Genomic DNA, 230,686 nt, shown 5'->3' with positions numbered 1-230,686 from the left:
TTAAAGGATCTTTACTGCTGTTGCCATGGCTACAGTCAATCACCAATGCAGGTAATTTTCCCTGATGTTGATGACGGATCTGCTGAATCGATTCTGCATCATAATTGGTCCCTTTGTTTGAACCACGCAAGATGATATGCGCCAAAGGATTGCCCTGACTATGTACGATACACGGTGTACCTTTTTGGCTCATCGCAAGGAATTGATGCGGATGGCTTGCAGATTGGATTGCATCTAAAGCAATTTGAATCGAACCATCGGTACCATTTTTGAAGCCGATGCTGAAAGGCATATGACTTGAAATTTCACGATGGATTTGTGATTCACTGGTCCGTGCACCAATTGCGCCCCATGCCAATAAATCATCAAAATATGCCGTTGCCATTGGACTTAAAATTTCACTGGCAATCGGCAGACCTTTTTCTATAATTTGTAAATACAGTTGGCGTGACTTTTCCAAACCCAACTGCATATTTGCAGAGCCATCTAGATTCGGGTCATATAAGAAACCTTTCCAGCCGACAGTTGTACGTGGTTTTTCAATATAGGCACGCATCACCAGAAAAATATGGTCTGAAACTTTTTTTTGTAGTTGGATAAGACGAGCTGCGTATTCAAGTGCAGATTTTTCATCATGAATTGAGCATGGGCCTGTAATCACAAGCAAGCGGTGGTCTGAACCATCCAGAATGTTTTGAATTGTTTGACGTTGTTCAAATATTTGTAAGGCAAGCTTATGTTGTAATGGGAATTTTTCTTTTAACTCAACAGGCAGAGCCAACTGAGTTTCTATGGTTTGATCTTGTTGTAAAGCAATATTCAGAGCATTCATCACGTATTCCTTTGGACTCTCAATCAGTCCTAACTTTTATTTGAGCGTATGGGATCTATTCAAATGGGCAATCAGATTGTTCATTTGACCAAAGTAAAACCAATAAAAGTTACTAAAGTATACTGCGTTAAATTTCATCATGATATTCTCCAAAATCTTTAAATTAAAACGATTTAAAATCTTTAATATTAGGCATAAAAAAACCTGACCGGGGTTGCCCGATCAGGTATTAACTTGGATGGGCAACCATTTCAGTGCCCGAACGACTTCAGGCAACTATCTAAAGAATTGCCAGAAATAATAAGAAGTAGCGATTGTAGCTTGCTTTAACATCTTTATATCGTTCATAAAATCTGTATTGAATTTACAATACTCGGTGTGTCATGACTTTTCAAGCTATTTTTAAAATAATTTTGATTTTATATGAACACCCTGAATTTGGCATATCTTTAGTGATATACATATGGTGAAACGGTAATCTCTCTAGCCAACATTTTTTTGACTTGATCTGCGGTGATCGCTGCACTAAATAAGAAACCTTGACCGAATTTGCATCCTATCGCAATTAAACTGTCTAATTGTTGCGTGGTTTCGATTCCCTCAGCAACAATATCTAAAGATAGAATCGGACCCAGTTTGGCAATTCCTTCAACGATTGCCTTGATTGAATCTTCCTCATGCATACGATTCACAAAATTATAGTCGATCTTCAGACTATCTACTGGATAATCTCGGATATGTGACATTGAAGAATGCCCTGTCCCAAAATCATCTAAGGCGATACGCACCCCTGCATTTTTAAGTTTTTTTAATGCCCGAACCACATATTCATAACCACGATCTGCAAGTACATGCTCAGTTATTTCAATTTCAATCAAATGTGTCGGAATTGCATAGTTCATTAGTCGTTTAAGTAAAGTTTCAGCGTAATTATCCCGCATAAACTCTACCGGTGATGCATTAATCGAAATGGGAACCACTTTTAATCCCAGACTCATCCAGTACGACATATCGGTAAAAATACGATCATGCATAATTTCACTGATTTTAGTAGCCAACTCAAAATCATTGAATGCTTCTGCGACAGTAGAAGGAAAATACACCTCTCCCTCCGGATCTCGCCATCTCAATAACGCTTCAAATCCAATAATTGAACAATCATCGAGTTTTACTTTAGGCTGATAGAATGCTTCTACCTGATTACTCCGAATCATGTGTCGTGCAGTATGTAATTGTTTAGCTTTACGCTGTGCTGTTTCAAACATGTCAGCCCCAAACATACGTACACCACCACGCCCACGTTCTTTTAAATCATTCAATGCCGTATCTGCACATTTTAAAAGTCCCGAACCATCTTTCGCGTCATCAGGATAAATCGAACCACCAATACTCATCCCGCCGTTTAATAGCTTGCCACTATAAGTAATTGGGGCTTCTAATTGTTTTAATATTTTTTTTGAGATTGTTTCAATTCGTTGATGGCTTTCTACCTTTTCAACCACCACTGCAAACTCATCTCCACCCAGTCTCGCAATATAGGCATGTTCATCAAGACAATTGGCTAGTCGTTTCGATAGAACCTTGAGTAAATGATCTCCCGCTGAATGCCCTAAAGTATCGTTGATATGTTTGAAATGGTCGAGGTCAAGTAACAATAATCCAATTTTGCCACGGCAATCTCGGGCTTTACCAATTGAGGATTTCAGTCTTTTTTTGAATATACGACGGTTCATCAGACTCGTCATTTCATCAAATTCGCTGTTTAGTCTTAGCTTTTCTTCAGCAATGCGTTGTTTGGTAATATCTCTTGATACACACAGAATACTGGTGGTTTGCCCTAGTGCATTGATTATAGGTGTCAATATATTGTCCCAATACATCGTGACATTATTAAAAACACTCTTTCCAGCAAATCGAACATTTTTCCCTTTTGCTGCTTCTTTGATTGCCTTTTTACCCTGCTCTCTCACTTCAGGAGGTAACAGACCCAGCCACTGCATACCAAAAGCAGTGACATTCTCCTGTCCAAGTAGTGCCCGACAGCCTGCTTTATTCATATGTGAAACAAAACCATCTGGACTAATGATTTTGATACAGTCAACACTGACATCCAACATGTCGGTATTGGCTTTTAATAGTTGTCGGGTTTCATGTAATTTTGAAAAATGCTCATGAATGTGGGTACAGGTGATTGTCCAATCGAAATATTTCTTTTGATATAACGTGCTTTGTGCAATTAACAAAAACCATTGATATTCACCATCATGTCGTTTGATACGACATTCTTGTTCAAAACGCTGACCTGTCTTTTGAGCTTTGGTCCAAATGTTATGGATAAGCGTTCTATCTTCTGGATATAAAAAATCCATCCATTGATGAGCGTCAATATTATTATGATCAATTCCGAAATATTGCTTTAAAGCGGTATTACAATAAGTTTCACCAAATTTAGTCATCCAAATTAAATGTGGAAGTTGATCTAAAGTAAACTTAACTTCATTTGAAATTTGCACACACTGCGGCTTTATAGAATTCCGAGACGAACTCACCTGATTCATATTACGATCATAAGGTAAATGAGCGCCAGCCATAGATTAATCCTATAATATCAATGCAAATTCAATATAAACTCTTTTTCTAGATCATATATTTTAGTCACATGTTTATTTTGCGATCATTAACAGAAATGTTAAGCCTTTCATTTATCAGAAAATAAATTGATTCAGATCACACTTCAATAGAAGAGTGTAAAATTATAGACAAAATGAGCAATAAAATCTATGTTTAAATGATTTTCTAGTATTTTTCTAATCTATCTATATCTGATTATTGCGGATATGTTTATTCGCAATAATCAATGCAAGTTTTTATACTTATCTTGGTGCAAGTGCCTATTTTTCTGGAAAATTTCCCATCATTTAAAATAATTTAGCGGTAACTTTAGGTATCGAATCCCATTACTTTCAGGTTCCGGAAACTTACCCGCATCCATATTGATTTGAATCGCTGGAAGAATCAGTTTAGGCATGGATAAAGTTGCATCACGTTGTTCACGCATGTCAATAAATGCTGCTTTAGTAACACCTGTATGGATATGAATATTTTTTTGGCGTTGGGTTTTGATATCAGTTTGGCAGTTATAGTCTGTACGTGACTCAGGAAGATAGTCATGGCATAAGAAAATACGAGTGTCATCTGCCAGTTTAAAAATCTGCATGACAGAATCATAAAGTTGAGCTGCACTACCTTTAGGAAAATCACAACGAGCAGTACCATAATCTGGCATAAACAATGTGTCACCCACAAATGCCGCATCGCCGATCACATAAGTTAAACATGCAGGCGTATGACCAGGTGTCGGAATATTGTAAGCCTCTAATTGACCTATTTTAAAAACTTCATGATCTTTAAAGAAATAGTCAAATGAGTGATGTGAGTTTAATGTTTTTATATCGACATGATAAATTCGGCTAAAAGTGTCTTGTACGATGGCAATCTTTTCACTCATTGCAATTCGTCCACCGAGCTTTTGCTTTAAGTATTGAGAAGCCGTTAAATGATCAGCATGCACATGAGTTTCCAAAATCCAGTCAACACAAAGTTGCTCTTGTTGAACATATTCAATGATGCGATCTGCATGCTTTGTACTGGTTGTCGCTGATGCTGCATCATAATCCAACACGCTGTCAATAATTGCACAACATTTAGTTGTTGGATCGGTCACAACATAACTGAACGTGTTGCTGTTTTCATCAAAAAAATCTTGAACTATTGGATTCAACACCACCTAAACTCCTGCAATTTTACGGTGAATAAGCACACCAACCAACATGGCGACAATAAAGTACATAGCCGAATAAACGCCTGCGCCAATCAAAGTAAATGCGGGGGCTGGACATATGCCTGCAATTCCCCATCCTATTCCAAAAAGCACAGCGCCAAGGATTAACTTTGTATCAATTTTCGTATTGGTCGGTAAGTCGATTTTTTCATTAAATAGTGTGACTGGCTGACGTTTTACTTTCTGAAATGGTAAAAATGCGACCATGATCGCTCCGATCATGACAAAAGCCAAACTAGGGTCCCAATGCCCCAATATGTCTAAAAAACCAATAACTTTTGCAGGATTCGACATGCCTGAAAGCATCAGACCAATTGCAAATAAACCACCAAAAACAAAGGCAAATAAATTTTTCATGTTCATGCTCCCAATAGATGACGCATCACATAAACAGTGATGAATCCTGCCAGCATAAAAGTACAGGTTGCAATAATTGAACGCTTGGATAAACGGCTAATCCCACAAATACCATGTCCACTGGTACAGCCTGAACCCAGTCGCGTACCAAATCCCACCAAAAGACCTGCAATGATCAATAAAATTGGATCTGTCGTCATCATTTCAATTTGTGGATGAACAATGGAATTATAGATAAATGGTGTGATCAACAAACCTAATAGAAACCATAAGGCGGGCGTCTTCAACAGCATTTTAGGATTTAATACCTGGGCAACCAAGCCACTAATACCAGCAATACGTCCATTTACCAGTAGATAGCCGACAACAGCCAGTCCAAGTAAAGCGCCGCCAATGAAAGCAAGGATAAAATCATGCATCGTTTTAAACCCGAACAATATATTTTTTTATAATATATATTTTTATAATTTATTCAAGGTCATTTTTGTATAAGGACATAAACTCCTAATCAATAGCAGCTAAAACAAAGTACAACCACATTTGCAATGGGAGTTGTTGGCTTGACTGAGAAAAGATCTTCTCTTGAACGTCAAGTGAATTCATTCAAAACTTTGTCAACAAACCATTTAGGAAAGTAATGGACAGCTGGGTTTAATTTTAATACTTCAGCATTCTCGATTTCGGCAATGAAAGATGCCCTTTCCCCTTCGCTTGAATTATCAAAAATATATGCGCGATCAGAAACTTCAATCGCTGACATCAATAAATCCAAACTCCGATGATAACGTTCATAGACCTTTTTTTCCGGAACATCATGCCCACCTGCATATACACGATACTTAACACGTGCAATATTTATTTTAGGATCTACAGTCGCAACATAGTATAAATATGTCTTGAACCCTTGACGTTTCGCTTCACGTAAAAAATCGACTTTACTGACATGTGACATTACAGTTTCGAAGGTAAAACTTATTTTGAGCTTTAAAAATTCCATCCGAATAAAATCAATGATGCGCGCACAAAGATAAGAATCTATTTCTGCTAATTCAAAAACAATCACTTGATCATTCATGATTTTGGGTTGAGAGGATAATAGTGGTACTAATTTTTCATTTCTTTTACGCTTATTTTGGTTTAGAAACCTTAATAAAGCAGAAGCTGATAAATCTGTGTGATAATCGCTTAAACGAAGTTGCTGAGTCGCATACAACTGCTTTTCCAGTTCATCAGCATTTAAATACGCTCCAATTTGATTCGGCGCTAAATAGTCTTTGATGGTGCTTTTACCTGATCCATTCGGACCAGCAAACATTCTTATTCTTGGTGGTCGCATGTAAAATTATGCCAAGACCTCTTGTTTCTTTTTACGCTTTAAAACACTACGTTTGAGTTTAGGCAATGTATATGCTGCCGATAAGTCTTGAATAACGGTTATTTCACCGTGTAATTGTTGCACAAGCTGACCGTCTTTCACATAAGTGACACCCATATCAGACAAACTTGCCTGTTTAAATGCATGATGAAATGCATCAATAGCAAGCACTGGAATCGTTGCTTCTTCACGCAATGTCGTTTTCATAACTGTAAATTGATGCATGGAAAAATCCCCAACCTATGTGTGCGGTTTGAGTTATCATAACATACGCTGTATTTTTGTCTATTTATTCAACACCTTTCATACATGTCAATATACCGTTAATATTGTATCGACATCAAGGCGTATATATTTATAAAATTGATTTAGAAATTCACGAAAAAACATATGTTCTAATCCATGCGACATGCTTGGACACAGTTATACTAAGCCAAACCATGATGGAACCGTTTTATGCCCAACGATCTTAAAATTGATGTCATGCGTGACTCAGCCTCATCAGTCGTTACGATCCTAAAATCTTTAGCCAATACTGATCGTTTGCTCATTTTGTGTTATTTGGCTCAACAAGAGTTGAATGTTTCACAAATAGAAGAACATACTCAAATTAATCAACCTACACTCTCACAGCAATTAATGATGTTGCGCAAAAGTGATGTCGTTGCGACGCGCAGAGATGGAAAACAAATTTTTTATTCAATTAAAGACGACAAACTCACCACTGTCTTAAAAATGCTCTACGATCTTTACTGTCCTAAAATTTGAATTTTGCAATAATTTAAAAATTAAAAATAAAAACAGAGACTTATTATTTAAGCACTTATTGTCGCTATTTTTCTTAGCATTTTTTCTGCATAATATATATGAAAATGTGATAATGAAGATTCAATGGCTATTCCTAGACTGCAATTCAGTAAAGCTCTCCCTGCTTGGCAATGGTTACAAGATTATACTGTTCCTAAATTTCGAGCAGACTTACTCGCCGCTTTGATCGTTATTGCCATGCTTGTTCCACAAGGAATGGCATATGCAATGGTTGCAGGCTTACCGCCAGTCACAGGGTTATATGCCAGTATTTTACCCATGATTATCTATGCCCTTGTTGGCGGCAGTGCAACTTTATCCATTGGTCCTGTTGCATTGATTTCCATGATGACCTTTGCAACGCTTGAGCCTCTGTATGAAGTGGGTTCACCTGTTTATATTCAAGCTGCATGTTTATTGGCAGTTTTAGTCGGCATACTTTCGACCCTACTTGGCATTTTTAGGTTTGGTTTTTTAATTCGTTTAATCAGTCATCCTGTAATTAAAAGTTTTATTATCGCTTCTGCTGTGCTGATTGCCCTTAGCCAAGTCAAGTTTATGCTGGATATTCCCTTAAAATCTGGAAATATCATTGAGTTTATTCAAAGTGCTTGGCAATATCTTCGATTTACCAGTATTGAAACGCTGGTTTTTGGTATTACTGCAACACTGTTTTTGATTTATATGCCAAATGTCTTGAAGTCAAAAATATGTCAGGCATTTTCAAATTCTGTGCAATTTTGGATCAAGGCACTCCCCCTTCTCTTGGTGTTTATTTCAATTGCACTGATTCATTTTTTTGATATGGATCAATATGGAATTAAAACGGTAGGTGAAATTCCTTCAGGATTTCCACCGATTGACATGCCTTACTGGAACTGGGATATGGTGGTTCAGCTTCTTCCTGGTGCAGCCATGATTACAATGGTCAGTTTTGTAGAGTCTATCTCTATAGCTCAGACCACTGCCTTTCAACAGCGCAGTGAATTAAACAGCAATCAAGAGCTTATTGCCTTGGGTCTCGCCAATTTTAGTGCTGGTGTTACTTCAGCATTTCCTGTGACGGGTAGCTTGTCACGGACTGTAGTCAACGCCGATGCTGGGGCAAAAACGCCAATGGCCGGAGTTTTATCGTCTATTTTTATTGTCATTGTCAGCTTATATTTTACAGGTCTATTTAAAGCCTTACCTTTGGCTATACTAGCAGCAACCATTATGGTATCGATTTGGAAATTAGTCGTTTTTAAGCCTTTTATCGAAACTTGGCACTATTCCAAAGCAGATGGAATTGCAATGTGGGTGACCTTTTGGGGAGTGTTGTGTATCGACATTTCTACAGGTTTAATCATCGGCATTATTTCGACATTTATTTTGTTATTGTGGCGGATTAGTCGCCCCCATATTGCTGTGATTGGACTAGTTGAAGGTACACAGCACTTTCGTAACATTTCACGGCATGACGTATTGACCAGTACCAATATTGTCTCAATTCGTATCGATGAAAATTTAACTTTTTTAAATGCCAATATTTTAAAAGAATTTGTGATTTTTGAAGTCAGTCAACATCCTGAACTGCATCATGTTGTGATCAATTGTTCAAGTATCAGCAATATTGATGCAAGTGCGCTCGAAACTTTAGAAGAAATTAATAGTGAATTGAGCAAATTAAACATTCAAATGCATCTTACCGAGATTAAAGGGCCTGTCATGGATCGTTTAAGACAGTCGAATTTAATCAATGAACTGAGTGGGACTGTTTATTTAACCCATTATCAGGCGATGCATGCCTTAGATGCTCAAACTTTCAGATAAAAAATCATTTAATTTATCAACAATTTTTAATATGATTGCTGAAAAAGCTATATATTTTTTAATATCTTAATTTTTATGGCGAAAATGTGGTATTTAAGTTTTCGCTTTTAGGTATAGAATAGCCGGCTTGTTCATTGATTTTAGACCAGTTTAGGCAAAAAGGTTCAATATGTTTGCTGTCCTAGCACGTTTAAGTTTAGTTACACGTATTCTTATTGCCATCATTCTTGGTTTTTTAGTTGCGTATCTATTCCCAAATTCAGCCCAATATTTCAATATTTTAGGCGAGCTTTTTATTAAAGCATTAAAATCTATTGCACCCATTCTGGTATTTGTATTGGTTCTCGCTTCGATCGCTAATTTTAAAGTGGGTGGCGGAGCAAGTAATTTAAGACCCATTCTTATTTTATATGCAATCGGAATGTTATTGGCTGCGATTAGCGCAATAATTATTAGTACCCTATTTCCAAGTACACTGATTTTCACTCATGCCAGTGAAGCAGCTTTGCAACCCCCTGGAAGTGTCGCGGAAGTATTAAAAAATTTACTGCTGAGTTTTATTACCAACCCAATTACAGCATTATATGAAGCCAATTTCATTGGTATTTTGGCTTGGGCTGTTGGTCTAGGCGCTGCGCTTCGTCACGGATCAGAAACAACCAAACAAATGATTACAGATGTGGCAGATGCAGTTAACAGTATTATTCGTATTGTGATTTCATTTGCGCCAGTAGGTATTTTTGGTTTAGTGGTTGCTACTTTCGCCCAAGCCGGTTTAGAAACCTTAAAAAATTATGCACATTTGATTGCAGTCCTTGTGGGAACCATGTTGTTTGTCGCATTGGTCATCAATCCACTGATCGTGGGTATTGTGATGCGTAAAAACCCATATCCTTTGGTACTCAAGTGCTTAAGAGAAAGTGGAATTACTGCCTTCTTTACCCGTAGTTCTGCAGCAAATATTCCTGTCAATCTTGATCTCGCAAAACGATTAGGTGTAAATGATACCACTGCGAATGTTGCCATTCCGTTAGGTGCCACAATCAACATGGCTGGTGCTGCAGTCACTATTACGGTACTCTCGCTTGCAGCAGTACATACCCTCAATATTCATGTTGATATTGTCACCATGGTTATCTTGTGTATTGTATCTGTTTTATCTGCATGTGGGGCTTCAGGTGTTGCCAGTGGTTCTTTATTACTGATTCCAATTGCATGTGGTTTGTTTGGGATTCCTTCAGAAATCGCGATGCAAGTAGTGGCTATTGGAATGGTCATCAGTGTATTGCAAGATTCTACAGAAACTGCATTAAATTCATCTACTGATGTTATATTTACAGCAGCAATTGACCTGTCAAAAAGGTAATTTGTCGACCATATGAAGAAAAGAAGGAATTATGCCTCTTCAATATTTACCAGCCTGGATTCAGCTTGGTGCTTTTATGCTTGCAATCAATGCAGGCATAATTAATGTATTGGGCTTAATCACGGTTCTACACCAGTCCATCTCTCATATGACCGGCAATGCCAGTCTGCTTGCACAAGCATTGGTTCATCAACAATATAGTCATGTGCTTTATCTCTTACTGATTATGATCTGTTATGTACTCGGTTCAAGTTATAGTGGCTACATATTGGGTAATAGCCATTTTCAACTTGGCCGCAGATACGGCATCCCGCTGAGTCTAGTGAGTATCTTTATCTTTCTATGCTGGATCTTTATTCCCTATCATCCTCAATACGCATTACTTTGGGCAAGTGCCGCCATGGGTATACAAAATGCCATGGTGAGCCATTACAAAGGTACAATTATTCGTACCACACATCTTTCAGGTGTATTAACAGATTTAGGTTTGGCATTAGGCTACTTTTTCAGAGGACTTGTGGTTGAAAGACGCCGAGTAACTTTACATTTGCTGATTCTTTTTGGATTTATTCTTGGTGGAATCATTGCCAGTATCATTCATCCTTATTTACAATTGAATGCATTCCTTATCCCTGCTGGATTAAGTTTAATATTAAGCTTAGTGTATTGGTTTATTTATTTTCGACATGGCTCGAAACACAGTTAATCGTTGGTTATTATTATGGTTAAAAATGCATTACAAGCGCAGTTACTCAAAGCTGGCTTAGTTGATAATAAAAAAGCAAAGAAACTTTCTAAGCAAGCACAACATGAACAGCGTACTGGTCAGAGTAATGAAGCTGAACTGAAAGCAAAAATTGAGCAAGACAAACAGGAAAAAGTGTCTAAGGACCAAGCACTTAATCAAGAAAAACAAAGAGTTTTAGATGAAAAAGCATTAAAAGCATCAATCATCCAGATGATTGGTCAACATAAAATCAAAGATACCGATGGCGATGTCACATATCAATTTATAGATGGTTCAATTAAGAAAATTTATATCAATCAACAGGTTTATAATGCTTTGGTTTCTGGTAGTCTAGTAATTGCGCATGATCACGATGCTTATGCGATTTTACCCAAAGCCTTAGCTGACCGCATCAACGAGAAAATGGCCGGCTTTATTATTGTCAATAATTCTGAAAAGAATGAACAGATAACAGATGAAGAAGATCCTTATGCCGCTTACATTATTCCAGATGATTTAATGTGGTAATTTTGGGGCAGCTAAAAACTATCTGTCATTATTTACAACATGGATTGTGCTCTAAGATCAATTATTTAGGCACAATCTTAATTTAAACTTCGGTAACTGAATATAAATAACATTATTTCAATTTAGCAATATGTTTAACGTATTGAACAATCACCTACTCCGAAAAGTTGCAGATGATCTATTCCGTCATCTCATCATTGCATCGATATAGCTTATCTTTGCTCATAACTTGCTTTTGAAGCTCATTACTCAGATGATATCTTGATCAATAGCCCCATCATGAGATGCTGAATGCAATCAAAGATAAAAGCCCAAAATCACAAAACTGAGCAAACAAACAGTTTCAGCAATCTCTATACTCGCGCCAATGGTATCGCCTGTAATACCATCAATACGCTGAATAAACTTATGTCGGAGATAAATCAGAGTCAGAATAAAGAAAATGGCAGTGGCTAAACCAACCCAGACAAAATATCCGACTGCCAATAAACTGATACTAAAGATAATGATTGACCATGTTTTTGGAATATATTGAGCAATGGTAGAACCTAAGCCCTTTTCACGAACATATTCTGTCGTCAGAAATAAAAAAAGTGGCGTTAAACGTCCAAAAACAGGAAATAGCACCAAAGCAGTATAAAGCTGTTTTTCAAGTAAAACATACAAGGCAGACCATTTAATTATACAAATGATGATCAGGCTTAATACGCCAATAGGCCCACAGGCAGGGTCTTTCATTATTCTGAGGGTATTTTCTTTGTCACCGAAGCCCCCCACCCAAGCATCAGCAGTATCTGCCAAACCATCCAGATGAAGGCCACCCGTTAACCAAATCCAAATCACCAAAATAAAAGTACTTAATAAAACAATGGGTAAAACATGCAATAGGCTGGCTACAGCATAAAGTACTAAGCCAATTAATAGACCCACCACGGGATAGAATAATAATGAACAGCCATTCTGTTGAGGTGAAGGTAATGTTTTTAAGTGAACAGGAAAAATCGTTAGAAACTGCAGTGCAATAAAAAATGGAGTCATATCACATCCTCCAAAAGTTCCAGTTGCATGGTTTCACTGTCTAAAATAAAGCGATTTAATTGCCCTAAATCAGCAGTCATTTTTAAAATATCATCTAATGATTGTTGCAGTGCCATACACTTTAATAATTTAATTACACCGCCATGTGTGACCACCAAAGCCGATCGACTGTTTGACGCCAACATATGCTGTTGAATCGAATGCAATGCTTGATTGATTCGAGATTGAAAATCTAAATATTTTTCAGCATTGGGTGGCGTAAAACGAGTAGGATATTGCCAAAAATTTGCCAAAAGCTCAGGGGAGTCTGTATAAATCTGCTGAACAGAAATACCTTCCCAGTCACCAAAATGTATTTCCTGAAGTCGTTGATCTTGCAGAAGCGGAATGCTGACGTGTTGTGAAAAAGACTGAGCAAATTGCGCACAACGCTTTAAAGGTGAACTAAATATATAATCCCACTTTGTATGAACTGAGTTTTGATCTAAGAATATGCTCTGGTGCATTTGCTGCCACCCCAATTCTGTTAAATCATCATCAGTCGAACCACGCAAGGTATGACTTAACGTAGTTTCGCCGTGACGTAGTAGATCAACCCTCAGTTTCATTTATCTGCTCTTATTTTAAATATTTTAAACTTTTTCACCAATCACAGCAGCTTCAGCAAATGTTGCCATATTGTTATGTAAGCTACATGCGAGTTTGATGACCCCTAGTGAAGCCCCTGCTCCACTTCCTTCACCCAAGCGCAAATTCAATTTTAGTAATGGATCAGCATTAAGTTGTTTTAATATACGCAAGTGACCATATTCAGCAGATTGATGTCCAAACAACATCCACTGACGAACTGCAGGATTCAACTGAACTGCCACCAAAGCTGCAACAGAACTGATAAATCCATCCACAATCACAGCCAAACCAAGCTGAGCACAACGAATATATGCACCAACCATTGCTGCAATTTCTAAGCCACCTACTGCACAAAGCGCCTTAAATACATCACTTTTAACATAATTTTTATGCATTTCAACAGCATTTTTAATTATATTTTTCTTGTGTATCAATTGTTCTTCTCGAATTCCTGTCCCTACACCAGTTAATTGCTCTGCCGGTTCATTCAATAAAAAGCTTGCCACGGCGGATGCAGCACAGGTATTCCCGATTCCCATTTCTCCAGCAATGTAAATCGAAGCATGATTGGCAAGGGCTTTTTCAACACTTTCACGTCCTAAATCCATGGCCTGAGCACATTGTTCTTCAGTCATCGCCACTTGTTTTGCAAAGTTTGCTGTTCCTGGCGCAATACAGTGACGTTCAACGCCTTGATATTCATAAGCATCTCCAACCGTGCCACAATCAATCACTTGCAATGTTGCTGAATATTCTTTGGCAATCACACTGATGCATGCACCGCCTGTTGCGAAATTTTGCAACATTTGACGTGTTACCGCTTGCGGATAGGCAGACACATTTTCTGCCATCACCCCATGATCACCTGCAAAAATTGTAATCCAAGGATGCTCTACCTGTGGTTTGGGATTGTTTTGTAGACTTGCCAGTTGCACAGCAACATTTTCTAGTACAGCAAGCGAACCTGTCGGCTTGGTCAATTGGGACTGACGCTCTTCTGCCTGTTGTTTAATCTCGGCACTTGGAACTTTGCATGCTTCTAACCACCAACTCATTGTCTTTCTCCATTTCAATCATTTTAAACGTATAAAAATCAATTAAACCTATGATTTAGACCAATACAAATCATAGACATTCACCTTTTAAAACCATCGGGAACCCAGCAATACAAAATACAACTCTATCTGCCAGTTGTCCCAACTGTTGATGCAAACGTCCCGACTCATCGACGAATTTGCGGGTGATTTCTCCCATAGGAACAACTCCAAGTCCGGTTTCGTTGCTTACCAATATCACCTGAGACTGCAGTTTAGGCAGGACTTGTAATAGCTTTTGACATTCCTGAATCTGTAGATTTTCATCATCATGTATTAGTAAATTACTCATCCACAATGTTAAACAATCAACCAGAATCAACTGTCCTTCTTGATCATTTTTTTTCAATGTATCGGCAAGATAATATGTTTCTTCAATCAATTGCCATTCACTTGGTCGTTGCGACTGGTGATGGGCAATACGCAATTGCATTTCTTCATCCCAAGCTTGTGCTGTGGCGACATAAATCACATTTAAAGACGTTTCTTTTGCAATCTGTTCCGCAAGTTTACTTTTTCCAGAACGTGCTCCACCCAAAATTAATTGCAGCATGTATTCTGCTCCAAAGATGCATTTTTAGTATTTAAATTGATTGAATAACAGTCTAAATCAAATAATTTACCCTGTAGATGTTTTGCTTTATAAAAACCAAAATGCAGTTGATCTACCGTGATTTCAAACTGTTGTTGCTGTGTCATTTCAATCTCTTCTAAAATTTGTTGTGAAGGAAATTCTGCATTGTAAAGCCCCAGCGTAATGTGTGGACAATAATTTGTGGGTGCAATTTCACGGGTAGAACTGGATAAAATCGTTCTTATATTGCTTAGGCTATTTTGATTATCTTCAATGTCAACAAATAACGCGCTGCTGAAACTGTTTATCTTGCCTGTCTTGAGTTGAAATGCTTGAAAATTGCTTTTCTTCAAATCCTGTAGTTGCTGTTTTAATTGTTTGAGTTGAAAATCATCATTAAATTGCGGAGATAAATCTGTTAAAAAACCACAAACATATAATGTGATATGAAACTGTCGCGTGTTGGGTTGAAATAAAAACTTTGAAAATTGTCGTCTTAATTCATTTAGGTAATTGAGCAATTCCGGATGATTAATTTCAATATACCACAAAGCATAATCTTTCCTCCCTTTATGCCACTCAGGATAATCATGCTTTTGGGTTGCTATCGTTAAGCTTTGGGAATGTAAAAACACAGTCAAATTCACATTCATTTTAATTGTTCTATTAAAGCATGGAATGAAATGATTTAATTGCTAAATTGCATGAGTGTTGTTCAATTAAAAGAGAATTTGATTCAAGTCGATTTTTTAAGCATGTTTTGAAAATCATCCATTGACTCAAAATAATAGCCAGCGATTTCGAGTATGTTTGGATTTGGCTCTTTCATATTTCGAATTAAAATAGTCACACCATTTGCATCATGTGCTGAACGAAGCACATTTTCTGAATCTTCAAACATAAACAGTTTTCTGGTGGTAAATTTAATTTTTCACAGGCAGTTTTAAAAATTTCTGGATAAGGTTTTCCATTATAAATAAAAAGGGAGAACTGTATCTCCCTTGCATCAAAACAGCAATTTATTGAATATTATAGCATTGTTTAAGCTTTGAATAATCATAGTAGTAACTGTTGACTTTATAACGCGCATAATCACAGTCTTTTTTAAAACTGGTCTCTTTCTCGTTGTATAACATTTTCAATAAGGTTTGACCTTGTGAGTTTTGATAAATATCCCACTGTATGTTTGCAGCCATTGGGGAAATATCTTCACCGCGCCATGTGCTGTTATTGTAATTAAAGGTCTGTGAAAATGGCACAGATTGCATCATACCTTTTAGCTCTAGACTGGTAGCTAAAGGAATAATAATTTCAGCATGTGCAAAACGGAGCACGGCAATATTTTTTTGACGCTTATTGATCACATCATCGACTTGTTTAAATAAATCTTGTTTAAGTGACTGTGCAATATCGGTGGTAATGGCTTTACCGGCTTCAAAACTCGGTCCTTTACTATAGAAATCACTTGCATCGTTATATTGTGCATAAAATTTGGCGGCATCAATTGGCATATATTTGTTAAAATCTGTAGCGCCTAACTCGTCTTGCATGCCACCTGTAATTGAATATAACTCATATAAATAAGCCGCTGCATCCACTGCACTTGCAATGGTATTTTTACCTTTACCTTTTTCAGTGATTTGCTCACCTTGGGGACTGGTTACTGTAAATGTCCCTGTATTGCTAAAGGTATAACCGCTTTGGCCTATTTTTTGAATAAACGCTGCTTTAAAAATAGGCGTTAACACTGTTGCTGCAATTTTTTGAGCATTATGATCGACACTCAATTCTCTAAGCTTTTGTTTTAAACTTAGATCATTTTCTTCAAAATCTTGATATTTCAGGCTTGCATCATAGACTTGCTTTTCTACATCCGTTTTGATGTTGCTAAGATCATCCTGTGCATTCAAGCTGTGAAAATATAAGTTAAAGCGACTTATACCACCATCTGCGATACTGGGTACAGATCCACTGCTCAAGCTTTGATAACTTGCGGGTGTAATCGAATCTTTTAAGTTCGGTTGCTGTTTTAACAACTCATGGGTAAAAAATTTAGCACTGTCTACGGCGCGGTCTACACCTGAACTGACAATTTGAATACTTTTACCCTGTTGTTTGGCTTGAATAAACAACTCAGGTAAACGCTGTAACAGTCGATCTGCAATTCCACGATGTTCTTTAATCCCTATTGATGATTCATTGCCATATCCGTATTGGCGGATACCTTCGACCCCATAGCCCAATAAAATATTGGCTTTCATCATTGCTTCTAGATCAGCACCGAGTTTTTCGCCTAATGGCGTTAAAGCATTTTCTTGTTTGGCTTTTAGCCACATGTTGTAAAGTGCTAGATCATATTTAATACTCGATAAACCACGTGAGCCATGTCGTGCAACAAGTTCAGTAAAAACTGCCTGATAGCCAGCAGGTTGAGCCTCATAAGTGCTTAATTTCTGTTGTGGTAAATAAGGTTGTTTGGTCTGCAAATATAGAAATGTAGCTGTTTGTGGTGGTGTAGCAGAGTTCTTATTGTCCGTATCATCATTACAGGCAGTCAGGAATAAACCAGAACTCAAACATATAAATATAGAATGTTTAATTTTTAAATTTTTCATCAGCAAAATGTCATATCAAATTAAATGCTCAAGAAAATAGTCCTCAAATATGACATAGAGATGAATTTAATTATTTTCCTCTACGCCATTTAAAAACAATAAAATAAAATAAGAACAGTGCAAAAATACCAATCAATAAATAATATGGGAAAATAATATTGAATTGATACAGTGCTGTACTCATTAAAGGTGCAACTACTAAACTCAACGCCTGCACCATCGTGCATAAGGCTGCTATTTTTGTTTGCTCTGCCAGTGGCACGGATTGTGAAGCACCTGTAGTAAATGCAGGCATTAAACACGCTACGGCGATCCCATAAAAAATATAAGCAAGCTGAAAGACGAGAATCTGTTGGGTATAGATCGACATCAGCAACCCGATCAGCATTGCTGATAATCCAACCAATAAAAGGAGTTGTAATGACCATTTTAACCATTTAGAAATGGCAACTTGCATGGTAACCAATGCAATGCCAACAATTAATGAGCATTGGGAAAAATACAGCGCACTTTGTTCAATACTAAATTTAAACTTGTCTTGGATATAGAAACCAGCCGTTAGATTAAGGGTAACAATCGCAATATATAAACTAAATCCTAAGATCAGCCATACCAAGGCATTGTTTAATTTATGATTATTTTTAATTTTTGCTCGAGGCTGACCATTGAGATCAAGTTGTTCGCAGGCTGGATCTGTATGGTCTTGAAATGATTTTTGTCGATGATCGACTGGAATGTAATTATTTTTTTGATAAAAACATACGATCAATATACTCAAAATTGCCAGAATCACCACAGCCAGCCACATGGGAAGCAATATCCCATAAACGATCAATAATGTGGTTAGGAATGGCCCTAAAATTAAGCCCAAGCTATTGAATGCACCAAATTTTGCCATCATTTGACCACGTTGTTTTTCTTCCGCATAGCGTGTCATCACATAACTTTGTAAAGCAATCTGCGGCATTGCCATAAAAATACCTGTACTGCTACGACTCAATAACAGTAAAGTAAATAATAGTCCTGCTGGAACAGTATAATGCAGCCCATAACTGAGTACGCCTGAAAATAGTCCCCATGTGATGGTCATTCCAATAAAACCAAGACTGAGTAAACCATACTGATTCTGTAATTTGGTTTTTTTTGAGATCCACATTGCCGTTAAACTCATCAGCAATGCACTTGCAGAAACCAACAAACCTGCCTGAAGTTCTGACATTTTAAGCTGGCGAATCAGAGGTGCAAGCAAAGGCAAAATCATCGAAAAACTCATGCCATTCGCCAAACTTGCCAACAACAGAATTGTATTGTTTTTATTCATTTAAACCTTATTGAAATATCACAGTAAACAGAATTTTTTGCAATTGAGACGCATTTCAATTCATATCAAATTAAAAAGCCTCTTTCACATGTTGCAAAAGAGGCTAGATTTTTAATTAATATTTCAAGCTATAGCTTAAACCATAGGTACGTCCTTGTGATGGTAAGCTTGATAGTGCTCCATACACAGATGATACAGCTTGACTATAGACCGATTTATAATCTGTATTCCAGACATTATAAACACCAAACCCAAGTGTTCCTGGTCCAACTTTGGCATTGGCAATCACATCCATTGTGGTAAATCCTTTAATTTCAGCTGGTGGGCGTGTTGAACCACTTTCAATCGCATCTTGACGCGCTTTGTCTGTGCCACCTATTGCTAAAGCTTGGATACGTACACCAATTCCATCATCAAACTGCCAATCTGAATAGACTGTTCCTTTTAATGGGGCAATGCGAATGGCATCCAATTCCTGCCATTTGCCTTGAGTATTCTTATATTGCCCTGTGGTATAGGCTGCTGTTCCGCCGACAGTCCAATTCGATGAAACTGGATAAGAGATATTGGCTTCAGCACCATACACACGTTCGTCTGTATCAATTACCTCTATAGCATAATTCGGTGGTCCAAATTTCAAACTCTTGTCTGAGTCATTGTAAAACGCAGTAATACCAGCATTTAAGCCTTTAGCGCTTTGAATTCTCCACCCCAATTCATAGTTATTGACTTTAATTGGATCAATTGTCTGGCTATTCACCACAAAGTTAGCGGGTACATCACGCAGCATACGTTGGATGTCTGGTAAATTTGAACCTTGTGAAAAATTGGCAAAAATCTGTTGTGCATCGGTCAGATGATAGACAGCACCAATATTAAACAGGGTTGCATCATGTTTGACCGTACCACCATTTAAGGTCTTCGCCTGATATGTAGGAACCAGATCAGCCACAACTGCTTCAGTATAAGGGGTTGAAGCATCTACATCACTCTCAACACGTTCATAACGTACGCCCGCTTGTATATCAATACGATCGGTGATATCCAATTGGCTTTGTGCAAAAAAGCCTAATTTACTGGTTTCTACATCAGGTCCGAATTGATAGCGCTTAAGTGGTTTAAAGGATAAACCATTACTCGCCATAAAAGTCGCTAAATCATAACGTTGCATATCCTGACGATCTTGCTCATTTTCATAATCTACGCCATAGGTCAGCCCTAGCTTACGACCTTGTAAATTAAAATCCTTTTGTAAAGCAAGTCGAGCCCCCCACACATCAATATCAGTATCAGATTGGTAGACTAAATACGTGCTGCCTGATTCTGGCAATGCTGTATGAGCGATAGGATTGACTGCTGGATACCAACGGGCTTTCTCATTACGATAGTAGGCTTCCGCGTTTAATATCTGTGTAAAGAAGTCATCATTTTGATATTGGGTATTAAAACTATAACGTTTGGTTCTTGGCTGATCATCGAGCAATAAGCCTTTCACGGCTTTTTGGCTTGGTTTCGCACCAAATAAGACTGCAAGCCCAGGACCATAGTCTGGACCATAATCACTGTCTTGTTCATCGTTGTAATATTGACCACCAAAACTGAGACTCTGACCATCTGCAATTTTCCATGTCAAACGCCCATTCACATCGAGGGTTTGGGTATCTTGGCGATCTGTCTGTGCAACTTCAGGTCCGACTCGATCTCCATGACTGTCTTGAATTTCACCACGTTTAGCATAGCCAATACCCAGTGTTCCTTTTAAAGCAGCCTGATTGAATGAAATACTTTGTGAGGCTTCATAAGCCATTGCATCACTTTTAAAATTATTACCAGACGTGACACCGACTTTGGTTTCAAAACTCAAAGGTGCTTCACCACCATTTTTGGTGATGATATTAATGATCCCGCCTGTTGCGCCGGAACCATAAATACTGCTTGCACCAGAAACAACCTCAATTCGCTCAATCATAGATGGACTAATGCTATTGAGTTGTCGTGAACCATCCCGATAACCTGTTTGGGGTACGCCATCAATCATGTATTGCACTACCCGACCACGCATCGTCATACCGTAGTTTGATGTTGTACCTGTATTCGGCGTTAAAGAAGGTACCAACAAACCCAAAATATCCGCGGTACTTTTACCCGCATTTGCCTGTTTTTCGATCTCAGCATGATCAATGCTGTACACTGTTCCAGCGATTTCGGAAATACTTTTTGCTGAACGAGTCGCGGTAACAACGATAGGAGCCAAGCTTTTCACTTCTGATACGGTATGATCATTATTGTTCGCTGGTTCTTGCGCATAAAGTTGAGTACATACAGCCAAACTTACACAGGTCATTTGTATGTGTATCGATTTTTTTCTCATGAGTTATCCTTCCATAATCTTTGGTTTTGGATTTATTTGCGATTTTGAAATAATGAGATGTGATAAAATAACACTCACTACAGATGCTACGGCCAGTACAATATAAAAATTGCCATAGCCCAATGATTTGGCCAGAAAACCTGAGCCTGCCCCACCAATGAAATAGACCAACAATTCAAAACACACCAGAATTGTAAAATCAGTTCCTGCTTGTTCTTTTGAGCTGTTTTGCATGAAATAAGCATAAAGCGAAGTCATTGCAATATAACGAATTGCAAGAAAAGCAATGACGAAAATCCCCAGCAATAAATGCCACTGATTTAACCAACCGAACAAAATAGCAAGCCCCAATAATCCGTAAATTAAAGTTCGTAGCCAACCTGCCCAAACCAGCAATTGTGTTGCCTTTATTTTTTTTAACAATAATGCTGCTGAAACGGCAGCTAATAAGCCTACACCAGCGCCCACTACAGACATCAGTACACCAATCTGTGACAGCGACCAGTGTTGATCAATAAGCATTGGGTTAAGCATTGCCATTGCAGGTGCTTCGACAAAGCGATAGCAAACAATTAACAATAAAGCCCAACGAATTTCGGGTCGTTTAAATGCTCGAATCAGACTAGGAGGGTTTTGAACAATATGTTCTTTGGATTTTTCTTTGATTTGAAATATAGCCAACATCGTTAAAGCCGTCATCACCGCTAAACACGTTAATGCAATTTGCCAACCATGATATTGATAAATCCATAATGTCGCAGCGCCTCCAATCATGCTGCCTATCGCAACACCAATGCTTTGCGCCATACTGCCAAAACGGTAATCCTGTTCCGAAAATGCTTCTACGGTATAGCCATCAATGGCAATGTCTTGGGTCGCAGCAAATGTTGAGATCCAGAGTCCGATCACCACAAATACTGCCAAACCATAAGAAAATTGTGTAAATGCAAGTGCTAACACGCCAAGAACCAAAGCAATTTGCGTGAACAACAACCATGTCTTTCGTTTACCTAATTTTTTAACATAAATGCGATCAATCAAGGGTGCCCAAAAAAATTTAAAAGCCCATGGGATATATAACAATGACAACATCCCAATCCAACGTAAATCTACCCCTTGATGTCTTAAAATCGCAGGCAATGCCACATTATAAAAATATAAAGGTAAAGCATGTGCCAAATACAGAACAATCACAACACCTAAGCCTAATACTGAAATTTGTTGTGTCACTGATGTACTTTTTTGATTTTCTATGTTCTGCATACCCACCTCTGCACCGCCCACTGCAATGCATCACAACGATCCAACGTAACATAATAAGGAACGCGCCAAGCCACATGTAAAGCTGGGGAATTTAAGCGTTGTTGATCTGCATCATCTAACGCAATCCGCACCAATCCCACACAATATTTAAAAAAATTGACTTTGTTCTTTTTATACCAAGCCGCTTGAACTTGGCGATATTCCTCTGGAAAAGTCGTACCATCTAGACTTTGCATCACCAGTGCAAAATTCTGTTGATGATGCAAAAAGTTTTCAACTTCAGTGAGCCACTGCTCAAACTCGGCAATTGATACATCTTTTGAAAACGTCATATCCATAATTTGAATATGTGTAGACTGGTAACTCATATGGAGGGTTCAACTCGCTCTGTTTGGTTTGGAAATTTCTTTTGCGCAAGATACTGCTGAGATTGCGTTAAATAATCCCCAAATTTTTGATAAAAGGTCTCTCTACAACAATAATACAGCATGGCATCTTTCTCAGGCATTGGAATTATACCCTGAGCTTCATAACACATGTCTTCTACTACTGCTGCATAAGGTTTGACTTTAGAGTCAGGTTCACCCACGATTTTCAATGAGGCTGCATTTTCAAAGATATAAAAGCTCAATAAACGCATCACTGCTCTCAGATAACCTTTACCAAATGCTGATTTTTCACCAAAAAGCAGATGCCAACCTAAATCTAATTCATGTCCCTTATAATAACGCCCCAATCTATCACGTTTTCCTTCATAAATTTCGCTATAACCTACATCTTGTCCGTCTACACCGACGATTAACAAACGATGATGGTCATCAGCCAGTTGCTTTTCAAAATACACCTTGAGTTCCAATTCAGACTTATCCAATTGCCACTGCGGAATGACATGGGGTTCATGCATCCACTTGTGTAACAGTGCCATATCATCAGGATATTGCACCTGGCGCAGGTAAAACTGTGTGCCATTTTCATAATATTCATAAAAATCAGGTAATTGCTGTGATAGTGTTTTCATTGATGTCACCTTGATAAAATATATTACTTCAATATTTAAGATTCAATTTGGATACTATGCAGACAGACTTGCTGAATGCTTTTGAGTAAAATGCTGTTGTTGCAACTGTTGTTCCGCCCACTGCTGCAATGTGGTTGGACTGACAGGATTTGCGATCAAATCCAAAAAAACAGGAACAGGACGTTCAGCTTCATCGTTATAACTGGTGGTAAACAGACGCACACGGTTTAGACAGATCTTGTCGTACTGGCTTCTAAACATTGCAAATTTGTCAATACGTGCCGATAGTTCAGGATGCTGTTGATGAAATTCAGCAATCACATTCGAAATTGTTTGCCAAAATTCCACTTCGCTATGCGCTGGGAAGTCCTGTAAAAATACATTACAGATATAACGGTAATGCACCATGAATAAACCTGTAAAAATAAAGTGACTGAGTTCCAAGGCCGAATGTCGAAGTAATATTTTTCCTTCTTCTGGCAGTCCGGATAGTTCTGGGAAATCTTCATCCACTAGGTTGATATCATCAATAAAGTCTTTTAATACCATTGCTTGAGGTCTACCATTTTCATGGATCAGCATGGTATTTTCACCATGTGGGGAAAAGGCTAGACCATATTTATATAAACAAATCAGTAAGGGCGTTAAACTTACAACGGCAAATTGCTTTAACCACGCCAATGGTGTTAATCCCGAAGCTTGAATCAGCACCTCAAGAATAGATTTACCGTGAATATCTCGATGTAATAACGCAGCTTGAGAGAGCACTTGCTGATGATCTTCGACAAAAGGATCTATACTTTCTCGCCACAGGCAACCAAATAATTCCTTGAATTGATAAGGTGCACCTTCGATTTGATCATAACAAGGCTGCTGTATGGTCAATGTTGCGACTTCACCGAGAAACACCACACCCGTATTTTGTAAATCTGTATCTTCATCGAGCATTTTTTTTAGCCAAGCTGTCACTGCAGGTGCTGCGAGGTTTCGTTTCGACGGCAAACCTCGGTAAACTGCTGTATTAAAAATACTCACCGGCAGTTTAATGTAATGACGTTGTGTGTTTGATGTATTGCATAATGTCCGAATGGACTGCATTGGTACATAATCATCTTGGCCAATATCAAGCTCTACAATTCGCTGATGAACAATTTCATTGCTATAAGTCGGTACAATCCATTGATGCCATTGCCAAGCATGCACAGGAATTAAAAAATAGTCTTCGGCATTTAAATTCAGGCTATGCATTTTTTCACGGAAGCGTTCAAGTTCCTCAGCATCAAATTCATGCCGATATAGATCAGTAGCTTGCCATTCATTGGTGGAACGAAACTCCGCCAAATCAGCATGTACAGCCAACCAAAGTAGTTTTACTGTGGGTGAAATTTCGGGGGCTGCACTGAGATAGTCATCATAACCAAAGCCCATACGCCCCTTACTCATGATGAGCCATGGATGTCCACGTAACATCCCTTCAATCTTATGGTGTGATTCTGTAAGTACCGCAGTACTATTTAAGCGCTTTTCATCAAAGACATGTGCTTCTGCAAGCCAGGTATTATTCATTTCTTTGATCAAATAGGCTTTGGTAAAGGGTTTTACTTGGGCTTGATTTGAAAATGCTGCAATGAATTGGTGTAAATTCCAAGCCACTTCAATGGCGTCTTGATTTACATTGCGGACAGAACCTTCTTCAATCCACCAATGTCCCATTAGATATTTTCTGCCATTAAACTGATAGCACTGATCATCCAGAGTGATCTGGAATAAATTGCCTCCCATGTGGTCTGCCTGAATAATTTCCTCATATAAAAATTCAGCAATTGCCATTTCGATCAGGCGTTGTCCTGCACTACGCCACTGCTTCTGGTTAATTTTTAACTGGGCAAAATTCATATGCTTTTCTCAATATTTGAATATCGTTGTTGGTTTTGTTTATGCTGGGCACATTGCGGTAAAGTTGCTGATGTGGTTTTCAGGTTTTTTGCCGAATGCTCAATCTCTTTAGTCGGTCTGTAAGACTGTATCGCTGGATTTTTTGAAATCACTTGAACCTGTGGATTTTGGAAAGGATCAAAATGTTGAAAACATTGTGATTGCTCAGGAAGATCATACAAGGCATAACCGCATAGCTGATTGGCAATCGTTGCTGCACGATATGCCCCCAAGCCCAAGTCTGGTGTACCGACACCGTGACTGTGCATTTCCATATTCTGTACATAGATTTCGCCTACACCTGTATATGCAGTACGATAGTCTATAGTGATATCCCAATGTCCTTGTGCATTGGTCTGGATCAGCGGTTTAATATGTTTGAGGAACTCAAACTCTGGACTCATATAACCTGTCGCACAAACGACATAATCACTGTCAATGCTGAAATGATTTAAGCTAACACGATCCTGAAAAATCAGTTTGATTTTCCCTTCAGATGTCAATGCTGCATCTATTAAATTAGACTGACTATGTAAATGTGTCGCCAGCTGTTGATTGGCAATATTTCGATGGTAAAGTTTTTTATAGATTTCTCGAATGGTCTGGGCACTAATACCTTTATAGAGATATGCCTGTTTTCCTAATTGCAAATCTTTATTTAAATCATCAAACTTATAAAAATGCTGAATATAATCTGGACTGAAATGCTCTAAACCCAAAGGCGTATATTCCATCGGGAAAAAGCCATTGGCACGTGTCAACCAGTTTAGGTTGAACTGAGGTTTAGACACTTGATCGAATCGGTACTGACGATCAAATAAATCCAAAAATATTTCAGCTGCTGACTGCCCAGAACCTAGAACCACCACATTGCCTTGTAAATCTTGTTTTGAATGCTCAAGATAGTCTGCTGAATGCTTGCAGCGTTCAGGGTGCTCCTGCATGAACTTGCGCATACATTGCGGTACATAAGGAGCGTTACCAGCCCCCAATACAAGATTTCGACAATTGTAACGTTGTTGAATACCATCTTGATGCACAGACACCTCAAAGCCATAGCTTTTAGGAATAATATCCGTCACTGTCGACAAATACTGAATACACTCAAGTTGATCCGCCACCCATTGACAATAATCGTTATATTCCTTACGTGGAATATGGGGCTGTTCAAGAAAATAAAACTTGTATAAGCGTTGTTGATCTTTTAAATAATTGAGAAAACTAAATGGACTGGTTGGATCTACCATGGAGACCAAATCTGCCATAAATGGAACCTGCAACAAGGTATTCGGTAACTGCATCCCCGCATGCCAATCGAACTGCTGCTTTTTTTCGAAAAAGAGATATTGCAAATCAGATTTTTTATGTAACAGGCTGGCCAGACTTAAATTAAACGGACCTAAGCCAACAGCAATAAAATCAAGCATAGATGGCATCCTTCTGTTTAAGACATAGAGGATTGGGCAATTGGACATACACTGATTGCTGTTCAACGGGAGCGATCAGCTCATCCAATTCATATAAACGCGTCAGTAAATTACCTTTATATGGCAACGTTGGCTGATATAACAAAGCGTGCAGTAAAGTACTTTCAGGATATTGTTTGAGCAAGTCAGATAATTTATCCTGCAGCACATGAATGAGCCTTTGCTCAGAAATACTGCCTGTTGCACCGATTGCATTGATAATGCCGAAAATAGTATTGCCAAAGAAATAGTAGCTAAACCGTTCATCTACAAAAGACTTCGGTCCAACAGCATGTGCTTTTTCATCAAGCTCAGGAAATTCTTTTAATATTTCAGTCGCATATTCTTCGATATAGTAAAACCCCTGATTGTCTCTTAACCATAAATTTTTAGGGTAGGCATTTTCCAACTCAACCAAGACATTCTGTTGATGCGATTCAAATGCCATGCCGTAACGATGATAGAGATACATCATTGGCACTAAACTGATTTCCAAGAACTGCTTAAACCAATTTAATGCAATTTGTTCAATATTGTGCTGAGGCTCAGCTTGAGCAATTTCTTCAAACAAATGATCAAAACGATTTAAATCCTTTTCAGGATGATCCTGACATAAAGATGCAATACAGGTGACCTGCTGCTTTTTGTCAAAAGGTTGATCTCTGAAAATACAGATGGTTTCATTGACAATACTTTCTCCCAGCTTCAACGCAGTCCATGCCGGATCATTGACCGCTTTAAGCGTAGGACAATGTTCAACAATCGACTGCCCCATCGGCCCATGCCACAAGCGATGGGTCATTTCACCACGATGGCACTCTTTGGCTAAATTGATGCGGATTGAATTGGTAATCATCACTGACAAGGACGGCTTGACCATCCACGGCGCGGCATAACTGGCTAAAGTTCTTACTGAAGTTGTAGCTGAAAACTGCCAAGCTTTTTCACCAAAATCGATCAATTTTTTTTTGGCTGTTAATTCCTTGTACCAGTCTTTACTTTGTAAATATCGCGCTTGCCAAGGATGTAGAGGCAGTAACTTATAGCTTGAATAGGTATTCAGTAATGTGATTTCAGCTTCATTTAAATACCATTGTATCTTTTGCTTGAGTTGTGATGTGATGTCCTCTTCACAAGAAGCATTGCTTTCAGCGACATATTCTGGTGCAACCAACCAGTAGTACAACTGGGTTTGACCTTGATGTTCAGGAGAAAATTTCCGCCAGTCTTCATGTATAAATCCCAACCTACTTTTAGGTGCGGGATGCATGCTGTGCCCTAGAATTAATGCTTGTTCTGATTGAATGAAATCCTGTTTTGCCTGAATCAAGCGATCAAAATCAGGCTCTCGATGTGTTAAAAACTGGAGCAATGCATCGCGACTTTGAATCCACTTTTCCACCAGTGATGCACAATCCAGTGTTTGTGAAGCATTTTGTACCAATTCTTCCAACAGTAAGCTGACCATCGCAATTGCACTAAACTGCTGTAGTTGGCCTCTAGTAAATACTTGCGGAAGTCTGGCGATTCTATGTCTGCCAACAAAACTGCTATATGACAATGGAACAAATAATTGAGATTGAATTGATTCCAAAGGAATTACTAACAACGTCAAGCCTTGGCTAAACGTGAGTTGAGTAGAATTTTGTTGATATTTTTCAAGTAAAATTCCACTGCCTGTTTCTTGTGAGTATGCATTGATTAGGTGCTGCATCGCCAAACGGCTGGCAAGCTCTTTCATCTGACCATATCCTCTATACAAGACTTTTTACTGCACTAAAAAGTTCTAAATTTAATTTATGTTTTTTCTTGGATCATGCTGTCATGCCCAGCACAAATCGATCTTAATGTTAATAATTCTCATTTAAGAATGCAATTTTGTATTTTTCATGTATTAGGATAGTTAATTTGATGATTTTATGAATTTTTATTGTAAATCGTATTTTTTATGAACATCCCTATCTTAAAATTTTTAATGGTATTAAATGATAATATTCTCATTTAGGATTGAGAGATTTCATGAAAATTTTCATTAAATTGCATTATTTAAGTTATTTCGTGCTTAATATCACAAATTAGTTTAAAAAATACAATGAAGTGATAAAACGGAATGGAAAACGGGTATCGGGTTTAAAATTATAAGTCATCTTGGCTTTTTTAGCTGCATTCAAGATTTCATCGGTTTTAAAATCAGTGATATTAGCATCCAAGATGTTTACATCAATCACATTCCCATTTTCATTCACCCAAAATTCAAGTTCTACAAAGTAATGTTCTTTATTTAGCGTTTTATGAACATATTCAATTTCTTCAGCACTGAAATGTGGATTTACTGGTATAACCCATTCTGGTTGAATACGTGGAGTATAAAACTCATCTTTATCTACAACCATGCCATTTTTGCCCATAATGAGCCGATTAATAAAATTATATGCATAAGCTGACTGTAAAGATGAAATTAATATAATGAAAATCAAACCTGCTAATTTGTTTTGCATAAGATTAACTTTTTATTCTCATTTGAAAACAATGCATGGTAACTGATCTATAAATTTTTTAAAATCCTACACTTTGCCCAATCTTGGCAATGCATTTACAAACTACATCCAGAATAAACAATACGACATGACTGCTGATTGCTTAAAGAGCAAAACAATAGTGCAGCATCCTTGGCCTTATCCTCTGAAACATTATATTTTATTTCGGATTTTTGCCCGCCATTGATTGGATCCGCCACGGCAACACAACCATTTTTATAGGTATGCGTAAGCTCACACTTTTGTACAGCATGCTGTTGACATGCTTTTAATGCATCAGCTTGCGCCTCATCTTTAGCTTTATGGTTTTTTGAAAAACCAACCGAACGCCCCTTTAATTCCCTGCCTTTTTCTTCCGCAATTGCTCCCCATAAGTTTTCAGCCATAGGATACAGTGCTGGACTTTGATTATAATTTCCACCGCCTCCACCTGGAATCGGCGCACAGCCTTGAACACCTTGCCCACCAACTGGATAATATCCCGAAGGACAATTACCTTCAGCATGACTATAGGAAATTCCTAAAAAAATTAAGAGACCGATAAAAATAGGAAATTTAAAAATCTGATGTTTGGTTATGATCACTTTATCTATTCCTTTGGGAAGTGAAATGTTGAATAAAACTTATGCATCTTTTTTAATGTTATCAATTTGTCACTGATCGAGCATAAATCAAAAAATTATTTCCAGCCTATTATGCTACAACAATCATGTAAATTATTTTGTAATTATTCTATTTTGACAAGAAGTATAATTAGGCATAAAAGCTAACTTTTCATTTTGGAAAATAGTTGAAATCATTGATGATTCAGCAGAATTATGTTGATGGTTTATATAGAAAGCAATTTTGACGAAATAATAAAAATATTTTGAGTGACATTTTAAAACTTCTTTCAGGATTGCTTACTCATCCAAAACATCAACAAAATTTGCACCCAAAACTCGTGCTAAATCCTGAGGATTAAGTCCGATATCAAGTCCTCGTTTTCCGCCACTTACATAAATTTTTGCAAATGCCTCTGCACTTTCATCAATGACCGTTTTTAAACGTTTTTTCTGACCAACTGGACTAATACCGCCAACCAAGTAACCTGTTAAACGTTCTGCATCTTTTGGATCTGCCATATGCAATTTTTTACAGCCAAAAGCATTCGCCACTTTCTTCAAATTCAGTTGATGATTGACGGGGAGTACTGCAACGAAATAATTTTTGTCATCCGTTACCATGAGTGTTTTAAACACTTCTTTCACGTCCAATCCCAATTTTTCTGCAGCTTCTAAACCAAAACTTTTTGCATTCATGTCATGTTCATATTCATGAATAGAAAATTCAATTTTATTTGATTTTAAAACTTTACAGGCTGGTGTCATAAGATCAACAAGAGGTGGAAATTAAAAAGATATTGTAATTATAGGACGATTGCTCAAAATTTTAAATTCGTTTTCAACATTGATTGCTCAAAATTATCACTTGTAAAATCTTGAACAACCTGATTAAAATCATCTCAAAGACTTCATTTTAATAGAACAATGCCATCTATCTATCAATTAAAACCAGCATTTCAAAACTTATTGCGCCCTTTGGTACAATGGCTTTTCAAGCGCGGTGTTACTGCAAATCAAGTTACACTTTTTGCGATGTTTATTTCATTGGGTTTAAGCATTTTTTTATATGTGTATTATTTGAATCATCCTGTGAATTGGTGGTTATTACTGTTTCCATTATGGATGCTGATTCGAATGGCATTTAACGCAATTGATGGCATGTTGGCACGAGAGTTTAACCAACAATCCAATTTAGGTGCTTTTTACAATGAATTAAGCGATGTAGTTGCAGATACAGCACTTTATGTTTGCTTGATTGCATTTGGCTTTATCCATGCAAAGCTACTGTTATTGGTGGCTTTTCTTGCCATTTTAAGTGAATACACTGGCGTAATGGCTCCATTGATTGGACAACAACGTCGTTATGATGGCCCGATGGGAAAAAGTGACCGTGCATTTTGGTTTAGCTTAATTACAATGCTGATTATGGTTTTTCCATTGTTCAATACAAATTTACAACTACTCAGTTTAATCTGTAATGGCATACTCAGTCTCATGGGTGTGTTACTTGCTTTAACAATCTATAACCGAATTAAAAATAGTTTAAAAACAGCTTCATAAAATAGTTTCATCTTTCAGGGTAAATTACTATGTATAACAATAGCCACCACACCTTCACCAGCCACGATGGTACTGCATTGTTCTATCAACATTGGGCAACACAATCAGCATCCGAAACCAAAAAAGCCATTATCCTATTTCATCGTGGACACGAACACTCTGGTCGAATGGCACATCTGGTTGAAGAGCTTAATCTACCAGATTTTGATTTTTTTGCATGGGATGCCCGTGGTCATGGCGACTCACCAGGTGAACGTGGAGATGCCCCGAGCTTTTCTGCCTGTGTAAAAGATATTCAATATTTTGTCCAACACATCCAGCAAACGTATGCAATTGATCCAGAGAATATTGCTGTTGTAGCACAAAGTGTTGGTGCTGTACTTGCAGCCACTTGGGTACATGATTATGCACCTAAAATTCGTGCCCTGTGCTTAGCTTCACCTGCTTTTGACATCAAGCTTTATGTACCCTTTGCAGAACCAAGCTTAAGAGTTATGGAAAAGCTGCGCGGTAACTTCTTTATTCAAAGTTATGTGAAAGCCAAAATGCTCACTCATGATGAAGAACGTGCATCAAGCTATGATACGGATCCGAAAATTGCGAAAGCAATTTCAGTAAGAATGTTACTCGGGCTTTACGATGCTTCAAAACGTATCGTTGCTGATTCACAAAATATCTTTGTACCGACCCAAGTCTTATGTTCAGGTTCAGATTTCGTCGTTTTCCAAAAACCACAACGTGAGTTTTATCAAAAACTTCCACATCCTAAAAAAGAATTACACATTTTAGATGGTTTCTTCCACGATACATTGGGTGAAAAAGACAGACATATTGCAACGGAAAAAATACAACGATTTATTCAACAATGCTTTGCAACAGCATATCAGGCACCAGATGTTTTAAATGCCGATAAAATTGGTTCAAGCTGTGCGATTGCAGAAGATCTCAGTTCCCCATTACCCGCTAAATCAATAAAAAATGCATTTTGGGAATTGACCAAAAAGAACTTAAAAATTGGAAGCCATTTATCTCAAGGTTTAAAAATTGGTGAAGATACGGGATATGACTCAGGCAGTACTTTAGATTTTGTCTACCGCAATCAAACTGAAAGCACTAACCCGATTGGTAAAATCATTGATCGCCAATATCTGAATGCCATTGGTTGGCGTGGTATTCGAGTACGCAAACAGAATATTGAATCTTTACTACAAAAATATGCAGATATTCTGATTAAAAAACGCAAGCCGCTCCGGATTATGGATATCGCATCTGGACACGGGCGCTATATTTTGGATGCGGTTGCTCAATTGCCTAAACAACCTGATTCGATTTTGTTACGTGATTATAGTGACATCAATGTAAGTGCTGGTCAGAAAATGATTGCAGAACGTGGATTAAGTCATATCGCTGAATTTGTTCAAGCAGATGCTTTTGATGCAGCGTCATTAGCTTCGGTAAAACCAAAGCCTTCTCTGGCAGTGGTATCTGGTTTGTACGAACTGTTCAGTGACAATGATTTATTACGACAATCTCTTGATGGACTAAGTAAAGCAATACTTAAAGATGGCTATCTAATTTACACAGGTCAAATCTGGCACCCACAACAAGAGTTTATTGCTCGTGCGCTTACTTCACATCGCGAAGGTGATGCATGGGTAATGCGTTTGCGCTCACAGGCAGAAATGGATGCGTTGGTTGAAGCTGCCGGCTTTAAGAAGGTTGATCAGTGTATTGATGAGTTTGGAATATTTACAGTTTCAGTCGCACAAAAGCTATAAAAGCTGTTATTAGATTTCTTGGCTGAATAGTAATTTTATTCAGCCATCAATGCTGATTAAAATAATAATGGATGTCGTATGCCAACACTCATCAAAGAATCAGGAACCTGGAAATGGGGCTTGCTTTGCTTGGTTCTCCTTGCACCTTTCTTTTTCCTTACTTATGGCTTTGCAAATCAATACGCATCTGGGTTAACGGATGTTCCAAGTATTGTTTTTGACTGGGAAAAAAATATTCCGCTCTGGCCTTGGACCATTGTGCCTTACTGGTCGATTGACCTGTTTTATGGTCTATCCCTGCTACTGTGCTGGAACAAGTTTGAACTCAAACAACAGGCTCTCAGACTGTTTTTAGCACAAGTGATTTCGATCAGTTGCTTTTTACTGTTCCCATTAAAATTCAGCTTTGAACGACCTGCTTTGGATGGTTTTTTCGGTCTTTGGTTTGATGTTCTTATGGGCTTCGATAAACCTTTTAACCAAGCGCCTTCTTTGCATATTGTTCTATTGGTGATCCTATGGGATTTTTATCGTCGACATGTACAAGGCTCATGGAAATACTTGGTGGACTTTTGGAGTGCGTTGATCGGACTGTCCATCCTTACCACATGGCAACATCATTTTATCGACCTTCCTACAGGGATTTTAGTCGGAGCTTTGTGTTTGTGGTTATTCCCTATAACGGTTAAATCACCATTTAGAAAAGATGGCTTACAACAGCTAACGGCAAAACATTTAAAACTAGGCAGTTACTACCTGTGTGGAGCTGTAATTTTCTTGATCTTGGCATATGAATTAAGACCCTGGGGATTATGGCTAATCTATCCAGCGGTAAGCTTATTTATCGTTGCCCATAGCTATAGTTTTGTACGACCACACTTTTTCCAAAAACAAACCAATGGAAAAATGACCGTCGCTGCACAGATTCTACTTGCACCATACCTTATTTTTGCATGGCTCAATAGCCGAATTTGGACCAAAAAACATCCTGAAGATTCATTGGTGATTGATTCGGAAAATAGAAAAATCTTTATTGGGCGGATCCCCACTCAAAAAGACAGCCAAAAATATACCGCAATTTTTGATTGTGTTGCAGAGTTACCTTTAAACAGTGAATCTGAGTATCAACAGTATCCAAGCCTTGATTTGATTCCTTTACAAGCCAATCAGCTTGACTATGCAGTGAATCGGTTCAATCAGTTACTGATAAACATTGATCACAGTCCGTCACAAAATATTCTTGTCTGTTGTGCTCTTGGATATTCAAGAAGTAGTGCTTTACTCGCTGCTTGGTTAATGCAGCAAAATCAAGATGCAACTGTTGAAGACGTGATTGAAATTATTCGTAAAGCACGTCCGTGGGTGGTGCTTAAAGCTGTTCAAATTGAAGAGCTGCAAATTTATCAGCTTAAACTAAAAGGTTTAGCACCATGAAAATGAATTTCTTTGTGGTTGCTAAACTTTTGTTTGCAAGCACTGGTTTAATGTGTTCAGGTTATCTGGCATTTGCTTTATCTGTTTTTGCAATATTATTCAAAGGTTGGCAATCGTTTGAGTTTTGGATATTCATTGTCATTACATTATTGCTGATGGCTGCACATCATTATCTCTCTTTTAGAGTCAAATTTGATGCTCAATTGATTGAAATGATTGCAATACAATCCCAAACAGATACGATTGAAAATCTTACACAAGAGTTTGATCAAACTTTAGTGGAGATGAAACTACTCCCAGAGCATAAAATAGGTCGTGATTGGTCCCTGCGTTTTGCAGGTTGTTTTCGATTGATCAAATTGCAAATTGCACTCCTATTCATACAATATCTGGTTTTAGTGATTTTAATTTATCGAATTATCTAAGTTGGCTCCTTGGCTTAAGCAATCTTTGATGGTTAATTTTTAGATCAAAACTCAAACTAAGCTAGGGGCTAAAATGCCTATATTTGAAAGACTAAGATCGATAAATTGCTTTAAATTACGCTATGATTCAAAAAGTAAAAATGATAAATTAACAGTTAGATATAAATGATTTTTACTTTTTATTCAAAACTGTTAATTTAAAATCGATAATGAATATATCGTTGAATTCAATATAATTTTGTACTTTTGAAAAGTAGAGATTTGCTTTCTTATCATTTCATCATTCGTATGAATAGTACAAAAAATGATTTAATATCAATTGGCTTAAATAATGAATCAGTTACCTGAACAGCGTCCCCAACAAGATTTAAAAATAGAGAATAATGCGCCTGTGCAGAACAAAATGCAGGCTTTACAACCACCTCGTGGAAATTTAGCATCTAGTTCGATTGCTCGTTTTATTGCATTTCTAACCCGACGTGGTGCGCGCTTGATCACAGGTGCGCGCAGTTTGTGGATTGGTTGTCAGCCTGAAATGAAACAACGAATCTACTATGCCAATCATAACAGCCATATCGACTTTATTTTATTGTGGTCTTCACTTCCCAAATTAATGCGTCGAAAGACCAAACCTGTTGCTGCATCAGATTATTGGCTGAAAGATGGTTTCCGCCAGTTTTTGATAAAAGATACTTTTAATGGGGTCACCATTCAACGTAACCGTGAAGATGGTTCAGATCCATTACAGCCCGTAAAAGATGCTCTCGCACAAGGATATTCGATTATCTTCTTCCCTGAAGGTACACGTAATTTGGACGATGATGTTGAATTACTGCCATTTAAGAGTGGTTTATATAACCTGCATAAGCAATTCCCTGAAATTGAAATTGTACCTGTTTGGATTTCAAACTTAAGACGTGTCATGCCTAAAGGCTCTTTTATACCTTTGCCTCTGTTATCTACAGTATGTTTTGGCTGCCCTTTAGAGCAACATTTAGAGATGGATAAGACCGCTTTTATTGACTATGCCCAAAAACAGTTACTACAATTAAAAGAGGTTGAAAATCAATGATTCTTGATAATCTATATAAGACCTATCTTTTATTTGGCATTTTTGCGGGCATTTTGGTTTTTGCCTCCTCAGTGGGATTTATTCTTAAACAAAAAGCGGGACATCAGCCTGCGCCAGTCATTGATAACTTAAATGCTCGAATCAATGCTTGGTGGGTGATGTTAATTGTCATTGGTGCGGCAATTCTTCTTGGTCAAACTGCATTTATTATCTTATTTGGCATTATTTCGCTTTTTGCATTGCGTGAGTTTATCAGTTTGTTGCCAACACGGCGTGGTGATTACTTTCCGTTGTTGATTGCTTTTTATTTTGTGATTCCATATCAATACTATTTAATCGCTATCGACTGGTATGGCTTATATTCTATTTTTATTCCATTGTATGTGTTTTTACTGATTCCGATTGCCAGTTTAAAACAAGAAGACACCAAGCATTTTCTTGAACGCAGCTCTAAAATTCAATGGGGTTTGATGGTCTGTGTTTTCTGTATCTCTCATGTCCCTGCACTACTTAATTTAAAGCTACATGGTTTTAAGGGTGAACCAATTTGGCTGGCAATCTGGTTGATTATGGTTGTGCAGGCATCAGATGTTTTGCAGTATGTATGCGGAAAGCTTTTTGGCGAACACAAGGTTGCCCCTGTTTTATCTCCTTCTAAAACTGTAGAGGGTTTACTTGGCGGTATCATCCTCGCCACTGCTCTAGGTGTTGCTATGGCATGGCTGACCCCGTTTAGTTATTTACAGGCAGCATTTATTGGGCTTGTGGTGTGTATTTTTGGCTTCTTTGGTGGTTTGGTTATGTCTGCGATCAAACGTGATCGTGGCGTTAAGGATTGGGGACAATTGATTCATGGTCATGGTGGTATGCTAGATCGTATTGATTCTATTTGTTTCTCAGCACCGATCTTTTTCCATATTTTAAGATATTGGTGGAGTTAATCTGCCAATAAATGGGTGGTTACTTAATACGTTTTTTCCCATATTTTTCTTCATCATATTTTTTTGCTAGGTCTAAACGATAAGTGTATTGCTCCCAACGATCAGGATATTCATTCATTTTTATCTTATTCTTTCTATTGACTGATGAAACTGAAAAATCATTTAAACTTGCCATACTGGGTTTGTTAAATCCGAGTTTTTTTAGTATTGCTTCTAATTCTATACTTTGTTCATCAAAACTTGCGCCTACTCGCCAACCCATAAATATAAAAGCAATTAAAATTGTTAAAATTGTTAAAATCATATAATTTTCTAATAAACTATTAAATGCACCCATAAATGAAACTGTAATTATACCTATTAATAATGCCCCTCCTCCCATTATACCAAATAATTTTATTCCAAATATTCTATATCGAAGCCGTCCCTTAAACACTTGTTGTGCAGTCCATATATAATTGTTTTTTTGATCAATAATAGCTGATGCATAAGCATATTTATTTTGATCCGAAAGTGGTTCTGCAATGACTTTAACCATATCGCCTTTTTTAAATATGACCACTGGGAAACACCCTTTAAAGTAATGCTTTTGATTACTTTTATCAGTAACTTCGATGGCAAAATCACTGACCTCAATCCCTTCATCACTGGCAGCGAAACTGGCTAAAGCCGCATTTCCTATTTGTCCAACAAGTGCTGAACCCACTGCTATTGCACCTGTAGTCGTTTGCATATTGGCATTTAAGTTTTGCATGGTTTCACTGGTCAATAAGTCTGTGACTTCTCCTTCAACGATAAAAAGTCTTTCCGCCAATTCGTCAATGATTTGGTCTGTTTTTTTAAAACTCATTTTTTCCCATATTTTTCTTCATCATATTGTTTGGCTAAATCAATACGGTAGGTATAATCTTTCCAACGCTCATGGACGTATCCTTTATTATCTTCTTTATTTTTCCAACTCAAATCGTTGAGAGCATAATGTTGTAAATCCATTCGACTAGGTTTATTAAATCCTAATTTTTTTAATATTGCTTCTAATTCTATACTTTGACCATCAAAGCTAGCACCTACTCGCCAACCAATAAACAAGCAAATAAACATTATAATTAAAATATTTATTTGAATACCAAGCTTAGCCATTAACATTTGATCTAGTGAATCAGATATGAAGTAATCTAAGATGAGTTGTGCAAACATCACAAATACACAAACCGCCCCCGTCATCTTCATTCCAAATATTCTATATCGAAACCGCCCTTTTACTACTTCTTGACTAGTCCATATATAATTACTTTTTTGATCAATTATTGCAGTGGCTCGAGCATATTTATTTTGACCTGAAAGTGGTTCTGCAATCACTTTAACCTTATCGCCTTTTTTAAAGATCACTACAGGAAAACATCCTGTAAAGTAATGCTTTTGGTTATTGTGATCCGTGACTTCTATGGCAAAATCACTCACCTCAATACCTTCATCACTGGCGGCAAAACTGGCTAAAGCAGCATTCCCAATTTGTCCGACTAGTGCTGAACCAACCGCTATTGCACCTGAAGCCGTTTGCATATTGGCATTTAAGTTTTGCATGGTTTCGCTGGTCAATAAGTCTGTGACTTCTCCTTCAACGATAAAAAGCCGATCTGCCAATTCATCAATGATTTTGTCTGTTTTTTTTAAGCTCATTTTTTTCCATATTTTTCTTCATCATATTGTTTGACTAAATCGATACGATAGGTATATTGCTCCCAACGATCAGGATATTCATCCATCTTTACTTTATTCTTTCTATTGACTGAGGAAACTGAAAAGTTATTTAAACTAGCCATACTGGGTTTATTAAATCCTAATTTTTTTAATATTGCTTCCAATTCAACACTTTGCTCATCAAAGCTTGCACCTATTCGCCAACCAATACCAGTAAAAACAATAAGAGCAATTAAGGCTGTTATTTGAATTACTGTATCACTAAATAACATTTGATTTATAGAATCAGACATAAAATAATCTATGATTAGTTGTATACACATTACAAATAGAGATCCTCCCACCATCATCTTCATTCCAAAAATTCTATATCGAAGCCGTCCATTAAACACTTGTTGACCTGCCCATATATATTGATTTTTAGGTTCAATTATTGCTTTTACTATTGAATATTTTGTTGTAAAAGGTTCAGCTATAACTTTAACATTGTCACCAATTTTAAAAATAACTTCTGGGAAACATCCCTTAAAGTAATGCTTTTGATTATTTTTATCAGTGATTTCTAAAGCAAAATCACTGACCTCAATCCCTTCATCACTGGCGGCAAAACTGGCTAAAGTCGCATTTCCTATTTGCCCAACTAGGGCTGAACCCAGTGCTATTGCACCTGCACCCGTTTGCATATTGGCATTTAAGTTTTGCATGCTTTCACTGGTCAGTAAGTCTGTGACTTCTCCTTCAACGATAAAAAGCCGATCAGTCAGTTCATCAATGATTCGATCTGTTTTTTTTAAACTCATGTTATGACTACTCTTTTATGCAAATAAGGCTTGAAAATCTTCATCTTCTTGCTTTTCCGACATTAATTTATTGGTTTTTAATGCTCTAAAAGTAGAATATTCACACCAACGGCGAAGTTTGGTTGCTTCCATATATATAAAGAATGTAACTTCGATGACAGTTAAAACTAATCCGACACCACTTGCCCATGCTACTCCACGTAGTAATGCAATCCGAACAGCTTCTTCAGTTAATTTAGTAGCAATTAAACGCCCTCCTAAACGCTGAATCACAGGACTTTTACCAATTTCTTTTAAATAATTGATTAATGGGCTAATATAAGTCAATGCTGCTAATAAGCCGAATAAAGATGCCAATCCACCACTCAAACTTCTTAAAAAATAAAGTGCCATTAAAGAGCGATGTACAGTACCTATTTTATTTTTTTCTTCAAAGCCTTTTACTAAATCTAATACACAAGTAATACTTCCTGCAAAGGTACTTAAACTCCCTGCCGCCCATTTAATACCCGCTCTTTGAATATTTGCTGCACCTCGTGTTGCCGCTGCGCCTGCACCTGCATAAGATGCTTGTGTTGCAACCTCTCTGGCACCTTTCGCTAAACCATAAAAAATGTCTAAGCCAAATGCCATCAATGCCGAAACAGATGCCACCAATGCCGCAATTTGGACGTTATCCTTATATTTTCCAGAACTCAGCATATGCGTTAAATTAATCACCTCTAAAAATACCAGAATGCCTGATGCGCGTACCTGATGATAATTGTTGGTATGGTTCGCCATACCTTTACTACCCGCTTTTTCAATTTCTTCTAAAGTTAATGCCACTTGTTGCTTTTTTGCCATCGCATCATCGATCAATAGATCCAAAGAACGAATGGTAGCTTCTTTTGCATTTTTTGAAAGCTGACCACCGACTCTTTCACCAAGTTCAGGACTGAGTTTGATATTTCCAGAGTTTAATTTCTCAGGGTTTATATTATATACAACTTGATCAAATCTTAATTTTCCAGCCAAATCACCCATCTGAGCAAACAACAGTTTTTGCGAAATTGCAGTGACAAATCGACTTTCAGCAGTTGACCCCATGCCTGCCCGAAATACAACACGGGCAAAGTTAGAAACATACAGCATGACCTTTTTCTCAACTTTAGAAAATGCAATATTACCTTTATTTTTGTCTAGACCCTGATTCCTTGCCCATTCATCCCACGCAGAATCAGTTTTCTTTAAAAAGTCTATCGTGCCTTTCATGGCTTTTATACCAACAGCGGTAAAATCTGTTGCGGCTTTTTTTACTTCGTCATGCTTGGCTTTTGCTTCTACCTGATTACTATACAAACCACGTATAAATAAATTTTTACGCTCATAATCTGGCTTTTTAACCCAGTCATCCAACTGTTTTGCACCTGCTTCAGCACCTTCCATTCCAAATAGCATGGTCGCTACATGCGCTTTAAAAGCACATCCACTCTGTAAATCCTTTTGATCATAGGCATCTAAAGCATCCAATAAACTTTCAGAAACCACCCAATTTAAATGTTCTTGAGCACGTTGATTGGCAACCTTTAAAGCTGTGTCATATTTTTGAGCTACTTCCTGCTTAAACGCTTCAATTTCTTTATAGTTTAAATGATCAAGTAGAACTTTGCGGTCAGTTTGGTAATTGGCTTCCCCAACTTCTTCACCGTGACCCGCCCGTTTTTTCATGGTACGTTCATGTTCTTCGATCAACAATTTTTTGCTTCGTTCAAGTTGCTCTATTTCTGCTGTATTATTCCATTTCCTCGCATAGATAAGTCGTTGCTCAATCGCATTTAAATTGCTTTTATATCTTATTTCAATGGCGGGTGCTGTTTGTTCATGAATTTCATTTTCGCGCTGTACGATTTTTTCCTTATTTTTAAGCAATGAACCTTCTATGCTTTTCACGCGTTGCACGGAGTCCAGTTTACGCTGATTGGTGACACCATATTTATCTTTAGCTTCTAAATAGTCATCTACAGGGACATAAGCTTCATTTCGATATTCATTTAATTTTATTGTAATTCCAACGGGGTCATATAACACAACAGCTGAAAAAGCTTTCGGTTTCTCGGTGAATTTCGTCACGAGCTGCTTCCAACGATCAGTACCAAATGAAAAAGGCTGGCTGATACCACCCTTTAAGGTCGTGTTGTTTAAACAATGTTGCTGTTGAGACGTTCCTTTCGCCCATGCTGCAACATCTACAGACTGCCATTTGCCTGAACTGACATATTCATCCGCTTTGGCTTGATATTCTTTTCTTTTTGTATCAGTCATGGGCGCATGGGTATAAATCAAATACGCTTTTTCTGCCAAATTTGTTGCAATATATTCAACTGTAACAAATGAAGCAAATACCGCATGTTCATTTCCCTGACAGGCAAACTCAAGTACAGATACGGGTGCAGGTTTATCCAATGGGAAGGATGACAAATATCCCTTTGGCGTCACGATGTAGCCACTCCATTCATAACCTTTTTTTCTTTTGATCATGGCATACACATAACCAGAATCAATCATTTCAGTTGTATATTGTGAATACGACAAAGCAACGTTTTTTACATTTTTTCCAAGCTGCGGAGACAGTTGTGGCGCTTTGTCTTGAGTAACGCTGTAACGTAAAGGCAAGATCTGTAATCCTAATTTACGGCAAAAATTACATTGATCTTTACTGCCTTTTGCATCAGAAGTCTGTTGATTGACTTGTATCGCAGCATTTGCCGCTTTGGTAATTGCATTTGGTGCAGCCAAAATCTCTTCTTGCTGTCTACGTTGTTCTGCTTTTTTATTTTCTCTTCTTGCAAACGCTTCTTTATCACCACCCATATTATTCTCCTTATTCAATTATTTCCGTTTTAATTAATGCCCAAGCGTCTTCTGTAACAAAGTTCATCGCTTCAGTAAAATTATAATTTTCAGGTTCAGTATTCCAATATTGTTCGAGCACATTTACGACATGAGGATGTTGTATAAACCCCTGCCCAAGTAGCTCTGCATATAAACCATAACTCACTAAATCAATATATTTTTTAATATGATATTGCTCATGAGCTTGATATAAATTTTTAAGAATATTTTGAGGTATTAAATTATGACTATCGATCTGTTCCAATTCATGTGCTTTCCTAAAAACCATATTACTGATTTCAATCAGATCCAGTTGCAAAGACTGTTGTGCATTGATTTTGTTGATGGCTTTACGTTGTAATTTATTCTGCTCTATATTTTCCCAGCGGTAATACCCCGTTGGGTGGAAAAAATGCCATTGAGTAAAATTGCCCAATAAACTGTTCATTTGGGATTCATTAAATATTTGATCCAAATAAATCATGACCCGAGGATCATACCAACGAAATAAAATTTTGGACTCTATATCTTGCAACACCAATGACGTTTTAAATTTTCGATTTAATTCGTCATTGTCATAACTAGAACACCCAAAACCGTGAACTAAATATCGATCATTTGCAACATCACAATGCTTGAGTAAATGTTCAGCTAGCTCAAATCCAATGTCGTTTAAAATCTTGTTATCTATGATTTCAATAAAAAAAAGATTGGTGTCTTTGTATCCATTCCCCTTAGCCAAGGGAATATAAATGATCTGGTCAACTCTTAACTTATTTTTTAAATCATCAAAAATATCAGGAGCTAAAGTTTGATCAAGCAGAACAATAAGCCGTTCATGCTGCTGGAACACTGCCTGCATTTTTTGATAAATCATTTCTACTGAATGATTTTTAGGCAATATATTGGTCTGCTGTAGGTAATGCCCAGTTATCATAAGTTCACCTTCGCAGATCCATTTTGAGCAGCATGTCCTTGTTTTGCTGAACAATCGGGTAAATCTGTCGCAGGTGGGTTAATCGAAGCTGATGAAGTTAACTTTTGCTGCCCAGACTTCACCTCAAATAAACCACCAGTGGTTGCAAATACCCCAGAAGCATTGAGCTTTAATTCAGAGCCATCACTAATGAGCTTAATCTCTTTCGGACTGATGATATAAACCGTATCTTCAGTTGAAATGATTTGAATACCTTTACGTGCAATCAAATCAGCACCATCACCTTGCGCTTGTATTTCAACTTTGCCTTTGCCTGCATAAAGCCTTGCACCTTCCTGTGCTGCAAATAGGCTGATCTTAGCACTGGCATGAGCAAGTAAAGATTTTTGAGTACTCAGATTAATGCTTTCACCTGCACTTTGGCTGATCTGTCCATCTGAGGAAAGATGAATGTCTTCATTACTCGACAAGCCAATTGAATTCGGTGAAGTCAATATCATCACTGCCGACTTAAATGCGTCTACTTTTTTCGGATCTTGTTGAGCCAAAGTTTCGATAAAGCTTTTAATGTTTTCTAAAACCTCCAAAGGATCAGTCTGTTGATTCTTCGCAACTTCACTTAAAGCCTTGGTATTGTTTAAACTACTTTCTAACTGACTTTTAGCTTCTGCCGCATCAAGATGATTACCTGATGCCCCATCTTGTGCATGGGTACTCAGCAGTAAACCTTGTCCTGCCCGTAATGCACCCCATTGATCAGTTCTTAGCTCAAAACCCTCACCACGATCATCACTTTCCGCTGTATCTTTCGGATGACTGAGATTGCCAAGGTTGAGTTGACTGGCGCCATGACTGCTGTGTAACTGACTGCTGATCTGGTTGGTGGTATCGTCAAAACGCAGTTGATTATAGCCACTACCCTGATATTCCTTACTTTTAATCCCTGATAACTTTTTGGTATCAGGCAGTTTGCCTTTGTCATCGAACTTGGTCGGGCTTCGTTGTCCTTCATGGATTCGTCCCACCACAAATGGTCTGTCGATATTGCCATCAAAGAAGTCGATAACAACAATCTCTCCTATTCTCGGTAAGAATCGTGCGCCATAGCCTTCGCCTGCCCATGGCGTCAAGACATCGACCCAAGCCGAGTCGGTATCATTGTCATTCGAGCCTGCACCACCATCATGGCTGTGGTCTTCATTGCGGGTAAACAGGAAGCGAACCTTGATGCGTCCCCATTCATCCACATGGATTTCTTCTCCACTCGGACCAACCACTCTCGCTCGCATTGGATGGACTGCGGGTCTTTTAGTTAAGGGATTATATTCAGGAACAACCTTGATATTACGTCGTTGTAGCACCAACTGATTCGCTTGGCGTTCTTCGCTGTTGTTTACGGTGAGATGGGTGCGTTGCCAATCACTTTGTTTTAACAAAGTTTCGACTTGATGGCTCAAGTCTTTGGGTAAATTATTTTGGTTATAAAAGGTTTTGGAGATGATCAAGAACTGCTGATCGGCAGAATCTTTTAGCTCTAGGTTTGGATGTTGGTTAAGCTCAAAGTGATAACCAACCTGCGCATCTCGTACCGTCGATATTGCCGTGAATTGTTTGGCTTGGGCATCGTAGTAGTTGCTGAGGTTTTGGTTAAAGCGCTCAACCTGACTGTTACCCGAAGGCGTTGCACCATCCTCACCATTGAGGTCTGCAACCCATGCAGGACTATAGTGCCATACTTGTTCTAAACCTAAACTGGCATTGTCATAGTTATCACTGTGTTTGTGTGTGCTTAAGACATTGCCTGCACCTTCATCCGTATCCAATACATCAGCTTGCCAACGTTGGATATGCACTGAAGTTGGTTGAAGTGAACGTTGCCCTGTAAAACTGATCATCGAATCGCTTTTTTCTACTGCACTACTTCGATGGAAGCGGATGCTGCGTCGATCCAAACAGGTATACTGAGAATTATCATCAATCAAACGAAGCTTCTGAGGTTGGATGTGTTCGGTAAAACCGGAAACTTTAAGTTGTGCTTCATCAATTAAAGTGCACACGCTTTCCTCAGCGAGCAATCTTTGAACGAAGTCCGTATCTAGTTCATTGTGCTGCATAATGAACGGTCTAACATCATAGTCTTTGATTAAACCACTTTTATCCAGAGTCAAACTTGAAGCAAAGAGCTGAGATTTTTCTCGCCATTCATTAAATATCACTTCCACGACTTGCAAAGCAGACATATTCATAAACACACGCGAATTTCTACGCTGTTTCCAAAGTGCTGTTGGATCTTCTACGGTCAAACGATAAACTGTGAGAGCACCGTCAGAGGCACCTACCTCTGCTTTGGTGATAATGCCTGAAATTCGATTGAGCTCAGATCGATCATTGACAATATCAACAGCTACACGACAGCCGATAAAGTTTTTCAGCGCTATATCGTGTTTCGTAGACAAACAGATCAGTTGTAAATCAACACCGTCATTAATGGCATGTGTCCCATCAATACGCTGTAAAAATACTTGCTGATTGAGATCCGTATTTGAAAAAAATACATGGATTGCACGTTTTTGAGCAGTCAATCCAATTTGATCCAAAACAAAATAAATATTATTAAACATGAATTATTGTATAGTTGTTCTAAATTAGAAGCATATTACAAAAAAAGATTATATTTTGTCCATATTTAAATTTATCTAAACACTTGGTTATGTTTCATTTTGTTTCAGTATTTTTAGAACTTTTAGATAATATTCAACTTGTCCTTGAGTCTTGTGATATTTGTCTTGTAGTTGGGCAACACTTAACTGTTGCAAATCTTCTTGATGCGCTCTGAGCCAATCTGCCTCTGGTATGGGTGGTGTGATATTTAACATTTTGCGTAACATGGTTCGGGCATAAACAATTTGTTTGTTTTTTTTGTTTAATTGCTTTGCAATCTCTTTGACAGTTATATTCTCATTTAAGATATCTTGCTGATGATCTAATAGCCACTGTCTACTGCATTGCCATTTTTGTTTTAGTAACTCACCTGGTGTAGGTTGTTGGTATTTCCTACATACACGTCGATAAGCCTCACCTGCAACACTCTTTGAAATGTTAAAAGTCTGTTGAATTTCTTTAAGACTCATATGGATGATGCGATCTTTATTATGCTGATACCATTGTTCTTTATCGTAACTTTGCTTTCTACTTCCAATCTCACATTGGTAAGAATATAAGCAAATTGGCCACCTGCTTTAGATAAATAAAGTCATTCTCTATATAGCATAATACCCACAACCATCATCGTCTCTTCATAAACATCCCAGTCTTCACCTTGCCAATCCATGATCGACTTTATTGGATAGGTTTTATATCTGTTAGCCATAGCCATTCATATTTTTCATTCATCAATAAGCTATTTTTATCAACTTTCTCTTAATTCAAAATTTTTTTGTTAATTTTTTCTTGCCAATTAAAAACATTTTTATTAAACCTTACTAAACAATATTTTTCAAAACAGCATTCGCCCAATAGCAAGTCATTCAAAGCCAGAGATAAAAATCGTGAATAAATCTAGGGACTGTAATGGATAAGGTTTAAATACCGGTCCAAAATCGCAAAATTCTCAATTGCTGTTTTGGGCTTTCATAGTTAATTCTAAACCTTGCGAAGCAGTGCCTCACATCTTTCAGAAACAGGGGGAAATTTCCTTATACTCAGCAATTTTTTACGGACTTTAGTAAAGAAAAGAGCGGCAGAATTATGATGCAGTATAGATAAAGCTGAGTTTTTTATTCTCAAGTTTTACACTCGAAACATATAATCCGATTCAGGAAGTCTTAAATTGCCAAAGCTAAACAGATCACACCGAGTAAGCCCAACACCAAACCTAAAGCTGTAACAATTTTGAGTTTTTCTTTAAAAATAACCAAGCCTGCGATTACGCCCATCAAAACCACTAAAATATTCATGCCCGCAAAAACAATCGCAGGAGAATCTTTCAGCAAAAGATGAGCTTTTACATAGAGTGCAATATTGGCAAAATTTAAAACACCTAACGCCAATCCTGCATATAAATTCTGGATTTTCCATTGTGTCTTCTGTAGCAGTAAATAGCCTATAGATAAGACAAAAGAACAAATAAATACCAGCGTTAATGTGACTGGAAATTGAAGACCTAAACTGGTTGTATATTTCAATAAAACATCAACCAAGGCATAGCCTACCCATACACTGAGTAAATACAGCATACCCTTTTTATTGACTGACTGATTTGATGATTCTGAATGAGAAAGTACAATGCATAAAACTGAAAAAATCCCAAGACCAATACCGAACATTTTTAATTGGTTAAACTGTTCTTGAAATAGAAAATATGCAGCCAGAAGCGATAGGACAACAGATAAACGCTGTGCAATTTCTGTTCTCAGAATTCCTGCACTGTGTAATGATTTCGACAGACAAAAGAAAATACTGGGTAATACAGTCCCCAGTGCAACAATCAGCCACCATGGTGTATTTGAAATTGAAATATGAACCAAATCTGGCTTAAACCAAAGGTAACTCAATAAACTGGCAACCAAATAATTCCAAGCAATCATCTGCAATGCATCAAAGCCTTTCTGCTTGGTAAATTTTAAAAGCATTGAGACCAATACACTACACAAAGCAGCTGAAAATATCAGTTCCATAATGGGATTTCATCCGATCAATATGATGGATAAATTTTCAAAATTTATCCTATTACAAAGTTATCAAGTATTTAGCCAGTAAAAAGCCCACTGCACTGGAGTGGGCTTTCTATAGTTTATTATCGTTAAAAATTATTTATAACGATCAACCATTTTTTCCAAAGAAATTGGACGAATTTTGTCAGCATTCCCCGCAGTACCAAACGCTGTATAACGATCTACACAAATTTGTTTCATTGCTTGGACAGTTTCACCGAAGAATTTACGCGGATCAAATTCGCTTGGTTTTTCAGCCATCATACGACGCATCGCACCAGTAGAAGCTAAACGTAAATCTGTATCAATGTTGATTTTACGTACGCCATGTTTGATTGCTTCAACCAATTGCTCAACAGGAACACCATAAGTTTCTTTGATGTCGCCGCCATACTGGTTAATTACAGCCAACCACTCTTGTGGTACTGAGCTTGAACCATGCATAACAAGGTGAGTGTTTGGAAGTGCCGCATGAATTTCTTTAATACGGTCAATTGCCAAGATATCGCCTGTAGGTGGACGTGTAAATTTGTACGCACCATGTGAAGTACCCACAGCGATGGCTAAAGCATCTACATTGGTATCAGATACAAATTGGCGAGCTTCTTCTACAGAAGTCAGCAGCTGAGAGTGGTCAAGAACACCTTCAGCGCCCACACCATCTTCTTCACCAGCCATACCTGTTTCAAGGCTACCTAGACAACCAATTTCACCTTCTACAGAAACACCGCAAGCATGCGCCATTTCAACAGTACGGCGGGTCACATCAACGTTATATTCATAAGAGGTTGGAGTCTTGCCATCTGCACCCAATGAACCATCCATCATTACCGATGAAAAGCCAAGTTGAATTGAGCGTTGGCAAACGTCTGGGCTTGTACCGTGATCCTGATGCATCACCACTGGAATATGTGGCCACTCTTCGATGGCAGCTAAAATTAAATGACGTAAAAACGGCGCACCTGCATACTTACGTGCACCAGCAGAAGCTTGCACAATTACAGGTGAATTGGTTTCGTCAGCGGCTAACATGATTGCGCGCATTTGTTCTAAGTTGTTTACATTAAACGCTGGAACACCGTAGCTATGCTCACCGGCATGATCCAAGAGTTGGCGCAATGAAATAAGAGCCATAATATCCTCCCAAGTAATGCCCCATATTCTACATGCTGATTTATTTCAATTCAGCAACAATATTGACTATTTCATAAAAAATCCCCGCGATTGCGAGGACTTTTAACAAATAACAACATTTAAAAAGATTATTGAGCTTTCGGTGCTTCTTCTTCAGTTGCAGGCGTCGCTGCATCAGCAGGTGCATTTGCTTTTTCAGCAGGGACATCCGTATTTTTTTCATCCAAAACAGGTTGATCAATTGCATCAATCGCAGCTTGTTGTTCTGGAGTCGTATTTGCTGATTCAGTTGCAACGGCTTCGGAAGTAGCAGTTTGTTCTGAAGCTGGCGCCTGTTCTTTTTTAGAACATGCAGTAAGTGCCAAAGGAGCAAGAATAAGAGCGACAAGTGCAAATTTTAATTTCATCACATTTCCCAGTGTTGGTGATTGGATTTAACTTAGTTTATTGCAGTTATATTTCATTTTTATTACTTTACAGTGAATCAGCTTGATGAAAAAGGCTGACACATGGCCAGCCTTTCATCAAAACGTCATAATTACACTAAAATATCAATTATGCACGCTCAAGCAATACTGCAACAGCTGGAAGGGTTTTGCCTTCAACAAACTCAAGAAATGCGCCGCCACCTGTTGAAATATAACCAATTTTATCCGCAACTTCATATTTATCAATTGCAGCCAATGTATCCCCACCACCCGCAATCGAGAATCCCTCAGATTCAGCAATCGCCAATGAAAGTGTTTTTGTACCTTCACCGAATTGATCCACTTCAAATACGCCTACAGGACCATTCCAAAGGATCGTTTTAGATGTTTTTAAAATCTCTGCAAACATTTGCGCTGTTTCAGGGCCAACATCCAAGATCATGTCATTGTCTGCAACATCTTCAACTTTCTTTACTACAGCTTTTGCTTTCGCCAATGAGCCCAAGAAATCTGCGAAATCGATTTCAGCAGCATCTGCAACCACAACATCTGTTGGAAGAGGAACAGAGACTTTCGCTGCAATTGCCTTGGCAGTATCAATTAAATCATTTTCACATAATGACTTACCGACATTGAAACCTGCTGCGGCCAAGAAAGTATTGGCAATACCGCCACCCACAATCAATTGATCACAAATGTCTGAAAGTGATGTTAAAACATCAAGCTTGGTTGAAACTTTGGAACCTGCAACAATGGCAACCATTGGCTTTTCAGGTGTTTGCAGCGCACGACCTAAAGCATCCAATTCAGCGGCAAGTAAAGGCCCTGCTGCTGCAACTTTTGCTAAACGTGCAACACCTTCTGTTGATGCTTCTGCACGGTGTGCGGTGCCAAATGCATCCATGACAAACACATCACAAAGTGCCGCATATTTTGCAGCAAGTTCAGTATTGTTTTTCTTTTCACCAACATTAAAACGGCAGTTTTCAAGTAATACCACTTGTCCTGCGGCAACATCCACACCGTCTAAATATTCTGTGAATAATTTAACTTCCTGACTGAGTGCTTCAGTCAAATAAGCCGCTACAGGAGCCAATGATTGTTCTTGTTTTGGTTCACCTTCAACTGGACGACCAAGATGAGAATAAACCATGACTGCAGCACCTTTCTCAAGTGCCAACTTAATAGTCGGTAATGCTGCGCGTAAACGTGCATCACTGGTAATCACACCATTTTTAACAGGTACGTTTAAGTCTTCACGAATAAGTACACGCTTGCCTGCTAAATCAAGGTCAGTCATACGCTGAAAATTCATGTATAGCTCTCTTATAGATATTAAAAATCGCGTAGATTCTAAATGATTACACAAAAAAAGGTTAGATACTTTTGTAGAAAAGCTGTAGAAATGTTGAGATTTGATTATTATAGGGCAAACTTTTTAATTTTATATGCTTATGTCTTTTCATCCAGATCCTAAAATCAATGGTTTAAATGTCTTAGGTGAACCTCTAGCAAGTTGTTGTTTTTCACCCATCACAGGTTATTTTCGTAATGGTTTTTGCCATACTGCAACAACCGATTTAGGTCAGCATACGGTTTGTGCTGAAATGACCTCTGAATTTCTTAACTTTTCCCAAAAAATCGGTAATGATCTGATTACCCCTCTGCCAGAACATGGCTTTCCGGGTCTACAACCTGGTGATTTTTGGTGTTTATGTGTCACTCGATGGGTCGAAGCCTACCAAAACGATATGGCACCGCGTGTGAAACTACAAGCATGCCATCAAGCTGTTTTGGCTTATGTTCCTTTAGATCTTTTAATGGAATATGCGGTATAACTGGAAAAACGAAGATATGGCACATTCAGAAATTATCTTGGCATCTTCCAGTCAAACCCGTCAGGATTTGATGAATCGTTTAGGTTTGGATTATCGCTGTATTTCACCTGATATTGACGAATCTCCTCAAAATGAATCTCATGCAGATCAACTTGCGAAACGCTTGGCTTTTGAAAAGGCTTTTTTTATTGCTAAAAACTGCCCAAATGCTATTGTGATCGGATCAGATCAGGTGGCTTGGCGTGAACATGCACCTCAAGATTTTATTGGTAAGCCTTTGTCTGTAGACAATGCCATTCAACAACTTCAAGCCAATTCTGGTCAAAATGTCTTTTTTAGTACCGCTTTAAGCGTGCAGCATTTGGCTTCTGGTTATGAACAGACCTTAGTTGAACATTATCATGTGAAATTTCGTGATTTAACACTTGCAGAAATAGAGCGCTATATCGAAATCGATCAACCTTTACATTGTGCGGGTAGTTTTAAATGTGAAAGTTTAGGGATCAGTTTGTTTGAACAAATGATTGGTCAAGATCAAACAACCTTGATGGGTATGCCCATGATTCAACTCTGTAGAATTTTAAGAGAATTGGGAATATCACTGCCTTAATGATCGTGCACTTAAACCACTGGCATTTTTTGAGAAATAACCATCAGTTCATTGCAAATAACATGAAGTCTTCTTTAATTCTGGTTTGGGAGCGAGTTTGATCATCTCTAGCCAAGACTAAACCAAATACAAGGATCACCTTATTTAAATACGCTCACTAAATCAGATTTAACTGTGTTTCACTTCAGTCATTTACCTGTGTTTCATCAACTCTCGATTCTGCTAAAGACAATTTTTTTGCCTTTATTTAATAGTGAGTTGCCAGTACAGGCGTATTACTAGAGGCGTTTTAAGTACTATTGCTTTGGATCAGCAAGATAGAAATACCCCACTATATCTGTCTATCCAATAAAAAAACTTTTTTAAATCAAAGAATTTTCAAAATATTGTGGAGCTTTTGTACAACCATCATTGATATCGTGCTCTTCACTTCGAAAAAGTATGAATGACTGCCTTTTTATATCAATATATTTTGGATAAAATTACAAATGCTTGCACCTCCATTCATCTCATAAGACAATAGCACATTATAGATTTAAATTTGCTTAGGCTATTTTCATGTCCCAACCTTTAGATGTCCTTGGCGGAATAACTGCCGAACAATTCCTCACAGAATATTGGCAAAAAAAACCATTATTGGTTCGTAATGCACTTCCCGAAATTGCTGAGATTCTGGTACCCGATGATGTGATGGAACTCGCCCTGGATGAAAACATTACTGCTCGTTTAATCAAACAAAAAGATAAAGATCCAAATCAATGGTCCGTTAAAACATCACCTCTCATCAAAGGTGATTTTCAAAAAATGCCAAAGCTCTGGACCTTGTTGGTTCAAGCGGTCGACCATTACTCATTTGACTTGGCTGAACTTTGGAAGAAATTTCCTTTTATTCCACAATGGCGCCGTGATGACATCATGGTGTCTTATGCGCAAAAAGGCGGTTCAGTCGGTCAGCATTTTGACTTTTATGATGTTTTTCTCGTGCAGGGTTATGGACATCGACGCTGGCAATTGGGACAAATGTGTGATGCCGAGACTGAGTTTGTTGAAGGACAACCATTAAAATTACTGTCCAACATCGAGATCAATTTTGATGAAGTTCTAGCACCGGGCGATTTGCTTTATGTTCCGCCAGGCTTGGCACATTATGGTGTCGCAGAAGACGATTGTCTAACCTACTCTTTTGGTTTTCGTATGCCGAATATTGCTGACATGATGGATCGTGTAAGTGATAAATTTGTAGAAGATCAACAGTTACGCAATCCACTATTGGACATATTACGCAATAAGCAAAACCCGATTGGGCAAGTTACTCAAGCTGAACTTGATTATTTAAAAGCAGAATTGTTGGCAAAATTAAACAATTCTGAAGTCTTGGAAGATGCAATCATGAGTTTAATGGCTGAACCCAAATATCCTGAAAACATTCCAGAGGCGGATGCTATAGGGACGGGAGATTTGGAAGAAGTCCTTGAACAAGGCTATTTACTGCAAATCGAACCTGCTTCAAGACTGATCTATCTTGAACAAAATAATCAATTATTGTTCTGGGCAAATGGCGAATCGATGTGTATTTCTAACCAATTTACCCCCTATTTAAAACAGATTGCTGATGGTCAAACGGTATCGTTAAATCATGAATTAGCTGAACAGGAAATCCTAGAAGATATTGCAGGTTTGCTGAATGAATCCATTCTAATGCTGGTGCCTACTGAAGAATAAAATTCGCAATTTCAGAGAGTCCATTTCGAATAAAGCCTGAAAATTCAGGCTTTATCTCTGTACGGATTTACATTTAGGATAATTTTAAGAAATAATTCCCCTATCTTTATTCAAACTGATGTTTGAGTGCGATCGAGAATTTAACGGATGCCTTAAAGTTTGATTCTCTGACTTCAGTCTTGTTATTTTTAAAAACTGTAGCAAAACCTCGATATAAGACAAAACTACAATGATGGAAACATAGATGGCTAAAAAGCTGATATTCGGATTGAATAATTTGTTCTGAAATTCTGCAAACATAGATTTCTTTTTTTATTTTGCAAAAATTATTCAACCCATGATTAAGCAAGTTGTCTTAAATGATGAACAAAAGAAATCATTGATGTATTAATCTAGAACCATTCTCAAGTCTAACAAATCATTACTTGAGCTGTTTCATAAATTTAGGCAATTTTAACAGCATATAACGAAAGAGATATTTCCTGTATGGCAAGTCCTGCTCAAGCAATTCGACATCAACTTTTAAACACTTTTTTCTCTCGCTATTCCGTTTGGTTTATCTGTATTTTTCTCTGTTTACTTTTGACTTGGATTATTTTCTTTAATGAAGGTCACTATATCTATTACTTTTTTTCAGATACCGTCCTGAATTTGGCTTGGGTTATTTTCTCAATTCTTGCTGCAATAGGTTTTGCAGACATTATTCAAACACAGCATTCCATTTTAAGAAATTACCCCTTAATGGGACATTTTCGTTTCTTCTTTGAAGATATACGTCCTGAAATCCGTCAGTACTTTATTGAATCTGATGATGATGCTTTACCCTTTTCACGTGCACAGCGAAGCCTTGTTTATCAGCGTGCCAAAAATGAAAATGCGGATAAACCTTTTGGTTCGATTATTGATGTATACCAGGAAGACTATCGTTTTTTGACCCACTCAATGACACCAAAAACTCCAGCTGACTTTAATACATTTAGAATTAGCATCGGTAATGATCAATGTAAGCAGCCATATAGTGCATCTATCATGAACATTTCTGCAATGAGCTTTGGTAGTTTAAGTGCAAACGCAATTTTAGCTTTAAATACAGGTGCAAAAAAAGGCAACTTTTATCATGATACAGGGGAAGGAAGTTTAAGCCCTTATCACCTTAAACCAGGAGGTGACATCGTTTGGGAAATTGCCAGTGGTTACTTTGGCTGTCGTACTTTGGATGGTAAGTTTGATCCCGAAAAGTTCAAACAGCAAGCAGCTTTGCCACAGATCAAAATGATTGAAATCAAACTTTCACAAGGCGCAAAACCCGGTCACGGCGGTATTCTGCCAAAAGATAAAATTACCAAGGAAATTGCTGAAATCCGCGGTGTGTCGATGGATGTAGACTGCGTCTCGCCTGCATCACATTCAGCATTCAGTACACCGATTGAAATGATGTATTTTATTCAACAATTACGTGAATTATCAGATGGTAAGCCCGTCGGATTTAAATTGTGTATTGGTCAGCCTTGGCAATTTATGAGTATAGTCAAAGCGATGTTGCAAACCAAAATCGTCCCTGACTTTATCGTTGTGGATGGTTCAGAGGGGGGTACAGGTGCAGCGCCAATTGAATTAATTGACCATATGGGGACTCCTTTGCGTGAAGGTCTGCTGTTCGTTCACAATACGCTTGTTGGTGCAGGTTTACGTTCACAAGTCAAAATCGGGGCAAGTGGTAAAATTATCAGTGCATTTGATATTGCAAGTACAATGGCCATGGGTGCAGATTGGGTCAATTCAGCGAGGGGCTTTATGTTTGCCGTAGGCTGTATTCAAGCACAAAGCTGCCATACCAACCAATGCCCCGTCGGTGTTGCAACGCAAAACAAAGAGCGCCAAAAAGCACTTGATGTTCCATCAAAAGCAGATCGAGTATTCAGCTTCCAGAAAAACACCTTAAAAGCACTTGCAGAAATGATTGCAGCAGCAGGATTGCAACATCCAGCTGAAATTAAAGCACACCATCTTGCTCAGCGAATCAATGACCGTGAAATTAAAAACTATGCGCAGTTACATTTTTGGATGAAAGATGGTGAACTACTCAGTTGTGAAAATAAAGATGAAGAAAATTTCTATTTTAGAATGTGGAATTTAGCCAGCGCTGAACGCTTCTGACCATGTTCATCACGAAGTCCTGATTAAGGAGATCATCTTGATCTCCTTTTTTCGATGTTAAATCCTGTTCGACTTGGTCGTACAATTGAAGTCAGATAAACAGATTTAAAATTGTCTGACTTAAATTTCTTAAGATTGAGCACCTGAAATAATTGAAGTGATTGAAATCCCAAATAAGCATAAATATCTTTGCTGAATGAAAACTTTAAGAAAACCGCATGACAAAATTGAAAATAATAATAGCTCACGATACTTATAGCTAATGCAATAAATGCTGCAAAAATGTCAAATAATATAAAACTGACTAAAACAATGAAGCCTGTTATTAATCTTAAAGTTTGCATATATTTTTCGTGGTGAGTCTGCGGGAATTGCGGTCTTTGCATAACCTGTATCAACTCTTCATCCATGCTTAGATAAGCATGACCATCATAAATCAACCAAGCATATTGTCCTGTGGAATCATCTTGTTGAGAAATGATCATCATTACATCAGTACCTTGAACAAAGAAAAAGTCGTCTAAATAGCTATAGAAATTTATCCCTTGCAGATTAAATTTTACTTCAGTTAAAGCATCAGGATGGGCAGTTGTGGATTCCCGCGTTTCGATCACAGATTGATCCAATCTTCCAGAAATAGTCTCCAATTTAAATTTGGCAAGTTCATGTTGGGTTAAACCAAACTGGAACAATTTTTCGGTTTGCTGCTGTAATTGAGTTTTTAATGCGGTATCATTCAGACCACGCCTCAAATGATTGATTAAGCTTAAATCATACAATTGATCAAACTCATAAAAATATGAATTGATGAGTTTTAAACTCTCAAGCGTTCTTTTACTCAATATAGGCAGATCCAACATATGAAACAACGCTTCAATATTGCGGCTTGTTTGTTGATTTAATTTTAGCCCCTCATAAATAAAATAAACAAAGCAACTGCCCAAAGTTAATATGGTCAAATGTATGAACGTATCAAAATAATAAACAGTTCCATCCATAAAATATTGATAAAAAGGATATGCACCCAGTGCAAAAATCAAAACAGCCATACTGAAACTGAGTGATTTACGCAGATTCAATACAGCGTCAAAGTGTTCAACCGATTCAATCTGATCATTCAAATAAAGTATTTGCTTAGTTTTATTGAATACTGCATATATATCTTTATCCAAAGCATTGAAAATGACCTGAACATCATCCTCTAATTCAAAAATTTGTGATTGAATTTTCGTGCCGCGATACTTTCTGCTTTTTATCTTTAAGACAAATATCCCGGTCGCCGTATATTCTATAAAACTGATATTTCCACTTTCTTCAGCAAGATTTTCTATATGCATCATTTCTTATAAACTTTAATTCTAAAGGTCTTGTTGAATAAAACCTTGTTTAATATTAAAAATTGGAATGAATTATAGCTTTAATAAATATGGATAGATACAGATACGCCATATGAAATCAAAGTTTTGAATCATCTTTTTTTTACGCATCAACTCGGTTGAAACAACAGCACCTGAGCATTTTTTGTATCTTCAAACTAATGTTTATCAACCATATTCCATAAATCAAAAACAATCCTAAACAGTAAAAAACATATCCATATTTTTAGTAATTCAACCCATTTTAAAAAGCTCGGAGAGAAAGCCTGTATATGAAATCACGCGTTGAAAAATGTGTACAAATAAAGTCTATCGTTCTACATTAAATGAATCTCTTAAATACTACTTTTGATTGGACAAAATCATGCAACACAATAAAAAAGGACCCAAAAAAAATTCACAAATGCAGATTTTAAAATACCTACTCCTTGGAGTCACTCTTGCAACGTCATTACATTGTAATGCTACTGTTGGTGGCGGTCAGAACATTGAAGTGCTCGGCTATGAAGCGATGGAACAAAAGCTTTATTTACTCAGACATTTTCAAGATGAGCGTGGACGCTTAGCACAATTGTATTATTATCAGTTGAATAGCAGATCACCAGATCGTTTGATTGAAGTTAAGTCGCTGTATGTTAATCCTAAAACCCATCAAATTGATTATGATCAAGATGCTACTCAATTTGAAAAAGACCTGGCTAAAATAAAAAAGCGATTAACACCTTTGCTGATCAGCAATGCCATGACCGCAAAAATTCAGATCGTAAAAAGCCAAACTCAGTATGTTCCTGCTTGGGATGATCCCTCAGAAAAGATTTCTCAGTACAAAACTCTATATAGGGTGAGCACTGGCTCTTTAAAAAGCGGCAGTCAAGAGGTAGTACATTATTCTCCAACAATAAAAATCATTCAGAATTATGTCATACCCCATCAGAATAAGATGTTAGTGGTGATCAAATACTACGGTATTCCTGAAGAAACGGGTTATGATATTGAAGATCCGGTTTTATTATTACCTAAAAAATGATGAGGCAAAAATGTCAAAAATAATCGCGTCCAGTATTTTATTGATGTTTAGCTGTGCTGCTTTCGCAAATGATTACAGTAATATTACACTCGAAGTCCTGGGTTATGATTTAAATACTAATCATATATATGTTGTTGAAAATTCAAAAAGTTATTCCATTCCTAAAGTTTATTATTACTCTCTGAACGAAAAAAAGTATGACTTGCCAAAATATGATGAAAGATTCACAGCAATCAACGATCAAGTTAAGTTTGAGCAAACACTCGCCAAGATTCAGCCCCAACTTAAGCCACTTAAAGCATTGGATCTTGGAAATTTCAAGCTCAATCTCGTTGAACAGAAACAGTCCTCACAACAAGATTCAACACCTCTAACTAGCGTATACAGTTCAATATTCACAGTTCAGGATAGTCAAAATCAAAGTAAAGTGATGAACTTAACCAGTTACAGTCCCGATATAAAACTTAAACAAGCGTTTGAGCTTCCCAGAAACCAAGGTGCCTTGATCACTTTTGAATCCCTCAGCTTGCCTTTTGATGAGGGGTATACACGTGAAGAAGCAATAATCCTATTTCCTAATCGTCAGCTTCCTCAATAAATAAAGCCTTCATGAAGGCTTTATTTTGATCATTTTTGGGTACAGCAATTACGCAGCTGAACGCTCTGAAATTGGAACAACTTTACGCAGTTCTGGACCTGTATAGTCCGCACTCGGGCGAATGATACGATTGTCTGCCCGCTGTTCCATCACATGTGCAGCCCAACCTGTCACACGGGACATCACAAAAATTGGGGTAAACAATTTAGTCGCAATGCTCATAAAGTGATAAGCAGATGCATGGAAGAAGTCTGCATTACAGAATAACTTCTTCTCACGCCACATGACTTCTTCACAACGAACAGATACCGGATAAAGTACTGTATCACCCACATCTTTTGCTAAACGTTCAGACCAAATTTTGATTATGCCATTACGAGGATCATTGTCTTTATAGATCGCATGACCAAAGCCCATGATTTTTTCTTTACGCTCAAGTTTACCCAGCATTTCTCGCTCAGCTTGTTCAGGAGAGGCCCAGTTTTCAATCATTTCCATCGCCGCTTCATTTGCACCGCCATGCAATGGACCACGGAGTGAGCCGATTGCACCCGTAATACATGAATGCATATCAGACAGGGTTGATGCACAAACACGCGCAGTGAATGTAGATGCATTAAACTCATGCTCTGCATAAAGAATTAAAGAAACATTCATGACTTGTTCATGCAACTCGTTTGGCTTCTCACCACGAAGTAAATGCAGGAATTGAGCACCAATTGAATCATCATCCGTATTTTCTTCAATACGCACGCCATCATGGCTAAAACGATACCAATAACAAATGATTGCAGGCAAAGTCGCTAGAATTCGATCTGCAACATCTTGCTGTTCTTCAAATGATTTTTCAGTTTCAAGATTACCCAGCATCGATACGCCTGTACGCATCACATCCATAGGATGTGAGTCGGCAGGAATACGTTCCAAGACTTCTTTTAAAGCCTGTGGTAATTGACGCAAAGATTTTAATTTTGCTTTATAAGCAGCCAACTGTTCTGCTGTTGGTAATTCACCAAAGAAGATCAAATAAGCAACTTCTTCGAATTGGCAATTTTCGGCAAGATCTTGTACATCATAACCACGATAGGTTAAACCTGCACCACTTTTACCTACTGTAGAAAGTGCGGTTTTACCTGCAACCTGACCGCGCAATCCTGCGCCTGTAAGTACTTTTCCTTCAGCCATTTTATTATTTCTCCTGCGTGAACAGCTTGTCTAGAGTATTTTCAAAAGTGTGATAATCAAGGAATTCGTAAAGTTCTTTACGTTGTTGCATGGTATCCAATACATTGACTTGAGTACCATTTTCACGAATAGATCGGAAAACTTCGAGTGCAGCTTTTTGCATGGCACGTGTTGCAGATAGTGGATATAACACCATACTGATGCCCTGTTCACCCAACTCTTCGGTGGTGTAATAAGGGGTATCACCAAATTCAGTAATGTTGGCAAGTACAGGAACACCGACAGCATCACATACCGTTTTATACATGGTAATATCAGTCATGGCTTCAGCAAAAATTGCATCAGCACCAGCTTCAACACATGCACACGCACGGTCGATCACCGCTTGCAAGCCTTCTTTTTGTAAGGCATCTGTACGCGCCATCACCACAAAGTTCGAGTCAGTTTTAGCATCCACTGCTGCTTTAATACGATCCACCATTTCTTGTTGAGAAACGATTTCTTTGTTCGGACGATGCCCACAACGCTTTTGTGCCACCTGGTCTTCAATATGAACAGCAGCAGCACCTGCACTAATCATTTGTTTTATTGTGCGTGCAATATTAAAAGCACCGCCCCAACCTGTATCAATATCGACCAATAATGGGGTGTCTACACGTTCTGTGATACGGCGAACATCTTCTAATACATTGTCTAAGCTTGTCATCCCTAAATCTGGTAAGCCATATGAATAATTGGCTACTCCGGCACCTGAGACATAGATAGCTTTATAACCCACTTGCTTTGCCATCATCGCGGCATAGGCATTGACTGTACCAATGATTTGTAATGGTTTTTCCACTTCTAGCGCTTGTCTAAATCTTAAGCCTGCAGACGTTTGTTGTGTCATATTCCCTTCCACAGTGGTCACTTGTTTATTGAGTTTCGAGTATAGCCATAATTTATAAATCGCATATGACCATTTAGGTATATTACTCTAAAACTTTAGTCAAAGAAAAATGAATTTTGATTCATTTTTTTAATTTATTGATTGTTTTTTGAACAAACATGACAAATCAATGCTGATAAAGAAATTTATTGACATTTTTGCTATAATAATGGCAACGTACTTTTTTTCAGCCATTTATGAACCAAGATTTAGCACATATTGAAGCCTCTGGATGTGATTTCCCACAAACAAAACGTGGTCATGAACGTCGTTTGGCATTGTTGATTAGTGCAAATCAACTTTTTTTGGAACATGGCTATGATGCAGTGTCACTTGATGACATCGTGAATCATGCAGGTGGTTCAAAAGCTTCGATTTATAAATATTTTGGCAATAAAGAAGGCTTGTTTACTGCAATTTGTGACTATCGGCGTGATCTTTTTTTCAAAGATATCTGCCGACCTTTCAACCCGACATGCAATGATCTTCGTGCTTATCTGATTAATACCTTGATCACTTTCTATAAGCATATGATCATGCCTGAAAACATTGCATTTATACGTTTGATCTTTGAACGCTCACAAAAAGATCCAAAATTGGCACTTTATATTCATGAAAAGGGACCTAAACAAGTCCAACTCTCGATCGCCAGTGCTTTAGAACGTTATGCAGAAAATCAAAAATTGGTTTGTGAAAATCCACTCTATTCAGCACAATTCTATTTTGGCATTCTCAGAAATTTAGAATGGCGAATCTTGATGGGTATCGAAATCAAAGATTCTGATCAAGAAATACTCGATTGCATCAGTTATTGCGTAGATCGCTTCCTTCAAGGGCATCAAAAGGTCTAATTTTTTTGCGTTTTCATATTGATATAGTATATTAGATGATTCTCCTTTCTATTTTCATCAACCAACAATGAATTGTTGGTCAATTCGCTATTGGCTTTGACTAGACAATTATTGTGGAGTAACCATGGCTCTACGACATTTTCTTACTTTACGTGACTTATCCACTGCTGAACTGAATCGCATCATTGAACGTGCTTTAGAGTTAAAGCGAAAACAGCACAATAACGAAGTATTCCAACCTTTCGTTGGAAAAGTCATGGGGATGATTTTTGAAAAGTCGAGCACCCGTACACGTGTCTCCTTCGAAGCCGGTATGAGCCAGTTTGGCGGCAGTGCAATTTTTCTATCATCTCGCGACACACAGCTAGGACGTGGTGAACCGATTGAAGATTCAGCACGTGTTATCTCCAGTATGCTCGATATCGTAATGATTCGTACTTTTGGTCACGATATTGTTGAGCGTTTTGCTGAATATTCTTCTGTACCCGTCATTAATGCACTGACCGACGACCACCACCCATGCCAATTACTGGCTGATGTTCAGACTTTTGTTGAACACCGCGGTTCAATTGAAGGCAAAACAGTTGCTTGGATAGGTGATGGCAATAATATGTGTAACTCATATATTGAAGCAGCGCATATGTGGGGTTTTAAATTAAAGATTGCTTCTCCAAAAGGCTATGAACCAAAACCGGAGTTTCTTTCTGAATTCGCTCATTGTGTTGAACTGTTCGAATCTGCTGAAGATGCTGCGGTAAATGCAGATTTGATTGTGACTGACGTCTGGGCAAGTATGGGACAAGAAGAAGAGCAGAAAATTCGTGAGCAAGCATTTGCTGCATATCAGGTCAATGAAACATTGATGAATTTAGCACATCCGGATTGTTTATTTATGCATTGCCTCCCTGCACATCGCGGTGAGGAAATTTCTGAAAATATGCTGGATCATAAGAATGCAGTTGTTTGGGATGAAGCAGAAAATCGTTTACATGCACAAAAAGCATTGGTTGAGTTCTTGATCAATGAAAACTTAAAAAAAGATTAGTTTTCTAAAGTTATGATCAAATCATATCCATCAAATAAGCACCGATTCAGGTGCTTATTTTTTTATCTGTAATCTGTGATCGATAAAATTTAAATTTTATGTATTATCAAAATTCTTTAACTCATTCAAATACGCTCAGTTTAACACTATCTGGATTTTCAACCATTTCAATCTGTTGGATGGCACTATACATATCATATTGAAAAAATTTCAAACCAAGGGTTTACAATATACAACCACAGAATCAACACGCTTAAAAAAGTGTTTTTGAAAAAGAAATAAATAAACCTATCCTATATTTCTCACCAATCCAGATATGAAAATTATGTAAGATTTTAATAAAAATTAGCTGCAAGGCTGGTAGATAATGTTTGTTTCAGTATAATAAATTCATATTTTTAATAAGTGTATTATTCAAATGAATTTCAAAATAATATCTTTATCGATCACTACTTTTTTACTCACTCAATCGATTCCAAGTTATGCAACTGAATTGGATGATTATTTTATTCAGAATCAATTGATTGAAAAAAATTATAAAATCAAGGATTCTAAAAAGTTAGATGAAGTTTTAAATGCCTTAAGTGATGAAGACTCTCGCGTACTTCCTGTACAAATAGATCAAAATACAGTGATTGAAAAAATACGTATGTATCATGATCATATCGATTTAGAAGGTTTAATTACATCTGAGAATTTCAAACAGTTTTCTGACAGTATTGGACAAGAAAAGACGCAGCAACTCCTGATGCAAGGCATGCTTGAAAACTGCCATTTAATCTTTGAAAATGAGTTTCAAAGGCATAATCCTTATTACGTGAAAATGAAACTAAGTTCTGAACAAAAAAGCTATCAACTTAAACTCAAAAATGATCAATGTAGTTTTTAAAAATAACATTTTTGTTATTCAAGATCTTGATGCATTTAAAAGTTGTGAAAATTGATGTGTTTTCAATTGTTATAAGCTGGTAAAAAGCATTGATTTACCCGAGATTTAAAATTGAAATAATTTTCAATATTTTAAGTAGCTGTAACAATTTTGTCATGTAGAATACTTACTATGCCCATCAAGGTCGTTAAGACAGTTTCAAATGACGCAGATCATGCCCGCTTCAAAAAATTTATCCCCAGTTGAATTTCAACATAGTTCAAGTAGCTACATCAACCGTGAAATTTCATTGCTAGCGTTTCATAAGCGTGTGTTGGCACAAGCTAAAGATAAAAATCATCCCTTACTTGAACGTTTAAATTTCCTCATTATATTTTCACGTAATTTAGATGAATTTTTTGAAATTCGAGTGTCGGGATTAATGAAGCAGATTGACTTCAAAACCATTACCACTGCGCCTGACGGTATTCCCAATGAAGTGATCATTGAACAAATCTCTGAAAGTGCTCACCTCGCGATTCAAGAACAATATGACACGCTGAATCATATACTTTTACCAGAACTTGAAAATTACGGTATCAAATTCATCCAATATCATAATATCTTAGAAAAACATCTGGACTGGATTAAGCACTATTTCTTTAAACAAGTTCAACCCGTCGTGACACCCATTAGCTTGGATCCAGCACATCCCTTTCCTCGACTGGTCAATAAAAGCTTAAATTTTATTGTAAGTTTGGAAGGAAAGGATGCATTTGGTCGACAAATTGAATTGGCAATTGTTCCTGCTCCGCGTTCTTTACCGCGTGTAGTACGTCTACCGGATGAATTGACGGATGGTGAAGAACATTACATTTTGTTATCTGCAATCATCCAACAACATATCAGTGATTTATTCCCAGGAATGATTGCAACGGGCTGTTATCAATTTCGTGTGACGCGAAATGCCGATTTGACTCTAGCAGAAGATGTTGATGACCTCGCAGTTGCTTTAAAAGATGAGTTATCCTCACGCCGTTTTGGTCGTGCAGTTCGATTAGAGATTGCCAACAATTGCCCAAACTCGATCAACGATTATCTTCTGGAGCAATTTGATCTTGATCCACAACATCTTTATCAAGTGAATGGGCCGGTTAATTTAACCCGATTGATCACCAATTTTGATATTCCTGAACTGCGTTTTAAACCTTATCAAGCTGTGATTCCAAAAGCCCTCAGAAATTCAAACAAGATCTTTGAAACTTTAACCAAACAGGATGTGCTTTTGCATCATCCTTTCGATTCTTTTAAACCTGTCATCAACTTACTGCGTGAAGCAGCACAAGATCCGAATGTGCTTGCAATTAAACAAACTCTATATCGCAGTGGTCCGAATTCTGAAATTGTACAAGTACTTGCAGAAGCAGCCCGTAATGGCAAAGAAGTCACAGCGGTCATTGAGCTGCGTGCACGCTTTGATGAAGAATCCAATATTACTGTTGCAAATCTTTTACAGGAAGCCGGTGCTGTTGTAGTTTATGGAATTGTTGGCTATAAAACCCATGCCAAAATGATTTTGATCGTAAGGCGTGAAGCTGGAAAACTGAAACGTTATGTTCATCTGGGTACAGGAAACTATCATGCTGGAAATGCACGGATGTACACCGATTACGGTTTACTAACAACACATGAAGCTATCTGTGAGGACGTTCATAAAATCTTTCAAGAACTGACTGGCATGGGGAAACTGTTAAAGCTGAAAAAGTTATTTCATGCACCCTTCACCTTGCATGCCCAGCTTTTGCATTTGATCGAGCAGGAAACTGCGCATGCCAAAGCAGGTAAAAAGGCCCGAATTATCGTTAAAGTAAATGCTTTAACTGAGCCAAAACTCATTTCGGCATTGTATACAGCCTCACAAGCTGGTGTAAAAATTGATTTGATCATACGTTCAATCTGCTGTTTAAGACCACAGATACAAGGGCTCTCCGAAAATATTCGTGTGCGCTCCATTGTAGGTCGCTACCTGGAACACACTCGCGTTTATTATTTCCATAATGATGGTCAGGAAGACTTGTATTGTGCTAGTGCTGACTGGATGGGTAGAAATCTGTTTTCACGGGTTGAAACCTGTTTTCCAATCGAGGATAAAAAACTGAAGAAGCAAATCATTGACTATGGTTTACTCAGCTATCTCAAAGACAATGTGCGTGCATGGGAATTGGATGCAAATGATCAATGGCATGCAGTAAGCCCAAAAGATGGAGAAGAAGCACATATTGCACAACAAGTGTTAATGCAACAACGTACTCTTCCAACCACGGCTTAGACAGCGATTACACCACTCAGCAAAATCATGGTCATTATCCAGCCTTTCTTTAACTTTAATAGGCGAAAGGCTATTTTGATCCTATCAGATGAACTGCGCTTATCATGTACAAGCTATCCTATTCATTATTCATTTTAGTTGAGTTTAAAGCCCCATCCCATCAATAATGCCCTGCTGTTTCAATTGCTGTAATTCATCATTCGTATAAAATTTTCCTAGGATCTCTTTTGTATGCTCTCCCAAACGTGGCGGAGCATTGCGATACTGGATTGGTGTTCCTGACATTTTGATCGGAGAACCAATCATTTTAAAGTCAGTATTCTCCGCATGCGGAATATTGACCACCATTTTACGAGACAGAATTTGTGGCTCATGCAAAGCATCTGCAACTGAATTAATCATGCCCACAGGCACTTTGACAGCATGGATGGCATCTACCCAATGTTTCGCATCATTGTTCAAGAAATACTCAGACAACACTGCAATTAATTCATGCCGATATTTCACTCGATCTTGATTCCGAATGTAATTAGAATTATCCAGTAATTCAGGTTTGCCTATCGCCATACACAAATCTTTAAATTGCTTGTCATTTCCACAGGCAATGATAAATTCCTTATCTCGAGCTTTAAAAGTCTGATACGGCACGATATTGGGATGACTATTGCCCATCCGTTTCGGTGCAATACCTGAGCTTAAATAATTCATGCCTTGATTGGCTAATCCAGCCACCTGCACATCAAGTAGAGATAAATCAATATACTGTCCAACTCCTGTGTGTTGGCGAGCAATAATCGCGGCTTGGATCGCAATGGTTGCATATAAACCAGTTTGAATATCTACAACTGCCACACCGACTTTTTGTGAACTTGCACCCAGCTCACCTTCTTGCTGTCCTGTGATACTCATCAAGCCTGACATACCTTGAATGATGAAATCATAACCTGGCTCCTCAGCACGAGGTCCATCCTGTCCAAATCCAGTAATTGAACAGTAAATCAATTTTGGATTGATTTGACTTAAAGTCGCATAATCCAAACCATATTTTTTTAACGACCCTGCTTTAAAATTTTCAATCACCACATCTGCTGTTTGGGCAATCTGTTGTACCAGTTTTTGACCGTCTTCTGTTGCAATATCAATCGCAACAGAAGATTTATTACGATTTGCGGCTTGATAATAGCCCGACTCTCGAGTGGGTTGCCCCCGTTGATCAAGCATCCAAGGTGGTCCCCACATACGGGTATCATCTCCCACTTTGGGGCGTTCGATTTTAATCACCTCTGCGCCTAAATCTGCCAAAACTTGCCCGCACCATGGACCAGCAAGTACTCTACTGAGATCTAATACGCGTATGCCGTGTAATGCACTCATCTGTTTTACCTCTATCCGAGGAGCAGTTAACGCTCCCGCAAATTCATGATTGAATTGAACCTAATAACAATGGGTTGTATCCTAAGCCGCTTATGCTTGACCAATAACTATTGTTGTTGCGGATCGTATTGACGGTCTTTAATGAATAGGCCTGGCAGTATACCAGCCACAAAATAAGCAGCCCCCATGACAATAAAGGCTGTCATAAATGTCCCGCCTGAGGCCAGAAATCCAATGGTTGCAGGTGCAATTGCAGCACCAACACGCCCTATGTTATATGCTCCACCAATTGCTGTACCGCGGACATCAGTTGAAAATGATTCAGCCATATAGGTTGCATTTACACCATAAGGAATTCCATACAGGAAGCCAAACGTAATCAATAAATACAAAATGTTGTCAGGCGTATTAAAGAAAATAATGATTGGAAGGAAAACTGCGCTGGCGATGGTGCCAAAAACAAATACTGCACGACGATTGAACTTATCTGCCAGATAGCCTGCCAATATTTTCCCTAAAATCATTGCTGTATATGAACCCACCATATAACTGGTTAGGTTTTTAAAATTCATATGCACTTCAGTTTCAAGATAGCTTGGCATCCAGTTATTGATCCCGTAATAACCGAACTGTAAGAAGAATGCAGTCGTCATCCACAGTAAAAACATTTTACGGTGCTTGAAGTTGGCAAAAATCTGCTTGTAAATACTGCTACTTTTGGGCTTTTCTTGAACGACTACATCAGGTTTCTTTTTCACTTGAAGCTGTTCAATTTTAGTCAGTTGCCAAGATTTTGGTTCTGGTACAAATCGCTGTAAGAAAATATTGATAAACGCTGGAATGACTGTAATAAAAAATAGCACCCGCCAACCTTGTTCCGGAATAATCGCACCTGCTAAAAGGGTGGCTACAATATAGCCCACTGTTTGCCCTGTTTGTAATGTACCCAGTACCGTTGTTCGATACGTGGTGGGTACATACTCAGCCATCAAGGTATTACATGCCATATATAATGCACCAATCCCTAAAGCACCAATAAAGCGCAGCGCCATAAATTGCTCAAAGCTCTGTGTAAAACCCAATAAGCAGGTCGCCACTGAAAAAAAGGTTACAGAATTTGCAATGGTGCGTACTCGACCAAATTTATCACACGCCCACCCGCCTAAAATTCCACCGATTCCCATCCCTGCCAGTGAAGCACTGCCCAAAGCACCCGCTTGAAAAGTAGATAATCCAAACTCACCTTTTAAACTGGTTAAACTATAGGACAACAACATAATATCTACGCCATCAACCACCATGGCAAAATATGCAAACAATAGCGCCCATTTCCACGTGTTTGGTCCTATTTTTTCATAAGTACCAATATTCGATGGCAGGTTGCCTTTTGCTGTAACAGCAACTGATTGAACCTCATTGTTCATTTTCCTTTACCTCATTTTCCCAAATGAGTCATCGGTTATCTTTCATCTTTTCTCTACTGATTCCGTTATTGTTTTTATTCAATATCGTTTAGGAATGAAGTAAGAGTATTAAAGGGCTGTTCACAATTTTTCCATGTTTGCGACCAGATATGTTTTAAACGATACGCGGCGTGAAATACGAAATTTAGTCATGCTAAATAATGATCAATACTGTTTACTAAGGGAACGATGACCTCGTAAAGACACAATCCTTGCCCGCTGCGCATTGCAGTGCAATCCATCTATGAAATGGCTACAACCCTTAAAGATAATGAGATATTTTCACGATGAATCCTTCTATCGTTGATGTTTTTTACCTAAATCATGACTGAATTTAAGGTAAAAGATGCTACATGGATGTTGATTTAACATCCATGTTATAAAACCAATAAATTAATTAGAAAAAGCGGCAATGCCTGTTTGTGCACGCCCAAGAATTAAAGCATGTACATCATGTGTACCTTCATAGGTATTCACTACTTCAAGATTAACCAGATGACGGGCAACGCCAAATTCATCACTAATACCGTTTCCACCCATCATGTCTCGTGCAACGCGTGCGATATCTAAGGCTTTACCGCAGTTATTACGTTTAATTAATGAGGTTCCTTCAACCGAAGCCATTCCCTCGTCTTTCATACGTCCAAAGCGCAGTGCAATTTGCAAGCCCAATGCAATTTCGGTTTGCATATCCGCCAATTTCTTTTGCACCAATTGATTTGCAGCCAAAGGACGACCAAACTGTTTACGATCCATAGTATATTGATGGGCAGTGTGCCAACAGAACTCAGCAGCCCCCATTGCCCCCCAAGCGATGCCATAACGGGCACTGTTTAAGCAGGTAAACGGACCTCTTAAGCCACGAATTTCAGGAAATGCATTTTCTTCAGGCACAAAAACATTGTCCATTACAATTTCACCTGTAATTGAGGCACGTAATCCCACCTTGCCATGAATGGCTGGTGCGGAAAGTCCTTCCCATCCCTTTTCCAAGATAAAACCACGAATCTCTCCTACATGACCTTCAGCAGAAACTTCCTTTGCCCAGACAACAAACACATCAGCTATTGGGCTATTGGTAATCCACATTTTTGCACCCGTCAGACGATAGCCACCTGTGACTTTTTTAGCGCGTGTAATCATGCTTCCCGGGTCAGATCCATGATCAGGTTCAGTTAAACCAAAACAGCCTATAAACTCACCTGATGCCAATTTTGGTAAATATTTCTGCTTCTGTTGTTCCGAGCCAAATTCGTTAATCGGTACCATCACCAATGAACTTTGCACACTCGCCATTGACCGATAACCAGAATCCACACGCTCAATTTCACGGGCAATCAGACCATAACTCACATAATTAAGTCCTGCGCCGCCATATTGCTCTGGAATTGTAGGTCCTAATAAACCCAACTCACCCATTTCACGAAAAATCGAAATATCTGTCTGTTCATGGCGGAACTGCTCAAGCACTCGAGGCATGAGTTTATCTTGTGAATAAGCATTGGCAGCATCACGAATCATGCGTTCTTCTTCAGTGAGTTGCTGCTCCAATAAAAAAGGATCTTGCCAGTTAAACTGTACATGTGGTTTTTTCGCTGAATTGACCATTTGATTCATCGCATCCTCTGCTTGATGTATTTTGTCTTGTTGCAGTTGATGTTATGTGTGAAAAATCATTCTTTCAAACGATAAATTTTCACTCAGATATTCCATTTATGCATATCTTATGTTTTTATAAATTCAGTAATTGAATAGCTTTTATTGTTGACAGATCTAAATCACCAATTATCTTGTTTTATTTTCATAGACTTACAAACACCACTTAAAGTTGTGTGAAGTGCTGATGATTTTATTTTTGTCAAAACTGTAGCCAGCCCTGTTAAATCGGTCTTTAAAATAGCCCTAGATATTCAAGGAGTGAATATGCGTAGAATGATCCCTTCATTACAATCTTTAATTTGTTTTGAGGCTGCTGCCAAACATTTGAGTTATACCTTTGCAGCACAAGAATTACATCTGACTCAAAGCGCAATCTCTCGTCAAGTGCAGCAATTGGAAGATTTTCTGGGATTACATTTATTCAATCGAACTCGACATGGTGTTGAACTGACCCAAGCAGGTGAACATTATTATAAAAATATAAAATCTCATTTATTGGGCATTGAGCAAAGTACGCTTGATTTAATCAGTCATAAAGGTTTAGGCGGCACATTAAAACTCGGTGTCGTTCCTACATTTGCAACACGCTGGTTACTGCCGCGACTATACAAGTTCAATGCAGTCTATCCAGAAATTACCATCCACCTTGAAACCAGTACCAAACCTTTCTTATTCAGCGAACATATTTTTGATGCTGCAATTTATACAGGAACACCGGCACAAATCGAAAATTGGCCAGGGGCAAAAATTCATTTCTTAATGAATGAAGATGTCGTTCCCGTCTGTTCAGCTGAATTAATTTTTAAGTATTTTCCCGAATTAAAAACGACCTCAGGACATTTAACTCGCAGCCTCACTGCAGAAGAAATCGCCAGCTTACCCCTACTGCAACAAACCACACGGCCTTATATTTGGAAAGAATGGTTTGAAGTGAATGGCTATGAACATCCTTTTGCACTGGAAGGGCAACGACATGAATTATTTTCAATGCTTGCTGTAGCAGCCACTCATCATATGGGTGTTGCACTTATTCCTCAGAAACTTCTGGAAAAAGAACTACGTTCAGGTGATTTAGTGATCGCTTCTAATATTAAACTTAAAGGCTCACGTGCTTATTATTTTGTCTATGCTGAACAGCAGCAATCACCACTCATTGCAAAATTTGTTGAATGGCTTCTTGCTGAAGTAGAAATTTCCAAAAATACATTTATGCAATAAAAAGCCTATCCCCATATCAAGTAGGTTTTGATTGCGTTTAAGCACTAAATCCAATATAGCGATAAATTTCTTGAGAACCGACTGAACCTAGACTTGTTTTATAAATCATATAGTTTGCATATGTACTTTGACCCAGCTCATTAAAAATATTTAATCCTTGATCATCATGCTGATGGATTTCATCCACACTGCGTTGCATCGTTTGTTCAAATTCATCTGCAATATATTCGAAGCCCAAATCCATAGCGATAAATAAAGTATGCTCGCAAGGTTGAAGATATTGCTCTTCATTCCAATCAATCACTGCATGTGTGCAATGCGGGCATGTAACATTTTCTTGAGAATTTTCTAGAGTGATCAGTTGAAATGGCATACGCTTTAGAACAAAATAAAATTGTATTTTAAACCAGTTGGCAAAATTAAACACGGGATTTAAACACTACTCTTGCCAGTTTAAAATTGCTTGTTAAATCTTTTATAAATAGAGAAAATATAAATAAGGATACTATGTCAACGATTGAAAAAGCGATTGCTTTAGCAGCTCGTAAACACGCAGGTCAAAAAGATAAAGGACAGCAACCTTATATTTTTCATCCATTGAGACTAATGTTTAAAGTTAAAACTGCTGAACAGCAGATAGTTGCTGTGTTGCATGATATCTTAGAAGATACCGATACCACTGTGGTCGATTTGATTTCTCTGGGTTTTAGTCAAGAAATTGTTGATGCCATACTTGCATTGACTAAAAAAGAAAATGAATCTCGTATCGAAGCAGCATACCGTGCGGTAAAAAATCCCATTGCGAGAATTGTCAAATTAGCAGATGTCGCAGACAATATGGATCTTTCCCGGATTCCACATCCCACCACCAAAGATCTTTTGAGGCTGGAAGAATATAAACAGGTCCAATATATTCTAATGGCGGGTACAGCTTAAATCCTTTTTTTCACAATTTACAATTGACTTGATGCAACGATTAAGGTTAAAAAAGCCAAATTGTCGCAATAATGGAATGTCTCATGCTGACTGATTTGGATGATTTTTATTGTTTTGGTTTGGTTGTTGAACACGGTGGATTCAGTGCTGCTGAACGTGCAACCGATATTCCAAAGTCTAAACTGAGTCGCCGAGTCTATAATCTTGAAGAAAAACTGGGCGTACGTCTGATTCAACGCAGTTCCCGTCATTTTGCTGTAACTGATATTGGCATGAACATATATCGCCATGCGCAAGTCATGATGAATGCTGCTCAGTCTGCACATGATTTGGTGGATCATCTTAGTGAACAACCACGAGGTGTAATTAAAGTCAGCGTACCTGTTACTGTTGCGCAAAGTGAATTATCCAAAATTTTACCTGCTTTCTTAAAAACCTATCCTGAAATTAAAGTGCAGCTTTTGGTCAGCAACCGTCGTGTTGACATTATCAATGAAGGTTTTGATCTCGCCCTACGTGTCCGAGCAAATTTGGATGATGATCCAAGCTTGGTCCTGAGAAAATTTGGGAATATTGAACAGCATCTGCTTGCAAGCCAAGCTTACTTAAATGAATTTGGGATGCTAAAAAAACCTGAAGATTTAACTGAACATCGTATTTTAAGTATGGTCGATGAACATTTGGATCAGCAAATGATTTTGCATGATGGTCAAAACCAGCAGAAAAAAATTAAAGTCAATCCTGTGCTTATGGGATCAGATTTAATGATGCTTGCAAAATTAGCCAGTCAAAACTGTGGCATCGCTCTACTCCCAGATACAATTGCCAATGATTTTGTTGCATCAGGTGAGTTGGTACGTGTATTGCCTGATTGGAAAGCGCCACATGGTATTTTCCATGCAGTTTACCCTTCACGCCGTGGGTTACTCCCTGCTGTACGGGTGTTTATTGATTATTTAGTCGAACATCTTAGCAACCGTTAAGTGCAGATTCCACTCAAGAGTTGAAAATAAGGATTCACGGAATCTGATTCAAAGTCTTAAGCAGAATAAATTAAGTAAGATGGGGCGTTATTCGGTGTCCATCTATTGCTATTTTTGATACCATCATCACTGCTTAATTCCAACGTTTTTCTGATTTATATGACTTCATCTTATCAACAACAACTTGATGCCAAAATTGAACGTATTCAATCTCAATTTGCAGAATTTAATCCACCATCACTGGAAGTCTTTGTATCACCTGAACAAAACTTTCGTATGCGTGCAGAATTCCGCATTTGGCATACGGAAGACGATATGTTCTACGCCATGTTTGAGCGAGATGAAAATCAGCAGAAAACAGTTGCACGTATTGATGAATTTCCTATAGCAGATCTTAGCATCAATCAACTTATGCCTATTTTATTGGCTGAATTGAAAACCTGTCCGCAGTTATCCAAACGTCTTTTCGAAGTGCATTTTCTTGCAACACTGAAAGGTGAAATGCTGGTCTCGTTAATTTACCGTGCTCCTTTAAATGAAGAATGGGAGGTTTTAGCAAAACAATTGGCTGACAAACTGAATATTAAAATTATTGGACGTAGTCGTGGCCAAAAAATCGTATTGAGCGATGAGTTTGTTGTTGAAGAATTACAGGTATTCGAAAGAAAATTTCAATATAAACAAATCGAAAGTAGTTTTACTCAACCAAATGCACAAGTCTGCCAAAAAATGTTGGAGTGGGCTTGTCAAGCAGTAGATGGCGACAATCAAGACTTACTGGAACTGTATTGTGGCAATGGTAACTTTACCCTTCCCTTGTCGTTAAATTTCAAGCGTGTTTTGGCAACTGAGTTGGCAAAGTCTTCAGTCTATGCTGCACAATGGAATATTGAGCAGAACAAAATTGATAATATTCAGGTAGCACGACTGTCTGCTGAAGAGTTTACCCAAGCGTATAATGGTGAGCGTGAATTCCGCCGTTTACAGGAAGCAGACATTGATGTGCAAAGCTATCAATTTGATACTGTTTTTGTTGATCCTCCACGCGCAGGGATTGATGACGATACGCTCAAATTACTGCAAGGTTTTGACACGATTCTTTATATCTCATGTAATCCAGATACTTTATACCGCAATCTGGAAACCCTTACCAAGACCCATAAAATTGTTAAATTTGCGATGTTTGACCAATTTCCTTACACCCATCATATTGAATCTGGGGTTTTGCTTAAAAAGATTTAAACAATTTATTACAACCGCAACATGCCATGAAAGATTTCATGGCATTTTTATTTTTTAAAATACATATATATATATCAATAACATATAATTATTTCTTATATTTAAATTTAAAAACATCACTTAGAAAATATTTAATGATTGGCAAATTCAGTCTATAACTCGACCATTTACCATGCCTGCTATCTTGAATTTTATAAAAAAACGTCTATATTTCGAACTATGTTAGGTTGCGTATGAAGGCTCTATGAGTTTTTGGCAAAAGCTGTTTATGGCTAAAGATACTGTGCAAAATGAACATAAAAATCAGATTGCATGCGTTGAAAATGATTGCTCTTGTAAATCCAATGATCAACTCTTATCTGCGTTGATGAATACTACAGATCAAGATGTGATTACTGGAATTAAGAAAGTACTGATCTCAAGAGGTTTCAGTAAAAAAGAGTTAAACCAGTTACAGCATCCACCTATTCAATAGTCATGGATGACCACTAAGAAAAAGCATTCAGTTTACTGGATGCTTTTTTATTACAGTCTTGACTATCTTTTTTATAAACCACTTACAACAAATTTTGCTGTTTGTCCTAAGCTTCTATACAATAATTTGCAATAATATAAAAGTGAAGTATTGATCTTGAAAATAAAAAACCTCTTCTTATTATTATGGCTGAGTTGCTCTTTTACCTACGCTGAGATCAGCAGTGATGATCTTCAAACCATTGAAAATTTAACGGACCAGGTTTTAGGAAATAAAAAACTAGCCCCACTGGAACCTCAGATCAAAGCTCAAATCAAAAAATCACAACCCACTGTGCAACAATTATTTAAAGCTGAAGAAATTAATTATAATGATTCAGTCTATTTACACAATTATGCAATCATTACTTCCGGATATGCTGAATATTTGCTTGATCAAGATTGTGCAGAACTTTCACATCCGATCCAAGAACTGGCTGAACAAGCTTATCTCGCATTACAGAAACGCGATCCTAAAGATAGCATTGCATTAAATAATTTTGGACTTTTCTATGCACAAATGTCTGTTTATTACCGAAAAAATAGCGATCCAACACCTCGTTTAACTTATTTGCTTAAAGCGGAGCAATTATTTGAAACTCTGATTCAAATTAAACCTAAGGATGAAGAATATGAAAGAAATTATTATGCTGTATTGAGCGATAAATTAATGTTGCTACACAAGTATCATCGAGATACAGAAGAACAAAAACGTTTGGTGAATATTCTCAAAAAGCCCTTATTTCAGTTTCTTGCTGATCCTGATCAACCTTTTGATTCTGGTAACTTTGTTATTCTGGCACAGCAATACTATCAAGGCTTAAATAGAGAGAACCCCAAAGCAGCTGAAAAATGGTTAAGGGATAATCAACAAAAAATTGAAACAGTGGTCAATAAAAATCGTAAGCATACTCAGCGTGAAAATGAATTTTTAGCTGAATTCTATGCCTTATTGAATCAACCTGCTAAAGCACTGTCGTATTTAAAGCAATTAGAATTTTCAGATGAGAACAGCACTGAACCCTCTTCTTTTGAAAATGAGCCCAATCTAGCAAATTTAAGATTGAACCCTGAATATCAAAAATGGTTTAAAAAATATACTCAAGATTATCAAGAATACCGGAAAGCATTACCTGAAGTTTGTAAAATAACTCAGTTAGAAACAACGAGAAACCCAGTATCTTAAATTGACTTTTTGCAAAAACATTTAACGAATCAGCCCTTGTGGCTGTAAAATGATCACCAAAGCACCAACCATCACAATACACCCACCGAGTAAATCCCAACGGCTGAGAGTGACTTGATCAACAAATCTCAGCCACATCAAGGCCGAAAAAATATAGATTCCGCCATAAGCTGCATAAATCCGCCCAGATGCTGCCGGATGTAAGGTCAATAGCCAAACAAATACAGCTAAGCTTAAAGCAGTAGGTATCCATAACCAATGGCTTTTGTTTTGATTTAAAATGAGATAAGGAAAATAACAACCTAGAATTTCAGCAACTGCCGTAACTAAAAATAATAAAAGCGTAGTGAACACTTTATTAAATGCAATATCCATTTCTACTCAAGCGTAATTGATGTTGTAAAAGTATAGGTGATTTTCACAGAATATCAGCAATAAATTTAATCTCCTTGAGGACTGATTCAATTTTTAGTATTCACCTATTGCCTAGGTTGAACTAAAAAAAATCCTACATTAAAGCATCCATCGATTATTTTATATGCAAACAAATGTGTTAAACAAAAAAACTTTAGAAACTTGGCGGTTCAAATGAACATCCACTATATGCGATGTGGTTTGTTAATGATTTTCTTTTAAGTCAACAGACTAGAGCAGCAGCATTCACACTTCCGCTTTGGACTTACGCATCCATGACAAGATAAAATCCAAATACAGTTGTTAAGCATGGTGCAGTTAGCCATATTGACTCCACTTATCTCAGGGTATACCTACCCAAACATAGCAATCATGTGGCGATTCTGACGATTAGCGGTGGCGGATATCCACGAGAAGAACTTGCCATAGAAAGCACCCCCACATCAGAGTTTCTACAGTACCACGGTTTTACTGTTTTTGAATTGGTTTATCGACCGCCCAATCAAGATGCCAATAACGCGCTTGCACCATTTCAAGACGGCCAAAGCGCTATACGAATCATTCGTTCACAGTCGAATCGATTCAATATCGATCCTGAAAAAATTGGTGTTTTGGGTTTTTCTGCTGTTGGACATTGAGCTGGCATGATCACCACGCAATCGGCATATAAAGTTTTCAACGCTTGATGATTCATTAGAACAGATCTCAACAAAACCGAACTTTACTTTATTGTTGAATCCCGTGATCAGTATGCAAGCACCCTTAGAGTACACACATGCATATAAAAGTTTGATGGGACAAAAACATGATTTGCTAGAACAAACTTTCTTTTCAGTGGATTTACATGTTAACCCACAAACAACACCTATCTTTCTAGCCCATTCGATTGGTGACCCGATAGCTTCAGTTCAACATAGTTTAGACATGTAAATGGCTTTAGAGAACAACAGAATCCCTTATGAAATTCATTGATATAAAAAAAGGCCTAGGAAAGGCAAATACAGAAACAATGCAATGGCGTAATTTATTACTCGATTAATCGCATGGTTAAAAAATTAATATTTTGCCAGTTGATTATTCAAACAAAAAATAACCCGTAATCAATACGGGTTATTTTTTAGAGCGCCGATATCAAGATCATCAACCATTATGCTGGTTCAGCAGTTTGGTCTTCAAAAACCTCAAGTGTTAAACCAACAGCTTGACCATTCTCTTTTTTCACTGAAACGGCTACATTTCCGCCATGATCGGCAAGCTCTCCAAATAAGATCATTTCAGCAAGTGGTTTCTTCAGATGTTCTTGAATTAAGCGTTGCATTGGGCGAGCACCCATCAAACGATCATAACCATTTTCAGCCATCCAGTCACGCGCAGATTGATCAACCTCAAGTACCACCTTCTTGTCATCAAGCTGTGCCTGCAACTCAGTTAAGAATTTGTCAACCACTGATTCAATCACTGTGGTAGGTAAAGCTTTAAACTGAATCACGCCATCCAAACGATTTCGGAATTCAGGCGCAAATGCACGTTTCATCGCCTCCTGATTGTCATTGCTGTTGTCTTGTTCTGTAAATCCAATGCTGGTTCGAGAAATACTTTCTGCCCCAATATTGGTAGTAAGTACAATAATCACATTACGAAAATCAGACTTGCGTCCATTGTTATCGGTTAACGCCCCATGATCCATGACTTGTAATAACAAGTTGAATACATCCGGATGCGCTTTTTCAATTTCATCCAATAATAGTACGCAGTGCGGATTTTTATGGATGGCGTCTGTCAGTAAACCACCCTGGTCATAACCTACATAACCTGGAGGTGCACCAATCAATCGTGATACAGCATGACGTTCCATATATTCAGACATGTCAAAACGTACAAGCTCTACACCTAACAATTTGGCCAACTGTTTGGTGACTTCTGTTTTACCAACCCCTGTTGGACCGGCAAAGACAAAACTCCCGACTGGCTTGTCTGGTGCTTTTAAACCGGCTCGTGACAACTTGATCGCAGATGCAAGCGCTGTAATTGCCTCATCTTGACCAAAGACAACACGTTTCAGATCACGTTCTAAGTATTCCAATACAGATTTATCATCTTTAGAGACAGTTTTAGGCGGAATACGTGCAATCTTAGAGATGATATCTTCGATATTCTCAACCGTGATCAATGTATCGTCCTGTTCTGCTTTTAAACGGCGCTGTGCTCCGGCTTCATCAATCACATCAATCGCCTTGTCTGGCAAGAAACGATCGTTGATAAATTTAGCAGACAGCTCAACAGCAGAAATTAAAGCAGAATCATCGTATTTGACATGATGAAAGTCTTCAAACTTGCTTTTTAAACCGCGCAGTATATCGATTGTTTCTGAGATCGATGGCTCATTCACATCGATTTTTTGGAAACGACGTGATAAAGCATGATCTTTTTCAAATACTTGACGGTATTCTTGAAAAGTGGTTGATCCAATGCAGCGTAAAGTGCCATTCGCCAAAGCTGGTTTGATTAAGTTCGACGCATCCATCGTGCTGCCCATACTTGAACCGGCACCAATAATCATATGGATCTCATCAATAAATAGGATCGCATCCGGTTTCTTTTTCAAAGCATTCAGCAGCTGTTTTAATCGTTTCTCAAAATCACCGCGATATTTAGTGCCTGCAACCAACGCACCGATGTCCAAACTAAAGACTTCAGCATTGGCAAGTGGTTTAGGCGCTTTACCATTCACAATTAGCCAAGCTAAACCTTCTGCAATCGAAGTTTTACCCACGCCTGGATCACCCACCAGTAGAGGGTTATTTTTACGACGGCGGCAAAGAATTTGAGCAGCACGCTCAATTTCTTTTTCACGACCGATTAAAGGATCAGTTTTGCCTTTTTGAGCTTCAATATTTAGATTTAAAGTATATAACTCAAGCGGACCTGCATTTGCTGAAGCGCTTGATTCACCTTCCAAGTCATCAGATTCTTCTTCAACCTGAATCTCTTCTTTGCGTGCGCCATGCGATAAATATTGAGTTAACGTCAAACGATTGATCTGGTGACGTTTGAGTAAGTAAACAGCAAAAGAATCACGTTCAGAATACATCGCCACCAGGACGTCTGCACCTTCAACCGTGCGGTCACCGCCACTCGACTGAACATGGAAAATTGCGCGTTGCAATATACGATCAAAACTTTCTGTTGGATGAGGGGCTTGGTCGCTGTTTTCTCCTAATTTAGGTGTATGTTGCTCAACATACTCTTCTAATTCTTTACGCAAACTGATAATTTCAGCACCACATGCTTTTAAGGCATTTACTGCTGAGTCATTGTCGAGTAAAGCTAATAATAAGTGTTCAACCGTAAGAAACTCATGTCTCTTTTGACGAGCCATGCTAACAGCCAAACGGAGTGAAACTTCTAATTGACGACTGAGCATGAAACCCCCTTATTCTTTTGGCTCAATCTGACAAAGTAATGGATGACCTTGAGATCGAGCATAGTTGTTTACTTGGTTGGCTTTTGTTTCCGCAATATCTCTCGGATATACGCCAGCTTCACCTTTGCCTTCATAATGTACTGTTAACATTACTTGAGTGGCTTGGTCAAGATTCAAAGCAAAGTATTGTTGTAAAATTTCAATAACAAAGTCCATTGGCGTATAGTCATCGTTTAGCAAAATGACTGAATACATCGGTGGTCTTTTTATTTCAGGGGGAGCTGTTTGGACAGCAACATCCCCTTGTTCGTGATGGGGATCTTCTGATTGGCTTGCACGAATATTCAAATGCCAATCTACATATCCTGAATCACGGAACGATGATTTCACTTCATTTAAACTCATTTGACGCTTATTAGTTCGCATATTTTCCAAAATACTTATGATTTATTGAGAATTAGCTTCTGCTTGAGGTACCTCAGCAGCAAATGCGGCTGCACTGTCTACCGCCTTTCCGCGTGACCAACTGAATCGCTTAATGACTGGTGTAGCACCATTTAAACGCACTTCGATAAATTGTGGATTGAAACCTTTCGGCATCGTCCAGCGACCTGTTAAACGTTCATAATCAGTAAAATTGTAATTCGCATCAGTCATGGGTACAGTCAACACTTCTGTACCACTGATTAAACGAATTTCCACTGTCCCTGTAGCACGTCTTGGACTCACTTGGATAAGATCCAGTTGATATTCGTAAGCATTTTCAGGCAAAGGTTTAACCGCAAGATTCTGAATTGTTAAGCCTAAACCACCACGTTGTTTTAACACTTCACGGTAAATTGCACTCATTACATCGATTTGTGATTTTTCTGCATTGGCTTTATTCAATGCTTCTAGTAAATCATTGGCATTAGACACAGCCACATCACGTTCTTGTACAGTGGCATTTAAGTTTTTATTTAACGTAGCCAGGGTCGTTTTTTGTTGTTTAACCACTTCTACCAATTGTTCCGCGTCTGCATCAAAACCAACAACAGTAAGTCCTTGACGGTGTCCAACTGTGTAGCCTAAAAGTACACTACCCGCACATAATACGACACCCCCGATCACCAATGGCATATTGCCTTTAAGAAAAGGTTTTTTTGGTGTTTGAGCTGGTTGTGACGCGGTATTTGTTTCTGTGTTCTGCATCGTCATCTCTAAAGTATTGATCGCATCAAAACACACATTTAACCGCAAAGTTAAATGTGTGTGAAGTTATAAAGCGTTTTTTATGGTAATAATCCGATACCTTTTAAACCAGCATCTTCAGCAAAACCAAACATTAAGTTCATATTTTGTACTGCCTGACCCGCAGCCCCTTTCACTAAATTATCTTGCACAGATAAAACAATCAATTTTTTTGGTTGCGGCTTGTACAATGCAATTCTTAGTTGGTTGGCACCACGTACTGAACGCGTTTCAGGTGAGCTGTTGGCCGGCATGACATCTACAAATGTTTCATCAGCATAAAACTGCTCATAAAGTGTTTGTAAATCTACATGTTCACCCTCATCCGTCAGATCAATATAAATCGTACTGAGCATGCCGCGAATCATCGGCACTAAATGAGGGACAAAGAGGATATGATCAAATACACCTTGTTGCCCTGAAATATTTTCAAGTGCCTCGACAATCTCAGGATGATGACGGTGTCCTGCAACGCCATAAGCCTTAAAGTTGTCGGCATTTTCAGAATAGATCATACCTAAATTGGCTTTGCGTCCAGCACCAGACACACCTGATTTTGCATCGATAATAATACTTTCAGGTTTAACCAATGTTGCAGTTTGTTTAAATAAGGGTGCTAAGCCCAGTTGTACTGTTGTCGGATAACAGCCTGGGTTTCCAACCACTTTCGCTTGCTTGATCTGTTCGCGGTTAAGCTCAGACAAACCATATACGGCGCCTGTCAAAATGTCTGGACAGGCATGCTGCATTCCATACCATTTTTCAAATTCAGTTAAATTTTTTAAACGAAAATCAGCTGCTAAATCAATAATTTTAGTATTTGATGCCAATAGTTCTTCGGCATGTTTCATTGCAACACCATGCGGTGTTGCAAAAAATACTACATCACATTTTTTGAGTTCATCAATTTTTAAATCTGAATATTTAAGTGTTGTATGTCCACGCAAACTAGGGAACATATCATCTACTCGACGACCATCTTCAGTACGCGATGTCAGTACATTCACTTGAACATTTGGATGTCGCAGTAAAAGACGCAACAATTCAACGCCTGTATAACCCGTTCCACCGACAATACCCACTGAAATCACGTTTTTTACCTCGATTTAAATGTATCCATTCTGTATGAACTGTAGTATGACAGGAAGTTTATGCTTTCTAAACTGTTTTACTTGGTTTTTTATCGTTTTAATCGCCGTACAAATCTTAATTTGCATCGTTTCAGGCATCCATTAGCCTTGAATAATGCAATTACGACCAGCACGCTTGGCGGCGTATAAACATTTATCCGCAGATTCAATGCCGAGTGCTAGATTTCGATACTGCACCTGAACAAGTCCGAAACTGGCTGTCAATACAATATTTTTCGAAGAAAAAACTTCATTTTCAATGCTGATACGTATTTTCTCAGCAATTTTATAAGCAAGTTCAGCATTGGCAATGTGTAATAAAACAATGAATTCTTCACCTCCGAAACGCCCGACCAAGTCTTCTTTTCCAACATTTTGACTGACCAAATTACTGACTCGCTGTAAAATTTGATCACCAATCAGATGCCCATAGGTGTCATTAATTTTTTTAAAATGATCTACATCACACATCAGTAAAAAATATTGTGTTTGGGATAAATCAATTAGACTTGTTTTGGCAGCATCATAAAACCCACGGCGATTGAGCAGATGTGTCAGTGGATCTCTTGAACGATCATCGTTCAATTTTAAAATAATATCGCGAACCAACGTTCCTACAACAATAATCGCAAACCATAAACTCAACAGAATACTTGCGGCTAGCATCATCAGCCACCACACCGAATCTACAAGCATATTGGTTTGAACGTTTTGCAGACAACAATAGACAATAACGCTACGGGAAAAAGTATATAAAACTATGAAAAGTTAAGAATAATCTACTAATTTATTCAGCCAGTCCCCATGTTGATAATCTTTAAAAAGCGATGGCAAGACTAAAGACTCAATCGTTGCAATGGCTAAATTCAAAATCAGCATTCTGACCCAGAGCTGTTCATCAATATATGAAAAGTAAATGAGGAATGGCAATGTTAATCCAGTTAAAATAACTGCCAATAAATTATGAGCATTTCCATTTTTACGTAATGCCATTGCATAAGCGCTTGTCCAAGCGCCGAATAAATAGAAACAGCCTAAAAGTGGTGCTGTTAATGTCAACTGCTGGTTAGTCATAAAGCTTTGCGCAGCCAAAGAAAATGACGGCACAATATATCCAAGCCCCAACCAAAATAAATATGCAGGTGCTTTAAAAAAGAAGTGACAAATCAGAAGCAAACTACCCATTAATATCAGGCAGATGGGCACAATTAAAATAAAGTAATGGGTATCTGCAAAATTCACGTCTGATATCTTTATGATAAGAAATAGGAAATATCGTAAAGTCGATAAGTTTAGAGTATTTTTTTATACGCGCCCAATTAATGATAAAAAATAGTCATATTATTTTGTAATTTAATTTCATACATCCGATTAAAACTTAAAATCTTTACTATTTTTACTGCGCGCTTAAGCCAATTTTAGGCTATTCACATAACAGTTCGTACATAGAATATCGTCAACTAGAATCAAAAAAACCAACTGACTTTGCTCATTCCACTCTCAACCCACTCAGTTTTTATCCACGTTGCTTTAAAGCAACTTGTATTTTCTTTTCAATTTAGAGAAAATAATTAGAGTAATTACTCTAATTATTAACAATAGGAATCACGTACTATGATCGGATCCCGAAAATGGATGGAAATTAACCAAGGAAGCCTGAGCTTTAAAGAAAAAATAAATCTGATCAGACAGACTTTACTTCCCATCACCTACAAGTACTCTAAGACCTTTATACAATCCCATATCCAGCCTGCTCATATTGCCATACAAGATGTTCGAATCCCCGATACACCTATTGTCAAAGATGCAATGGCTGAGCTAGAAAACGCACAGGATCAAGCTATTTTCCATCATTCTTGGCGTAGTTTTTTTTGGGGAGCAGGAATCGCGCAAAGTAAAGACTGGCAATTTGACCAAGAAAGCTTTTTAATTTCCTGCTTAATGCACGATTTGGGCTTGGTTGAACATCTAGATCAATATTCCTGTCACTGCTTTACTTATGAAAGTGCCTTACGTTCAGAACGTTTATGTCTAAAACACCATTACGATGAATCGCGTACAAAAATTATTTCTGAAGCTATTTGCCTTCATATGAATGGTTACTTAGATGAGTCTAATCAAAATTTGCCGATAGAAGCGCTGTTACTACATCAGGCAACTTCTTGTGATGTTATTGGCACAGATTATGTACGGTTCTCAAAAACTTATGCTGAAGATGTTTTGACAGAACATCCTCGAACTCAATTTAATTCACATTTCAAAAAACTTTTACATAAGGAGTCGCTCAATCACCCTCAATCCCGCACAGCACTGTTGTCTGGATTAGGGCTGCCATACATGATTCAACTTAATATTTTTAAGGAGTAATCAAATGTTAAACAACAACTTAATTCAGAAAACGATATATTTTCAACAACATCCTATCCTTGTTGACCTCTATGTCCATCCACAGAATAAACACACGATTATTTTATTGACTGCTTTAGGCGTAACAATCCATAAATACGAGAAGTTAATTTCTTTACTGGCAAATCATGGTTTTAATCTTATTGTCGCAGATTACCCCTATTGTGGACGGAACACGCCTCATGTATCAGCCCAAATAGATTATGGTTACGCCGATCTCATTCATGGTTTTATAGCACAACTTGAGAAAATTGCCTTAGATGCAAATCTTCATTCCCCTATTTTATTGGGTCATAGCTTAGGTGGACATTTGGCTACATTGTATGCACAGAGCCATGACAACACAGTCATTGGTATAGCTACAGGCAATATCGGGCTAAAAAATTGGGATTTAAAAGGTAAAATTAATATCTTAAAAGCAGTCACTGTTATTAATGCCATGATTTTAAAGGATGGTTACTTTGCAGGATATAAAATTGCATTTGGCAATCGAGAAGCCAAATCCTTGATGCGAGACTGGTCAAAAGTCGTCTTTACAGGAAATTATAAACACATCATCAGTAATGAAAAAATTGTGAAAAACTCAGCCTTGTTTATGACTTTAAAAGATGATGATTTTGCGCCCATGTCATCTATGTTGGCTTTAAGCCGTTATTTCAAACAGCCCGTCGTTCAAACTTTAGATCTAACCAAAACTATTCAAGGAAATCAGCATAGCGTTTGGATTAAACAGCCAGAAAAGGTTGTACAAAGAATCATGGATTGGATAAATCATCTTGAGTCATAATTTTTCTTTGGACATCAATAGATAGGTGCTCTCTTCGCTGTTACCGGTACCGAGCACTTGTCCAGTCATGACGCTGATAAAAATTCAATGCTTATTTATTTTCCAATAAACATTTTAGATGGCCAGTTCCAGTAAACAGTTGTTCTGCCGATGCCAGCAACGTTGTTCAGCTTCACAAAACAGCGACCATTGAACCCAACTTAAACCAGTTGAAATTTTATCAAACTGCTCAACCTTGATTCAAAAGCTTATGCCTCATCCAATGGATAGTCCAACCGAGATATAAGCCATAGTCCTTGTTATTATTGTTTCAACATAAAGTACACATCATTAAAATCTAAATATATAATTTTTCATCCAAATACTTGAATATTAAAGAAAAACCATAGACTACCCCAAGCTGATCACTTATCATGCAATTTTTTGACGATTCATTCTTAAACCGATTTGCCTCGTTGCATTTAAAACCTATCGTGTTGCCGTTTAAAAAAATCTAGGGTTCAATATGTTGCAATAGATTGACTGTCTTGCCAAAAGGATCTTTTAAATAAAAACGTTTTACCCCCCATTCCTCAATGGTTAATGGGTATATAATTTCCATATTGAGTTGCTGAGCTCTAACATACAATTCATCCACATTATCGACTTCTATTGAAAAATCAGGAACCTCTGTTGCATTTCCGCCTTGGGAGGCAATACTGATTTGCGGGCTCATCATTCCATGACTAGCATAAGTTTTTATCCACCCCTGATCCATGACTAACTGCATACCTAAAAAATCACCATAAAACGTTTGTGCCAACCTGAGATCTAGAGCCTGAATATTACTGACGATTCTTTTTATTGCCATGGCATTTCCCTGCATCACTGATTAAAAGCTGCGTTTTATTTTACAATTTGATTAGCTCCACCACCACGGTAAAATTCCATTTTTTAAAATTTGACGATGTTGCTTATAATTCGGATCATATTTTTCAACTTCTGACCAAAACGCCGCACTATGGTCAAAATAACGAGTGTGCGCCAATTCGTGTATACAGACATAACGCGTAATATTGAAATTACACAAAGCCAATGTACTATTCAACATAATAGCATGCTTTACTGTACAACTTCCCCAACGTGTTTTAGCTTGTCGAATCGCACATTGGTTAAATTTCATACCTGTTTCTTCACTGATCTGCTGTAAAAAAATTGGTAAATGCTGTTTTGCATACTGAATTACAAAGTTTTTTAAATACACTTCAGCGTGTTGATCACTGATCAATATAGTCAGTGTCTGCTCATCGAAAACGTAGGCTTGTCTTTGCTTTTGATAAATAATTTTTATGGGTTGTTGCAGATTAAAAAGCGTCAATGTAGACGGTAAACTTCGATCGACAAGCGCAAGATGTTGCTGCTGCTTCTGCCAAGTTTCGATCATCCAGGATTCGGACTGTTTTAAAAAATCATCAATTTGACGCTGAGTACAAAATTTGGGTACGGTTAGTTTAATTTGACTAGGTTCAACACGTAAGCGTAAACGTGTAGCACGTGCATGGTGGGTAATTTTAATTTCAGGAAATGTGGCTGTCATATGACTCTAAATTTAATTCACCGCAACGCTTCAGAAGAAAGTAAAACCCTTCTTCACGAAGGGCTTAACAGAGAGAAATCTAATCTTTAGATCGCTGAACGCTCTTCAATACCATTGTTGGTCGCAACAATTGCAATATCTGCTTTATTGATTGCAAAAATCCCGTTGCACACAACCCCTGGAATATCATTAATGGTTTTTTCCAACTCAAGCGCATTTAAAATATTTAAATTAAAAACATCTAAAATCACGTTACCATTATCAGTAACGACACCCTCACGATAAGTCGGGTCACCCCCTAAAGACACAATTTTGCGAGCAACAGCAGAACGTGCCATAGGAATTACTTCAATGGGCAATGGAAACTCACGTCCTAATTGCTCAACCCATTTCGAATCATCCACAATACAGACAAACTTCTTTGCAATTGAAGCAACAATTTTCTCACGTGTCAGTGCAGCACCGCCACCTTTGATCATGTGCATATGACGGTCAATTTCATCCGCGCCATCCACATAGGCATCTAGACCACCCACATGGTTCATATCAACCACTTCAATTCCTAACTTTTTAAGGCGTTGCGCAGTCGCTTCAGAACTTGCAACCGCAGCTTCAAGTTGAAGTTGCGGCAAAAGCTCGATCAAAAAATTGACCGTACTTCCAGTTCCCACACCCAAAATGCCCCCTTTTGGTAAGTGTTTTAAAGCGGCTTGGGCTGCAGCTTGTTTTTTCTCATCCTGGGTTGCATAAAGGCTCATGACATCTCTCAATTAAATTTCAATTTCTTGCACATTTTGCATAATTTTAAAACGCAAAGGTGCAACGGTTTGTTACAATGGACGCTCATTTTAAACTGTTAGATGGAAAATTAACATGCTGTCTCGTTTGGTTCGACAAATATTACAGGCAACGGTGTATGACGTTGCAATCGAAACCCCACTCGAAGCAGCGCCACGAATTAGTGAAAAACTAAACAATAACATTCGCTTCAAACGCGAAGACTTACAACCTGTCTTTTCTTTCAAGCTGCGCGGTGCTTATAACCGTATCAGCCAATTACCGAAATCTCAGTTGGAACGTGGCGTTATTACTGCTTCTGCGGGTAACCATGCACAAGGCGTGGCATTATCTGGTCAAAAGTTAGGTATTCGCGCCATTATTGTGATGCCCAAAACCACACCCGATATTAAAGTACAGGCCGTTAAGCGCTTAGGCGGTGAAGTGGTGCTTCACGGCGATTCTTTTGATGTAGCCAACAAATATGCCATTCAACGTGCAGCAGATGAAGGCATGACCTTTATTCCGCCATATGACGATGAATTGGTCATGGCCGGTCAAGGGACTATTGCCAATGAAATTTTACGCCAATGGCGTGATGTAGAATATGTATTCGTTGCAGTGGGTGGTGGTGGTTTAATCGCAGGTGTTGCCGCTTATTTAGGTGATGTCGCTCCACATGTCAAAGTCATCCCTGTAGAATACGACGAATCTGCCTGTCTAAAAGCTGCTTTAGAAGCCAAAGAACGGGTTATTTTACCTTCTGTTGGTCTATTTGCAGATGGGACAGCTGTGGCTCAGATTGGTGAGAAACCTTTTGAAGTTATTCAGTTACAAAAATCAGATCTTTCTGGTCCCATAGTTGAGCCAGAAGTTGTTTTGGTCAACACCGATGAAATCTGTACAGCGATAAAAGATACATATGACGAATGCCGCAGTATCGTAGAACCGTCTGGCGCAATGGCATTGGCTGGTATCAAAAAATATGTAGAAACGCATGGGCTTGAAGGCAAGAACATGGTGTCGATTATATGTGGCGCAAACATGAACTTTGACCGTTTACGCTATATTGCAGAAAGAACTGAATTAGGTGAACGTAAAGAAGCAATTTTTGCTGTTACCATTCCTGAAGAAAAAGGATCTTTCCTTAACTTCTGCCGTGCTTTACAAGGACGAAATATTACCGAATTCAACTATCGTGCAAGTGATGCTTCAGCAGCGCAGGTTTTTGTCGGCATTAGTTTAAAATTTGGTGAGAAAGAACGTCATGACATCTATGAAGCGTTAAAAGTTCATTATGATGTAGATGATCTATCTGATGATGAGGTCGCAAAACTGCATATTCGCTATTTGATTGGCGGTCATGCAGATATAGCCAATGAACGTTTATTCCGTGTTGAATTTCCAGAACGTCCAGGCGCATTATTAACCTTCCTAGAACGTTTGGGTCCTACACATAACATCAGCTTGTTCCATTATCGTAACCATGGTGCAGCGGAAGGTCGTGTCCTGGTTGGGTTGGATGCGGAAGATGCTGTACAGAACCCAGACGGCTTAATTGAAACCTTAGAAAATATCAATTATCCATATCAGGAAATTACCAATAATCTAGGTTATCAACGTTTCTTGAAATAAATGAATTTTATCAATAGCCTGTAATAATTTTACAGGTTATTGATTATCAATTTTCCAGCGTTACAGACGATTTGCATTGATCCTTTTGCAGAGCGTCACTGAGTATAAAATAGCCTCTCAGCCTCACCCTTTGCTTGACAGGAAAAATCTTTTAATAAGGTTATCATTTGATACACTTCAGTTTTTAATCGCCGCAATGCTTTAACCGATACAGCATTGGCTTCAAATATAGAAAAATAGATCTCTTTCATAAAATAAAAATGACCAGGTTAAACGAATCATATGGATACTCATAATCCCTCTTCCTCACAGGGAGAAGATCAGAATGAGAAGAGTTTAGGTCGATTTATAGTTTTAAAATGGAATGATGAAATAAAGAGACCAATAATCAATATATTGCCATATTTAAATCACCATCATCATTAAATGCTTCATTAAAAGCATCAACAATTTGAATTAATTGCTGTTCATCTTGCGTGGGTACCAGCATCCAATATGGATTTTCTCGATAAACCACCAAGAGTGATAACTGGTGCTGTTCTGCTACCTTTTTAATGGCGTCAAAAATGATTTCCTCTGTACGTTCCATGACATCCATTTGCTCTTCAAATGAAATATCGTCATCTTCTTGAAATTGTTCAAAGCATTCCTGAACGGCGATTTCAATCTCATTTTGCAATTGGTCAGTGTCAACATTGTACTTTTCAAAATAAAAGTTATCTTCAATTCCATTGTCACTGTATTCTTTTAATTCAATATAATGCAGCAATTTTTGATCTTCATTGATCCATTCATCAAATGTGTGAAATTCATCGTCTACAGGGATGGGCTGTGTGTTTAATTCAGCAAAAGTGGCTTGAAGAAGTGAGTAAATTTTATGTGACATGCGAATCTCTCTCATGGTTTTATTATAAAGTGAAAAGTAAAAACTTTAAAAATCAGGTCGATCTAGAACAATCAAACAATGCATAGTGCTCAATACTGACATCTTCGTCATGAAACTGTTTATTGAAATGCTTACAAAACTTTTCAATCTTGTGTTCATGGTTTGGAACGATTAACCAATAATAATCTTCAGCGTAGATGAGAAGCAACTCATGATGATGTTGTTTTGCTTCGGTCAATATTTCTTCAAATACAATATCATAGACTTGATCTTGCACATTATAATAACGCCCGATAACCTCTTTGTGCAATTCGTAATGATCAAATAAAGGTTGAGCTCTTTCGCGAATCTTGCTTTGAATGCCTAGACTATCAACGGCATACTCATGAAATACAGCACTTCGCTCAATCTGATTTTCATGAAATTCCATGCGATCTATTTTCATCAGATAGGCACGGAAACGACCACCGAATTTTTCTGCAGCAATCCAGTTTAAAAATGCTTCAAAACTTTTACGATACTTCTTTTTCGGCATATCCCTTTGCTTCAATTCAGGAAACCAATGTTGGAGTATTTTATAAATTTTTTTATCGTCCATTTTCTTATACTTACTTAAACAAGCGAATATTGATGAAGATCAATTTTGAATACCTTGATTGAGCATAGCTAATTCATTTGAAGGTTTTATGACATAATTCAGGTTTTATTTACATATATCAGTTTATATTCAAGGTTTCGAGATTGGCGATTGAATACTTTAACTATAAAATATATAAAAATTGAAGATGATAATGCTCGCACAATTCAAGTGCTGAGATAAGGATTTTGTAGAATGGCGCAGTTCGCTGTCATCGGTTTAGGTAGTTTTGGTGAAGCTGTTGCGCTTGAACTGACCAACTTAAATCACGATGTGATTGGCATTGATACCTTAAAGAAAAATGTTGAAAATATTGCAGACCAAATCAGTCATGCCGTCATCGCAGATGCAACTGATGAGCATGTTTTAGATGAACTCAATATTAAAAATTGTGATGCTGTGGTTGTTGCGATCGGTGAAGATATCGAAGCCAGTATCCTGTGTGTACTCCATCTCAAAAACTTAGGTATTGAAAAAATCTTTGTCAAAGCCAAATCTAAATCCCACCACATGATTTTATCGCATTTGGGAATCAGTAAAATTATTCACCCTGAAGAGGATATGGGCATCCGTGTTGCCCAGTCTTTAAGCTATCCAATGGTCAGACGCTATATGGCGCTGAACAATGATCGTTATATCGTAAAAATCGAAATCGGTGCAAATTTACAGGGCGCTCAGTTTCAAACCGTCATGGAAAATACTCCAGAATTAACCACATTATTGTTACAACGTGGATCTCATGTTCTCTATGATATTGCGCCTGGCACAATTTTACAGGAAAAAGACATTTTAATTCTTGAAGGACCTGTAGAAATGCTCAGACAATTTTCGATTCGCTTCTTATAGTCATAACCATGCGTCTATCTAAAAAAGAACTGATCAACAAGCAACATAATAGTATTAATCTCAGCCCGCCAAGTTTACTTGCTTTAGGTTTTTTGAGCTTCATTATTATTGGAACAGTATTGCTGAAACTCCCTTTTGCTCATCAAGGTGATTTGACTTGGGTTGATGCTCTCTTTACGGCGACATCTGCAGTAACGATTACAGGGCTTTCTGTTGTCAATATCGGTGAATCACTGACTACATTCGGTCAGGTTGTGGTCATGATCTTGATTCAATGTGGCGGTTTGGGATTTATGACTTTTGCGATTCTTGCTGCACTGAGCCTATCATCCAAAGTTGGGCTAAAACAGCAAATCATGGCACAAGAAACCATTGGGCAAACCAGTTTAGCGAGGGCAACTTTTACAGTTAAAGGTGTTTTTCTCTATTCCTTATTTTTTGAAGCGATTGGCACAGGTATTTTAACCATGGCATGGTCACATCATTATGATCTAGAACATGCTTTCTTCTATGCCCTATTTTACAGTATTTCTGCTTTTAACAATGGTGGATTCTCGCTATTCCCCAACAGTTTAATGAGTTTCTCAGATCAGTATATGGTGACTTTTACCATCAGTATGCTGTATATCATTGGGGGTATCGGTTTTGTTGTGTTGATGGACATCAAGAAAGCTAAACGCTGGAAGAAGCTTTCAACCAACAGCAAATTAATTCTATCTACCATTGCTGGACTCAATCTGTTTGCATTTATCGTGATTTGGGCGATTGAAGCATCTAATCCACTCACATTGGCACCTATGACATTCGGTGATCAGGCACTCAATGCATGGTTTCATGCAACCGTTCCCCGTTCATCTGGCTTTAACAGTCTGGAAGTCAGCAGTATGACCAATGCCTCCACCTTAATTACCATGGTTTTAATGTTTATTGGGGGGGGATCGCTCAGTACAGCTGGGGGGATTAAAGTGGGTACATTTATCATTATGATCTTGAGTGTCATCACTTTTTTAAAACGTTCAGATGAGATTACCGTATTTGGTCATTCCGTTTCTCATCAAGCCACATTTAAAGCACTGGCAGTCATTGCAATCACATCTCTTCTGATTTTGATTGGTTTTTTTACCTTATTGATTCTTGAACCCGATAAAAAGTTTTTAGATTTATTATTTGAAGCCGTTTCCGCAGCATGTACTGTTGGTTTATCGCGAGGAATAACAGAAAACCTGCATGCAGGCAGTCAAATTGCCTTGATCTGTCTCATGTTTGCTGGACGTCTTGGTCCACTTACATTGGCTTATCTGATTGCAACACCAAATAAAAGTCGCGTGCGCCATCCCACTACAGAAATTCAAGTGGGTTAACTTGTGTCTTGGTACACAAATGCTTAAAGATCATTCAATACATCGCCATCAACTTATTTTGCCAAAACAATGTTAAGTGTGTTGTTTCTATTTAAATAAGTTGTACTGATAGCAGTAAAAAAGCGATCTTATTTGACTAAGATCGCTTTTCTATCTCTTTGCATGAATTATTCAACTTCTAGTTCACTGTTTCCTTGAATCAGACGATGCTCTGACTGTAAATATTCATCAGATTGCATTTCTAATAAACGTGAACGGGTACGTTCAATTTCAAAGGCAAGTTTTTCCCCTTGATAAATTTCAATAATTGAATCTTCAGAAGTCAACAATAATTTTACCCCACGATCATAAAACTCATCGACCAGATAAATAAAACGACGTGTTCCTTCTGAAAGCAAATCAGTCAAATGTGGGACATTACTCACAAGCACAGTATTATAAATATTTGCAATTTCAATAAAATCTGATGGACTTCGCGGCTTCATACAGAGTTCCCGGAAATCACACCATAATACATCCTCAGTATGCCCCAGAGTTTCAACAATACGATTGTTGATGGTGATCGGTTCTTCCGACACTGTCTGTGAAGCGGTTAAAGCACTAAATCGCTTTGCCATCCAAACTTTATTATCATCGCTAAGCGGTGCTTTGAATAATTGGGCCTGCTTCAATACGCGTAAACGATAATCCACACCCGCATCGACATTTAAAACCACACAATGGGTTTTTACCATTTCAATGGTTGGAATAAAACGATCGCGGTGGATACCATTTTTGTATAAGCCATCTGGCGCAATATTTGATGTCGCCACCAAAGTAATGCCGCGAGTAAATAACTTCTGAAACAAGTCACTCAGAATCATCGCATCAGTTACATTGGATACAAAGAATTCATCAAAGCAGATGACAACAGCTTCTTTGTAAATCTGATCCGCCACCATATCCAAAGGATTACGCTGACCAGATAATTTATTGAGTTCTTTATGAACAAATTGCATAAAGTGATGAAAATGCATCCGTGTTTTTCGACGAAATGGAATGGAATCGTAAAATTGGTCCATTAACCATGTTTTTCCACGTCCTACCCCGCCCCACATGTAGACACCTTTGGGCGCTGTTTGACGACGGAAACGACGGAAAGCCTTTTTTGAAGCTTTATAACGATTAATCAGCTCTTGCCATACACGTTCCAGCTCATGTACTGCTTGTGCCTGAGCATCATCGGGTAAAAATTGCCCAGAGGATAATGCTTTTGCATAACGCTCAGCAGGTGAAACGGGAGTAAATGCTGTTGAGGAAGTTCTATTCTGATCTAATAACATATCGTATTGTTACTTTTAAAGGCTGAAGGAAGTATAGCGAAGATTTATTTTTGATAAATAAAACTTTGGCATAATTTCTTTACTGTATTCCATTTTTAACACCACCTGTTTATTTACCGTACTGTCGAGGGCTTTGTCCAAACCAACGCTTAAAGGCATGATTAAATGCTGCAGGTTCTGAATAGCCCAACAATTCGGCAATCACTTCAATCGAATACTCTTTATATTCAATCAAACGTAAAGCTTTATGTTTAATGAGCTGCTCTCGAATCTGTTTATAGCTCGTATTCAATTGTTGCAACTGATGACGCAAAGTACGCTCAGGAACATTTAAGGCCTGTGCAACCTCAGCCATTGATGGAATAACACCTTGTTGTAATTCCAAATAATCATTCACCCGTTGAATCAGCGGCGCCACTTTCTGCTCTTCAGCATTTAAACGTTCAATTTCAGCAATACATTTTGCCTCATAAACCCGATGGGTAATGGGATCAGCAGAAGGTATGGGCAATTGCATCACATCTTCATTAATCCAAAATGCAGCTTTATTACAATTAAAATGTAAATCTGAACCATAATAATCATGGTATTGTTTTAAAATAACCGGGTCTTGAGGTTGTTCAAATGGCAATTCAATTCTGACACTTGGTGCAGTCAATCCCATCATTTTATAAATATCGTCGAGAAATTTATAAGTGCCTGAAATTTCACATTGTGCCCGAAGTAAACCCATTTCGGTTTCCAAATCCACTGGTTGATAAGTCAGTGCAATTTGATGATCACCTTTTTCAAGCCCAAGTACTCCATACAGATAGGTCAAACCTTGATAATGAATCCCATTTTGAATTGCATCACCGACATTATTGCAAGTCACCAATAACATCAATAAGGGACCATATCCTGCAAGCGAATAGTGTTGACCAATGAATAATCCTGTTTCAGGTTGCACACCCTGACCAATAATTTTCTGGATATCCCACTCTAAACTGGGATGAATAATTGAACTCGGATCAAGCGCATCAGCTTTAATCCCGACACTTGCAAGTCGAGAGTCCACATCAATTCCCGCATTACGCATACCATGAATTAAATACATTAAACCGAGAATCGATCGCTTCATTTCATCATCATTTCATTTTCACCCAAACTTTTTACTACAAAGCCAAGATTTTGGGAATTGCCGAATATATCAATTTTTATGTCATTGCAATCATATTTCAGATCCAACAGTTCCGATATTCTATGCAAAACTGGAAAACTCAGAGTAAAGAAAAATGAGTACAACATCTGCGGTTAAAGCAAAAGCGCAATCAACACAAGTTGCAATTATTGGAGCAGGTTTTGGGGGATTAGCCATGGCGATCCGCTTAATACAAGCCAATATCCATGACTTCATTATCCTTGAAAAAGCCAATGATGCGGGCGGTACTTGGCGTGAAAACCAGTACCCTGGTGCTGCTTGTGATGTTCAATCGCACATGTACTCACTTTCATTCGCCCCTAAAACAGATTGGTCAAAACGTTATGCGGAAGCACCTGAGATTTTTGATTATATCCAAGATTTGATTCAAGAATATGATTTAAAAAAATATATTCAATTTAATCAAGAAGTGATTTCTGCACAATATGACGAAGATCAGTTTAATTGGCATTTAGCATTAAAAAAAGGTCAGCAAATTGATGCACAATTTGTTATTTTTGCATCGGGTCCTCTGCATGTTCCGCAAATTCCACTTATTAAAGGCATTGAAAAATTTAAAGGTGAAGTGTTTCACTCCTCTCAATGGAACCATAAATATAATCTGAATCAAAAGAATGTTGCCTCTATTGGAACTGGAGGAAGTGCAATTCAGTACATTCCTGAAATCGCTGCCAAAGTCAAAAATCTCTACGTATTACAACGAACACCTGCTTGGATAATTCCACGTGATGAGCGTGCCTACAATACGCTTGATAAAAAGCTATTTCAGCGCTTTGAATGGTTTAGAAAACTACATCGTGCCCGTTTATATTGGTCGAATGAGTCGCGTGTGGTCCCAATTGTTAAACCACAAATCATGAAATACGGGCAAAAACTTGCTGAAGCCTTCATTAAATTCCAAGTCAAAGATCAACAAACAGCGAAAAAACTCATTCCTGATTATGTTATGGGCTGTAAACGGATTTTGATTTCAAATAAATATTTTCCAACTTTCAATCGTGACAATGTCGAACTGATTACTGATGCTATTCAAGAAATAACGGAAGACAGCATCATCACTAAAGATGGTAAAGTACGCCAAATTGATTGTTTAATCTATGGTACTGGTTTTATTACCGATCCTCGTATTTATTTAAAATCTTTTGATTGCTTTGGGGAAAATGGCCTTGAGTTAAAAGAAGCCTGGAAAGACGGTGCAGAAAGCTATTATGGCGTCATTACCAAAGGCTTTCCAAACTTATTCCAATTACTTGGACCAAATACTGTATTAGGACATAATTCTGTTATTTTCATGATCGAGTCTCAGGTCAATTATATTTTACAATTGATTCAGATGGTACAAAAAACCCAAACGCAAGCGATTGTTGTTAAAGCAGAAATTCAAGATCGATTTAATGACAAAGTACAAAAGCAACTCAAAGGTACGGTTTGGCAATCCGGCTGTGTCAGTTGGTATCAACAGGATGGCGGTAAAAACTTTGCACTTTGGCCGACATATACTTGGAAGTTTTGGTTAGAAACACGCAAGGTCAACCCAGGTAATTTTAGGTTGTTGGGCAAACAACAAAAGGTTCAGGCCAAACCTCAAGCTGCATAATTTTTTATGATCTGATCACAATATTGCAAACAGCTTTTAAAAGCTCCGTTATAATAGATAGGTTCTCACTACCTATCTATTTTTATGCAATCGCTTTGGTTAATTTTCCAACTCTTATTTTGCTTATTTTTTGGATTTATTCTCGCTCGAAGAATTCCTCAAGTTATCGAAAAAATCGCATTCAAGATATTGCCTTATTTTACTTATATTTTGTTGATTGCGATTGCAATTGAATTTTCTCAAACCATTCATCATATTGCCAGTCCTACGCAGATTCTCACCAATGCTGCAACCATTGCATTGACTACTTCCCTGGGAGCATTTGTTTGCTGCTATCTTGTGTTTAAAGCCATTGGATTTAAACCTGCTCAAGGTAAAGTTTCTGCAGAATTACTGCTCGGTTCTTTATTGAATATTAGCTATGCATTTATTGCTTTGGCGGTGGGTTATGCTGTGGCAGAGTTTGCACACTATGCTGCCTTCCCTTTACATATCAGCACATGGAACTTACTTTTGGTCTATATGCTATTGATTGGCTTAGATTTGGCTTATTCGCCACTGGATCGTTCATGGTTAAACTGGAAAATCATGCTTGTTCCATTGGCTTGTGTGATCGGTTCGTTATTAGGAGCCTTTGCAGCTTTTTTCTTGGTCAACGATATCAGCATGCGAGATCTGATTATGTTATCACAAGGTTATGGATTTTATTCTATGACTGGGATTGTAGTCACTGAATTGAAAAATGCACACTTAGGTAGTATTGCCTTAATGAATGATTTATTTAGAGAAATTTTTTCGATTTTATTGATGTACCTCATCGGTTGGCGCTACCCTCGTTCAGCAATTTCATCGGCGGGCGCCACAGCCATGGATGTCACTTTACCCATGGTCAAACAAGCCTGTGGAAATGAGTTTATTCCGCATGCCATGGTCAGTGGCTTTATCCTTTCTGTACTTGCACCCATAGCGGTGAGTGTATTGGCAGCACTTTAAATGTATATGAATTATTCTATAAATAGATTTTTATTCCTGTTAAAAAATAAACCCTCTGTTCCTGATTAAGAAAAGAGGGTTTATTTTTTAGCCTGCTACTAAATTATAATGTCGCTAAAATATCTTTGAGCATTTGACTCGGATTCTCTGACTGAGTAATTGGTCGACCAATCACTAAATGTGTTGAACCATCCAACATGGCTTGCTTCGGTGTGACAATTCTTTTTTGATCATCTGCATTTGTACCTGCCGGGCGGATGCCTGGTGTAACGAGAGCAAATTCTGCACCTAAATCTTGACGCAACATTTTTGCTTCTTGTGCAGAACACACTACACCATCCAAACCACTATCTTGAGTAAGTTTAGCAAGACGTTTCACCTGTTCAAAAGGCTCAATATCCAAACCAATATCCCGCAGATCTTCACGTCCCATTGAGGTCAAAACGGTTACAGCTATCAGCTGTGTAGAATAATTACCCACTTTTAAACGTTCTACACAAGTTTCCATCATCTTGCGACCACCAGAAGCATGTACATTGACCATCCATACCCCTAAGTCAGCCGCGGCACATACTGCCTGCGCAGTCGTGTTTGGAATATCATGAAATTTTAAATCTAAAAAAACTTCAAAGCCATGATCATGCAATGCTTTTACAACACTTGGACCTTCATGAGTAAATAATTCTTTGCCTACTTTTAAGCGACATAGTGATGGATCCAACTGATCGGCAATTGTTAGGGCGTCATATTGGCTTTTTGCATCTAGGGCGACAATAATACTCACAGATCTTCATTCCATCACATAAAATTTGGCACATTATAAAGTGATTAACAAAAGCAGAAAACCAACATCAGCAAAAAACTCAATCTAACATGGCAAAATATCTCTATCTCTGTTCAGAAATTAAAATTGCGCGTGTATCTTGCTCTAGTGCTTCAAAGATGTGTTCTTGATCTGCAGGATAAGACATATAATCTCCGGCATTGAGGACTTCACTGGCATCGATTAAGCCCACTTTGGCCGATCCTTGCATAATAATAATATGTTCAACACTTCCAACAGGGTGCGGTTGGCTACAACGTGGCTCACCAGGTTGAGTGGTTAAAATATACACATCTCGCCTTGCATTCGGTGGGCAAGTTGCCAACAAAACTGCTTGATAATTTGATATTTCAGATGTTACTGATGCACCATCACCATAACGAATAATGTGTGATGATTGTGTGTGTGCCTCGACTAATTTAGCAAAAGGGATATTTAACGCTACACATAATGCCCATAGGGTCTCTAGGCTAGGATTACCTTGCCCAGACTCAAGTTGAGAAAGTGTTGACTTTGCAACGCCAGCACGCCTAGCAACTTCACCCAATGATAATCCAACGTTGGTTCTTTCTGTGTGCAAGTTTTTTGCAATGATTTCGATTGGGATAGACATTTTCACCTCAAAAAATACGATCGTTCGATTTGACGAACAAAAACAATATCACTATTATAACAAATGAGCGTTCGCCATATCGAACAGTTTTATACTCTAAATCAAGGCCAATTCAGATGAAGTATAAAGAAATTAAAAATTTACCCAAGCCCATCGTAAAGTCTATTGTAATCATCTGCATAGCAACCTCTATGATTGGTATTTCACTTGGTTCACTTGCCATAAGCTATCAGCTACCTATTTGGATACCGTTGTTGCTATCCACTTGTGTACTGGCAGGCGCAGCAGAATTTACTTTTATTGGAATGATTGCGTCTGGAAGCAGTCCCATTACTGCTGCAATTGCAGGGTTATTAATTAATTTACGCCATCTTCCTTTTGGCTTGGCCATTCACGATTTTATTGAAAATAATAAATTTAAATACTTTGCCACACACATTATGAATGACGAAAGCGTGCTATTTGGACTCACTCAACCTACCCGTGAGCTAAAACGTAGTGCCTATTGGTTATGTGGAGTTGGTATTTTATTTGCTTGGCCAATTGGTGTTTTGACAGGTTATTTTATTGGAAGCCATTTAGCTTATGCAAAGCTACTGGGTATTGATACCATTTTTCCAGTGGTTCTTTTTGCACTTACGTTTAAAGCATTAAAACGAAAATCAACCCGAAAATCTGCAATTACAGGGGCAATGATTAGCCTAGCAACAGTCCCATTTTTACCAACTGGGATCCCAATACTCATGTCATTGTTTGGTCTCATTGCGGGAAAAAAATAACATGAATCAACAGATGATTATTTTTACAGGAATTCTACTTCTTGCAATAGGTACCTATCTCATTCGATATTCGGGATTTGTATTTAATCAATATTTTTCCATCAGCAAACAACAAGAACAGCTATTTAATGATGCAGCAACAACATTACTTTTTTCTATTGCTATTTTGAGCACTTTTTTTGAAGCAAATGGATGGGCTGACTTTGCAAGAATCTGTGGTGTATTGGTTGCCTTATATTTGATATGGAAAAATTATTCATTGATCACCATTATTTTAATTGCAACACTGATCACAACTTTATTTCGATTGATCATATCGTGCAATTTTAATTGAGATCAATGAAATCAATAACCCAAACAAAAAGCGCTTTTTAGCATAATGATTTAAAGCGCATTAGAATTGTTATTGACTTATCCGTTAGCTCAATTTTACTGTTAATATCTAATAAATTATTCTTACAGTTTTCCACTAAAATTTGGAAATTAAATTTTTAAGATAAAAATATTTCCAAATTCTCTTATATTAATAAAAAATTAGAGGCTTAAAGCCCCTTCATATCAAATAAATACTTCACAAATTAATTATAAATACTAAACAATAATCACTAATTTAAATTTTCCAACAAAAATACAAATAAAACAGAATAAAAAACTTATTCATTAATATTAATAATCAAATATTTAAAATTTACTTAATAAATTCTATCAAACCAAATTATCAAATTTAAACACTGTATGGGTAAAATAATTTGTTTAAAATGACACTTTTTGTCACTTTATTATAAATAACTATAATCAAGATTCATATTATAAAAAAAGAGTGATTTATATATATGATGTTGTATTTAAATAAATAAAAAATCATACTATTAAATAAATATGTAAAACAATAAATATCCAATAAAATAAACGTGATATTTATCACTTTTTTGTTGTTTTTTTTTGCAAAAAATCTATAGTGACCTTAATTGTTTAGTTCCTAAACACTCCCCTTTATTAGAATGAACATTAAAGGGAAAATCAACGTGTTACTGAGAGAAATTCTATGAAAAAAGTTCAATTAGGCTTAGCAATCATTGGCTTAGGTTTAGCATCATCAACAGTTTTTGCAGCTCCAGATGGTACTGTTACAGTTACAGGTAAAATTGTAGATCAAACTTGTACAGTTGGCGGTACTGCCGGTAACTATACTGTAGTTTTACCAACTGTTGCGAAATCAAGTTTAGCAACGGCTGCAACGACAAATGGTGACACTAAATTTACAATTAATTTAACTGCTTGCCCTGTAGGCAATGTCGGTGTTTACTATGACAACACAAATGCAAATATCAATACAGCAGGTCGTTTGAACAATACGGTAACGACTGGCGGTGCTACTAACGTCAATATTCAATTATTAAACTCTGCAAAAGCAGTTATTGACTTAACTAAAGACCGTACTGGGCAAAATATCGTAACTTCAAATGTTGCAACTGCAAATGGTTCAGCAAACCTTGATTTTTATGCGCGTTACTATGCGACTGGTGCAACTACTGCCGGTGATGTAAGCACAACTGCAACTTACTATGTTGTATATCCATAATTAATCATTTGGGTCTGTAAGTTTTCAAACAAGTCTGCGTTAATCAATACATACTAACCAGACTTGCATCTCTCAGTAGGTCTCTCGATGAATAAGCAATTTTTTATTTCTGCGTTGTTAACACTCAGTGCTATGGTCACATCTGCTCAGGCAGGTATTGTGATTACAGGTACACGTGTAATTTACCCTAGTGATAAAGAGTTTGTTTCTGTTCAATTAACCAATGTTGGTGAACAAATCGCATTGGTACAATCATGGATCGATGACAAAGACATTATTGCAGACCCAACCACAACTAAAGCGCCTTTTATTGTTACCCCACCTATTACTACAATTGAAGCCAGCAAAGGTCAATCTTTGCGTATTATTTTCAATCAAAAACAAAAGCTTGCCTCTGATCGCGAGACATTATTTTGGCTGAATGTACTTGATGTTCCAGCCAAGCCAGAACAGGGTAAAAATTACTTGCAATTTGCTATTCGCAATCGCTTAAAGCTTTTTTACCGACCTACCGGTTTAAAAATTGAGCAGCAACAAGCATTCCAAAAGATTGAAGCCCAACGTACAAACAATCGATTAGAAATCAACAACCCTACTCCTTATTATTTAAATTTTGCTAAATCTCACCTTATTTTAAAAAATGGTGCATTAAGTGAAATTAAAAATCTGAGCTTTATCGAGCCTTTTTCAAAACAACAATTTGATGTCGAAAATCTAGCTGACGCTAAATCTGTACAACTTTCCTTAATCGATGACTATGGCAGTTTATCTACGATTGAGAAGCAATTTTAATTAAAATTTCGGGGAGAATTGTGCTTGAAACATTTCACACTTAGATATAGTGTTTTAGCGCTAAGTCTGTATCTATGCAATCAAAATGTGTTAGCGCAATCACCACAATTCGATAATAGTTTTTTATACGGGAAAAATTCTAAAAATATTGATCTTGAACAATTTATTTCAAGCGATAAAGTCGCACCGAATGATTACATCCTGGATATTTACTTGAATGACCGATACATTACTCGGTCTATTGTTCATATATCAGATGATCCAGAATTCCCAGAAAAACAACGCTATTGTATACCACGGAATACAGTGAAACAGTTGGACTTCAATCATAAACTTATCGATTTAGACAAAGTAACCAGTGACTGTATCGATACTCGTTTAATGAATCATGTCGTGTTTTGGAAACTCAATATCGCGGAACAACGTGTTGATGTAACAAGCCCCCAATCTATGTTAAATGAACGTCCATCTGGCTATATTGATCCATCACTGTGGGAAACTGGTGGAAATAGTGCGTTTTTAAAATACTACTACAATTACTATAATTCTGATTATGGTCAAGACAATAAGCAAGACTCTAGTTTTCTCAACGTTAATTCTGGTATCAATATTGGTGATTGGCAATTTCGTCATTCTGGGAGTACAAGTTTTGGAAATAACAACAATCAGTCCGATGAGTATGTAAGTTATGAAAATAAACTTATGCGAGTACTGCCTGCTTTAAAAAGCCAACTTACCCTTGGTGACTTCTATACAAATACTAAAACAATCAATAGCAACTCAAGTATTGCAATTCGCGGTGTACAACTCGCGAGTGATGACAGAATGCTACCGATCTCATTACAAAGTTATGCCCCTACCATTTCAGGTTATGCGAAAAGTAATGCTTTAGTACGTGTACGCCAAAATCAACAGATTATCATGGAGCGCACTGTTCCTGCAGGTGCATTTAATATTACAGATCTACAAACTCCAGGAACTGGTGGCACACTAAATGTAGATATCATTGAGGCAAATGGCGAAATCCATAGTTATGATTTGCCTTATAATAATTTTATTCAATCGATCCGTGCAGATCAGTATCGTTATCAAATCGCAGCAGGTAATTTTCGTCAGAACAGTAAGTCTTATGACGAAAAGCTGATCAATGCATCATTTGACTATGGACTGAATAATCTTATGTCCGTCAGTAGCTCTGCATTGATCAGTAATCATTATCAATCCTATATTCTTGGAACAGCGTTAAATACGCAATTGGGCGGATTTGCTCTAGAAAGCAACTTTGTTAAGGCGAATATTAATCAATTTAATCAAAATTTAGATAGTTATCTACTCACACTTCGTTATAACCTCGCGTTAAATAACGCTAAAACAAATATAAGTTTAAACAGTACTGTCTATGGTAATGATGAATATTATACCTTCGATGAGGTGATGCAAAATCGTTATATACAAAACAACAGTTCTGCGATTATTTTGAATGGACGTCCAAAATCATCAAGTTATATCCAGCTTACTCAGAACCTAGGCCGTCAGTACGGTGCTATTTCAGCAAATTTTTCGCAATACAAATTTTGGCACGAAGTGAACACGCAAAAATTCTACCAAGTCAGCTACAGCAACAGCTATAAAGGTATAAGCTATTATATTGGTATGCAACATACACAAAATGATAAATATAATTTTGATAAGGACACTCAATATTTTGTAAATGTTAATATTCCACTTTCATTTAAAAAGAAAAATAGCAATTTACGTTTAAGCAGTGAGGTTTATCCTGATAATAATGCTTTAAATACCAATCAAATTGGAATATTTGGAAATTTAGGCGAAAACCAACAATTCGGCTATAATTTAAACTATGCAAATAGTCAAGATAGAGATCAGTTGAGTAGTTCCTTGAGTTATCGAACCAATCCGATTTATTTGGCATCTACATATACAACAGACTTTGATCAGCAACAACAATACTCGTTACAAGCACAAGGGGCAATTGTTGCACATCAACATGGTATTACTCTATCCAATGATTTAAATGATACTTTTGCAATCATCCATGCTAAAGGTTTAGAAGGTACGAGTTTATCGAGTGGGAATAATATCAAAATTGACCGTTGGGGAAATGCCATTATTCCTTACCTAAATCCTTATCAATATAATTCAATAAACTTAAACCCAAATACAATCCCATTAAATACAGATGTCGATGCAACACAATTACAAGTTGTGCCAAAATCAAATGCCAGTATCTTTGTTGATTTTAAAGCATTGAAAACAACCAAAGCATTAATTGAACTCAAATCAGAAAATGAAGTCATTATACCAATGGGAGCATTGGTAAAAGATGCTTCAGGCAATACAGTCACTACGGTAGGACAAGGTCAGCAAATTTTTATGCAAAATATCAGTTCTGGACGCTATACCGTTAATTGGGCCAATACAGATTCTTGTGAGTTCGATATTTCAAAAAATCTATTGGAAGAAAGTAAAAATCAAATCCCATTTGCAAGTTTTAGCCTCAACTGCAAATAAGCAACGGAGTTATATTATGCTGAAATATAAATTTTTATTGATGCTATGCACACTCCCAGCAAGTGCAGCTGTATTTGCAGATTGTAGTGTAGGGAGCAATTTTACCAGCGGTTATAATATGCCGACAATGAGTGCGAGCACGATGAACATCAATAAATATGAAGGAACATCTGTACAATCTAACGTTTATTCACGTGAAGTTGCTTCAGCAAATTTTGATATTTTCCGTGTCTACACTGGATGTACTGTAGGTGTAAATAGAACCATACTCGGCAATATTTTTGCCAGTAACGTTACTGCTTATGATGCTAATATTTCTCGCTTAACTGCATATCCTGCATTAGGAATTAAAGTTGAAATGGGTGATGCACCCGCTACAGCAACTTTAAAAACATTAAATACAACTGAATTAGCAATTTATAATTATAGTGGTGATACTCACGGTGTAAAACTAAGAGTCACTTTGTATGTTTTACCAAGAACATCTTCAATGACGTCTTATCCTACCAACATCAACATTTCCAATCTACGAATCGCAACGATCAGCTTAAGACGTGTCAGTGATAATGCACTTATCCCCGCAAATACACAAATCCCAGTATATTTAAATGCGACCGTAAATATCTCTGAATCTACATGCTCGTTAAGCCAAAGTAGTTATACAATTAATTTACCTGATGCTAGTGTACGCAATCTAGGTTTAGTCGGAAATGAAACAGCATTAAGTTCGGGAAATACTGCAACCATCAGCATTAATTGTGCAAATTTAAATGATGGCGCAGGTCGCGAAATTAAAGCATATACTACAGATGCCTTGAACCAATCAAATGCAACCAATATATTAGAAAATCAAGTGGGTAGTGGATATGCTACTGGCGTGGGTATCCGCTTACGTGACAAAAATAACAATATAATCAGTTTAGATCCAAACCAATCAAAGAGCACAAATAAATGGACATTCGGTAATCTCAGTACTTCTCAATTGATTCAACATACAATTAAAGCCAATTACGTAAGAACAGCGAATAACGTTACCCCAGGTTTAGTCAGAGCTCAAGCCTATTTGAATATTATATATGATTAAAAAACAACTTAATTTATTATTAATTTGAGAAGCAAAAAGCGCTTTACCTGTAAAGAAAAGCGCTTTTTTAGCATAATGATTAAAGAGGATTAGAATTCTTATTTTCTGGTTGAATATCTAATACCGTCTTTTCATGACGTGCATTTGCAGCAGCTTCAGCGGCAGCCAATTGCGCAGTCTGAATTTGTTCCTTTCTGAGATGATCAATATCTTTACGAAGACGCTTAACTTCCCAAGCATTTTGGAATACACGGAAAACCTGCACACCAAGCAACAATCCAAGAACAATTCCGAGGAATAAAGTCAATAATAGTAATAGTCCTAAACGCATTGCAGGAACTTGAGTAAACAATAAGTCTACTGGTAGTTCAGCAGGATTTTGTAGGACCAATGCTAAAGCATAGCCAAATATTACCAATAGTAATGCAACTAAGAAATAGCGCATAATCACCCCATTCGAATTTTATTAGTTAGCAGATTCGTTTACTGCATCACGCAATGCTTTACCAGGCTTAAAATGTGGTACTGCTTTCGCTGCAACTTCTACAGATTTACCTGTTTTAGGATTACGACCTACACGTGGCTCGCGATGGTGCAGTGCAAAGCTACCAAAACCACGAATTTCAATACGATCATCTGAAGACAATGATGCAATCATTTGATCAATCATAATTTTTACTGCTTCTTCAACCAATGGCTCTGCCAAATGTGGGTTCTTGAGAGCAATTCTTTCTATTAAGTCAGACTTATTAAGTGCTTCAGTTGTCATTTAAGACCTCATTAATTTTAATGCTATTTGACATACACTAGATAATATCCTTTTTAAATACAAAAAGGTAGCGCAGTCATCATATACTACGCTACCTTTTACAGTATTTGAATAAAAAATATTAATTAATTACATTAAATAATACTTCTTAACAATAACTTAGTGGTTCATCTGCGCTTTGATCAAATCACCAATTGTCTTAGGACCATTGTCTTGACCATTTGCAGCTGTTTTCAAGTTAGCTACTGCTTCTTTCTCTTCAGCTTCGTCTTTCGCTTTAATCGACAAGTTGATAGAACGTGATTTACGATCTACGTTGATGATTTTAGCTTCAACTTCTTGACCAACTTCTAGGAATTTAGTTGCATCTTCAACGCGATCACGGTTGATTTCAGATGCTTTCAAAGAAGCTTCAACTTCATCAGCCAACTTAACAGTAGCGCCTTTAGCATCAACTGCAGTTACTGTACCTTTAACCAACGCACCGCGTTCGTTAGCAGCTAAGAAGTCATTGAACGGATCGCTGTTCATTTGCTTGATACCAAGGCTGATACGGTTACCTTCTGCATCTACAGACAAGATAACAGCTTCAACTGTATCACCTTTCTTGTAACGACGAATCGCATCTTCGCCTTGTTCGTTCCAAGAAATATCAGACAAGTGAACTAGACCATCGATACCGCCTGGTAAACCGATGAAGATACCGAAGTCAGTGATTGACTTGATCGTACCTGAAACTTTTTCACCTTTGTCGTGTGACTTAGAGAACTCTTCCCATGGGTTCGCACGAGTTTGCTTGATACCCAATGAAATACGACGACGCTCTTCATCAACTTCAAGAACCATAACATCAACTTCATCACCAATCTGAACAACTTTAGATGGGTGGATGTTTTTGTTAGTGTGATCCATTTCAGAAACGTGTACTAAACCTTCAACACCTTCGGCAATTTCAGCGAAGCAACCGTAGTCAGTTAAGTTCGTAACACGTGCTTTAACGATAGAACCTTTAGGATAGCGGTTCATGATCGCTAACCAAGGATCTTCGCCTAATTGCTTAAGGCCTAAAGATACACGATTACGTTCTTTGTCGAATTTAAGTACTTTAACAGTAACTTCTTGACCCACTTCAACAACTTCTGAAGGATGTTTGATACGTTTCCAAGCCATATCCGTGATATGTAGAAGACCGTCAATACCACCAAGGTCAACGAATGCACCGTAATCAGTAAGGTTTTTGATTGTACCAGTAACTGTTTGACCTTCTTCCAATTGAGAAAGAAGCGCTTCACGGTCAGCTGAAGATTCAGCTTCCATAACAGCACGACGTGATACAACAACGTTGTTACGCTTAGCATCAAGTTTGATTACTTTGAATTCTAACTCTTTACCTTCAAGGTGAGTTGTGTCACGGATAGGACGAGTGTCTACCAATGAACCAGGTAAGAATGCACGAACTGGACCGATGTCAACAGTGAAACCGCCTTTAACCTTACCAGAGATAACACCAGTAACGATTTCTCCGTCTTCAAAGATTTTTTCAAGTTTAGTCCAAGTTTCAGCACGTTTTGCTTTTTCACGTGATAAAACTGTTTGGCCCATACCGTTGTCAAGCGCTTCAACAACAACATCAACTTCGTCACCAACTTGAACTTCAAGTTCACGTTGTTCGTTTAAGAATTCTGAACGTGCAACAACACCTTCAGATTTAAGGCCTGTGTCAACAGTAACCCAGTCAGAGTCGATGCTAACAACGATACCTTTAATAACGGCACCTTTGTCGATATTAAGAGTTGATTCGCTTTCTTCAAAGAGGGCTGCAAAAGATTCGGTCATGATATACCTAGAAAAGTCAGCGGTCTTGGATCAGACAAGGCCGGTTTAGTTAAGCATCTACATAGTCCATATAAAACTGATCAAGCTATGCTTTTGCTAATATTTAATAAAAATATTCGTTACTTAGCCAAATGGGCATCGACATAATCAGTCATCAGTTTAAACACTTCATCAATGCTCAAATCTGAACTATCGATGATATACGCATCTACTGCTGGCTTGAGTGGAGCGACTGCGCGTTCCATATCTCGCTTATCTCGAGCTTGTATATTAGCTAAAATGTCGCTTATTTTAACATCCAGCCCCATTCCCTGCAACTGTTTTACACGACGTGCTGCACGGGACTCAGCCGATGCGGTGAGATAGATTTTAGCCTGCGCTTGTGGAAAGATCGAAGTTGCCATATCTCGACCATCTGCCACCAGACCTGGTTGTTTGGCAAATGCATGTTGACGCTCAACCAAAGCCGCTCTAAGTTCAGGAATTGCAGCAACCTTAGAAGCAAACTCACCTACGCGTTCAGTACGAATAGTTTGAGTGACATCTTCACCATCCAGCAAAATTTTTGCACCAACATCCGCGGTCTTAAACACAATATCCAGATTTGTTGCAATTGTAACGCTTTGTGCAAGGACAGTTGCTGAGTCTAGTGAATCAAGTAATTCTTTTTGATGCAATGACAACCCAAGCAGACGATAAAGCGCACCTGAATCCAAGAGATGAAATTGATAATGATCTGCGAGTTTTGCAGCCAATGTTCCTTTTCCAGAACCACTCGGCCCATCAATCGTGATAATTTGAATTGTCATTGTATTTCCAATTAAGCTACAGACTTTGCAAGTTTCTTAAAGCCAAGTGTAATCGCTAGTTTAAGCTGTGCAAGTATTAATTTACTGATAAAGGGCGCACGTGCTTGTAATTCGATCGTATAGTTGACACGGGTTTTATTTGGCGAAAGCGCTTCAAACTCGATAATCCCAATATGATGTTTGATTAAGGGATTTTTAATCAACTTATATTCAATACGTTTATTGACATCTAAAAAAGTGATTTGTTCTTGAATCGGTTTAATTGGACCAAACCCCATGCGACGAATAGATCCCAATCCATCTGGACGTTCAGGATCAGCCGCATCTTTTACACGTACCACTTGTACAGGTGCAAATGCTACATTGTAGGTTGCATGTTTTGACAGCAGCTCAAAAACTTGCTCGACTGGTGCATCAAAGTCTTGTTTTACTTGAATAGAATTCATTATTGTACCCTTCTATGATGGTCATATATTTTGTTGCATTTATTTTTGACAATATCAATTGTCATTAAAACCATCAGTATTCTAGATCATTTTAATGTGTCATTTAAGGTCTTTTGTTGTTGCTTTAATTGTTTTTTTTGTTCACGACGCATTTTAAAAAAATCAGACAGTTGAAGTGAACATTGTTCCTGCAGACATCCGCCATCATATTGAAATATATGATTGTAATAACCCGTTTCCAACAGCTTTCGACTGCTAATCAGTGACCCAGCTTTGGGTTCTTCTGCACCAAATACGACCCGATGTACTCTTGAGTGTATTAATGCACCCACACACATGGTACAGGGCTCAAGGGTAACATATAAAGTAGCATCTTCTGGAAGGCGGTAGTTTTGAATCTTTTGGCATGCGTTTCTTAGTGCCTGAATTTCGGCATGTGCTGTGGGATCGTGACTGGCAATGGGTTGATTGTATCCCATTCCAATCACTTGACCTTGACTCACCACTATGGCACCGACTGGGATCTCCCCCAAAGAAGCTGCAAATGCAGCCTGCTCCAAAGCAAGCTGCATCCATTTCTCATCTATATTTTGCTGAAGTTCTTGAGTCATGGCACTCTAGAGGATGCCATACTGAGTAAGCAAACTATTCCAGCTTTCAATGCTCGTTTTTGGTGGATTATGCCCAAGAATTCCTTTCAATGTTCTTGATTCAATCTTCTCCCATTCAGGAGATAAATCTTTGTCCACTAAACGTGCACGCACACCCTCAACAAAATCCGGGTGGCGAATTTTCCAGTCAGAAATTTGTTTTTCCAATTCAAATACTTCAGCCCAAGAATGAACTTGACGTCCCCATTGCCATAATAGCCATGTAATTGCAGCCGTACTTGGAGAGCCTTTTTGTAAGTTCTCACTGGCCTGACGCAACCAGTCACTACGCGCATCACTTAAACCGATGATCGCTTCGTAGTCCTGTTCAAAGTTCACACCACGACAAACACTGTGAATCACATCCAAAGAATTTTGTAACGGTCCAGGTGATACCGGGCGATGTAAACTATTTAATGTGTCATCCAAAGCACGGAAATCACCCGCAGGATAATGATCCCAATCAATATCAAGCAATTTTTGCAATACAACATCACGTTGCGCATCACAAATATGGGTTGCCCAACCGATTCCATAACCACCAGCAGCAGTCATGATGGATCCTGTTAAACCCGTAAACAATCCAATTGGACCACGATCTGCCAAGAAGCGCGTCGCGCCTACATCCGGATAAAGTCCAATATTCACTTCTGGCATAGCCAAACGAGAGTAAGGAGTCACCAAACGGAATGGTGCAGCCATAAACAAACCCAGCCCCCCCCCCATCACATACCCTTCGCCCCACACGACTATTGGCTTAGCGTAGTTATGCAACAATAAATCTAAAGCATATTCGGTTTCAAAAAATTGATTGGCAGTTTCAACCTCGTTGTTAATCACTAACTGACGAAGCTTACGCACGTCACCACCTGCACAAAATGCCTTAGGTGTAGTTGAATCCAACCAAATCGCCTTGACTGAATCATCATGATGAAAATCTTGAAACAGTTTTAAAAGTGCTGCAACGATGGATTCATCAAGGGCATGAAGCGATTTAGGGCGATTTAAACGAATAATCCGCCAGCCATTTTGTGCTTCATCGATAATTAAATCAGGGTGGTAGTTATTTATTTCGGGAGAATTTGTCATGCGTCCAGCTGCCAGTCAATTGGCTCAATGCCATGTTGTTTCAGATAATTATTTGTTTTAGAGAAAACCTTACAACCAAAAAAACCACCACGATTTGCTGCCAATGGAGATGGATGAGCAGCCTTTAGTACCAGGTGTTTGTTCTGATCGATACGTTGTCCTTTTTTTTGAGCATATGCACCCCAAAGGATAAACACAATATGCTCGCGTTGTTGATTAAGTACATCAATGACATGATCGGTAAAGTTTTCCCAGCCACGCTTCTGATGTGAAGTTGGCTGCCCTGCCTCTACGGTCAATACACTGTTAAGCAGCAATACGCCCTGTTGCGCCCATTTACTCAGGTCGCCATGTCGTGAGACTGGAACACCTAAATCAGTATTCAGTTCATGAAAAATATTGCGTAAAGACGGAGGCAATGCGACTCCTTTTTGTACAGAAAAACTCAATCCATGCGCTTGATCAGGACCATGATAAGGGTCTTGCCCAAGAATTACCACTTTCACATTTGGAAGAGGCGTCGTGTCTAAGGCATTGAAAATGAGAGAGCTTGGTGGATAAATAGTTTTGTTTGCATTTTTTTCAGCCACTAAAAAAGAACGCAGATCATCCATTTGCTGACTTAAAAGGAAATCAGCCAAGCCTTCTTTCCAACTTTGATCTAACCGAACTTGATTTAGTTTTGTTTGTTCGAGTTCAGACAATTGCATCAACTTTCATCCTAAATTTTAATTTCCTAAAAAACGTATTTATATCTAAATGGATTTCTTGATTGAAACCGCAATTTATATTTTAACCTGTAAATCCACTTCAGGGTTTTGAAATTGAACACCTTGTTTCAATTTTTCATACATTTCAGGGTCTGTCCACTCAACTTGAACTTGTTCAGAAAAAATAATTTTATCCAAACTGAGCAGTCCCATCTGCGCATTTTCAATATCTTCCTGAAAACTCTGTGCATATCCAGTATCTGTTTCATGCACGATGACAGAATAAACCTCAACATCACCTTCACCATTCTGGGTAATGGTTGATTTTAGAACCTGTTGCGCAAGAAAGAAAAATACACGGGAAAACTGCTCAGCTGAAGGTGAAACTGGCAATGCCACCCAACGTGCGCTAAATGTTTTACATGCTTGAATATACTCAGCACTATCTTCTTGCCAAAAACAGATCGCATGGTCAAAGCTATCAAAAATTTCTTTGATTATTCCCTTCAGCAATCCAAAATCATATACCATTTGACCATGATCAAGTTTTGAAGCTTTCAGTAATAATTCAACTTTATAGCTATGCCCATGTATAGATCGTTTGCAACGATCTGATGTGCAATTACGCACAATATGTGCATTTTCAAACTTAAATAACTTACGAATTAACATGAGCCAAATTTTATAAACAAAGCGGTTAAGAAACTTGATTATAAAGCAAAACTCGAACCCTGAGCATTAATTTTCTCGTTCATTACAATTAGCCAAAAGGATACCCCTTTTTTTGGCTTGGATTGAGCTTAACCAGTTCAATAAAATATCTCAACCAACCTTTTTACAACCTATAAATTTACTTTAAAATAATATACTTACAAATATTTCTTAATTTTTCTTACTAAAATGGTGCCAAGCTTCGCGAGTATACAAATACTTGTGACTGATCATTTCTTAGCAAATGGCTGGTAAATTGACGCTTGCGATTGCTTAATAAAACTTCGATTTTCGCTTTAAAGTAATTCGATCTAACACCAAAAATTTTATCCGATTCCGTTTTTGCCGCCGCCTCAAGAGTATCAAATGGCGATATTTTCATCAGTTCTCCAACATTGGCAAAATACTCAATTTTTTCTTGGCGTGCATTTAAAGCAGTTTGAATGCTATTCACATCCAATTTTTCATCAAATGCAGCTAAAACCAATGCAGGTGCTGTATTTACATTGATTCGAGTATTAATGTCTGGTAAAGCCGATATATAAGGTGCAATCAAATCATATTTACCCCCTTCAAAACCACGTACCAACTTTAACTCTTCGATACTGGCAAATTTGCGATTTGCAGCAGAATAAGATTTTGGCAGCCCTTGATAGTAACTTGTTTCCGCCCCCATTGCGCCTATTGTTTCATTGTCAGGGTCCTGCCAATCTATAACCGCTTGAACATTATCGGCAGGCAAGCCAACACGTACCAATAGTTTAGAAAAATATTTTTGTGCTGCCTCATTTGGTTTAGCTTCACTGTTCAATAAACTGTTGAGATTGAATTTACCCGACTCATCTTCCAGTACACCTGAAACATACCCATCTTCTACAGGAAATGCTGGCATTGGTTTTGCCCATGCTTCTTGAAGATAGTCTGCTTCTTTACCATTTTCACTATCCTGAACCAATATCTCTGAATAAAAAGCTTCTGCACTTTTTGCATAAAATAAAGCTTGACTTTGACGTTTTAAAAAACCCGTGCTTTGATTCGTATAACTTTGATGTTTCGCAATTGCTGCGGCAATAATGGTTGCCAAAGCCACCATCATCAAAATAGTAATTAAGGCAATCCCTTGCTGTGGTTTGAATTGTATAAATGATTTATCCATTTTGATTATTCTTTATCAAGAAATCAGTGTTCAATAAACTGAAAATCCATTCATATTCTACTTCATGAATCGTGATTTTCATTTTAATCCCACGCGGTAATTGGCTATCATTTTTAGTTAAGTCATTTGGCCAACGATCTGACTCATTTGGATTGAGTACTTCAATTTGATAGGCATCAACATCCGTTAGCATTACACTCGACAATGGTTGTTCCGCGTTATTTCGATTCAGATTTGAATACTTTAATCGATATAGTTTCTTCTCTTGCTGGTCATAACCGTATTCTATTCGCTCATAAGGTGAGAGACCTTGCTTTAATGGATCTGTAACGCCAGCTTTACTAAATGATAGTTTTTGTCGATCTAAGCGCAATGCAGGTTCAACTTGTTCACCGCTTCGGGCTGAAATTGGAACGATTTGCAATGTATCACGCTGAATTTGTTGATATGCGCCTTGGAGTTGCCCTAAATTCTCTTCATGCATGACATTGCGATCTTTGACCTTAATCAAATAGTCAAATATCTTCCACCCCAAGGCAGAAAGTACAGCAAATATAGCAATTGCCACCAGCAATTCAATTAATGTGAAACCTGATTGTTTTCTGACATTTACAGCATTATTGTTTTTATCGGAAGTGAATTTCATGACTGTTTTTCTTTAATTGGATAATTATAAAACACCATATTGGTAATTCCGGCTTCAACTTTACCTGTATCAGTATTAAATAAGCTGACCTGCACATCGATTTTTTGCACATCAGGGCTTAGTGTAGATTCTGCTTTTTTATCCACCTGCCATGTTTCACCTTGAGCAGTGATCTGTTTTGAAGCCGTACCCGTTAACCACTCTCGGTTAATCATCATCATTGAAATTTCATTTTGTGCAACGAACTGTGCTTTGGTCCGTAAAATCGCATTGGCTGTAGATTGGGTATATTGCATCGCAACCTTGGTCAAGGCCATTGCGGCAACAGCAAAGATAGCCAGTGCCACCACTACTTCGATTAAGGTAAAGCCGCTATTTTTCTTCATCGACTTTACCCAAATAATCTACCCGAATCACACTGCCTACAGGCTTTTGTTGATAATACATTTGAATTGTGACGGGCTTGGTTTCTCCATTTCCAAACCAAATCAGTTGTGGCGCATTGTTTCCCAATAAATCCGCATTACTGGCATCTCGAAACTGATGCTCTTGAGGTTCAACTAAAAATGAAACCTGATCTGGCAAATTTCGGCGCGTAAAATCTTTAACCTCTTTCCAAGGTTTAGAATCAATCACTCTTATGCCTTGTTCAGTGCCCTGCTGCCTTGGAATATATTCAACCAATCCATATTGTGCCGTAGCCACATCGGTTGCAGGATGAAAATCCAAAGCATAAATACGGGATTGATCATTGGCTTCACGATTGATTTGCTTTAAATCCAACAATAGCATCTCACGTGCCTGCATTGCCTTACGTTGATCTACACCATCAATATTTAAAACAATCAATGATGCAATAATACTGATTATAACAATGACAACCATCACCTCAATCAAGGTAAAGCCTTTATTATTGAGAGATGATGGCATACGCTTCATAAGAGTTAAGCCACTTGTTCTGAAGCTTGCGGATGTTTAGGAATCGCCAAGGCTTGATCAATCAGCGCTACACGTAAAGTATCTCTACAGCCCAAATAACGTTGATAAAAGCTCGAATTCAAGATTGCAGCACCGCCATGCGTTATTGACCAAATCGAAGCCAAATAATCACGTACAGACATCAAACTCTGTATAGACTCCAAATAACTTTCAGTCATGCGAATGATCAGGCGAAGACGTTGTTTGCGTACCTGATAAAGCTCATTAAACAAGTGATAAATCCCTTGTCCTGTGGTAGATAAACGCTCTTCAATTTGATGAAATAACACTGCTCTCTCAGGATGATGTAAATGATGAAGCATAAAAAAAGCCAAATGTTCAGGAAAGGCCTTTTCCGTATCACGCACCATTTCTAGCAACATACGCTCATTACGAATAATCAGTAGCATGTACAGTTCATCTTTACTCTGAAAATGTTTATAAAGTGTTCCCTTCGCTAGATCTAGTTCCGCTGCGAGTGCATCTAATGTCATCCCCGCTTCACCGTTTTCTAAAAGCAATTGTTCAGCAACCTGAAAAATTAAAGCTTCTCTTGCTCTAAATTGAGCCTGTCGATCCATCTTCACCCGATAAACTCTCTTGTTAATTCTATCCGTTAATAAATTGTCGCACTTCTAGTCATGATTTTATCAATCATTGGCGCTTTGATTACTTTTGTTGAAGAAGATTTTCAAAATTTTGCGTTGTAATGAAAGCCATCTCCTCAAGTGTTTTATCATATACATCACTTAAGGCTTTGGCTACATAGGGAACGTATTTAGGTTCGTTAGACCTTCCTCTATATGGCATAGGCGCTAGATAAGGACTATCTGTTTCTATAAGAACACGATCAAGTGGTACTTGTCTGGCTACATCTCTTAAATCCTGTGCATTTTTAAAAGAAACAATCCCGGAAAATGAAATGTAATAACCGCAGTCCAAGACAGCTTTAGCAGTTTCCCAATCCTCTGTAAAACAGTGCAAAATACCATGGGTCGACTTTTCTGCGCGAATAATATCTACAGTTTCATGCTTTGCTGAACGGGTATGTACAACTACAGGTTTTCTGACAATTTGTGATGCATGAATATGTCGCGCAAAACATTGTTTCTGTTCCTCAATAAATTCAGTACTGTGAAAATAATCCAGACCTGTTTCACCCAATGCCCAAACTTTATCAGTTTGAGCAAGTTGAACCAGCTTTTCGACTGTTGCTCGTTGCATCATCTCCGGGTCTTCACAAGGATGTACCCCAACACTATAACCAACATCAACATGGCGCGCTGCAATTTCAGCAAGCACAAGATGATCATCCAAATCTACTGAGATCCCCATGAATTTGGAAACCCCAGCATCACGTGCCTGTTGTAATGCCAAATCCAAATTACCTGCATAAGGTTCAAGATTTAACATGGTTAAATGGCAATGCGTATCAACAAACACAGGCTTTCCTAAATATTCTAAATTGGCTTACATTGTAAAGCTTGGACGATCCAAAGACATACTCCCAGCGAGTAGTTTTTCTGCTTCCATTTTGTAATAGATGCCTTTTTCACCCGTCAACTGAATTGCAAAACCTTGAGGTTTCATACCATTCTGTTTTTGCGTGATCCAAATCACCTTACCCGTTAAAGGAATTTTTTGGGATTGATCCGGTAAGCTTGCAAGCACGAAAACTTCATCACCCATTTTGACAGGTGTTTTCGATGGTACAAACAAACCACCACCTAAAATATATGGCATATAACTTGCTTGCAGAGTTGCTCGATCAGCAATGTTGACTTGAATCAAACCGCCCATACGTGGTTGCATGATTATTCCCCTTAAATATTCAATTTTTATGTCACATTCATTAACTGAATGGTCAGTTGATCAATAATTAGATTTGTTTGTACATTTTGATCAACTTTGAGTTTCGCTTGTTGTAAGTTTTCATAAATGGAGAACAGTGTTTGCAAATCATACTGTTCTGCAATCTCTGAAAACACCAAATCTGAATTTTTGACAACCTGATTCAGCTTGACACAAATTATATCTGACAACAAGTATTCAAACATTTGAATCAGGTCATAAAAATTCAGCTCTTTATTCCATTTTGAGGCAAACTGCATCGGCATGCTTTTTTGACTGACCAGTTTGAACCAATCTTGCAAAAACTTACCACGACGATTCAGCCAATCCAATTCTGCAAGGAACTGTGCCTCTAAAGGCATATTGTTGGATAAGTTCATTAACAACTGAATTTGAGCATGTTTTTCCACAGGAAGTCGTTGCTGCAAATATTGCTCCGTTTGCATTGGAGTAATACGGTCCATCGCAAAATGTTGCAGTCGACTACGAATAGTAGCAGGAAGCTTTAGATAATGATCTGCCAACAAAATAATCAGTACCCGCTCACCAGGCTCTTCGAGCGTTTTTAACAACGCATTTGCTGAAGCAATATTTAATGCCTCAGCAGGTTCAATCACAATAACGCGCCAACCATCTACCGTCTGTTGCACAAATGGTAGTAAATCACGGATCTTCTCGATCTTAATTTTCGCGTTTTGCTTCTTATTCTCTTCATCGGTCGTGATATTGACATAATTAGGATGGGTATCCGATTTTAACCACTGACAACTGCTGCACTCACCACAAGCACCTTGTGATGTCTTATTTAAACATAGAACCCATGACAAAAAATGCTGAGCAAAAGCATCTTTACCACAACCCTTTTTACCATAGAATAGCAGACCATGTCCTAATTTAGGAAAACGGGTCGTCAATGTTTCCCATGTTTGTTGTTGCCAAGGGTAAACCTGAGAACTTGAAGCATCCATAAATGAAAGACCTAAAAAAGCTTAAATACAAATTAACGCGAGTTCGATGAAACTCATTCTTTAACTGATTGAAAAAACAGATCCTGGCAGAATCTTGCTGGGTATTCATCCCTCTCAGGATCAGCCTGCGGCTCGCCATACTTTTACTTCTGCCTAAGCAGTAAAGCTCCACAAGAACAACCATCTTGCAGAACGACATCACCGTTCACTGCAAGACTCTTCAACAACCAACAATACTGTTAATCAATTGCAGAGCATAGTTTATAGAAGTATTCGCTCAGACAAATGGCAAGGTATTTTCGAATATCATTTTTTATCGAGAATTTTTATCAAACTCAGATTAAATCACTCAAACACAGAAACATCCAAGGCATTTAAACGATCTAAATCAGCTTGGGTATCCACGCCAGGCGGTAAATTGACTTGAGCAATATCTATTGCAATACGGTGTCCATTCTCTAAAACACGTAATTGCTCAAGGCTTTCTAAACGCTCCAAAGTCCCCATATCCCAAGTCACATATTCTTGCAATAACTTCACTCGATATGCATATAGCCCCAAATGTCGATAGGCGGACTGATGTAATGCTTGATCATTCAGCTGTCCAGTTTTACGCTCATATGGAATCGGTGAACGACTAAAATAAAGCGCTTCATTTAACTTAGACATGACCACTTTAACAATACTTTCGCGCTGGAATTCTTCAACTTGATGAATGGGTTCACATAGCGTTGACATTGAACATTGCGGATTATTGGCAAGCAGCTCTGCCACCTGCGTCACCAATGGTGCGGGCAGCAACGGTTCATCACCTTGCACATTGACAATAATGTCATCTGCACTCCAGCCTTTGATTCGAGCAACTTCACTCAGACGATCTGTACCTGATGGATGATTGGGATCTGTAATGACCACATCTACGCCTTCCTGACGACAAATCTCAGCAATACGTGAATCATCAGTTGCCACACAGAGATCATCAAATCCCTGAACTTTTTTTGCTTGGTCGACGACACGCAAAATCATTGCACGACCATGAATTTTTAAAAGCGGCTTTCCTGGTAAACGTGTACTGGAAAAACGTGCAGGAATAACAATATGTTTCATCAAATTAACCTTGTATTAGATCAATACCAAGCTGAGAGAGTTGTTGATTGAGGAGCAGGTAACATTCATCTGATAACACTGCGCCGACAGGAACTACCCAAATTTCACGATTAAATTCAGGATGATTTTTTAATAAAGCCAACAGTTTTACCGCATCTTTTTCTGTGGTAATGATTGGGTTTGCATCTTCAAACTGCAAATCATCAATTTCATAATCATAATGGTCTGGAAACTCATGACATTGAAATTGGCTCACACCAATACTTTCCAAAGTATTATAGAAGCGTTGGGGAAAGCCAATACCCACCACTGCATAATAATCGAGCTCAGAATCAAAAGATTGGGTCTGATCAAAAAAAGGATTTAACAGATAAGGTTCAGCCACCTCCAGATGCATATTCAAGAGCGAATCCGGCTGTTGCGCATGTTCAATCACTGTGCTTTGCTTTAGGCGGCTGACAGGTTCTCGCAGATAACCTTCAGGAAGCATTTTTTTATTGCCTAAGCCTCGATTATTGTCCAATACAATCCATTCGATCTGCCGCTGCAATGCCCAATGCTGCAAACCATCATCACTGATAATTAAATCCAAATCATAACGCTGAAGCAACAACTCGATGCTTGCTCGACGATTTCCACCAACCACCATAGGCACAGCAGTCGATTGAACAATCAAACAAGGTTCATCACCCACCACCTCAGGTAAGGAATCTAATGTAACCATTGCTGGAAATGGACCTTTTCCACCATAACCGCGGCTGATCACACCAACACGAACCTGATGAAGTTGTAAATATTTAACCAACTGAATCAGAAGCGGGGTTTTTCCACTCCCACCTACAGTAATGTTTCCAATGATCATCACGGGGACTGGTGCTTTATAGGTTTCTTTGAGCCCAAATTGGTACAACTGTTTATTGAGCGCAAAACCAAATTGATATAACCATGACAAGGGACGCAGTACAATCAACCACTTGGACTGTTTATTCCAAGCATCTTGAATGATTTGCGCGAAAGACATTCGTTATTCCTCAAAATTGCGTTCATGTAGCTGATAGTAAGCGCCTTGTTTTGCCAGCAGTTCAGCATGACTTCCTTGTTCTATAATACGCCCTTTATCCATAACCACAATCTTATCTGCATTTTCAATAGTCGAAAGACGGTGTGCAATGACAATGGTTGTTCGGTTTTTATCTAAAATTGCTTCATCAAAGGCTTTTTGAATAAAATGCTCAGATTCATTATCTAAAGCACTGGTCGCTTCATCCAGAATAAGAATAGGGGCATTTTTTAGAACAGCACGAGCAATTGCAATTCGTTGACGTTGTCCACCAGAAAGACTCAATCCTTGGGCACCCAATGGAGTATCATAACCTTTAGGCAACGCCATGATAAAATCATGTGCGTAGGCTGCTTTTGCAGCCGCAATAACAGCCTCTTCAGATGCACCACCCAACTGACCATAGGCAATATTTTCACGGACCGTTCGATCAAACAAAACCACTTGTTGGTTGACCATCGCAATCTGTGAGCGCAAACATGTCAATTCAATATCATGAATAGGTAAACCATCTAAATATATTTCACCCGCGTTCTTCTCTTGAAAACGCACCAACATATTTACAAGTGATGACTTCCCAGCTCCTGAACGACCAACCAGTGCAACAGTTTGCCCTGCTTCTATATCTAAAGATAAATTATCAATTGCCTTGACATTATTTTTATAAATTAAATCAACATGCTCAAACTTAATGTTGCCTTGTAGCTCGGGTGTTTTGGTTCCTGTATTTTGTTCGTGTGGCAAATCCAAAACTTCAAACACTGAATATGCAGCAGCCATACCACGCTGTAATTTTTCATTGATATCAGTTAAGCTTTTAATCGGTTTTGCCAACAAGCCTGCTGCTGTAATATAAGCGACAAATTCACCTGCGGAAGTATCCCCCAAAATTTGCGGACGCAATGCCAACCAAATAATAATACCCAGTGCAAATGACATGACCAATTGCACCAGTGGGCTATTCAAATTCTGTACCACCACCATTTTCAAGCCACGTCTTAAGTTCTCTTGTGATGATTTATAAAAACGGGCTTGTTCATTATCTTCTCCCGCAAAACTTTTAACAACTGCGTTTCCACTTACAGTTTCATGCACAATATGGTTAACATCCCCCATTGTGTTTTGCACTTGAATAGAAAGTTTACGCATGCGCTTTGAAGCTTTACGAACCAGTAAGCCAATGATCGGCATAAAAATAAAAATACACAGTGTCAAACGCCAGTTGGTATAAAGTAAATACCCCAATAAACCGAGAGTAATTGTACCATCACGAATTATGGTTTTCAGCGACTCTGATGATGCAGCCGTCAACTGCTCAACGTTATACATGATTTTTGCTGTAATATGACCCGATGAATTATCAAGATAATACTGAGCAGGCAATTTCAACAGTTTGGCATAAATCTCTTGCCGGATACTAAACACCAAACTTCTGGAAATCACAGCGGTAAAATAGCCGCCCATGAATAAACCCAATCCACGAAAGAAAATCAGTAAAATAATCAATGCCGGAAACCAATCCAGGTCACTCCGACTGCCACCCTGGATAGCATCAATAATATATTTGAGTAACTTGGCCACTGAGACTTCAGTGGCTGCATTTATTCCAAATCCGACAATAACGAGTAAGGCTGCCCCCCAATATGGCTTTAAATATGCCAATAGGCGAATATAAACCTTAAAATCTTGATTCACGAATTAATAACCTCGAGATGGAACTTTAGTACTGATATTGATATTGACAAAGCCAAGTTGTCCTGCGACATCCATTACTCGAATAACATCTTGATGAGTGGCTTTCGCATCAGCAGCAATGACAAACATTAAATCCCGTTTATCATTGGCTGCTTGTTTGATCGCAGTACTTAAATCAGCAGACTCTTTGCTTGAAAGTGCCTGACCGTTTACCGCATAATGACCTGTCGAGTCTACCATGACTTCAATCTTATGTTTGTATTCTTTTGGCGGAACACCTTGCGCATCAGGTAAAGAAAGATTGATGCGACTCTGTTGATTAAAAGTAGTCGTCAACAACAAGATCACCAAGATAAACAACAGACAATCAATCAATGGCGTAAGGTTGATATGAATATCTTCAACCGTTCTACGTTTAAATTTCATAAAACACCTCTAGCTCAGCCTTAGCCTGCTTTTTTTTGTACACGTTCAAGATGTTTTTGAAAAAATAATGCTGCATGAAATAACGTTGATTGCTGTTCTAATTCAGCTACATACTCCTGTACCAAACGTTGAAAGTAACGATAGGCAAATAGAGCAGGAATTGCGATCAACATTCCGGCAGCTGTTGTGATCAGTGCCTTAGATATCCCTGGAATCATCATGGTTGGATTTGCAGATGAACCTAAATCAATCACTAAAAATGATTCAATAATCCCAATTACCGTACCCAATAAACCCAACAAAGGTGCAACGGCACTTAAAGTTCCCAAGAAATTGATATTTTTTTCTAAATATCCAATTTCCCGTGAAGCAGTCACTTCCATTTGTGCGCGTGCATATTCTTCACCTTGTGCATAAGCATCCACGGCATCTTTAAAAATAAACCCCAATGCTGATTGGCGAACCGATTGATCCTGTTCCAATACATCAAGAACCTCATCTATATCTCGTCCTTTGTACAGCATCAATGATTTAGGCAGAACTAAAGAGCGTTTTAGTCGTATAAATCTCTCAATCGAAATTGCAACTGTAAAAATCGAACATAAAACCAATGGCAGCATTAACCAACCGCCGGCTTTAACAAGTTCCCACATCTTTAGTTCCCCGAATTAATCAATCATTAAAAAAATTATTGTTCTGATAAACAGATATTTAAGATACCATCCAACTCATCAAGTGAGTTATAACTGATGACCAACTTCCCTTTGCCTTGTTTGTTATAATCCAATTTCACGCTGGCACTGAAACGTTCCGAAAGTTTTTGGGTCAATTGTTGTACGTCTGGCGCAAGTGGATCTTTTGATTTTTCCTGTTTAGGGGTATTCCAATCACGTACCAGCTGTTCAGTTTGACGAACTGATAAGTTTCGATCAATCACCATTTTAGCAATTTGCAATTGATCTTTGGCTTTCAAGGTCAGTATGGCACGCGCATGTCCCATATCCAATAAACCTTGTTGCATCAGATTTTTAATTTCATCATCAAGACTTAATAGGCGTAATAAATTACTCACGGTTGTACGTGCCTTACCTACAGTATCCGCAATTTCTTGATGGCTTAGACCAAATTCATCATGGAAACGCTGTAAAGCCAAAGCCTGATCTACAGGATTAAGATCTTGACGTTGAATGTTTTCGATCAATGCCAATGCGATCGCAACTTGATCAGTCAAATCACGAACAATTGCGGGGATTTCTGTTAAACCCGCTAACTGTGCAGCTCGCCAACGTCGCTCACCCGCAATAATTTCGTAAGGTGTTTCAGCACTCTCAATTGGACGAATCACTATCGGCTGCATAACACCGTGTTTTTTAATCGAAGCTGCAAGCTCTTGCAGGTCTTGCTCATCAATAAAGCGACGCGGCTGATATGCACCACGTTTTAATTGACTCACATCAATCTGTTTTAACTGACCATGATCCAAAGCTTGAACTTCAAGCTGTAATTTTTCTTTTTGGATTGAACCTAATAATGCATCTAAGCCACGACCTTTAGCCAAGCCTCTTTTTTTAACGGTCATGCTTTATTTCCTTTTTTCACTTTACTCTTTTTCAACATTTCAGCTGCTAAATTTAAATATGCAATTGCACCTTTAGAGCTTTTCTCAAAATAAATAATCGGCAAACCATGTGCTGGCGCTTCAGCCAAACGCACATTACGTGGGATCACTGTATCATAAAGTTTTTTGCCAAAATACTGTTCAAGTTCGGCAGAAACATCACGAGTCAATGCATTACGTGCATCATACATGGTTCGAAGTACCCCAATAATTTCCAACTCAGGGTTCAGCGCTTGTTGAATTTTATCGATGGTTTGTGTCAAATCTGCAAGACCTTCCAGTGCATAATACTCACATTGCATTGGAATAATGACAGCATCAACAGCAGCCAGTGCATTTACTGTAATCAAACTGAGACTTGGAGCGCAATCGACAATAATGTAATCGAAGTCTTTTTCAATCTGTTGCAAAGCATTACGTAAAATAAATTCACGCCCTTCCTGTTCTGCAATTACCAGCTCTACACCAGCCAAATCACGATTTGAACCTAAAACTTTATAACCAACTTCAGCTTTAGTGATCGCTGTTTCAATAGGAACTTCGCTCAGCAACACATCAGTAACTGAATACAATAAATCGTTTTTTTGAATTCCAGACCCCATTGTGGCATTACCTTGAGAGTCCATATCGACCAATAAAACACGCTTTTTCAAAACTGCCAAAGAGGCAGCCAAATTTACGGCTGTTGTGGTTTTACCGACGCCACCTTTTTGGTTTGCGATAGCAATAATTTGAGCCATGGTAACCCCAATCCTTTGTCTGTTTCAGATCTGTTTTAATAAAAGTAAATGACGTTGTTCATCCAATCGCGGCACATGCAATTCTACAATATCACATTGCCAATGATCTTTCAGAGCCTCCACTTCTTCTATAGGCACCAACCCTTTCATTGAAGCAATAATGCTTTTCTCATGCATATAAGGTTTTGAAGCAGCGACAAAATCAGTCAATGAAGCAAATGCACGACTGGTAATCACATCAAACTGCCCAAGGTCATTGATACTGTCTTCATTTTCTACGCGCGTCTGCACCGCAACAACATTTTTTAATTTTAAATCTGCAATAAACTGTTTCAGAAAACGAATTTTCTTACCATTTGAATCAAGCAACACGCACTGACGCTGTGGCTGACACAATGCAATAATCATCCCAGGCATACCACCACCTGTTCCGATATCTAACAAACGACCTTGAGGTAAATCATTTAAAATACTTAGACTATCCAACAAATGTTTAACCAGCATTTCTTTGGGATCACGAATTGCGGTTAAGTTATATGCTTTGTTCCACAGGACGAGTGCATCTTGATAACGCAACAACAATTCTAAAGCTTCATCACTCAGTTCTAAGCCAAGCTTTAAGCTACCTTGCTTTAACTCTTGAAAAAATGGATGCATGTTCGAATAACATCTCTAAAAAATTAGCTGAAAGTATACCGATTTCTCGCCCGTGGAACAGTAGTTAACGATGAGTTAATATGCAGTTAAGCATATACACCCTGTCTAATTTGCAAATCTAAGGCGGTTAAACGCTCAGGAGTCCCTACATCTACCCATGCCGCATGCATTTTTTCTGCAGAAATCTTGCCGTCCAACATGCCTTGTTTGAGCAATGGCGCCAATGGTCGTTTACCTTGTGGCAAACCATCAAACATTTTAGGATGGATCACAGCGACACCACTATAGGTAAGATTTTCACCAAGTTGTTCTTGATCAAAAGTATAGGCACGATCATTTAACAAAGTGAAATCACCCTCAGGATGCTGTTCAGGATTTGGAACCAAAACCAAGTGTGCTAAATCTTTATCAAGTTTCACATCAAGTAACGCAGCGAAATCGAAGGTGGTCCAAACATCACCATTAACTAAAATAAAGGGCTCTTCACCCAGTAACGGCAAAGCATTGATAATCCCTCCAGCAGTTTCCAGACCTTCATCTTCTCTGGTCCAGCGAATTGTTACGCCAAACTGAGCGCCATCCCCCAATGAACCAATCAAAATATCTGCCAACCAAGCAGAGTTGATTACGATTTCAGTTACACCAATTTTTTTTAATTTTTCAATATGCCAAACAATGAGTGCTTTCCCTCCCACTTCCAATAAAGGTTTTGGCTTATATAGCGTTAAAGGTCGCATTCTGTTGCCTAATCCAGCAGCTAAAATCATTGCTTTCATTATGCAGCCACCTCATATTTTCCATATTTCTCTTCAAATTTTGGCAAAACTTTGGCATATATAAAGCTCATAAATGGCTGTAATTCCGCATATGGCTTGGACTCTTCAAGTAAATACCACATCACGCGCGGCAAATCTTTGAGATAGCCTGATTTTCCATCACGTTCAAATAAACGTACAAAAATACCTAAAATTTTGATGTGACGCTGAATCGCCATCAAATCAGCATCGTGCTTAAACTGTTCAAAACTACGATCAAGTTTGGCTGACGCCGGCAACATGTCATAAAACAGCTTAAACCATGAATACACACGTTCAGGATTCCATTGCACGTAAGCATCACGAGTAATCGAAATCAAATCATAGGTATCTGCTCCAATCACTGCATCCTGAAAATCGATGACACCCTGTTCAACCTGACCTTCAAGAATCATCAAATTACGGCTATGGAAGTCCCGATGAACGATAACTTGTGGCTGTGCCAAAGCAGCATTTGCCAATATTGCAAAAGTTCGCTTGATTAAAGTTTGCTCCTCTTGATTCACTTGAATGTTTAAAGCAGGCAATAACCAATCCGTCAACAACTCCATTTCTGAAATTAACTTTTCATAAGCATATGCGGGTAGATGCGCTTTACCTTCAATTGATTGCAATTGCACCAACTGTTTAAAACTTTGCGCATAATGTGTGTCTACTGTTTGTTCATTTAATTGTGTAGACAGCAGAACATCGCCAAAATCTTCAAGCAACAACAGACCTTGTTGTAGATCTTTTGCGACAATATGCGGAACTCTGACTCCATTTGAGTCAAAGAATTCATCAATCGCAACAAAAGGACGACAATCTTCCTTCTCAGGAGGTGCATCCATCAGCATAAATGTTTTATTATTCAAAGTAATTCGTGCATAACGACGGAAACTCGCATCGCCTGCTAAAAAATTGATTTCAAATTGATCTGAACTGAGTACAGATGTTATCCATGTTTGTATCAAGTGTTCACGTTGTGTATTCATTTGCAATTTAATCTAATTCAGGCTGAATTTTTGAAGTGCTAAGTGTAGCTACTTATCAACTTTTTCTCTATGATGCGACAATAATTAATTGCGATTAGCATATTTGGTTAATGAGACAAATGAAGCATCAGTTTAAATTTAATCCTTTAGCGACTGCTATTTTGACACTTCTTTGTGGAAGTTCAGTATCCAGCTATGCTGAATCGACAACGCCTGCTTCAGAAGCAGCTGTCTCCAAAGTAAATAACAAACAATTAAATGCAGCGATTAAAGAGAGCTACCCTGGTCAAAACTTTTTTGAACAATACTATGTAGACAAAAATGCACCTGAAGCCCAAGTGCGTGACGAAAAGAATGCGAGTAATCGCTACTGTGAAGGGATTTGGGTTACACCTTTTAGCACACAGGCAAAAACTGTTAATCCTGAAGAAGCTTCATCTGTGATTACAGCTGATCAAGCCTATTACAATCCCAATGGCGACTCTGTGTTGTCTGGTGATGTCATGATTGATCAATCTGGACGAATGATTCGTGCAGATGAGGTAACCCTAGATAAAACACAGACTTTTGCGAAAGCAAAAGGCAATGTACAAATGGCACAAGGTGGTATCATTGCACAAAGTGATCAGATTGATTACAACTTAAAAAATGAAACCGGGCAATTAAACAATAGTTTTTATATTGCTGAAGTCACGCATGCGCATGGTCATGCAGCAAAGATTGAAAGAACCTCCCCTACAAATATCGTACTTGAAAATGCCAGTTATAGCACCTGTCCACCTGATCAGAAACCGACTTGGAAAATCCAAGCCAATAAAATTGAGCTTGATCAAGAAACTGGCCGGGGTGTAACGCGTGGGACCAAGTTGTATGTGAAGGATGTCCCTATACTTGCTGTTCCCTACTTCAATTTCCCGATTGATGATCGTCGTACCACAGGGATTCTCAGTCCAAGCTTCGGGTTTACCAATGATGGTGGCTTTGAACTTGCTGTTCCCGTTTATTTGAACTTAGCACCAAATTATGATGCAACTATTACTCCTCGACTGATTACTGACCGCGGTCTAATGGCTCAGGGCGAGTTTCGCTATTTAACTGAGAATTTTGGTGCAGGCAGCATTTGGGGAAGTTACTTACCTTCAGATCGTGGCTACGATGATGAAGACCGTAAAGATTTGCATTTTTTGCATAAGTGGAATATCGATAAACAGTGGTCTACCAATTTAGAATATAACTATGTGTCCGATAAAGATTTTTTTTCAGACTTAGACAGTAATCCGAACTCACGCACTGAACTGAATCAACGACGTGCATGGGAACTCAACTATAACCACGGTATTCCTGGTTTAAAAGCTCAATTAAAGGTTGAGGATTTCCAAACATTGGATAAAACCGTAAAGGATGTTGACAAGCCTTATGCTCGTTTACCGCAGTTCCTGCTGAATTATGTGGGTGGCGACTATCAGGGTTGGGAATACGAATTTAACAACGATACCGCATATTTCAAAAAAGACATTAAAGATGCTGATTACAGCAACCAACCTAGTGGTACACGTTTATACAATCAGTTTGCGACACGTTATAACTTTCGTAATCCATGGTCGTTTGTTATTCCAGAAGTTTCTGTTCGCAGTTTAAATACTTTCTATGACCAAACAACAGTTGATCAATTAAACCTCAACAATCAAAGTCAAGATTCGAAAAACAGATCAGTGGTTGTGCCTCAGTTTACTTTGGATACCGGCCTAACCTTTGAAAAGGATGGAAAATTCCTTCAAACCATTACACCCCGCGCATTCTATGCTTATGCGCCGTATAAAAACCAAACTGGTTATCCAAACTTTGATTCGACCACGGCATCAATCAGCTATGATCAGTTGTTCAGCCCTTATCGTTTTTATGGTCATGACCGACTTGAAGACAACAACTTCTTATCACTCGGGCTAAGCTATAGTCTATTTGATACGGTGGGTCTAGAGCGTTTAAGAGCGAGTATTGGTCAAAGTTATTATTTTGATGACCGTAAAGTTACTTTACTCAACAATACAGATGAGTTGGATAAAGAAAAACATACTGGTCCTGTAATCAGTATTTCCAGTCAGCTATCGCAAAACTTTACTGTAAGCACCAATTCAGCCTGGATGTCGAATGGTGACAGTGCGCAACACGATATCCAAATGTATTACACGGGTGAAAAAGGCAATTTGTACAACGTTGGATATTTTTATAGAAACAACCTACCGGATCGTCAACGAGAATACGATCAAGCAGTTGCATCATTTATACAACCCGTAAAAGATAACTGGCGTATTATGGGACATGTTCAATATGACCTTGACAACCATGTTGCACGCGAATATCTATTAGGTGTGAATTATGAATCTTGTTGTTGGGGAATTTCTGTCTATGGTCGTTCTTACTTCAATGATCTAGATGATGTTTCGCTCCCGGATACCAAGCCAAAACGCGCAGTTATGGCTGAAATCACACTCAAAGGACTAGGTGGTTTGAACAACAAGTTAAGTTCATTACTTGAAAATCGTATTTTAGGTTTTGATAAAGCTAATCAATCTTGGACTCATTAATGAAGACGCAAAAATTTAAAGAACTATTTAAAGCATCAACCTTAGCTTTACTCATCTCTACATCGTTATCTGTTTATGCAGCGCCTAAAGATCAAATCATTGCCATTGTTGGTTCTACAGCAATTTTAAAAAGTGATTTAGACCAAGGTGTTGCTGAAGCTGCACATAAGTTCCAAGCACAAAAAAAAGAACTTCCTCCACAAACGATCTTGCAACAGCAAGTACTTAATCAGCTTATCATCCATGATGCCCAACTTGAGCAAGTTAAAAAATATGGTTTAAAAGCAGATGAAAAAAGCTTAAATGAAGCTGTTCTTAAAGTCGCTCAACAATCGGGTTCGAATTCATTAGAAGCTTTCCAACAGAAACTGGATAGTGTTGCGCCTGGAACATACGAATTATTACGTAATCGAGTTGCAGAAGATTTGTTAATTCAGCGCCTCAGTCAACAGCAAGTGATGTCTCGGATTAAAATTACTGATCTGGATGTTGAAAACTTTTTAAAATCGCCTGAAGGTCAAGCTGCTGTTGGTAGCCAAGCACATGTCCTACATATGCGTATATCTGGTAATGCCCCAGCAGCTGAACTAGAGGCAGTTGCCAAATCTGTTCGTACTGATTTAAAAGGTACGGATGATGTAAAAAGTTTAGAGAAAAAATTCAGCACAGCACAAATCAAAGTAGACGGTGCAGACATGGGCTTCCGTCCACTGTCAGAAATTCCAACGGAACTTGCTGCTCGAGTAAGCTCTCTTGAACCAGGACAAACAACTGAATTAGTCCAAGCCAAAGATGGTATTCATGTTCTAAAACTACTTGAAAAGAAATCAAATGAGCAGAAAGCACTTGTTCCTCAATTTGAAACTCGTCATATTCTCATTAAAACCTCAGAAGTCGTTAGCCCTGAAAATGCTAAGCAAATGATTGAGAGTATCTATAATCGTCTCAAAGCAGGTGAGGATTTTGCAACACTTGCATCAACATATTCGAACGACCCTGGTTCAGCACGTGATGGTGGTAGCCTAGGCTGGGTAAGTCCGGGTATGATGGTTCCTGAATTTGATAAAATGATGCAAAGTGCAACAGTCAATGAAATCAGTAAACCATTTGAAACCCAGTTTGGTTGGCATATTTTGCAAGTTACTGGTAAACGTCAGCAGGACATGACTTCAGAATATCAAAAACGCATGGCTCGCCAGATTTTAGGTGAACGCCAATTTGAATCAGAATATGACAGCTGGTTACGGGAATTACGCGCTAATACTTATATTGAAATTAAAGATCCTAGTTTAGATCCAAAGAAAAATGAGAATTAACCGTGAAATAGGAACCAGTGCTGAGCACTGGTTTTTTTATTGGATAAAAAATAATATCGAGAGATTCGACTCTATGGACTAGAACACATTTGCTTACCCAATCATAAAACCTCTTTCTTTGAGCTACCACCAATCATCGTTATTGTTTAAAATCATCATCCTCATTTTGAGATTCTGATCATATCAATACAAATACATATATGCATGCCTTCAATCTGGACTGTTTTTTGCCGATGCTTTCACTCTTTTTGGCTACTTCAATATCCTCAAAAATTCTCTATATTGTTTTGCCATTTCTATACTCATTCAAAAAGTCTTATATTTTAAGACCACAGAAAGCTGCTCTGACTTTTTAATTTTTACATTACATATAAGCTGATTATTGTAAGTCCCTAAAAGTATTGTTCCTGATTTTATTTGGCTAAATCAAAGTATAAGATTAATTTGTATTTTTAGTATCAATAAAGGTTATTAAAGTTTTCTCTTTAATCAACAATATTGACCTAAAATCTACGTAAAATTAAAAAGAATAAACAAAGAAAAACCGCAATATGATTAATCATATTGCGGTTTTCTTATGAATCAAGAGACTTTTAAAACAGTCTCCTTCATTCAATTAATTTCTACATTTAGAAATTAACGATTATTTTCATCTTCTTGTGAATCTTCAAATTTACCTTCGCCACCGAAGTCAGAACCTTGACCACCGAAGCCACCTTGACCACCGAAGCCACCTTGACCGCCAAAGCCACCTTGTTGACCACCGAAGCCGCCTTGACCACCGAAGCCGCCCTGACCACCAAAGCCACCTTGACCACCAAAGCCACCTTGACCACCGAAACCACCTTGGCTGCCGAAGCCACCAGCTTGACCGCCAAAACCACCCGCTTGACCACCGAAACCACCAGCAGCGCCTTGAGCACCAGCAGGAGCACCAGCAGGACGTGGGTTACGTGCAGGTACAACAGTAGAAATCGCATGCTTATAAACCATTTGGCTTACAGTATTTTTCAACAACACAACATACTGGTCAAAAGATTCAATGTGACCCTGTAATTTGATACCGTTTACAAGAAAGATAGAAACCGGAATACGTTCTTTACGGAGAGAATTTAAGAACGGATCTTGTAAAGTTTGACCTTTAGACATTTTATACTCCAAAAAAAAATTTTAAATCAGCGCAAAAACTGCCTTTATTTTTCAATTAAAATTTATAAAAAAGGCAGTTGTTAAATTTTGCTTTATCCGTATAAGTTTCGCAAGTCTTCTTGAGCTTGCTTTATCGTGAAATAAGTTTGAAAAGAGTGTAATTCTTGCAAAGAACGTAACCAAGTGTATTGACGTTTGGCTAATTGTCGTGTCGCAAAAAGCGCTTTATCCTTCATTTCCTGCATTTTTTCTTGACTCAAATCACTGTTTTTTAAAAAATCTATCGCTTGACGGTAACCAACCGAGCGTGCTGAGGGTAAATTTTCATCGAGATCGTATTTTTTCATAAGGTACTCGACTTCATTCAAAAAACCGATTTCCCACATTTTTTCCAATCGCAACTCGATACGTTTATGTAATTCTACTCTGTCAGGAACCAAAGCATAATTATAAAAATTGTAACGATAAGGTTGCTTTTTAGGCTGTTCTGCCTGTAATTGTGTAATTGGGCGACCAGTAATCTTGTAAACTTCTAAAGCACGAATAATTCGTTGTTTATCGCTGACTTTAAATTTTTCAGCCGCCAATGTATCTACGGATTTTAATTCATCATAAACGGCTTGCCAGCCTTCAGTTTCGCCTTTGAATTCAATCGCAGCCCGAATCTCATAATCAGCACTAGGTAAATTACTGGAAAGCCCTTCAAGTAATGCCTTGAAATAGAGCATTGTTCCGCCCACCAAGATTGGTGTTTTCCCTTTTGCATGAATATCATCAATCAAACGGCTTGCATCTTCAACAAACTCAGCCGCAGAATAAACTTCCAAAGGTGTAATAATATCAATTAAATGATGCGGATAACGCTCCTGCTCCGCTTGAGTTGGCTTTGCTGTACCAATATCCATCTCTTGATACACCAGTGCTGAATCCACAGAAATTAACTCATAATCTCCCTGTTCGTATAATTCACATGCCAAAGCGGTTTTTCCACTTGCAGTTGGCCCCATTAAATTGATCACGGGCAATTGATTCGACATGTAAAACTACTCTCCTCGAGCAAATAATTTATCAAGTTGTGAAAGTGGAAATGCTCGCCACGTTGGTCGACCATGATTACATTGACTGGCAAATTCTGTTTGTTCCATCTGGCGCAATAAAGCATTCATTTCTGAGAGGCTTAGCATGCGGTGTGCCCTTACTGCACCATGACAAGCCATACCTGCCAAAATTTGATCCCGTTTTTGCTGAAGTGCCTGTGCTTCATCATTTGGATCCAGATCATTAAGCAACTCAGGAACCAGAGCTTCAAAGTCAGCTTTATGCAAAATAGCGGGTACACCACGAACAATAACCTGATCATCCCCGTATTGGTCTATTTCCAGACCCAGGCGCTCCAGTTGCGGCTTCAAATCATCGACACGTGTGGCTTGCATGCGTGTAATTGAGATCACTTTAGGAATAAGCAATTGCTGAGAAGTCCAAAACTCAGGCTTGTCCCATGCAGATTTCATCTGTTGTAAAAGAATACGTTCATGCGCTGCATGCATATCAACGATAATCAACCCTTCTGTATTTTGAGCAAGAATATAAATACCATGTAGTTGTGCAATCGCAATGCCTAAAGGATATTCATCAATCTGCGATTGGTTAGACTTATTGATAATTTGCTGTACAGACTGGTTATATGAGGCTTGATCTGCGAGTTGTTGATCCTGTTCGGCAATGTCACCATTTTCACGAAGCGGTGCTAGATAGCGCTTCAAGGCATTGTTTAACTGCTGTGATCCATAATACTGCTGTTGAGGTTGATTTGCAGCATAATGCACTGTTTGTGGCTGTGCATGGCTAAAATCCGTCAAACCATCGTTCTGCATAAGCCCAGAATCTGGGTCACTTAGGCTATTGTCATATCCCTGCAGCTGATTAACTGTATCTGAAGCTGCACGATCACGATGAAGTTGAAACTGTTCTTGATAACGCGGTTGAGGTTGTTGCCAATGATTTTGTTGAGATTCCTCGTGTTTCATTGCTGTAGATAATTCTGCTGTCGCAGTTTGGAATTTTGACAAAGTTTCTTTAGCAAAATGGCGTACGAATTCATGCACTTCGCGCTGGTTTAAAAAACGAATTTCATGTTTAGTGGGGTGAACATTGACATCGATATTTTCCGGGTCAACTTCTAAAAAAAGCAAATATGCAGCATGTTGATGTCCATGGAGAATCCCATCGTATGCCATGCGTAACGCATGTGAAATGGTTTTATCTTTGACAATACGCCCATTTACATACACATATTGCAAATCAGCTTGGGCACGTGCATCTGATGGATGTCCCAGCCAACCGGATAATCGCATATTAATGCTGTCAGCATCAATCCAATAAGCATTTTCAGTAAATTGACGCCCCAATAATTGCTGTACACGTTGAAATCTCAACTCGCCACTGTCAGCAATAGGTAAATTCAAACGAATATTATCGTTGTGTTCCAACACAAAACGTATGTCAAAATGGGTCAACGCCATTCGACGGACAATTTCTTCAATATGCCCAAACTCAGTACCTGGCTTTTTTAAGAATTTACGGCGAGCCGGTACATTGAAAAATAAATCCTGAATACGAATATGGGTGCCTTGTTGTGCTGCAACAGCTTGTATATCCTGATGATCAAATGCGGTACCATTGACTTCCAGCTGATAACCTACCCCAGAATCATCTTGGCTGCTGGTTAAGGTTAAACGAGAAACAGCAGCAATCGACGCCAGCGCTTCGCCGCGAAATCCCAGACTCACAATTGCATGTAAATCTTCAGCAGATTGAATTTTACTGGTGGCATGTCGTGTTACGGAAAGCGCTAAATCCTCAGGATGAATTCCTCGACCATTGTCAATAATTTCAATGAGCGTACTGCCACCATTCGCAACACGAACAATCAATTCAGTTGCACACGCATCAATTGAGTTCTCGACTAATTCTTTCACCACAGAAGATGGGCGTTCGATTACCTCACCTGCTGCAATTTGGTTTGCCAATGCTGGGTTCAGAGTTTGGATACGTCTTAAAGTAATATCTTCACGCTGCATTCACTTCACCTGATCATTATTAAAAATAAAGTTTTTGTAGTTGGGATTTATCCGGTTAAAAGCGCTTTAACGCTTGAACCAACTCAGAAGATGTACTTTCTATACTTACTTCACGTACAGTTTCATCAGCTGTTTTTAAAATAGTGATCACATGATCAGCTTTTGGAATTTCATCTCCGCCTTTCGATGGCCACTCAAATAAGAATAATGCATCTGTTTGGTCTAGATAATCACGTATTCCCATCAACTCTAATTCATAAGGATCATTTAAACGATACAAGTCAAAATGAAATACATCCTTACCTTGAATGTGATAAGGCTCCACCAAAGTATAGGTTGGACTTTTAACTGCACCTTGATGCCCTAAGCTCTGCAACCAGTAACGCGTTAATGTTGTTTTGCCTGCACCAAGATCACCGATAAGATAAATTACGCCTTTTGCAATATGCTGCGCCAGTTTTTGCGCCAACTTTTGAGTATCTTGCTCATGACTTAGACTTAATTTAGAGGAATACTGCATAACGCTCACAACATGATTCAAACCAGACAATATGATAGCATTGCACGACTTTAAAACCTATGTTGCATTGTTGAGAAAAGATGCTTTGACATATTTGGTCTAAGTTCAATATCAACAGCAATCTTAATGACATTCATTATCACCATGAAACAGCACGATTCTTATTCAACATTTCAACCACCGATGAGAGATGGTGTAACAGCTTCTAAAATATATCTGCCCAAATTAGAAAAATTACCCCAAAGCCTATTTGTTTTTTTATGTGAGCACTTTTCACATATTAGCGCCAATGAATGGAAACAGCGTTTTGATGATCAGTTAATTTTGGATATGCGTGGTCGGAAACTATGCATAGAGCATCCTTATACCGAGAATACCCATATTTATTATTATCGTTTTCTCAACCACGAAATTCAGGTGCCGTTTCAAGAAAAGATTCTTTATGAAAATGATCATCTGCTGGTGGTTGATAAACCCCATTTTCTGACCATCAGCCCATCCGGGCAATATATTCAAGAAACACTTTTGGTTCGTCTAAAGAAAACGACCAACAATCCAGACTTGACTCCTATACATCGCTTAGACCGTGAAACAGCCGGAGTCGTACTATTCTCCAAACGTCCGCAAACTCGCGGTATTTACCAACAAATGTTTGCTGATCGTCATGTAAAAAAGGTCTACCATGCCATTGCACCTTATGATCCCGAGCTCAGTTTCCCATGTCAGGTTGCATTAAGAATGGAGAAAGGTGAACCTTTCTACACCATGAAAGTGACTGAAGGCAAAATCAATTCACAGACGGAAATTCATCTTCTTGAACATGATCAGATGTGGGCAAAATATTTATTACAACCAGTCACAGGAAAACAGCACCAATTACGTGTGCATCTCAACTGGCTTAAATTACCCATTAAAAATGATCCCTTCTATCCAACTGTAGTGCATAAAGATCCGCATGACTTCTCACAACCTCTACAACTTTTAGCTCAAAAAATTGAGTTTGTAGATCCCATTACACTGCAGGCGTTATGTTTTTGTTCTGCCTATGAATTGACACTGTAATGTTGACGTAATGACAAATATGGGACTTTTTGATGATTAAAGATTGAATTTCCGAAAGCTTTGATTAAAATAGGCATTCAAACTTAAATTTTGTTTGGTTAACATTCATGAGAAAAACCGAAGTTTATCAAGTACGCCTTGATTCACAAGAAAAAAAACTTGCTTTTGCCGTTTTTAAACAATTAGGCATTACTCCTGCTCAAGCAGTTCGACTTTTTTTTAAGCAGGTCGTAATTACCAAATCTATTCCATTTGCAATTGAAAACCAAAATATCAATATGGACCAGATATTAAAATTAAGAAAACTCAAGCAAGAACAACAGAATGGACACACCAGCACGACTATTGAATTAAGTGACGATGACGAAGATTTGTTTGCAGAGTTAAATGCAATCTTGGGTGAAAGTGACAAAAATTAACAGTGTCGCATTTTTAAACAATTAATTAACTTTACTTTTCTATTTTTTAGTTATGCTCTTTTGCAAAGATAAAAATCATTGCAAGGAGTATATGAATGATCGTGAGACGCGCGACCAAAGAAGATTTAGATCAACTTGCTGTTTTATTTGATGAATATCGTCAATTTTATGGTGCATCTTCCAATCTTAAACAATCTCTTGATTTTCTTAAACAACGTTTTGAGAATAAGGAAAGTGTTATCTTTATCCATGTAAAAGACGATGTTTTTACGGGTTTTGTCCTCCTCTATCAAGGTTTTACATCTGTTTCCTGTTCTAAATACTATATTTTAGATGATGTGTATGTCACGCCAGTGTTTCGTCGACAAGGTTCTGCCAAACAGCTGATTGATACTGCAATTCTATTTGCAAGACATGAAGATGCGCAGCGTATTAGTTTAGAAACACAAAAAAACAATTACCACTCCCATCAATTGTATGAACAAATGGGTTTTGTCAAAGACAATGAGTTTCAAACCTACCACTGTTTCTTGAAATAATTTTGACATCCACTGTAATAAAAAATGATTTGTGGAGTATCTTTCGATCAACCTAGGCTTTAAATTTTGACTTAAAACATATACCTATTTTTTCAATAATTTACTCAACAATGAAGATGATATTACACTAGACCTATATTTAAACCTGATAAGCTGTGAATCCTCAGTTAGGCTTCGATGATCATCATTAGATCTCAGATATATTGTCTGATTTATTTTTTACAGCCTCTACTTGAGCCTCATTCAGATAAAGCCATTCCCCCTCAGGCAATTGACTGAGTACTAATTGCCCGACCTGCACACGATGCAAACGTTCAACTTTGTTACCCACTGCAGCGAGCATTCGTTTCACTTGATGGTAAACACCTTGATGTACTGTAACTTTTAACTCATGTTCTGAAAGACGCTGCACATCTGTTGCTGCAAAGCGTCCTTTTTCATTACGCAGTTCAACGCCCTGTTCAAGCTGCTGAATTTGATCATCAGTAATCGGGTCAACTGTGTGTATCTGATAAACTTTAGGCACATGCTTTTTAGGATGCGTCAAAGCTTGTAAAAACTGACCGTTATCGGTGAAAAGTAATAAGCCTGTTGTATCCTGATCTAAACGCCCTACACTTTGTAGACCACGATTCATCAACACATCATCAAATAAGTCAAAAACGCTGAAATGATGCGTAGATTGATGTGAACACTCATAATTTTGCGGCTTGTTTAAAGCAATATAAACGTTTTCTCGATATTGAAACGTTTGCTGATACACCGAAAATTCTAAATGATCTAAATCAAGTTTAAACTTTGGATCAGTAATAACCTCGTTTTGAATTTGAATTGCACCATTCTTGATTAAGTGCTGGCAATGCTTTCGAGAGCCAAAACCTTGTGATTGCAACATTTTTTCCAAAAACATAAATCAATACCTTAAAAATTCACGACACAGTTTAAAGTATCGTGAATCGAAACCCAATCAAGATTCATTTTTTTCAGCATTCTCAACCACTCATGCATAGAAATTAACCACCAAATACGAATGATTTATGGACTGCTACTCCAGCCATTGCACCATCTGCGACAGAAAATGCAACTGAACCACCTGAACGCGTGATGTCACCACATGCATAGACGTTGTTTAAATTGGTTTGCTTCAATGTATTGGTCAAGAGTGCTTCACCATACTCATTGCTATCAATATCCAAACCTAATTTCCTCACCCAAGGAGTTTGAATTCTCATAAAAGTCGAGATAAATAATCCATCCAATTGAGTTTGATCACCATTTTCAAATTTTAATTCACAGTGATTTTGAATTTTGGCTATTTTGCGTGTATCCAATTTCACATGACGCTGTTTAAACTGATCTCGTATAGCAGGTTCGATTGCATCAATGAGAACTGCATCATTGAGAAATAATGTTGTATTCCCCCAATCAGGCAACATCAATGCCATATGAAGAGAATGAGCACCTGAATACAGCATTCCAATTTGACCAAGATTTAATTCATACCCATCACAGTAGGGACAATGGAAAATGCTCTTTCCCCATCGCTCGGCCAATCCGTCAATTTGGGGTAATTCATCTTTTACGCCAGTTGCAATAATAATTTTTTCAGTCTGAAATGTTGTGTAATTGTTATTTTCAGCTTTTGTAAAAACTTCATAATGATTAATAACGGCCTGTATGTCGATAACAGACGCATTCAACCAAGCAATACTTGAATATTTTTCTAACTGTTGCTTGGCATTCGCTATGATCGAGGCAGGTTCATGTCCATCTTGCGTGAGGAAATTGTGAGAGTGTGTGGCAAAACGGTTCCTACGTAAACCCGCATCTATCACCAACACATTTTTTCTGGCTCTTGCCAAGGGTAAAGCAGCAGATAAACCCGCAAAACTTCCACCAATAATAATCACATCATATTTCATGTTTGAATGCCTATATGTAACTTTTAAAGTTACTATATTTCTTTATTTTTAAAATTGCAACTTCTGATGTTACAATTAACAGTAAATTGACGAGTGCGATGATCATGCGTAAAGACAGCAAACTTTCTCGGATGTTACATGTGTTATTACATATGGCACGTGAAAAAAGACCATTCACATCAGAACAGATTGCAGGAATGCTTGACACGAACCCAGTGGTAGTAAGACGTACGATGTCGGGGCTAAAAAAAGCAGGGTTTGTACATGCCGATAAAGGGCCTGGCGGGGGGTGGACATTAATCCAGAATTTAAATGAAATTTCGTTATATGATATTTATCAGGCTGTTGGTGAGCCAACAATTTTTGCTATGGGCAATGAACAAGAAACGCCCAACTGCCTTGTTGAACGTGTGGTAAACAGTGCATTAAATCAAGCAATGTTTGAAGCACAAAATATTTTAATACAGCAGCTTAAATCGACAAATTTAGCAAAGCTTGCGCAAGATTTTGAGTGTGAATGGAATTTATCGGATACTAAATCTTCTCATGCTTCACCTCACTGATTCATTTTTATTGAGCATTTTAATACCAATAAATAGCTGTCTTCACACCATGCTTCCATTGTTTTTAGTATAATGTGGTGTTGGAATGAATTGTAAATGATGAATATTGATGAGCCTGTCTAGTCTAGATCTAAATTTAATTGTGCTTCTTGTTTTATTGGCTTGTGGTATTTTCAGTCACAACACAGCAGTAACTATTGCTGCTGGTATATTAATTGTATTCCGTATCACGCCATTAAGTGAGTTTTTCCCTTTATTACAAACTCACGGTCTGGAAGTGGGAATTATCATTTTAACAATTGGTGTTCTCACCCCGATTGCCAGTGGAAAAATTCCAGGCGATGTGATTCTTAAATCATTTATGCACTGGAAATCACTAGCTGCGATTGCAATTGGACTATTGGTCGCATGGTTAGGCGGGCGTGGTGTTTCATTGATGACCAGCCAACCCAATGTTGTAGCAGGTTTACTGATTGGTACTGTCGCTGGAGTAGCACTACTTCGAGGTGTTCCTGTGGGCCCACTGATCGCAGCCGGCATTTTATCGTTATTGATCGGTAAATCCTAAAGCCATCAAACAGATATAACTCAATAAATTTTAAAGACATCCCATCCTTGCCAGATTTAGATTATACAGCATGTCTATCGGTAGCTGTAAGATCAGAAGAAATCAATAGAACTGATTTGACCACACAGCTTCTTGCCTCGGTCAAATTTAAATTTTTACTTCATTAATAAAATAATGATTCTCTTCTACTCTTCTCATGAATTACAGTACTCCCCCTTATAACCATGAAAAATATTAAATAAAACTATAAATATAACAACAATATCACACATTACAAGTAGTACAAAAATGCAATCTTAATGTTGATTTTTCCTCAGCCAAACGCTTGGCTTTATTGAGTAATATAAAAATAGATTAGGTCACAAATAAACAATTTTGTAATGCTTGTAACTGCATCAAACAACATGATTGTTCGCCTAAATTTTACTCATCTGCATGAGGCACTATTTTTCATATGACAACAAATACAAGCACAATGTTAAAAGAAGCGCCAAAGCCACAACTGGTAAAAACTCACAAATACCTAGAATCAAATATCATTGATTATCGCGGTGATACCTTATTCAGTTGCATTTATGCTGCGCCAGAAAAAGAAAGCATTATCTTATTACATGGCGGACCAGGATTTCCAAACGATCTAAATATTATTGCAGAACACTTCATCCCCGACTTTCAGGTCATTATCTTTCATCAGAGAGGAACAAAAAGATCAGCTTGTACAAGTGCAGATTACACATTGGATGCATATATCAATGATGTTGAAACTGTACGTAAATTTTATAAGATCAAGCATTTTCATTTATGGGGACATTCTTGGGGCGGACTTTATGCTCAGGTGTATGCAGAAAAATATCCTCATAATTTAATCAGTCTGTTTCTATGTAACCCTGGATCTGGCACAAATATACAATGGCAGCAAACTGAAAAGGAAGTAATGCAATTCAATAAGTCCAAAGTCAGTTCTTGGGAATGGACCTTAATGGGAATCAACAGCTTTTTGGGAAGGCTTGGTTGTGATAAAGCGTATCAACGACTTTTCAAGCAAGTGATGAAAAATTATAATCATACATTTATATCTATGGACCAGCTTGATATAACAGAAGATTTTAATTTATTAAAAGCAGCTCCAATTAATAAAACCAGACCTGAAATTATTAAATATCCGCTATTAAAAGGTTTGCCAAACCCAGATTTTAAAATTACGATCCTATATGGCGAGCACGACATATACACCAACAGCAAATATTTTGTGGTTGATCGCTACCCTACTGCGACTGTCTTCAATCTTGTAAATTCAGGTCATTTACCTTGGTTACACAATCCCAAAGCCTATAAAGATGTTCTAATTAGCCACTATCACTAATCTATTGAAATCACCTAGAGATAAGATGGCGATTAACACTTATACATTTAAATTTATCACTTTACGGGCACGTTTATGTTCATACATTTTAAGATCAGCAAACTCTATCAGCTTGTTCAGCTCCAAGGCATCTTCAGGAAATAAAGCTAATCCCACACTTGCACCCATGTTTAATCTGACGTTTTCAAATACAAACGGAAGTCCACACGCATCTACAATACGATTCATCACTTTATTTGCTAAATCTTGATCACCCAAACCACTTAAAATTACCGCAAATTCATCACCACCAAGACGTGCCACCAAATCGTCTTGTCGAGTAATACTTACGATACGCTTTCCTATTTCCTTTAATGCTTCATCGCCTAAACGATGACCGTATTGATCATTGATTGGTTTCAAACCATCCATATCAATCATCAATATTCCCAAAAGTTTTTGGGTCCGTTTTGCTTTTTCTACCCCTTGTCTTAAACAATCTATAAATAGAGCTCGGTTCGCAAGTCCAGTTAAAGTATCTTGGGTTGCTAATTTATATAACTCTTGTGCACCGAATTTTGAAGCATGATACATCGCCGCCGCAATCAACTCCGACATAAGTGTCAACAAATTGATATCGGCTTGTTTAAATGCATTTACACGTTCAGAATAAATTTTTAATACGCCTATGGGTTCATCATAATGAATCAAGGGAACAACAGCCATTGAACGTAAGCCAACTCTTCTGCATGCTTCTCGATCGACTCGCTCATCTAATTCACTGTCTTTACAATATAATGTGCAATTTTGCGCTATACATAATCCAGAAAGGCTAGAATCCATTTTTAATCGCAAGCCCAGAAATTGGGTTGCACCATTCGATACAGCACGGTAAACCATATCCCCTTGCTCGGCGAGTTCGACAATTGCGCCTTTGGCTTGAGTAATCAGTTGTACTTGTTCAGCCACCAATGTCATTACTGCATTGATGTCTAAACCCAATTTAGCAATAGCCGTCTGTGTTTGAATAACAGAAAGCAATTGCTTGGCTGTTGGTTGTTTCGTTTTAGACATACATCATCCTAGACGAGCTTTACAATACAAGAGGAAATGCACAGTGATCTCAATACTCCTCAAACATATTTTTCACTCTTGGTTACTTGAAAAATATGAATCAAATACTTTGAGACCGCATTAAAATTCTGAAACACATCTTATGATGATTCATATTTAAAGTATATTACTGCGCTCACTAAATTCATGATGGAATGCTCAATTTAGTCTATGGTATTGAGCTGTGTCCTTGGTTGACATGCAATGTTCCTTTTATCAACGCAATCTTTAAAGTAATGTGATTTCCTTAATATTAGCTGAATATTTTTTAACCAAAAAAAATATAAATAGAAACCCTAAAAACAAGTCATCAAATAGTTTTAGAAGGAGGACATCCAATTCTTATCCAAAGTATTGAACTATTGGTTTTGAATTAAATCGAGATATTCTATGGCTTTAGTTTGACCTTGTTTTGCTGCTGCTTTAAGCCAATAGATCGCTGTCTCTTTATTTTCAGAGATACCAAAATTACCCATAAGCATCATACCAGTTAAATACTGTCCATCTTTGTCACCAACTTCAGCACTTTTTTTAAACCATTTATAGGCTTCTTCAAAATTGCGCTTGTCACCGAATCCCTTGAAGTAAATAGAACCAAGCCGATTGAAAACCTTTGTATTTCCTTTTTCTGCTAGTACCAAGTAATAAGGTTCTGCAGAGGCGATATCTGCTCGTTCGAAGTCATAATATTGCGCCAAGGCATAAATATCTTCATCGTTTCCCTTATTGGCAAGATTCTTGAGTAACTGCTCTATATATTTTTCATCACGCGGAATAAGATTGCGATAATATAACTTGAGTAGATTTCTTTGAGAGTCAGTAACATCTCTTTCCGCACCAATTTTAAACCACTTGGCGGATTCAAGATAATCTTGTCTGACACCTTTTCCATAAAAATAAATTAAGCCTAAATTGTGGTTAGCTGAACGATGGCCTAAGTCTGATGCCCTTTTATACAGCTCTATTGCTTTTGCTAGATTCTGCTCAACACCTTGGCCTGTCTGAGTCAAATAGCCCAAATCAAATAGTGCTTGTTTTTGGTTTAATGCCGCTTTCCGTTGTATGTCTGCCACATTAATTTCAAGATCAGCTGAATATACAGCACTACTCAATAACATCAACTTTAAAATTGAAATGTATATAAGTTTTCTTATTTTCACTGGCACCAACGTATACCCCTTTAAGAGCAAACTATGTTAAACAAAAATAAGCTGTATTCAAATACTGGAAATCGCATTTTTCTCAAAGTGCAGTTTTGCAAACATGTAGGTTAAAAGCACACCTATACATACTTCTGCAATAAATTTTAATATGCTTTGACTCTCCTGATTTTATAAAAATGGGCCAAGTGCCATTACTTATTCATTCAACACAATGAAACAAGTTAAAAACGATCTTTGAATCAAAAATTTGTATTGTATTTCACTTTGTTGATCCCGTTATGCTTGTGATTGGAATAGAACAGCGTGAGATCCTTGAATGTCTGTAAAACTAATTTGTATTTCCCACACGCCATTACTCGATTTTGCTTCACCAGCACCAGATGTTGAAGCTTCAGCAAGAGCAGCATTTACCCAACTTGCTGATCAAGTGAAAGCTTATGATCCCACACTTATTGTTATTTTTGGTCCAGATCATTTTAATGGATTTTTTTATGATCTGATGCCAGCATTTTGTCTGGGTACCCGTGCAACTGCTGCAGGAGATTGGAACTACGGCCCTGGAACACTGAATGTTCCCGAAGCAAAAGCGCTTGCTTTGGCTGATTACTGTTTAGCACATGATATTGATATGTCATATTCTTATCGTATGCAGGCAGATCATGGCATCACTCAACCCTTAGATTTATTTTGTGATGGTCAACTTGACCGCTACCCAGTAATACCCATTTTTATCAATAGTGCAGCAAATCCATTGCCCCGAACACAACGTGTGATTCAGATGGGACAGATCGTCGGCAAATATTTGAAAGGCTTAGATGAGCGCATTTTAATTATCGGCTCTGGTGGTTTATCTCATGACCCGCCTACACCGCAAATACACACTGCATCCAAAGAAGTTCAAGAATTTTTGATTGCTGGTCGAAATCCTAGCACGGAGGCCCGTCAGCAACGTCAAGCCAAGGTGATTGCTGTAGGTCAAGGTCTTGCCCATGGAGATAAGAGTTTGGCATTGGCGCTTAACCCAACATGGGATAAAGCATTACTACAGCGTTTTAAAGATGCAGATTTTAATTATCTTGGCTCAATGACCAGTGAAGACATTCGTCTTCATGGTGGTCGCGGTGGTCAGGAAATTCGAACTTGGATGGCTGCATGTTCTGCACTTTCCGTATATGGTGAATATCACGCTGAGATTGTTTATTACGCGCCGATTCAAGAATGGATTGCGGGCATGGGAATGATGACCGCAGAACCCATGCAACAGATAACCAGAAGCTTCGAAACGTCACAGGATTTAATTTAATACAGTTACTCTGGGCAACTGTTGAGTATTGTATTCTTTAAGGACTCAGGTATTTGTTCATCTCCAAATGCACTATATAAGCGATTTACACGTGCTCTGTTGCCCTTAAAAGAACACATTAGCTCAGCAACCTGAGTGATTCGGCTAAATGAGGGATAACGTTCCAAGGCGAGTATTGAACCACGTTCAACTCGCTCCCAGTCGATGCTATTACCCTCTAGATGAAATGGGTTCCCTCGATCTGTAGCCGTAAAAACAATCAGATAATAATACATGTCCTGATTTGGACCAGGATTTAACCGTTGGATGTCAGCAATAACCTCCTCAATCATTCCGGGATAGCCACCGAGCCATTTTGGATCATTAATGGCTATATAGGTATTATAAATCGGACGATAAGCTGGAAATTTTGCAATCCCCTCTTTATATGTCGCATAAGCCTCATTGACTGCACCAAAATTTTGGTATGACTTTAATAAAGCAACATAATAAAATGGATCTTTGGAAGCAATCTCTTTATGTTCAAGTAAAAAAGAGATTCTTTGCATTTGTAATTTTATAAAAATATCAAGGTCATCTTGAGAGACTTCATGGATATAATTTCCACCTCTATACACCCATGATTTCGCACCCAAGAGATACGCTTCAAACAAGTAGGGTAATGGTGATTTAGGCGTAGCCTTTAACCATTCATCAGCAAGTTGTTGTTGTTGATCCCAAACTGACTCATCACGCGTTCTATATCTTTCTGTTATTTCGGCAAGTTTTTCTAGATATATGGTATGCCTGTTTTTACCATTTAAAAAAATGGCTTCCGACTTTAATTCTTTAACAATACGCTGGTCTAACGCTTTGAATTGCTTTTTCGCGAGCAATGACATGATCTCTTCTTTGATCGTTAATGCTTCACTATAAGTATCACCACGAATAATGGTCATTTTTCCGAGCTTTTTGTAATCTTGTTGTGTTACATCAGCATAAACAGCAGTATTCATCTGGACTGCAATCAGTACAGCCATTAAAGTTTTTTTAATCATTGATAAAATTAATTAGAATCAAGTATAAAAAATTCTACCGACTTAAATTATATTTTACAACATCTTGACTCAATATCATTCAGGTAGCTTATGACCGCAATGTGGGCAAAAACAATATTTATTCTTTTCCTTTTCCTCCTCATCTTCCTTACGTTCACGAATGAGTTGCAAAACAATATCACGGGTTTGATCTGTAGATAGCCCAACTTCTCGGCGAATGTTATCTATTTTTTCTTCATCATGGATGATATCAATTTCACAACTCTGTAATAGATCTCTGAATTTCAACTCTAATTGCTGTTTTCTTAACTCAAGTTCATTGGCTAAACCATTGGCCAAAATACCTGCTGGCAAAGCAGCTAAACCCACCCCAAGAATCGTGATCATTGCACCCAAAAAACGTCCCAGTGGGGTAATAGGTGTGACATCACCATAACCTACTGTGGTTAATGTCACGACTGCCCACCACATGGATGCAGGAATTGAGCTAAATACTTCAGGCTGCGCTCGCCCTTCCACAACATAAATTCCTGCGGCTGCCATCACAATCATAATCACCAAAATAAAAATGACAGCTTGAAATGAACCTTTTTCACGCTCAATTACACGTAGGAGAATTTGTAGTGAAATAAAATATCGGGTGAGTTTTAACAAACGTAACAAACGTAAAATTCGGAGGAATCTTAAGTCAATATGCACAAAGAAATTGATATACGCAGGTAATATTGCCAATAAATCAATAATTGCAGCTCCACTTGTCACATAGTTCCAACGAACTTTCCACCCTGCTTCAAACGGTTCTTTTTCTACAACACTCCAAAAACGTAAAACATATTCAACAGTAAAAACCACAATCGATATATCTTCAAATACATCAAAATAAACTTGATACGCTTTATAAACGTCATTAATCGACTCTAAGAGTACCGCAATCACATTTCCAATAATCAGAAAAATAAGCGAAAAATTGATCGCACGACTAAACCATGTTTCATAATCTTCATTATGTAAATTGTCATAAATAAATTTTCTGAGGGTGTGCCAAACTGTGAAGCGCATCTATTGTTCTTTATTTTAAAGATGGGTCATTTTAATACGGATTGGTAGAATTGCACATCTTCCTGCTCTGAGCTTTACAAATTTATAGCCTGAATTCAGTAATAAAGCTTTATTAAAATCATAAATATATTTTCATTATTTCATAAATTTTTATTATATAATCACAAAGATTGATACACTAGATTCATTATGGCGGCATGAACATACAATCTCTGAGCAGATTAAAAAGTCTGTTGCAAGCTTTAAAAATAGGCAGCGGACAGTATCGTTAAAGGCACCCTTCCTCTAAAGATACTATCCGCCAAATCAAAGCCAGTCTCCCAAATGTCTTTGATTTAATAAGTTTATTTTAGCGTCATGTTGGATAGAATGTTTTCCGTATTTAATATAAATCTTTAATATTTTCGGAATGAATTTTCAAATATCTGCTTTTTTTCGAAAATATTTTCTGTGGTACAGCTTATGAATGACAGCCAATATACCTTAGACCGAATAGATCGCAAAATTTTATCGGCACTTCGTCAAGATGGGCGTTTAACTATTGCTCAACTCTCTGAACTTGTCGGGCTTTCCTCTTCTCCATGTTGGACACGAGTCAAACGTCTTGAATCCTTGAATGTGATTGAAGGCTATACTGCAACAATCAATGCCAAGGCAATTGGAATTAACGAGCTGTTCTTTATTGAAATTACCTTGGAACGTCATGATGATGAAATCTTAGAACAATTTAGCGATGCGCTCAGTCAAATGCCAGAAGTGGTAGAAGCACATTTGGTGACTGGAGATTATGATTATTTGGTCAAAGTCGCGGTTAAAAATGCCGAACATTATGAACGCTTTTTACGTAAAAATTTATACTCAATGAAAGGCATTCGTCATACCCGATCCATTTTTGCCTTACGTCCATTAAAATTAGAAAATAAAGCAGATCTCATGCTGATTGAATAGCAAAATTTAAAAGAAGGGTTTTAAAACAGAGGATAAAAACTCTTCTTTATTTGCTTATTATTTCTACACTTTCAATCAATAATATGACCAACACCTACAAAAAATAATACTTTAGTCTAAGCATTTTTCGTTTAAATATCACACAAATTTGCTATTCAAAATTTAAGCTGTTTATTTTTCAACCATCTATTTACAAATTTAAAAACAAATTATTTCATATATTTAAATCATTTACGCAAAAAAACATTACACAAACCAACATTTATGTAACTTTTCTACATTACAATATTATTAAAACTTGATGAAACAGGAAATATATGAAGAGATTTTTGAAATACCTACTGATTGTCATCGGAGTTGTATTTGTTATTGGACTGATCTTTTTATTTAGACCTATTAGCTCTAAAAAAGTCACTACAGCAGCAGATGAGCCTGTGTTAGATGTCGTCCTTGTCGGTGGCGGAATTATGAGTGCGACATTGGGGACATACCTCAATGAAGTTGAACCTGATTGGACGGTCCATATGTATGAAAGATTGGATCAAGTGGGTCAGGAAAGTTCTGCAGGATTCAATAATGCTGGTACTGGACATTCAGGTTTTATGGAAATGAACTATACCCCTGAAAAAGACGGTAAAGTTGATATTAAAAAAGCCATTGATACTGCGTCTCAATTTGAAGTCAGTAAGCAATTCTGGTCATATCAAGTTAAAAATGGCGTATTGGGGCAACCTTCAAGCTTCATTAATCCTGTTCCTCATATTGCCTTTGTGTGGGGTGATAGCGTGAACTATATGAAGAAGCGCTACGATGCAATGCGTCAAAGTCCAATGTTTGAAGGATTAAAATATACTGAAAATCCTGATGAAATCAAACAATGGGCGCCGTTAGTCATGCAAGGTCGTGATGCAGGCCAAAAAGTTGCAGCGACACGTATGGATGTGGGTTCAGATGTCAACTATGGTTCAATCACCACACAATTGGTTGATCATTTGAAAAAGCAACCAAACTTCAAGCTTGAAACATCGACTGAAGTCACTGGCATTAGTCAAAATGAAGATAAAACTTGGACTGTATCGTTTAAGAATTTGAAAACCAATGAAGCAAGCCACGTTAAAACTCGCCATGTATTTATTGGTGCGGGTGGCGCTGCAATCAGATTATTGCAGATGACAGGTCTTGAAGAAACCAAGCAATATGCTGGCTTTCCGATCGGTGGTATCTTCTTGATGACAGATAATCCTGCTGTTACTGCACAACACACTGCAAAAGTATATGGTAAGCCTGAGTTAGGTGCGCCGCCAATGTCTGTTCCACACATTGATACACGTTATGTTGATGGTAAAAAGTATGTGTTGTTTGGTCCATTCGCAACCTATTCAAACAAGTTCCTTAAAAATGGTTCTCAGTTTGATTTGATTGATGCGACCAATAAAAACAATGTCATTCCAATGGCCACCATTGGTGTGGAAAATCTAGACTTGGTGAAATACTTGGTGAGTCAAGTTGCGATGTCTAAGCAAGATCAGTTCAATGAGCTGAAAAAGTATTATCCAGATGCGAAAATTGAAGATTGGAATCTAAGCCAAGCAGGTCAACGTGTTCAAATCATCAAAAAAGCACCGGGTAAACCAGCTACACTTCAATTCGGTACTGAAATCTTTAGCTCTAAAGATGGTTCAATCACTGCGCTTCTTGGTGCCTCTCCAGGTGCATCGACTTCACCATATATTATGTTGAGTTTGATGGAAAAAGCATTCCCTGAACAAGTAAAAGGTAAATGGAATCCAAAACTGCATGAGATTGTGAAGTCTTATCAACAGGATTTAAATACCAACCCTGCTCTGCTTGATCAAATACGTACCTATACCAGCGCTACTTTAGGTTTAAACTATACGCCTACACGTAAAGCTGCCAATGATGCGACAGCTGCTCCTGCTGTAGCAAATGCACATTAATTTTCTTGTATAAAAAAGATGAGCTACGGCTCATCTTTTTTATGGCTGAATATCTCATTTTATGTTTTAATAAAACCAGTATGAGATGAGCCTTATATGAGTATAGCGCGAGTTATACGACTAGCCCCTGATTCAGGGGCTTTTTAATATCTAATCAAAATGATTTATCAAATCAATGATAATTAAAAATAAATTAAAGCTGATTATTAAAGTTATAGAATAATGGAATATTTAGATTATACTTATGAGATGATAAAAATACATTATGAAGTTTTATTTTGAATCAGGCTATAAATCAATTGTTTTAAGTTGTCTTGAATATCTTTGGGTAATTGTATAAATAAAGCATCGATAGGCATCTTATCCCAATTTTCTGAGACGTTCTCTTCTTCATCTAAACTTTCAGCCAACAAGAACAGTTGTGCGACAGAACAATTAAAAGCTTCCGCAAGGTACTGGAGTATTGCAGGACTGTACCCTTGATTGCCATTCTCAAGATTGGAAATGTTACTTTTTGAAGTATTGGAAAAATCGGCTAGTTGCTGTTGAGTCCAGCCCTTCCGTTTTCGCAAATAACGTATTGCATGACCTATATCCATTCCTTGATATTAGCTTAACAAAGTATCCGAAGCGTATTGCAATGCAATATATTCTGCATCAAAAGTATTGTTTTACAAAACAATAGTTTTGCAATACAATACCCACTCATTCACTAAAATTTAGAAAAATGATGATGCATTCAAATATTGTTAAAAAAATATCAAAAGAATTAGCTGAGACTTTTATTATTATTCGTAATTATCTCGAAAATTATTTATCAGATTTAAATGTTAAAGTCGTGAATAAAGAAGAGTTTGATTATTTTTGCACAGCATTATTATTTACCATCTGTTCAAATAAATTATGTGCAGTAGATAAAAAATTTGTTTTCTCTCAATTTATAAATTCAACATATGCAAATATTAAGATTGATTATTATTCTCAATATTTTAATTCACAGGCAACTTTATTTATAGATGATCAAAACATCTACCCAGTGCTATTGGCATTTTTTGACTCTATCAATACTGATTTTAATCCATCGAGTATCAATAGCATGATCGTTATTTTGGATTTTAAAAAGATGATGACTGATATTATAGAAATTTTATATATTTCATAAGTTTTGATTATGATTCATAACAACCAGTATCCAATTAATGAAATAGAATACACACGACTTTAAATAGTTATAACAAGCGATATATTAATCATAATAGCTACATTTTGTTGAATATCTTGATTTTTTTTGTTGGAGCAATTATATAAAGTAGCCTTTTCAATAGCTATGGTTTACTTCCTGTTCCATAAATCTCTATGGATAATTTTTGTTTCACCGACAATAATCTTGATAGACACTTTTACGATTTGTATCGGTATGATTTTTCGAATAAGCCGGAAAACCGTTTGCACATCATATTTGGCTCTGACTGTAATGCTGCCTAAGGTTTCGCTAAATAAATGTATTTCAGACGCATAACTCAAAATCAACCAATTTAATGCATATATAACTCTAGAATCATAAATTGTGTATTCATCTGAATCGATAAATATAGCGATTTTAGAAAATAATGAAATGCGATCAAAAGGATTCTTCGTCAATTTTCTATTTTTAAGTTCTTCAATAAACTTTATCGCGCTTTGATCATTCGTCAGATTCTGTTTGCGTGATGTTTTTTTATCCTATTGTAAAATGATTTAAATTATGATGTCCACGTAAAATGAACCTCAAATTTTCTTTTAAATATATATTTTTCTTAAACATTGAATTATTTGATTTGGGAATTTTTATAGGACAATTTTTTAGTATGTACCATTTATAATCTTTAAGGCCAATTTCTTCAGATCATTCTTTTAAAACGGTTATCAATATTTGAATCATTTTAAATTGACTCATACGTTTATAAAACCAAGGGCTGATTAATCAGCCCTTGGTTTTAACTCAATTTAATCTACTTTTCAATAAATTAGCTTAGTTGAGCAGCAGCAATTTTCTTGGTATCGATGTCTTTAGCAGCATCTATATACTCGCCCATCTTGTCGAAGTTCAAGTATTGATAGATGTCAGCAGACATGCTGTCGATTTGAGCAGCATATTGTTGATACTCTTCTGGAGAAGGTAATTTACCCAATACCGCAGCAACAGATGCAAGCTCAGCAGAAGCTAAGTAAACATTTGCACCTTGACCTAGACGGTTCGGGAAGTTACGTGTAGACGTTGACACACAAGTTGTATTTGGTGCTACACGCGCCTGGTTACCCATACATAATGAACAGCCTGGCATTTCAGTACGTGCGCCAGCTTTACCATAAATGTTATAGAAGCCTTCTTCCATCAATTGATGCTCGTCCATACGAGTTGGTGGAGCCAACCATAAACGAGTAGACAATGAACCACCAGGTACTTTGTCAAGCAACTTACCAGCAGCACGGAAGTGACCAATGTTGGTCATACATGAACCAACGAACACTTCGTCAATCTTAACGCCTTGAACGTCAGATAGAAGTTTAGCGTCATCTGGATCGTTCGGACAGCAAAGAACAGGTTCTTTAATGTCAGCAAGATCAATTTCATACACTTTCGTATATTCAGCATCAGCATCAGCTTTAAGAAGTGATGGATTTGCCAACCATTTTTCCATGTTCTCAACACGGCGTGCCATTGTACGTGCATCGCCATAACCTTGAGAAATCATCCACTTCAACATTGTGATGTTAGATTGTAAATATTCAGCAACTTTCGCTTCAGAAAGTGTGATTGAACAACCAGCAGCAGAACGTTCAGCAGAAGCATCAGAAAGTTCGAATGCTTGCTCTACAGTTAAGTCAGTTTCCATTTCTGTTAAGTCGATTTCTAAGATACGACCAGAGAAAATGTTTTTCTTGCCCTTTTTCTCTACAGTTAAGTCACCCGCTTGAATTGCATAGTAAGGAATCGCATGTACAAGGTCACGTAGGGTAATACCAGGCTGCATTTTACCTTTGAACTTAACAAGCACTGATTCAGGCATATCAAGTGGCATAACACCCGTTGCAGCAGCGAAAGCGACTAGACCAGAACCCGCAGGGAAAGAAATACCGATTGGGAAACGCGTATGTGAGTCACCACCAGTACCAACAGTATCCGGAAGAAGCATACGGTTTAACCAAGAGTGAATAATACCGTCACCTGGGCGTAAAGAAACACCACCACGGTTCATGATGAAATCAGGAAGCGTGTGTTGCATTTGAACGTCAACAGGTTTTGGATATGCAGCAGTGTGACAGAAAGACTGCATCACGAGATCAGCTGAGAAACCTAGGCAAGCCAAGTCTTTCAATTCGTCACGTGTCATCGGACCTGTTGTATCTTGAGAGCCAACAGTGGTCATCTTAGGTTCACAGTAAGTACCCGGACGAACACCTTGACCTTCAGGAAGACCACAAGCGCGACCAACCATTTTTTGAGCTTGAGTAAAGCCTTTACCTGTATTCTCAGGTTGAACTGGAGTACGGAATAAAGTAGAAGCAGGAAGACCAAGCGCTTCACGAGCTTTCGCAGTCAAACCACGACCCACGATCAAGTTGATACGACCACCAGCACGTACTTCATCTAGAAGAACTGGCGTTTTCAACTCAGCTTCAGCAATTTGTTCACCCGCTTTAAATGCAGTAACTTTTGCAGCAGCATGATCAATTTTAAGCGTGATTTCATCGCCCATGTTCATGTTTGCAACGTCAATTTCTACAGGTAATGCACCTGCATCTTCCATTGTATTGAAGAAAATTGGTGCAATTTTAGAACCTAAGCAGTAACCACCGTCTTTTTTGTTCGGGATGTGAGCAATGTCGTCACCAAAGAACCAAAGAACAGAGTTTGTTGCAGACTTACGAGAAGAACCTGTACCCACAACATCGCCAACATAAGCAACTTGATTGCCTTTCGCAATGAGTTCTTTAATTTGGTTGAGTGGACCAACTTCACCAGGAACTTCTGGATTGATACCATCACGAACGTTTTTCAACATCGCATTGGCATGCAATGGAATATCTGGACGGCTCCAAGCATCTTGTGCAGGAGACAAATCATCAGTATTCGTTTCGCCAGTAACTTTGAAAACAGTCAGTTTGATTTCTTCAGGAACATCTTTACGGCTAGTGAACCATTCAGCTTCAGCCCAAGACTGCATTACTGCTTTCGCATGTACGTTACCTGCTTTCGCTTTATCAGCAACGTCATGGAATGCATCAAATACAAGAAGCGTTTTCTTCAATGCTTCTGCAGCTAATTCAGCAAGTGCAGCGTCATCAAGCAATTCAACCAACGGAGCTACGTTATAACCACCAAGCATAGTACCTAGTAAGTAAACCGCGCGTTCTTTAGAAACTAATGGAGAAGTCGTTTCACCTTTAGCCACAGCTGTTAAAAATGCTGCTTTTACATAGGCTGCCTGGTCAACACCTGCTGGAACACGGTTTTCAAGCAAATCTACTAAAAATGCTTCTTCGCCTGCTGGTGGATTTTTTAATAATTCAACCAAGTCAGCAGTTTGAGCATCGTCAAGTGGCTTCGGTGGGACTCCGAGTGCGGCACGTTCTGCAACGTGTTGGCGGTAAGCTTCTAGCACGGTGTTATTCCTCTTTTTAAAAATTTACCTGTGAATTCCTGCTTATAAAAGCTTCACAGGCAATATGGACTGTCAAATTTTACTAAAAATCAAGCCAAAAGTTAATGCGATGAGCGTATTAATTCGTGATGCCCATTATTTTGTAAATAAATACTCATTGGTTTTTTCACTATTCAACCTTCATTCACTTTCAGTGTGCGTTGAAGATCATTCTTTGCTTAAGAAATAAAACAATAAGATCATTTTTTACAAAGCACTTCCTGTTCAAAGTGGCTGGTATGGGTTTGAGCTTGCTTCACATATAAAAAAAGCAACTGATGTTGCCTTTTTTTGTTGGGTAAGTCCATTCCACCTTAGTGGACTGTTGTACTGTTTGTATATTTTTGAAATTCTGTTCGACAGCCTTCGAATTTCATCTGAACCTCATCTTCATGCAACATGACATGATCAGCACAAGCAAAAGAGATTTTGACCTGATATAATTTTGCCTGCTCATCAATAAGATCTTGAAAAAAAACTTGATCACCTAAACTCAGTACATAATGGCTTCCACTAATCACAGCCACACCCTGTTCGTCTTCTAAGAGCAAATCGGCATTATGTAAATATGCAACAACTTCCATGGCACACTCCTCGACTTTTTTTGTTTTCTATTTCTATATTTTATATATGCTTTTCAATTTTTATGCTAATCATTTTTTGTGACGAGCTGTGTGAAATACAACCATATTTCTGATAACTCAAGCTAAAAAGACCGTCATTAGACGGTCTATATAAAGTCTGGCTAAATTAAGATATGGGACACTCAAAAGCATGCATATATTGACCATTCACCATCCGTGATTCTAATTTACACAAGTCATATTCTTTCATGGTATCTAGATCCAGCATATAACCCGCTTTTTGAGCTTTGAGCATAGCTTCTAATGCTTTGTTTTCATCTCTTTTTACACCTTTACCACGATAGTAAGCATCGCCCAAAAATAAATTAGCGCTCATATCTCCAGCTTTTTCAGCTTTGGAAAAATAATCAAAGGCTTTTTTAACATCTTTTTTGACATATTCGCCTTTAGCATAAATCAGTCCCAAATTAATCGCCGACTGCACGCTACCACGTTCGCTCGCATGAATCAGCATTTGAATACCTTTTTGCACATCTCTTTCAGTACCTACGGCTTGATAATACATCCAACCAAGATTACCCAATGCGTCCACATCGTTACGTTGTGCAGCTCGCTCAGTCCATTTAAAAGCCAATTCAGGGTTTTGTTCAACATATTCATTCTCAGAGCCATATAAACCACCAAGAATAGCTTGTGCTTTAACATCTCCCTGTTCTGCGGAAAGTGTCAGAAAATTAATACCTGCTTTAATATTTTGTGGAACAACATCTCCTTTATATAGCATTTCCCCATACATTTGTTGGGCAATCGCTAATCCTCCTTCCGCAGATTTTTTTAAATAAAAAATTGCCTTATCTGTATCTTGTTGTACCCCTATACCTTGTGCATAGGCTGAAGCTAAATTAAAAGCACCAGTAGAGTCACCATGGTCAGCAGCATAAGTCAATAATTCTGCAGCTTTCTTCTCATCTTTAGCAACAGCATCACCACGTGCATATAATGTAGCAAGATTGACATAAGCAAATATTTCACCTTTATCTTTGGCTTTATCTAAAAACGCTACTGCTTTTTGGTTGTCTTGAGTTACACCATCACCTTTGTAATATAACCAGCCCATTGCATTCAAAGCTAAAGGATAATCCTGTTGAACAGCTTGATTGAGATAGCGTAGTGCTAGGACTGGATCTTGGTTTTTATAAAACAAAAAAAGTTGGTATTGTGCCTTGGCTTGCCCCTTGTCTGCTTGCGATTTTAGTTGCGCAATATCAGGCTGGGTTGCTTGAACTTGTTTTGTCACGGTTTTGCTTTCTTCAGCTTGACTCATGACTGAAAAAGCCAAGAAAAATGAAAGTAAAGAAATTTTTGATATCGATCTTTTATTCGACATGATTAAACTCAGTGCTGATTGACTATAATTATTAGAAAGGATGTAATTTAAATGATAAAAACCGTCCCTTAGAACGGTTTATAATCTGGCATTTTTTTGGGGTCATGTGGCGTATTGACACACTGTTCATACGCTTCATTTTTAAATTTTGCTTGGATTGAATCTTTATCTGCTTTTAATTCAGCATCAGGCAATGCATAAACTTTTTCCAAATACTCTAGTACAAAACCTTTTGTGGTTGGATCAGTCACTTTATTGGCATAGTCAAGTGCTTCTTTCTTGGTAATACCATTTTGACGATCTAAAGTAATTGAACGTGCCGCATTACCAATACTGGTGCAATAACCTTTCCAAATTTCTTCGGGCGTTGCAGGTTTTTTTTCAGCACAACCGACCATCAATAAAACAGTGCTTAGCGCACCCAAAATTATGAATTTCTGCATTAAAAAATCTCCAATTCATGACTATGATACTGAATTTTTCAGTAAATTGGAGTCTTTATTGATGTGATGTTACATTCCACGCCAATCTACACGCGCATTACGTTCAGTAGCATAAATTCTTTTGACATACTGCCCTAAAGGTAATTCAAGTAAATATTGGCTGAAATCAACAAACGCTTGCGAAATATGTTCAGCGTCCTCTTTTTCCCACGGTGTAGAATCAAGTTCCAATAAAGGTGCCAGCATTGCACAGACAGAAATATCAGCCAAACCAAAACGATCACCGACAAAATAACGGCAGCCATTGTCAATCAAAGTTTGATTTAAACTGGCAATCGTTAAGTCGAGATTGTATTTAGACTCTTCAACTTTTTCTTGATCAAGTTGATAGCTCTTGGACACCAAGGTTTTAAGTATGGGTTTAGAAATTTTTTCAAATTGACGCAGATAGCCTTTTTCGCCAATCATAATTTCTAAGGGTTCATCACCTTCCGCCAACGCATGAGCCAGCCCCCAACGACGTACATGAATACCTAATTCATTGGCAATTTGGTCAATTTCTAAGATTTGCTCACGTAATTTAGGATCATGGCGGATCAAACGATGCTCAGGATAGATTTCATCAAGATATAAGGCGATTTGCGTAGAGCCTGCAATAAATCGTTCACCATCTTTTAAAATTGGTAATTTATTTTGCCCCGTCTTTAATTGTGCAAAAGCACGATGCACACCCGGTATTAAATTCTGCGCAACAAAATCCAATTCTTTATGATCAAGCAACCAACGCGCTTTTTCACAGTAATGTGAGAGTGGGAATTGGTACAACGTACGCATGTAATCTCCAAATTATTTTTTTAATTAAAGGTTTAGCCAACCTCAAACCACAGGAATGAATCCTGAGCAATCCTCTGTACTTTAGACATTCATGACTTGAATTACAATGTACTTTTTACATCAATCGCTCGTCATCTGACCCACTGTTTATTCGACAGTTATATATGTTTCTTTAGTGTTTATTTAAATCAGGAATAAAGAAACCTATTTCAATAAAATAAAAATCAACTATTTTTAAAATTAAAATAGAAATATCAAAAACTTAATTTATCTCATTTTATAAAATACTCTGCTGTTTTTTTATTAAAAATAATTAGAGATAAGCTAAGCACAATACTTCGGTTAATTTTTCCCGCAATATTGCTTAGCGTTTTGGTATCTATGAGAAGGTGCCGATATGTCTAGTTTGAATTCTTCTACCTCAGCCACAGTGATCCAAAATGATCAACAGGCGATTAATGCAGCTTACCAAGTTGCTGATTTTGCTTTGGTAGAACGAAATATACGTGATCAACAACGAATTTTACCTGTTGATGTCATCCAACAATTTAGTCTTAAAGGATTAGGTGCGATTCGTATCGCAAAAAAATACGGTGGTGCTCAGGTATCCAATAAAACCCTTGCACATGTTTTCCGTATTCTGTCTAAGGCAGATGCCAGCGTTGGACAGATTCCCCAGAATCAGTTTGGGTTATTAAATGCCATCGAAAACATTGCCAGCGAATCACAAAAACAGTTTATTTATGCTGAAATTTTAAAAGGTAAGCGTCTTTCCAATGGCGGTCCGGAACGTCATAGCAAAGATACCAAAACCATAGAAACCCGCTTGGATCAGCTGAATGGTCAATATGTTTTAAATGGTGAAAAATTTTATTCAACAGGTTCATCATTTGCAGATTGGCTTGCAATACGTGCAATTCACCCTTTGGGGCATACTGTCCTCACGATAATCAATGCCCAAGCTCAAGGTGTAGAGATAGCGAACGATTGGGATGGTTTTGGTCAACGCACGACTGCCAGCGGCACAGTACGTTTAAAAAATGTGGTGGTCAATCCAGAACTGATCATGGATGAAAAACCACTTGCGGATGCATCAAAATATCGAGGCGCTTACTCTCAACTGATTCAAGTTGCGATAGATGTAGGAATTGCTGAAGCAGCTTTTGCCGATACTTTGTCTGCAATACATAAAGCACGTCCAATTGTAGATGCCAATGTAGAAAAAGCCAGTTTCGAAGCTTATACACTACAAGAAGTCGGCGAGCTCAATATTTTACTTGATGCATCGATTTTATTGTTAGACGAAGCCGCTGAATATTTAGATCAGTTAGATGCTCAAGACACAGTCACGCCACAACAAGCCAGCAAAGCATCCATTATTGTGGCTGAAGCAAAAGTGTATGCCAATGATGCCGCATTACAGATTTCTGAAAAGCTGCTTGAGTTAGGCGGCAGTCGTTCCAGCCTATCTACTCACAATCTTGACCAACACTGGCGAAATGCTCGTGTACATACTCTACATGACCCTGTTCGTTGGAAATTACATGCCATTGGAAACTATTACTTAAATGGCACACAAGATCAACGCCACGCATGGATTTAAAAATCTGATTATCTATTCAGGGGAAATATATGAGCACTTATCAGAATATCAGTAAAACACTGGATGTACCAAACCACGCATTTGCCAAGGCACACATCATTAAAACTGATGCTGAAGCCTTAGAGATTGCACAAAAACTGAGTCAGCAATTTAAGCAAAATGCCATTTTACGTGACGCTGAGCGCATTTTACCTTTTGAGGAAATTGAAACTTTCAGTCAGTCTGGATTGTGGGCGATCACCGTTCCAAAACAATATGGAGGTGCGGAGGTATCAAGCCATACCGTTGCCAAAGTGATTGCCTTGTTCAGTGGTGTAGATGGTTCAATCGGTCAAATTCCACAAAATCATTTTTATGCTTTGGAAGTATTGCGCAATACAGGAACAGCACGACAAAAACAAAAATTTTATCAAGAAGTCCTTGACGGCGCTCGCTTTGGTAATGCCTTAGCAGAGTTTAAAACCAAAACAGCAGCACAAAAACATACCCAAATCAGTCAAACTGAACATGGTTATGTGGTCAATGGTGAAAAATTTTATTGCACAGGCAGTCTTTTTGCGCATCGTATCCCGACATTGGTACGTGATGCACAAGATCGAGAATATCTGGCTTTTATTTCAGCAGATGCTCAGGGTTTACAACGAATCAATGATTGGTCTGGATTCGGTCAAAAGACAACAGGGAGCGGCACAGTCAAATTTAATCAGGTTTTTGTTGAAGCTGAAGATGTGATTCGCTTTGATGTTGCCTTTACAGAACCCACTTTGGTAGGTCCATTTGCACAAATCATGCACGCAGCGATAGAAACGGGTATAGCTCGTGCAGCATTTGAAGAAACCATTGAGCGTATTAAAAAAGCGCGTGCCTGGATTGATGCCAATGTAGAACGTGCCGATCAAGATCCGCTGACTATTTATGAGTTAGGCCGTGTGGCTGCTGATGTACGCGCAAGCGAAGCTTTATTGAAACAAGCCGCTCAATCCATAGACCAAGCCAAGCCTCATCCGACAGTTGAAAATATTGCAAAAGCATCGATTGATGTTGCTAAAGTCCGTGCACACAGCACTGAAACTGCCTTAAAAGCTTCCTCCAAATTGATTGAATTGGCGGGAAGCCGTGGTAGCCAACGTGCAGATGGCTTGGATCGATATTGGCGTAATGCACGAGTACATACATTACATGATGCCTCACGCTGGAAATATTATTTTATTGGAAACTATGTATTAAACAGCATCCTTCCACCACGTAGAGGGACATTGTAATGACAAATACATCTCAACAATCAAATCATAAAAAGCAAATCTTACTCAATGCCTTTGACATGAACAGTGTGGGTCATATTAATCACGGTTTGTGGACGCATCCACGTGATGAATCGCATCGATTTAATGAATTGAGTTATTGGACTGATCTTGCCAAAACATTGGAACAAGGTCTATTCGATGGCTTATTCATTGCTGATATTACTGGAGTCTATGATGTTTATCAGAACGGGATTGATTTAACCTTAAAAGAATCCATTCAATTGCCGAGTCATGATCCCTCTACCCTGATTTCGGCAATGGCCGCAGTGACTCAAAATCTAGGTTTTGGGGTGACCGTGAATCTAAGTTATGAAACGCCTTACCAATTTGCACGACGTTTTGCGAGTTTAGATCATCTCACACAAGGTCGTATTGGCTGGAATATTGTGACAGGTTATTTAGACAGTGCAGAGCGTTTGATTGGAGAAAAAGGTTTAAAAGATCATGATTTACGTTATGAGCAAGCTGAGGAGTTCTTAGAACTTTGCTATAAGTTCTGGGAAGGCTCTTGGGAAAATGATGCCATACAAAAAGACAAGCAAAAGCGTATCTTTACTGATCCCCAAAAAGTACATCAGATCAATCACCAAGGTCGCTTTTATCAAAGTCAGGGGGTATTTCAAGTTTCACCTTCTCCACAACGTACCCCTGTACTCTTCCAAGCAGGCGCTTCCCCACGTGGATTAGCCTTCTCGACACAACATGCTGAATGTGTATTTATTGGTGGTGATCAACCTGCAAAGATCAAACGGCAAGTAGATCAGATTCGAGAATTGGCTGTGCAACAAGGGCGTGATCCACAAGACATTAAAATCTTTGTCGGCATCACCGTGGTCACTGCTGAGACAGATCAGCTGGCACAACAAAAGTTAGCTGAATATGCCAGTTATGCAAGTCCTGAGGCAGGTTTGGCACATTACTCCAGCTCAGTCGGTATCGACCTTTCACAATATGCAGATGATGAGGCGATTCCTTATCGCCAAACCAACAGTATTGCTTCGGTCAACAATAAGTTTAAAGAAAATAAGATCACCCCAAATGATCTTAAGGCGCAACATCAATTGGGCGGTCGTTATCCACTGATTGTCGGCAGTGGCGAATCTATTGCAGAAAAACTCATTCAACTCATCGATGAAACTGGTATCGATGGCTTTAACCTCACCCGTACTGTTGCACCAGAATCCCATCAAGACTTTATAAAATGGGTCATTCCACAACTGCAACAGCGTGGCAGATTTAAAACACAATATGAAAACGGTACTTTGCGCAACAAAATCTTTAATCAGGGGGATTATTTGAATCAACAACACCCTGCTGCCGATTTCCGATGTCATAACTCGAAACAAAAAAATAGCATCGAAACGGAAAATCTACAGCCACAAACTGTCTAAACATCATTGACTTATATTATTGATTTTAAGGGGTCTTACATGACACAAACAAACACGCCAAGCAATGGTCACTCATCACAAAAAAACAATGCCAAGAACAGGTTTATTCTGCTTGGTATTGTTGTTATAGCTGTAATCGCAGGGCTTTTTTATTGGAATCAACATAAAAAAACAGCATCGGAAGAGATTACGATTGGGATTAGTCCTCCATTTGCCAAACCCTTACTCGTTGCAGCAGAAGAAGCAAAGAAACAAGGTATTCATATTAAACTTGTGGAATTTTCAGACTGGAATACGCCCAATATCACCCTGAATCATGGTGATATAGATGCGAATTACTTCCAGCATCAACCTTTTCTCAGCAATGCTTTAAAAGAAACTGGCTTTAAACTCAAACCGATTGCAACGGGTGTGGCAACACATGTGGGTTTATATTCTAAAAAATACGATACATTGACTGCTGTACCAGAACATGCACGTGTGGTGATACCCAATGACCCTGTTAACCAAGGTCGTGCATTATTACTTTTGCAGCAAGCCAAACTGATTAGTTTAAAAGATCCCAACAACCATTTATCCAACCTACAAGATATCACGGCAAACCCCAAGAATTTTAAATTTATTGAAGTTGAAGGTCCACAGACTGCGCGTGCAGTAGATGATGCTGATCTTGTATTCAGTTATCCGCTTTATTTACGTTTGGCAAAAACCATTGATCCAAATAAAGCATTATTACTTGATGACAATACCAATACACGCTATGCGATTTTGTTTGTAGTAAAAGACGACTATGAACAGCAACATCCTGACAAAGCCAAACAACTTAAAGAATTTATCAAGATTTATCAAACATCCGACAAAGTCAAACAAGCTTTAAATGATGATATTGGTGAAAACTTATGGTTCGCTGGTTGGAAATAAGGAAACGTTCATGTCTCAAATTTCCAAACTCAGAAACAAAAATTTATGGATTGGTCTTGCTGTTGTGGTCGTGGTATTCGGTTTATTTGGCTATCGTTATCTACAGAATCAGCAAAAAGACAATGTCCTTACCATTGGTATCAGTCCGCCTTATGCTGAGTTATTACAGACGGTTGCCAATGAAGTCGAGAAAGATGGTATTCATGTCAAACTGGTTGAATTCTCAGATTGGCAAGCACCCAATGTTGCAGTTCAAAACCGCGATATAGATGCTAATTTTTTCCAGCAAAGTGTCTTTTTAAAAAATGCCATTCAGCAGACCAACTATGATTTACATGCTTTTGGTACTGGAAGTGGCAGTCATGTCGGTCTGTATTCAAAACAGTACAAGTCCTTAGACGCCTTACCGCAGCACGCACGCGTAGTGATTCCAAGCGACCCTGTAAATTCTGCACGTGCATTGATTCTCCTCCATCGCGCTGGACTGATTCAGATTAAAGATGTCAACAATGAACTTTCAACCTTACACGATATTGTTTCAAACCCTAAACAGTTGAAGTTTCTAGAAGTTGAAGGTCCTCAAACGGCATTGGCATATGATGATGCTGACCTCATCTTTGGTTTTCCCCATTACCTCAATATGGCAAAAAAAGCAGATCCACATAGTGCGCTGTTCTTAGATCCGATTGACAAAAAATACGCCATTCTTTTTGTTACACGTCGTGATTATCAAGATAAGAATCAAAAGTTAGAGAAATTTATTCAAGCTTTCCAAAACTCACAGCAAGTTCGAAATATTCTAGATAAAGATTTCGGCAAAGATATGTGGTTTGCAGGCTGGAAATAAGGAGCATAGAAATGGTGAGTTTCGGTTCACAGGTTGACTTTTCAGTCCCCCATATCAAAATTCGTGATTTAAACAAGTTTTATGCGGGACAGGATCAAAAAATTCATGCATTGAAGAATATCAATCTGGATATTCCTCAAGGCAAAATTTTCGGCATAATCGGTAAAAGTGGTGCAGGTAAATCCTCACTACTTCGGACACTCAATGGTCTTGAAAGTATTTCTGATGGAAGTATTCATATCCATCAACAGAATTTGGCAGAATTGAGCCATGCAGAATTGATCCAGACACGTCAAAGAATTGGCATGATCTTTCAACATTTTAACTTAATGTCAGCCAAGACTGTTTGGGAAAATGTAGCATTGCCTTTAAAGATCGCCCAAGTCGATAAAATCGAAACACGTGTCAATGAAGTATTGGCACTGGTGGGACTCAGCAACAAAGCCCAAAACTACCCTTCACAACTTTCAGGCGGTCAAAAACAGCGTGTCGGTATTGCACGTGCATTGGTACACCATCCTGAAATTTTACTGTGTGATGAGGCCACATCTGCACTTGATCCTGAAAGTACATCAGTGGTTCTATCCCTATTAAAAAAAATCAATCGGGAATTAGGGATCACCATTGTTTTGATTACCCATGAGATGCAAGTGATTCGTGAAATTTGCGATCAAGTGGTGGTGATTGAACATGGAGAAATCGTAGAATCTGGTCAAGTCTGGTCTGTGTTTTCTCATCCTGAACAAAAAATTACCCAAGAATTATTAAATTTGGAACAACTTGATTTACCTTTTGGTCTAGTTGAAGTACCTCAGCCAGATTCAACGCATAGTATTTTAAAACTACGCTACGAAACAGATCCAAAAAATTCTCCTGATCTGCTGCAAGTTTTTCAAGCATTTGAAGAATCGGTTCATTTATATCAAAGTCATATCGACAGTATTCAAAATCATTTGGTCGGTACATTGATTGTAGGTACTGAACAAATCGACCTTGACCTTGCAGCGCTACAAGAAAAATTAAAGCATCAAATTGCACAAATAGAGGTATTGGGTTATGCAAGACCAACTCATTGACTTACTGGTTACAGGGACAATTGACACACTCCTGATGGTGGGTGTTTCTGCTTTTATTGCTTTTTTAATTGGATTGCCTTTGGCTGTTGTGTTGGTCAACACATCGGAGCAAGGAATTTATCCCTCTAAAAAGATCAACCATGCTTTAGGCACAGTGATCAATATTACCCGATCTGTGCCATTTCTTATCTTGATGGTCGCTCTGATTCCCTTAACCCGTTGGATTGTTGGAACGAGTTATGGGGTATGGGCTGCTGTTGTTCCTTTGACCTTGGCGGCAACCCCATTTTTTGCCCGTATCGCTGAAGTCAGTTTACGTGAAGTCGATCAAGGCTTAATTGAAGCGGCGCAAGCCATGGGGTGTAACCGTAAACAGATTGTTTGGCATGTACTTTTACCAGAAGCATTACCCGGAATTGTTGCAGGTTTTACGGTTACCATTGTCACCATGATCAATTCATCTGCTATTGCAGGGGCAATCGGTGCAGGCGGCTTGGGAGATATCGCATACCGCTATGGTTATCAGCGTTTTGATATGCAAATCATGTTTGCTGTCATCGTGGTTTTAGTTGCATTGGTCATGCTTGTTCAAGCTTTTGGCGACAGTCTGGCAAATCAACTGGACAAACGAAAAATTTAAATGATCTTTCATTTATAAATAAGATCGCTAAGATCTTATTTATAAAATTGTATTTAACGCTAATAGCATCTCTGTTTTACCCAATAAAAACTCGATTTATAGTTAAAAATCGATCACCATATTCCAAATAGACATGATCTGTTTAAAAACTTATAGCGCGTAGACCTGACTTTGTTATGGCTTTCATGTAAAATCACTGGCAATTTTTATATAACACTTTGTGAGTCATTTCATGGGTTTTAATTGCGGTATTGTCGGCTTGCCGAACGTGGGTAAATCTACTCTTTTCAATGCATTGACTAAAGCTGCTATTGCTGCGGAAAACTTCCCATTTTGTACGATTGAACCGAATACGGGTATTGTTCCTGTACCTGATCCACGTTTAGACAAATTGACTGCCATTGTAAAACCGCAACGTGTCATTCCAACCTCAATGGAATTCGTTGATATTGCAGGTTTGGTTGCAGGCGCATCGAAAGGTGAAGGTTTAGGTAACCAATTTCTTGCAAACATTCGTGAAACTGATGCGATTGCACACGTTGTTCGTTGTTTCGAAGATGAAAACGTCATCCACGTAAATGGTAAAATTGATCCACTCGATGATATTGCAACCATCAATACTGAACTTGCGCTCGCTGACTTGGAAACCGTCACTAAAGCAGTTACTCGTTTAGCAAAATCAGCAAAAGGTGGCGACAAAGAAGCTGTTGCAACTAAAGCGGTGCTCGACAAAATCTTACCATTGCTTGATGAAGGTAAACCTGCTCGTGCTGCTGATTTAGATGATGATGAGCGTAAACTGGTTCGTGGTTTTGGTTTAATGACTTTAAAACCGACCATGTATATTGCAAACGTTGCAGAAGATGGTTTTGAAAACAATCCACATCTTGATGCTGTGAAAAAGTTAGCTGCTGAGGAAAATGCTATTGTTGTTCCGCTTTGCAACCAAATCGAAGCTGAAATTTCACTTTTAGATGATGAAGATCGTGCAGAGTTTCTTGAAGCCTTAGGCATGGAAGAACCAGGTCTTAACGTTGTGATCCGTGCAGGCTATAGCTTACTGGGTTTACAGACTTACTTTACCGCGGGTGTACAAGAAGTTCGTGCTTGGACTGTAAAAGTGGGTGCAACTGCTCCTCAAGCTGCTGGTGTAATTCACACTGACTTTGAAAAAGGCTTTATCCGAGCAGAATGTATTGCTTATGATGACTTCATTCAATTCAATGGTGAAAATGGTGCGAAAGAAGCAGGCAAATGGCGTTTAGAAGGCAAAACATACATCGTTCAAGACGGCGATGTATTGCACTTCCGTTTTAACGTTTAACACACTCATTAAACAGGTTGAAGATTTCTTCAACCTGTTTTTTTTTGATTCAAATTTCATCATGCAATGTGATTGATGATCAGATCATTTAATCTTTCTTTATCGCAATCAGTCTGTATCAGAATATTTATCGATTTCTAGGCTGAATATTATTGTCTTTTATTATTTTAACTATTGAATATAAAACACTTCTCCTCACGTGTTGGTTAGCATAACTCCCTTGGTGATCAAACCCTTCCATTTGAAATACTTGTTTGATGCCATTTTGTTTAATGGGTGATATTGGAGCAACACCTGAAAAAAATGGAACCGTCCCATCCCCATATAGATTCTTACTGGAAATCGTAAATTTTCCATATTTACCACTCGCTAACCTTATATATCTAAATCCATTGTTCGGAATAAAATTTTTATCAAGGTATTCTTTTTTCTCCTTTTTATCTTTGATCTGCTTCATTTGGGCAAGTACTTGGTTATTTTTATTTTCAATTTCTTGCCCATTTACACGCGGTAATGTGTGTAATTGGGTTGGGTTTAGACCTGTCAAAGGTCGATCTAGACTCCAGTGCAGTGTACCGTAAGTCAGGTTTTTAGGGTCAGCACCAAAATGTACATAGGTATGGGGATGGTAATGTGTTGCAATAGATTTATGAAATTTTTGTACTCCATCAATTAATGTATTAAACATAGCTCTTGGAGAACCAACAGGATATTTTTTATTAAGTGGATTAATCAGTTCATCTTTGACCATTTCCCACCAGACATTGTGGGCTTTATATATTTCTTTATAAGGATCAGCTTTGGGCAAATTGACAACATGGAGGGTGCCTTTTTCATCGGCACCCCGTAAACTCAACCAAAATGGCGTTGTTGTTTTGTCTTTTTTGATAATGCGATAATCTTTACTGGGAAGTAATTCCAAGCCACCTTGAGAGTTTGCCAATACTGCAGTTACATGTTCTGTGTTTTTTCCTAAAACCAGTCCAGCTGCGATATCTTTTACATCACTTCCCTCAATAGAACCGGCAACCAAGCGACGATATACAGCAGGCGCACCTACAGTAGGCATCACCCCATGGATGATCCCTGCAATATCTTCTCCCATTTTTTGAGATAAGCTTCGCCCCACCAAACCGCCCATCGAATGTGTAATCACAATAAATTTATGAAAATTCCTCCCATATTTGGCTTTTATACTTTTCATGATTTTTACAATGTCATCTGCTGACAGTGCATTGGACTGAAGCCAATTGTAGCCCAGTGCATAAACGGGGAAATTAAAATTTTTGAGTTTTTCGATATCATTTTTCTCAATACTTTCAAACCCAGTTTGAGGGTGCCATGTCTGTTTTTCATTTGAACTCAATAAACTTAACCACTCGGGTGTATATTTATCATCTTGAACGATTAACTGATAACCTCGTCGACTTTCCAACCAACTTTTGTCGGTTGCCTCTAAACGAACATTGGCAAGCGCCCCTTCAAAAAACATCAAGGTGGGTCCATAACTTTCCCAATGTACCGTTCCCCATAGTCTCTTTTTGGCTTCTTCGCTGGTGATTTTTGCTCTTGGATCGATATATAAATCACCTGTTGGATCAACTTCGGTTTCTTGAGCATCCAATTCTCTTTGCAATTGGGCAGGTGATTTTCTGGCCTGCTCTAAAACCGTTGCAAGCGCTCCGGCATAATTGCCTATACGCCAAACAGGTTTTTTGTCAGTTTTATTTCTTAAGTTTGACCCCATAATTCCTGGAATAAAGATAATAGGAATGGTATCCGGCTTGGGAATTTCTACCCATGTTCCTGTTTTATTACTACTTGGACTGGTTGCTGAAGTCGCGTGAATGTTATTATTTTTTTCAATCATGTTGTTTTCCTTGGTTAAATGTCGATATTTTTATATTGTTTAAAACAAAATCATTTAATCCAAGCACGATTTTTTGATTTAGAGGTGCATTTAGCGCTTTGTTGTTGACTTTATCGACACTTTCTAAGCCTAAATATATATATGAATCCGTAGGATCATCTAAAGTCCCTAAATATTGCCATGCACCAGATTCAAAGCCTCGACCAAAGCTTAACCTTTGCTGGTAATGGGTCATCACTTCTTCACCTTTTAAGCCATTTATTTCTCTTGCATGCTCCCTAATCACATCTTCTTTAAAAATTAAGGTTTCTTTAGGCAATCCTGCTTTATTTTTCCGAATCATTTGTATAAGTGGGGTGTCAGATTCAACTCTTGCTCTGTTTTCAATATTCATGGTCACTTCAGGATAAGAAGGAAAAGATAAAAATGCTTCACTTAAAAAGAAGCGATTTTCAGTCATATCATCTGCAATAAAGTAATCCTTCCAGCATAAGCCTGCTTGATTTGGTCCTTTGGATGGTTTTAATTTAAAGTTTTGAATAATATTTTCTGTTCTTCTTAGACCATCCATTAATTTATCAGTGTCTACTGGGCTTTTCATCCTTATTAATTTTCGATTTAAATAAATAAACGCATCTATAAAGAACAAACCATCAGTGTACTCAGTAGGACGATAAACAATAATATGGCTAATTGATCTTTGATTCAGTTTTAAACTGCCCATTTTTTCTAGTTTAAGTAAACTGCCCTCTGTTTCGTGCTTTTCTTGTTTTAAGGTTTGTATTTTATCTTTGATAAATTGATCATACTGATCAAGAGTTGTTACCTCTTCAGCAATTTTAAAATCACTTCCATCAAACGAAAATGTACCAAATTTAACATCAGTTTCTTTCGGGACAGTAAATTCAATACGTCCCAAACAAATATTTTTTGTATCTTTGAAATTAATCATGTTATTTTTTTCATTCGAAATCTCATTGTTCTGTAAATATTTCAATTTTTAAATTTTTCATTGAATCCGAGTTGTACATTTTTGTTTTTCCATTTTCATCTGAAGTACCTTGAAATATTTGACCATTTTCAGTAGTAATTTTATATTTTAAGTTTTTTGCAGGCATTCCATCGGGATAATGCAAAGGATAATCCCGCATTGATGGCATGATAACCATCAATGCGTTGCAGCATCACTTGGGCATTGAGTTGTGAGTTTGAAAACTGAACACGGATGGCACGTTTTTGTGTTGTATATCTCAATCTATCGAAAAAAGTAAAAATATTATTAAACATTATTATGACCTTATATTTAATAAAGGAAAACTTAACACAAGGTGAAGAATATCTCAAATGATAATCAATTACATTTTTAAGTTTATGGTCTTTAAAAAATCTCATTATGAATTAGATGATCATTTGTTTTTTTCTTATTATTGAGACGATCATCAAATAATTATTAAAATTCAAATCACCGTTTAAAAAATAAGCTTCTAAGCTGAGTTAAAAAATGAGCTTATGATCGCAATATAGTTTTTAGTTAAAATATAGATGGTCTTTCTATTATGAAATTGAACAACATTAAAAAACATCCAAAGTTTGTTTTAACAAGAAGTCTAATAATTTAAACCCATATCACTCCCCCTTTGGTACACACCTAGTACAACTGCCAAAACGTTAAATCAAAAAATAAGAAGTCATTGGTGGTTAAAGCCCTAGAGTTGTTTGACTAAGCCCCGAATTGTCTCTCATTTTATTTTAGTTCGATTAAAAGTTTTCGATACTTTTGAATTCTATGTTTCCCAATGCCATATTTTTTTTGAAGTTGATCCACCGTTAAATTTTCTAAATCATTTTGGTGCTCTAGCACCCATGCTTTTATTTGATCCTTGAGTGAAATATTGAGACATTTTCGAAGAATCTCTCTATTTCTGACAATATATCCTTCTTTCCGATTCAGTATTTTAGCAATTTCAGAAATCGACAAATGCAAAGAAAGTAATACCTCTTGATTCTCTAAACGCCAAGACTGAACTAGATCGTTATGATGTGGGATATTCAGCAGTTTTTTCAGCTTTCCTCTTCTTCTATAAACCTGACTAGTTTCGATGCTTAATCTTTTTGCAGTTTCTTCTTTGCTTAGTTTTGAATGAAATAAAATCTCTTGATTTGCCAACAACCATTCGCGATTTTGATCTTGTACTTTTTGTATTTTTAAAATTTCTCTTAGTCTGGCTTTCGCTCTTAAAATTTGCCCATTGGTCTTTTGAAATTGCTCAGCCAGTTCTGCAACTGTTTTGCCCGAATTTAATAATTCGTCTTGGTGATCTAACAACCATTGATATTTATCCTGCTTGTTTTGCTGAAATTGTGCTGAAAAAGTTAACTCTCCAAGTTCTTGACGAATACGATTATAGGTTTTTGTTGCGATAAAAGGACTAACATTAAACTTTAAAGCTATCTCTTCTATATCCATTTCTGTCATTTGCGCTTTATGCTTTTGGAACCATTGTTCTTGCAGATCATCTGCTGAAGTTTTTCTCATTTTTTTGTTTTTAGGTATATCAATTAACTCTGACAACCATTCTTTATGTTGGTAAACTTGGGTTCGTTTAAGACCATATTTTGCTTTTAGTGTATCAAGACTATCATATAAAAGCTCATCTTTATGCTCAAGGATCCACTGATCATTTCGATAAATAAACTTGTTTTGAATACCAAGCTTTCTTCTGAATTTAGCAACAATACCGCTATTTAAACCAAGTTGCTGTTCACTCTCCGTAATCGAATGTACTTTAAGAAATTCTGCAATTTCAGGGCTTAGAATATGTGAAAACACACCACCAATGCCATCTCGAGGTGTTAAAGCGTATGGCCAGCCCCGGTAAATCATAATACCTGAAAGAGACTTCCGCTCTTCATATACATCCCAATCTTCATTTTCCCAATCTTTAATGGTTTTTATTGGATAAAGTTTATACTTTTTAGTCATCTCTACTATCGTTACAATATGGATTTAATCACCCTTTTATCAATATTTACTTAACAATAAAAGCATTTTATTTAAAAAAAATTTAAACTTGTAACAACTTTCACACTTTTTCATGATTGTAACTCCCCATTTCACTTTTTGAATTTTTTGCCTATTGCTTTGTTCGTATTTTGAAAATAAGCCCGCAATAATCGAGTATTGCTGGTTGCACTTTTTTAAATCCTATATAATAATGATAATTATTAACATTAATATTATATTTAACTGAACAGGATTGTTTAATGGCTTACTCTCTTCCAAAACTGCCTTATGCTTATGATGCACTTGAACCCAATATTGATACTCAAACAATGGAAATCCACCATACCAAGCATCATCAAACCTATATCAATAATATTAATGCAGCGATCGAAGGCACTGAATGGGAAAAGTTATCTGTAGAAGCATTGGTTTCAAAAGTAAATGAAGTTCCTGCTGAGTTAAAAAACAATGTCATTAATAATGCAGGTGGTCATGCCAATCATTCATTATTCTGGACAGTGATGAGCCCACAAGGTGGTGGTGAACCGATCAAAGAAATTGCTGAGGCGATTGAAAAAGATATTGGTGGTTTTGAAAAATTCAAAGAAGCATTTACCAAAGCAGCGTTAACACGATTTGGTAGTGGTTGGGCATGGTTAAGCGTCACGCCTGAAAAAAAAGTGATTGTTGAAAGCAGTGCGAACCAAGACTCTCCGCTGATGAATGGCAATATTCCAGTGTTAGGGCTTGATGTGTGGGAGCATGCCTACTATTTAAAATATCAGAATCGTCGTCCTGAATATATTGCAGCATTTTTCAATGTCATCAATTGGGAAGAAGTGAATCGTCGTTTTGTAGAAGCGATTAAATGAAATATTATATAGATCCAATGCTCATGCTAATGCCTCATAATTCAGTAATTAAAAAAATAAAATTCTATATTGGCTGCGCAATACTTTTTTTTGGTTTGGTGATCTTAATCAAAGATTATCTTGTATAAAAATTTATCTACTCCCCTCTTTCAGTGAATCACTCACTCAAAGAGGGTTGATTTAACTCGCAAGCTGATTTTATTTTGCGTGAAGTGTTTGTAACGATTTTTGATCCATTGCACTTCGTTGTTTTCTAGCTTCTGCCAACATTTTACTTTGCAAGTCTTTACGGAAACCGAGTAAAAAGACAAATTCTGCAAGGACAAACAATGGACCAATCGCTAGCCCCACAATATCATCCACAAAAGCTGGTTTTTTCTTTTCATAAAAATGTCCAATAAACTGGAACACCCATCCCACCACAAAACTTCCAATACTCATCGCAAGCCACATACCCATATTTAATTGGGCAATCTTATAAGCAAATGGATAGGCGATTGCATAAATCAACAACATTAAAAAGCCTAAAGATTTATCTAGTCTTAAATAGTAAATCACACTCAGAACCAATAGGACTAAAGCTAATGTGATTTCAAAATCAGAAAACATCACTCCTGCTCGTGCAGTTAAACACATGATTGAGAAAACAATCAGTGGAATGCCAATAAAATGAGTAAGCACATTTTTGTGATCTAAATGATAAGCCGCATATTGGCTAAGCAACTGTTCTAATCTGGTCATTTTCTGCATCCTTGTTTATCTATAGGATTCAATATATAAAATCAGCAAGATAAAAGTTGTCGGCTAGCTGACAAATGAATATTTTTTAGTATGATGGTGGAACAATATATGAGTTTCCCAATTCAATATATTAATATAGAAGAAATCAAATTTATTGCGATTTTTATGATACTGAATATACGCAAATCGCCTATTTCGCCCTAAAAGGGTCTATTCAATGCATTTTATGGAACTTAACTCATTTTTTGAGAACTGCGATGACTGATCCAATATGATGTGATACAACGGAAATATCAGACGAACGCTCAGTGGAATAAAAAAGGAACTTTTGTGCTGAACTCTACAGACCTTGAATTATTAAATAAAAACATCTGGTATGCTCAATTACCTGCAATATTCCAGCAATTTATTCAACAACATTCAGATTGTCGAACATTTGAACGAGATCAGGCTATTTTCAGATCTGGAGATCTGTTCAATGGTATTTATGCCGTTTTAGATGGCCGGGTACGTTTAGGATATATTGATATAGAAGGCAATGAATCTGTCGCTGCAATCGCAGAACCAATCATGTGGTTTGGAGAAATATCATTAGTAGACCAACAGCCACGTTCACATGATGCGATCGCTGTAGAAAAATGCGTAACATTGCATATCCCAAGTTTGGTTATTCAGAGCTTTTTAGATGAGCAACCACAATGTTGGTTTCATATCGCACAATTAACCAGTCAAAAACTACGTTTTGCTTTTTTAGAGTTGATTTCTATTCAGACCCAACATATTCAACAGCGCTTGGCTCAACGTTTAATGTTTATTTTAAATGGTTATGGTAATCATGCACAGATTGAAAAGAACACCATTCATCTGTCTCAAGACCAATTAGCACTGATGCTGAAGTGCTCAAGACAAACCATCAATCAAGAATTACATTCACTTGAGCAACAGGGAATTTTAAAAATTGCTTTTAAAAAGATAGAAATTTTAAATATCAAACAGTTACATACTATTGCTCATTCAGTTAATGAATCTTCACGTTAAAATAAGATATCCGTATTCTCATACAAGATTAAATCAACCTTAAATATTTGGAATATATAATCATTTTATAAATAAAATATACAATTTATTTATTCTACTGAACAAAAAATAGATTTATATTTTATTGAGGCACTAATGCCATCTCAATAAAAGTTGATATAAATGAAAAAAATCACAACTCTTCTTACGGCGGGACTGTTCACAGTGCTTAGTGCTTCAGCTTTTGCATGTCCTAAAGGCACAACATTGGTCGGTGGGAGTGGTCCGAATCATAAAGGCGGAAAATGTGTAGCTGCCACCCCTGCAGCTCAAGCTGCGTCTAAAACATCAACTGCTGCAACCAAAGTAAAAGCAGATAGCAGCAAAGCAGTTGAAGTAAAATCTAAAGATGTGAAAGCTGCTGCAAAAACTGAAACTGCTGCAACGAAGGCAAAGGCTGAGACGGCAACCAAAGTAAAAGCTGATGCAGCGACAAAAGCCAAAAATGACACTGCTGCAAAAGCCGCATCGACTAAAGACAAAGCTGTAAAAGCGACTTCAACAAACCCTTTAAAGCCATAGCCTTAATTCACTCTAAACAGTTCAATTAATCAATAAAAAATGGCGCTTTATCTGCGCCATTTTTTATAACAAATTAGAAAATATTATTATTTGCCTTGGTATTTCCTAAGCTTGGATTATCAATTGCATCTTTACATTGTGCTTTATCTCGCTCATATTGCATTTGATTTTTTTGCATTTCACCATCTTTTTCAAGTGTAGATCTTGCCCAATTGTCTAAACTGGTCATCGCTTTACGACATAAAGCATATTTTCCTTCAGTCACGGAATCAGTCATTTTTACATTGATCCGCCAATCAGTACTCAGCTTACGAATTGGTTTTCGCACATTGTCTTCGATTAAATTTAATTGTTTTCGATAAACATACGGTTCGACTTGATTAATTAAGGTCCAAGCTGCATGAGCGTATGTGGTTGCATCATTGGTGAGTTTTGGCGCTGCTTTAATTTCGACCTTTTGTTGAGGTTCAGAAGACGAATTACCACATGCTTGTAAACCTAAAATACCCAAAATCAAGGTCATACTGAATAATAATTTCGACTGATTTGCGAACATAAAGTCACGCCTAAATAAACATTTCACTCCTATGCTAGTAAATTCAGGTAGAATACTCAATCTTGATTTTACCTTTTGTTTTACTCTGGTTTTTAGGTGTCCTGTGTCTGAGCACAATCCTCCAGTCCAAACAGCTGGCTTCTGGCAAGGCGCAAAAGATAGCCAAGCCATTATTTTTACATATCTTCCCGTCTCTTTTGCCTTTGGTGTATCGGCAACCCAATTCGGGTTTAGTGCATGGGAAGCCCTGTTCTTGTCTTGTTCGATGTATGCAGGCGCGAGTCAGTTTCTGGTTGTAGCGTTATTGGGCAGTGGTACATCAATCTGGATGACTGCGCTGACCGTAATTGCATTAGATATTCGCCATGTCCTTTATGGTCCAGCCTTACAGAATCTTATCCAAGACCGTTTAAATTTAAAAAAGACTGCTGTTTGGGCTTGGGGCTTAACCGACGAAGTTTTTGCAGCAGGTATGATTAAACTGTCGCAACGGCGCCAAGAATGGTCAGAATCTTGGATGCTTGGACTCAGCCTATTTAGTTGGATGTCATGGGCACTGGGATCATTTTTAGGTGGATTATTTGCTGATCAAGTCACTCACCTGCCACAATTCCTGCAAGCCGCATTAGATTTCTTACTGCCTGCATTATTCTTAAGCTTTTTGTTAGCAGCTTTTGAAAGAAAACATACTTTTGTGGTCGTCGTCTCTCTGGTGGTCTCTGCATTAGCTTGTTATTTTATCAATATGTCAGCAGCAATTTTTATCGGTATCGCCTCTGGTATTCTGGCTGGACTATTTAAATATTATATTTTAAAACAAAAAGATGAAGTGAGTATCTAACATGGACTTACAAATTATTCTGGTCGGAATCTTGGTGGGTATTGCAAACTTTGCCTCTCGCTTTGGTCCTTTTTATCTACTGCAAAAAAGTCAACAACATCAACAATCACGTGGTTCAACTTGGCTAAAAATCGCGTTGGGCAGTATTGGTATTGCGGCAATCAGCTCGATGTTGATTGTTGCAACCCTTCCCCCATTAATTGAAACGCCCAACAAAAGTTCTGCAATGCTGGTAGGATTCATCGTACTGACCGGGTTGTACTTTAGATTCAAACGAATCGTTATGGCGACTCTAGTTGCGGCGCTTGCCTACGGTCTGGTCTATACCTATACTTAATTTAGCGATAAAGTGATTGGCTTATTAAAATAAGCGCAAACTAAATATTGATTGAGCCAATCAATATTTTTTGCAATCACCATTTTTGCGTCAGCCAATTTGTGTATTCTTGATTTTAACCAGACCATAAAAATTCAACATGTTTATCGCACACTTACCTTCAGGTTATATACTTGCCCAATTTCTTCATCAAAAGATCAAGCGCACTAAAATCAGCCGCAAAGCATTCTTTGGCATCATCATGCTTGGCGCTGTCTTTCCAGATATAGATCTTTTTTACTTTTATCTGATTGACCATCGATCCGTGCATCATCACAAATATTTTTTACACTGGTTTTCATTTTGGATTCCCATCTTTCTGATTGCACTCCTGTATTTGGTGAAATCAAAATACAACTCCAAAATGGCATGGATACTCAGCCTTTTTTCAGTTGCGGCACTGCTGCATATTTTCTTGGATTGCTTTGTAGGCGATGTGTGGTTGTTTGCACCGTTTATTGATCAACCTTATGTTTTCTTTAATGTTAGCGCTCGTTATCAGCCTTGGTGGCTCAACTTTATTTTACATTGGTCTTTTTTTGTTGAAATTCTGATCTGTATGATTGCATTGGTGCTTTATTTTCATAAAAAATTAAAAAAGTGAGTTTAATGTCACCCTAAATTTAGCTGCTTGAAAAAATATTATTCAAGCACAGCTCAATTCTCATCCATTTTTAGATCAAGTTGTCTCAGACAGTTGAGGGTGACATTTCTGAGTATCACATTTCATCAAGAATTTTATCGAACCCAGCATAATGGCGCTAATTTTAGCCTATTAATTTTTCATTCAAGATATTGGAACTCCTCAAAAAACTGTTGTCTGAGTTAATATAAAAAAATCTGTTAGACAATATCATTATTTTATGTGAATCAATCCTGAACAGATGACTGACTTCTGCTATGCTAACAGTCCATAAGACAAACATGGAAGAATCACATGAGCGTGACTATTGGTACCCCACTTCAATCATCTGCGTTTAAAGTTCTATTGTTAGGTTCAGGTGAACTGGGTAAAGAAGTGGTGATTTCATTACAACGACTTGGTGTGGAAGTCCATGCGGCAGACCGTTACGAAAACGCACCTGCCATGCAAGTTGCGCATTTCTCTTATGCCTTGAATATGGCCGATGCGAATGAACTTAAAGCTTTAATCGAAAAAGTCAAACCTCATCTGATTGTTCCTGAAATTGAAGCGATAGCCACACAAGTCTTGATTGAAATTGAACAGCAAAATATCGCCACTGTCATTCCTTCTGCTCAAGCAGTAAATTTAACCATGAACCGTGAAGGAATCAGACGTTTGGCTGCTGAAGAATTAGGCTTACCAACTTCTGCTTACCGTTTTGCAAATACTTTGGAAAGTTTCCGTTCTGCATGTGATGATATTGGTTATCCGAACTTTGTAAAACCTGTCATGTCATCTTCTGGTAAAGGGCAATCACGGGTAAAAGAATATGCTGAAGTCGATGCTGCTTGGGAATATGCACAAACTGGAGGTCGTGTAAATCAAGGAACAGTGATTGTCGAATCTCAAATTGACTTTGATTTTGAAATTACTCTACTTACAGTACGTGCAAAAAATTCTGAAACTGGTGAAATTGAAACCTCGTATTGTGACCCGATCGGACATCGCCAAGAGGCAGGCGACTATGTTGAAAGTTGGCAGCCGCAAGCCATGAGCGAAGCAGCTTTGAATGAAGCAAAACGGATTGCCAATAAAGTTACTGTTGCATTAGGTGGCTGTGGTATTTTTGGAGTAGAACTGTTTGTAAAAGGCGATAAAGTATGGTTTAGTGAGGTGTCACCCCGCCCGCATGATACAGGTTTAGTTACACTTGCATCTCAATTCCAAAGTGAATTTGAATTGCATGCCCGTGCTATTTTAGGATTACCCGTGAATACTGAACGTCATAGCGTCGCAGCAAGTGCGGTCATCTATGCGGGTAAAGATGCAAGTAACCTTTCATTCTCTGGCTTAAATCTTGCTTTGCAAAATCCTGCTACAGATTTACGTCTTTTTGGTAAACCTGAAGGATTTAAGCGTCGTCGTATGGGTGTGGCAACCGCCCGTGCCGAAACGACAGATCAAGCACGTGAACTTGCACATGATGCTGCGTCAAAAGTGACTGTTCATTTAAACAAATAGCCTATAAATTTGCGGACAAAATATCCATGATCAACACCTCTCCTCTGTTGGAATATGTTAGTGACAGCAACGACATCAAAGCAATCAATCAATGGCGCAGTGATGTCGAACAACAGTTAAACGAGGCTTATGATCATGGTCGAACTATTCGTGAGATTCTCCGTGCTCGCTCGAATGTGGTAGATGAAGCCCTGATGTTTTTATGGAAGCATGCGGGTTTAGATCAGACAGATTTGGGATTATTCGCAGTTGGAGGCTATGGGCGACGAGAAATGCTGCCCTATTCTGATGTAGACATCATGATTTTATCAGAGGAAGATCTTTCCCCTGAACAAGAACAAACAGTGACTCAATTCATTTCAACTTTATGGGATGTCGGTAATTTCAAACCTGGTATCAGTGTACGTACAATTCGTAGTTGTTTTGAGCAGGCCACCACAGATCTGACGGTTGCCACTTCCCTGATCGAAGCACGTTTAATTATTGGCAATCAGCATCTGGCAAGATGGCCTCGTCGCGTTGTTTCTCAGACATGGACGGACAAAACATTCTTTGATGCGAAAATGGCTGAACAAGCACACCGATATGCACAACACAACAACACAGAAAGCAACCTAGAACCTGATATTAAAAATGCCCCAGGGGGTATTCGTGACATCAATCAAATTGGCTGGATTGCAAAGCGCCATTTTCGCGTAAATCGTATCTATGATTTGGTACATTTGGGTTTTATTTCTGAATTTGAACTGGGTGTACTTGAAGAAGCAGAAAATTTCCTTTGGGAAATTCGCCATCATTTACATCGTTTGACCAAACGCGATGAAAACCGTTTGTTGTTTGACTATCAACGTGATATTGCAGCTAAATTTGGCTATACACGTGAGGATGACCATCATCCAAATTATCCGATAGAACAGTTTATGAAACGTTACTATCGGACGGCTCAACAGGTTTCGACCTTAAATGAAATGTTATTGGCATATTTCAATGAGTCAGTGATTACGCCACGCTTACCAGACTATGAGCGTAAAATTGAAAATATTAACGAACATTTTAAACTGGTGGATGGCAAACTTGCTGTTCAGCAACATAAAACATTCTCCGAAAACCCAAGCGCAATTCTAGAAATTTTTTATATCTTGGCGAATCGTCCTGAGATTGAAGGGATTCGTGCACGTACTTTACGTCTGTTGACTTTGGCAGCAAAACGCATAGATCAGGCTTTTCGAGATAATCCGAACCATCAAGCCTTATTTATGGCGATTATTCGTTCTCCTTATCGTTTATACGAAACCATGGTGGCGATGAAACGTTATGGCGTACTAGGCAATTATATCCCTGCCTTTGGTCAGATTATGGGATTGATGCAATATGATTTGTTTCATATCTATACTGTCGATGCGCATACTTTATTGTTGATTCGCAATTTAAATCGTTTTAAAGAACCTGAATTTGCCAAAGATTATCCTGTTGTGAGTTCAGTATTTCAGCGTTTAGTACGTCGTGATATCGTTTTTCTTGCTGCAATATTCCATGATATTGCCAAAGGCCGTGGCGGTGACCATAGTGAATTGGGTGCTGAAGATGCCATTGAGTTCTGTTTAGCCCACGGATTTACAGAGCGTGAATGTAACTTGGTGGCTTGGCTGATCCAAAATCATTTATTAATGTCGATGACTGCCCAGAAAAAAGATATTTCTGACCCTGATGTAGTCAAAGAGTTTGCTGAAAAACTGGGAGATATGGAGCATTTAGATTATCTATACACGCTGACTGTCGCTGATATCAATGCAACCAATCCAAAACTCTGGAATACCTGGCGTTCTTCTTTGATGCGTCAACTGTATACACATGCACGTGATGTGATTCGTTCTGGTTTAGGTCGTCCAGTGGACTACCAAATGCTGATAGAGGATACTAAATTTTCAGCAAGTGAAGTACTGGTGGATGAATTCCCGCTCGACCAAGTGGAAAAGGTTTGGCAGGAGTTGGGAGACGAGTACTTTCTTAAAGAATCTGCTGATGAAATTGCGTGGCATACGCGTGCCATTTTGCAGCACGGCGACAACCCTGCTCCTCTCGTGCTCATGCGTGCGCACCGTAAAGCAGCACAGGACGCGGTTCAGATCTTTATTTATACTCAAGATCAACCTAACTTATTTGCAACCACTGTGGCCATTTTAGACCGCATGAATCTTGACGTCCAAGATGCCCGGATTATTACTGCAACCAAAGCATTTAGTTTGGATACTTATGTCGTTCTAGATCGCTTTGGCACGCTTTTAACTGATCCCGAGCGTGAGAACACAGTAAAACAGGCTTTAATTAAAGCCTTATCTGAATCAGATAAATATCCTGGTTTGATGCAACGCCGCATTCCACGTCAGCTTCGTCATTTTGATATTGAAAATACTGTCGATGTAACACTCAATGAAGCGCTACAACAAAATATGGTTGAAATTTCAACCCTCGACCAACCTGGTTTACTTGCACGTGTTGGCGGCTTATTTATGATGCAGGGTTTGGATATTCATTCTGCTCGAATTGCCACACTTGGCGAAAAGGCAGAAGATATTTTCTTCGTCACTAAAAAAGATGGCACTCCACTTACAGAAGAAGAAGCTGAAGTCTTTACCGCAAAATTAAAAGCGGCTTTAGATGAGGCATCGAATCAAATCTGTGGGCAACATTAATCTTTAATTCTATTGTGGTAATTGTTTCATGAACGCTAGTTTGTCTTTATTACATCCATATCCCTTTGAAAAGTTAACCCAACTTTTTCAGGATGTAAAACCTGCAGATTTACCTTTGATCCCACTTTCTATTGGAGAACCGAAGCATCCTGCGCCTGAGTTTGTCAAGCAAGCGATTATTGATAATTTTCAGCATCTTTCTACCTACCCGAATAGTAAAGGTTTAGTTGAACTGCGTGAAAGTATTGCACAATGGCTGAGTCGTCGTTTTCATCTCAACAGTATCAGTGCTGAAGAACATGTCATTCCTGTGACGGGTACGCGCGAAGGGATTTTTTCATTTGTGCAGGCATTGATTAATCGTGATGATGCACCTTATGTAGTGATGCCTAATCCGTTTTATCAAATTTATGAAGGCGCAACACTTCTGGCAGGTGCTCAGCCCTACTTTATCAACTGTACCGAGGAAAATGGCTATCTGGGGGATTTTGATGCGGTCCCAGCTGAAGTTTGGGAAAGAACCGCTCTATTGTTTGTTTGCACCCCCGGCAATCCTACTGGCGCAGTCCTTCCAAAAGAACAATTCAAAAAGCTGATTGCGCTTTCTGATCAGTATGGTTTCGTGATCGCTTCTGATGAATGTTATTCCGAGTTGTGGTTTGATGAAGCACCTACTGGTCTGTTGGAAGTCTGTGCTGAGTTAGGTCGTGATGATTATAAGAACTGTATTGTATTCCACTCTCTCTCAAAACGCTCTAACTTACCAGGCATGCGTTCAGGCTTCGTTGCTGGAGATGCAGCCTTGCTGAAGCCTTATTTAAAATTCCGCACTTATCATGGTGCTGCAATGCCTGTTCAACATCAGTTGGCTTCGGTAGTCGCTTGGAATGACGAATCACATGTTGAAGAAAATCGCCAGTTATATCGGGCAAAATTTGAATTGTTCCAAAGTGAATTAGGTCATCTTTTACCTTTACAAAAACCAGATGCAGGTTTCTATTATTGGTTAAAAGTAGACCACGATGAAAATTTTGCCAAGATGCTCATGGAAAAAGCCAATATCAAGGTTTTGCCCGGTCGTTATCTTTCTCGCGATACTGCTCAAGGCAACCCAGGTGAAGGTCATGTTCGTATGGCATTGGTTGCAGATATTGCACAATGTGAACAAGTGATCCAACGCTTAAAAGCAATTTTGTAGATCACAATGAAAAACTGCCCCTATGATGGGGCATTTTTTTTCGAAGGGGGATAAATCAAAACTTTGTGGTTGAACATGATTGATGGCAGTGCCAGTAGCGATAGCCATTTTAGGATGAAAAATATAAGGTTTAGACAAGATATTTAAAGGTACTCAGCCTAAATCATGCCGCACTCCCCCATAATAACTATTACTGAAATTCCAATGCTCATTTCAATTGCAGTTTTAAATTAACATTCAATTTATTATGCTATTGATAAAAAAATGATGGATCAAATATTTTGCTGTATTTTTATCAAATACTCATCATGATATGGATTATTTTTATATTGAAAACATATAAATAATTTCAACACTTCAAAATATAACCATAAACGCCCCTATCGAATGCTGAATAAGCCAGACAGTTGAATGTTTAAGATAAGAAAAATATACGTTTAAATATGCAAAATATCACAGATAAACCCCATCAGCAGCTTGACCAAACCTAGATCGTTTAGAGATACTGAACTATCTTTACCTATTTAAAAAACTAAAATGAAATCGCATGACCCGATGCAAAAAAAACGTTTAAATTCAAAAATCTGGATCATTGTTTTAGTGATTATTATTGTTTTATTGGTGATTTTCCTCGCATGGAAATCTTCAAATAAAAAACAGGCTTCTTCACAAAATGCTGAAACACTCTCTTCAAATACAAAACCTTCACTCACTGTTACCGTTGTGGTGCCTGAGCTTCAGAACTGGAAGCAAAACTTTACCGCCAATGGAAATATTGCGGCTTGGCAAGAAGTTGTCATCGGTAGTGAACTATCCGGACAACGTATAACCAAAGTCAATGTCAATGTCGGGGACTCTGTTCAGCGTGGTCAGGTGCTTGCTGAAATCAATAGTGAGAGTATTCGTGCTGAATTGGCAACAGCAAAAGCCAATTATGCTGAAGCAAAAGCAGTGCTTGCAGATGCAGCAATCAACAATCAACGTATTCAACAACTTAAGAATACAGGTGCAATATCACAACAAGAAGCGACTAAATACCTGACCTCACAAAGTACCGCACAAGCACGTTTAGATGCTGCCAAGGCACAAATTGACAGCAATCAACTGCGCTTGAAACAAACCCAAGTGATTTCCCCAGATCACGGTGTCATTTCCGCACGTACAGCGACGGTTGGTTCATTGGCGCAGACGGGTCAAGAACTGTTTCGCTTGATTCGTGATAATCGTTTGGAATGGCGCGCAGAAGTCACCTCAAGTGATTTATACAAACTGACGAAAGGCATGACTGCGCATATTACCTCTCCTGACCCGCAACATTCTGCGGTTACAGGTACGGTGCGCATGATTGCACCTGTAATTGACCCACAAACACGTTATGGTTTGGTTTACGTTGATATTCCAACGACGGATGCAATTCGTATGGGTATGTTTGTGAAAGGTGAATTTGATTTAGGTCAAAAACCAGCTTTAACTGTACCACAAACAGCAGTGTTATTACGTGATGGCTTCTCTTATGTATTTATTGTGAATAAAGATAATCGTGTCACTCAACAAAAAGTCACCATTGGAAGACGTTTCAATGATCGAATAGAAATTCTTGATTTACCAGCCAATACTCGAATAGTAGCTTCAGGAACCGGATTCTTGGCAGACGGAGATTTGGTCAAACTGGGTCAAACCATTCCAGATACACCCTTAACCAAACAACTCGTGGCCCCGCAGGAGAAATAATATGAATTTCTCTGCTTGGTCAATTAAAAATCCTATCCCTGGCATTTTACTTTTTATCATGCTGGGCTTGGCAGGTTTGATGTGTTTCCATTGGATGAAAATACAACAGTTCCCTGATATAGAATTGCCAATGGTCACTGTTACAGCAGCATTGCCTGGCGCTGCGCCACCTCAGCTTGAAACTGAAGTGGCACGTAAAATTGAAAATTCAATTGCAACTTTGCAAGGACTGAAAAATCAATACACCAACATCCAAGATGGTGTAGTGGTCATTACTGCCGAGTTTCAGCTAGAAAAGCCCTTGCAGGAAGCTGTCGATGATGTCCGTAATGCCGTTTCACAAGTGCGTTCAGATTTACCTGCGGATTTACGTGACCCTATTGTCAGTAAAATCAATTTATCTGGTTCACCAATCTTAACCTATACCATTCAGTCACCACGAATGGATGAAGAAACTTTGTCTTGGTTTGTTGATTACGATATTGCCCGTGCCATGTTAAAAGTCAATGGTGTGGGTGCTGTTTCTCGTGTTGGTGGAGTTACCCGTCAGGTTGAAGTTGAACTTGATCCCGAAAAACTTCTGGCACTCAATGCCACTGCGACAGACATTACCCGTCAACTACGTTTGATTCAACAGGAAGCCTCGGGTGGTCAAACGAAAATTGGAGGCAGTGAACAATCTATTCGCACCATTGCTACCGTTAAAACTGCTGCTGAAATTGGTGACATGGATATTGCGCTGAGTGATGGTAGACATATCCGCCTTGATCAGGTTGCTAGTGTACGTGATGGAATTGCTGAACGACGTTCTGCGGCTTTATTAAACGGTCATCCAGTGATTGGGTTCGAAATTACACGAAGTAAAGGCGCAAGTGAAGTTGATGTTGAAAAGGGTGTCAAAACAGCTTTGGATCAGTTAAAAGCAGCTCACCCAGACATCAAAGTTACCGAAGCATTTAACTTTGTTAATCCTGTGGTAGATAACTATAAAGGCTCTATGTCTTTATTGTATGAAGGTGCAATTCTTGCCATTTTAGTAGTATGGCTGTTTTTAAGAGATTGGCGGGCAACGATCATTGCTGCAACAGCACTCCCCTTGTCAATCTTACCCGCTTTGATCGGTATGTACTATCTGGGTTTCAGCTTAAATACTGTCACACTTTTAGCGATGTCATTGGTTGTCGGAATTTTAGTTGATGATGCTATTGTTGAAATTGAAAATATCATCCGGCATCTCAGGATGGGGAAAACACCCTATGAAGCCGCAATGGAAGCTGCAGATGAGATTGGTCTAGCCGTCATTGCCACAACATTTACCCTGATTGCAGTATTTTTACCGACAGCATTTATGAGCGGTATTGCAGGCAAATTCTTTGTTCAATTTGGCTGGACTGCTTCATTGGCCATCTTTGCTTCACTTCTTGTGGCACGTTTACTGACACCAATGATGTCGGCTTATATTCTTAAACCATGGATTGGTAAAATAGAAGAACCGCAAGTACAAGTGAAAAAGATAGAACCTCTCAATGATCAGGGCGATCTTGAGTTGGCACATGATCGAGCAAAAGATGGTCGCGTTATGCGGGCCTATATGCGAATGGTCACATGGTGTTTAAATCACCGTTGGATCACCTTGGGGAGTGCCATTTTATTTTTTGTTGGCTCTCTTATGTTGATTCCACTCTTGCCAACGGGCTTTGTACCGCCTCCAGATACTGGGCAAACTCAAGTACGTGTAGAGTTACCACCCGGTTCCCAGTTTCCTGACAGTTTGAGAGCAGCAGAATATGCACGTAATTTAATCACAGACCACCCTGAAATTAAAAGTGTATACACCACAATTGGCGGAGGATCTTCGGGAACTGATCCATTTGCTGGTGGCGCATCCAGTGAACCCAGAAAAGCGACATTAACCATTCAAGTCACTGATCGCTCCAACCGCTCTGTGAGTTTGCAAAAAATTGAAAATGATATACGTCAACGTTTAGCCCCACTTCCTGGCGCACGTATTCAAGTGGGTATTGCTGGCAATAACAGTCAATATCAGATTGCACTTTCTGGAGATGACCCAGATATTTTGATCAGCACAGCACGTCAAGTCGAACGAGAAATTCGCACTATTCCCAATATTGGCAGTATTACCTCCAGTGCGGCCTTGATTCGCCCAGAATTAGTAATACGTCCTGATTTTGCAAAAGCGGCGGATTTAGGCGTCACGACACAAAATATTGCTGAAACTGTCCGCATTGCCACAGCGGGTGATTTTGATCAAAACTTAGCAAAATTAAATCTTTCTCAACGACAAATTCCCATCGTAATCAAACTGCCTTTATCAGCACGTCAGGATCAAGACCTGATTAAGCGCTTGATGATTACAGGCAGTAAAGGTCCTGTGATGCTCGGTACGATTGCTCAGGTTAATATTGAAAGTGGCCCTTCGCAAATTGACCGTTTTAATCGCTTACGCAACATTAACTTCAATATCGAACTGAATGATCAACCTCTTGGGGATGTTGCCAATGCAGTGGAACAACTACCGACCATTAAAAACTTACCACCTTCAGTAAAACGTACCAACCTTGGCGATGCCGATGTGATGCAACAGTTATTTGAGAGCTTTGGTCTCGCCATGTTAACAGGTGTACTTTGCATCTATGTGGTATTGGTATTATTGTTTAAAGACTTCTTGCAACCCATTACAATTTTAGTGGCTTTACCTTTATCACTGGGCGGTGCATTTGTATTATTGCTTCTGGCAAAGAGCAGTTTTTCCATGCCAAGTCTGATCGGTTTGATTATGTTGATGGGTATTGCCAGTAAGAACTCCATCTTATTGGTCGATTATGCCATCATCGCACGCAGTGAACGGCAGTATTCGCGTATCAATGCACTCCTAGATGCCTGTCATAAACGTGCACGACCTATCATTATGACAACTTTAGCTATGGGTGCAGGAATGTTGCCAATTGCGTTGGGTATTGGAACTGATCCAAGCTTTAGAGCGCCAATGGCAATTTCTGTGATAGGCGGTCTGATCACCAGTACGTTCCTGTCATTATTGGTGATTCCTGTGGTATACACATTTATTGATGATATTCACAACAAACTGTTTAAGCGTAACAAAATGGCTGAATCATCGAGCGCTACACAGCCACATTGATAAATGAGGTGTGAAGAATATATCCCAGTCATCAAATGCCGTTCCAAACCAAGTCTGGAACGGCATTTTTAATCAGTTAAACAATAACACCACAGCAAATACGGCAAAACATAAACCAGAGAGCAAATACATCATTTTTATTTTCGATTGAAACCAATCTAACGCCCTTTTGTGGCTTATTAGATGAATTAACCATAGATTCCAAAACAATACTATACAGACCATCCATACACTGACCAAACATAGTTTCCAAGCCGTATAGGGTTGATAAATCGCTAAAATGATCGTAGCGTAAAACAGAATATTTTTAGGGTTTAAAACACTGGACTGAATGCCATAAAAGAGTAATTTTAGTTTTTCTGAGACTTTCTGGCCACCACTGTCCATTTGAGTATCAGGAGTAAAATCAGCATGCCGTGCATATGCAAAACATCGATAGGATAAATAGCTTAAATAAATCGTGCCCCCCCATTTCACCACATCCAGAATGCCATGATTGAGTTGCCCCAGCATAAACAAAGAAACAAAGACGAATCCGATCACTACAATGTTTCCGCATACAATACCCAAACATACACATCTTGCAGCATGCCGTCCTTCTCTGAATAAAGTGGTTAAAATCAGAAAAAAATCAGGTCCAGGAGAAAGTAAAGCAATAAAATGTGTGACGGCAACAACTAAAAACAATTCCATTAGCCAATTCCAAAAATATTTAAATCAGCTTAAATATTTTCTGACCATCTAATCTTGTAAAAAATTGCGCAATGATGAACTCGGAAATTGGGCTTGAAACTGTTTCGGTGTTATGCCTGTGTGGGCTTTAAACACATGATGAAAATGGCTTTGATCGTTAAATCCCAAAGCATGCGCAATCTGAACAATTGTTTCACCTGACTTTAAAAGGCTTCTGGCAGTATTTATTTTTTGATTCAGTTGGTAAGCATGTGGTGTAAGACCAAAATTATTCTTAAATAGCCGAATAATCGCATAACGGCTAATTCCCACAGTTTGGCTAAGTTGTTCCAAAGACAGCATATGCTGGCTAGTTTCAATATAAGCAATCACTCTAGTCAAATATTTTTGAAAATATTCAGATTGTTTTAAAAGATTCAACTCAAAATGTGAAAGCAAAATTTCAGACAGAACCTCAACTATTCTTTGCTGTTTTAAGAAAATTGCTGTAGATGGATCAAATAGTACCTGATTGAGTTGCGTGAAGGACTGATAGGCCTCTGGATGATGAATAATCTGAGGCTTTAATAGTGGAATATGCCGAGGACAAAGCTGTTCAATATCTTCGACCAATTCTGAAAACAGCTGAGCAACCCAATATGCATCGAGATGCATCATTTGATAGCTCCATGCCTCATTTTCCAGTGGATTGCAGGAATGTTCAATTTCTGCGGGAATAACAACCAAACTACCTGTTTGTATTTGTTCATCCTGAGCAAAATAGCTGCTGAATCGACTGATACCACAGTCTACAGCACCAATTGAAAATGTGGGATGGCTATGGGATTTATAGCACACCCGACTTTGACATGCCCTACGTGTTTCAACATAGGGCATTCGTGGATCACTCCAAAATTCAACAGTACTCTTTAAATACATCATCTGAGCAATCGGACTGTGATACGCATACCTGATTATTCAGCCAAGGCTTTTTCGATGTCTTGCTCAATATCTTCGGGTTTGGTTGTTGGCGCATAACGGTTGATCACTTCTCCTTTTTTATTGATCAAGAATTTCGTGAAATTCCATTTAATGCCATTCCCCAAAATACCTTTACTGTTATTGGTTAAATAACGGAAAATCACATGCGCTTCTGGTCCCTTTACATTCACTTTTGCGAACATAGGAAATGAAACACCATAGTTACGCTGGCAGTAACTGCCAATTTGTTCATTGGTACCCGGATCTTGCCCACCAAATTGGTTGCAAGGAAAACCTAGAACTTCAAGTCCCTGATCTTTATATTTTTCATAAAGTTTTTCTAATCCTGCAAACTGTGGAGTGAAACCACATTTACTTGCAGTATTGACAATCAATAAAACTTTTCCTTCGAAATCTGAAAAAGATTTATTTTCACCCTCTAACAACTCAGCCTCGAACTGATAAATGTTGGTCATGGATACGTTTCCTCGTCGCCTTTTTCTTGTGATTTTAGTTCTAAAGAAGCGGAATTTACGCAATAGCGTAAGCCCGTCGGTTGTGGTCCATCTTCAAACACATGTCCCAAATGTGCATCGCAATGATGGCATATAATTTCAACACGATCCATCCCATGAGAGTGATCATCTTGTTCTTCTATAACACTATTATTAATCGGCTTAAAAAAACTTGGCCATCCGCAACCACTGTCGTATTTGGTGTCAGAGTTGAATAATTCCGTACCACAACATCGACAAACATAGGTTCCATGCTGTTTGGTATTCCAGTATTTGCCTGTAAAAGGAGCTTCAGTGCCCTTTTGTCGGGTAATTCTAAATTCCTCAGGTGATAACTCTCTTTGCCATTCTCGGTCTGTTTTATTGAGTTTTCCCATCATTAAACTCCTTTAAATCTTTGACATTCAATGTCATGCTTCAGTACTTCCATATTTACGCTAGAGCTTGGAAAAATTCTAGCTAAATTTCAACATAGATTGTGATATTTCAGTAATCTATATTTTTAACTCAGAATAATTGGATAAGATTATGTCCGTTTTAGGTAACACAACCCCACGCGAAATCAAAAAATCGTCAAAGCTAGAGCATGTTTGCTACGACATTCGTGGACCAGTGTTACGAGCGGCCAATGAGATGGAAGAAGCCGGTCACAAAATTATTAAGCTGAATATTGGGAATCCCGCCCCATTCGGCTTTGAAGCCCCTCAAGAAATTATCAATGATGTGGCTTTAAATTTACCAAATGCTGTGGGCTATACCGACTCAAAGGGTATTTTCCCTGCCCGCAAGGCCATTTGTCAGTATTACCAGCAGAAAGGTATCCTGGATTTACATGTCAAAGATGTCTATATCGGTAACGGTGTGTCCGAACTGATCGTGATGGCAATGCAGGGCTTATTGGATGATGGCGATGAAATGCTGGTCCCTATGCCTGATTACCCATTATGGACAGCTGCAGTAAATCTTTCTGGCGGTACTGCGATCCATTATAAGTGTGATGATCAAAACTATTGGTATCCAGATATTGCCGATATGGAAAGTAAAATCACCCCCAATACCCGTGGGATTGTGGTTATTAACCCGAATAACCCGACAGGCTCAGTCTATCCTCGCCATGTATTGGAACAAATTGTTGCACTGGCTAAAAAATATGATCTGATTCTATTTGCTGACGAGATTTACGACAAAATCGTCTATGACGGTATTGAACACGTTTCTGTCTCTGCACTTGCTGGAAATCAGTTATGTATTTCTTTCAATGGTTTATCCAAAGCATATCGTATTGCAGGTTATCGTTCAGGTTGGATGGCAATTACAGGTGATAAATCACGTGCTGCAGATTATATTGAAGGTTTAGACATGCTTGCGTCGATGCGCCTGTGTGCCAACCATCAAGCACAATATGCGATTCAAACGGCTTTGGGAGGCTATCAGTCAATTAATGACTTGATTCGCCCTGGTGGTCGTTTATACGAACAACGTAATATTGCATGGGAAATGTTGAATGACATTCCAGGCGTATCTTGTGTTAAACCTGAAGGCGCAATGTACTGTTTCCCAAAACTAGATCCAGAAATTTATCCAATCGAAGATGATGAAAAATTCATGTTAGATTTCTTGAAAGCTGAAAAAGTTTTACTGGTACAAGGTACAGGTTTTAACTGGCCTACGCCTGATCATTTCCGTGTGGTTTTCCTGCCTGCTGAAAATGAGTTGCGTGAGGCTATGAATCGTTTAAGCCGTTTTCTGGCTAAAATGCGTTAATTATCTACAATCTTAAACATATCCAAAGGCATTCATTTTGAATGCCTTTTTAATAGATCAAAATGTCTTAAAACCATACTGATGCCGGTATATTGCGCAATCTACTCATCGAATGCTGAAAAATCATGCTGATGGTGACTTTATCTCGTTTTAAGAGTATGCAACTATAAATTTGAATGATTATTTAGAAAGTTTCATTTTTAAATAAGTATGGGCAACACTCCAATATTTATATAGATTTAAAACTGGCATAAAAAATGCTTATGATCAGAACAAAGACTGAAAAGGAAGACTTATGAAAAAGACGGTTACTGCACTTGCGCTTGCAATTGGCATGATTTTGCCCTTTAGTAGCTATGCAAAAAATAATGTCGTTGTAGTTGCAACAGGTGGAACAATCGCTGGAGCAGGTGCAAGCTCGACCAACAGTGCAACCTATACTGCGGCAAAAGTTCCCGTTGATGATTTACTCAATGCTGTTCCACAAATCCAGAACCTTGCCAATGTGACTGGCGTACAGGCTTTACAGGTCGCTTCTGAAAGCATTACCGATAAAGAACTGCTGACCATCGCACGTAAAGTCAATGAATTGGTTAAAAAACCTGATGTAAATGGTGTCGTCATTACACATGGAACAGACACATTAGAAGAAACTGCTTATTTTCTCAGTCTCACAGTTCATACGGATAAGCCGATTGTCGTAGTTGGCTCTATGCGTCCACCTTCAGCACTCTCTGCGGATGGTCCTTTGAACCTTTATAGTGCTGTAGCATTGGCTGCTTCCGACACTGCCAAAGGAAAAGGCGTTTTTGTGCTGATGAATGATGATATTTTTGCAGCACGAGATGTAACCAAAGCAATCAATATCCATACCGATGCATTTGCAAGTCAATGGGGTGCGTTAGGAACTTTAGTTGAAGGTAAGCCATATTGGTTTAGAAATGTAGCTAAACGTTTCAACAACAGTTCTGAATTCAATATTGAAAATATTCAAGGTGATAGCCTGCCTCTTGTACAAATTGTCTATGGTTCTGGCAATATGCTTCCAGATGCATATCTGGCTTATGCAAAAGCTGGAGCTAAAGCAATTATTCATGCAGGAACAGGAAATGGTTCTGTTGCGAATTATATTGTGCCAACATTGAACCAACTTCAACAACAAGGTGTACAGATCATTCGCTCATCACGTGTTCCGCAAGGCTTTATTTTACGTAATGCCGAACAGCCGGATGATAAATACGGTTGGGTCGTAGCACATGATTTAAACCCACAGAAAGCCAAACTTTTAGCAGCATTGGCGCTTACAAAAACTAAAGATCCTAAAGAAATCCAGCGTATGTTCTGGGAATATTAATGCTTTAGGATAAATACTTGCCACATATTGAACTGTATCGATAATATGTGGCATGTTTTATGATGGTCATTAAAAATAAATATTGAGCAAAAAACACAACATCATTTTGGTACAAATAATGAAAATACAGCTGATAACACTCCTCATACTTTCAGGTTGTTGCCTTTCTAGCGCTTCTGCCAATGTCCCTTTTAAAAAAGTATCCGAGTGTGATAGCGACTATTTTAATGGCGATTATTGCGCTAAAGCCAATATGGCGAAATATAAAACAGCACTTAAAAACATGAAGGCTAATTTTGATAAAAAATATATCCTGTTGAATACTGGAACTTCTGACTCACTGGAAATGATTGCATTAGATACCCAAACCGGTATTGCCTACCCACTCAATTATCAATTTACCGGTTGGGAAGATAACCAAGGCAATGTGAAAAAGAAACCATCCTATACATTTTCCTTAAATGATCCAAAATTATGTTTGATGGGCTCGCAGTTTGATGGTGATCATCCGGGTACCCATGAAACCTATAGCAATATTCGAAACTGTTTAGCATCAAAAAAGAGCGTTCATTTACATCTTTTGATTCTACCTATACCGACAAAGTTCAATATCAATATGATGATAAAAAAAAGACATGGATTCCTTATCCAGATTAATTCACTTTGCTGAGTAATTTAACACGGGCTATACGTTGCTTTGTCCACTCCATACACTTCGCCAAGATCAAGTATTTCTAATACAAGTTCTTGGCTTTTTTGACTCAATAGCTCCACATTATATGTTCCTAGTTAAACGTTAGTTTTGATTAGTTTGGTTTTTATCATCTTTTTATATTGTCTTTGTTCTTTTTTGATTTTGTTGTCGTTTTAAATTGTCAGACAAAATAAATCCGTGATGTCCTGTAAAGCATAGAACTTGTCCTAAACTCCAATTCTGGGCCTATGTTATTCCTCCTAGGATAAAAAAAGACAGAATTTTAGTGAAATACAATGAACAAAATACTCCCTAAATTTTCATTATTGAGTAAGTTTTCTGGAAAGGGTTTGCTTTTGGGACAAACCTTGCTTGATCAAGCGGTTAAATATTCAACTTTACCATTTTCAGCTGCAGACATCATTCACCCTCGAGTAGAGGATAAATTTTATTCATGGACCCATTATGGAATTTTCTTTCCATTATTGCCTGAACCACATCGCTACTTAAATATTATGATTTTTATCGGTACGCCAGGTGTTTTGGCTTTTGATCATGACGCGATTACCCAAGGAGATCCTCGACAATCTGCTACCCTCTTTTCCAGTACTGCCGCCTTGGAACAGCATTTACTCAAAGCCTATATGATTCCACAAGAAACGCATATTTCTGATTCAGATAATCTGATCGCGTTAGGAGAAGAAGTTACAATTTCTGGTCAATTGCCTTATATTCATCTGAAAGGACAGTATTGTGGACTAGATTTTGAATTTGATTTAAATGTTTCTGATCATGCATCATGGTTCGTAAAATCATCGGTTTACGATCATTTTAGTCTTCTAAGTCGCTTTAAAGGAAAATTAGAATATCAAGGTGAATGTACACTTACTGAAGGATTGTGTACGTATGAATATGCACGTGCAGTCGGTCCATATAATCTTTCAAAGACATTACTTAAGGAGCACAATAAAATTCCTTTAACATTCTTTACCTATCAAATCATTAATTTGGACAGTACAACACAATTACTGTTAACTAAAGTTGATGTACTTGGAAAAGCTGCTGCGTATACCTTACATATACGACATACTGATCGTCCTGCTGAAGTGTATACACGCGTTGAATTTAAAGTGATCGCACATGATGTCGACGACTATGTTGCCCCAGACGGCCATAAGATGAGATTACCACGTTTATTGAGTTGGACAGTTCACAATGATGTAGATGAACTTATATTAGAGATTACCGCTGAAATTGACAGTCCTTATCGTTATGGTCATGGTCGCGGCTATGCCAGTGCCTACAATTTTGCAGGGCAATATTTAGGGGCTGACGTAGAAGGACGTGGTTATATTGAATATGTTGATATGGTCGACCAGAATAGTTTTAATGATTGATTGTATTTATTTCAAAGATTTGAGTTTGCCTTGACTGCCACAACTATATGATAGTTACAAAAAAGAGGCTTCTGCCTCTTTTTGAATACGATCAAATTATAAAATTGAATTAAACAGGCTGTGTTAATTCTGTCATTGGCCAACGTGGTGTTGTTGTCACAGCTAATCCATCCTGTTGTCCTGCTTTTAGACGCTGATAACCAGCAAATGCGATCATGGCACCATTATCTGTACATAAAGCAGGCTCAGCATAATAAACGGTTGCTTTAATTTTAGCCAAGTCCGTTTCTAGCCGCTCTCTTAGGCGCTTATTTGCACTTACACCACCGGCAATCACCAAGCTTTTCATACCCGCGTGTTTAAGTGCTTTTAGGGATTTTTTGACCAAAGTATCCACCAAAGCCTCTTGGAACGATGCTGCAATATCCGCATGATGGTGTTCAGTATTTGCATGTTCAGTTTCAAGTTTTTTGAGTTGCACTGAAACCGCAGTTTTTAGGCCACTGAATGAAAAATCCAGCCCCTGATGTAACATGGGCCGTGGAAATTCAAATGCTTCTTTACTGCCTTGTTCAGCTAATTTTGAAATGTTTGGTCCACCTGGATACGGCAATTTCAACATTTTCGCAACTTTGTCAAAAGCCTCACCGGCAGCATCATCGATCGACTCACCTAAAATTTCATACTGACCAATTCCATGCGCAGCCATCAATTGGGTATGCCCACCCGAGACCAATAAAGCAACAAATGGAAATTCTGGAGGATTTTCTGATAATAATGGGGCCAGCATATGTCCTTCCATATGATGCACACCAATCGCAGGTTTATTTAATGCAAAAGCCAAGGTTCGACCAAACAAAGCGCCTGTCATCAACGCCCCCATTAAGCCTGGTCCCCGCGTATAAGCCACCGCATCAATCTCGGACTTTTTCACATTACTCTGCTCAAGCAGCTGATTAATCAAAGGAATTAATTTTCTCACATGGTCGCGAGATGCTAACTCAGGAACCACGCCGCCATATTCAGCATGCAATTTAATTTGACTGTATAGCACTTGTCCTCTTAAGCCGACTTCACTGTCATAAAGTGCCAAACCTGTTTCATCACATGAAGTTTCTAAGCCAAGAACGATCATTAAATTGCCTTTTACCTATTTCAAAATATTGCCAAAGCTATTATAGACTTGTGATATGAGATGTAAATGAGTAAAATACTGACCTTCACTTGTGATCTAGGGTAATTCGACCCTGATCTTATCCATAACTTAATGAGGATTCTTCATGCCACAAGTTAAATTGAAAGAAGGCGAACCAGTTGACGTAGCTATTCGTCGTTTCAAACGTTCATGCGAAAAAGCGGGTGTTTTAGCAGACGTTCGTAAACGTGAATTCTACGAGAAACCAACTCAAGAACGTAAACGTAAAAAAGCTGCTGCTGTTAAACGCTACCAAAAGAAATTGGCGCGTGAATCAGTACGTACAACTCGCCTTTACTAAGATTAATTTGTGATTGATTGACTCAACCTGGAAAATATAATGACTACTTTAAAAAACCAAATAACTGATGTTTTGAAAGCAACAATGCGTGCTAAAGAAATGGATAAGTTAACGGTAATTCGTAGTCTACAGGCAGCAATCAAGCAAATCGAAGTCGATGAGCGCATAGAGCTTGACGATACTCAAGTTCTTGCGGTCATTGAAAAGCAAATCAAACAACGTAAAGAATCGGTCAAAGCCTTTGAAGGCGCAGGCCGTGAAGATTTAGCTAGTAAAGAACAAGCCGAAATTGAAGTTTTATCTCAATTTCTACCTGAAGCTATGTCAGAGGACGAGCTTGATTCTCTCATTGCGCAAACAATTGAAGCGCAAGGTGCAACTAGCATGAAAGATATGGGTAAGGTGATGAATTCTCTACGTCCGATCATAGCCGGACGTGCCGATCCTGCACAAGTTTCTGCTAAAATTAAAGCAAAACTTGGTTAATCCCCTATTACTTTCTTAACTGTTTGATTTGGTCTATTTAATCAAATTATTTTGCAATGGAATAATCCCAGATTAAATAGTCCAAATAACCACTTCTCAAATCAGCTCAGTTCAACGTTCGATTTGATAATGGCAAATGTCTCTGAAACTGCCATCAACTGGATTCTTTACAGAGTCATATTCAATATTTTTCAGTAAAAACCCGTTCTTTTCACACAACCTTCGTGCTGGCAAGTTTTCAACATCGACATACGCATTTAAAACAACAAAATTCCATTTTAAAAATAAGGTATGGATAAATAATCTCAATGCTTGGGTCATATAGCCTTTTTGCTTGAATTTTGCATTTCCCCAAAAACCAATCGATGCGGTATTGAGCTGCCAATCAATATCATGAATATCCATCACCCCTAAAAAATCATTTGAGGCATTTAAACGAATAATAAATACAAAGTTTTCTTGGTTTAACAATGCAATCAAACGTGATTGACAAAAAGCTTTCGACGCCTGCAAATTAGGTTCTTCCAGCGCCCAAACCAGACTTGCAGGAAACTTCCTCAGTTCAGTTAACGTATTTTGTATTGCAGAAAATAAATCATGAGCATCAGAGGTTTGAATAATTTGCATCACGATTTGATCATTTTCGATTTTAAACTGCATTATCTCCATAGACTCATGTTTCCCAACTACAATTTGATCAAGCACGAATCTATTTTAAATCGCATTGAATATTGTACTTATAAAGTAGCTGCATTTCTGGGGATGACATCACTTTATCAATCACATTTTGTTTAGTCATCGACTGCACTGACAAAGGCAAATGCTGTCGACTTTCATCCGTTGTTTTGTACATATCGTTCACATATTTCTGAACGATCGAACAGAATTGCGCTTTTTGTTGCTCATTAAATTGACTCAGTTTAGGATCTAAACTACGCAAAAAAAGCTTCATATCAGCATTATACTGGGCAGAAATACGCTCTACTTCACGAACATATTGTTCTGGCACTGCTGCTGATAAACTATGTGTACATAGTAAAATGCTTAAAGCAATTAGAATTTTCTTCATGTGAATCAAATACTTTATTATACATTCTCAATATTTGAAGCTTAACCTGTTCATGACAGAATAGAAAGTAAATTTTCTTTAATGTCTCTGTTTAAAGCAGAGAACAGGATTAAATCTTCATTTTTCTCTCATCTTGCATCACTTTAAGCCGTGTATCAATGCGAGCACTCATTGCATTGTTTTCTTTGGCGAGACGCTTGGCATGTAAAAGTGATTTAATTGCATTTTCTTCATCGCCGGTCCAGTACTGAGCTTCTGCCCTATTTCTTAAAACATTTACAGTACGCATCGGATTTTGTTTGTCTAAATTCGCTGCCTGCTGTAACAGTTGCCAACCAATAATATCTTTATTGTTTTTACTGACAAACCGATTAACCAATTGTTCAGCATCTTTCGGCTTATTTTGTCTTAAATACACTTCAGCCAATTTATAACTTAATGCACGGTTTTCAGGTGTAATACGCTGTTTCGAGATAATGCTTTGATAAGCATCATCAATTTTATTTTTCCCCAAATAAATATTGGTTTGAATTAAACTGACCAAAGTATGATCCGGGTTGATTTGTTTGGCTAAATTCAACTGAGCTTGAGCATTGTCATAATCGCCTTGAAGCAAATAAAACTCACTTAATGCCAGCAAACCGGGAAAATTATTTTTTCGCGCAAAAGCCATTAACTGACGATCATTGGCTTGTCCAGAAACCACCAAGGTATACCATTTGATGATATCAAATTCCTGTTGCGAGCTACGTGTTGTAACTTTGGGAAATTGATTTGCTCTTAATCTCGCCTCACTCATCCGCTCTGTTGTTAACGGGTGGGTAAGCCAAAAATCAGGTAAAAAACTGAGCTGACTGGTTGCTCGATGCATGATTTCAAAGAAGTCAGCCATACTTTCGGGATCATAACCCGCACCATACATGAATTGCATACCGATACGATCAGCTTCGCGTTCTTGGTTACGGCTATAACTCAATTGCTTGTCCATGAGTGCTGCTTGTGTACCCATCATCACAGCACCACCGACATCACCATCTGCCTTGGAAGCCAATGCTGCCCCGACAATAATACCTGCGAGTGCCAATAATCCCTGCCCTTTAAATGCTTCTTGTGAGCGACTGTAATGACGTTGGGTAACATGGGCTATTTCATGTCCCATCACGCTGGCAACTTCATCGATATTGTTTGATGCGGTGACCATTCCGGTATTGAGCGCAAATAAACCACCCGGAACAGCAAAAGCATTAATTTGTGAATCTTTGATAAGCACCAAACCAACAGGTTGTCCAAGTTGGGTCTGGCTTAGAATTCTGGAGAAAACCATCATAAACTGGTCTTCTAACCATGGGTCATGGAGTACAGGCATCTGCTGTTGAACTTGACGATATACTTTTTCGCCAATGGTTTTTTCTTTTTGTTGATCGATAAACCCTACACCCCCACCAATTTCAGGAACATCAAATTGCCCCCCATTTTGGTGTTGGGTAAATGTCTCTGCTGAGCTGATTGAAATGCTCAAACATAAACACAAGCTGAGTAAGGTCTTGTTCAATAGATCGGCTCAATAATCTTAGTATTTTCAATATAACATTGAATTTAGAACAAATTTGCAATGAAGTGTTATATTGTTTTAACTTTACTTTACATCTGAATCGAAGTGTTCGTTCACCAAATATTTTGGCGTATTGCCCGCCAAGGCATCAATCAGATTGTGATAAGCCAATTGAGCCATTTTTTTACGGGTTTCTGCAGTTGCTGAACCAACATGTGGCAACGTCACCACATTTTCAAGCTGAAATAGGGGTGAATCAGCCAAAGGTTCTTTCTGATAAACATCCAGTCCTGCAGCAAAAATTTGTCGATTGGTCAAAGCTTCAATCAGCGCCTGTTCATCGACGACAGAACCACGAGAAATATTAATAAATATCGCATGCTTCTGCATAAGTTTTAGTTCATCTGCACGGATTAGCGCTTGAGACTGCTGATTTAAATCAACTGCGGTTACTACAAAATCAGACTGCTGAAGTAAATCTTCAAGACTTTTGTACTGTGCATTGAATTGCTGAGCGACTTCAATTTTTTCACGGCGGTTATGATATAAAATATTCATATTAAAACCATAAAAAGCTCGACGGGCAATCGCGGCACCAATATGCCCCAAACCAATGATCCCTAGAGTCTGACCAAAAATATCCTGACCGAATTGCTCCGCATTGACGGTGCGTTTCCATGCACCCTGCTTGGTCCACCGATCCAGAGACGGCACCTTTCTTGCTGCACTCATCAATAGAGTAAAAGCTAAATCTGCGGTTGTTTCTGTCAGTACATGGGGGGTATTCGCCAACCATATTTTCTGTTGGTTTAAATAGACAAGATCATAATTGTCATAGCCCACACTAACTGAAGATATAACTTTTAACTGCTGTGCCGGTGCTAGATTTGATTCATTCAGTACACGTCCTGCACCAATCATAGCATCAGCGTCAATCACCTCATTTCTAATCTGTTGATTGATATCACCCTGTTTCGGGTCTAAAACAACCACCTTAAATTGATCATTTAAAAGTGACAGAATTTCTGAATCGATTTGGCTAAAAACTACGACTTTTTGTTTCATCTAGATCAAACTCCCTTTCAACACGACCATTTTATGGGATTAAAGTATTTATTTCTGCATCATTTGCCATAATTTACGTTTGAGCAAAGGTTCTTTCAGCATTTCATCCAAACTCGACAGCACCATAATATCCTGTTGTTCAAGATGAGTAATTTGTCCCAGACTAATCACTTTACGCTCTGCTCTCAATGCGTCGATAAAACCTTGAATATAAAGGTTTACCCCCCGACCATCTTGATACTGCGGCAAAGGGAAAGGCCATTTTAATTCATAAGCATGTCCACTGACTGCACGTTGAATATTATTCCACAAGGTCAAATGTTCAGCATTCAAGTCAGTTGTTTCAACTAACAATAGGCAATTCTCAATCGCAAAGGCTTGAATTTTAAATGGTGACAGCACTAATACGGATTCTGTCTCAAAATGAGTTTGTTGCTGAATGTGCTGTGATGTTGAAACTTCTTCTGTCTGCTGAGTAGCAGGATTACGCTTGAGTAAAGTGACTTCAGAGATTTGAATCTTTTCAGTGGTTAGGACCGATGTCTTTTTCGCTAGATCAGCATCAATGTGTGTGGATAGATCTTTAAACTCAATCGGTTGATGTATGGAAGGATGTGAAGGTTCAATATCGCGATATAAAGCACTTTGATAATGGCGTGTCTGTGCATCGACCCTGCTTATCCACAGATCAATTCCCATTGCTGCCAAAATACTACGCTGATGTTCTGATACATTCACATTCATTACAGATTCAATATTTTTCATACACCCTATATTCTAGCGATGTTTGTTTTTTTTGTCGCATCAATCCACACCAAAAAGCGGATAAATTAGGCTTCAGGAATAGAATAAAACAGCAAATACTCATCCAACACCATGAATAACATCCTTCAGCTACAGTGAAGTAACTAAAATGCCGTATTTTGCTGTGAGATACATCCCTTGACGAATGATGTCTGTGCCATTGGCATGGTGAACTTTAAGCTCTTGGGTAAGCACGTCAAATTGAAAAGCATCATAACAGTCTTGATGTTGACAAAGCCAATTTAAGGTATCTACGAGATGTTCATCAACAATATAGGACTCAGCCAAGAAATCTTTTGACATATCAGATAGGAATCAGAAAAATGATGCTATTGTAACGCATCTGACACAACTTGGATCATTCAAAGAAACCAGAAAAAAATTTGATTTACGATCAACAAAAAAATATTCAAATGATGAGTTCTATTATTATGCTTTTTTAAGATCACCATACTGATTTCATAAAATCATCATATGGTGATATTTCGCTAAAGTTTAAGAAAACTAATGATGAGCTCCGCATTTACGGCACTCTTTAACCACAACATTTTGACCAATTTCATATTCAAAACTGTGGATACACAATAATTTTCTGATTTTTTGCAACATTATCAAACTCCTTTTTAGAAATCCTACATCATTCGAAGTTTCATCCCGAAACATCTCTGTCTTTGCAAGACATGTGTTATGTTTATCATATTAAAAAGTTGCTACGTAAATTTTTTTATTCACCTTTAGTCGTAGAACCTTATTTTTCTGTTGAAATTTTCAAATCATGATAATCTATCTAAATCCTTGTTTTATATTGCTTTAAAAAAGAAAAAATAGTTTAAAAAAGATGATTTATAAGCTTGATTTAATCTGACTTTTATATAGGATGAAATCATAGCTTTTTCTATTTACCTCTATTTTTAATTTAGAAAGCTTTTGAAAAAACCAAAATTTAAGCCTATCAACAAGATCATAAAGGAATTTTTCATGCAAGGACGTATGATGCAACAACCGTTGCTAATCAGCAGTTTGATCGAACATGCTGCACGTTATCATGGTGATACCGCAATAATTTCTAAAAATACCGATGGTACAATCACCAAGACAGATTGGACGCATGTTACTGAAAACGCAAAACGATTTGCCAATGCACTAAAATATCTTGGGCTTAATTCAGGAGATCGTGTGGCAACAATTGCGTGGAACAATCATCGCCATCTAGAATCATGGTATGCAATTTCAGGCAGCGGACTCGTCTGCCACACCATTAATCCTCGACTTTTCCCTGAACAATTGATTTTTATTATCAATGATGCCCAAGATAAGGTTGTGTTATTTGATAAGACTTTCCTTCCCTTAATTCGTGCAGTTAAAGCACACACGCCAAATGTAGAACATTTTGTCTATCTTGGTGCTTTCGATCAAGATGTTGCAGATGCGCTTCCAGACGCCAAATTTTACGATGTACTCATCGCTGAAAATGCGGGAGATTATGAATGGCCAAAGCTTGAGGAAAATACTGCAAGTTCATTATGCTATACCTCTGGCACTACTGGTCATCCTAAAGGTGCTTTGTATAGCCATCGTTCGACGATTTTACATACCTATGCAATCTCGCTGCCTGATTCTTTGAATTTATCAGCCAAAGACATAATGTTACCCGTAGTTCCCATGTTCCATGTCAATGCATGGGGAACACCTTATGCAGCAGCAATGGTGGGTTGCACCCTGATTCTACCTGGCCCAGGTTTAGATGGTGCAAGTTTGGTGCAGATGATCGATGATTATAAAGTCAGTATTGCATTGGGTGTGCCTACTATCTGGCAAGGTTTACTTGCTGCTGCAAAACAATCAGGAAGCACACTGGAAAGCCTTAAACGAAATGTCGTAGGCGGTTCAGCATGCCCTCCTGCCATGATGAAAGCTTTTAGAGACATTTATCAGTGTGAAACCATTCATGCTTGGGGCATGACAGAAATGAGTCCTCTGGGCACCGGCAATCAACTCAAGGCCAAACATCAAAATCTAAGTGCTGAAGAGCAATTTAAAATCCGACTTTCTCAGGGTCGCCCACCCTTCGGTGTAGACTTGCGTATTACCGATGAGGAAAATGGCGTTCATGAAGTTGCTCGTGATGGGCATACCACGGGTAACTTGCAAGTAAAAGGGCATTGGATCATTGAATCTTATTATGGAAAATCTGAAAACGCGTTAAGTGCGGATGGCTGGTTTGACACAGGTGATATTGCGACAATCAATGAAGATGGTTATCTCATTTTAAGTGACCGCGCCAAAGACCTGATCAAATCTGGAGGTGAATGGATTTCTTCGGTTGAACTTGAAAATATTGCCATGAACCATCCAGAGATTGCGATGGCTGCGGTGATAGCTGCGAATCATCCAAAATGGGATGAACGTCCAGTGGTGATTGCGATCAAACATCAAGGTTCGCAAATTACCGAGCAAGATTTACTTGCCTATTATTCAGATAAGATCGCCAAATGGCAAATCCCAGACAAAGTGGTATTCGTAGAATCCATTCCGCTAACAGGTACTGGTAAAATGTTGAAACGTGATTTACGCGAACAATATGCTGATGTCTTATTAACAGATTAACTCGAGTATCGTGTTGATTAAAGTAATCAGACAACTTAAAACAGCCCATCACTAGATAGGCTGTTTTATTTTTATCGAACTTTTGAAACATTTTTAGACCAATAAAGTTAAATGATTTGGGCAGATTGTAGTTGTCTAATATTCTTTTTGATCTTCTGATTTTCATCAATATCAAAACACACTAGGAATGTTTCACCGGGAAAGACCACATTTTCCTGTAATACTTTTACGGTTTGTATGATTGTCTCAATATCCACTTTGTTAAACCCTTTCTTCAGACTAAACCCTAGAATATAACAAGGGATATGCTTAAGATGTTGCACTTGCTTTTGCACCAGCCAAACCTGTTGAATACCCGTATACTTTCTAAGTTGCTGTAATAAATCTTCCAATTCTTCAAAGGTCAATCCATGTGGTATAAAATGATCTCTGAAACTCACCTCTTGACGTTCGCTCATTGCCAACTGTTCAAGTTCAACGCGATCCAGCATGAGTCTTTGATATTTTTCAGCTTCAGCAGCAATATCTTGTGCTTGATAAAACTGATACAGCATTTCATAGACTTGCACTTGGTAAAATTCATTCATTTGTGCTGATTTTTCTAAAATGGCACATCCGGATTGATCTTTACGCTCTAACAAAAGACGCCCATAGATAAAGTTGGCCAGGGCATTTTCTTGATCTTCCTCATAGAGTTCTCTCATCAAATCAAATGCAATATCAGGTTGATGCAAAACGGTATCGGTGAGCTCTACATGTGAAAATCTTTCTTCGGTAGATAGTTTTTCACCTCGTGCTAATTTTTCATTCAATTGTTTTAAATATTCTTTTTGCTGTTGGATATGTTGATGGTGCTGCTGCCAAACCCCCAAAACATTATTCTGCCATTGATGATCAAACGTGGCCGTTATTCTTGCCAACTGATCTCCCAAAAGTAAATCGGCTGTATGTCCTTTTTCAGCAAATACCAATTGAGCTGTTTGACCAATTGACTCTAAACGATCCATTAATGATGGATGTGTATCTTCCAAACTGGTTTGTAATTTTAAAGACTGATCCAACCATTTCTTGGTTTTATTTGGCTCAGAAAATTCACTTAACTGATTGACGTAACCGAGATAGGGAGAAATTGTGGGTTTCGGCATATTTTCAGCATGCTTAAAGATGGCTGGCCAAAACTCCTCACTTAAATAACACCCTACTACATTTACCGTAGTTAAGGTTTGTGCCACAGTTTCAGCAGATGTCAATTCCACGGATATTTTATCAGCTTCATATTCATTTGCCCTTGCAACAGGGAAAGAAAAAGAAGCAAAATATGGCACAAACCTTTTAAAGAATGGTCTAAAAATAATATCTATCCGACTGGCATTTTGCTCTACAAGTTGGTAAAGCTGCGCCCAACGAATCCTTTGACGATAAATCCAATTTGCTGTTTTGGCATGATTTTTAGATAAATGCCCAAATTCATGTGCCAGCACTGAAGTAAGTTGTGCAACGGATAGGGATTGCATCAACGGTAGACCAATTATCAAATAATTTTCATACCACCCGAATAGACCAAGTCGAGGCGTCTGAACGACCGCTGCATTAAAATCATCTGTAATGAGTACATGATGAAATGAAGGTGAATTTAATTTCAGACTTAATTCATCAATGATTTTAAATAACTCAGGTGCATCTTTCGCCTGAATAGTGATGCCTTGGGGCTTTTCTACACTAATCCAAAGTGATTTAACAATCACATACAGAAATATCGCAACAGGAATAATGATCTTTATTGCAAAAGCCTTTAAAACCAAAATAGACAGACAGGCTAAAATCAATAAAATCACCAAAACCACAACACCAAATACTACATATAAGTTTCCCAACCATGCCAGTATTTTTACTTTTCGGTGGTAAGCTATGGGATTTTCACGTAATTCTTGCTCAAGTCGAGTCATCCTTTCCTGACTGTACATTGTTATTGTCCTTATATTCTTTTCATGATTAGATTCTTTTATATCAATGACCTGATGATGTTTCAATTGATTAAATCGAAAAAACTCAGAAATTAAAATCTAATATCAACTTATTGAGCTTAATAAAATGATAATTTAAAAAGTGTCTCTATAGGCTCCATGGCTCAAGATCTAGATGCATAATCAGTCAAAGAAGCCATTATTCAACTTTCAAAAACACAACACCAAAATAAACAATCGAATTCGCAAGCTGACTACCAGAATGAACAAAAGTGATCAGATATTTTCGTCATGCACGCAGTGCTATCTGATGCTTTGAAGAAAAGGAAATAAAACTGCGGCTGCAAGAAAAGGCGGAACTGTGAGAGAGACGGTCCAAGCGACTCAATAAAAACCAACATGTACATATCCAATTACATCTAGTGTAAAAATACATACAACAATCATCGCTTTGAAAATTTTATTAGATTTTCTCACATAGAAAGCCCAAATATTAGATATTTGGGCTTTCTATTTCACAGATTAAATTTCGAAAAATCCAAGTCTGGTTATAACGATAACGATGATCAAATTAGAAACGCCAGTGGTAGAACAAATCGATCGCTTTTTCCAAAGACTGACTTGCTTCCAAGTACAAACGTTTATTCATTTGATAACGTAACGTCAATTTATTCACAGGAGTAAATACGCCAACGCCATAACGGATATATAGGTCTGGCGTAATATATCCCGTTAAACTCACCTGAGTATCATCGCCTGTCCCCTGCGCATCAAAAGACAAACCACTCAGACCAAACGTTCTTCCAATCTGATTGGTAAATGCGCGTGTTCCGCCTAAGCCTAAACTGATCCCTGCTGCGGCAATGGTATTGTTTACATCCGACTTAAAGCCTTCTGCATTACTTAATCCGCTTGAACCTTCATTGATACGACCAGTAATCAACGCATTCATGGCTTCTTGGTCTGACAATCCTGCATCATTATAAACTTGAATATTCGGACTTGAAGCTGTTCCAGTCACACGCAATCCAACTGTACTTCCCGAAATACTCTTGTTGGTATCAACATCTAATGTTGGATTTGACAAAGGGCCATTAAAACGTGCAATCGCTCGGTTTAGATCCAGACGTTGGCCATAAGCTTCTACAGTCACTTTTTGACTGACACCAATCGCACCATTGGCACGCATTGCTGTCTCCAAACCACGTTGGGAAAGGTACAAACGTCCAACTAAAGGAATACGGCTGTTAAAACCTTGGAAAATAACTTTATTACCTAAATTTACTGAAACATCTGCACGAATCGACCATGGCTGTGCAGCTTTAAGTAAGGCAAGCTGATTTTGACCTTCCTTTACGATGCGGACATCGGGTGATACATTGACCACGGTTGCACTTGATTCCGGCATTGAAATCAGTGCTTGTGGTACATCTACTTTACCTTTCACAGTTAACTTTTTACTTAATGGTAAAGCATCAAGTTCCATATCGGTATCAACAATTGCAGTGATTAAAGGGGCTTGGCGAATCAATAATTTGTCACCAGTCAAACGCACTTGCACATGCGGATCATTTTTCCAATCCACACTGCCTGAAATCTTACCAACCCCACGACCACTGTTGAAAGCGCCGTTGATTGTGGCAACATCTTGGCGAATTGAAGTATAAAGCTGAATATTATTTAAGTTGACTGGTAGTGAAATCATGCTGATTTCACCATTTTTCAAACGCATTTCACCATCGAATAACGGTTGTGTCAGCGTACCATTGATCTTACCTGCCAGTGACAATGTTCCATCCAATTTGCGTACATCTGCAATAAATGGTTTTAAGATTTTCAATTGAACTTCATTAAAAGCAACCTCGCCACGCATCGGTTTAGCATCGACATAGGGATTGATGACAACGCTCGCATATCCTGTTCCCACGTTCGGTGCTTTCAAATCAGTACGCAATAACAAACCATCTTTGATGCTTTTCATTACAATACTGGCTTCATCATAGTTCATCGATGTTGATGGATCATTTGGATCTTCTGCTGCAATACCAATTTGTCCATTCCGTGTTACCAATTTCGCATCCAATTTAGGTTGCTGACCTTGTGTCCATGATGCTTTTGCATAACCATTTAGCTTACCTGTGAGTGCTAAACCTTCTGGCATAAATGCAGCAAAGTCATTTAAGTCTAAGTTTTTAGTGACAAATGAAACATTACCATGTTTTTGACTCACACGAACGGGCTGGTCAAAACATAATTGGCTTTGTTGACTTAACCAACAATGCTGTCCGACATATAGCTCTGATTTAGCTGCATTGAAAATAACCGGTGCATGTTGTTGTTGCAATAAATGCGCTCGCACAGAGTCAAATTCACCTTTTTGTACCTGACCCAGCCAATCATTTTGAGCATTAAACCCACCAGCAAACTGCACATAAAACTTTGAATAATAGTTCCATGCTTGTAATTGTAGTAGATGAGCTTTGCGTGTTCCTGAAAGTGTAATACCTGCGTGTTGAATCTCACGGTTACCACTACGCAAGGTTTCCATTTGCGCAACCATTTTAGATGGTACAGTTTCCGATGTCGGCAACTCACCTTTTAAGCTTAATTTCTTGATGCTTAAGCTGTCATTGAGTCTGAAATCATCCACTGCGAGATTGGCTGTCGCACTTAAACGCGGCTGTGCCTGTAAATTTAAATAACCATGTGCTGTACCACGCAACCCAGGGTAAAGCTCATATAATGCAGGTGCATTCAATTTTAGTCTCAAATTCTGCGCATTGCCGGATGCTTGAACCTGATTACTTGCATAAGATAAAAATAGATTATTTGCTTCAAATTGTTGAGGCATCAACCCCTTAAGATCCGAGTTGAGCACGACTGCTAAATTGCCTTTTCCTCGCAATGGTTTATTGTTAATTATGCCTGCAAGATTCAATTGCTGAATATTGATTTTCTTTAAACGATCTGACCAATTACCTTGAGTTTTAACATTGCCTGAAACTTCTCCACGAATTGAAGACACAAAATATTGGGGTTTAAATCGCACCAAAGAGGCATTGATATCCCAGCCCACACCATTGCTGATATGGACTAAACCATTGGCTAGGATTTTCCCGGCAACACCATCATGTTGAAGTTCAGAAATTTTAATCAGCTCAGGTGTTCCTGCAACACGAATTTTGAGCAAACCACTGCCTTGCTTGATTTGTGACGCATTTAAAGCACCATCATAATTCACAGCAAAACCTTTAAATGCCCCACCAGCTTTCGCATCATTGAAAATTATTGCTGCTGTGCTTTTACCGGTTAACTGAATGGTTTCTGCTTTGACTTGGTTGGCAATACGTCCCGTTAAATTAATCGCCTCCAAATTAATCAACTGTTGATTTGGTTTCGCATAACCATTGGCTTTGATTTGCCCATTTAAGAGATCCACTGGTGCAGTGGCAACAATACTCTGTGGATTAAAATCTTTTGCGTTGAGCAATGCATTCCACTTCAATTGACGTTTTTCAGTTGGTAATTCAACCACAGCATTTCCAGATAAACTGCCTTTGGTCGAAACATATTCAAATGCAGAAATATGTAGATCATTGCCTTTTAGGTCGACCTGAGCATTATATTTACCTGCTGGCAAACTGCCTTTTTCATGTTGACGAACAACAGTCGCAACATGAATATTTTGCTGACCTTCTACAAGTGCAACATTGACTTGCCCCTGCTCACTGCTCAACCAGCCTACATAAGGCACAGCCCGATCGATGTTATTCCAATTTACTCCCAATAACATTGGTTCGGGTTTTTTGCCTTTTTGTTCAGCTTGATCAAGCTTAACCTTCCATGATTCGTATTTATCAAAATCAAGATTGGCTGTTAAATGCATACCCTGCTTTAACTGACCCACCGACGCAATTTTTGCATCCAATGAGGCTGGCAGAAAATCCTGAATCGCCTGAGGTATCACTTTATCTTTTGGATTAAGTCGGTCTAAACGCCCTTGGATATCCCAATGTACTACATCATGCCAACCCACTACACCGGTAAGGTTGACCGCCCCTCCCATCAACTGACCATTTATATTGTTGATATTCAGTTGATTAACCAAATCAGTATGTGCCAGAGCCGTGTATTGCCCTTGTGGAATATTTTTACCACTGATGTCGGTGTTGAGCTCTAGGTTCAGACCTTTTACATCGCCTTGAAATTTAGCTATACCATTTTTAGATAAAAGTTCTTGGTCTAGCATCAATGGCCAATGATAATCTTTAAATATCAGTGCACCGTTCATTGGAACGTCATGCTGCATTGGGTGAATGACTGCCCAACCTGTCAACAAATCCGGGGTTTTCGTCGCCACTCCTGCTTTAATGGTGGCTAAAGAACCACGGGCATGCACGTAGATATCTTCAACATTTAAACTTTTTAACGAAGGAAGACGAAGAATAGCTTTGGCGTTAAGTGGATAATCACCTTGTTTAAAATCCATGTTTCCTGTGGCATCTTTGACCGACAAATAGCCCATGTCCATTTTTGAATTTTCAAACTTCAGTGCAGTTCCAGACCACAACGCATTTTCCAAATGAATATCATTGATATCTACTTTTGAAGAACTGGTCTGGAATTGCAAATGATCCACATCAGCCTTGTCTAAACGCAAAACAAATGGCAATTTGATTTCACTGAATTTAAATGGTTCATCACTTGGCGGACTTTTGCTGATAATTCTTAAATTATTGACATCCGCATGACTCAGATGAATTTCTTTTTCTAAAATTGCGCGCCATCCCAAAGAAATATCTGCACGATCAATTTTAACATCCACAGCAGTCAAGGTAACCAAGACATTTTTAAGAATGATCCCTTGCAGCAAATTCCCACTTTCATATTGATAAGCAATGATTTTTTGACTTGCAGCAACACGATCCAATAAAAACTTACTGCCTTTATCAGTACTGAACATTACAGCCAAAGCAGCAATTAATAAAATAATGACCAAAAGTAAAGACATCAGAATATTACGTAATAAATTACGCTTCTTCGGGGTCAATTCCTGCTTGGGTTGATCATTTTGCTGTTCATTTTGAACATCTTGATGTTCTTCATCAGCCATAATATTTCCAGTAATTCTCTTATATTTTTAGTTAATTAAAGTTGTGAACCAATAAAGAAGTGCAAACGAATCGGTTTTGCGGGATCAGATATTCCAGATGCAACATCGATTCGAATCGGGCCAATCGGTGACTTCCAACGTAGCCCCACACCTAAGCTGTATTCTGTATCATTGCTGAATGACTTGTCATAAGCATTACCAAAGTCACTAAATACAGCACCACGCCAACCGTCTTTAAATTGATAATTGTATTCTAAAGAACCTACCGCTAAGCCTTGCCCACCCACTTTATACCCATACTCAACAGGTGATAAACTTTTATAGTCAAAGCCTCTGAGACTTTGATCACCGCCAGCAAAGTATCTTAAGTTATAAGGTACTTTTTCGAAATCTTTGGCAAAAATATAGCCTACATTCAAACCGCCCACAATTTGATGGTTGTCATTTTCGCCAAAAGAATACAAACCTTTCCATTCAGCACTGGTGATTGCCATATCCGTATCAGACAGTAATGACTGACTACCCAATTGGATTTTATAACTTTGTTTATAACCCCGAGTTGGATTAACACGGTTATCACTGATTGTTTTGGTTGCTTCATAACCTAATAGTAACGATTCTTGCTCTTGATCAGAGCCTGGAACCAAAAATGCGTCAGGTATATTGGCAATATCAACAGGTCCATTTTGAGTGACGCGGTCTAAACGATAGCGTACACCCAAAATATGTTGCCACTCTTTACGTGATCCCTTGATGATTCGGTCAACCCCAGCAACAGCAGATTCAATGACCAAATCCATGTCATTACCAATCCCATCACGAGTTTCTCGTTCATAACCCGCAACCAAACTGAAATAATCATTTAAAGGATGTTTATAGGGAATGTTGTAGCGTGCATCTATAGATTGACGAATCTGTGACAACTCCATGTTGGCATCAAAGGAATGACCCAAGTGATTGACAATGGCACGTCTATACTGACCACGCAAACGGACACCAGTATCTGTTCCATAACCAATCCCTGTTTCCAGACTATTTAAACGATCAGCATTTAAAGTCACAATCACTGGGATTTTTTTGGTTTCACGCGCTTTGTCCTTAAGTTGGTCTTCGTCTGACTCTCTTTCTTTTTGCTGTGCTTGCAGTTGTTTTAAATTTGGGTTGGCTTCTTCGCCTTGAGTCCCCGCAAATTGATTCTCATTGACTACATTTTGGGTAACTTCTTTATCTGATAGATGTACCTTATCAGCATCTGTTTGTGCCGCAAAAGTTGATTCAGCAACATTTTCCTGATCGACCAAAGCTTGTAAATCTGCTGGTAACTCCAATGGTTTTACAATTGCATCAGGTTTAATTGCATCTACAAGCGTATAATTAAAATAACGAGAGTTGGTCAGGTTGTTTGCCAGACCATTGACACGCCAAGCAGTATAATCTGCACCATCATTCCATGGCGCTAAAGTTTTTAAGATTTTTAAATCAATCGGTAACGGTTTAGAAGGGTCACTCATTCTAAACTCGACATCTTCTAATTTATAACGCTCGCCTGTTTCATACTTTAAATTAATCTGGGCTTTATTTTGCGGTTGCTCTACTTTGACGTCATGTAAACGCCAATAACTATCAAAAAAACCATTATTGGAAGCCGCGTCTGCTATTCTGGTTTTAGTGGTTTCATATAAACCATGATTGAGAACATCACCCTCCTCCAAGTCAGGTAATACACCAATCACTTGGAACTGAGCGAGATTTGCGCCAGGCCCTGTAAACTCAATATTTTGTTCCGTGACCTTAACAGGATCATTTGGAGTGACTTTAACACCTAAATGACTATCATCAATTTTACTGAATCTAAATTGTGCGTTGTAATAACCTACAGCTTGCGCCGCCTGAACAGCAAGTGTGCGCAATTGTGGTACTGAACCATTAAAATCAGAATAAGCTTCTTGAGTAAAGGTTCCGAGTTTGGCTTTTAAGTTGTTTGCTAAAACAGGTGGTGCACCTGAAACAGATACACTGATTTTTGCAATTGGCGCACCATTGTCCTGTGGTCCACGAATTTTATTGACAAGATTTCTAAAGAAACCTTTTTTAGGTTGCTCATCCTCTGGAAGATTCGCATTATGATCAACCAGAGTTTTACCCGCTTCATTTTCTTGAACAGAAATTTGGTTATCTGCACGAATGGTTTGTATCAATTGATCAACATTGACTGGGGCTTGAGTGATCTCGGTTAACTCTTGTTGTGTGGCGTTACTGACTTCGACCTCTGGCGTTTTAATCATACCATTACGGAAATTTTGTGCTTCGGTTTTAGCCTGCTCTGCCACACTGTAAATTTCATTCGCCATAGATGGGTCTACACTGGCCGCCGGCAAATCTTCCAAGTCTTCAAATTCAATGGGTTTAAAATCATCCTGAACGCCAATATTCAGTTGTTGCTGTTCAAGCATCTTTGCACTATCAAATTGTTCAGGTTGTTGTTGGGCCTGTTTAACTTTCTCATCAAGTTGATCAATTTTCTCGTTCGACAATCCTTCTTGCCTTGCTGCCGACTCTAATTGTTCTTGATCATGTGTGATGTTTACAGTATTTGAGTTTAGGATTTGATTATTCTGTGCTTGCTCTGCGTAACTCACGGGTACTGCAAAAATACTTAAAAAAACACTTGAACATATCAGTTTGTTGATATGATAACGATCAAAGTGTAAATGAACACTATGTGAAAGCACAGATTTTTTAAAATTAATTTTTGCTGGCATACCACGCTCGAATGACCTAAATTTATTTGTAGAAAGATCCACGATTAAAAATCTTTCAAATACTCAAACCAATTGGTTTTACACATGATTTAAGGTAAAAACATGATACATGATTTTGAGAGATAGTTACCATTTCAACACATTTCTTATATATAACTAAATGAAGTCTTCTACAATGGAAAAAAATGAGCATATTTTAGGGACCCGACGTTTTTTACCGATGTTCCTTACCCAATTTTTTGGCGCCTTAAACGACAATGTATATAAACAGTCCTTATTGCTCGTCATTACCTATGGATGGATTCAGCAACAATCAGCAAGTGTCAGCACCTTAAACAACCTTGCCGCACTTCTGTTTATATTACCCTATTTCATCTTTTCTGCGACAGCAGGTCAAATTGCAGATAAGTATGAACGTTCATTTTTAGTTAGAAATATTAAAATTCTTGAAATCATCATCATGCTGATTGCGTCGGCAGGTTTTTTACTGGGTAATTTGTGGATTTTACTGTTCGCTTTGTTTTTGATGGGCACACACAGTACCTTCTTTGGTCCAATTAAATATGCAATTCTGCCTGAAATTTTAAAACCAAATGAGTTAATGTCAGGAAATGCCTTATTTCAGTCGGGAACATCTATAGCCATTTTGATCGGGATGATTTTAGGTGGTGCAGTGATATCACTCTCTCAAGGTCATATGATTTGGATTTGTCTAACCATTGTCTCAATCGCAGTTGTGGGCTATCTATCGAGTCGCTTTATTCTCAAACAATCAACCTCTAATACAGATCTGAAGATTGACTGGAATTTCTTTAGAACCAGTTTTGAAACCATCCGCTATGCAAAAAGTTTACCTTTAATTTTTATCATACTTTTAGGCAATTCTTGGTATTGGTTCTATGGTGCGACCTATCTTACTCAAATCCCTCAATTGACCCAACAAAACTTGCATGGCAATGAAAATGTAGTGAGTCTACTCCTGACATTTTTCTCTGTGGGGATTGGTGTTGGTTCATTGCTGTGCCGCAAAATCGGTGGTACTGAAGTCAATATCAAAATGGTACCGCTGGGTGCGATCGGTTTAACTTTGTTCGCAATTTACCTTGCAGGCAGTCTGGCTTTTGTTCCTGAACGTACTGGTGATTTGATTTCAGTTACAGATATGTTTAGTTCTGGTACCCCATACTATCACGTGATGTTGGCAGTGACGTTACTGGGAATTAGTGGAGGTTTTTATATCGTTCCCCTGTATGCCATGATGCAGGCATATGCACCAAAATCACATCGAGCGCGTGTTGTTGCTGCAAATAATATTTTTAATGCGATATTCATGGTTTCATCGGCGATTTTTTCCATTATCATCTTAAGTATATTAAAAATAGATATTAAAATTCTATTTTGTATAACTGCTGTGTTAAGTGCTTTGTTTAGCACATGGTTATTAATTCGTTTAAAACCCTTAATCGCAACCACTCAAGTTTCTTTGGAGGACTAATATGCGTCAATATACGGGCATTGATAAATTGATTCATTCTTTTGATCAAGCGTTAAGAAGCTTAGTTCCTGGAGCAACATCAGCGCAAAGAGCCAATCCATCCACTAAGACTGAAACTAAACTGGCTGTCAGTGAAGCACGCCATGTAGCAGGTTTAATGCGAGTCAACCACAGTGGTGAAGTCTGTGCGCAAGCCCTTTATCATGGACAAGCCCTGACTGCAAAACTTCCGAATGTTCGCCGTGAAATGGAGTTTGCTGCCATTGAAGAACAAGACCATTTGGCATGGTGTGAGGACCGTTTAAAAGAGTTGGACAGTCATACCAGTTTACTTAACCCAGTCTGGTACGGTCTTTCATTTGGTATGGGTGCGCTAGCCGGGATCGCTGGCGATAAATACAGTTTAGGTTTTGTGGCTGAAACAGAGCGCCAAGTAAGTCTTCACTTGCAGCATCATATCAGTCAACTTCCTGCTCAAGATGAACGTTCGCGTAAGATCTTGGTACAAATGAATGAAGATGAATTGCATCATCGTGATACAGCTTTAACCGCGGGCGGTGTTGAGCTTCCAATCCCGGTTAAAATTACCATGACTGCCATTTCTAAATTGATGACCAAGACCAGTTATTATATCTAATGGCAATATCCAAAAAATAAGCCCGTAAATTGGGCTTATTTTTTAACATCTTTTTTTCAACACATTAAGCGTTATGAATAGTTAAGTGCGGAACAAAACCCATATTTATCTAGATTGAATATCACTCTTCGCCGAATATCAATTGGGCACTATTCGGGGCCAATTTTGCAGTTTGTAGTGGCAACAAAGATGGATTTAAAGGATATTGTTTTCCATCAAATTTTAACATCACTTGCCCATGCTTCCGTGTGTATATAAATAGTTGCTTCCAACCGTTGTGCATATAAGTAGTCACATATACAGGGGTGTCTACCAAAGTTGTTTTGCTTAAAAACTCAAACTGCTGATTCGCTCCACCTTTAAAGACCAGCATGCTACAACCACCTGATCCACACCAATCCTGTCCGTTGAGTAAAACAATCGCATCCTCTATTCCATCTTGATTCAGGTCATTAAATGCGACATTGAATGTAGGCTGACCCTGAGTATAAGCTTCTACTTGCTGTTTTAAATGTATGTCACGCTGTTGCAATAACAGCAGACGACTTGAAGAATGCTCAGGCTGTTGTAGTGATTTTTCATGAAGTGTTGTACAGGCACTTAATAATAATGCAGCACTCATTAAAATCATCGATTGAATATTCATATGTACTCACCTTATGCGGGTATCAATCACTGGAAATTGATGAGGTGGATAGCAGAATCGCACATCTTGCCAAAGATCAAACATTGGGATCTTAACATCCAAAGCCAGTGGAAGTTTTTTGGGATTAAAATGCATTGTATTTAACTCGGTTCCCCAAGCGATTAAATCAATATCTAAAGAAATGTGATGAGATGGTCGGGTACGTCCAGACTCTGCTTCCATCTGTTTTAATTGAAAAATCATCTGATCGACAGACAATTGACTTTTTAATAAACAGGCAGCATTCCAATAATCTGCACCAATTCCATCACGACAAGGAATTAAATAAATAGGAGAAAAAACAGCTTCCCCCAGTTTTTTAATTTGAGTCAGTGATTTTTGAAAATGATGTTGTGGTTGATCATTGCTGGCTAGCGCTAGAGCGAATATCGTTTCGGTGGCGTTCAAGACGAATTCCTACAGAATTAGCTTGCGGGATAATAGCAGGCTTACGGATAGTAATCATAATCGATTCAATTGCAGGAAAGGTAGTGAAAAGCGCATTTAACACCAATTTCGCAGCATGTTCGATCAATTTTGGGGCGGCATCTTGAATCACTTTGGCTGAAATATCACAAATCTCTGCATAATTTAAAGTATGTTTAAGTTCATCCGAATTTGAAGCTTGCTCTAAATTCGTTTGAATATGCAGATCAAGCATTAAAGGCTGGATCATTTGACGTTCCCAGTTAAAACAGCCAACGACAGTATCAACTTTCAAACCTTCAATAATAATTGCATCCATGATTTAAAAAATTCTCTTGTTCAATGAAAAACCCTTGCAAAATGTATTTATTAAGACTTGAGTCAAATCTTTCAAATACTTCTCACAAGGGGCACTTAATATTAATGCTTTAATAATGATGCTGGGTCGATATTTTGAATCATCTGTAAACGTTGGTCAGCATAAATATCTGTATAGGGTGCAAGCACTCGCATAAAACGATCAAAATACAACATTTGCTTAAACAGTAAAGCGAAATCACGTGGGAAACGTATACCATGACGCTCTCCAACAGCAACCATATCCATCATGATATCGTTAAGATCGGATGGATTCGAAGTCATGATTTGCTGAGGATCAGCGAGCAATACACCACTAAATAAACGCTCCAAATCGTCTGCTAAAACCTGAGTGTCAATTTGAGTACTGGTCATACCCATTTGCAACATATTTTCAGCCATCAATTTGTAATCGGTCTTTTGCAATGCATCCATAAATGCCATACATGCTTGCCAGACTTCCGGTTTTAACTGTCCGACGATCCCAAAGTCAATAAAGCCAATTCGCCCATCTTCTAGCAACATCAGGTTGCCTGCATGTAAATCTGCGTGGAAAGATTGGCACAGCATTAAGCTACCAAACCAAGTATTCATTGCTGTAATCAATATTTGCGAAGGATCTTTAGCAACTTTTTTGACAACATCAAAATCGGTCAATGGTACACCATACAAACGTTGCATGGTCAGGACACGACGTGTTGAAAATTGGTGATATACCTTAGGTGCTGTTGCAGCAGTATTGCGAGAAACATTCAGATAATTGACAAAATCATCTAAATTTTTTGCTTCTTCAATAAAATCAACTTCACGAACCATACGTGTTTTGATTTCGTCAACGATATCTGCCAAAGAAGCAAATTTAACTTTGGGAATGGCTTTTTCTAAAACCTTGGTCGCCCAATGCAAGACATTTAGATCAGTATAAAGAATGGTTTCAACGCCTGGCTTTTGTACTTTAATAACTACATCTTCGCCAGTGACTAAACGAGCAGCATGTACCTGAGCAATGGATGCTGAAGCTAATGGCTTTTCATCAATAGAAGCAAATATCTCTGCTAAGTCACGCCCTGCAAACTCTTGCTCCAACACACCTTGCACATAGCTAAATGGTAGATAAGGCGTCTGATCCAAACAGCCTTGGAACTCTTCAACATACTCACGAGGAAATAATGAGGGTGTGCTGGCAATAAATTGACCTAATTTAATATACGTTGAACCTAATGATTCAAAGGTTTCACGCATCAGTTTGGCATTACTGGGTTTTTCTGTGGCATATTTAATGCCTGCTTTTGCTGCAATTACAGCCGTTTCCCCAACGCGGGCGACTGAACGCAGACCATCGAGAAAGATATTATTTTTCATAATGTCAACATTAAATTGAGTTTGTTGGAGTTTAACAAATTAATCAGCATTTGCAGTATGGCTAAGCTGACAGTTTGCGCAATCTTGATCTTTTTCAAAGGCTAAAATTCGTTGTTTCATTGTTAAACCATCCCAAAGCAATAACTTTTGCTTGAGTGGTGTCCTTCCCAAACCGAGATATAAAAGTGCATGATGAGCCTGTAAACAGGCGATAACATTTGGCGTTGTTGCCAATACGCCTGTGTCGGCACAGCGTAAGTTTTCATTTTGCTGTTGCTCTTTGGGAAATAGGCATTCATAACAGGCTGAATTCCCTTCAACCATAAATAACTGTCCTTGAAAACCAATTGCAGATGCACTAATCAAAGGAACTTGAGCGTGTGTACAAATTTGATTGACCAGATAACGTGTAGCAAAATTATCACAACCATCAAGCACTAAATCTTGATGTGAGATAAGCATTTGTGCGTTCTGTTGATCAAGTCGGATGGTATGATGTTCTACTTGAATAAATGGGTTAATCTGTCGCAATCGCTTGGCCAAAATTTCTGCTTTATAGAAACCGATATCTTGCTCGACATAAGCAATCTGTCTTTGTAGATTACTCATTTCTATAATATCTGCATCAATCAGGCTAATTTTACCTACGCCTGCGCGCGCCAACAGTTCAGCTGTCATACAGCCAATGCCACCACAGCCAACAATCAGAATATTGGCAAGCTTTAATTTTTCCTGCGCCTCTAAATCCCAGCCATCCAATAAAATCTGGCGTGAATAAAGATACATTTCAGATTCGTTCAGTTCTAAATCCATATCCATCATGTACTAAAATCGATTCCACTCTATCCATGTGCAATATAACATTTCCAAGGTTTGTCACGTAGAAGATTGTTAGATTGAATCCAAAATAAGTGCTCGGACAACAGTATTTTCTCAACTGCGGAGCAAAAGTAGAAAATTGCTGATTTATTTTATTTATCGCGAATATTTTTCAAGTATTATTTCAATATTGAAAATTTATAAATTTCATTCTACATTAGTTTAGAAAAAAACTTCACACTGAGTATGGCTATGGAACTTGACCGTTACGACAAACAAATATTAGAAATATTAACCCATGAAGATATTAACTTAAATGAACTGTCAGAACGTATAAATCTATCGGTGAGTTCAGTACACCGTCGCATCAAGCATTTGATAGAAACGGATATCATGACCAATCTAAAACGTGATATTAACTTCGAAAAATTAGGCTTTAAGCTCCATGTGATTTTACAGATTTCACTCAGTAAACATGACACTGATACATTTGCAAAATTTTTAGAAGAACTTGAGAATATTCCAGAAGTAATCAATGCCTTTTTAGTAACGGGTCAAACCGCAGATTTTTTGGTTGAAGTCATTGCTAAAGATATGGAAAACTACAGTGAGATTTTACTTAAACGTATTGGTAAAATTGATCATGTGGTTGCACTCCACTCAAGCTTTGTGATCAAAGAATATAATCGAGTATTTAACTGTACTGGTTTATTAAATCGGGTTTAGTTTCTGATTCGGCGCTGACATTCTGTAAGAAAAATAAGGGATCTTTCCCTCCCTTATTTGGGTATGCCATACTTTCAAACCAGAATTTCTTTAATTATTATTTGTTAATTTAAGTAGAAATGAATCAAACTGCACTTTATCAATAAACTTTAAATCAATATTGCTTCCATCAATAAAAAAAATTTTCGCTTGATGGATATTTCCTTGGATGGTTTCGACTTCCATAAACTTGATGTTTGCTGAATTAATGTATTTATCTCTATATTTTACAAACACTTTTTATCCTTAAGAATGAATGTATTTGAATAATCAATCCTTCATCTAAAATTAATCAAAAACGAGATACAAGTCAAATATTTTTAAGTAAATGTTAAATATATAATGGATCAAATGCATCTCTGTTTAATAAATTAAGACTTATTCAAGTTTCGAAACTTACGATATATGCGTTATAGAGATAAAATAGATCGTTACGCTTCTGATCATTGCAACTGCAAACATAGCAATAAACCATTGATCTTAATTGATTATAGCTTATTTACGACAGCATATTTAACAAAGAAAATCAAGCCATAAAAAAACGCACTAGAAAGTGCGCTTTTTTGTAAAAATCAGAACTAATTTTCTAATTCAGCCAGAACTTCATCTGTAAACTCAACGTTGGTATATACGTTTTGAACATCATCTAAATCTTCAAACATATCAATCATTTTCACAATCAGTTTAGCCTGATCTACATCTGAAATTAATGCTTTGGTTGAAGGGCTCATGACCACTTCTGCATTGTCAGACTTTAAGCCCGCAGCCGTTAGAGCATCTTGTACATCACCAAATGTTTCAGGGGTAGTAATCACCAAGATTTCATCTTCATCGACTTCGATATCTTCAGCACCTGCCTCTAAAGCAATGTCCATGATTTTGTCTTCTAAAGAAACATCTTCAAAAGTAATTTCACCACGCTTTGTAAACAAGTATGCAACAGAACCTGCTGTACCTAAGTTACCATTGGTTTTAGAAAAACAATGTCGAACATCTGGCACTGTACGGTTTAGATTGTCTGTCATCGTCTCCACGAGAACTGCAACGCCACCCACACCATAACCTTCATAAGTGACTTCTTTTAAATCATCATTATCGTCCCCACCAGCACCGCGTTGGATTGCACGGTTGATGGTGTCACGTGTCATATTGACAGAAAGTGCTTTTTCAACAACAGCACGTAGACGAGGGTTACTGCCTGCATCTGGACCGCCGAGTCTGGCAGCTGTGGTTAATTCACGAATATATTTAGTAAAAACTTTACCACGCGTCGCATCTTGTTTTGCTTTACGATGCTTAATATTGGCCCACTTGGAATGACCCGCCATGCGAAATATGCTCCTGTAGATTGGCTTTATGCCATATCAAATTGCAGCAATTCTACCATAAGCACTTTTTTATGAGAAAGTGCTTATTTTTTAGTTTTGATGCAAATTAAGAATTTTTTGGCTCAGGAATTACAATATCCAATCCTGTATGCTCTTTATATAACCGTTTAATTTGTGCGAGGTCTTGATCTAGATCAGTTGGATAAATTTTTCCAAAAATTCCACCTTGCTTGGTTTTTGAATTTGCGTACATTAAAACTATCGGTACACCCGCTGCTTTTGCAATATGCCAAAAACCCGTACGGATCGGCTTACGTGCTTCACCACGTTCGGCCCGAGTCGCTTCAGGCGCAATCACCAAATTGAATTCATCCTGACTTTGAAATAATTCCACCATCTGCGCAACAATGTCTTTATTTGATTTGCGATCGACAGGAATTCCACCAATTTTTTCCAAAATGGGTTTCATGGGGCCTTTAAATAGTTCTTTCTTGATCAAAGTATGGATTTTGATGTTATAAATTTGAAATATAGCAAGTGAAAGAACAGCATCCATCATAGAAGTGTGCTCAAAACCAATAATCACTTGTTTTTTTTCAAGTACACTTTGATCTACTTCATAAGACCAGCCAGAGAGCTTGAAGGTAAGTTCTCCCAGAAACTTTTTCATATAACCTGTATGCCTTAAAAAATTAATTCGAGGATTGTCTAAGCAAAAGCAAAAAAAAACAATCACAATTACGCTTATTTTTTTACACTTGTATATTTTTATATGAGTACAATCAACTTTTCTTAAACCAACCACAGTATGAATAAATCTATTATATACATTTAAAAATGTGTCTAACATTTATCATAGGCAGAAGTATAGCCATTACAACCTGATACCTTTAAACGGATGTGAATCCCTGATCATGTAAAAATTTTAAACAAAACGTATAAAACATAAACCAAAGATTAAAGAATAAAGCCTTTTATGCCCCTCTGTTGATATGTTTATTTCTCAAGATAGCCAAAATGTATAACCATGTTAACAACAGCGAACTCAACATCAATTTAAAAGTAATTTATGAAGCATTCACCTGTTTTATCCTATGAAGAAAATTTCATATTTAATCCGTTCTTATTATTGCTCTATTATTTTCTGTATGTTGAGTTATTTTAGCATCAAATATTTAATATAAAGTTCACCTGATAAATAACATTACTTAAAAATAAATTTAGAAATACTAATTTATTTTTAAATCTGTAATTATTCGCTAAAATAATGTTAATTTATCAAAAAGTAAAACTATGTCACTATTTTGCAATATTTTATTTGTATAAAAAATCAACTAAAAAATATAACTTTTTCAAATAAATTTCTGATTTTTATTTATATATATTATTAATACTTTATTTTTCATTACTTTTTTAGTCTTAATTACATTTATAAATTAGAGTTTTTACTCTACTTATTGATTATTTTATGTAATTTTAAATATCTCATTGTCAAGAAGACAATGATGATTTTTAAAAGGATGAATCTAATGAAAACAAAAATGATGTTTCAAAAAGCCATCGTCACAACTTCACTATTATGTCTTGCAGGGGTAAGTCAAGCTGAAGATTTTAAGCGCTTCTCTGTCTCTACAGGTTGGCTACATATGACCTCCTTGGGAAAAGCACAACCGTTTAGAATCAATACCTCAGTTGGTGCAAATACGAAGGCAGCGGTAGGGGTAATTTCAGGTCAGACTATTTTAGATAATGTTGATCAATCTCGCATTAATGCAATGGACCCCACACTCATCGAATTACTCAATGCACCAAGTAATACAGAAGGTCGATATTTATTTGATGATTTACTTGACATTATCATGGCTGACGATCCCACTTTGATTGATCAATTGACAGGAATTGCTGAAATCAATGGTATTGCCAATTGGACCTCGAACGCAGGGTTAGAAGTTGAAGATGTTGATACCCTCGGTTTGATGTTTACCTATAATGTTACAGATAATGTTGCTGTTCAATTGATTGGTGGTGTTCCACCTAAAGTTGATTTAAAAGGCAAAGGCGCAGTATATGCACCTTTCACCGCAACATCTCAACCTCTTCAGGGGTTGGTTGGCGATCTATACTTAAAAAACAATCTTTTGATTACAGATTTAGATCGCTATAACACTGCTGCGTCTGCAAGAGCCTGGACACCTGCAATTCAAGCACAGTATTATTTTGGAAAATCTGGTGTAAATAAATTTAGACCTTTTATTGGCGCAGGCGTTATGTATGCCTATTTCAATGACATTAAAATCAATTCAGGAATTAAAAATGATTTGGTCAATGCGGGGCATATGATCCAAAACATTCATGATGGTCAGGCAGGTGCTTCACTTGAAGGTAAACCATCAAGTGGCAATATGAAAGTTAAGGTCGATGCTACAGATGCACTTGCACCGATTGTCACTGCTGGCTTTACCTATGACTTTAAACCCAATTGGTTTGCTACCGCCTCTATTTCATATGCTAAATTAGATAATACCGCCACAATCAGTGTAGTGAATACCAATAACAATGCAAAATTAATCCAAGCGAAAACTAAAATTGAGATTGATCCACTAATCTCATATGTTGGTGTGGGTTATCGTTTCTAATTTTCACCCTATCAAGCTATAAAAATTGAAGTCATTTTCATAATCCTTAGAGGAATGGCTTCAATTATGATATGTTATAAAAGATGTATTGTGCTTCAGAATAAATGAAGTTTTTATTCACTCAAAATCTGTGATTTATATAAGTTCTCTATCGTACTTTATTCTTGTACAAGCTAAATAATAAAAATTGCATAAAAAATAAGTTCTCTATTTTATTAAAATACTTGAATAGTATGATTAAATAGAACAACAAAAAACAAGATAATACAAGAAATTCGACTAAAAAAACCATTTAAACTCGACTACTTATCAAGCAAATAAAATATCAAGAACAATCATTTTTTTTAAATTTGTTGCAATTTCATTGCAATACTTTCATTATATGCCAAATTTTTAAACTGATATTTATTATTAAAAATTTTAACTATACTTGACTAAACTTTGGAAAAAAGATGAAAAAATTACTTTTAGTATCAATTTTGGGTGCTCTATCAGTAACTAGCCATGCAGCGAATACTGAAATTCAACCTTATGTGGGGGCAGGTTATACATATTTAGATAATGATGTTGATATTCACTTTTTGGGACTTAATGCTGGTGTTCAATTCAACCAATATATTGGTGCTGAAGCATTTTGGAACAAATCAGTAAATGACATCAAATTTGATGAAGACTTTGAAGAGCTAGGCGTAAGAACTGATGCAGATGTTCAATATTATGGTGTTGCTTTAACGGGTAAATATCCTTTAGAAAACAATTTTTATGCTAAAGGTATGGTTGGATATACACGTGTTGATCTTGATGTAGATGCTCAATTTTTAGGTTATAAAGTATCTGAAAGCGAAGATGATTCAGGTGTGATTATTCAAGCTGGTGGTGGTTATAACTTTAACAAGAACATCGCAGCTGAGTTAGCATATACATACATTAGCGCTTTTGATGGCTTTAATGGTGTGAATCTTCAATTAAAATATAACTTCTAAGTTAACAACAAGAAAGAAGGATAAATATCCTTCTTTCTTAAATCACAAAGCAAAATAAAAACGTTATACATCATTCATAATACTGATGATTTAATCATTTAATATAAGTGATCTATTTAAAAAGCCAATAACCACTTAAATAAAAAACTTTTAGGTAAATCTTTCTGATTAAATTTATTTTTTTCACTTCGCAAACGAACACAAATTTAAAAATGAGGATAGCGAATATAATAGACATGCTAATCTAACCCTTAAAACCAAACTCGCGTATTATAAAAAATCCTAGATATTCAGGAGGAATAAATACACCAGAATTTTACTTGATCAACAGGCCTCGTAATAATAAATCTAGAGCTGCTCGTGCTTGTACTAATCTTTGCACATTATCGCCACCATCAGCAATCCAAAATGCTGCTTCCGTTAGACTGCCATAAATTAAAGAAGCAATTGCTTGTGGGTCAACGGGTTCAATCACATTCTCTTGGAGAAGTTTTTCAATTAGTTCTTGCATCGAATCAATACAGTCTTTTTGTGACTCCAATGAGCTTCCTCCTAAAACAGCACGGGCATCACGAAGGACAATACGTTGAAACTCTGGCTCTAGAGCCATGTCTAAATAACGGTGGCAACGTTGGCTAAAACCAAGCCAAGTATTTTCAGCATGATCAGAAATCAACTGTAGCTGATGATCCATCTCGCCATCAATTTGTTTCACAACAGCTGCTAAAAGCCCTTTCTTATCGCCGAAATGATGATAGAGCGCACCACGGGTAAAGCCTGCTTGAGCAGTCAAATCATCCATTGACGTCTCTGCATAGCCTTTTTCACTAAACACTATACGTGCCATTGCAATCAAAGCAGCTCGGGTTTGTTCCATTTCAGCACGGGTACGACGGACCATCAAAAACTCCTTACATACATTTCGTATGAATATTTACATACACTACGTATGATTGTATGCTTTATTCATACGCAGCGTATGTATTTTACAAAATCCTTGTAGCTTTACAAGAAATCATTTTTAGGAAGACCGAATGATTGATGCATATCGAGATTTATTTTTAAAACCCCATACAACTACATTCACAGTGGCTGGTTTAATTGCACGTATTGCTTTGCCGATGAGCAGTATTGGAATCATCCTCATGGTTTCTAAGCTGTATGATAGTTATGCCCTTGCAGGTATAGTATCAGCTACATTTGTCTTAACTTATGCGCTGATTTCACCCCACACATCAAAGCTGGTGGATCACTATGGACAAAGTCGCATACTTCCAGTCGCAACGATCATCAGCAGCGTTGGTTTTGTTATCCTGATTTATAGCGCTTGGAAACAGACTGCTAATTGGATCTTATTTATTGGAGCATTTTTGGCAGGTTTTATGCCAAGCATATCTGCAATGGTGAGAGCACGCTGGACAGAAATTTATCGGGATCACTTCAGACTAAAGACGGCTTATTCCTTAGAAACTGTACTCGATGAAATATCATTTATTATTGGACCGCCTTTATCTGTAGGCTTATCTATTATTTTATTTCCTCAAGCCAGCTTAATCGTTGCGATCATATTGTTGATTATTGGCGTTATTGTATTGGTTCTGCAACGTGCAACCGAACCTGAATTGGATCAGTTGAATACTCACCCGTCGAATTCCAGATCGCTTATCCGAGTCGCAAATATACGTTTGCTTACTTTATTTATGCTGAGCATGGGCGTTATTGTGGGTACTGTGGATATCGTGAGTGTCGCCTTTGCTGAGGCAGTTTCTCAACCAGCCACCGCGAGTCTAGTGCTCTCTGCTTATGCTCTGGGATCATGTCTATCCGGTCTGTGGTTCGGCGCACTAAAGCTCTCAATCCCCTTACATCGACTTTTATTATGTGGCGGAGCTGCTACAGCTCTAGCAACCCTTCCCTTAGTCTGGATCGACAGTATCATTATCCTGACATGTGCTGTGTTTGTGGCTGGAATATTTTTTGCACCGACAATGATTGTAGCAATGTCATTGGTAGAACGTCTTGTCCCTAAACATCGCTTAACTGAGGCGATGACATGGTTATTGGCTGGTCTAAATATTGGTGTTGCATTGGGTGCAGCAAGCTCTGGGCAAATGCTCGATCATTATGGTTTGGATTATGGATTCTCGATTGCCTTGGGTGCAGGTGCAGTCGTGTTTATCCTTGCAATATTTGGATATTACCGTTTAAGACATGATCAATGATTGTCAGCTTAAAATCAGTCAATACAGCTAATATCCATTCATTAAAAATA

General features: G+C 38.0%; 214 protein-coding genes and 2 pseudogenes (1 of these 216 running past the window's edge). 86 read left to right on the top strand and 130 right to left on the bottom strand.

All coding sequences use genetic code 11. From position 1 onward, the window contains the following. From OSH00_RS05340 to OSH00_RS05310, 7 genes are all read right to left on the bottom strand, one after another. Positions 1–832, bottom strand: partial view of a 3-deoxy-7-phosphoheptulonate synthase gene (locus tag OSH00_RS05340; RefSeq protein WP_266129566.1) — the 5' portion only. Its footprint begins 224 nt before the window's first position; only the first 832 of its 1,056 coding nucleotides appear in the window; it begins with the start codon at positions 830–832; its stop codon lies beyond the left edge, outside the window. A 449-nt stretch (positions 833–1,281) separates the two neighbouring features. After that, complete coding sequence (locus tag OSH00_RS05335; protein ID WP_266129565.1) at positions 1,282–3,423, bottom strand: sensor domain-containing protein; 2,142 nt, start codon at positions 3,421–3,423, stop codon at positions 1,282–1,284. Positions 3,424–3,746: 323 nt separating this feature from the next. Further along, positions 3,747–4,613 (bottom strand): MBL fold metallo-hydrolase, encoded by an 867-nt coding sequence (locus tag OSH00_RS05330; RefSeq protein ID WP_277613799.1) that lies wholly within the window; start codon positions 4,611–4,613, stop codon positions 3,747–3,749. A 6-nt stretch (positions 4,614–4,619) separates the two neighbouring features. Then, positions 4,620–5,030, bottom strand: coding sequence for a DUF6691 family protein (locus OSH00_RS05325; RefSeq protein ID WP_266129563.1), 411 nt, complete (start codon positions 5,028–5,030; stop codon positions 4,620–4,622). Positions 5,031–5,032: 2 nt separating this feature from the next. Next, positions 5,033–5,449: a YeeE/YedE family protein gene (locus OSH00_RS05320; protein WP_266129562.1), complete on the bottom strand. Its 417-nt coding sequence runs from the start codon at positions 5,447–5,449 to the stop codon at positions 5,033–5,035. Positions 5,450–5,619: 170 nt separating this feature from the next. Next, entirely contained in the window at positions 5,620–6,366 is a 747-nt protein-coding gene (locus OSH00_RS05315; RefSeq protein ID WP_266129561.1) for an ATPase, read from the bottom strand. Between the two features lie 6 nt (positions 6,367–6,372). After that, the gene (locus OSH00_RS05310; protein ID WP_266129560.1) at positions 6,373–6,630 is read right to left on the bottom strand and encodes a hypothetical protein; all 258 of its coding nucleotides are present in this window, start codon (positions 6,628–6,630) and stop codon (positions 6,373–6,375) included. A gap of 231 nt (positions 6,631–6,861) precedes the next feature. On the opposite strand from OSH00_RS05310, the gene OSH00_RS05305 reads away from it, so the two are divergent. The 5 genes from OSH00_RS05305 (at position 6,862) to OSH00_RS05285 (ending at position 11,645) form a co-directional block, all read left to right on the top strand. Beyond that, positions 6,862–7,173 carry an ArsR/SmtB family transcription factor gene (locus OSH00_RS05305; RefSeq protein WP_266129559.1) on the top strand — a complete coding sequence of 104 codons (312 nt, stop codon included), beginning with the start codon at positions 6,862–6,864 and terminating at the stop codon, positions 7,171–7,173. Positions 7,174–7,296: 123 nt separating this feature from the next. Next, the gene (locus tag OSH00_RS05300) at positions 7,297–9,024 is read left to right on the top strand and encodes a SulP family inorganic anion transporter (protein ID WP_266129558.1); all 1,728 of its coding nucleotides are present in this window, start codon (positions 7,297–7,299) and stop codon (positions 9,022–9,024) included. Between the two features lie 169 nt (positions 9,025–9,193). Further along, positions 9,194–10,390 (top strand): serine/threonine transporter SstT, encoded by a 1,197-nt coding sequence (gene sstT / locus OSH00_RS05295; RefSeq protein ID WP_266129557.1) that lies wholly within the window; start codon positions 9,194–9,196, stop codon positions 10,388–10,390. 31 nt (positions 10,391–10,421) lie between these two features. After that, complete coding sequence (locus OSH00_RS05290) at positions 10,422–11,096, top strand: YoaK family protein (protein WP_266129556.1); 675 nt, start codon at positions 10,422–10,424, stop codon at positions 11,094–11,096. A 15-nt stretch (positions 11,097–11,111) separates the two neighbouring features. After that, on the top strand, positions 11,112–11,645 hold the full coding sequence (locus OSH00_RS05285) for a DUF2058 domain-containing protein (protein WP_266129555.1): 534 nt from the start codon (positions 11,112–11,114) through the stop codon (positions 11,643–11,645). A 297-nt stretch (positions 11,646–11,942) separates the two neighbouring features. Here OSH00_RS05285 and OSH00_RS05280 read toward each other — a convergent pair whose 3' ends face one another. The 18 genes from OSH00_RS05280 to ybaK form a co-directional block, all read right to left on the bottom strand. Continuing rightward, positions 11,943–12,683, bottom strand: coding sequence for an adenosylcobinamide-GDP ribazoletransferase (locus OSH00_RS05280; RefSeq protein ID WP_266129554.1), 741 nt, complete (start codon positions 12,681–12,683; stop codon positions 11,943–11,945). Continuing rightward, a complete protein-coding gene (locus tag OSH00_RS05275; protein ID WP_266129553.1) occupies positions 12,680–13,291 on the bottom strand; it encodes a histidine phosphatase family protein in 612 nt (203 codons plus the stop codon). Before OSH00_RS05275 ends, OSH00_RS05280 begins: the two co-directional genes overlap by 4 nt. Before the next feature lie 24 nt (positions 13,292–13,315). Beyond that, positions 13,316–14,368: a nicotinate-nucleotide--dimethylbenzimidazole phosphoribosyltransferase gene (gene cobT, locus OSH00_RS05270; protein ID WP_266129552.1), complete on the bottom strand. Its 1,053-nt coding sequence runs from the start codon at positions 14,366–14,368 to the stop codon at positions 13,316–13,318. Between the two features lie 70 nt (positions 14,369–14,438). Next, positions 14,439–14,960 carry a bifunctional adenosylcobinamide kinase/adenosylcobinamide-phosphate guanylyltransferase gene (cobU, locus tag OSH00_RS05265; protein WP_266129551.1) on the bottom strand — a complete coding sequence of 174 codons (522 nt, stop codon included), beginning with the start codon at positions 14,958–14,960 and terminating at the stop codon, positions 14,439–14,441. After that, positions 14,948–15,616 carry a 2'-5' RNA ligase family protein gene (locus OSH00_RS05260; RefSeq protein ID WP_266129845.1) on the bottom strand — a complete coding sequence of 223 codons (669 nt, stop codon included), beginning with the start codon at positions 15,614–15,616 and terminating at the stop codon, positions 14,948–14,950. The genes cobU and OSH00_RS05260 overlap by 13 nt, the downstream gene beginning before the upstream one ends. Positions 15,617–15,717: 101 nt before the next feature. Continuing rightward, entirely contained in the window at positions 15,718–15,882 is a 165-nt protein-coding gene (locus tag OSH00_RS05255; protein WP_266129550.1) for an HAD family hydrolase, read from the bottom strand. A 118-nt stretch (positions 15,883–16,000) separates the two neighbouring features. Then, positions 16,001–17,596 carry a histidine-type phosphatase gene (locus tag OSH00_RS05250; protein ID WP_266129549.1) on the bottom strand — a complete coding sequence of 532 codons (1,596 nt, stop codon included), beginning with the start codon at positions 17,594–17,596 and terminating at the stop codon, positions 16,001–16,003. Between the two features lie 70 nt (positions 17,597–17,666). Further along, the gene (locus tag OSH00_RS05245) at positions 17,667–18,917 is read right to left on the bottom strand and encodes an MFS transporter (RefSeq protein ID WP_266129548.1); all 1,251 of its coding nucleotides are present in this window, start codon (positions 18,915–18,917) and stop codon (positions 17,667–17,669) included. Between the two features lie 115 nt (positions 18,918–19,032). Next, positions 19,033–21,288, bottom strand: coding sequence for a TonB-dependent receptor (locus OSH00_RS05240; protein ID WP_266129547.1), 2,256 nt, complete (start codon positions 21,286–21,288; stop codon positions 19,033–19,035). A 3-nt stretch (positions 21,289–21,291) separates the two neighbouring features. Further along, positions 21,292–22,551, bottom strand: a complete 1,260-nt coding sequence (locus OSH00_RS05235; RefSeq protein WP_266129546.1) for an MFS transporter — start codon at positions 22,549–22,551, stop codon at positions 21,292–21,294. Continuing rightward, positions 22,539–22,919, bottom strand: a complete 381-nt coding sequence (locus OSH00_RS05230; protein ID WP_266129545.1) for a hypothetical protein — start codon at positions 22,917–22,919, stop codon at positions 22,539–22,541. Before OSH00_RS05230 ends, OSH00_RS05235 begins: the two co-directional genes overlap by 13 nt. Further along, positions 22,916–23,569, bottom strand: coding sequence for a GNAT family N-acetyltransferase (locus OSH00_RS05225; RefSeq protein WP_266129544.1), 654 nt, complete (start codon positions 23,567–23,569; stop codon positions 22,916–22,918). The genes OSH00_RS05230 and OSH00_RS05225 overlap by 4 nt, the downstream gene beginning before the upstream one ends. A 54-nt stretch (positions 23,570–23,623) precedes the next feature. Next, a complete protein-coding gene (locus OSH00_RS05220; protein WP_266129543.1) occupies positions 23,624–25,465 on the bottom strand; it encodes an IucA/IucC family protein in 1,842 nt (613 codons plus the stop codon). Further along, positions 25,462–26,931, bottom strand: coding sequence for a lysine N(6)-hydroxylase/L-ornithine N(5)-oxygenase family protein (locus OSH00_RS05215; protein ID WP_266129542.1), 1,470 nt, complete (start codon positions 26,929–26,931; stop codon positions 25,462–25,464). Before OSH00_RS05215 ends, OSH00_RS05220 begins: the two co-directional genes overlap by 4 nt. After that, positions 26,924–28,711 carry an IucA/IucC family protein gene (locus tag OSH00_RS05210; protein WP_266129541.1) on the bottom strand — a complete coding sequence of 596 codons (1,788 nt, stop codon included), beginning with the start codon at positions 28,709–28,711 and terminating at the stop codon, positions 26,924–26,926. The genes OSH00_RS05215 and OSH00_RS05210 overlap by 8 nt, the downstream gene beginning before the upstream one ends. A 334-nt stretch (positions 28,712–29,045) precedes the next feature. After that, on the bottom strand, positions 29,046–29,468 hold the full coding sequence (locus OSH00_RS05205) for an energy transducer TonB family protein (RefSeq protein ID WP_266129540.1): 423 nt from the start codon (positions 29,466–29,468) through the stop codon (positions 29,046–29,048). 95 nt (positions 29,469–29,563) lie between these two features. Next, entirely contained in the window at positions 29,564–30,091 is a 528-nt protein-coding gene (locus OSH00_RS20525; RefSeq protein ID WP_266129539.1) for a DUF4189 domain-containing protein, read from the bottom strand. A 318-nt stretch (positions 30,092–30,409) separates the two neighbouring features. Next, positions 30,410–30,877, bottom strand: coding sequence for a Cys-tRNA(Pro) deacylase (ybaK, locus tag OSH00_RS05195; protein ID WP_196076429.1), 468 nt, complete (start codon positions 30,875–30,877; stop codon positions 30,410–30,412). A gap of 159 nt (positions 30,878–31,036) precedes the next feature. Here ybaK and OSH00_RS05190 point away from each other — a divergent pair, with 159 nt between their 5' ends. From OSH00_RS05190 to OSH00_RS05165, 6 genes are all read left to right on the top strand, one after another. Next, positions 31,037–31,672: a CDP-alcohol phosphatidyltransferase family protein gene (locus OSH00_RS05190; RefSeq protein ID WP_266129538.1), complete on the top strand. Its 636-nt coding sequence runs from the start codon at positions 31,037–31,039 to the stop codon at positions 31,670–31,672. 29 nt (positions 31,673–31,701) lie between these two features. Next, the gene (locus tag OSH00_RS05185; RefSeq protein ID WP_266129537.1) at positions 31,702–33,450 is read left to right on the top strand and encodes a bifunctional alpha/beta hydrolase/class I SAM-dependent methyltransferase; all 1,749 of its coding nucleotides are present in this window, start codon (positions 31,702–31,704) and stop codon (positions 33,448–33,450) included. A gap of 78 nt (positions 33,451–33,528) precedes the next feature. Beyond that, on the top strand, positions 33,529–34,884 hold the full coding sequence (locus tag OSH00_RS05180; protein ID WP_266129536.1) for a phosphatase PAP2/dual specificity phosphatase family protein: 1,356 nt from the start codon (positions 33,529–33,531) through the stop codon (positions 34,882–34,884). Continuing rightward, positions 34,881–35,309 (top strand): hypothetical protein, encoded by a 429-nt coding sequence (locus OSH00_RS05175; RefSeq protein WP_266129535.1) that lies wholly within the window; start codon positions 34,881–34,883, stop codon positions 35,307–35,309. The genes OSH00_RS05180 and OSH00_RS05175 overlap by 4 nt, the downstream gene beginning before the upstream one ends. A 331-nt stretch (positions 35,310–35,640) precedes the next feature. Further along, positions 35,641–36,381 carry a lysophospholipid acyltransferase family protein gene (locus OSH00_RS05170; protein ID WP_196077656.1) on the top strand — a complete coding sequence of 247 codons (741 nt, stop codon included), beginning with the start codon at positions 35,641–35,643 and terminating at the stop codon, positions 36,379–36,381. Further along, complete coding sequence (locus tag OSH00_RS05165; protein ID WP_266129534.1) at positions 36,378–37,322, top strand: phosphatidate cytidylyltransferase; 945 nt, start codon at positions 36,378–36,380, stop codon at positions 37,320–37,322. The genes OSH00_RS05170 and OSH00_RS05165 overlap by 4 nt, the downstream gene beginning before the upstream one ends. Before the next feature lie 19 nt (positions 37,323–37,341). Here OSH00_RS05165 and OSH00_RS05160 read toward each other — a convergent pair whose 3' ends face one another. The 12 genes and pseudogenes from OSH00_RS05160 to OSH00_RS05105 form a co-directional block, all read right to left on the bottom strand. Then, complete coding sequence (locus tag OSH00_RS05160) at positions 37,342–38,172, bottom strand: putative type VI secretion system effector (RefSeq protein ID WP_266129533.1); 831 nt, start codon at positions 38,170–38,172, stop codon at positions 37,342–37,344. Beyond that, positions 38,169–39,002 carry a putative type VI secretion system effector gene (locus OSH00_RS05155; protein ID WP_266129532.1) on the bottom strand — a complete coding sequence of 278 codons (834 nt, stop codon included), beginning with the start codon at positions 39,000–39,002 and terminating at the stop codon, positions 38,169–38,171. The genes OSH00_RS05160 and OSH00_RS05155 overlap by 4 nt, the downstream gene beginning before the upstream one ends. Then, positions 38,999–39,823: a putative type VI secretion system effector gene (locus OSH00_RS05150; protein ID WP_266129531.1), complete on the bottom strand. Its 825-nt coding sequence runs from the start codon at positions 39,821–39,823 to the stop codon at positions 38,999–39,001. Before OSH00_RS05150 ends, OSH00_RS05155 begins: the two co-directional genes overlap by 4 nt. A gap of 15 nt (positions 39,824–39,838) precedes the next feature. Next, complete coding sequence (locus OSH00_RS05145; RefSeq protein ID WP_266129530.1) at positions 39,839–42,676, bottom strand: T6SS effector BTH_I2691 family protein; 2,838 nt, start codon at positions 42,674–42,676, stop codon at positions 39,839–39,841. A 10-nt stretch (positions 42,677–42,686) separates the two neighbouring features. Further along, positions 42,687–43,634, bottom strand: a complete 948-nt coding sequence (locus tag OSH00_RS05140) for a hypothetical protein (RefSeq protein ID WP_266129529.1) — start codon at positions 43,632–43,634, stop codon at positions 42,687–42,689. Continuing rightward, a complete protein-coding gene (locus OSH00_RS05135) occupies positions 43,631–46,255 on the bottom strand; it encodes a type VI secretion system Vgr family protein (protein ID WP_266129528.1) in 2,625 nt (874 codons plus the stop codon). Before OSH00_RS05135 ends, OSH00_RS05140 begins: the two co-directional genes overlap by 4 nt. 87 nt (positions 46,256–46,342) lie before the next feature. After that, positions 46,343–46,765, bottom strand: coding sequence for a hypothetical protein (locus tag OSH00_RS05130; protein WP_266129527.1), 423 nt, complete (start codon positions 46,763–46,765; stop codon positions 46,343–46,345). Between the two features lie 450 nt (positions 46,766–47,215). After that, a pseudogene (locus tag OSH00_RS05125) lies at positions 47,216–47,326 on the bottom strand (IS1595 family transposase); the annotation flags it as partial. A gap of 132 nt (positions 47,327–47,458) precedes the next feature. Further along, entirely contained in the window at positions 47,459–48,310 is an 852-nt protein-coding gene (locus OSH00_RS05120; protein WP_266129526.1) for an EamA family transporter, read from the bottom strand. A gap of 132 nt (positions 48,311–48,442) precedes the next feature. Then, the gene (gene fba / locus OSH00_RS05115; protein WP_196077659.1) at positions 48,443–49,480 is read right to left on the bottom strand and encodes a class II fructose-bisphosphate aldolase; all 1,038 of its coding nucleotides are present in this window, start codon (positions 49,478–49,480) and stop codon (positions 48,443–48,445) included. A 128-nt stretch (positions 49,481–49,608) separates the two neighbouring features. After that, on the bottom strand, positions 49,609–49,887 hold the full coding sequence (locus OSH00_RS05110; protein ID WP_196077660.1) for a hypothetical protein: 279 nt from the start codon (positions 49,885–49,887) through the stop codon (positions 49,609–49,611). A gap of 148 nt (positions 49,888–50,035) precedes the next feature. Next, a complete protein-coding gene (locus OSH00_RS05105; protein WP_266129525.1) occupies positions 50,036–51,223 on the bottom strand; it encodes a phosphoglycerate kinase in 1,188 nt (395 codons plus the stop codon). Between the two features lie 139 nt (positions 51,224–51,362). On the opposite strand from OSH00_RS05105, the gene OSH00_RS05100 reads away from it, so the two are divergent. From OSH00_RS05100 to OSH00_RS05085, 4 genes are all read left to right on the top strand, one after another. After that, positions 51,363–51,746 (top strand): DUF2237 family protein, encoded by a 384-nt coding sequence (locus OSH00_RS05100; protein ID WP_196077662.1) that lies wholly within the window; start codon positions 51,363–51,365, stop codon positions 51,744–51,746. A gap of 16 nt (positions 51,747–51,762) precedes the next feature. Beyond that, entirely contained in the window at positions 51,763–52,356 is a 594-nt protein-coding gene (locus OSH00_RS05095; RefSeq protein ID WP_266129524.1) for a Maf family protein, read from the top strand. Between the two features lie 558 nt (positions 52,357–52,914). Then, a complete protein-coding gene (locus tag OSH00_RS05090; protein ID WP_266129523.1) occupies positions 52,915–54,078 on the top strand; it encodes a ribosomal protein uL16 3-hydroxylase in 1,164 nt (387 codons plus the stop codon). A gap of 486 nt (positions 54,079–54,564) precedes the next feature. After that, positions 54,565–56,235, top strand: coding sequence for an FMN-binding glutamate synthase family protein (locus OSH00_RS05085; RefSeq protein WP_266129522.1), 1,671 nt, complete (start codon positions 54,565–54,567; stop codon positions 56,233–56,235). Between the two features lie 32 nt (positions 56,236–56,267). On the opposite strand, the gene OSH00_RS05080 is transcribed toward OSH00_RS05085, so the two are convergent. Next, the gene (locus tag OSH00_RS05080) at positions 56,268–57,575 is read right to left on the bottom strand and encodes a hypothetical protein (RefSeq protein WP_266129521.1); all 1,308 of its coding nucleotides are present in this window, start codon (positions 57,573–57,575) and stop codon (positions 56,268–56,270) included. A gap of 439 nt (positions 57,576–58,014) precedes the next feature. Here OSH00_RS05080 and OSH00_RS05075 point away from each other — a divergent pair, with 439 nt between their 5' ends. Continuing rightward, positions 58,015–58,638: a hypothetical protein gene (locus OSH00_RS05075; protein WP_266129844.1), complete on the top strand. Its 624-nt coding sequence runs from the start codon at positions 58,015–58,017 to the stop codon at positions 58,636–58,638. Positions 58,639–58,648: 10 nt separating this feature from the next. Then, positions 58,649–59,236, top strand: coding sequence for a hypothetical protein (locus OSH00_RS05070; protein WP_266129520.1), 588 nt, complete (start codon positions 58,649–58,651; stop codon positions 59,234–59,236). Positions 59,237–59,284: 48 nt separating this feature from the next. Here OSH00_RS05070 and prpC read toward each other — a convergent pair whose 3' ends face one another. Together prpC and prpB are read right to left on the bottom strand one after the other, a co-directional pair. Further along, positions 59,285–60,421 carry a bifunctional 2-methylcitrate synthase/citrate synthase gene (gene prpC, locus OSH00_RS05065; RefSeq protein WP_266129519.1) on the bottom strand — a complete coding sequence of 379 codons (1,137 nt, stop codon included), beginning with the start codon at positions 60,419–60,421 and terminating at the stop codon, positions 59,285–59,287. A 4-nt stretch (positions 60,422–60,425) separates the two neighbouring features. Continuing rightward, positions 60,426–61,310 carry a methylisocitrate lyase gene (prpB, locus tag OSH00_RS05060; RefSeq protein WP_004830929.1) on the bottom strand — a complete coding sequence of 295 codons (885 nt, stop codon included), beginning with the start codon at positions 61,308–61,310 and terminating at the stop codon, positions 60,426–60,428. Positions 61,311–61,546: 236 nt separating this feature from the next. Between prpB and OSH00_RS05055 the strand changes: the two genes are divergently transcribed. The 4 genes from OSH00_RS05055 (at position 61,547) to ppk1 (ending at position 66,442) form a co-directional block, all read left to right on the top strand. Further along, on the top strand, positions 61,547–62,200 hold the full coding sequence (locus OSH00_RS05055) for a TetR/AcrR family transcriptional regulator (RefSeq protein WP_196077669.1): 654 nt from the start codon (positions 61,547–61,549) through the stop codon (positions 62,198–62,200). 124 nt (positions 62,201–62,324) lie between these two features. After that, a complete protein-coding gene (gene argF, locus OSH00_RS05050; protein ID WP_266129518.1) occupies positions 62,325–63,245 on the top strand; it encodes an ornithine carbamoyltransferase in 921 nt (306 codons plus the stop codon). Positions 63,246–63,663: 418 nt separating this feature from the next. Beyond that, a complete protein-coding gene (locus OSH00_RS05045) occupies positions 63,664–64,134 on the top strand; it encodes a hypothetical protein (protein ID WP_266129517.1) in 471 nt (156 codons plus the stop codon). A gap of 202 nt (positions 64,135–64,336) precedes the next feature. Next, positions 64,337–66,442 carry a polyphosphate kinase 1 gene (gene ppk1, locus OSH00_RS05040; RefSeq protein ID WP_266129516.1) on the top strand — a complete coding sequence of 702 codons (2,106 nt, stop codon included), beginning with the start codon at positions 64,337–64,339 and terminating at the stop codon, positions 66,440–66,442. Positions 66,443–66,586: 144 nt separating this feature from the next. On the opposite strand, the gene OSH00_RS05035 is transcribed toward ppk1, so the two are convergent. The 3 genes from OSH00_RS05035 to OSH00_RS05025 form a co-directional block, all read right to left on the bottom strand. Next, positions 66,587–67,816, bottom strand: coding sequence for a CaiB/BaiF CoA transferase family protein (locus tag OSH00_RS05035; protein WP_266129515.1), 1,230 nt, complete (start codon positions 67,814–67,816; stop codon positions 66,587–66,589). Between the two features lie 107 nt (positions 67,817–67,923). Beyond that, on the bottom strand, positions 67,924–69,240 hold the full coding sequence (locus OSH00_RS05030; RefSeq protein WP_266129514.1) for an MFS transporter: 1,317 nt from the start codon (positions 69,238–69,240) through the stop codon (positions 67,924–67,926). A 432-nt stretch (positions 69,241–69,672) separates the two neighbouring features. After that, entirely contained in the window at positions 69,673–70,896 is a 1,224-nt protein-coding gene (locus OSH00_RS05025) for an acyl-CoA dehydrogenase (protein WP_266129513.1), read from the bottom strand. 306 nt (positions 70,897–71,202) lie between these two features. Between OSH00_RS05025 and OSH00_RS05020 the strand changes: the two genes are divergently transcribed. Next, positions 71,203–72,156: a LysR substrate-binding domain-containing protein gene (locus OSH00_RS05020; RefSeq protein ID WP_266129512.1), complete on the top strand. Its 954-nt coding sequence runs from the start codon at positions 71,203–71,205 to the stop codon at positions 72,154–72,156. A gap of 37 nt (positions 72,157–72,193) precedes the next feature. Here the strand turns inward: OSH00_RS05020 and OSH00_RS05015 are convergent, their stop codons facing one another. Then, complete coding sequence (locus OSH00_RS05015) at positions 72,194–72,529, bottom strand: hypothetical protein (RefSeq protein WP_266129511.1); 336 nt, start codon at positions 72,527–72,529, stop codon at positions 72,194–72,196. Between the two features lie 134 nt (positions 72,530–72,663). On the opposite strand from OSH00_RS05015, the gene OSH00_RS05010 reads away from it, so the two are divergent. The 5 genes from OSH00_RS05010 (at position 72,664) to OSH00_RS04990 (ending at position 77,016) form a co-directional block, all read left to right on the top strand. Beyond that, positions 72,664–73,092: a guanosine-3',5'-bis(diphosphate) 3'-pyrophosphohydrolase gene (locus OSH00_RS05010; protein ID WP_196074948.1), complete on the top strand. Its 429-nt coding sequence runs from the start codon at positions 72,664–72,666 to the stop codon at positions 73,090–73,092. 83 nt (positions 73,093–73,175) lie between these two features. Beyond that, entirely contained in the window at positions 73,176–74,075 is a 900-nt protein-coding gene (locus tag OSH00_RS05005; protein ID WP_196074947.1) for a LysR family transcriptional regulator, read from the top strand. A gap of 159 nt (positions 74,076–74,234) precedes the next feature. Further along, positions 74,235–75,317 (top strand): tRNA (uridine(54)-C5)-methyltransferase TrmA, encoded by a 1,083-nt coding sequence (gene trmA, locus OSH00_RS05000; RefSeq protein ID WP_266129510.1) that lies wholly within the window; start codon positions 74,235–74,237, stop codon positions 75,315–75,317. A gap of 244 nt (positions 75,318–75,561) precedes the next feature. Then, positions 75,562–75,792 (top strand): hypothetical protein, encoded by a 231-nt coding sequence (locus OSH00_RS04995; RefSeq protein WP_004830945.1) that lies wholly within the window; start codon positions 75,562–75,564, stop codon positions 75,790–75,792. 156 nt (positions 75,793–75,948) lie between these two features. After that, positions 75,949–77,016 (top strand): tetratricopeptide repeat protein, encoded by a 1,068-nt coding sequence (locus OSH00_RS04990; protein WP_266129509.1) that lies wholly within the window; start codon positions 75,949–75,951, stop codon positions 77,014–77,016. Positions 77,017–77,037: 21 nt separating this feature from the next. Here OSH00_RS04990 and OSH00_RS04985 read toward each other — a convergent pair whose 3' ends face one another. Then, positions 77,038–77,391: a YnfA family protein gene (locus OSH00_RS04985; RefSeq protein ID WP_266129508.1), complete on the bottom strand. Its 354-nt coding sequence runs from the start codon at positions 77,389–77,391 to the stop codon at positions 77,038–77,040. A gap of 413 nt (positions 77,392–77,804) precedes the next feature. On the opposite strand from OSH00_RS04985, the gene OSH00_RS04980 reads away from it, so the two are divergent. Beyond that, positions 77,805–78,068, top strand: coding sequence for an alpha/beta hydrolase (locus OSH00_RS04980; protein WP_266129507.1), 264 nt, complete (start codon positions 77,805–77,807; stop codon positions 78,066–78,068). A 103-nt stretch (positions 78,069–78,171) separates the two neighbouring features. Continuing rightward, positions 78,172–78,360, top strand: coding sequence for a hypothetical protein (locus OSH00_RS04975; RefSeq protein WP_266129506.1), 189 nt, complete (start codon positions 78,172–78,174; stop codon positions 78,358–78,360). 217 nt (positions 78,361–78,577) lie between these two features. Here OSH00_RS04975 and clpA read toward each other — a convergent pair whose 3' ends face one another. From clpA to OSH00_RS04950, 5 genes and pseudogenes are all read right to left on the bottom strand, one after another. Further along, positions 78,578–80,854, bottom strand: a complete 2,277-nt coding sequence (gene clpA / locus OSH00_RS04970) for an ATP-dependent Clp protease ATP-binding subunit ClpA (protein ID WP_266129505.1) — start codon at positions 80,852–80,854, stop codon at positions 78,578–78,580. A 9-nt stretch (positions 80,855–80,863) separates the two neighbouring features. Continuing rightward, complete coding sequence (clpS, locus tag OSH00_RS04965) at positions 80,864–81,280, bottom strand: ATP-dependent Clp protease adapter ClpS (protein WP_196074942.1); 417 nt, start codon at positions 81,278–81,280, stop codon at positions 80,864–80,866. A 21-nt stretch (positions 81,281–81,301) separates the two neighbouring features. Continuing rightward, positions 81,302–82,045: a DUF6776 family protein gene (locus tag OSH00_RS04960; protein WP_266129504.1), complete on the bottom strand. Its 744-nt coding sequence runs from the start codon at positions 82,043–82,045 to the stop codon at positions 81,302–81,304. A gap of 80 nt (positions 82,046–82,125) precedes the next feature. Further along, complete coding sequence (gene argC, locus OSH00_RS04955) at positions 82,126–83,175, bottom strand: N-acetyl-gamma-glutamyl-phosphate reductase (protein ID WP_266129503.1); 1,050 nt, start codon at positions 83,173–83,175, stop codon at positions 82,126–82,128. A gap of 141 nt (positions 83,176–83,316) precedes the next feature. Further along, positions 83,317–84,399, bottom strand: a pseudogene (locus tag OSH00_RS04950) (GGDEF domain-containing protein). Between the two features lie 429 nt (positions 84,400–84,828). On the opposite strand from OSH00_RS04950, the gene OSH00_RS04945 reads away from it, so the two are divergent. Then, positions 84,829–85,581, top strand: coding sequence for an HD domain-containing protein (locus OSH00_RS04945; RefSeq protein ID WP_266129502.1), 753 nt, complete (start codon positions 84,829–84,831; stop codon positions 85,579–85,581). Positions 85,582–85,585: 4 nt separating this feature from the next. Further along, positions 85,586–86,407: an alpha/beta fold hydrolase gene (locus OSH00_RS04940; protein ID WP_266129501.1), complete on the top strand. Its 822-nt coding sequence runs from the start codon at positions 85,586–85,588 to the stop codon at positions 86,405–86,407. A gap of 493 nt (positions 86,408–86,900) precedes the next feature. Here the strand turns inward: OSH00_RS04940 and OSH00_RS04935 are convergent, their stop codons facing one another. The 3 genes from OSH00_RS04935 to rpiA all read right to left on the bottom strand — a co-directional run bounded on the left by OSH00_RS04935 (position 86,901) and on the right by rpiA (position 88,741). After that, complete coding sequence (locus tag OSH00_RS04935; protein WP_266129500.1) at positions 86,901–87,257, bottom strand: VOC family protein; 357 nt, start codon at positions 87,255–87,257, stop codon at positions 86,901–86,903. A gap of 51 nt (positions 87,258–87,308) precedes the next feature. Further along, on the bottom strand, positions 87,309–87,983 hold the full coding sequence (locus OSH00_RS04930) for a M48 family metallopeptidase (protein ID WP_266129499.1): 675 nt from the start codon (positions 87,981–87,983) through the stop codon (positions 87,309–87,311). 86 nt (positions 87,984–88,069) lie between these two features. Beyond that, positions 88,070–88,741: a ribose-5-phosphate isomerase RpiA gene (rpiA, locus tag OSH00_RS04925; RefSeq protein WP_266129498.1), complete on the bottom strand. Its 672-nt coding sequence runs from the start codon at positions 88,739–88,741 to the stop codon at positions 88,070–88,072. Positions 88,742–88,856: 115 nt separating this feature from the next. Here rpiA and ilvA point away from each other — a divergent pair, with 115 nt between their 5' ends. Further along, a complete protein-coding gene (gene ilvA / locus OSH00_RS04920) occupies positions 88,857–90,395 on the top strand; it encodes a threonine ammonia-lyase, biosynthetic (protein WP_196074933.1) in 1,539 nt (512 codons plus the stop codon). 388 nt (positions 90,396–90,783) lie between these two features. Here the strand turns inward: ilvA and OSH00_RS04915 are convergent, their stop codons facing one another. Both OSH00_RS04915 and OSH00_RS04910 read right to left on the bottom strand, forming a co-directional pair. Next, positions 90,784–91,281 (bottom strand): hypothetical protein, encoded by a 498-nt coding sequence (locus OSH00_RS04915; protein WP_266129497.1) that lies wholly within the window; start codon positions 91,279–91,281, stop codon positions 90,784–90,786. 52 nt (positions 91,282–91,333) lie between these two features. Then, the gene (locus tag OSH00_RS04910) at positions 91,334–91,879 is read right to left on the bottom strand and encodes a hypothetical protein (RefSeq protein ID WP_266129496.1); all 546 of its coding nucleotides are present in this window, start codon (positions 91,877–91,879) and stop codon (positions 91,334–91,336) included. Positions 91,880–92,113: 234 nt separating this feature from the next. Between OSH00_RS04910 and OSH00_RS04905 the strand changes: the two genes are divergently transcribed. Beyond that, the gene (locus tag OSH00_RS04905; protein ID WP_196074930.1) at positions 92,114–92,764 is read left to right on the top strand and encodes a potassium channel family protein; all 651 of its coding nucleotides are present in this window, start codon (positions 92,114–92,116) and stop codon (positions 92,762–92,764) included. 8 nt (positions 92,765–92,772) lie between these two features. Further along, positions 92,773–94,125: a TrkH family potassium uptake protein gene (locus OSH00_RS04900; RefSeq protein ID WP_266129495.1), complete on the top strand. Its 1,353-nt coding sequence runs from the start codon at positions 92,773–92,775 to the stop codon at positions 94,123–94,125. Between the two features lie 167 nt (positions 94,126–94,292). On the opposite strand, the gene zapE is transcribed toward OSH00_RS04900, so the two are convergent. Both zapE and OSH00_RS04890 read right to left on the bottom strand, forming a co-directional pair. Beyond that, on the bottom strand, positions 94,293–95,447 hold the full coding sequence (zapE, locus tag OSH00_RS04895) for a cell division protein ZapE (protein ID WP_266129494.1): 1,155 nt from the start codon (positions 95,445–95,447) through the stop codon (positions 94,293–94,295). 109 nt (positions 95,448–95,556) lie between these two features. After that, the gene (locus tag OSH00_RS04890; RefSeq protein ID WP_266129493.1) at positions 95,557–96,567 is read right to left on the bottom strand and encodes a helix-turn-helix domain-containing protein; all 1,011 of its coding nucleotides are present in this window, start codon (positions 96,565–96,567) and stop codon (positions 95,557–95,559) included. Between the two features lie 154 nt (positions 96,568–96,721). Between OSH00_RS04890 and OSH00_RS04885 the strand changes: the two genes are divergently transcribed. Next, a complete protein-coding gene (locus tag OSH00_RS04885; RefSeq protein ID WP_266129492.1) occupies positions 96,722–98,245 on the top strand; it encodes a flavin-containing monooxygenase in 1,524 nt (507 codons plus the stop codon). Between the two features lie 84 nt (positions 98,246–98,329). Beyond that, on the top strand, positions 98,330–99,238 hold the full coding sequence (locus tag OSH00_RS04880) for a LysO family transporter (RefSeq protein WP_266129491.1): 909 nt from the start codon (positions 98,330–98,332) through the stop codon (positions 99,236–99,238). 103 nt (positions 99,239–99,341) lie between these two features. Here the strand turns inward: OSH00_RS04880 and pyrF are convergent, their stop codons facing one another. Both pyrF and OSH00_RS04870 read right to left on the bottom strand, forming a co-directional pair. After that, entirely contained in the window at positions 99,342–100,022 is a 681-nt protein-coding gene (gene pyrF / locus OSH00_RS04875; RefSeq protein ID WP_266129490.1) for an orotidine-5'-phosphate decarboxylase, read from the bottom strand. A 103-nt stretch (positions 100,023–100,125) separates the two neighbouring features. Beyond that, on the bottom strand, positions 100,126–100,674 hold the full coding sequence (locus OSH00_RS04870) for a helix-turn-helix domain-containing protein (RefSeq protein ID WP_266129489.1): 549 nt from the start codon (positions 100,672–100,674) through the stop codon (positions 100,126–100,128). A gap of 116 nt (positions 100,675–100,790) precedes the next feature. Here OSH00_RS04870 and OSH00_RS04865 point away from each other — a divergent pair, with 116 nt between their 5' ends. From OSH00_RS04865 to OSH00_RS04840, 6 genes are all read left to right on the top strand, one after another. After that, positions 100,791–101,453, top strand: coding sequence for an AzlC family ABC transporter permease (locus OSH00_RS04865; RefSeq protein ID WP_266129488.1), 663 nt, complete (start codon positions 100,791–100,793; stop codon positions 101,451–101,453). A gap of 1 nt (position 101,454) precedes the next feature. Next, positions 101,455–101,787, top strand: a complete 333-nt coding sequence (locus OSH00_RS04860) for an AzlD domain-containing protein (RefSeq protein ID WP_266129487.1) — start codon at positions 101,455–101,457, stop codon at positions 101,785–101,787. 711 nt (positions 101,788–102,498) lie between these two features. Beyond that, on the top strand, positions 102,499–103,035 hold the full coding sequence (locus OSH00_RS04855; RefSeq protein WP_266129486.1) for a fimbrial protein: 537 nt from the start codon (positions 102,499–102,501) through the stop codon (positions 103,033–103,035). Positions 103,036–103,122: 87 nt separating this feature from the next. After that, the gene (locus tag OSH00_RS04850; RefSeq protein WP_266129485.1) at positions 103,123–103,827 is read left to right on the top strand and encodes a fimbrial biogenesis chaperone; all 705 of its coding nucleotides are present in this window, start codon (positions 103,123–103,125) and stop codon (positions 103,825–103,827) included. Positions 103,828–103,851: 24 nt separating this feature from the next. Further along, positions 103,852–106,359: a fimbria/pilus outer membrane usher protein gene (locus tag OSH00_RS04845; RefSeq protein ID WP_266129484.1), complete on the top strand. Its 2,508-nt coding sequence runs from the start codon at positions 103,852–103,854 to the stop codon at positions 106,357–106,359. 16 nt (positions 106,360–106,375) lie between these two features. Beyond that, positions 106,376–107,443, top strand: a complete 1,068-nt coding sequence (locus OSH00_RS04840) for a fimbrial protein (RefSeq protein ID WP_266129483.1) — start codon at positions 106,376–106,378, stop codon at positions 107,441–107,443. A gap of 79 nt (positions 107,444–107,522) precedes the next feature. Here the strand turns inward: OSH00_RS04840 and OSH00_RS04835 are convergent, their stop codons facing one another. From OSH00_RS04835 to OSH00_RS04705, 27 genes are all read right to left on the bottom strand, one after another. After that, positions 107,523–107,888: a lipopolysaccharide assembly protein LapA domain-containing protein gene (locus OSH00_RS04835; protein WP_196074920.1), complete on the bottom strand. Its 366-nt coding sequence runs from the start codon at positions 107,886–107,888 to the stop codon at positions 107,523–107,525. A 21-nt stretch (positions 107,889–107,909) separates the two neighbouring features. After that, positions 107,910–108,212, bottom strand: a complete 303-nt coding sequence (locus tag OSH00_RS04830; RefSeq protein ID WP_004720793.1) for an integration host factor subunit beta — start codon at positions 108,210–108,212, stop codon at positions 107,910–107,912. A gap of 159 nt (positions 108,213–108,371) precedes the next feature. Further along, positions 108,372–110,048 (bottom strand): 30S ribosomal protein S1, encoded by a 1,677-nt coding sequence (gene rpsA / locus OSH00_RS04825; RefSeq protein ID WP_004830978.1) that lies wholly within the window; start codon positions 110,046–110,048, stop codon positions 108,372–108,374. A gap of 119 nt (positions 110,049–110,167) precedes the next feature. Further along, positions 110,168–110,857, bottom strand: coding sequence for a (d)CMP kinase (cmk, locus tag OSH00_RS04820; RefSeq protein ID WP_266129482.1), 690 nt, complete (start codon positions 110,855–110,857; stop codon positions 110,168–110,170). A gap of 11 nt (positions 110,858–110,868) precedes the next feature. Beyond that, positions 110,869–111,303: an SRPBCC family protein gene (locus OSH00_RS04815; RefSeq protein ID WP_196074918.1), complete on the bottom strand. Its 435-nt coding sequence runs from the start codon at positions 111,301–111,303 to the stop codon at positions 110,869–110,871. 86 nt (positions 111,304–111,389) lie between these two features. Beyond that, on the bottom strand, positions 111,390–111,914 hold the full coding sequence (tadA, locus tag OSH00_RS04810) for a tRNA adenosine(34) deaminase TadA (protein ID WP_266129481.1): 525 nt from the start codon (positions 111,912–111,914) through the stop codon (positions 111,390–111,392). 6 nt (positions 111,915–111,920) lie between these two features. Further along, on the bottom strand, positions 111,921–113,042 hold the full coding sequence (locus tag OSH00_RS04805; RefSeq protein ID WP_196074916.1) for an enoyl-CoA hydratase/isomerase family protein: 1,122 nt from the start codon (positions 113,040–113,042) through the stop codon (positions 111,921–111,923). Then, positions 113,039–113,752 carry a uracil-DNA glycosylase gene (gene ung / locus OSH00_RS04800; RefSeq protein WP_266129480.1) on the bottom strand — a complete coding sequence of 238 codons (714 nt, stop codon included), beginning with the start codon at positions 113,750–113,752 and terminating at the stop codon, positions 113,039–113,041. The genes OSH00_RS04805 and ung overlap by 4 nt, the downstream gene beginning before the upstream one ends. Before the next feature lie 75 nt (positions 113,753–113,827). Continuing rightward, positions 113,828–114,424, bottom strand: a complete 597-nt coding sequence (locus OSH00_RS04795) for a 6-pyruvoyl trahydropterin synthase family protein (protein ID WP_266129479.1) — start codon at positions 114,422–114,424, stop codon at positions 113,828–113,830. Positions 114,425–114,647: 223 nt separating this feature from the next. After that, positions 114,648–115,619, bottom strand: coding sequence for a type II secretion system minor pseudopilin GspK (gene gspK, locus OSH00_RS04790; RefSeq protein ID WP_266129478.1), 972 nt, complete (start codon positions 115,617–115,619; stop codon positions 114,648–114,650). Then, positions 115,612–116,265, bottom strand: coding sequence for a type II secretion system minor pseudopilin GspJ (gene gspJ / locus OSH00_RS04785; RefSeq protein WP_266129477.1), 654 nt, complete (start codon positions 116,263–116,265; stop codon positions 115,612–115,614). The genes gspK and gspJ overlap by 8 nt, the downstream gene beginning before the upstream one ends. Beyond that, entirely contained in the window at positions 116,262–116,651 is a 390-nt protein-coding gene (gspI, locus tag OSH00_RS04780; RefSeq protein WP_196074911.1) for a type II secretion system minor pseudopilin GspI, read from the bottom strand. The genes gspJ and gspI overlap by 4 nt, the downstream gene beginning before the upstream one ends. Then, positions 116,638–117,204, bottom strand: coding sequence for a prepilin-type N-terminal cleavage/methylation domain-containing protein (locus OSH00_RS04775; protein ID WP_277613787.1), 567 nt, complete (start codon positions 117,202–117,204; stop codon positions 116,638–116,640). Before OSH00_RS04775 ends, gspI begins: the two co-directional genes overlap by 14 nt. A 5-nt stretch (positions 117,205–117,209) precedes the next feature. Continuing rightward, positions 117,210–117,824 (bottom strand): TetR/AcrR family transcriptional regulator, encoded by a 615-nt coding sequence (locus tag OSH00_RS04770; RefSeq protein ID WP_058971313.1) that lies wholly within the window; start codon positions 117,822–117,824, stop codon positions 117,210–117,212. A gap of 88 nt (positions 117,825–117,912) precedes the next feature. Beyond that, positions 117,913–118,686 carry a TatD family hydrolase gene (locus tag OSH00_RS04765; RefSeq protein WP_266129476.1) on the bottom strand — a complete coding sequence of 258 codons (774 nt, stop codon included), beginning with the start codon at positions 118,684–118,686 and terminating at the stop codon, positions 117,913–117,915. 27 nt (positions 118,687–118,713) lie between these two features. Next, a complete protein-coding gene (locus OSH00_RS04760; RefSeq protein WP_266129475.1) occupies positions 118,714–119,055 on the bottom strand; it encodes a PilZ domain-containing protein in 342 nt (113 codons plus the stop codon). A 26-nt stretch (positions 119,056–119,081) separates the two neighbouring features. Next, positions 119,082–120,062, bottom strand: coding sequence for a DNA polymerase III subunit delta' (locus OSH00_RS04755; RefSeq protein ID WP_266129474.1), 981 nt, complete (start codon positions 120,060–120,062; stop codon positions 119,082–119,084). A gap of 345 nt (positions 120,063–120,407) precedes the next feature. After that, positions 120,408–121,169 (bottom strand): 3-deoxy-manno-octulosonate cytidylyltransferase, encoded by a 762-nt coding sequence (gene kdsB, locus OSH00_RS04750; protein WP_266129473.1) that lies wholly within the window; start codon positions 121,167–121,169, stop codon positions 120,408–120,410. Positions 121,170–121,173: 4 nt separating this feature from the next. Beyond that, positions 121,174–122,190, bottom strand: a complete 1,017-nt coding sequence (lpxK, locus tag OSH00_RS04745) for a tetraacyldisaccharide 4'-kinase (protein WP_266129472.1) — start codon at positions 122,188–122,190, stop codon at positions 121,174–121,176. A gap of 3 nt (positions 122,191–122,193) precedes the next feature. Continuing rightward, positions 122,194–123,924 (bottom strand): lipid A export permease/ATP-binding protein MsbA, encoded by a 1,731-nt coding sequence (gene msbA, locus OSH00_RS04740; protein WP_266129471.1) that lies wholly within the window; start codon positions 123,922–123,924, stop codon positions 122,194–122,196. Between the two features lie 3 nt (positions 123,925–123,927). After that, a complete protein-coding gene (locus tag OSH00_RS04735) occupies positions 123,928–124,350 on the bottom strand; it encodes an ExbD/TolR family protein (RefSeq protein ID WP_196074903.1) in 423 nt (140 codons plus the stop codon). Between the two features lie 20 nt (positions 124,351–124,370). Beyond that, positions 124,371–125,003 (bottom strand): MotA/TolQ/ExbB proton channel family protein, encoded by a 633-nt coding sequence (locus OSH00_RS04730; RefSeq protein WP_266129470.1) that lies wholly within the window; start codon positions 125,001–125,003, stop codon positions 124,371–124,373. 35 nt (positions 125,004–125,038) lie between these two features. Further along, positions 125,039–125,929, bottom strand: a complete 891-nt coding sequence (locus tag OSH00_RS04725) for a ParB/RepB/Spo0J family partition protein (protein ID WP_266129469.1) — start codon at positions 125,927–125,929, stop codon at positions 125,039–125,041. Further along, on the bottom strand, positions 125,926–126,708 hold the full coding sequence (locus OSH00_RS04720; RefSeq protein ID WP_262556553.1) for a ParA family protein: 783 nt from the start codon (positions 126,706–126,708) through the stop codon (positions 125,926–125,928). Before OSH00_RS04720 ends, OSH00_RS04725 begins: the two co-directional genes overlap by 4 nt. A gap of 24 nt (positions 126,709–126,732) precedes the next feature. Next, entirely contained in the window at positions 126,733–127,365 is a 633-nt protein-coding gene (gene rsmG, locus OSH00_RS04715; RefSeq protein ID WP_266129468.1) for a 16S rRNA (guanine(527)-N(7))-methyltransferase RsmG, read from the bottom strand. A gap of 86 nt (positions 127,366–127,451) precedes the next feature. After that, complete coding sequence (murU, locus tag OSH00_RS04710) at positions 127,452–128,141, bottom strand: N-acetylmuramate alpha-1-phosphate uridylyltransferase MurU (RefSeq protein ID WP_266129467.1); 690 nt, start codon at positions 128,139–128,141, stop codon at positions 127,452–127,454. Beyond that, entirely contained in the window at positions 128,141–129,154 is a 1,014-nt protein-coding gene (locus tag OSH00_RS04705; RefSeq protein WP_266129466.1) for an aminoglycoside phosphotransferase family protein, read from the bottom strand. Before OSH00_RS04705 ends, murU begins: the two co-directional genes overlap by 1 nt. A gap of 119 nt (positions 129,155–129,273) precedes the next feature. Between OSH00_RS04705 and OSH00_RS04700 the strand changes: the two genes are divergently transcribed. Continuing rightward, entirely contained in the window at positions 129,274–131,739 is a 2,466-nt protein-coding gene (locus OSH00_RS04700; RefSeq protein ID WP_266129465.1) for an LPS-assembly protein LptD, read from the top strand. Beyond that, entirely contained in the window at positions 131,739–133,055 is a 1,317-nt protein-coding gene (locus OSH00_RS04695) for a peptidylprolyl isomerase (RefSeq protein ID WP_266129464.1), read from the top strand. The genes OSH00_RS04700 and OSH00_RS04695 overlap by 1 nt, the downstream gene beginning before the upstream one ends. A gap of 636 nt (positions 133,056–133,691) precedes the next feature. Here OSH00_RS04695 and hfq read toward each other — a convergent pair. From hfq to tsaE, 4 genes are all read right to left on the bottom strand, one after another. Further along, positions 133,692–134,204, bottom strand: a complete 513-nt coding sequence (hfq, locus tag OSH00_RS04690) for an RNA chaperone Hfq (RefSeq protein WP_005029289.1) — start codon at positions 134,202–134,204, stop codon at positions 133,692–133,694. A gap of 92 nt (positions 134,205–134,296) precedes the next feature. Next, the gene (gene miaA / locus OSH00_RS04685) at positions 134,297–135,241 is read right to left on the bottom strand and encodes a tRNA (adenosine(37)-N6)-dimethylallyltransferase MiaA (protein WP_196075440.1); all 945 of its coding nucleotides are present in this window, start codon (positions 135,239–135,241) and stop codon (positions 134,297–134,299) included. Positions 135,242–135,247: 6 nt separating this feature from the next. Further along, entirely contained in the window at positions 135,248–137,284 is a 2,037-nt protein-coding gene (gene mutL / locus OSH00_RS04680; protein ID WP_266129463.1) for a DNA mismatch repair endonuclease MutL, read from the bottom strand. Between the two features lie 55 nt (positions 137,285–137,339). Beyond that, the gene (tsaE, locus tag OSH00_RS04675; RefSeq protein ID WP_266129462.1) at positions 137,340–137,804 is read right to left on the bottom strand and encodes a tRNA (adenosine(37)-N6)-threonylcarbamoyltransferase complex ATPase subunit type 1 TsaE; all 465 of its coding nucleotides are present in this window, start codon (positions 137,802–137,804) and stop codon (positions 137,340–137,342) included. A gap of 126 nt (positions 137,805–137,930) precedes the next feature. On the opposite strand from tsaE, the gene OSH00_RS04670 reads away from it, so the two are divergent. From OSH00_RS04670 to OSH00_RS04660, 3 genes are all read left to right on the top strand, one after another. After that, positions 137,931–138,866, top strand: coding sequence for a pseudouridine synthase (locus OSH00_RS04670; RefSeq protein ID WP_266129461.1), 936 nt, complete (start codon positions 137,931–137,933; stop codon positions 138,864–138,866). Positions 138,867–138,973: 107 nt separating this feature from the next. Continuing rightward, complete coding sequence (locus tag OSH00_RS04665; RefSeq protein WP_266129460.1) at positions 138,974–139,285, top strand: type II toxin-antitoxin system RelB/DinJ family antitoxin; 312 nt, start codon at positions 138,974–138,976, stop codon at positions 139,283–139,285. 95 nt (positions 139,286–139,380) lie between these two features. After that, entirely contained in the window at positions 139,381–139,824 is a 444-nt protein-coding gene (locus tag OSH00_RS04660) for a GNAT family N-acetyltransferase (protein ID WP_196075445.1), read from the top strand. A 187-nt stretch (positions 139,825–140,011) separates the two neighbouring features. Here the strand turns inward: OSH00_RS04660 and OSH00_RS04655 are convergent, their stop codons facing one another. Both OSH00_RS04655 and OSH00_RS04650 read right to left on the bottom strand, forming a co-directional pair. After that, entirely contained in the window at positions 140,012–140,734 is a 723-nt protein-coding gene (locus tag OSH00_RS04655) for a pseudouridine synthase (protein ID WP_266129459.1), read from the bottom strand. 103 nt (positions 140,735–140,837) lie between these two features. Further along, positions 140,838–141,746, bottom strand: a complete 909-nt coding sequence (locus tag OSH00_RS04650) for an NAD(P)/FAD-dependent oxidoreductase (RefSeq protein WP_266129458.1) — start codon at positions 141,744–141,746, stop codon at positions 140,838–140,840. 104 nt (positions 141,747–141,850) lie between these two features. Here OSH00_RS04650 and OSH00_RS04645 point away from each other — a divergent pair, with 104 nt between their 5' ends. The 3 genes from OSH00_RS04645 (at position 141,851) to OSH00_RS04635 (ending at position 144,240) form a co-directional block, all read left to right on the top strand. Beyond that, positions 141,851–142,309 (top strand): Rrf2 family transcriptional regulator, encoded by a 459-nt coding sequence (locus OSH00_RS04645; protein WP_266129457.1) that lies wholly within the window; start codon positions 141,851–141,853, stop codon positions 142,307–142,309. 109 nt (positions 142,310–142,418) lie between these two features. Continuing rightward, complete coding sequence (locus OSH00_RS04640; protein WP_266129456.1) at positions 142,419–142,877, top strand: DUF441 domain-containing protein; 459 nt, start codon at positions 142,419–142,421, stop codon at positions 142,875–142,877. Positions 142,878–143,331: 454 nt separating this feature from the next. After that, positions 143,332–144,240, top strand: coding sequence for an alpha/beta fold hydrolase (locus OSH00_RS04635; protein ID WP_266129455.1), 909 nt, complete (start codon positions 143,332–143,334; stop codon positions 144,238–144,240). Between the two features lie 39 nt (positions 144,241–144,279). Here OSH00_RS04635 and OSH00_RS04630 read toward each other — a convergent pair whose 3' ends face one another. Both OSH00_RS04630 and OSH00_RS04625 read right to left on the bottom strand, forming a co-directional pair. Beyond that, entirely contained in the window at positions 144,280–145,293 is a 1,014-nt protein-coding gene (locus OSH00_RS04630; RefSeq protein WP_266129454.1) for a sensor domain-containing diguanylate cyclase, read from the bottom strand. 398 nt (positions 145,294–145,691) lie between these two features. Then, positions 145,692–146,498: a tetratricopeptide repeat protein gene (locus tag OSH00_RS04625; RefSeq protein WP_266129842.1), complete on the bottom strand. Its 807-nt coding sequence runs from the start codon at positions 146,496–146,498 to the stop codon at positions 145,692–145,694. 313 nt (positions 146,499–146,811) lie between these two features. Between OSH00_RS04625 and OSH00_RS04620 the strand changes: the two genes are divergently transcribed. Further along, positions 146,812–147,798, top strand: a complete 987-nt coding sequence (locus OSH00_RS04620) for a 3-carboxyethylcatechol 2,3-dioxygenase (RefSeq protein ID WP_266129453.1) — start codon at positions 146,812–146,814, stop codon at positions 147,796–147,798. A gap of 5 nt (positions 147,799–147,803) precedes the next feature. Here the strand turns inward: OSH00_RS04620 and OSH00_RS04615 are convergent, their stop codons facing one another. Together OSH00_RS04615 and OSH00_RS04610 are read right to left on the bottom strand one after the other, a co-directional pair. Further along, complete coding sequence (locus OSH00_RS04615; RefSeq protein WP_266129452.1) at positions 147,804–148,835, bottom strand: hypothetical protein; 1,032 nt, start codon at positions 148,833–148,835, stop codon at positions 147,804–147,806. A gap of 75 nt (positions 148,836–148,910) precedes the next feature. Then, positions 148,911–149,894, bottom strand: coding sequence for an ion transporter (locus tag OSH00_RS04610; protein ID WP_266129451.1), 984 nt, complete (start codon positions 149,892–149,894; stop codon positions 148,911–148,913). 462 nt (positions 149,895–150,356) lie between these two features. Between OSH00_RS04610 and OSH00_RS04605 the strand changes: the two genes are divergently transcribed. After that, positions 150,357–150,842, top strand: a complete 486-nt coding sequence (locus tag OSH00_RS04605) for an Lrp/AsnC family transcriptional regulator (RefSeq protein WP_004831033.1) — start codon at positions 150,357–150,359, stop codon at positions 150,840–150,842. 317 nt (positions 150,843–151,159) lie between these two features. Further along, positions 151,160–152,800 (top strand): malate dehydrogenase (quinone), encoded by a 1,641-nt coding sequence (gene mqo / locus OSH00_RS04600; protein ID WP_266129450.1) that lies wholly within the window; start codon positions 151,160–151,162, stop codon positions 152,798–152,800. A gap of 263 nt (positions 152,801–153,063) precedes the next feature. On the opposite strand, the gene OSH00_RS04595 is transcribed toward mqo, so the two are convergent. Then, positions 153,064–153,399 carry a helix-turn-helix domain-containing protein gene (locus tag OSH00_RS04595; protein WP_266129449.1) on the bottom strand — a complete coding sequence of 112 codons (336 nt, stop codon included), beginning with the start codon at positions 153,397–153,399 and terminating at the stop codon, positions 153,064–153,066. A gap of 131 nt (positions 153,400–153,530) precedes the next feature. Between OSH00_RS04595 and OSH00_RS04590 the strand changes: the two genes are divergently transcribed. Further along, positions 153,531–153,962: a hypothetical protein gene (locus OSH00_RS04590; protein WP_266129448.1), complete on the top strand. Its 432-nt coding sequence runs from the start codon at positions 153,531–153,533 to the stop codon at positions 153,960–153,962. Between the two features lie 844 nt (positions 153,963–154,806). On the opposite strand, the gene OSH00_RS04585 is transcribed toward OSH00_RS04590, so the two are convergent. The 5 genes from OSH00_RS04585 to OSH00_RS04565 form a co-directional block, all read right to left on the bottom strand. Next, the gene (locus OSH00_RS04585) at positions 154,807–157,446 is read right to left on the bottom strand and encodes a bifunctional aconitate hydratase 2/2-methylisocitrate dehydratase (RefSeq protein WP_266129447.1); all 2,640 of its coding nucleotides are present in this window, start codon (positions 157,444–157,446) and stop codon (positions 154,807–154,809) included. Positions 157,447–157,799: 353 nt separating this feature from the next. Then, a complete protein-coding gene (locus OSH00_RS04580) occupies positions 157,800–158,069 on the bottom strand; it encodes a hypothetical protein (RefSeq protein ID WP_004831040.1) in 270 nt (89 codons plus the stop codon). Positions 158,070–158,235: 166 nt separating this feature from the next. Then, on the bottom strand, positions 158,236–159,456 hold the full coding sequence (locus OSH00_RS04575) for a tetratricopeptide repeat protein (RefSeq protein ID WP_266129446.1): 1,221 nt from the start codon (positions 159,454–159,456) through the stop codon (positions 158,236–158,238). Between the two features lie 68 nt (positions 159,457–159,524). Then, positions 159,525–159,899, bottom strand: coding sequence for a hypothetical protein (locus tag OSH00_RS04570; RefSeq protein WP_266129445.1), 375 nt, complete (start codon positions 159,897–159,899; stop codon positions 159,525–159,527). A gap of 69 nt (positions 159,900–159,968) precedes the next feature. Further along, positions 159,969–160,733 (bottom strand): glutathione S-transferase family protein, encoded by a 765-nt coding sequence (locus OSH00_RS04565; RefSeq protein ID WP_266129444.1) that lies wholly within the window; start codon positions 160,731–160,733, stop codon positions 159,969–159,971. Positions 160,734–161,130: 397 nt separating this feature from the next. Between OSH00_RS04565 and OSH00_RS04560 the strand changes: the two genes are divergently transcribed. The 8 genes from OSH00_RS04560 to ychF all read left to right on the top strand — a co-directional run bounded on the left by OSH00_RS04560 (position 161,131) and on the right by ychF (position 169,839). Next, positions 161,131–162,336, top strand: coding sequence for an SfnB family sulfur acquisition oxidoreductase (locus OSH00_RS04560; protein ID WP_266129443.1), 1,206 nt, complete (start codon positions 161,131–161,133; stop codon positions 162,334–162,336). Positions 162,337–162,365: 29 nt separating this feature from the next. Beyond that, positions 162,366–163,598: an SfnB family sulfur acquisition oxidoreductase gene (locus OSH00_RS04555; protein ID WP_266129442.1), complete on the top strand. Its 1,233-nt coding sequence runs from the start codon at positions 162,366–162,368 to the stop codon at positions 163,596–163,598. Further along, the gene (locus OSH00_RS04550) at positions 163,598–165,031 is read left to right on the top strand and encodes an LLM class flavin-dependent oxidoreductase (protein ID WP_266129441.1); all 1,434 of its coding nucleotides are present in this window, start codon (positions 163,598–163,600) and stop codon (positions 165,029–165,031) included. Before OSH00_RS04555 ends, OSH00_RS04550 begins: the two co-directional genes overlap by 1 nt. A 39-nt stretch (positions 165,032–165,070) precedes the next feature. Beyond that, a complete protein-coding gene (locus OSH00_RS04545) occupies positions 165,071–165,952 on the top strand; it encodes a MetQ/NlpA family ABC transporter substrate-binding protein (RefSeq protein WP_196076717.1) in 882 nt (293 codons plus the stop codon). Positions 165,953–165,962: 10 nt separating this feature from the next. After that, positions 165,963–166,799, top strand: a complete 837-nt coding sequence (locus OSH00_RS04540) for a MetQ/NlpA family ABC transporter substrate-binding protein (RefSeq protein ID WP_266129440.1) — start codon at positions 165,963–165,965, stop codon at positions 166,797–166,799. A gap of 11 nt (positions 166,800–166,810) precedes the next feature. Beyond that, entirely contained in the window at positions 166,811–167,875 is a 1,065-nt protein-coding gene (locus OSH00_RS04535; RefSeq protein ID WP_266129439.1) for a methionine ABC transporter ATP-binding protein, read from the top strand. Continuing rightward, complete coding sequence (locus tag OSH00_RS04530; RefSeq protein WP_196076714.1) at positions 167,856–168,515, top strand: methionine ABC transporter permease; 660 nt, start codon at positions 167,856–167,858, stop codon at positions 168,513–168,515. Before OSH00_RS04535 ends, OSH00_RS04530 begins: the two co-directional genes overlap by 20 nt. Positions 168,516–168,747: 232 nt before the next feature. Continuing rightward, positions 168,748–169,839 (top strand): redox-regulated ATPase YchF, encoded by a 1,092-nt coding sequence (gene ychF, locus OSH00_RS04525; RefSeq protein ID WP_266129438.1) that lies wholly within the window; start codon positions 168,748–168,750, stop codon positions 169,837–169,839. A 127-nt stretch (positions 169,840–169,966) separates the two neighbouring features. Here the strand turns inward: ychF and OSH00_RS04520 are convergent, their stop codons facing one another. The 4 genes from OSH00_RS04520 to OSH00_RS04505 form a co-directional block, all read right to left on the bottom strand. Next, the gene (locus OSH00_RS04520) at positions 169,967–171,709 is read right to left on the bottom strand and encodes an esterase/lipase family protein (RefSeq protein ID WP_266129437.1); all 1,743 of its coding nucleotides are present in this window, start codon (positions 171,707–171,709) and stop codon (positions 169,967–169,969) included. Further along, complete coding sequence (locus OSH00_RS04515; RefSeq protein WP_266129436.1) at positions 171,702–172,661, bottom strand: T6SS immunity protein Tli4 family protein; 960 nt, start codon at positions 172,659–172,661, stop codon at positions 171,702–171,704. The genes OSH00_RS04520 and OSH00_RS04515 overlap by 8 nt, the downstream gene beginning before the upstream one ends. Before the next feature lie 140 nt (positions 172,662–172,801). Further along, positions 172,802–172,996 (bottom strand): hypothetical protein, encoded by a 195-nt coding sequence (locus OSH00_RS04510; RefSeq protein ID WP_266129859.1) that lies wholly within the window; start codon positions 172,994–172,996, stop codon positions 172,802–172,804. 457 nt (positions 172,997–173,453) lie between these two features. Continuing rightward, positions 173,454–174,692, bottom strand: coding sequence for a hypothetical protein (locus OSH00_RS04505; RefSeq protein WP_266129435.1), 1,239 nt, complete (start codon positions 174,690–174,692; stop codon positions 173,454–173,456). A gap of 281 nt (positions 174,693–174,973) precedes the next feature. Here OSH00_RS04505 and OSH00_RS04500 point away from each other — a divergent pair, with 281 nt between their 5' ends. Beyond that, entirely contained in the window at positions 174,974–175,585 is a 612-nt protein-coding gene (locus tag OSH00_RS04500; RefSeq protein ID WP_266129434.1) for a superoxide dismutase, read from the top strand. 198 nt (positions 175,586–175,783) lie between these two features. Here the strand turns inward: OSH00_RS04500 and OSH00_RS04495 are convergent, their stop codons facing one another. Then, positions 175,784–176,326 (bottom strand): Mpo1 family 2-hydroxy fatty acid dioxygenase, encoded by a 543-nt coding sequence (locus tag OSH00_RS04495; protein WP_266129433.1) that lies wholly within the window; start codon positions 176,324–176,326, stop codon positions 175,784–175,786. Positions 176,327–176,656: 330 nt separating this feature from the next. Here OSH00_RS04495 and OSH00_RS04490 point away from each other — a divergent pair, with 330 nt between their 5' ends. Next, positions 176,657–177,364, top strand: a complete 708-nt coding sequence (locus tag OSH00_RS04490; protein WP_266129432.1) for a Crp/Fnr family transcriptional regulator — start codon at positions 176,657–176,659, stop codon at positions 177,362–177,364. Between the two features lie 162 nt (positions 177,365–177,526). Beyond that, positions 177,527–177,925, top strand: coding sequence for a hypothetical protein (locus tag OSH00_RS04485; RefSeq protein WP_266129431.1), 399 nt, complete (start codon positions 177,527–177,529; stop codon positions 177,923–177,925). Positions 177,926–177,998: 73 nt separating this feature from the next. Here the strand turns inward: OSH00_RS04485 and OSH00_RS04480 are convergent, their stop codons facing one another. Next, a complete protein-coding gene (locus OSH00_RS04480) occupies positions 177,999–178,481 on the bottom strand; it encodes a hypothetical protein (protein ID WP_266129430.1) in 483 nt (160 codons plus the stop codon). 103 nt (positions 178,482–178,584) lie between these two features. On the opposite strand from OSH00_RS04480, the gene OSH00_RS04475 reads away from it, so the two are divergent. The 8 genes from OSH00_RS04475 (at position 178,585) to OSH00_RS04440 (ending at position 190,626) form a co-directional block, all read left to right on the top strand. After that, entirely contained in the window at positions 178,585–179,322 is a 738-nt protein-coding gene (locus tag OSH00_RS04475; RefSeq protein ID WP_196075757.1) for an AzlC family ABC transporter permease, read from the top strand. Between the two features lies 1 nt (position 179,323). Then, positions 179,324–179,659, top strand: a complete 336-nt coding sequence (gene ygaH, locus OSH00_RS04470; protein ID WP_266129429.1) for an L-valine transporter subunit YgaH — start codon at positions 179,324–179,326, stop codon at positions 179,657–179,659. A 139-nt stretch (positions 179,660–179,798) separates the two neighbouring features. Next, entirely contained in the window at positions 179,799–180,302 is a 504-nt protein-coding gene (locus OSH00_RS04465; protein WP_266129428.1) for a metal-dependent hydrolase, read from the top strand. A 333-nt stretch (positions 180,303–180,635) separates the two neighbouring features. Next, positions 180,636–181,844, top strand: a complete 1,209-nt coding sequence (gene purT / locus OSH00_RS04460) for a formate-dependent phosphoribosylglycinamide formyltransferase (RefSeq protein ID WP_266129427.1) — start codon at positions 180,636–180,638, stop codon at positions 181,842–181,844. Between the two features lie 26 nt (positions 181,845–181,870). After that, complete coding sequence (glnD, locus tag OSH00_RS04455) at positions 181,871–184,537, top strand: [protein-PII] uridylyltransferase (protein WP_266129426.1); 2,667 nt, start codon at positions 181,871–181,873, stop codon at positions 184,535–184,537. Between the two features lie 28 nt (positions 184,538–184,565). Then, complete coding sequence (gene dapC, locus OSH00_RS04450; protein WP_266129425.1) at positions 184,566–185,735, top strand: succinyldiaminopimelate transaminase; 1,170 nt, start codon at positions 184,566–184,568, stop codon at positions 185,733–185,735. 555 nt (positions 185,736–186,290) lie between these two features. Beyond that, a complete protein-coding gene (locus tag OSH00_RS04445) occupies positions 186,291–187,466 on the top strand; it encodes an efflux RND transporter periplasmic adaptor subunit (RefSeq protein ID WP_420909505.1) in 1,176 nt (391 codons plus the stop codon). Position 187,467: 1 nt separating this feature from the next. Beyond that, positions 187,468–190,626: an efflux RND transporter permease subunit gene (locus tag OSH00_RS04440; protein WP_266129423.1), complete on the top strand. Its 3,159-nt coding sequence runs from the start codon at positions 187,468–187,470 to the stop codon at positions 190,624–190,626. 72 nt (positions 190,627–190,698) lie between these two features. Here the strand turns inward: OSH00_RS04440 and OSH00_RS04435 are convergent, their stop codons facing one another. From OSH00_RS04435 to msrB, 4 genes are read right to left on the bottom strand one after another with little or no spacing between them, the layout of a single operon-like run. After that, a complete protein-coding gene (locus OSH00_RS04435) occupies positions 190,699–191,319 on the bottom strand; it encodes a LysE family translocator (RefSeq protein ID WP_266129422.1) in 621 nt (206 codons plus the stop codon). Positions 191,320–191,367: 48 nt separating this feature from the next. Beyond that, entirely contained in the window at positions 191,368–192,237 is an 870-nt protein-coding gene (locus tag OSH00_RS04430) for a helix-turn-helix domain-containing protein (protein WP_266129841.1), read from the bottom strand. A gap of 35 nt (positions 192,238–192,272) precedes the next feature. Continuing rightward, on the bottom strand, positions 192,273–192,755 hold the full coding sequence (locus OSH00_RS04425) for a glutathione peroxidase (RefSeq protein ID WP_196076895.1): 483 nt from the start codon (positions 192,753–192,755) through the stop codon (positions 192,273–192,275). Next, positions 192,752–193,171 carry a peptide-methionine (R)-S-oxide reductase MsrB gene (gene msrB, locus OSH00_RS04420; protein WP_196076896.1) on the bottom strand — a complete coding sequence of 140 codons (420 nt, stop codon included), beginning with the start codon at positions 193,169–193,171 and terminating at the stop codon, positions 192,752–192,754. The genes OSH00_RS04425 and msrB overlap by 4 nt, the downstream gene beginning before the upstream one ends. Positions 193,172–193,322: 151 nt before the next feature. Between msrB and OSH00_RS04415 the strand changes: the two genes are divergently transcribed. From OSH00_RS04415 to OSH00_RS04400, 4 genes are all read left to right on the top strand, one after another. Next, on the top strand, positions 193,323–194,558 hold the full coding sequence (locus tag OSH00_RS04415) for a pyridoxal phosphate-dependent aminotransferase (protein WP_266129421.1): 1,236 nt from the start codon (positions 193,323–193,325) through the stop codon (positions 194,556–194,558). A 295-nt stretch (positions 194,559–194,853) separates the two neighbouring features. Then, a complete protein-coding gene (locus OSH00_RS04410; protein WP_196076898.1) occupies positions 194,854–195,912 on the top strand; it encodes an asparaginase in 1,059 nt (352 codons plus the stop codon). A 118-nt stretch (positions 195,913–196,030) separates the two neighbouring features. Then, complete coding sequence (locus OSH00_RS04405; RefSeq protein WP_266129420.1) at positions 196,031–196,582, top strand: hypothetical protein; 552 nt, start codon at positions 196,031–196,033, stop codon at positions 196,580–196,582. Positions 196,583–196,902: 320 nt separating this feature from the next. Next, a complete protein-coding gene (locus OSH00_RS04400) occupies positions 196,903–198,003 on the top strand; it encodes a DUF6670 family protein (protein WP_266129419.1) in 1,101 nt (366 codons plus the stop codon). Positions 198,004–198,112: 109 nt separating this feature from the next. Here OSH00_RS04400 and tsaD read toward each other — a convergent pair whose 3' ends face one another. Then, positions 198,113–199,138: a tRNA (adenosine(37)-N6)-threonylcarbamoyltransferase complex transferase subunit TsaD gene (gene tsaD / locus OSH00_RS04395; protein ID WP_266129418.1), complete on the bottom strand. Its 1,026-nt coding sequence runs from the start codon at positions 199,136–199,138 to the stop codon at positions 198,113–198,115. Between the two features lie 145 nt (positions 199,139–199,283). Here tsaD and rpsU point away from each other — a divergent pair, with 145 nt between their 5' ends. Both rpsU and OSH00_RS04385 read left to right on the top strand, forming a co-directional pair. Next, positions 199,284–199,499, top strand: coding sequence for a 30S ribosomal protein S21 (gene rpsU, locus OSH00_RS04390; RefSeq protein WP_001136722.1), 216 nt, complete (start codon positions 199,284–199,286; stop codon positions 199,497–199,499). Between the two features lie 39 nt (positions 199,500–199,538). Then, complete coding sequence (locus OSH00_RS04385) at positions 199,539–199,985, top strand: GatB/YqeY domain-containing protein (protein WP_266129417.1); 447 nt, start codon at positions 199,539–199,541, stop codon at positions 199,983–199,985. Between the two features lie 111 nt (positions 199,986–200,096). Here the strand turns inward: OSH00_RS04385 and OSH00_RS04380 are convergent, their stop codons facing one another. The 6 genes from OSH00_RS04380 to OSH00_RS04355 all read right to left on the bottom strand — a co-directional run bounded on the left by OSH00_RS04380 (position 200,097) and on the right by OSH00_RS04355 (position 204,778). Then, on the bottom strand, positions 200,097–200,645 hold the full coding sequence (locus tag OSH00_RS04380) for a GNAT family N-acetyltransferase (protein WP_266129416.1): 549 nt from the start codon (positions 200,643–200,645) through the stop codon (positions 200,097–200,099). 49 nt (positions 200,646–200,694) lie between these two features. After that, the gene (locus tag OSH00_RS04375; RefSeq protein ID WP_266129415.1) at positions 200,695–201,054 is read right to left on the bottom strand and encodes a hypothetical protein; all 360 of its coding nucleotides are present in this window, start codon (positions 201,052–201,054) and stop codon (positions 200,695–200,697) included. A gap of 109 nt (positions 201,055–201,163) precedes the next feature. Then, positions 201,164–202,606, bottom strand: coding sequence for a M48 family metalloprotease (locus tag OSH00_RS04370; RefSeq protein ID WP_420909504.1), 1,443 nt, complete (start codon positions 202,604–202,606; stop codon positions 201,164–201,166). 84 nt (positions 202,607–202,690) lie between these two features. Beyond that, positions 202,691–203,671 carry a 2-hydroxyacid dehydrogenase gene (locus OSH00_RS04365; protein ID WP_266129413.1) on the bottom strand — a complete coding sequence of 327 codons (981 nt, stop codon included), beginning with the start codon at positions 203,669–203,671 and terminating at the stop codon, positions 202,691–202,693. 48 nt (positions 203,672–203,719) lie between these two features. Next, on the bottom strand, positions 203,720–204,436 hold the full coding sequence (locus tag OSH00_RS04360) for a hypothetical protein (RefSeq protein ID WP_266129412.1): 717 nt from the start codon (positions 204,434–204,436) through the stop codon (positions 203,720–203,722). Positions 204,437–204,565: 129 nt separating this feature from the next. Continuing rightward, a complete protein-coding gene (locus OSH00_RS04355; protein WP_266129411.1) occupies positions 204,566–204,778 on the bottom strand; it encodes a hypothetical protein in 213 nt (70 codons plus the stop codon). A 675-nt stretch (positions 204,779–205,453) separates the two neighbouring features. Between OSH00_RS04355 and OSH00_RS04350 the strand changes: the two genes are divergently transcribed. Further along, the gene (locus OSH00_RS04350) at positions 205,454–207,082 is read left to right on the top strand and encodes a long-chain-fatty-acid--CoA ligase (RefSeq protein WP_266129410.1); all 1,629 of its coding nucleotides are present in this window, start codon (positions 205,454–205,456) and stop codon (positions 207,080–207,082) included. Between the two features lie 107 nt (positions 207,083–207,189). On the opposite strand, the gene OSH00_RS04345 is transcribed toward OSH00_RS04350, so the two are convergent. The 3 genes from OSH00_RS04345 to OSH00_RS04335 all read right to left on the bottom strand — a co-directional run bounded on the left by OSH00_RS04345 (position 207,190) and on the right by OSH00_RS04335 (position 216,921). Next, positions 207,190–209,046, bottom strand: a complete 1,857-nt coding sequence (locus OSH00_RS04345; RefSeq protein ID WP_266129409.1) for a M48 family metallopeptidase — start codon at positions 209,044–209,046, stop codon at positions 207,190–207,192. Between the two features lie 571 nt (positions 209,047–209,617). After that, positions 209,618–214,159, bottom strand: a complete 4,542-nt coding sequence (locus tag OSH00_RS04340; RefSeq protein WP_266129408.1) for a translocation/assembly module TamB domain-containing protein — start codon at positions 214,157–214,159, stop codon at positions 209,618–209,620. Positions 214,160–214,194: 35 nt separating this feature from the next. Beyond that, a complete protein-coding gene (locus tag OSH00_RS04335) occupies positions 214,195–216,921 on the bottom strand; it encodes an autotransporter assembly complex protein TamA (RefSeq protein WP_266129407.1) in 2,727 nt (908 codons plus the stop codon). Positions 216,922–217,096: 175 nt separating this feature from the next. Here OSH00_RS04335 and OSH00_RS04330 point away from each other — a divergent pair, with 175 nt between their 5' ends. Then, positions 217,097–218,416, top strand: coding sequence for an MFS transporter (locus OSH00_RS04330; protein ID WP_266129406.1), 1,320 nt, complete (start codon positions 217,097–217,099; stop codon positions 218,414–218,416). Position 218,417: 1 nt separating this feature from the next. After that, on the top strand, positions 218,418–219,053 hold the full coding sequence (coq7, locus tag OSH00_RS04325) for a 2-polyprenyl-3-methyl-6-methoxy-1,4-benzoquinone monooxygenase (protein ID WP_266129405.1): 636 nt from the start codon (positions 218,418–218,420) through the stop codon (positions 219,051–219,053). Between the two features lie 121 nt (positions 219,054–219,174). Here the strand turns inward: coq7 and OSH00_RS04320 are convergent, their stop codons facing one another. The 5 genes from OSH00_RS04320 to OSH00_RS04300 form a co-directional block, all read right to left on the bottom strand. Further along, entirely contained in the window at positions 219,175–219,699 is a 525-nt protein-coding gene (locus tag OSH00_RS04320) for a hypothetical protein (RefSeq protein WP_266129404.1), read from the bottom strand. Positions 219,700–219,705: 6 nt separating this feature from the next. Continuing rightward, complete coding sequence (locus tag OSH00_RS04315) at positions 219,706–220,146, bottom strand: 2-amino-4-hydroxy-6-hydroxymethyldihydropteridine diphosphokinase (protein ID WP_266129403.1); 441 nt, start codon at positions 220,144–220,146, stop codon at positions 219,706–219,708. Beyond that, entirely contained in the window at positions 220,100–220,483 is a 384-nt protein-coding gene (folB, locus tag OSH00_RS04310) for a dihydroneopterin aldolase (protein ID WP_266129402.1), read from the bottom strand. Before folB ends, OSH00_RS04315 begins: the two co-directional genes overlap by 47 nt. 101 nt (positions 220,484–220,584) lie before the next feature. Further along, on the bottom strand, positions 220,585–221,883 hold the full coding sequence (locus OSH00_RS04305; protein WP_266129401.1) for an ABC1 kinase family protein: 1,299 nt from the start codon (positions 221,881–221,883) through the stop codon (positions 220,585–220,587). A 39-nt stretch (positions 221,884–221,922) separates the two neighbouring features. Further along, positions 221,923–222,705, bottom strand: coding sequence for a HesA/MoeB/ThiF family protein (locus tag OSH00_RS04300; protein ID WP_266129400.1), 783 nt, complete (start codon positions 222,703–222,705; stop codon positions 221,923–221,925). 249 nt (positions 222,706–222,954) lie between these two features. Between OSH00_RS04300 and OSH00_RS04295 the strand changes: the two genes are divergently transcribed. Continuing rightward, positions 222,955–223,428 carry an Lrp/AsnC family transcriptional regulator gene (locus OSH00_RS04295; protein WP_196076922.1) on the top strand — a complete coding sequence of 158 codons (474 nt, stop codon included), beginning with the start codon at positions 222,955–222,957 and terminating at the stop codon, positions 223,426–223,428. Positions 223,429–224,045: 617 nt separating this feature from the next. Here the strand turns inward: OSH00_RS04295 and OSH00_RS04290 are convergent. After that, positions 224,046–224,795 (bottom strand): YebC/PmpR family DNA-binding transcriptional regulator, encoded by a 750-nt coding sequence (locus tag OSH00_RS04290; protein ID WP_196076918.1) that lies wholly within the window; start codon positions 224,793–224,795, stop codon positions 224,046–224,048. Between the two features lie 106 nt (positions 224,796–224,901). Further along, positions 224,902–225,465, bottom strand: coding sequence for a 1-acyl-sn-glycerol-3-phosphate acyltransferase (locus tag OSH00_RS04285; protein ID WP_196076919.1), 564 nt, complete (start codon positions 225,463–225,465; stop codon positions 224,902–224,904). Between the two features lie 859 nt (positions 225,466–226,324). Between OSH00_RS04285 and OSH00_RS04280 the strand changes: the two genes are divergently transcribed. Together OSH00_RS04280 and OSH00_RS04275 are read left to right on the top strand one after the other, a co-directional pair. Then, complete coding sequence (locus tag OSH00_RS04280) at positions 226,325–227,431, top strand: OmpW/AlkL family protein (RefSeq protein ID WP_266129399.1); 1,107 nt, start codon at positions 226,325–226,327, stop codon at positions 227,429–227,431. 452 nt (positions 227,432–227,883) lie between these two features. Next, positions 227,884–228,414, top strand: a complete 531-nt coding sequence (locus OSH00_RS04275) for a porin family protein (protein ID WP_266129398.1) — start codon at positions 227,884–227,886, stop codon at positions 228,412–228,414. 316 nt (positions 228,415–228,730) lie between these two features. Here OSH00_RS04275 and OSH00_RS04270 read toward each other — a convergent pair whose 3' ends face one another. Next, positions 228,731–229,315 (bottom strand): TetR/AcrR family transcriptional regulator, encoded by a 585-nt coding sequence (locus OSH00_RS04270; protein WP_266129397.1) that lies wholly within the window; start codon positions 229,313–229,315, stop codon positions 228,731–228,733. A gap of 133 nt (positions 229,316–229,448) precedes the next feature. Here OSH00_RS04270 and OSH00_RS04265 point away from each other — a divergent pair, with 133 nt between their 5' ends. Then, positions 229,449–230,636, top strand: a complete 1,188-nt coding sequence (locus tag OSH00_RS04265) for an MFS transporter (RefSeq protein WP_266129396.1) — start codon at positions 229,449–229,451, stop codon at positions 230,634–230,636. The last annotated feature ends 50 nt before the right edge of the window (positions 230,637–230,686 follow it).

This window comes from Acinetobacter nematophilus (assembly GCF_026344175.1).
GTDB classification, from domain to species: domain Bacteria; phylum Pseudomonadota; class Gammaproteobacteria; order Pseudomonadales; family Moraxellaceae; genus Acinetobacter; species Acinetobacter nematophilus.
This window is presented reverse-complemented; position numbering and strand designations above follow the sequence as displayed.

Bases quoted from the DNA above. Each gene is read 5' to 3' on its own strand.
- OSH00_RS05010 (WP_196074948.1), top strand. From the start codon at position 72,664: ATGTCAACGATTGAAAAAGCGATTGCTTTAGCAGCTCGTAAACACGCA.
- OSH00_RS04430 (WP_266129841.1), bottom strand. From the start codon at position 192,237: ATGTATTTAAAGAGTACTGTTGAATTTTGGAGTGATCCACGAATGCCC.
- OSH00_RS04285 (WP_196076919.1), bottom strand. From the start codon at position 225,465: ATGAAAAAGTTTCTGGGAGAACTTACCTTCAAGCTCTCTGGCTGGTCT.
- OSH00_RS05305 (WP_266129559.1), top strand. From the start codon at position 6,862: ATGCCCAACGATCTTAAAATTGATGTCATGCGTGACTCAGCCTCATCA.
- OSH00_RS05070 (WP_266129520.1), top strand. From the start codon at position 58,649: ATGTCAAAAATAATCGCGTCCAGTATTTTATTGATGTTTAGCTGTGCT.
- OSH00_RS04850 (WP_266129485.1), top strand. From the start codon at position 103,123: ATGAATAAGCAATTTTTTATTTCTGCGTTGTTAACACTCAGTGCTATG.
- OSH00_RS04555 (WP_266129442.1), top strand. From the start codon at position 162,366: ATGAGCACTTATCAGAATATCAGTAAAACACTGGATGTACCAAACCAC.
- folB (WP_266129402.1), bottom strand. From the start codon at position 220,483: ATGGATGCAATTATTATTGAAGGTTTGAAAGTTGATACTGTCGTTGGC.
- OSH00_RS04355 (WP_266129411.1), bottom strand. From the start codon at position 204,778: ATGTCAAAAGATTTCTTGGCTGAGTCCTATATTGTTGATGAACATCTC.
- OSH00_RS04280 (WP_266129399.1), top strand. From the start codon at position 226,325: ATGAAAACAAAAATGATGTTTCAAAAAGCCATCGTCACAACTTCACTA.
- cmk (WP_266129482.1), bottom strand. From the start codon at position 110,857: ATGACAATTCAAATTATCACGATTGATGGGCCGAGTGGTTCTGGAAAA.
- OSH00_RS05030 (WP_266129514.1), bottom strand. From the start codon at position 69,240: ATGAACAATGAGGTTCAATCAGTTGCTGTTACAGCAAAAGGCAACCTG.
- OSH00_RS05130 (WP_266129527.1), bottom strand. From the start codon at position 46,765: ATGAGTCTTAAAGAAATTCAACAGACTTTTAACATTTCAAAGAGTGTT.
- OSH00_RS05075 (WP_266129844.1), top strand. From the start codon at position 58,015: ATGCAGATTTTAAAATACCTACTCCTTGGAGTCACTCTTGCAACGTCA.
- sstT (WP_266129557.1), top strand. From the start codon at position 9,194: ATGTTTGCTGTCCTAGCACGTTTAAGTTTAGTTACACGTATTCTTATT.
- OSH00_RS04815 (WP_196074918.1), bottom strand. From the start codon at position 111,303: ATGAATTCTATTCAAGTAAAACAAGACTTTGATGCACCAGTCGAGCAA.
- OSH00_RS04545 (WP_196076717.1), top strand. From the start codon at position 165,071: ATGACACAAACAAACACGCCAAGCAATGGTCACTCATCACAAAAAAAC.
- OSH00_RS04695 (WP_266129464.1), top strand. From the start codon at position 131,739: ATGAAGACGCAAAAATTTAAAGAACTATTTAAAGCATCAACCTTAGCT.
- OSH00_RS04415 (WP_266129421.1), top strand. From the start codon at position 193,323: ATGTCCGTTTTAGGTAACACAACCCCACGCGAAATCAAAAAATCGTCA.
- OSH00_RS04855 (WP_266129486.1), top strand. From the start codon at position 102,499: ATGAAAAAAGTTCAATTAGGCTTAGCAATCATTGGCTTAGGTTTAGCA.
- OSH00_RS04305 (WP_266129401.1), bottom strand. From the start codon at position 221,883: ATGAAAAATAATATCTTTCTCGATGGTCTGCGTTCAGTCGCCCGCGTT.
- OSH00_RS04900 (WP_266129495.1), top strand. From the start codon at position 92,773: ATGCGTCTATCTAAAAAAGAACTGATCAACAAGCAACATAATAGTATT.
- tadA (WP_266129481.1), bottom strand. From the start codon at position 111,914: ATGACTCAAGAACTTCAGCAAAATATAGATGAGAAATGGATGCAGCTT.
- OSH00_RS04500 (WP_266129434.1), top strand. From the start codon at position 174,974: ATGGCTTACTCTCTTCCAAAACTGCCTTATGCTTATGATGCACTTGAA.
- OSH00_RS04485 (WP_266129431.1), top strand. From the start codon at position 177,527: ATGAAAAAAATCACAACTCTTCTTACGGCGGGACTGTTCACAGTGCTT.
- OSH00_RS04940 (WP_266129501.1), top strand. From the start codon at position 85,586: ATGTTAAACAACAACTTAATTCAGAAAACGATATATTTTCAACAACAT.
- OSH00_RS05185 (WP_266129537.1), top strand. From the start codon at position 31,702: ATGTATAACAATAGCCACCACACCTTCACCAGCCACGATGGTACTGCA.
- OSH00_RS04720 (WP_262556553.1), bottom strand. From the start codon at position 126,708: ATGGCTCAAATTATTGCTATCGCAAACCAAAAAGGTGGCGTCGGTAAA.
- OSH00_RS04640 (WP_266129456.1), top strand. From the start codon at position 142,419: ATGAGCCTGTCTAGTCTAGATCTAAATTTAATTGTGCTTCTTGTTTTA.
- OSH00_RS04905 (WP_196074930.1), top strand. From the start codon at position 92,114: ATGGCGCAGTTCGCTGTCATCGGTTTAGGTAGTTTTGGTGAAGCTGTT.
- prpC (WP_266129519.1), bottom strand. From the start codon at position 60,421: ATGGCTGAAGGAAAAGTACTTACAGGCGCAGGATTGCGCGGTCAGGTT.
- OSH00_RS05315 (WP_266129561.1), bottom strand. From the start codon at position 6,366: ATGCGACCACCAAGAATAAGAATGTTTGCTGGTCCGAATGGATCAGGT.
- OSH00_RS05255 (WP_266129550.1), bottom strand. From the start codon at position 15,882: ATGTTTGAAGATTCAGAAAATGTGCTTCGTTCAGCACATGATGCAAAT.
- OSH00_RS04575 (WP_266129446.1), bottom strand. From the start codon at position 159,456: ATGTCGAATAAAAGATCGATATCAAAAATTTCTTTACTTTCATTTTTC.
- OSH00_RS04400 (WP_266129419.1), top strand. From the start codon at position 196,903: ATGAACAAAATACTCCCTAAATTTTCATTATTGAGTAAGTTTTCTGGA.
- OSH00_RS04700 (WP_266129465.1), top strand. From the start codon at position 129,274: ATGAAGCATCAGTTTAAATTTAATCCTTTAGCGACTGCTATTTTGACA.
- OSH00_RS04570 (WP_266129445.1), bottom strand. From the start codon at position 159,899: ATGCAGAAATTCATAATTTTGGGTGCGCTAAGCACTGTTTTATTGATG.
- OSH00_RS05165 (WP_266129534.1), top strand. From the start codon at position 36,378: ATGATTCTTGATAATCTATATAAGACCTATCTTTTATTTGGCATTTTT.
- mutL (WP_266129463.1), bottom strand. From the start codon at position 137,284: ATGCAGCGTGAAGATATTACTTTAAGACGTATCCAAACTCTGAACCCA.
- OSH00_RS05100 (WP_196077662.1), top strand. From the start codon at position 51,363: ATGTCTTTTCATCCAGATCCTAAAATCAATGGTTTAAATGTCTTAGGT.
- OSH00_RS05150 (WP_266129531.1), bottom strand. From the start codon at position 39,823: ATGAGTTTAAAAAAAACAGATCGAATCATTGATGAACTGACTGATCGG.
- coq7 (WP_266129405.1), top strand. From the start codon at position 218,418: ATGCGTCAATATACGGGCATTGATAAATTGATTCATTCTTTTGATCAA.
- OSH00_RS05245 (WP_266129548.1), bottom strand. From the start codon at position 18,917: ATGAATAAAAACAATACAATTCTGTTGTTGGCAAGTTTGGCGAATGGC.
- OSH00_RS04440 (WP_266129423.1), top strand. From the start codon at position 187,468: ATGAATTTCTCTGCTTGGTCAATTAAAAATCCTATCCCTGGCATTTTA.
- OSH00_RS04930 (WP_266129499.1), bottom strand. From the start codon at position 87,983: ATGACAGCCACATTTCCTGAAATTAAAATTACCCACCATGCACGTGCT.
- fba (WP_196077659.1), bottom strand. From the start codon at position 49,480: ATGGCTCTTATTTCATTGCGCCAACTCTTGGATCATGCCGGTGAGCAT.
- OSH00_RS04365 (WP_266129413.1), bottom strand. From the start codon at position 203,671: ATGAAACAAAAAGTCGTAGTTTTTAGCCAAATCGATTCAGAAATTCTG.
- OSH00_RS04560 (WP_266129443.1), top strand. From the start codon at position 161,131: ATGTCTAGTTTGAATTCTTCTACCTCAGCCACAGTGATCCAAAATGAT.
- rpsU (WP_001136722.1), top strand. From the start codon at position 199,284: ATGCCACAAGTTAAATTGAAAGAAGGCGAACCAGTTGACGTAGCTATT.
- OSH00_RS05275 (WP_266129553.1), bottom strand. From the start codon at position 13,291: ATGAAACTGAGGGTTGATCTACTACGTCACGGCGAAACTACGTTAAGT.
- OSH00_RS05025 (WP_266129513.1), bottom strand. From the start codon at position 70,896: ATGAATCAAATGGTCAATTCAGCGAAAAAACCACATGTACAGTTTAAC.
- OSH00_RS05320 (WP_266129562.1), bottom strand. From the start codon at position 5,449: ATGCATGATTTTATCCTTGCTTTCATTGGCGGCGCTTTACTTGGACTG.
- OSH00_RS04915 (WP_266129497.1), bottom strand. From the start codon at position 91,281: ATGTCACATAAAATTTACTCACTTCTTCAAGCCACTTTTGCTGAATTA.
- OSH00_RS05145 (WP_266129530.1), bottom strand. From the start codon at position 42,676: ATGGGTGGTGATAAAGAAGCGTTTGCAAGAAGAGAAAATAAAAAAGCA.
- OSH00_RS04870 (WP_266129489.1), bottom strand. From the start codon at position 100,674: ATGTCTATCCCAATCGAAATCATTGCAAAAAACTTGCACACAGAAAGA.
- OSH00_RS04655 (WP_266129459.1), bottom strand. From the start codon at position 140,734: ATGTTTTTGGAAAAAATGTTGCAATCACAAGGTTTTGGCTCTCGAAAG.
- OSH00_RS05250 (WP_266129549.1), bottom strand. From the start codon at position 17,596: ATGAAAAATTTAAAAATTAAACATTCTATATTTATATGTTTGAGTTCT.
- gspI (WP_196074911.1), bottom strand. From the start codon at position 116,651: ATGAAGAAAAATAGCGGCTTTACCTTAATCGAAGTAGTGGTGGCACTG.
- OSH00_RS04650 (WP_266129458.1), bottom strand. From the start codon at position 141,746: ATGAAATATGATGTGATTATTATTGGTGGAAGTTTTGCGGGTTTATCT.
- OSH00_RS05110 (WP_196077660.1), bottom strand. From the start codon at position 49,887: ATGAAATTAAAATTTGCACTTGTCGCTCTTATTCTTGCTCCTTTGGCA.
- OSH00_RS05290 (WP_266129556.1), top strand. From the start codon at position 10,422: ATGCCTCTTCAATATTTACCAGCCTGGATTCAGCTTGGTGCTTTTATG.
- cobT (WP_266129552.1), bottom strand. From the start codon at position 14,368: ATGAGTTGGTGGTTAGAAGCATGCAAAGTTCCAAGTGCCGAGATTAAA.
- OSH00_RS04435 (WP_266129422.1), bottom strand. From the start codon at position 191,319: ATGGAATTGTTTTTAGTTGTTGCCGTCACACATTTTATTGCTTTACTT.
- OSH00_RS04860 (WP_266129487.1), top strand. From the start codon at position 101,455: ATGAATCAACAGATGATTATTTTTACAGGAATTCTACTTCTTGCAATA.
- OSH00_RS04805 (WP_196074916.1), bottom strand. From the start codon at position 113,042: ATGACAAATTCTCCCGAAATAAATAACTACCACCCTGATTTAATTATC.
- OSH00_RS04535 (WP_266129439.1), top strand. From the start codon at position 166,811: ATGGTGAGTTTCGGTTCACAGGTTGACTTTTCAGTCCCCCATATCAAA.
- OSH00_RS04350 (WP_266129410.1), top strand. From the start codon at position 205,454: ATGCAAGGACGTATGATGCAACAACCGTTGCTAATCAGCAGTTTGATC.
- OSH00_RS04270 (WP_266129397.1), bottom strand. From the start codon at position 229,315: ATGGTCCGTCGTACCCGTGCTGAAATGGAACAAACCCGAGCTGCTTTG.
- hfq (WP_005029289.1), bottom strand. From the start codon at position 134,204: ATGTCTAAAGGTCAAACTTTACAAGATCCGTTCTTAAATTCTCTCCGT.
- ppk1 (WP_266129516.1), top strand. From the start codon at position 64,337: ATGACGCAGATCATGCCCGCTTCAAAAAATTTATCCCCAGTTGAATTT.
- OSH00_RS04660 (WP_196075445.1), top strand. From the start codon at position 139,381: ATGATCGTGAGACGCGCGACCAAAGAAGATTTAGATCAACTTGCTGTT.
- OSH00_RS05210 (WP_266129541.1), bottom strand. From the start codon at position 28,711: ATGAAAGAGCTTGCCAGCCGTTTGGCGATGCAGCACCTAATCAATGCA.
- OSH00_RS04985 (WP_266129508.1), bottom strand. From the start codon at position 77,391: ATGGATATTGCATTTAATAAAGTGTTCACTACGCTTTTATTATTTTTA.
- OSH00_RS04885 (WP_266129492.1), top strand. From the start codon at position 96,722: ATGAGTACAACATCTGCGGTTAAAGCAAAAGCGCAATCAACACAAGTT.
- OSH00_RS05325 (WP_266129563.1), bottom strand. From the start codon at position 5,030: ATGAAAAATTTATTTGCCTTTGTTTTTGGTGGTTTATTTGCAATTGGT.
- OSH00_RS05240 (WP_266129547.1), bottom strand. From the start codon at position 21,288: ATGAGAAAAAAATCGATACACATACAAATGACCTGTGTAAGTTTGGCT.
- argF (WP_266129518.1), top strand. From the start codon at position 62,325: ATGGCTCTACGACATTTTCTTACTTTACGTGACTTATCCACTGCTGAA.
- OSH00_RS04505 (WP_266129435.1), bottom strand. From the start codon at position 174,692: ATGACTAAAAAGTATAAACTTTATCCAATAAAAACCATTAAAGATTGG.
- OSH00_RS04425 (WP_196076895.1), bottom strand. From the start codon at position 192,755: ATGACCAACATTTATCAGTTCGAGGCTGAGTTGTTAGAGGGTGAAAAT.
- lpxK (WP_266129472.1), bottom strand. From the start codon at position 122,190: ATGTCTTTCGCGCAAATCATTCAAGATGCTTGGAATAAACAGTCCAAG.
- msrB (WP_196076896.1), bottom strand. From the start codon at position 193,171: ATGGGAAAACTCAATAAAACAGACCGAGAATGGCAAAGAGAGTTATCA.
- OSH00_RS04840 (WP_266129483.1), top strand. From the start codon at position 106,376: ATGCTGAAATATAAATTTTTATTGATGCTATGCACACTCCCAGCAAGT.
- OSH00_RS04635 (WP_266129455.1), top strand. From the start codon at position 143,332: ATGACAACAAATACAAGCACAATGTTAAAAGAAGCGCCAAAGCCACAA.
- OSH00_RS04670 (WP_266129461.1), top strand. From the start codon at position 137,931: ATGACATTCATTATCACCATGAAACAGCACGATTCTTATTCAACATTT.
- OSH00_RS05160 (WP_266129533.1), bottom strand. From the start codon at position 38,172: ATGAGTTTTAAAAAAACAGACCAAATCATTGACGAATTGGCGGAAAGA.
- OSH00_RS05140 (WP_266129529.1), bottom strand. From the start codon at position 43,634: ATGATAACTGGGCATTACCTACAGCAGACCAATATATTGCCTAAAAAT.
- OSH00_RS04385 (WP_266129417.1), top strand. From the start codon at position 199,539: ATGACTACTTTAAAAAACCAAATAACTGATGTTTTGAAAGCAACAATG.
- OSH00_RS05220 (WP_266129543.1), bottom strand. From the start codon at position 25,465: ATGAATTTTGCCCAGTTAAAAATTAACCAGAAGCAGTGGCGTAGTGCA.
- OSH00_RS05005 (WP_196074947.1), top strand. From the start codon at position 73,176: ATGCTGACTGATTTGGATGATTTTTATTGTTTTGGTTTGGTTGTTGAA.
- tsaE (WP_266129462.1), bottom strand. From the start codon at position 137,804: ATGCAGTATTCCTCTAAATTAAGTCTAAGTCATGAGCAAGATACTCAA.
- OSH00_RS04330 (WP_266129406.1), top strand. From the start codon at position 217,097: ATGGAAAAAAATGAGCATATTTTAGGGACCCGACGTTTTTTACCGATG.
- OSH00_RS04730 (WP_266129470.1), bottom strand. From the start codon at position 125,003: ATGTGGGAACTTGTTAAAGCCGGCGGTTGGTTAATGCTGCCATTGGTT.
- OSH00_RS04300 (WP_266129400.1), bottom strand. From the start codon at position 222,705: ATGATGGATATGGATTTAGAACTGAACGAATCTGAAATGTATCTTTAT.
- glnD (WP_266129426.1), top strand. From the start codon at position 181,871: ATGATCAACACCTCTCCTCTGTTGGAATATGTTAGTGACAGCAACGAC.
- gspK (WP_266129478.1), bottom strand. From the start codon at position 115,619: ATGGATAAATCATTTATACAATTCAAACCACAGCAAGGGATTGCCTTA.
- OSH00_RS04665 (WP_266129460.1), top strand. From the start codon at position 138,974: ATGAGAAAAACCGAAGTTTATCAAGTACGCCTTGATTCACAAGAAAAA.
- OSH00_RS04265 (WP_266129396.1), top strand. From the start codon at position 229,449: ATGATTGATGCATATCGAGATTTATTTTTAAAACCCCATACAACTACA.
- OSH00_RS05095 (WP_266129524.1), top strand. From the start codon at position 51,763: ATGGCACATTCAGAAATTATCTTGGCATCTTCCAGTCAAACCCGTCAG.
- prpB (WP_004830929.1), bottom strand. From the start codon at position 61,310: ATGACACAACAAACGTCTGCAGGCTTAAGATTTAGACAAGCGCTAGAA.
- OSH00_RS04945 (WP_266129502.1), top strand. From the start codon at position 84,829: ATGATCGGATCCCGAAAATGGATGGAAATTAACCAAGGAAGCCTGAGC.
- OSH00_RS04880 (WP_266129491.1), top strand. From the start codon at position 98,330: ATGCAATCGCTTTGGTTAATTTTCCAACTCTTATTTTGCTTATTTTTT.
- OSH00_RS04645 (WP_266129457.1), top strand. From the start codon at position 141,851: ATGCGTAAAGACAGCAAACTTTCTCGGATGTTACATGTGTTATTACAT.
- OSH00_RS05190 (WP_266129538.1), top strand. From the start codon at position 31,037: ATGCCATCTATCTATCAATTAAAACCAGCATTTCAAAACTTATTGCGC.
- OSH00_RS04565 (WP_266129444.1), bottom strand. From the start codon at position 160,733: ATGCGTACGTTGTACCAATTCCCACTCTCACATTACTGTGAAAAAGCG.
- OSH00_RS05105 (WP_266129525.1), bottom strand. From the start codon at position 51,223: ATGAATTTTCAGCGTATGACTGACCTTGATTTAGCAGGCAAGCGTGTA.
- OSH00_RS04620 (WP_266129453.1), top strand. From the start codon at position 146,812: ATGTCTGTAAAACTAATTTGTATTTCCCACACGCCATTACTCGATTTT.
- ychF (WP_266129438.1), top strand. From the start codon at position 168,748: ATGGGTTTTAATTGCGGTATTGTCGGCTTGCCGAACGTGGGTAAATCT.
- OSH00_RS05280 (WP_266129554.1), bottom strand. From the start codon at position 12,683: ATGACTCCATTTTTTATTGCACTGCAGTTTCTAACGATTTTTCCTGTT.
- OSH00_RS04375 (WP_266129415.1), bottom strand. From the start codon at position 201,054: ATGAAGAAAATTCTAATTGCTTTAAGCATTTTACTATGTACACATAGT.
- OSH00_RS04935 (WP_266129500.1), bottom strand. From the start codon at position 87,257: ATGGCAATAAAAAGAATCGTCAGTAATATTCAGGCTCTAGATCTCAGG.
- tsaD (WP_266129418.1), bottom strand. From the start codon at position 199,138: ATGATCGTTCTTGGCTTAGAAACTTCATGTGATGAAACAGGTTTGGCA.
- OSH00_RS05215 (WP_266129542.1), bottom strand. From the start codon at position 26,931: ATGCTTGATTTTATTGCTGTTGGCTTAGGTCCGTTTAATTTAAGTCTG.
- OSH00_RS05180 (WP_266129536.1), top strand. From the start codon at position 33,529: ATGCCAACACTCATCAAAGAATCAGGAACCTGGAAATGGGGCTTGCTT.
- OSH00_RS05235 (WP_266129546.1), bottom strand. From the start codon at position 22,551: ATGCAGAACATAGAAAATCAAAAAAGTACATCAGTGACACAACAAATT.
- OSH00_RS04345 (WP_266129409.1), bottom strand. From the start codon at position 209,046: ATGTACAGTCAGGAAAGGATGACTCGACTTGAGCAAGAATTACGTGAA.
- OSH00_RS05135 (WP_266129528.1), bottom strand. From the start codon at position 46,255: ATGTTTAATAATATTTATTTTGTTTTGGATCAAATTGGATTGACTGCT.
- OSH00_RS05285 (WP_266129555.1), top strand. From the start codon at position 11,112: ATGGTTAAAAATGCATTACAAGCGCAGTTACTCAAAGCTGGCTTAGTT.
- cobU (WP_266129551.1), bottom strand. From the start codon at position 14,960: ATGCTGCAATTAATTTTGGGTGGAGCACGTTCTGGAAAAAGTAAACTT.
- OSH00_RS04960 (WP_266129504.1), bottom strand. From the start codon at position 82,045: ATGCAGAACACAGAAACAAATACCGCGTCACAACCAGCTCAAACACCA.
- OSH00_RS05035 (WP_266129515.1), bottom strand. From the start codon at position 67,816: ATGAGTGCATTACACGGCATACGCGTATTAGATCTCAGTAGAGTACTT.
- OSH00_RS04465 (WP_266129428.1), top strand. From the start codon at position 179,799: ATGTTTATCGCACACTTACCTTCAGGTTATATACTTGCCCAATTTCTT.
- OSH00_RS05335 (WP_266129565.1), bottom strand. From the start codon at position 3,423: ATGGCTGGCGCTCATTTACCTTATGATCGTAATATGAATCAGGTGAGT.
- OSH00_RS05230 (WP_266129545.1), bottom strand. From the start codon at position 22,919: ATGAGTTACCAGTCTACACATATTCAAATTATGGATATGACGTTTTCA.
- OSH00_RS05055 (WP_196077669.1), top strand. From the start codon at position 61,547: ATGAACCAAGATTTAGCACATATTGAAGCCTCTGGATGTGATTTCCCA.
- OSH00_RS04580 (WP_004831040.1), bottom strand. From the start codon at position 158,069: ATGGAAGTTGTTGCATATTTACATAATGCCGATTTGCTCTTAGAAGAC.
- OSH00_RS04340 (WP_266129408.1), bottom strand. From the start codon at position 214,159: ATGGCTGATGAAGAACATCAAGATGTTCAAAATGAACAGCAAAATGAT.
- OSH00_RS04705 (WP_266129466.1), bottom strand. From the start codon at position 129,154: ATGAATACACAACGTGAACACTTGATACAAACATGGATAACATCTGTA.
- OSH00_RS04590 (WP_266129448.1), top strand. From the start codon at position 153,531: ATGATGCATTCAAATATTGTTAAAAAAATATCAAAAGAATTAGCTGAG.
- OSH00_RS04335 (WP_266129407.1), bottom strand. From the start codon at position 216,921: ATGCCAGCAAAAATTAATTTTAAAAAATCTGTGCTTTCACATAGTGTT.
- OSH00_RS04770 (WP_058971313.1), bottom strand. From the start codon at position 117,824: ATGGATCGACAGGCTCAATTTAGAGCAAGAGAAGCTTTAATTTTTCAG.
- OSH00_RS04890 (WP_266129493.1), bottom strand. From the start codon at position 96,567: ATGAAGCGATCGATTCTCGGTTTAATGTATTTAATTCATGGTATGCGT.
- OSH00_RS05170 (WP_196077656.1), top strand. From the start codon at position 35,641: ATGAATCAGTTACCTGAACAGCGTCCCCAACAAGATTTAAAAATAGAG.
- OSH00_RS04550 (WP_266129441.1), top strand. From the start codon at position 163,598: ATGACAAATACATCTCAACAATCAAATCATAAAAAGCAAATCTTACTC.
- rpiA (WP_266129498.1), bottom strand. From the start codon at position 88,741: ATGAGCCTTTATGCAACCCAGGATGAGAAAAAACAAGCTGCAGCCCAA.
- trmA (WP_266129510.1), top strand. From the start codon at position 74,235: ATGACTTCATCTTATCAACAACAACTTGATGCCAAAATTGAACGTATT.
- OSH00_RS04760 (WP_266129475.1), bottom strand. From the start codon at position 119,055: ATGCAACCACGTATGGGCGGTTTGATTCAAGTCAACATTGCTGATCGA.
- OSH00_RS04630 (WP_266129454.1), bottom strand. From the start codon at position 145,293: ATGTCTAAAACGAAACAACCAACAGCCAAGCAATTGCTTTCTGTTATT.
- OSH00_RS04865 (WP_266129488.1), top strand. From the start codon at position 100,791: ATGAAGTATAAAGAAATTAAAAATTTACCCAAGCCCATCGTAAAGTCT.
- OSH00_RS05045 (WP_266129517.1), top strand. From the start codon at position 63,664: ATGAATTTCAAAATAATATCTTTATCGATCACTACTTTTTTACTCACT.
- OSH00_RS04275 (WP_266129398.1), top strand. From the start codon at position 227,884: ATGAAAAAATTACTTTTAGTATCAATTTTGGGTGCTCTATCAGTAACT.
- OSH00_RS04290 (WP_196076918.1), bottom strand. From the start codon at position 224,795: ATGGCGGGTCATTCCAAGTGGGCCAATATTAAGCATCGTAAAGCAAAA.
- OSH00_RS04530 (WP_196076714.1), top strand. From the start codon at position 167,856: ATGCAAGACCAACTCATTGACTTACTGGTTACAGGGACAATTGACACA.
- OSH00_RS04615 (WP_266129452.1), bottom strand. From the start codon at position 148,835: ATGATTAAAAAAACTTTAATGGCTGTACTGATTGCAGTCCAGATGAAT.
- OSH00_RS05300 (WP_266129558.1), top strand. From the start codon at position 7,297: ATGGCTATTCCTAGACTGCAATTCAGTAAAGCTCTCCCTGCTTGGCAA.
- ilvA (WP_196074933.1), top strand. From the start codon at position 88,857: ATGCTGTCTCGTTTGGTTCGACAAATATTACAGGCAACGGTGTATGAC.
- OSH00_RS04795 (WP_266129479.1), bottom strand. From the start codon at position 114,424: ATGTTAATTCGTAAGTTATTTAAGTTTGAAAATGCACATATTGTGCGT.
- OSH00_RS04735 (WP_196074903.1), bottom strand. From the start codon at position 124,350: ATGAAATTTAAACGTAGAACGGTTGAAGATATTCATATCAACCTTACG.
- OSH00_RS04515 (WP_266129436.1), bottom strand. From the start codon at position 172,661: ATGATTAATTTCAAAGATACAAAAAATATTTGTTTGGGACGTATTGAA.
- OSH00_RS04520 (WP_266129437.1), bottom strand. From the start codon at position 171,709: ATGATTGAAAAAAATAATAACATTCACGCGACTTCAGCAACCAGTCCA.
- OSH00_RS04755 (WP_266129474.1), bottom strand. From the start codon at position 120,062: ATGGATGCTTCAAGTTCTCAGGTTTACCCTTGGCAACAACAAACATGG.
- OSH00_RS04410 (WP_196076898.1), top strand. From the start codon at position 194,854: ATGAAAAAGACGGTTACTGCACTTGCGCTTGCAATTGGCATGATTTTG.
- gspJ (WP_266129477.1), bottom strand. From the start codon at position 116,265: ATGAAATTCACTTCCGATAAAAACAATAATGCTGTAAATGTCAGAAAA.
- OSH00_RS04835 (WP_196074920.1), bottom strand. From the start codon at position 107,888: ATGCGCTATTTCTTAGTTGCATTACTATTGGTAATATTTGGCTATGCT.
- OSH00_RS05310 (WP_266129560.1), bottom strand. From the start codon at position 6,630: ATGCATCAATTTACAGTTATGAAAACGACATTGCGTGAAGAAGCAACG.
- OSH00_RS05205 (WP_266129540.1), bottom strand. From the start codon at position 29,468: ATGCAAAACAAATTAGCAGGTTTGATTTTCATTATATTAATTTCATCT.
- OSH00_RS04445 (WP_420909505.1), top strand. From the start codon at position 186,291: ATGCAAAAAAAACGTTTAAATTCAAAAATCTGGATCATTGTTTTAGTG.
- ygaH (WP_266129429.1), top strand. From the start codon at position 179,324: ATGGACTTACAAATTATTCTGGTCGGAATCTTGGTGGGTATTGCAAAC.
- OSH00_RS04775 (WP_277613787.1), bottom strand. From the start codon at position 117,204: ATGAAGCGTATGCCATCATCTCTCAATAATAAAGGCTTTACCTTGATT.
- OSH00_RS04320 (WP_266129404.1), bottom strand. From the start codon at position 219,699: ATGAATATTCAATCGATGATTTTAATGAGTGCTGCATTATTATTAAGT.
- OSH00_RS05155 (WP_266129532.1), bottom strand. From the start codon at position 39,002: ATGAGCTTAAAAAAAACAGACAAAATCATTGATGAATTGGCAGATCGG.
- OSH00_RS04540 (WP_266129440.1), top strand. From the start codon at position 165,963: ATGTCTCAAATTTCCAAACTCAGAAACAAAAATTTATGGATTGGTCTT.
- kdsB (WP_266129473.1), bottom strand. From the start codon at position 121,169: ATGAAACATATTGTTATTCCTGCACGTTTTTCCAGTACACGTTTACCA.
- rpsA (WP_004830978.1), bottom strand. From the start codon at position 110,048: ATGACCGAATCTTTTGCAGCCCTCTTTGAAGAAAGCGAATCAACTCTT.
- OSH00_RS04405 (WP_266129420.1), top strand. From the start codon at position 196,031: ATGAAAATACAGCTGATAACACTCCTCATACTTTCAGGTTGTTGCCTT.
- OSH00_RS04910 (WP_266129496.1), bottom strand. From the start codon at position 91,879: ATGGACGATAAAAAAATTTATAAAATACTCCAACATTGGTTTCCTGAA.
- OSH00_RS04295 (WP_196076922.1), top strand. From the start codon at position 222,955: ATGGAACTTGACCGTTACGACAAACAAATATTAGAAATATTAACCCAT.
- OSH00_RS04610 (WP_266129451.1), bottom strand. From the start codon at position 149,894: ATGCGCTTCACAGTTTGGCACACCCTCAGAAAATTTATTTATGACAAT.
- ung (WP_266129480.1), bottom strand. From the start codon at position 113,752: ATGCAATTGTCTGAACTCGAACAAACAAAACTAAATCAAGTTCGGTTA.
- murU (WP_266129467.1), bottom strand. From the start codon at position 128,141: ATGAAAGCAATGATTTTAGCTGCTGGATTAGGCAACAGAATGCGACCT.
- OSH00_RS05175 (WP_266129535.1), top strand. From the start codon at position 34,881: ATGAAAATGAATTTCTTTGTGGTTGCTAAACTTTTGTTTGCAAGCACT.
- OSH00_RS05080 (WP_266129521.1), bottom strand. From the start codon at position 57,575: ATGATGCATATAGAAAATCTTGCTGAAGAAAGTGGAAATATCAGTTTT.
- miaA (WP_196075440.1), bottom strand. From the start codon at position 135,241: ATGTCGAATCAATTGCCCGTGATCAATTTAATGGGGCCAACTGCAAGT.
- OSH00_RS04360 (WP_266129412.1), bottom strand. From the start codon at position 204,436: ATGAAAAATATTGAATCTGTAATGAATGTGAATGTATCAGAACATCAG.
- OSH00_RS04480 (WP_266129430.1), bottom strand. From the start codon at position 178,481: ATGTTCGCAAATCAGTCGAAATTATTATTCAGTATGACCTTGATTTTG.
- zapE (WP_266129494.1), bottom strand. From the start codon at position 95,447: ATGTTATTAGATCAGAATAGAACTTCCTCAACAGCATTTACTCCCGTT.
- OSH00_RS05085 (WP_266129522.1), top strand. From the start codon at position 54,565: ATGGCAAGTCCTGCTCAAGCAATTCGACATCAACTTTTAAACACTTTT.
- dapC (WP_266129425.1), top strand. From the start codon at position 184,566: ATGAACGCTAGTTTGTCTTTATTACATCCATATCCCTTTGAAAAGTTA.
- OSH00_RS04495 (WP_266129433.1), bottom strand. From the start codon at position 176,326: ATGACCAGATTAGAACAGTTGCTTAGCCAATATGCGGCTTATCATTTA.
- rsmG (WP_266129468.1), bottom strand. From the start codon at position 127,365: ATGCATCCATTTTTTCAAGAGTTAAAGCAAGGTAGCTTAAAGCTTGGC.
- OSH00_RS04725 (WP_266129469.1), bottom strand. From the start codon at position 125,929: ATGACCGTTAAAAAAAGAGGCTTGGCTAAAGGTCGTGGCTTAGATGCA.
- OSH00_RS04595 (WP_266129449.1), bottom strand. From the start codon at position 153,399: ATGGATATAGGTCATGCAATACGTTATTTGCGAAAACGGAAGGGCTGG.
- OSH00_RS05225 (WP_266129544.1), bottom strand. From the start codon at position 23,569: ATGAAAACACTATCACAGCAATTACCTGATTTTTATGAATATTATGAA.
- ybaK (WP_196076429.1), bottom strand. From the start codon at position 30,877: ATGACACCAGCCTGTAAAGTTTTAAAATCAAATAAAATTGAATTTTCT.
- OSH00_RS04510 (WP_266129859.1), bottom strand. From the start codon at position 172,996: ATGTTTAATAATATTTTTACTTTTTTCGATAGATTGAGATATACAACA.
- mqo (WP_266129450.1), top strand. From the start codon at position 151,160: ATGAAGAGATTTTTGAAATACCTACTGATTGTCATCGGAGTTGTATTT.
- OSH00_RS05020 (WP_266129512.1), top strand. From the start codon at position 71,203: ATGCGTAGAATGATCCCTTCATTACAATCTTTAATTTGTTTTGAGGCT.
- OSH00_RS05090 (WP_266129523.1), top strand. From the start codon at position 52,915: ATGTCCCAACCTTTAGATGTCCTTGGCGGAATAACTGCCGAACAATTC.
- purT (WP_266129427.1), top strand. From the start codon at position 180,636: ATGAGCGTGACTATTGGTACCCCACTTCAATCATCTGCGTTTAAAGTT.
- OSH00_RS04605 (WP_004831033.1), top strand. From the start codon at position 150,357: ATGAATGACAGCCAATATACCTTAGACCGAATAGATCGCAAAATTTTA.
- OSH00_RS05120 (WP_266129526.1), bottom strand. From the start codon at position 48,310: ATGGAACTGATATTTTCAGCTGCTTTGTGTAGTGTATTGGTCTCAATG.
- clpS (WP_196074942.1), bottom strand. From the start codon at position 81,280: ATGCGAACTAATAAGCGTCAAATGAGTTTAAATGAAGTGAAATCATCG.
- OSH00_RS05015 (WP_266129511.1), bottom strand. From the start codon at position 72,529: ATGCCATTTCAACTGATCACTCTAGAAAATTCTCAAGAAAATGTTACA.
- clpA (WP_266129505.1), bottom strand. From the start codon at position 80,854: ATGCTCAGTCGTCAATTAGAAGTTTCACTCCGTTTGGCTGTTAGCATG.
- OSH00_RS04380 (WP_266129416.1), bottom strand. From the start codon at position 200,645: ATGCAGTTTAAAATCGAAAATGATCAAATCGTGATGCAAATTATTCAA.
- OSH00_RS04830 (WP_004720793.1), bottom strand. From the start codon at position 108,212: ATGACAACTGAAGCACTTAATAAGTCTGACTTAATAGAAAGAATTGCT.
- OSH00_RS04995 (WP_004830945.1), top strand. From the start codon at position 75,562: ATGAGTTTTTGGCAAAAGCTGTTTATGGCTAAAGATACTGTGCAAAAT.